Origin of the sequence: Streptococcus pneumoniae (assembly GCA_040719455.1) — a bacterium.
GTDB classification, from domain to species: Bacteria; Bacillota; Bacilli; order Lactobacillales; family Streptococcaceae; genus Streptococcus; species Streptococcus pneumoniae_G.
On the sequence record JBFDTN010000001.1, the window covers coordinates 1 to 230,686 of the forward strand.

The following is a 230,686-nucleotide window of genomic DNA, read 5'->3' on the forward strand; positions in this document are numbered from 1 at the left end:
GCTCTATAATTTCTGTAGTGGGTAACTTCCACTGAAGAGATTATAGGGCTTTTTCAGTGTAGAAAAAAAGTCCCATATAATCTATAATGAAAAGCGACGAAACTCACATTAGAAAGAATCATATGGAACGACTTAATAATACCACAAATCTTATCGGAATTAAAGATAAAAATATCACCATCACTTCTGCTTACAAGTCTAAATCCCATATCCTCATTCAAGCAACCTTAGATTATCCTGCTCCTCCTTGTCCTCACTGCCAAGGAAAGATGATAAAATATGACTTCCAACGAGAATCCTCTATTCCTATGCTTGATATTCAAGGATTTCCTACTCTTCTAAAACTGAGAAAACGCCGCTTTAAATGCAAGTGTTGTCTACGTGTATCCGTATCTCAAACGTCTCTCGTCAAGAAACATCATCAAATTTCTCAACCTATCTGGGACAAAATCACTCAACTACATACGGAAAAACTAACGAACTCTGATATTGCTAGAAGACTTCATATCTCTGTCTCTGTTGTACAGAGAAAACTGAATCAATTCTCCTTCAAGGAACAGTTCTCACAATTACCTAAAATCCTCTCTTGGGATGAATTCTCTCGAAATAAGGGAAAGCTGGCATTTATCGCTCAGGATTTTCAAACCAAAAAGATTATCACTATTCTTGAAAATAATCGACAAACAACCATTAAAAACTACTTCCTCAAATACACGAGAGAGGTGAGGGAAAACGTCAAAGTCGTAACTGTAGATATGGCTGGTAACTACATCCCCATCATTAACTTCTTATTCCCAAAAGCAAAGATTGTTCTGGATCGTTTTCATATTATTCAGCACCTGAGCCGAGCTATGATGGCTACTCGAATTGCCATTATGAAGAACTGTGACAAGGACTCTCTTTCTTATCGTGCTATGAAACATCATTGGAGAATCCTCCAAAAAGACAGCCGGAAACTCTCTAACAAACTCTTTTATTCTCGAACCTTTAGGCAAACCTTAACCCCTAGAGAAGTAGTTCAAAAGACCTTAGACTTGTCAGAGGAACTAAAGTACTATTATGACCTCTATCAGCTCTTGCTTTTCCATTTTCAGGAGAAGAACAGCGAGGCATTCTTCGGACTGATAGAAGACTATTTACCTACTGTGAATTCTACTTTCAAAACAGTCTTTACAACATTTCTCAAATACAGACAATACATTACCAATGCACTTGAATTACCTTATTCAAACGCTAAACTCGAAGCAACTAACAAACTCATCAAGGACATCAAACGACAAGCTTTCGGTTTCCGAAACTTTAAGAACTTTAAAACAAAAATTCTCATCGCTTTAAACATACAAAAAGAGAGAACCAACCTGATTCTCTCTCGTATGGGATAATACGTCACCCACTACAGTTGACAAAGTGCCGATTTACCTAGAGGATTGTTTTCTATCACACAATCGGAATGGAGATTTCAATCAAATTGCTGGAGTAGATTGTTTGGATGCCTGCATGGTCGATGTGTGCGGTGTCGATTTTTCGCTTGAGGAAGAATTCACGGATTTTATCCACTTCTTGGTCACGAATGGCACGGTGCTTGTTGGAAATGAGAATTTCATAGTGAAGTGGTGCTTGGGTAAAGACCACATCGGTATTTCCAGCAGAGAAGGTCTCAACCAGTGTAGCATCGGTACTTTCTAACTGGCTTTGTACCAAGTGGGCATGACTATTGGTTGTGTTGATGAGTTTCATAAATTCCTCCTTGCTTTTTTTCTATTATAGCACTTTTTGGTGTATCTAGGCAGACATTTCTAGGATAAGTGTTGCTTTTTCCACTGATCAATTCCCCATTTGTGGCTACCACGTTTGAGAAGTTCACGAGCTTCATCAATTGGAAACCAAGCCACATGATTAAAGTCCTCAAGAGGAGCTTGTGCTTGCTCAAAAGAGATTACTTCATAAATGTAAGCGGGGTTATAAAAATGAGTATCTCGGTGACTAGAGTAGAAATATTCGTCCGCTTGACCGTAGTAGTTGCCAATGGTTGCGGTAAAGCCAAGTTCTTCTAGAAGTTCACGCGAAAGGGCAGAGAGGTGATTTTCCCCTGCTTCAATCTCGCCTCCAGGTAAGAACCAAGCGCCGTTAGGAGCCTGTACGAGAATGATTTGTTCTTTTTTTCTATCTGGGATGACAGCATAGACTCCGTAGCGGTTGGAGTAAGTGACTCCCTCTTTTTTCTCTCCAAAAGTTGCAATGCTCATAGGATTTCCTCACTGATTTGTATAGGAATATTATAACACAAGAAGGAGAAATTACCTAGCTATTTTGAGGAGAAATAAGGAGAAATTTTATTCTGTTTTTTCTTTGGAAGTGGATTTGATGATGATGCTTCCTTTGCTATTGAGAACAGCCTTGAGGTCTTTTTCAGTTGGATGTTCGAGATAAAAGTCGGTAATGGCATCTTCGATATGGTCTTGGATGGTTCTACGAAGTGGTCGTGCCCCCATTTTTGGATCATAGCCTAAGTCAACAAGAGTTTCTTTGACTTTTTCGGTCACGTCAAGGTGAATGCCGTTTGTAGAAAGGCGCTTATTCACATCCTCTAGCATGAGATCCACAATATGAAGGAGATTGTTTTTGCTGAGGGCTTTGAATTCGATAATGCCGTCAAAGCGGTTCATAAACTCAGGGCTAAAGAAGTTGCCAAGCTCTCCTAGGACAGAATTTGTCCGACCTTCACGAGCTGCTCCAAATCCGACGCTGGCTTCTACCTTACCTGTACCGGCATTTGAGGTCATAATGATAATCGTATCTTTAAAGCTGACCGTGCGTCCTTGTCCGTCAGTGAGACGTCCATCATCCAGAACTTGGAGGAACATGTGCATAACATCTGGATGGGCTTTTTCGACCTCATCAAGAAGGATGAGGGAGTAAGGATTGCGACGGACGCGCTCAGTGAGTTGCCCAGCCTCTTCGTAGCCTACATAGCCTGGAGGAGCTCCGACTAATTTTGCGACACTATGTTTTTCCATATATTCACTCATGTCAAAGCGAATCATGCTGTCTGCTGAGCCAAAGAGTTCGATGGCTAGTTGCTTGGATAGCTCGGTTTTACCGACCCCTGTTGGTCCGACAAAGAGGAAACTTCCAATCGGACGGTTCGGTGTGCCAAGTCCGACACGATTGCGACGGATAGCTTTTGCAATTTTATCCACAGCATCGTCTTGACCGATGACATGAGCTTTTAGGTCTTCTGCCAGATGGATGAGCTGTGATTGCTCTTTTTCTTTCAAATCACCGACGGGGATATTGGTCTTTTGCTCAATAATATGCTCAATCGTTTTTTCGCTGATAATCGGCGTATCTTGATCCAGCATTTTATTTTTTTGCAGTTCCTTGTATTTGGCGATTTGGTCACGGAAGTAGGCTGCCTTTTCAAAGTCTTCATCGCGTGTGGCTTGAGTTTTAAGATTTTCAGCCTCAATCAAGCGTTGGTCGATGACCTTAGGATCGACAAAATTCAGTGTCAGATTCATCTTCGAGCCTGCCTCGTCCAAGAGATCAATAGCCTTGTCTGGTAAGAAACGGTCTTGGATATAGCGATTGGAGAGGACAGCAGCAGCCTCAATAGCTTCATATGTGTAGGTAACGTGATGGTAGTCCTCGTATTTTTGTTGAATACCTTTTAAGATGGTGATGGTTTCTTCTACCGTTGGCTCATCGACTTTGACGGGCTGCATACGGCGCTCAAGAGCAGCGTCTTTTTCGATAATTCGGTATTCATTGAGAGTTGTTGCGCCGACTAATTGCAACTCACCACGAGCGAGCGCAGGTTTTAAGATATTTCCTGCATCCATATTGCCATCGCCAGCAGAGCCAGCTCCGACAATCTCATGAATCTCATCGATAAAGAGAATCACGTCGTTGCGTTTTCGGATTTCCTCCATCAATTTTTGCATTCGTTCTTCAAATTGACCTCGAATACCCGTTCCTTGCACAAGGCTAACTACATCAAGGCGAATGACTTCCTTGCCTTGGAGCTTATGAGGAACATCCCCGTCAACGATTTTCTGTGCTAGTCCTTCAACAACGGCAGTTTTTCCGACCCCCGGTTCTCCGATGAGGACAGGGTTGTTTTTCGTTCTGCGGTTTAAAATCTCAATAACTCGCACGATTTCCTCGTCGCGACCGATAACAGGGTCGATATTGCCTTGACGGGCAATTTCTGTGACATTGATTCCAAATTCCTCTAAAAGCCCTTTTGGCTGAGGAGGTGTTGGGTTGTTCGTTCCATAGCCACCACGACCACCGTAGTTACCACCAGACTGTGTCGGTGGCGTTTGTGGCTCTTTAGGTTGTTGGAAATTTTCCAAGTTTCCAAAGAAATCATTGAAAGGATCAATCGGCTGGTGCATGTTGCTAAAGCCTTTAAAAATAGCATTTTCTGGATCTGTTTTCATGATTTGGTAGCAATTTTGGCAGAGGTCAACTTGGCGTTGTTTTCCATTGACATTTGTATAGAGATGAATGGTAGATTCATTGATTTTACAGTTTTGACAAAGCATGTAGTCCCTCTTTTCTATTGAATCATTCTAGAAATTTGACCATTGGTCAAATTTAGTCAAACTTTCTACTTTCATTATAGCAGTATTTGAAAACATTGCAAGAAGAAAGTGTTAAATTGAGAAAAAGAGGGGCAAAAACGACTGAAATTCCTAGATTTTGAAGGATTATTTTTCTAAAAATAGCCTTTTAGTAGCAAAAGAGACAAAAAATATGGTAGAATAGGAACGTATAAAGGAAATAGGAGACGTAAAATGGAATCACATTTAGTACGAATTATCAACCGCTTGGAGGCGATGGCTAAAGATGGCGGTAATCTAAAGCGTAATTTTGAACGTGAAGGAGTAGTTGTGGCTGAAGTGGCTTATAGCTACGATGAGGAAAATGGCTCAGTTTTCACGCTTCGTGATGTTGCAGCGCGTGAGACATATACCTTTGATAGTATCGACTTGATTGCAATGGAAATTTACGAATTGCTTTACTAAGATGATATATTCTTGGAGACCTAGACTTGATTTTATGCAAGTTTAGGTCTTTTTTTGATTGAAATTCTGGTGTTTATGATTTTTAAATAACTTTGTTGCATTTTTATGCAAATTATGCTAAACTAGATTCAGTTTTGATTTAGAGAGGAATTTTATGAATTTTTCATTTTTACCCAAGTATTTACCTTACTTTAATTATGGCGCGGTTGTGACGGTGCTTGTGTCTGTCTGCGTGGTCTTTTTTGGGACGATTTTAGGTGTGCTCCTTGCTTTTGCTCAGCGCTCTAAGTTTCGTCCCTTGGCTTGGCTTGCCAATCTCTATGTTTGGGTCTTTCGTGGCACACCGATGATGGTGCAGATCATGATTGCCTTTGCTATGATGCAGATCAATGCACCGACTATTCAAATTGGGATTTTGGGGGTGGATTTGTCTCGCCTCTTGCCAGGGATTATCATCATTTCTATGAATAGTGGAGCCTATGTATCAGAGACGGTGCGAGCAGGGATTAACGCGGTGCCAAAAGGGCAGCTAGAAGCTGCTTATTCGCTTGGGATTCGTCCAGGTAAAGCCATGCGCTATGTGATTTTGCCGCAAGCAGTGAAAAATATTCTCCCTGCCTTGGGAAATGAATTTATCACCATTATCAAGGATAGCTCGCTTTTATCTGCCATCGGGGTTATGGAATTGTGGAATGGGGCAACGACTGTTGCTACGACGACGTATTTGACCTTAACGCCGCTCTTATTTGCAGCTGGCTACTACCTAGTGATGACAAGTCTCCTCTCGCTAGCGCTTAAATATTTGGAAAATCGTATGGGACAAGGAGATGTAAAATGACAGAAAGCATTATTCAAATTGAAAATTTACACAAATCATTTGGGAAAAATGAAGTGTTAAAAGGGATTGATTTGGAAATTGAAAAAGGGCAGGTCGTGGTGATTATCGGGCCGTCAGGAAGTGGAAAATCAACATTTTTACGGACGATGAATTTGCTTGAAGTACCGACCAAGGGAAGAGTAACCTTTGAGGGAGTGGATATTACCGACAAGAGCAATGATATTTTTGCCATGCGAGAGAAAATGGGCATGGTCTTTCAGCAGTTCAATCTCTTCCCCAATATGACGGTGTTAGATAACATCACCCTTTCTCCTATTAAAACAAAAGGAATGGATAAAACAGCAGCAGAAGAAAAAGCCTTGAAATTGCTAGAGACGGTTGGATTGCCAGACAAGGCGTCTGCCTATCCGCAGAGTCTATCAGGTGGTCAGCAGCAACGGATTGCCATTGCACGTGGGCTTGCCATGGATCCAGATGTTCTTCTCTTTGATGAGCCAACTTCAGCTCTTGACCCAGAAATGGTCGGAGAGGTGCTTTCTGTCATGCAGGATTTGGCTAAGTCAGGAATGACCATGGTTATCGTGACCCATGAGATGGGCTTTGCGCGTGAGGTCGCAGATCGTGTTATCTTTATGGATGGAGGAGTCATCGTCGAAGACGGTACACCGCAGGAAGTCTTTGAAGCGACCAAGGAAGAGCGAACCAAGAATTTCCTCTCAAAAGTCTTGTAAAAAAGGGTGTTTATAGTGTTCAGAAGTTAGGAATCTTGTCCTGACTTTTTTGATATAGTTTCTAGCTATATATTGCCCTAGTCAATAAGTGCTAGAGAGGACGCGCTTTTTTTGCTATAATAGAAAAAAAGCAAGAGGAGAGTGCAAATGACAGTCATCGATGGAAAGGCATTAGCTGCGAAGTTGCAAGGAGAATTGGCAGAAAAAACTGCAATCTTAAAAGACAAGACGGGCTTAGAACCTGGGCTTGTCGTAATCTTGGTGGGGGAAAATCCTGCCAGTCAAGTCTATGTGAGAAACAAGGAACGTTCAGCCTTAGCGGCAGGATTTCGGAGCGAAGTCGTGCGGGTTCCTGATACGATCAGTCAAACGGAGCTTCTGAGCTTGATTGACCGCTACAATCAAGACAAGGCTTGGCATGGGATTTTGGTGCAGTTGCCCTTGCCAGACCATATTGATGAAGAAGCGGTGCTCCTTGCTATTGATCCGAAAAAAGATGTGGATGGCTTTCATCCGACTAATATGGGCAAGCTCTGGAGTGGACATCCTGTCATGATTCCCTCTACTCCTGCGGGGATTATGGAGATGTTTCGTGAATACGAGATTGCTCTTGAGGGCAAAAAGGCTCTTGTCATCGGGCGGAGCAATATCGTCGGTAAACCCATGGCGCAGTTGCTTTTAGACGCTAATGCGACAGTGACGCTTGCTCACTCGCGTACGGAAAATCTTTCAGCCTTGGCACGGACGGCAGATATTTTGGTTGTTGCCATTGGTCGTGGGCATTTTGTGACCAAGGATTTTGTCAAAGACGGAGCTGTCGTGATTGATGTGGGTATGAACCGTGATGAGAACGGCAAATTAATTGGTGATGTGGCCTATGATGAGGTAAAAGAGATTGCAAGCTACATCACACCTGTTCCTGGTGGCGTTGGTCCGATGACCATTACCATGCTGATGGAGCAGACCTTTAGAGCTTTTAAACGGACGCTAGATGAGTAAGTTGTGAAACATATGGTTAGAATATTAGATGAAACGATCCTCAAGCGAGTGATTCAGCCGAGAAACTCTCAGAGCCACAAGGGAGATTATGGTCACCTGCTCTTGATTGGAGGGACTTATCCTTATGGCGGGGCTATCTTGATGACGGCAAGAGCTGCGGTGTTTAGTGGAGCTGGTCTTGTGACAGTGGCGACAGATCGAGAAAATCTGTCTGCCCTTCACACCCATCTCCCAGAAGCCATGGGGATAGATCTAGCGGATCAGGAGTTGCTAGAGCAACAAATTGAGAAAGCAGATGTCATTTTGATTGGATCAGGATTGGCATTGGGTGAGAAAGAAAAAGATTGCTTTGAGAGGGTCATCAAGTATAGCAAGAAGGGGCAAATCCTTGTCTTAGATGGCGGAGCCTTGCACTTTTTGAAACAGATAGATGCCAGTCAGATAAGCGCTAGGATCGTTCTTACTCCGCACCAGAAAGAATGGGAAGTCTTGAGCGATCTTGAGATTCCTAAGCAGACGGATACAGCGAATCATAAAGCGCTTGATGTCTTTCCTTTAGGCACGATTTTAGTGCAAAAAAGCGAGCGGACAACGATTTATGAACATGGAAAGGAAGAGTTTTCTCGCTTAACGATCGGTGGTCCCTACCAAGCGACGGGTGGCATGGGAGACACTTTGGCAGGGATGATTGCAGGTTTTCTAGGTCAGTTTTCAAAGAAAAGGATTGTTGAGCGTGTGGAGGCTGCTGTGTATCTACATTCTGCGATTGCTGCTAAGCTGAGCGAGACAGTCTATGTCACCTTGCCAACAGCTATCAGCCAAGAAATTCCACGCTGGATGAAGCGGTACAGTAGATAAATAGACGACAAAAGTTGAATGATAGAGTTCAGCTTTTTTGATTTGGAAGTTCAGAGAAGAAAACGCTTGTTAGAGCTTTTTGCTCTATTTTCCTATGAAAAGTAAAAGAAGTATGATATAATGAAGAATATTTAGATTTTTGAGGAGAAACACAAATGGAAGACCCTGGCAGTCAGACCTTACTATATCAAAGCCTACTATTAGTTATTTTAACCTTGTTTAATGCCTTTTTCTCAGCGACCGAGATGGCAATGGTGTCGCTCAATCGTGCGCGTGTTGAGCAAAAGGCAGAAGAAGGAGACATCAAGTACATTCGCCTTTTAAATGTGCTGGATAATCCCAATAATTTCCTATCGACTATTCAAGTTGGAATTACCTTGATTACGATTTTATCAGGGGCGAGTCTTGCTGATACTTTGGGAACAGAGCTTGCCAAATGGATGGGCAATTCAGAAACTGCAAGAGCAGGAGCGAGTTTTCTATCCCTTGCGATTTTGACCTATATTTCGATTGTATTTGGCGAATTGTACCCTAAGCGGATTGCCCTGAATCTAAAGGATGCCCTAGCCATTCGGACGGCTCCATTTATTATCTTGCTTGGGAAGTTAGTCAGTCCCTTTGTCTGGCTCTTGTCTGCTTCAACCAATCTCTTGAGCCGCATTACGCCCATGACCTTTGATGATGCTGATGCGAAGATGACTCGGGATGAAATCGAGTATATGCTGACTAAAAATGGGGAAGAGACGTTGGACGCCGATGAGATTGAAATGCTCCAAGGGGTGTTTTCACTTGATGAGCTGATGGCAAGAGAAGTCATGGTTCCGCGGACAGATGCCTTTATGGTTGATATTCAGGATGATACCAAGGAAATCATCGAGCGCATTCTCAAGGAAAATTACTCACGAATTCCTGTCTATGATGGAGATAAGGATAATGTGATCGGACTCATTCATACCAAGCGGCTCCTAAATGCAGCTTTTACCAATGGATTTGACAATATTGTTCTCAGAAAGATTTTGCAGGAACCTTTGTTTGTTCATGAGACGATTTTCGTTGATGATCTCTTGACCGAGCTTCGCAATACGCAAAACCAGATGGCGATTTTGCTAGATGAATATGGTGGCATGGCAGGACTTGTGACCTTGGAAGATTTGCTTGAGGAAATCGTTGGCGAGATTGATGATGAGACGGATAAGGCTGAGATTGATGTGCATCAGATTTCTGAGACGACTTACATCGTTCAAGGGGCTATGAACCTCAATGACTTCAATGAATACTTTGATGTTGAGTTAGAAAGTGATGATGTTGATACCATCGCAGGCTATTATCTGACAGGGGTTGGCTCGATTCCCACCGCTAAGGAGCGTCTATCCTATGAGGTGGAAAGTCAGAATCAGCATCTTGTCTTGACCAATGATAAGGTGAAAAATGGGCGCGTGACCAAGGTGAAATTAGAGATTTCTCCCTTAGAAATCGAAGATCCAGATCCTAAGAAAAAAGACTAGAACTGGAGAAGAAAAGGCTCAAAATGGCAGAGTTGCGTGATAAGCTTAAGCATACTTTAGAGGATAGTGAGGTAAAAAAGCTACTAGATTTGGTAGACATCTTACAGGCTTCGCTCATTCGCTTAGATATGGGAGACAAAGAGCTGGATGTAGCAGCGAGCTTGAGTCAAGGCTTGGCACTTTATCTGAGCTCCTAACTCTGTGATTGCCTTGGGGCAAGAGTTGGTACAAGCTCCCAGTCAAGTGAGAGGAAAAGGAGCTTTGCTGCCTATGCTAGCCATGAGCCTTTTCTTTCGATAAATCAAAAGACCTAGATAGTTGTTGAATATCACACTATCTAGGTCTTTTTTTGTAGAAAAGCATACACATACTTGTCAAACAATAGAAAGAGTGCTATAATAATTCAAAATAATATAATAACATTTTATTTTTAGACTTAGAAAGGATAAGGTTATGGAAAAATTCGGTTTGACAGCAAAAGAGCTGATTGAAAATGTCGAAAAAGAATTGCATACTTGCTCCAAAGGAATGCGTGAAGAGTTAAAACTTCGTGAAATCTTTGAAGAGGTGCATGGAATTCTTCAAAAAGAGGCGGCTGATAATACGTTCTTGATTGGATTGGAAAGATTTTACCAGTCTGTGAGTTTGGTGATTGGTTTGAGTCATTTGGAAATGACAGAAGAAGCCCGTCTAGCTTGGCGAGCCTATGATCGTTTTCATTTTACGGAAATAAAACCCCAACTTCGTCTCTATGGTTGGATTGCAGCTTTGTAAGTGAAAAGACTTGAAATTGGATGCATTTCAAGTCTTTTTTGATGCTAGTGATGCCGTTTTGCAAAGTCTACAAAGCGGAATTTGTCTAATTTGTGGCGACTTTCGGTAAATTGGAATTGCTGTCCGTCTGCTAGATAGACTTTGGATTTGACGGATACGACATGGTCATCCCCCTTGATATTCATGAGGATTTTGTCACGATCTTTAGCTTGGTCAATGGTGATTTCCTTTTTAGCATAGGCAATCTGGAGGTTTAGCTGCTGCTCAAGATAGTCATAAATCGAATGCTCAGAAATAGCACGTGTCATCGTAGGAACCATTCCTTTATCCAGATAGTCTGTATCAAGGACAGAAGCGATGTTATCAACCACTCGCTGACGGACAATTTTCCAAACAATGCGAAATTCTGGAAAGCCTGTTAAGAGGGATAATTTTTTATCGACTGTGATTTTCTCTAGGCTGATTACATTGGTGATAGAGTTGATTCCGTACTGCTCGACCAATTCCCGATAGCTGGTCAGATGAGAGACTGGAAAGTCAATCTGATCTTTTTGCAGGACTTTTGAGCCTTGACCGCGAATTTTCTGAATCAAGCCAGCTTTTTGGAGCTGATCCAGCGCCTTTCGAATGGTATCTCGGCTGACACAGTAGTGGGCAACAAGGTCATGCTCGCTGGGGAGAAATTCCCCTGCTTGGTAGCTTTCATCTAAAATTTTTCCTTCAAGTTCCTTAAAAATCTGCTGGTATTTTTTCATCTCTTCCTCACTTGTTTTCTTTTTACCATACAACGTTAGAAATTTTATCAAAAATTTCGCCTTTTTTCAACAAACAAGTTGCATACAAGTTTGTTATCGTTTACAATGATTTTATCAATAAGAAAAGCAAGCTTTTACAGAAAAAATCTTGCTGAAACTAAAAAAGGAGAAAATCCCATGGGGAAATTTGAAAAAGATGCCAAGACTTTGTTGGATGCGGTCGGCGGCAAGGAAAATGTGACAGCTGTCACCCACTGTGCGACGCGGATGCGTTTTGTATTGGGAGATCCCAAAAAAGCAGATGTTAAAACTATCGAAAACATTCCTGCTGTTAAGGGAACATTCACCAACGCAGGTCAATTCCAAGTCATTATTGGAAACGACGTGCCAATCTTCTACAATGACTTTACAGCCGTTTCAGGTATCGAAGGGGTATCAAAAGAAGCTGCTAAATCAGCTGCCAAAAGCAACCAAAATCCTGTCCAACGTGTGATGACCATGTTGGCTGAAATCTTCACACCAATCATTCCAGCCTTGATTGTTGGGGGATTGATCCTAGGTTTCCGTAATGTCCTTGAAGGCGTTCACTGGTCAGCTTTAGACGGCAAAACGATTACAGAAGTATCTCAATTCTGGAGCGGAGTCAACCACTTCTTGTGGCTACCAGGTGAAGCGATTTTCCACTTCTTACCAGTTGGAATTACTTGGTCTGTCACTCGCAAAATGGGAACTACTCAAATCCTTGGTATCGTTCTTGGTATCTGTTTGGTGTCTCCACAGTTGCTCAATGCTTACGCTGTACCAGGAACATCCGCAGCAGAAATTGCTGAAAATTGGTCTTGGAACTTCGGCTTTGCAACCATTGCCCGTATCGGTTACCAAGCGCAGGTTATCCCAGCCCTACTTGCTGGTTTGTCACTTGCCTACCTTGAAAAATTCTGGCGCAAGGTCACTCCAGAAGTGGTCTCTATGATTGTGGTGCCATTCCTCTCGCTTGTTCCAGCTCTTATCCTTGCGCATACCGTTCTTGGTCCTATCGGATGGGCAATCGGTAAAGGTCTATCAGCCGTTGTATTTGCTGGTTTGACTGGCCCACTCAAATGGCTCTTTGGTCTTGTATTTGGTGCCCTTTATGCGCCATTTGTCATCACGGGTCTTCACCACATGACCAACGCCATTGATACACAGCTCATGGCAGATACTGCCACTCACACGACTGGTCTTTGGCCAATGATTGCTTTGTCAAATATCGCACAAGGTTCTGCTGTATTTGCTTACTTCTTCATGAAACGTCACAACGAACGTGAAGCACAAGTTTCACTTCCAGCAACTATCTCTGCCTACCTCGGTGTTACAGAGCCAGCTCTCTTTGGGGTGAATGTGAAATATGTCTATCCATTTGTTGCGGGAATGATTGGATCATCTCTTGCAGGTCTTGTCTGCGTGATGTTGAATGTCCAAGCTAACGCGATTGGTATCGGTGGACTTCCAGCTATTTTGTCAATCAACTCTAAATACTTCGGTGCCTTCTTGTTGACCATGGCAATTGCCATTGCAGTACCATTTATCTTGACATTTGTCTTTGCAAAAACAGGCTTATTCATGAAAAAAGAAGAAGTCCTTGAAGAAGTGGTTGCTGTTACTGAAACAACAAACGGTGCAGCTCTTGTAGAAATCGCAAGCCCACTTGCAGGTGAAGTATTGCCACTTAGTCAAGCGACAGATCCTGTCTTTGCTCAAGGTGTGATGGGACAAGGAGTAGTGATTGTACCAAGCGAAGGGGAATTAATTGCACCAGTGGATGGTGTGGTATCTGTCCTCTTTCCAACCAAGCATGCAGTAGGTATCGTCTCAACAGATGGAGTAGAGATGCTCATGCATATCGGTATGGATACTGTGAACTTGGAAGGAAAAGGATTTAACGCTCATGTTAAGCAAGGTGACACTGTAAAAGCAGGTCAAGCATTGATTAGCTTTGATATGAATGTGATTCGTGAGGCTGGATATGTCACAGAAACACCTGTGATTATCACCAACCAAGATCAATTCCAAGTGGATGCTTTGGGAGAATTACCATATGTAGTAACACGCGGAGAAAAAGTGATGACTGCAAGTCGTCTATAATAAGATTGAAACACAGGGGGAGTGGGAGGATTATTTCACTCCCTCCTTAGTTTGTAGAGGAGAATAGAAAGAACAATATGGCATTAGATAAAAGTAAAGTTGTTTATCAAATTTATCCAAAATCGTTTAAAGATACCACTGGAAATGGGATTGGAGATTTTCGAGGGATTATTGAAAAGATTCCCTATTTGAAAGAATTAGGTGTTGATATGGTCTGGCTGAATCCCTTTTATCCAAGTCCACAACGGGATAATGGGTACGATATTTCAGACTATACAGCTATTAACCCCTTGTTTGGTGATATGGCAGATTTTGAGGAAATGATTGCGACAGGACAGGAGCATGGCATTGACTTTATGCTCGATATGGTTTTAAATCACTGCTCAACTGAGCATGAGTGGTTCCAAAAAGCATTAGCAGGTGACAAGTACTACCAAGATTTCTTTTTCATAGAAGATCAGCCAACGGACTGGGTCTCTAAATTTGGTGGCAGTGCTTGGGCCCCCTTTGGTGATACTGGTAAATACTATCTCCACCTTTTTGATGTGACCCAGGCAGATCTCAACTGGCGCAATCCTCATGTACGAGCAGAATTGTTCAAGGTGGTGAATTTCTGGAAAGATAAGGGTGTTAAGGGATTCCGTTTTGATGTGATTAACCTAATCGGAAAGGATGAGGTACTAGAAGATTGTCCAATCAATGATGGCAAGCCAGCTTATACAGACCGTCCGATTACCCATGAATATCTGCAAATGATGAACAAGGCGACCTTTGGCTCAGATGAGAGCTTTATGACCGTCGGTGAAATGAGTTCAACGACGATTGAAAACTGCGTGCTTTATTCAGCCCCAGACCGCCATGAGCTTTCGATGGCATTTAACTTCCATCATCTCAAGGTGGACTATGAAAATGGTCAAAAATGGACCTTAAAAGCTTTTGATTTTGAAGAATTGAAGAAGCTTTTCCACACTTGGGGAGATGAAATGAGTGAGCAAAATGGTTGGAGCGCTCTTTTCTGGAACAATCATGATCAACCGCGTGCCCTAAATCGCTTTGTCGATGTGAAAAACTTCCGCAATGAAGGGGCGATGATGCTTGCAGCTAGCATTCATTTGTCTCGTGGAACACCTTATATTTATATGGGGGAAGAAATCGGCATGATTGACCCAGATTATGATTCGATGGCGGATTATGTAGATGTGGAAAGCTTAAATGCTTATCAGATCTTGCTGGATGAAGGAAAGTCTCCTGAGGAAGCTCTAAACATCATCAAAGCTAAATCACGGGATAACTCACGGACTCCGATGCAGTGGGATAAGAGTAGCAATGCCGGATTCTCTACAGGAACTCCGTGGTTGAAAGCTGGAAAGTCTTATGAGACGATCAATGTCGAAAACGAGCAAGCAGGTCCAATTTTCAACTTCTACAAGGAACTCATTGCTCTTCGGAAAAAAGAATCCATTATCGCAGAGGGAAGTTATGTGCCAGCCTTTGAAGACAGTACACAGGTCTATGCCTTTGAACGTCATTATAAAGGTGAAAAACTCTTAGTTTTGAATAATTTCTATGCGGACGAGGTAAGCATGACCTTGCCAAAAGACTATCAATCAGGACAAGTCTTGATTAGCAATTACCTTGATGCTACTGTCGGAGAAACGGTGCTATTACGTCCTTATGAAACGATTACGATTATTGTTCGCTAAGACCCATCAATTATAGTTATAAAGTAAGATAGAAAGGATATGGAGAAAGCTCTATATCCTTTTTCTGTTATAGTACATGAAAATACTTCTTGAAAAACAGATTGTTTTCTAAAAAATAGTTAAAATGCAAGATTTTTGGCAAATAAATGTTATAATAAGGATATAAAACGTTTTCAAGAGGGGACGGCAATGGAACAAGAAACGATAGATTATGGACAAGTGACAGGTTTGGTGCATTCTACGGAGAGCTTTGGTTCGGTAGATGGTCCTGGGATTCGCTTTATTGTCTTTTTACAAGGCTGTAAAATGCGTTGTCAGTATTGCCATAACCCTGATACATGGGCAATGGAGAGCAATAAGGCGCGCGAGCGGACAGTGGATGATGTCTTAAAAGAAGCCCTTCGGTATCGTGGTTTTTGGGGCAAGCACGGAGGGATTACAGTGTCTGGCGGTGAGGCATTGCTTCAGATTGATTTTTTGATTGCCCTCTTTACAAAGGCACATGAGCTAGGGATTCATTGTACGCTGGACACCTGTGCGCTTCCGTTTCGGAATAAGCCGGAGTATCTTGTCAAGTTTGACCGCTTGATGGCAGTGACGGACTTGGTGCTCTTAGATATTAAGGAAATCAATGAAGAACAGCACAAGATTGTGACCAGCCAGACCAATAAAAATATCCTTGATTGTGCCAAATATCTCTCAGATATGGGCAAACCTGTTTGGATTCGTCATGTTTTGGTGCCGGGCTTAACAGATAGAGATGAGGATTTGAAAGAACTAGGTGAATTTGTTAAAACTCTGAAAAATGTCGATCGTTTTGAAATCTTGCCATACCATACTATGGGGGAATTCAAATGGCGGGAATTGGGGATTCCTTACCCATTAGCAGGTGTCAAGCCACCAACCAAGGATCGGGTCGAAAATGCCAAGAAACTCATGCATACAGAAAATTATCAAGAGTACCTCAAGCGCGTGCATGGTGGGTAAAACATCATTCAGGTTTTTTGTCTGATAAGATAGAATAGTCTTTGGACGAGCAGTAATCAGAACTGTTCGTCTTTTTTGTGTAAGCAGAGTACTTTTGGTTCAGCCTCATTCGTCAAGTAATAGAATCTAACCTAAACGAAGTTCAGAGAGTGCCTTTAGACGTTGCAGGAGGGAAATCGCTTATAGCAGGTGGACAATCACCTGTTTTCACGGGTTGTTATGACTTGATAGCTGTCTAAAGAATAGACTTCCAATCTTTATATTTAAGATAGTTCCCTATCTATAAAGTCAAATGAGTAGACAGTGTAAAAAATATCTGTAATTTTAATTTGGAAGCCTTTACATTGGTTGGAATAAGGAGTATAATGAACGAGAAAAAGCAAACGTTTGCATTAGACTAAATTTTAGGAGGTTTCTGATGAAACAAGAAACACTTGACAAGAAGCGTCAGCATTTTGGCTTACGGACATTAAAATGTGGAACGGCTTCTGTACTTTTATCGGCTAGTTTTTGTATCTTGAGTGGGCAGATTGTCCAAGCAGAAGAACCAAGCTTGGATGCTGTCAATGTAGAGGCAACAGACTCCAAAGAGGCAAAGACAGAACTAGAAGAAAGTAAGAAAGAACAAGAAACACCAGGTGAGAAGTTTGCTCAAGCAACGGAGGTAAAAGCAACCTCTGAAGAAACAGCTACCAATCAGGCTGAGGAAACGCCTGATGTGACAAGTCAATCGTCAGACTCTCAAGCGAGCGCTGTATCCTCAGATGATGAAATCAAAGAAGGCTCTATTCGTGTGCATTTCAAGAAACTACCGTCTGATAATCCAGCAAGTCTTGGTTTGTGGACTTGGGATGATGTGGAGAAGCCGTCTGGTCAAAATGGTGCTTGGCCAACAGGGGCAACCAGCTTTTCAGAAGCGAAAACGGACCATTATGGACACTATTTAGATGTGGCTCTAGCAGCTGAAAAACGCGAGAAAGTAAGTCTTTTAATCAACAATACTGCAGATGACAACTTGACAGGGGATAAGACTGTTGATTTGATTAGCCCTAAGATGAATGAGGTCTGGTTTGATGAAAATTATAAATCCTATACCTACGAGCCACTAGCAGAAGGTGTGGTTCGGATCAATTACCTTCGGTCTGATAAGAACTACGATCGGAAGTCCTTGTGGTTGTGGGGAGATGTTGAAAATCCTACGACCAACTGGCCAGACGGTGTTGATTTTGAAAAGCAGGGGAAATACGGTGCTTATGTGGATGTGAAATTAACAGATTTGCCTAAGTCAATCGGCTTTTTGCTTTTAGATGAGAGTAAATCAGGCGATGATGTGAAGGTTCAGCCAAATGATTATAATTTTACAGATCTAAAAAAAAATCGCCAGATTTTCTTACGAGATGCAGATCCTGCGATTTATACTAATCCTTACTTTGTCAATGATGTTCGTATGACAGGAGCGCAGCACATTAGTCTGACAGAGATTGAGGCGACTTTTACAACTTTGGAAAATGTGACCAAAGAGGATATATTGAAGCATTTGCACATCAAGGATAAGGAAAATCAAGCGGTAGATGTCAAGGATCTTATCTTTGATGAGAGAGCAAAAAAAGTAAGTATTCAGGGAGAATTTGGGCAAGAAGCCTCTCCTTATACAGTGATGTATGGAAGTGAGCAATTTAAGACAGGTATGAATTGGCAGTTGAAAGATAGCTTGTATCAGTATGACGGTGAGCTGGGAGCTAGGGTGACTGAAAATGGTCAAAAAGTAGCGCTCACCTTGTGGTCACCAAGTGCAGATCAGGTGTCCGTCGTAATCTATGACAAAGATGACCAGAGTAAGGTCGTAGGTAGAGTAGCTCTTACAAAAGGTGAAAAAGGCACTTGGAATGGGAATTTAAGTGCAAATAGTGACCTAGGTATTACAGACTATCGTGGTTATTATTATCATTATGAGATTAAGCGAGGTGACAAGTCTGTCTTGACCTTAGATCCCTATGCCAAGTCTTTAGCGGCTTGGAACAGCGATATGGCAGAGTTGGATCCGTCTTATAAGATTGCCAAAGCTGCCTTTGTAGATCCAGCAGAAGTTGGACCAAAAGACTTGACCTATGCTAAGATTCCTGGATTTAAGGACAGAAAAGATGCGGTGATTTACGAAGCCCATGTCCGTGATTTTACATCTGATAAGGCGATTGAAAAGGATTTGAAATCTCAGTTCGGTACGTTTTCAGCCTTTATTGAAAAATTGGACTACTTGAAAGATTTGGGTGTGACACATATTCAGCTCTTGCCAGTTTTAAGCTATTACTATGTTAATGAACTTAAAAATGCCGAGCGTTTGGATGACTATGCTTCAAGCAATAGCAATTACAACTGGGGCTATGATCCACAGAATTATTTCTCTCTGACAGGTATGTATGCAAGTGATCCGATTAATCCGAGCGCACGCATTGCAGAATTCAAAGAATTGGTTCATGAAATTCACAAGCGTGGCATGGGTGTGATTATGGACGTGGTCTACAATCATACTGCTAAAACAGCCATTTTTGAAGATTTAGAGCCGAATTATTACCACTTTATGGATGCGGATGGCACTCCGCGGACGAGCTACGGAGGTGGTCGTTTGGGAACGACCCATTATATGAGCCGTCGAGTTTTGGTGGATTCTATCAAGTATTTGACGGATCAATACAAGGTGGACGGTTTCCGCTTTGATTTAATGGGAGACCATGATGCTGAGACCATTCAAACAGTCTATGATGAAGCAAGAAAGCTAAATCCAAACCTCATTATGCTAGGAGAAGGTTGGGTGACCTATTCAGGAGATGAAAATAAACCTGTCCAGCCAGCGGATCAGTCTTGGATGAAGTTGACCAATTCTGCTGCAGTCTTTTCGGATGATATCAGAAATACCTTGAAGTCAGGCTATCCAAATGAGGGAACGCCAGCCTTTATTACCAATGGCAAACGAGATATTGAAAAAGTGTTCCAAAATATCAAGGCGCAGCCAACCAATTTTGAAGCAGATGATCCAGGCGATGTCATCCAATATATCGCAGCGCATGATAATTTGACCCTTTTTGATGTCATCGCCCAGTCCATTAAAAAGGATCCAGCTAAGCCAGAAAATGCGAAGGAAATTCATCGCCGTCTCCGTTTGGGCAATCTGATGGTGTTAACATCACAAGGAACACCGTTTATCCATTCGGGTCAAGAGTATGGCAGAACCAAGCAATTCCGGCATCCAGAATATCGCTCACCTGTATCAGAGGATAAGGTGCCAAACAAGTCGCATCTATTGACCAATGAAGACGGTAGTTCATTTGACTATCCTTACTTTATTCATGATTCCTACGATTCAAGTGATGCGGTCAATCATTTTGATTGGGGCAAGGCGACTGACAGCGCAGCTTATCCTGAGCACGCGTTGAGCCGTGCCTATATGAAAGGATTGATTGCCCTTCGTAAGTCAACAGATGCCTTCAAATTGGCGTCTAAGGAGGAAGTAGATAAGCGGGTGACCTTGCTGACAAGAGCTGGCAAAGACGGCGTTGAAAAAGAAGACCTAGTTCTAGGCTATCAAACGATTGCAAGTAATGGCGATGTGTATCTAGTATTTGTCAACGCAGATAATAAGGAACGTAGCTTTACACTGACTCAGTCCTTGAAAGCAGCTACTGTGTTAGCAGACGGAAAGCAAGCAGGAGTTGATGCGATTGCAAGACCAGACGGTGTGACACTCGCTGAAAATAGCTTGACACTTGCTCCTCTGACGGCGACTATTTTACGGATTGCCAAAGAGGATATTCAAACACCACCAAGTGGAGATATGGATGTCAAAGGTTCAGTGATTATTGAATACCGTGATGTCCATGACCGCATTCTGAAGGACAATGCTCTTGTTCATTACAATGCAGTAGCAGATACTGCTTATGATGCAGAGCAGTCTGAACACAAAAAGAAGACCATCGTTGGCTATGATGGAAAGACCTATATTTTAGCGCCAGCAGGTCATTATCCGGTTGGCGAGGTAGATAGTATGAGCCATTTAGTGTCATCAGCACCGACAAGCAGTGTTGTTGTGGGCAATACCACCTTGATCGTGACCTATGTCTATCAAGAAGTGTTGTCTCAGTCAGGTGTCTCTCATGCGACAGGCTCAACAAGTCAGTTAGAGCCACAATCAACCCCACATCATCAAGCGCCAACAGCCTCAAAAGAAAGAGAGCAGCAAGCCCCTACTGCGACAAGAGCAAGGACACATATGTCCCAATCTGCCCACAAAGAGAATACAAAAACCTTGCCAAAAACAGGAAACGAGCAGGAAACTAGAGGACTTTGGTTAGGTGTATTATCTCTTCTCTCAGGATTAGCTGTGTTTAGAAAATCTAAGACAATGTCTGACGATTAGACATTGTAAGTTTTCAAAACTAGATTGAAGAAAGGTCTATTTTAGAATACTTTCTTCAATCTTTTTTGTCTTTAAAAAGCAAAAAAACTCTTAGAAAAGCATACAATCAGCTGTTCTAAGAGTTTAATCACTACCGTTTAGCGAGAATCCGTTCTAAATATTTTTATACTAATCGAACGGTTTTTGGTTTAGAAACTTGCATCATCTACGCTGTCCAACCAGTCGCTAGCTGCTTTGGTGGTAGCTGCAAGGGCGCCTTCCTTGAATGGGGATTCAAGATTTGCGGCTGCAACAACTTGGAGGAAGGATTTTGTCCCACCGAGGTCACAGATGCGAAGGTAGTCTTCCCAAGCTGTTTCGTCGTGGTCGACCTGCGTACGTTTCCAGAATTGGAGGGCACAGACTTGAGCAAGAGTGTAGTCGATGTAGTAGAATGGGCTAGCAAAGATATGCCCTTGACGATACCAGAAGATACCACGGCTAAGGGTATCTGATTCAGAGAAATCACGGTCAGGAAGGTAGAGTTCTTCCAAACGTTTCCAAGCTGCCTTGCGTTCCGCTGGCGTCATGTTTGGATTTTCATAAATTTCATGTTGGAAATGATCCACCAGAACTCCGTATGGCAAGAAGAGCAGAGCGCCTGCCAAGTGACCGAATTTGTACTTATCTACTTGGTCTTTGAAGAAGCGCTCCATCCAAGGCCAGGTCATAAATTCCATCGACATGGAGTGGATTTCACAAGTCTCATAAGTTGGCCAGATGACTTCAGGGCTGGCAATCCAGCGAGAGCGATAGACTTGGAAGGCATGTCCAGCTTCGTGGGTCAAGACATCGATGTCACCGCTTGTACCGTTGAAGTTGGAGAAGATAAATGGACTCTTGTAGTCAGGAATGTAGGTACAGTAGCCACCGCTATCTTTACCTGTTTTTGCGACCAAATCAAGCAGACCATGTTCAATCATGAAGTCGAAAAATTCGCCAGTTTCTGCGGATAATTCATGGTACATTTTTTGCGCTTCGCCAACGATAAAGTCAGGATCTCCTTGTGGCGTTGGATTGCCGTCTAGGAATTCTAAGGCCAAATCATAGTGTTTGAGGCTTGGAACTTGGATGCGTTTGGCTTGGCGTTCGCGTAGTTTTTGCACGATTGGCACGACATGTTTGAGAATTTCTTCGCGGTAGACCTTGACCATATCGCGGTTGTAGTCAAAGCGGTTCATGGAGACATAACCGTATTCCACATAGTCCTTAAAGCCAAGTGTGTGGGCAATCTCAGTCCGCACCTTGACCAATTCATCATAGACACGGTCAAAATCTGCTTCTTTGCTGGCAAAGTAGGCGGTTGAAGCGTCAGACGCTGCCTTACGAACTTCACGGTCAGTTGATTGAGCAAATGGTGCCATTTGTGCAAGGTTGTAGGTTTGACCTTGGAATTCGATTTGTGCACCAGCAATTAAGTTATTGTACTGGTCAACGAGGTCATTTTCTTTTTGGAAAAGCGGAATGGCCTCAGATGAGAAGATTTTTTGCTTGTTTTCAGCCAGCATGAAGAAGGTTTCTGGTAAAAATTCGCTCAATTCGGCACGGAATGGACAAGCAAGAACGGCTTGGTAGTAGCTTGTTGTCAACTCTTCAAAGAGAGGCAGATGTTCGTTCCAGAATTTGGTTTCTTCATTGTAAAATTCATCATTCATATCGATAGAATGACGAATACTCCAAAGATTGATTTGCGTATCAATGGTTGCATTGATTTTCGTAATGCTTTTTACGATGTCGAGCGCTTCGTTTGCAGAAGTCGCTTGTTGTAATTGTTTTGTCAAGTCCGCCAGTTGCTCTTTAAGAAGAGCATAATCAGGGCGTGTATAGGTGTAGTCTGTAAATTTCATAGGATTTCCTTTCTTAACACTACTATCTTACCCTTTTTGAAAGCGTTTGGCAAATCTTCTAAGAAGAATGTTTCACAAGCGTTTGAAAATATGGTAAAATAAAGCTAAGAAAAATTGATGAGGTAAGAAAACATGTCTAAATTTTTAGTTTTTGGTCACCAAAATCCGGATACAGATGCCATTGCGTCTTCCTACGGTTGGGCGTATTTGGAGCGTGAAGCTTTCGGTCGTGATGCAGAAAACGTAGCTCTTGGTACACCAAATGAAGAAACAGCCTTTGCTCTTAACTATTTTGGTGTTGAAGCACCGCGCGTGGTAGAATCTGCAAAAGCAGAAGGTGTGGAGCAGGTCATCTTGACAGACCACAATGAATTCCAACAGTCTATTTCTGACATCAAAGAAGTGGAAGTGGCAGCCGTTATCGACCACCACCGCGTGGCAAATTTTGAGACAGCAAATCCTCTTTACATGCGTTTAGAGCCAGTTGGATCAGCATCATCAATCGTCTACCGTGCTTTCAAGGAAAATGGTCTCACACCTCCAAAAGAAGTGGCAGGTATGCTCTTGTCAGGTTTGATTTCAGATACCTTGTTGCTCAAATCCCCAACTACTCACGCAAGCGACCCACAAGTAGCTGCAGAATTGGCAGAAATTGCAGGGGTTAACTTGGAAGAATACGGTCTTGCCATGTTAAAAGCTGGCACCAATCTTGCTAGCAAAACAGCCGATGAATTGATCGATATTGATGCAAAAACCTTTGAGCTAAATGGTAATGCAGTTCGTGTAGCGCAGGTCAACACCGTTGATATTGCAGAAGTGTTGGAACGCCAAGCAGAAATCGAAGCAGCGATTGAAAAAGCAAGCAGCGAAAATGGCTACTCTGATTTTGTCTTGATGATTACAGATATCGTCAACTCAAATTCAGAAATCCTAGCAATCGGACAAAACATGGACAAGGTAGAAGCAGCCTTTAACTTTGTCCTTGAAAACAACCACGCTTTCCTTGCTGGAGCAGTTTCTCGTAAGAAACAAGTGGTGCCTCAATTGACAGAAAGCTTTAATAACTAATCTATGAATCACAAAGTCCTGTTTGGTCTACTACCAAATAGGGCTTTTTGTGTGGTATAATAGAAACTAGATAAAATAGCAAAACCGAAGGGTTAACCCTGAGTCTGGGCAAAAACTAGCTTCAGAAGTTAAAAAACGAGCATTTCCGTAGATGGAGATGCTCGTTTTCACAAAGTCATGGTATCATTATAATAACCACAAAATAACTAGAAAGCCATGACGATGTATAAAGAGTATAACACAAATCAATTCAGTTTGGAACTAAATCTTGCTTTTGATCTCCCAATGACGCATGAAGCAAGACTGATTAGTTTGTTCGTGGATAGTATGCCAAGTGATGTGCTGCTTGAAGAAAAGTCACATACGGGCCGCCCTGCTTTTCATCCTGCTATGCTCTTAAAAATGACGCTCTTCGCTTATGCCCGTCAGGTCTTTTCTGGTCGTAAAATAGTGCAGATGAACGAAGAAGTTATTCCGATGAAATGGCTCAGTCAAGACACTTATGTTAGCTATAAAACCATCAATAATTTCCGTTCAAGTAAACATGCCAATCACCTGATTAAGACTGCCTTTATTTACTTTACCCTACTCATGCGAGACAATGGTCTGATTAAAGACGAGGCGCTCTTTATCGATGGCACAAAACTAGAGGCCGATGCTAATCTCTATTCTTTCACATGGAAGAAAGCTGTCGAGAAATACGAGACTGCTTTAAATGGAAACATCTCTAAACTCTATGACAAGCTCGTTCAAGAAGGGGTAGATTTAGCCCTCTCAAAAGAAGAATGTGAAACCAGCGATGGACTCAAAGCCCTGCTTGAAAAGACTGAAGAGGCCCTTGATGAAGTGGAAAAAGCAATCGCCCAAGAGCCAAAAGTTATCAAAGGCGGTTCTGCTAATAAACAAAAACGACGTCGCATCCAGAAGCTCCGCAACCAATTGAAAAAAGATTACCTCCCTCGTAAACAGCGCTACGAAGAGGCTAGAGATACTTTTCTAGGACGCAATTCGTTTTCTAAAACAGACCATGACGCTACCTTTATGCGGATGAAAGAGGATCATATGATGAATGGCCAGTTGAAACCTGGTTATAATGTTCAAGCCGCAACCAATGGTCAATACGTTCTTGCTTATGATATCTTTCCCAATCCAACTGATACCAGAACCCTCAAACCCTTCCTCCAATCCATTCAAACATTAGACTTGTTCCAAAACATTGTAGCTGATGCAGGTTATGGTAGCGAGGAGAATTATCGTTTTATTATGGATGAGCTGGAGAAAACACCGCTTATTCCCTATGGCATGTACCAAAAGGAATTAACTAAGAAATATAAGAACAGTGCAGAGAACCCAGCTAACTGGGATTATCTTGAAGAGACAGACCAGTTTATAAAACCAGATGGAGTTGTTTATTCCTTTAAGAACTATTCTCGCCGAACGGACAAGTACGGCTTTGAACGAGATTTCAAAATTTACGAGGCAGATAAGATACAGGACACGCTAGAGCTAGATCAACTTGCCAAAACAGAAAGTGGTCATCAGAAACAAATCCATTATAATCCGACTTGGAATTATTTTAAGGAAGTCATAAAGGAACAATTGCATAGCGAAGAAGGCTCTCGCATCTACGCTAAACGGAAAATCGATATCGAGCCCGTTTTTGGCAGATTGAAGAGTATTTTTGGCGTGCGCAGAGTTCACGTTCGAGGGAATCAAGCTGTCCAAACAGAGGTCGGATTCCTCTTCATGAGTATGAATCTCACAAAATTGGCAAAGTATTTGGCTACTAAAACCTTTAAAAATCAAAAACCACACTGTGATTCTTTCATCTTGATTGTTTTCAAGATGGAAATGACAGTGTGGTTTTATTCTGAAGCGAGTTTTTGCCCAGCCTCATACTATCAGCCCTAGCGTTTTCAAGTTGAAAGGAGTTCCCTATTATGAAACAGGAATTAGAAACCTTGTTATTATCGGAAGAGACATTTTTAGTGGAGGGAAAACTAAACAAAAATAAACTGGCGGATTTAGCAAGGAAATACGATGCTCATCTTTTAAAAATATTGATGAGTAAGCCTACTATTTCTAAGCATTTTTTTACAAAGCTAGAAGAAGGTATTTTGATTTTTAAGAAAGATGTCTTTTTGCAATTCTTAAACAACAAAGAGTTTCTTCCAGACAGCTTCACTGCCTATAAGACGAAGATTGGACTTGCGACGGAGGATAATCGTTATCTATCTGAAAATAAAGAGGTTGTTCTTAATTTTCCCTATAAAGATTGCATTTTGGAAGGTGGACAGACTAAGGAAGATGCCAAACGTCAGGAGATTTTCTTTAATGAGACGCTTGCTCCAACGGAAATCAACCGCTTGCTGGATGATAAAGTATTGACCAACTTTAAGCGTTATGACAAAGACGGTGAACATGAAGTGACTGAACTAAAGGATACGGATAATCTGATTATCAAAGGAAACAACCTGATTGCTCTTCATAGTCTCAAGAAACGCTTTGCAGGAAAAATCAAGCTTATTTATATTGACCCACCTTATAATACTGGTAACGATAGTTTTAAATACAATGATAAATTCAATCATTCCACTTGGCTTACTTTTATGAAGAATCGCTTGGAAATTGCTAAAGAGCTACTTTCTGATAAAGGGGTTTTATTCCTAAGTATTGATCGAAATGAATTTGCAGAACTAAAAGTATTACTTGATGAAATATTTAGAGATGGATACCAAGGGACTGTCATAAATATTTCCACACCAAATGGTAGGGACTATGGTAATTTTGCTCAGACGCACGATTATATACATATTTACTACTCGTGGTGCTAGTTAATTTCAAACTACAATAAAAAGCCCAAAAGGACTATACTGTAAGTGCCGAAACAAACAGGAGGAAGTCCAAATGAGCCACTTACAGTATACCGCTAAATCTCATCACTTACAATGGAATTTGAAGCAATTATCAAAAATTTGTCATCAACTGTATAGGGATTATTGTCCTGAATCTTTCAAACATCGTCATAATGTCAGTCTATCTAAGGTTTCAGATCAATCTCTATTAGTCTTACTTCTCTTGCAAGCTGAACTAGGGATTAAGTCACAACGTCATTTCTACCGTCTCTGTTACTTATTTCCTTGTGGTCATCTTCTTGAACGAAGCCGTTTTAATAGACGAGCAAGACAGTTGATTTGGTTAGTTCAAGTCATTAGACAAGCAATGAATACTAAAATCTCACCTGGTTCCATTGTTATTATAGATAGCTTTCCCTTGCCACTTTGCCAACCTATCCGTAACTATAGAACACGTATTTTTAACGACTTAGCAGATATTGGCTACAATGCTTCCAAACATCTGTGGTTCTATGGATTCAAAGTACACATGCTGGTAACTTTATCAGGCTATATTCTGAATTATGTTGTGACACCTGCATCAGTCCATGATATTAGGGCAGTTGATGACTTACTAGAAAATTGCCGACAACCTTATATTTTGGCAGATTTAGGCTATCTTAGTAAGGAACTTAAAGATCATTTGACCCAAAAAGGCTATCATCTATGGACTCCCTTACGCCAAAATATGGCAGGAGCTAAACAACATAATCATTGGAAATTGATGGCTATGAGACGAACCATTGAGACTCGCTTCTCAGAGCTTTGCGGTCTTTTTGATATAGAACACACACTGACTAGAGGTGTAGCAGGTCTGCAGTTAAGGCTGGAGCAAATTATACTGGCTTACAATCTGAGATACTTCGAGATTAACTAGCACCACGAGTATTTACTCTAAAAATAGAGATAAAGTAGTACTTAATCAATTAGAGGTAGATAAAGATAAATTCACGAAAGAAGATAGTTTAGGTAATTATTATCTTCATCCATTGTTTAATAGTAATTCAGCATTTCATAGCGAGAATCGTCCAAATCTATATTATCCGTTTTATATTGCTGAGAATTGTGACGTTGAGGGATACCATAGTCTATCTGTCGTGAAGGATGAACGACATAAAATTGAAGTGTATCCACCTAGATCTAAGACAGATGGGACACAATTTGTTTGGAGATGGGGCAAAGAAAAAGCAATGAACGAGAAGTATGATTTAGTTGCACAGAAAAAAACGGATGGTACTTATCGAATTGCTCAGAAAATGAGACCCAAAAAGCAAATTGCCAGAACTGTCTGGAATGAAACCAGCTTTACGAATAGGCGTGGGACGGAAGAATTGCAATTTATTTTTGGAGAAAAGGTGTTTTCATTTCCTAAGCCAGAGAATTTAATTAAACGAATTATTGAAATCGCTACGGAAGAAGGAGATGTTGTTCTCGACTATCATCTCGGTTCAGCAACCACCCAAGCTGTTGCCCACAAAATGAACCGCCAATATATTGGTGTTGAACAGATGGATTATATAGAAACAGTTTCTGTTGAACGCTTGAAAAAGGTGATTGCTGGAGAGCAAGGTGGTATCTCTAAAGATGTCAACTGGACGGGTGGAGGTGGTTTTGTCTACTGCGAATTGAAAAATGATGCTCAAGATTTTAAAGAGAAGATCTTAACTGCGACAAGAGCAGAAGAGCTATCGGAATTGTTTGAGCTTGCAAAAAAATCCTCTTTCTTATCTTATCGTATTGACCCTAAGAAGCTGAAAGCGACTGAATTTGAAATATTGAGTTTAGCAGAGCAAAAGGAATTGCTACTAGAAATTATAGATAACAACAATCTTTATGTAAATTATTCTGATATGGCTGATACGGATTATGGTATCTCAGAGCAGGACAAGAAGTTGAATCATCAGTTTTATGGGAAGGGGTAGGAAGTATGGCATTTTTATATGAGATTTATAATAATGCTAGTGAAAACGGCTTTGCCAATTTCAAGAACATGGTTCCTGATTACATTAAAGCAAATTTAAAACATGGGCTGAGAGCCTATCAAGAGGAGGCGATTGGACGCTACCTTCATTACTGTAGTGATGACAATCATAGAATTTTTCCAGAGCATATTTTATACAATATGGCGACTGGATCAGGCAAAACCTTGTTAATGGCAGCCATTATCCTAGAGAAATATAAGCAGGGAGAGCGTAATTTCATCTTCTTCGTGAATAATGATAATATCCTTACGAAAACTCGTGCTAACTTTTTAGAAAGTGGAGCAGGGAAATATCTTTTTGCAGACAAAATCATGATTGACAATCATCTGGTATCCATTCGTGAAGTCACGGATTTTTCGGATAGTGACCCCAATAGTATCAATATTGTTTTTACAACGATTCAAAAGCTTCATCAAGATTTAAATACTCCTAGAGAGAACCGTCTTTCGTATGAGCAATTTGAAGACCTCTCAGTTGTATTGTTAGCAGATGAAGCCCACCATTTGAATGCTGGGCTGAGTAAGGCAGAAACAGATGATAATACAAGTTGGACTTCAACAATTGCAACAATTCAAGAAACTGCGCGTCAGTCAAGTTTATTTGAATTTACTGCAACGATTGACTTGGCTAATCCTGATATCGCAAAACGGTATGAAAAGCATCTACTATTCAAGTATGATTTAAAGGAATTTCGTCTGGATAAGTACTCTAAAGACGTTCTCTTTCATTTGGTTGATAGCAATCTTCGCGTGAGAATGCTGCAAGCTATCATTATCAGCCAATATCGTAAGAAGATTGCATTGAAACATAATATATTTTTGAAACCGCTAGTCATGTTCAAATCCCAAAAGATCACGGACAGCAAAGGGAATATGGAAAAGTTCTTGGAGATGTTAAATCATCTAGATGAGAACATGATACAAGAGCAACGAAAGCTTGCGGCAGACAGTGTACTTGAAAAAGCCTTTATCTATTTTTCAGAAACAGGTATCAATGATAGTGATCTGATAGAAGAACTTCAAGAAGATTTCCGTCAGGAACGTTTGCTACTGATTGACGGTAAAAACAAGAGTAGTAATAGTTTGGTAGAATTGAATACACTTGAGCAGCCAACTAATGAGATTCGTGCTATTTTTGCGGTCGATATGCTGAATGAAGGCTGGGATGTTTTGAATTTATTTGATATTGTTCGTCTCTATGATACTCGTGATGGAAAAACGACTAAGAAGGGTTTTGTTGCAGGAAAAACAACAAATGCAGAAAAACAACTAATTGGCCGTGGTGCTCGCTATTATCCGTTTGTTATCGGCGATAATGAAGAAGAAAAATACACTCGTAAGTTTGATGAAAATGAGCTGAATGAACTTCGAGTCATCGAACAGTTGCATTACCATTCGGCAAATAATCCACGCTACATTTCAGAATTAAAACAAGTATTACGTGAGTCTGGAATTTATGATGATGAATTCTTGGTTGAACATCGTTTGAATCTGAAGAAGTCTTTTATGGCAACAAGAACTTATCAGAGCGGTCTTGTCTGGGTCAATGATAAAATTTCTTATACGGAATGGTTGAAAGATCATGAAAAGGTATCGTTTAGTGATAAAATTATTCCTTCTGAATTTGAAGTGGAGTTACCGACACTGAAAAGCAGAGATATTAATGCTTTTTCGATAGAAGAATTAGAAGTTCATGAAAGTATGCCAACAATGTCTATTAAGCTTGGAAAGCGTATCGAAAGAAATATTATTCGTTACGCTTTGAATCGAAATCCAAATTATACATTTGATAAACTTGAGAAAGTATTCTTTGGATTAACTTCTATTTCTGGTTTTATTGCAGAGCTTGAAAAGGTTGATTTGGTTATCAAAGGTGAAGAATCAGCCGTTAAACATCTTTCACAAGAAAATAAAGTGTTTATAGTGGATAAACTCTTAAAGTACATGGAGAAAGATTTGATAGAAACGGAAGAACGTTTTGTTGGAACAGATAGATTTGAAGCAAGGCCGATAAAAGAACTTTTTGAAGCGCATATTTTACGGAAATATACAATTGATAACCATAGTGAGGCTGAGTTTGGCCGTTCTCAAAAAAATAGAAATGAGACGGCTATCTATGAAGATTTAGACAGTCTAAAATGGTATGCCTATGAGGACAATTTTGGAACAAGTGAAGAGAAATATCTCGTACGAACTTTAAAGCATATGATGTCTGAACTTGAAGAAAAATGGTCAGATATTTATCTATTGCGGAATGAAAAGGCTGTTAAAATTTATAATTTTGCCGACGGTAGAGCTTTTGAGCCAGATTTTCTTTTGTTTGCTAAAGATAAGAAAAATGGAAATATATCTTGGCAGATTTTTATTGAGCCAAAAGGCAGTCAATTTTTGGATGCAAATGATACATTCAATAGTAGTAAGGAAGGCTGGAAGTAAAAATTTCTTTTGGATATTTCCAAAAGAGATGAAGCAAGAACGCTTATAGACAATGATCGCTACCGAATTGTTGGCTTGCCATTTTTCAATGAGGTGGTAAGTAAGGAGGAGGTTAAGGGGCAACTCAGGAAGTTATAAGTTTCGTTAAATGTCATCTGATTTGTGTGGTATAATAATGTTATGATTAAAGTGTATCATCCTAGTAAATTGACCAAATCGAGTTTTTTTCAAGACTTGATTCAGTATCTGGACCAGCATGAGGATGTGATTCTGCGGGAAATCAAGCGAGAATTTGCGGATATTCTTCATCTGGATCGTCTGTTGGACCAGTATATCAAAGAGGGCTTGATCAAGCGGGAAAATAAACGATATTCTATCACGCTTCCTTTTGTGGAAAGTCTGGACGATGTGAAGCTTGATCAGGAATTATTTATTCGCATGGATAATCCTCTTTATCCAGAGCTTCAAAAGCTCGTCTTTCATACAGAGATTTGCAATCAGACGAATGAAGTCATCATAGAGGAAGAAACCAGGGTATTTCGCGATAGCTTGACCTTGTCTAATTATTTCTACAAGCTAAAGCACGGCTATCCTATGTCTTTTGAGCAGGAAAAGCTTTATCGAGTATTGGGCGATGTGAATCCTGAATATGCTCTCAAGTACATGACAACTTTTCTACTAAAGTTTGTCAAGAAAGATCAAGTTCCACAAAAACGCCGCGATATTTTTGTGGATAGCTTAGTGATTTTAGGGTATATCGCCCAAAACGAGGCAGGTAAGTATGAGCTGACCATGGATGTGGATAAGGAAAACTTACGTTTTTGTAAATCTCACCTTTCATCGTGAATAGTTTTTATAGTTGTTTAGTTTTTATTTAGTACGAGGTAATGACGTAATAAATTAAAACTAAATGACTATACGAAACCCAAAAAAGGCAGGACGAAGTCCTTGCCTTTTAAATATAGCTTTCTGCAATAGCGTAATCCCCTGCGTAGGGCATTTTTTCCCCATTGACAATCTGGTAGGCGTCAGCGCCTTTTCCAGCAAGAATCAGAGCATCTGTTGCACTTTTTGTACGATGAAGCCCTTCATAGATAGCAGCCTTGCGGTCTGGGATAATGGTCACATCATGGTCAATATAGCTAGCGATTTCTTGGGCAATGTCAGTCGGAGCTTCAAAATTAGGGTCGTCTGCTGTGAGAATGACTTCGATTTCAGGGTGTTGATTGAGAAGAAGTCCAAAATCTTTGCGACGACTTTCTCCCTTATTCCCCGTTGCTCCTAAGACCAAAATGACGTTGCCTGTCTGATGTTCTTCTACGACAGATAGCAGTTTTGCAAGGCTATCGCCATTATGAGCGTAATCGACAAAGACTTTTGCACCATTTTTTTGAGTCAAGACTTCCATACGCCCAGGAACGCGTGTCGCTGCAATACCAGCTTTGATGTCGTCTAAGGAAATACCGAGCCGGAGTGTAGCGAGTCCTGCAGCAATAGCATTTTCTTGATTAAAGCGACCGATGAGCAGAATGTCATATGTCCCCGCAAGTAGACCTTTAACTTCAAATGAAAAGGCTTTAGAATCCGTGATGTCATTTTCAGAATTCGGTCCATAAAAGTCATAATCGCGCTCTAAAGCTTGCTCTCTCACCACATCAAAATGGTCCATACCGCTATTTACAATCACCGCTCTGCTATTGTCCATGAGTAGTCGCTTATGGTAGAAATAATCTTCAAAGTTCGGATGTTCAATCGGTCCGATATGGTCAGGGCTGATATTGAGAAAAATTCCGACATCAAAGGTTAAGCCATAGACGCGTTTTTTGAGATAAGCTTGACTGGACACTTCCATAATGAGGTGGGTACGACCATTTTCCACGGCTTGCGCCATCATGGCAAAAAGGTCAAGGCTCTCAGGGGTGGTGAGAGCAGACTTGAAGAATGTCTTGCCATCAAGTGTCGTATTCATGGTCGAAAGGAGAGCTGGTTTGTGCTGTTGACTGAGAATTTGATAGGCAAAATAAGCTGCTGTGGTTTTGCCCTTCGTTCCTGTAAAGCCGATTAGCTGGAGCTTTTCCTGAGGATTTCCGTAGAATTCCATGGCAATTAAACTCATGGCTTGCTTGATGTCATTGACTAAAATGACAGGGATTCCTACCTCAAAATCTACTTCACTGATATAGTAGGCTAAGCCAGCTTTAATAGCTTGTTCTAAAAATTGAGCTTTAAAATTCTCTCCCTTCACAAAAAAGAGGGTGGATTGATCCACAGTGCGACTATCATAGCTAATCTTTTCAAACGTGATTTGCTCTAGAGTGTAGTGATATTGTCCGTTTGAGATGATTTCTCGAAAGTTCTGATCGTTTTTTAAAATAGTAAGTACAGTTTCAATTTTAATCATGATTCCATTATAAACCTAAGGGTCATGTTTTACAAGCGGAAAGGAAAAGTTTATAATAAGAAGAGAAGAATTTTAGAGGTTTAGTATGCAAGAACAACAAAAAAGCCAGCAGGAACAGATGCTTAGAGGAACGGCTTGGTTAACAGCTAGTAATTTTATCAGTCGTTTGTTGGGAGCGATTTATATTATCCCCTGGTATATCTGGATGCAGCCGCATGCAGCCGAAGCAAATGGCTTGTTTACGATGGGTTATAATATTTATGCTTGGTTTCTCTTGATTTCGACAGCGGGAGTGCCCGTTGCGGTCGCAAAGCAGGTCGCAAAGTACAATACCATCGGTAAGCCAGAACACAGCTTCACCTTGATTCGAGAATTTTTGAAATTTATGCTGCTACTAGGAGGCATATTTGCGATTCTCATGTATGTATTTTCCCCGCTTTTAGCTGAAAAATCAGGAGTTGGTAAGGACTTGATTCCTGTCATGCAAAGTCTTTCGTGGGCGGTTTTAATTTTTCCGTCCATGAGTGTTATTCGAGGATTTTTCCAAGGATTCAATAATCTAAAGCCTTATGCCATGAGTCAGATTGCTGAGCAAGTGATGCGGGTGATTTGGATGCTTTTAACAGCTTATCTGATTATGAATCTAGGGTCCAAAAATTATGTCGAAGCTGTCACCCAATCAACCTTTGCAGCCTTTATGGGAATGCTCGCCAGCATGGCTGTTCTCCTTTACTTTTTATGGCAGGAAGGCATGCTTACTTCGATTTTGAAAAAGTCTGAGGAAGCAAATGCGATTGACAGTCGGAGCTTGCTGATTGATACGATTCGTGAGGCAATTCCCTTTATTATCACAGGATCCGCCATTCAGTTATTCCAGATTATCGATCAGATGACCTTTATCAATGTCATGCGAGATATTACACATTACAGTAAGTCTGATTTGACCATTATGTTTAGCTATTTCTCAGCTAATCCGAATAAAATTACCATGATTTTGATTGCTGTGGCAACCTCTATCGGTGGGGTGGGAATTCCGCTGTTGACTGAAAACTACGTCAAAGGGGACCGAGCAGCTGTTGCACGACTGGTGCAGGATAATTTGAGCATGCTTCTAGCCTTTCTCATTCCTGCGACAGTGGGTTCTGTGCTTCTTGCAGAGCCACTTTATACGGTCTTTTATGGTCAACCAGACCCCTTGGCTTTGGGGCTCTTTGTCTTTGCGATTTCGCAAACAATTTTACTAGGAACTTATATGGTTTTATCACCTATGATTCAGTCTTTATTCCAAAACCGAGATGCAGTGATGTATTTCCTTTATGGATTTTTAGTAAAAATTGCTTTGCAGGCTCCGTTGATTTTCCTATTTCAAGCCTATGGTCCTTTGTTGTCAACTACAATCGGTCTCTTGATTCCGATTGTACTGATGTATCGTCACATAAAGCGCGTGACAGGACTTCATTCGACGGTTATTATCAGACGTAGTTTGTTAGCGCTAATTCTAACCATCATCATGGCTTTAGTCGTTAGTCTAGCTCAGTTTTTACTTGGTTGGATTTTCCAGCCACAAGGGCGTTTGACCAACTTTATCTACCTTGGTATCATCGGAGGGCTCGGTGTCTTTGTCTATTTATATCTTGGACTTCTGACACGCTTGCTTGATAAGTTTTTAGGGAGCAGAGCAGCAAGCCTTCGTACAAAGCTTCATATTCGATAAAAGAGAAGATGTCGATCTTCTTTTTTTATCCACTTAGAGATACATAGATTTCCTTTAAAACACTTGCAAAATAAGAAAATAATGTTATAATAACATTATTAAAAAATAAAAGGAGTTGCCGATGATTCATTTAGTGTGTCCAAATCCAGCTTTAGACCGTACCATTTTGATAGAAAATTTCGCAGAAGATGTGGTCAATCGTCCCACAGAAGTGCATGAAAATGCGGGTGGAAAAAGTTTTAATGTCGCTTATGTCCTAAATCAAGAGAAAACGAAAGAGAGTCGTCCATTTTGTATTCACACCATGTTGGGTGGAAAAATGGGGGATTATATCTCAGAACTCAATCAAAATCAAGAAATTCCGCTTGTTGTTACACAGGTGAGAAAAAATACGCGGACTTGCAGTATTATGATTGATACGGTACAAAAAAAGACCTATTTACTCTATGAAGCAGGATTTGATTTAGACGAGGAGTTATTGGCGCAATTTACTGACCAGCTGCTTAACTCTGTTAAAGTAGGAGATAGTGTGGTTTTCTCAGGATCTCTCATGAAAGGAATGCCAGAGGACTATATCGCTCAAGTTGCAGCAGCCTTGCCTTCTCATGTCGATTTGATTGTCGATACGAGTGGCGCTGCTTTAAAGGCAGCCCTAAAAGCACAGCCTAAGGTCGTAAAAATCAATGATGAGGAATTGAAAGAATTAACAGGGCAATCAACTGATACAGCAGAAGAAGTGGCTTCCTTGCTAGAAGTTTACAAGGAGATTCCATTTTTCATTGTGACAATGGGTGGAAAAGGTGTTGTAGCGCGCTTGGAGGAAGATTTGTTCCACCTTACATTCCCTAAGATTGAGCTGAAAAATCCGATTGCCTCAGGAGACTTTTTCTTGGGAAGTCTCTGCCATGCCTTAGCCAATCGTGGTAAAGTGGATCGTGAGGCTGTTATTCGTGCCTGTGCTTATGCAACGGCGAATTGCCTGCAGTGGACTCCCAAGGTTGATCCAGCAGATGTGGAGAGAATCGCTAGTGAGATAAACCTAAGGATTCTCTAAGTTTCCTCTCGTGAAAAAGTAAAATCTCAAAAACCTATTGACCGATGGACTGACTTCTTTATATAATAAAAAAGCTTGAAAAATCAAATGCATGAAAAGGAGACAGCCGTATGGTGATTAGTATTGTTCTTGTTGTATTTTGCTTACGACTCTATTTTTTGAAAATTTCGATTCAGCATGAGCGTAAGATTTTGGAAAATGGTGGGAGGGAATATGGAGCTAGAAATAGCCAGTATTTAACCGTACTACATATTTCATTTTACCTCTTTGCAAGTATCGAGAGTTTTGTGCGGCATAGTGTGGTAGATACTGTGGGAACTTTAGGGATTTTTCTTCTAATTTTTTCAATGGGTATGCTCTATCTAGTCCAATCGATTTTAGGAGAAATTTGGACTGTGAAATTGATGATTGCAAAAAATCATCGCTATAATGATCATCTACTCTTTCGCTTGGTCAAACATCCAAATTATTACTTAAATATCATTCCAGAATTGCTTGGTTTGGTGTTACTCTGCCATGCTTGGGTGACGGCGATTATACTTAGTCCCTTCTATGCTTGGGTGCTCATATGTCGGATTCGAGAAGAAGAATACCTGCTAGAGACCGTTATTTTACCAAATAAAGTCATTTAGTTTTCGTTTATTAGGTCGTTAATTCGTTGCCTTGTATTCAATCAAAATTAAACGTCTATAAAAGTTAGAAATTAGAAAACTCCTCCTATTTTATGTCAGAAATAGGAGGAGTTTTTGTATCTTTCAGCCGGATATATTCTAATTTTTGCTGGCGTTTTTTGCGTTTAAAGCGACTTTCAGCTGACATAGCCGAAGGCTTATTTGAGAATTCTTCATAGTAGAGGAGCTTGACGGGAAGTCTGGCACGAGTGTACTTGGCGCCTTTGCCACTATTGTGGATTTTAATACGTTTATCAAGGTCTGTCGTATAGCCTGTATAAAGGCTTCCATCTGCGCATTCGAGCACATACATATAAGCCTTAGTTTCCATAATAAATCTCATGAATTTCTGGTGTGTAGCTGCCGTCTTCTTGATGGACAAAGAGGGGTGGAAGTATTTTTAGACCGTCCTGTGAACCATCTTTGATAGCCTCAATGAGCAGCATATTTGCCTCTTTGTGCATTTTTGGATAGACAAACTGGATACGCTTAGGTGCCAAGTTATGAGCCTTCATCGTATCTAAAATGTCTAAAAAGCGGTCGGGACGATGGACCATCGCTAATCTGCCGTTAGATTTAAGTGTTTGCTGGGCCACACGGCAAATTTCCTCCAAGTTTGTTGTGATTTCATGACGGGCTAGGAGGTAATGTTCACTTTCATTGAGATTGGACTGCTTATCCACTTTAAAATAAGGAGGATTGCAGAGCATTAAATCTACCTTGCTACCTGTGATGTAATTGGTCAGGTATTTTAAATCATCTTGGATGACTTGCATTTGATTCTCTAGACCATTTAAGATAATGGAGCGTTGTGCCATGTCTGCAAGACGCTCTTGAATCTCAACGGCAATAATGGGGGCTTTGGTATAAGTGCTCGCAAAAAGACCTACGGCTCCATTTCCAGCGCATAAATCAACGATGAGTCCGCGTTTTGGTAGTTTTGGAAAGCGAGAAAGCAAGACGCTATCTACTGAGTAGCTAAAGACTTCTCGATTTTGGATAATTTTGACGTCAGTAGAAAAGAGCTGATTGATTCGCTCCCCGTCTTTCAATGGAACTTGTTTCATCATGTCTCCATTATAGCACGATTAAAAAACTTTTCCAACTAATTATATAAGTGGAAAAGGACTACTCCCTATCTTTTATAGCCATTTTATTTTCAACTATGATCTTGTTCATTCGTCTTGCCTGCCCTCGTTGTCTAGCACTAAATCAAATGGACTTTAAAAAAGAGAGAAGTTGCGGTATCATTGAAACAGACTGTGTCAATTTCGTTTTCGAATGTTTATAGTCAAGTATGAGCAATCACTTTCTTGACTGTCCTTGATTTATCACCATTTTACAAGTCAGTTAAAATTGTGTTACCTTGTTTAAATGGTAAAAGAAACGAGACTGAGTACTTTTTTGTCTCAGTCTCGTTGTGATTAGTTTGCAATTAAGTGATGTTCTTTCAGATAAGTCTTTGCGACCTGGCTTGGGGATTTGCCTTCGACATTGACTTGATAGTTCATGTCCTGCATGTCTTTTTCGGTGATTTTTCCAGCCAGCTGATTGAGAATGCCCTCGAGTTGAGGGTATTTTTTCAGCGTTTCTTCGCGTAGGAGAGGAGCTCCCTGATATGGTGGGAAGAGCTGCTTGTCATCATTGAGTGTCTTGAGGTGGTATTCTTGCAATTCACTATCGGTCGAGTAGGCGTCGATAATTTGGACATTGTCGTTGTCAATCGCCTTGTAGCGGAGAGCAGGCTCGAGAGTCTTAACATCTAGGTTCAGCTTGTAGCGGTCCTTCAAGCCCTTGCCTCCGTCTTCACGGTCGTTAAATTCCAAGCTAAAGCCAGCCGTTGCGCTTGCCTGAACCTTTGTTAGATTAGAAATTGTCTCGAGTCCGTGTTCTTTAGCATAGTCTTCCTTGACAGCAAGGGCGTAGGTATTTTGATAAAGCATGGGTTTGAGATAGATGAGCTTGTCTTGGGCGAAAATTCCCTTGCGGGCTGCCTGATAGACCTCTTCTGGGTCGGTAGAGGTGGTCGGTGGCTGTTTCAAGAGAGTAGAGGTCACCGTCCCTGTAAATTCAGGGTAGATGTCGATTTGCCCCGCCTTCAAGGCTTCGTAGACAAAGGTTGTTTTCCCAAAGTTGGGCTTTAATTCTACCGTGATATCGGTCTGATCTTCAATCAATTCCTTATACATATTGAGCAAAATCTCAGGCTCAGACCCCAATTTTCCAGCGATGACTACCTTATCCTGCATCATCATAGACATAGGGAAGAGGGAAATCGAGCTGATACAAAAGAGGGCGATAAAGGAGAAGAACATGGTCTTGAGACTGCGTTTTTCAACTAAGCCAATTAAGTAGTGAAAGAGGAGGGCTAAAATAGCCGAGCTGATGGCTCCAATCAGAATGAGGGAGCTGTTGTTGCGGTCAATTCCTAGCAGAATGAAAGAACCGAGCCCACCTGCCCCGATGAGAGCAGCAAGCGTTGCCGTTCCGATGACGAGCACGGTTGCCGTCCGAATCCCAGAGAGAATGACGGGGGCGGCAAGTGGGATTTCAAATTTCTTTAATTTTTCCCAGCGGTTCATCCCAAAGGCAGTTGCTGCTTCTTGGAGTGACGGGTCAATTTCCTGTAAGCCAGTCACTGTATTTTGCAGAATCGGGAAAATTGCATAGACAATCAAGGTCAAAATAGCAGGAATTTTTCCAATCCCAAAAATCGGTATCAGAAGACCTAGAATAGCTAGAGACGGAATCGTCTGGAGCATACCTGTAAATTGCAGGAGGAGGTTGGCTAAACGTTCACGTTTAGAGACGAGAATGGCAAGAGGAATGGCGATTAAAATTGCACAAGCCAGTGCCACAAAAGAGATCTGCAAATGTTCGCCAAGGGCCAAAATCCAGTCATCTTTGCGGTCTAAAAAGGTTTGAATCAAGTCGTTCATAGCAGCCTCCTATACATGAAAGAAATCAGCGACAAACTGGGTCGCAGGCGCTTCTTGGATGCGCTGAGGGGTGTCCAGTTGCAGGATTTCTCCCTGATCCATAATGGCAATGCGGTCGCCCAGCTTCATGGCTTCAGCCATATCATGGGTCACAAAGATCATGGTCATCTGAAATTCCTGTTGGATATGCTTAACCAAGTCCTGCAACTGCTCACGAGAAATTGGGTCAAGAGCACTAAAAGGCTCATCTAGCAACAAGACCTTGGGACGGGCGATAATGGCACGTAGAATTCCGATACGTTGCTGCTCCCCGCCAGAGAGTTCGCTCGGCATGCGGTGGAGGTAGTCCTCAGCAGGCAGTCCGACCAATTCCAATAATTCCTTGGTGCGTGCTTCAATCTCCTTTTTGGACCATTTTTTCATCTCAGGAATTAGGGCAATATTTTCTGCTACACTCAGATTGGGAAAAAGGGCGATTTGTTGCAGAACGTAGCCGGTTGAGAGGCGTAATTCCCGCAAATCATAGTCCTTTAGGCGCTTGCCATCCAGATAGATATCCCCCTCATCTGGCTCAATCAAGCGGTTGAGCATTTTGAGTGTCGTCGTTTTACCGCTACCGCTTGCACCGACCAGGACAAAAAATTCTCCGTCGCGGATAGTAAAGGCTTGATCTTTCAGCACGTATTTGCCGTTAAACTGTTTACTCACATGTTTAAATTCAATCATGGTATACCTAACTTTCTAATCAGATTAGTTTATTGTTTCTATATAAAAACATTCTAAATATATCTTACTATATAAAAATAACCTTTGCAAGTAGAATGTGGGATTTTCAGAATGTATTTCACAATCATTAAATGAATAATATAGAGACTTAGAGAGGCTGTATTCAGTGTACCACTTATAAAATAGAAGGTCAAAATTCTGCTACGAAAATAGAAAAAAGAGAGAAGGAGCAAAATTGATTTCTTCGAGATCGCGATTGAGTCCCATTCCCATATCTCGCAAGGATAACGTGGCTTGTAGAGAATTGATTTATCACTATCATGGATAAATTGCTTGAAAATTTCTGTTCTCGTAAAAAGATCCACTGGGGCATTGAATCTAGCGACAACTACTTTGTCAAGCTATTCAAATTATAAAAATAATGAGGTTGGAACTGTTGTCCTAACCTCATTATTTTTATACAATTCGTTTTTCTTTTGTAGTCTGCCAGTGATTGATACTGATAAAGAGGATGGCAAAGATGACCATCAAGGCAAAATAGACAGGCAGGGTTTGACTGGTGAGGGTTGCAATTTCGAGGAGCTTTTGTAGGAAAATCGCAGACCCGAAGAAACCTAGAGTTGACCATAAAATCAATCCGATTCTCCATGGATTGAGTGGTAGGCAGGCTCTGACGACGGACATAAAGCCGATAGAGCCAAGTAGGTAGTAGAGAAGGGTTGCCTCTTCTAGCTCGCTCCAGGCAACCATATTGCCAAAGATTTTGACAAATAAGACGCTAAAGACAACCATGAGACCGCTCGGAAGAGCTTTGAAAATCGCTTTTTTCAAGAATTTATGCTCCACAGGTTTGATATTGCGCTCAAAGGTGAGAACAAATGGTGGGAAACCTTCGACAAACTGGTCAATCATCGTGATTTGAATAGGGATGAAAGGAAATACTAAGAGCCATTCTGCTCGTCCAAGGAGGATACTGGAAATACAGATCACAGCAAGGAGGAAGGAGTAGATGGTCTTAATGAAGAAAATAGGAGCAATCCGTGCGATATTGTTTACGACACGACGACCTTCAAAGAGAATCTCTGGGACATCGTTGAAGTCAGAGTTGAGCAAGACGAGATTGGCAATTTGGCGAGTAGCAGGGTCGCCCTCTGCCATGACAATTGAACAATCCGCTTCACGAAGTGCAAGAATGTCATTGACCCCATCTCCAGTCATGGCTGTGGTGTGTCCTGCTTGCTTCAAAGTTTGAATAATCAAGCGTTTTTGGTGAGGGGATACACGACCAAAGATTGCTGTCTGTTCAGCCATAGCAACTAATTCTTCATCTGTGACTTTGGAGCAATCCACATAGCTTTGGTAGTTGCTAAAGCCTGCTTTTTGGGCAATATTTGAAACGGTCACAGGATTGTCACCTGAGATAATTTTCAAATGAACATCTTGACTGCGTAGATACTCAAGGGTATTCTCCACCCCATCGCGGATAGGATCTGTGATTTCAAGGACGGCAACTGGTGTAATCTCTTCTGGGAGAACCATGTTTTGGTAGTCCATTGTTTCGGTGCTGACTGCCAAGGTCAAGACACGAGAACCACGCATTTGTGCAGCGTGAGCGGCTTCTAATTCTTCTTGTAGAAGCATTTCTGGTGCCCCTAAAAAGACTGTACCGATTCCTTCCATTTCCATAGCGCCCCATTTACGATCACTTGAGAATGGAATGATGTGACCGACGGTATAGCTCGCCTTTTCCGTAAATCTTTTTCGGATGGCTTGAGCCGTCGGATTATTGTCATCGCTATAAGCCATGTAGCTACTAAGGATAGAAGCGACATCTTCATTTGAAAAATCAGGAGAGAGAGTAACAACGTCTTCAACCTGCATTTTTCCTTGGGTAATCGTTCCTGTCTTGTCCAAGCAGAGCATATCTACACGGGCTAGGGTTTCGACAGAGTACATTTCTTGAACCAAGACTTTTCGCATGCCGAGCTTGATAACCGCGGTGAGGAGCGAGGTTATGGTCAAGAGAGCGATTCCTTTTGGCAACATACCAAGCAGTGCGGTTGAAGAATTGACCACAGAATCCTTGACAGGCAGAGCCTTGATAAGAAGAGCTTCTAAAAAGAGGGCAATTCCAAAGGGAATGATGATTTTCCCAGTAAAGCCAGCAATCTTATCGAGGGATTTCATGATTTGAGAGTTAATCGGCTTGACGGTTTTTGCTTCCATCATGAGTTTTGCCGCGTAGTTGTTTTCTCCGACATGAATCACTTTAGCCCAAACGTGCCCACTTGCTAAAAAGCTCCCCGAGAGCACCTGGTCATCTTTTGCTTTTTTGACTAGGTCACTCTCTCCTGTCAGCATGGCTTCATTGGCTTCAGCAAAGCCATCTAAAATCACCGCATCACTAGGGATTTGCTCACCGGCAGATAGTTCAATCACATCATCAAGAACCAAGTCTTCAGGAACAATCTTTTCAATCTTGCCATCTCGAAGAACCGTGACCTTTTCCTTGGTCATGAGATTGAGCTTATCGACCATGTGTTTGGCACGCAGTTCTGTGACAATACCTGAAAAGGCGTTAAAGCAGATGACGGCAAAAAAGACCATATTTGACCAAGCTTGCACGCTGGCAAGAGCAATAGCGATCGCAAAGTTGAGCGCATTAAATAGTGTAAAGACATTGCGCTTGATGATTTGCCAAGTGCTGGTGCTGGTATCTGCTGAAAAATCGTTGCTTAAACCTTGGGCTAGTCTCTCCTTCACGTCTTGTGAAGTTAGCCCCTGTAATTCTTTTTTATCCATACCTACTATCTTATCAGTTTTTCGGAAAAAATGCCAACTCTCTTCTTTATTTTAGAGGAGATTTTTGAGAATAGCTTTGGCGTTGCGACTTAGAAAAGGATAGGGTATAATGGAAAGAAAAGGAGGTCCTATGTTTTATACCTATTTACGAGCATTAGTCATGTTTTTACTCTGGGGAGCAAATGGAAATGCTCATTTTCATCATTTGGATAAAATCCCTTCCAAGGAGGAAAATTATATTTTAGTAGCTCCACACCGCACCTGGTGGGATCCTGTTTATATGGCTTTTGCAACTAGACCTAAGCAGTTTATTTTTATGGCAAAAAAAGAACTCTTTCAAAATCGGGTTTTTGGTTGGTGGATTCGCATGTGTGGTGCTTTTCCGATTGATCGAGCAAATCCAGGTGCCGGTGCCATTAAATATCCTGTGAAAATGCTTAAAAATAGCCAGCGTTCTTTGATTATGTTTCCAAGTGGAAGTCGTCATTCGTCTGATGTCAAGGGCGGTGTTGCTCTGATTGCTAAAATGGCAAAGGTACGCATCATGCCAGCATCTTACACTGGACCTATGACCTTAAAAGGTTTGATTCGTGGAGAACGTGTGGATATGAATTTTGGCGAGCCTATTGACATTTCAGACGTTAAGAAAATGAATGACGAGGGTGTTGCAGAGGTCGCAAGTCGCATTCAGATAGCTTTTGACACTTTAGATCAAGAAGTAGCGGATATGCAGGTTAAAAAAGGTCCAAATCTTTGGTTGTTGCTCCCCCGCATTGTGGTCTTTGTCTTAGCTGTTCTGGTGGCTCTAGTGACATTTGCCTTTAGCTTTGTGGCAAGTTTTGTTTGGGATCCAGACAAGCATCGAAAGTAAGAATGTTTAGAAAAGTGAGGTTCGCATGAAAGTTGCCGTGTGTTTGTATCCTGCTTGCTCCCTGCAAGAAATCACTTGTTTGACAGCAGCTCTCACGCTTTTTGTTGGTGCAAAAATCGAATATGTAGCAAGTCAAAAAGAAGTCTGTAAAAGTGAGGAAGGGTTGGCTATTTTGCAACTACTCAGTTTTCTAAGGTCCATCCAGACGATTATGATGCCATTATCCTAACAGGGACAATGGAACCTTTGAAAACGCTCTATGATAATGCATTTTTGGAATTTGTAGGGGACATCAATCCTCAAAAAACAGTGGTCGGAGCTATTTCATCGTCTCCCATGTTTCTAGCAAAAGCGGGACTTTTAAGAGGAAAGAAATACACAGGCGGCCTTTACATGGAAATGGTGGAGCATTTTGACTTTTTTGAACCAGAAAATTTCATTCATCGACCTGTGGTCTGCGATGATAAGCTGATCACCGCTATTGGCTTTGCCTATCAAGACTTTGCGATTGCGGTGTTAAACGTCTTAGAAGTTCCTCATCCAGAGCGTTTCTTTGAGAGAAAATCTATTTATACAGAGGAAGAGTTGACATTTTACTGTGGAGACAAAGCTTGGCAGGAGATGCTGCAAGAAATAATGATCTATGAAGATTAGGAGAGAGTGGGACTCAATCGTGATTCCGCAGAAATCGATTTTGTAGTCTTCGTTTTCCAATTTTTAGGCTCAGGTATGAGCAGTTCACTGGGCTAGCGAAGAAGAATTCGCTAGCTTCTTCTAATAGAATAGTGATTTATCAATGTTTTGGATAAGTTGCTCACAACTTTTTGTTCTCGTAAATAGCTCCACTGGAGCATTGAACCCAGCGGCAACTACTGCGTCAAACTGTTAGAACTACAAAATGTAACGAGGTAGGGTACTTTTGTCCCAACCTCTTTTGCTTGGTAGGATTCATTTATTTCTTAATAGTTTAACAGTATCTTCTATAAATTTTCATATAAATATGATAGAATAACTAGGAGGAGGAAGAGATGTTTCACAAAAGTAAGCTATTTTTTTGGACAACAGAAGTCCTATTATTAACGATTATCTTTTTTATCTGGCGGGAAATGAATGGGCTTGTTTCGCCTTTTGTCACCGTGATTAACACTATTTTGATTCCGTTTCTGGTAGCAGGCTTTCTCTACTATATCACCGACCCCTTGGTGCGCTACTTAGAAAAAGAATGCAAAGTGAAGCGAGGTTTTGGTATTATCATTGCCTTGGTGCTGGTCTTTGGTTCGCTTACCTTAGCGATCATTTATTTGCTTCCGATTTTGGTCAATCAGTTGACGAGCTTGATCAATTCCAGCCAAAACATTTATACCCAGTTGCAGGCGTGGGTTATTGATTTATCAGACAATCCAGCTTTTAAAAATCTAAATATCCAATCGACTCTACAAAAGCTAAATCTGTCTTATGTGGATATTTTGCAAAATATCTTAAATGGGGTGACCAATAGTCTTGGGAGTGTCGTCTCTGCCGTGGTTAACACAGTGCTTATTTTGGTCATGACTCCGATTTTCTTGGTTTATTTCTTGATGGATGGACATAAGCTTCTGCCTATGCTAGAGCGGACGGTGTTGAAACGCGATAAACTAAATATTGCAGGTCTTTTGATCAATCTTAATGGCACGATTGCACGTTACATTAGTGGAATTTCGATTGACGCCTTGATTATCGGAATGCTGGCCTTTATTGGTTATAGTATCATTGGCTTAAAATATGCCTTAGTATTTGCGATTTTCTCAGCTATTACCAATCTGATCCCTTATGTGGGACCAACCATTGGTCTGATTCCCATGGTGGTGACCTATTTGTTTACAGATCCAAATAAAATGATTATCGCTGTAATTTATATGCTGATTGTGCAGCAGATTGATGGCAATGTCCTCTACCCACGTATTGTTGGAGGAGTGATGAAAGTCCATCCTATTACCATTATGGTGCTGTTGCTCTTATCAAGTAATATCTATGGAATTGTTGGCATGATTGTGGCGATTCCCACCTATTCAATTTTGAAAGAGATTGCTAAATTTTTGGCAAATCTTTATGAGAATCACAAGGAAAGTCAGTTGCAAAAGCAACAAGAAGAGCATACCTTGTTACAAAAATAAAGCAAAAAGTTTGAACAGCGTGTTCAAGCTTTTTCTATTTCGCCCTAAACCTTCTAGGCTAGCAAGGAAAGGGATTTTTTGGTATAATAAGGAGCAGAAAAATCAGAGGACTGATTGATGTTTATGATTGCGATATCGTATGAAAAAAGATAGTAGTTTTAAGGCTTCAACTAAATTTTTACATCTGTTTATTGAGTTCGGACAAAGAGATTCTTAAAAAGAGATACAGGTATTTTATCTTTTGATAGTTCAGCTGAGGCTCCCTTTAGGGATAGATCTTCCTAGAGTTTGATGAAGCTTTGTTATATTTCCTATTTTTCTTACATTTTTTAATGTCCTCATATCTTGTTTAATTGAATTCGAGCTAAAAGCTCGGAAAATAGAGAAGCATTCCTAGAAGCTTAGCTTCTTCGTCATGTTTCCTAATTTTCATTCGCTTTTTTAACGCTCTCATATCTTGTTTTGAAAGGAGTTTTATGCCAGATTATTTGTCGGTATCATCGTTGACCAAGTATTTGAAGTTGAAGTTTGACCGAGATCCGTATTTGGAGCGGGTTTATCTGACAGGCCAAGTGTCCAATTTTCGTAAGCGTCCGAGTCATCAGTATTTTTCGCTCAAGGACGAAAAGGCGGTGATTCAGGCGACGATTTGGGCTGGTGTTTATAAGTCTTTGGGCTTTGAATTGGAAGAGGGGATGAAGGTCAATGTCATCGGACGAATCCAGCTCTATGAGCCTAGTGGTAGCTACTCCATTATCATTGAAAAGGCTGAGCCAGACGGGATTGGTGCTTTAGCCATCCAGTTTGAACAATTGAAAAAGAAATTGGGTGACGAGGGTCTTTTTCAGGATAAATTTAAACAGCCCTTGCCGCAATTTGCACAGAAAATTGGTGTGGTGACCAGTTCTAGTGGTGCAGTTATTCGTGACATCATCACAACGGTTAGCAGGCGTTTTCCGGGTCGAGAAGTCGTACTTTATCCGACCAAGGTGCAGGGAGATGGTGCGGCTACTGAAATTGCGCAAAATATTCGCAGGGCTAATGAGCGAGAGGACCTGGATGTACTGATTGTTGGGCGTGGGGGTGGCTCTATTGAGGACTTATGGGCTTTTAATGAAGAAGAAGTGGTGCGAGCGATTTTTGAATCACGGATTCCGATTATTTCTAGTGTCGGACATGAAACGGATATAACGCTAGCAGATTTTGTGGCAGACAGACGGGCAGCAACGCCGACAGCAGCGGCAGAATTAGCAACACCTGTGACCAAACTAGATGTGCTGGCTCATCTTAAACAACAGGAAAATCGAATGAGTAAAGCTGTGGGAAATCGTCTGGTTTATCACCGTGAACGCTTGGAAAAATTAGCTCATTCGGTGATTTTTAGACAGCCAGAACGGCTCTACGATGCCTATTTACAAAAATTAGATCAATTACAGTTGCGGATGAAACAAGCCATTTCCGAATATAGAAATGAAGGGCAAAAACGCAGTCAGATTTTGGAGCAACGCTTGCTCGCTTGTTCGCCAGTCCAGAAAATTGCCCTCTATCAGGAAAAATTAGCCCAGCAAAAACGCTTGTTGCGCAGTAGTACTGCCGTGATTTACGACCATAAGGTGGCAGAAGTCAAGCGCTTAGCAAATATCCTCTTGATGCTTGACACCAGCCGTATTGTGGCGCGGGGATATGCGATTGTGGAGCAAAATGGGCATGTAATTGATAGTGTTCAAAAGGTTCAAGCAGAAGAAAATATGACCATTCAGTTACGAGACGGTCAGCTAGAAGTTGAGGTAAAAGATGTCAAAACAAAAGAAATTTGAGGAAAATTTAGCAGATTTGGAGCAGATTGTTCAGAGATTAGAAAGCGGTGATGTCGCATTGGAAGATGCGATTGCCGAGTTTCAAAAGGGCATGAAACTATCAAAAGAACTCCAAGAAACCCTAAATCAAGCAGAAAAAACCTTGGTTAAGGTTATGCAAGCAGACGGAACAGAGACGGACATGGAATGAAGCAAGTAGAGCGATTGAATTGGATTGAGAGAGTCATCTCGGACTTTTATAGTGATAAATCTGTGGCACCTCATTTGATTGAGACTATTCTTTACTCCATTCGAGCAGGGGGCAAGCGCCTGCGTCCGCTCCTTGTTTTGGAGCTATTAGAGGGCTTTGGCGTGACGCTTACAGAAGCCCATGTTCAGGTGGCGGCTGCCCTTGAGATGATTCACACAGGGAGTCTAATCCACGATGATTTACCTGCTATGGATAACGACGATTATCGCCGTGGTCAACTGACTAGCCACAAGAAATTTGGCGAAGACATGGCCATTTTGGCGGGCGATAGCCTATTTCTTGATTCTTATGCCTTGGTGGCAATGGCAGAGCTTCCTAGCCAGATTCGTGTGGAATTGATCGCTGCTCTGTCTAAGGCGGCTGGGACTTTTGGCATGGTGGGCGGACAAGTGCTTGATATGGAAGGGGAAAAACGCAGTTTGAATCTTTCAGAATTGCAGACCATCCATGCCCATAAAACAGGAAAACTCCTCGCCTATCCTTTTGTTGCAGCAGGCGTGATTGTTGAAGCAGAAAGTCCTATTAAGACTATCTTGCAAGAGACGGGTGAGTGGCTCGGTTTGGCCTTTCAGGTGCGGGATGATATTTTAGATGTAACAGCTAGTTTTGAGGAATTGGGCAAAACACCAAATAAAGACCTTGTGGCAGACAAGTCCACCTATCCTGCCCTGCTTGGCTTAGAGGAAGCCAAAGCTTATTTAGCGATGAGTTTAGGTAAGGTAGAAGAGGGACTTACGGCATTGGAAGAACAATCCGCCTTTCAGGCAGACAAGATTCGAGAAATAGTAGAAAGTTTACGATTACATGGCTAAGGAAAGAGTAGATGTACTGGCCTACAAACAAGGCCTCTTTGATACACGTGAGCAGGCCAAACGCGGTGTTATGGCAGGTTTGGTTGTCTCTGTCATCAATGGCGAGCGCTATGACAAGCCGGGTGAAAAGATCGATGAAAGTACCGAATTAAAGTTAAAAGGCGAAAAGTTGAAATACGTTAGCCGTGGCGGTCTCAAATTAGAGAAAGCTCTTCAAGTATTTGACCTGTCAGTTAAGGGCAAAACGACGCTTGATATCGGTGCTTCAACAGGGGGCTTTACCGATGTCATGTTGCAAAATGGAGCTGATTTGGTCTATGCAGTTGACGTTGGCACCAATCAATTAGCCTGGAAAATTCGTCAAGACGCGCGGGTGGTCAGCATGGAGCAGTTCAATTTCCGCTATGCGACACCAAGTGATTTTAAGCAGCTACCTCAGTTTGCGAGCATCGATGTCAGCTTTATCTCGCTGAGCCTGATTTTGCCAGTTTTGTCAAGCATTTTGGTAGATGAAGGAGAAGTCGTTGCCTTGATTAAACCGCAATTTGAGGCAGGGCGTGAGCAGATTGGCAAAAACGGCATCATCAAGGACAAGGCTGTTCATCGGATGGTTTTGGAAAAAGTGACGGCTTTTGCGGTGGAAGCAGGTTTTACCGTCAGAGCGCTTGATTTTTCCCCCATTCAAGGTGGACACGGCAATGTGGAATTTTTGGCCTATTTGAAAAAAGAAAGTCCAGTTGAAAATCAAGTTGCAACAGTTATTGACACCATCGTAGAACAAGCGCATAAGGAATTTAAAGATGAATAAAAAAGAACGCTTAGAGAAAATTAGAAAATTTGTAACAGATTTTGAAATCGGCACTCAAGAAGAGATTGTCGAGCATTTAAAGGCCTCTGGAATTAAAGCAACGCAGGCAACAGTGTCTCGGGATATCAAGGAATTAGGGATTGTCAAAATTCCTTTGAAGGACAACACCTATATCTATGAATTGCCGAAATCCGTGTCCAGTCGCATGAAGTTGGCAGAAAATAACATTTTATCGTCTGAATGTATGGATGCGATGATTAATCTCAATCTTGTACCAGGAAGCACAGCTTTTGTCAAAAATCAGATTGTCGAAGCCTTTTCAGAAGAGATTTTTAGCATTGTGTCAGATGATGATACAATTTTGATTATTCTTCGCCAGAAAGACGAGGCACAACGAGTCTTAGATACAATAAAAAATTGGTAGGTTGCCATGTTACTTGAAATTTCCATTAAAAATTTTGCCATTATTGAGGAAATTTCCCTTAATTTTGAGCAAGGAATGACCGTTCTGACCGGGGAAACTGGGGCAGGAAAATCCATTATTATTGATGCCATGAATATGATGCTAGGAAGCAGAGCGACCACAGACGTCATTCGCCATGGTATGCCCAAGGCTGAGATTGAGGGCTTGTTTTCGATTGAGCAAAGCAGGAGTCTGCGTGAACTCTTGGAAGAACAGGGCTTAGAGGTCTCAGATGAGCTGATTATTCGTCGTGAGATTTTGCAAAATGGACGCAGTATCAGCCGGATCAATGGGCAGTTGGTCAATTTGTCAGTCTTAAAAGCCGTTGGTCAGCATTTGGTAGATATTCATGGTCAGCATGATCAGGAAGAATTGATGCGACCTCAGCACCATATTGCCATGCTAGACGAGTTTGGAGATGATGCGTTTTTCCAATTAAAAGCGGATTATAAGGCTGCCTTTGAAGCTTATAAAACTTTGCGCAAACAAGTCTTGAGCATTCAAAAAAATCAAGAAGAAAACAAGGCTCGAATTGAGATGCTGGAATATCAGATGGCGGAGATTGAAGCTGCGGATTTGAAAGCGGGCGAGGATAAGGACTTGCATCAAGAGCGCGAGCGCCTGCTTAATCACAAGCAGATTGCAGATACACTGACAAATGCTTATGCCATGCTGGATAATGACGATTTCTCTAGTCTAGGAAATGTCCGCTCAGCCATGCATGATTTGGAGTCGATTGAAGAGTTTGATCCGAGCTATAAGGAACTAGCTAGCAGTCTTTCTGAGACCTACTATGTCTTAGAGGATGTAACCAAGCGCCTTGAGGGGATTATTGATGAGCTTGACTTTGACGGGAATCGCCTCATGCAGGTGGAAAGTCGTCTTGACTTGATTTACAGTATCACCCGCAAATACGGTGGCGCTGTCGATGATGTTTTAGACTACTTGGAGCAAATCACTAAGCAATACCAACTCTTGACAGGCTCAGATATTTCTTCTGAAAATCTTGAAACAGAGTTAAAAAAACGTGAAAAAGACTTGGTTGGCTTAGCAGGTGAATTATCCAATGCGCGCCATCACTTAGCAGCAGGCTTGGAGCAAGAAATTAAGCAAGAGCTAAAAGACTTGTATATGGAAAAAGCGGATTTTCAGGTGCGCTTTAGCAAGGCCAAGTTTGGTCGTGAGGGCAATGAACAGGTAGAATTTTACATCTCCACCAACCCTGGTGAAGACTTCAAGCCCCTTGTCAAAGTGGCAAGTGGAGGAGAATTGTCGCGCTTGATGCTGGCTATTAAATCTGCTTTTTCTCGCAAGGAAGGCAAGACCAGTATCGTCTTTGATGAGGTGGATACCGGTGTATCTGGTCGTGTGGCGCAGGCTATTGCCCAGAAGATTTATAAGATTGGTGGGCATGGACAAGTCTTAGCCATTTCTCATCTACCACAGGTCATTGCTATTGCGGATTATCAATTCTTTATTGAGAAGATCAGTGATGATCACTCAACAGTCTCTCGGGTTCGTCTCTTGACGCTTGAAGAGCGGATTGAGGAAGTGGCAAAGATGCTGGCAGGTGAAAATGTGACGGAAGCAGCGCTCACGCAGGCAAAAGAATTGCTCAAAAAAGATTAGGAGAGAGCATGAGATATTTTGTAATTGGGGATATCCATGGAAAAGCAGGTATGCTTGAGACACTTCTTCAGCATTGGAATCAAGAAGACCAGCTGATTTTTCTAGGGGATTTGATTGACCGTGGGGAAAACAGCAGAGCAGTTGTAGAGCGAGTTAGAGATTTAGTAGAGCATAGTGGTGCTATCTGCCTTTCTGGCAATCACGAATACATGTTTCTCGCTTGGTTAGATGATCCTGAAGACCGATATGATCATTACAGACGTAATGGTGGCGATACGACCATTAACTCGATTTTGGAACGTCCTTTAGATGCTCCAGTAGATGGGATTCGTGATGCCAAGCGTGTGATGGAAGAAGCAGGTGACTTGGTTGACTTTATCCGTCAAATGCCCTTTCATGTGGAAACAGAGCACTTGATTTTTGTCCATGCAGGGCTTGATTTGACCTTAGATAATTGGCAAGATACGACGGATTATAAAAAGGTCTGGATTCGTGCTCCTTTTCATGAAGCAGAAAATAAAACAGGAAAAGGCATCGTCTTTGGGCATACACCGACCACCTATCTAACAGGGGAACCCATGGAAAGCGCAAAACTCTGGCAGACCGATGATGACAAGATTGGCATGGATGGTGGAGCTGTCTATGGCGGGGTTCTTCATGGATTGGTTTTTGAAGATGGACATATCCTTGAACACTATGTTGTGCCTAATGACGGCTTTCAAGTGACAGATGACTAGGTCTTTGATACACAAAAATCAATTTTTTTGATATAATAGAAACAGTATTACAATAAAGTAGGAATAACATGGCAAAGATTAAAATTGTAACGGATTCATCCATCACCATTGAACCGCAACTTGTAGAAGACTTAGAGATTACAGTCGCTCCATTGTCTGTTATGGTGGATGGTGTTGTGTATTCGGATGCAGACCTAGCAGAAGGTGAGTTTCTTCGCTTGATGCAAGCAAGTAAAAACCTGCCCAAAACGAGCCAACCGCCTGTTGGTGTTTTTGCAGAGATTTTTGAAAGGCTAGGAGAAGAGGCAGATCAGATTATCTCCATCCATATGTCGCATGCCCTCTCAGGAACGGTTGAAGCAGCTCGTCAAGGAGCTATTTTAGCCAACAGCAAGGTGACGGTCCTAGATAGTTCCTTTACTGATCAGGCTCTGAAGTTTCAAGTGGTTGAGGCAGCTAGACTTGCGAAAGAAGGCGCTTCTTTAGAAGCTATTTTAGAGCGAATCGAAGAAGTACGTGAGAAAACAGAACTCTACATCGGAGTATCGACTCTTGAAAATCTAGTTAAAGGCGGCAGAATTGGGCGCGTGACAGGTCTTCTTAGCTCTCTTTTAAACATTCGTGTCGTTATGCAGATGAAAAATCACGAATTGCAGCCGATGATCAAAGGACGCGGAGTTAAGACCTTTAAGAAATGGCTAGTAGATTTTGAAGAATCCTTGGCAGGAAAAACTGTCGCAGAAATTGGGATTTCCTATGCAGGCAGTCCAGAATTTGCAGCAGAGATGAAGCAGAGCTTACAATCCTATGTTGAAAAAGAGATTTCAGTTTTAGAAACAGGATCAATTATTCAGACCCACACAGGTGAAAATGCTTGGGCTGTTTTAGTCTATTATAAGTAAGATTTAATTTTGTGAAAAAAACTGAAAATGCGTATCTAAGGCTTGACCTAAAAGAGTTTTTAAGATATTATAGTATCCGTTAGATAAATTATTTTGGAGGATTAACAATGGCTAACAAACAAGATTTGATTGCAAAAGTAGCAGAGGCTACTGAATTGACAAAGAAAGATTCAGCAGCAGCAGTTGATGCTGTATTTGCAGCAGTTGCAGATTACCTTGCAGCTGGTGAAAAAGTACAATTGATCGGTTTTGGTAACTTTGAAGTTCGTGAGCGTGCAGCACGTAAAGGTCGCAACCCACAAACTGGTAAAGAAATCACAATCGCAGCTTCTAAAGTTCCAGCATTCAAAGCTGGTAAAGCTCTTAAAGACGCTGTAAAATAATCAGTAAGATAGAGTAAATAAAAAGCCTATTGTATTAAGCCTCTTAGCTTGTTCAAGAGGCTTTTTTGTTTATTTTAGAGGAAATGTTTATAAACTCTAGGATGGCAGGACATGGGAATTCATGGTATAATAATCATGAACAACATGAGGAGGTGAGGATATGAAAGGTCATCTCAACTTAGATATACATCAAGAAGAAGACTATCAGGAAGTCATTCAGCACTTAAAAGAAAAAGGAATTCGGATTACAGAGACGAGAAAAGCAGTGATTGCCTACCTGATCACGAGTAAAGAACATCCCAGTGCGGAGCGCATCTACCAAGATTTACTGCCTGAATTTCCAAGTATGAGCTTAGCAACGGTCTATAACAATCTGAAAGTTTTGATTGAGGAAGGATTTGTCGAAGAAATCAAAATCAGCAATGATAAGACGACTTATTTTGATTTTATGGGGCACGAACATCTCAATATTGTCTGTGAAGTGTGCGGACGGATTGCGGATTTTGAAGATGGAGAAATTCCTGATTTGAAACGAGAAGTCGAAGAGCAGACAGGCTATCAGGTGACCAAGACCCAGGTTCTGATGTATGGAATCTGCCCTAATTGTGCAGAGAAATAATGGATTTATCTTCTGTTTAGACTAGCTTTTTTGCAAAAAATTTTGTAAAATAGAAAAGTAACTGCATGGCAGTTTTCAAAAATCAAAGGAGAATGTCTAATGGTAAAATTAGTCTTTGCTCGCCACGGTGAGTCTGAATGGAACAAAGCTAACCTTTTCACAGGTTGGGCAGATGTTGACTTGTCTGAAAAAGGGACACAACAAGCAATCGATGCTGGTAAATTGATCAAAGAAGCTGGTATCGAGTTTGACCAAGCTTACACTTCAGTCTTAAAACGTGCGATTAAAACAACAAACCTTGCTCTTGAAGCAGCAGATCAATTGTGGGTTCCAGTTGAAAAATCTTGGCGTTTGAACGAACGTCACTACGGTGGTTTGACTGGTAAAAACAAAGCAGAAGCAGCTGAGCAATTCGGTGATGAGCAAGTACACATCTGGCGTCGTTCTTACGATGTATTGCCTCCAGATATGGCAAAAGATGATGAGCATTCAGCACACACAGACCGTCGCTATGCTCACCTTGATGATTCAGTGATTCCAGATGCTGAAAACTTGAAAGTGACGCTTGAGCGTGCTCTTCCATTCTGGGAAGATAAAATTGCTCCAACTTTGAAAGATGGTAAAAATGTCTTTGTAGGAGCACACGGTAACTCAATCCGTGCTCTTGTAAAACACATCAAAGGTTTGTCAGATGATGAAATCATGGATGTGGAAATTCCAAACTTCCCACCACTTGTCTTTGAATTTGACGAAAAATTGAACGTTGTAGCAGAATACTACTTGGGTGAATAATACTAGAACAAGAGGTTAGGACAAGGGTCTTGGACCTCTTTTGTTTTATAGATTTAACAGTTTGACGCAGTCTTGTCGCTGGGTTCAATGCTCCAGTGGAGCTATTTACGAGAACAGAAAGTTGTGAGCAACTGATCCAAAACATTGATCAATCAATATTCTATTAAAAGAAGCTAGCGAACTTGTCTTCGCTAGCTCTATTTTCAACCTTTTACAATTCTCAATTGTGAAAGCGTCAACTTGCGGGATATGAACAGTCCAGTGGACTGTTCATACCTGAGCTTGAAAACTCGAAAGCGAGGCTAGTCCAGTGGACTGTTCATACCTGAGCCTAAAAATTGGAAAGCGAAGACTACAAAATAGATTTCTATGAAATCACGATTTTCCCCTACCTGTTTTTTGATGGAGAATTTTTTTTGGCTCTTGCTAAAATGACTACGCTTTCTAGGGATTTTATGGTAAAATAATAGCAACGACTCTTGGCATGCTTTGACGAGTGAAGCAGAGTTGGCTGGGAGTTTACTGGATAGAAATGGATGAGCGTATATGGCAAAAAGAGGAAAATCTTCGTTTAATGGCTGGACCTTGTTAGCTTTGCTGTTTGTATTAGGCTTCATTGTGCAGTATTTTATTCCGATAGTGGTTGTGCTAGGTTTAGCTGGGACGGGTTATTATTTCTTTAAAAGAAATCAAACCAACCAGCAGGTCTCGCTAACGATGCAAGTGGATGAGCTCAAAAAGCTAATTGCAAGCACAGATCGTAAGATTCATCGCTTAGATCAGTATAAGAAAGAAGATTCTGAGCGCTATATTGCCTTAGCAGGGGAAGTAGAAGGACAGTTAGCGATTATTGAGGATAAAACTCAGCGTTTGCAGACAGAGATTGAACCAGCAGTTGTCAAGCGGATTTTTGATAAGATTGATGAGGTGCGTGAAGAGATTTCTCTGAGTAGAGCTGAGTTAGAAGAAACTCATAAAACGCCTTCTTTCAAGGATTTACCAGAGGATGTTCAACAAATTATCCGCAATATTAAAATTGATCACAAAGCTATTACAGAGAAAATTGAGCAGTCAGAAAGTGGAAATAAGGAAGAGCTGATGGCTGTTCATCATATGCAAATGGAGCGGTTTGAAGATATTTTAGAAGGCTATCAAAAGATGCTTGAAGCACCAAAGAATTATTATCATGCGAAAGAGCGTTTGGAAGCTGCAGTGTCTGCGATGAAACAGTTTGATTTGGATTTAGATGAAACGCTCAAGCAGCTCAATGAAGCCGATATGCGAGATTTTGATATTAGTTTGCGGATTATCAAGCACAAGACAAGAGAAGAAGATAAAGGAGATAGCCATGAGTGATGGATTTAACTTTGATATTGATCAAATTGCAGCAAGTAGCCTAAGTAAGACAGACCAGACGACTGAAATTATCTCAAGTACGGTAGATGATAAGCCTCAGTCGCTCTCCTTTTTTGAAAAGTTAAAACCTGAGCAGCAAGCAGCGATTGCAAGTAAAGCTCCAGCGCTTTTGGGGCAATTTGTGAGTGACCAAAATGCTCTTTTAGACTTTGGACAAGGAGCAGTTGAGGAGGTCAATCAGACTGTCAATCGGATTTTGGCAGAGCAAAAGAAATTAGAACTCCCAGAAGTAGATGAGCTTTTACTTCAAACCAATCGAGAATTGAATGGATTTGTGGCCAAATACAAAGATGCCAAGCCAGCAGAGTTGGAAAAGAAACCCAATCTCTTGCAAAAATTATTCCGACAAGGGAAAAATAGTCTCCAAGAACTTTACTTTGATTCGAAGAATATCGAGCAAAAGATGGATTCAATGGCAGCGACAGTGGTCAAGCAGGAAGAAAGTTTGATTCGAAATATTGTATCTGCTGAGATGTTGATTGAAGATAATACCAAATCTATTGAGAACTTGGTGGGGGTGATTTCTTTTGTGGAAGCTATTCAGCAAGAGGCGACAACACAAGCCGTGACTTTACAAGAGCAGATAGCTTTGCTTGATACGACGACGGTGGATTATCAAGTCAAGTCGCAGGATTTAGCTCGAATGACGGAGGTTATCAATACCTTGGAGCAACAGCATACAGAGTATGTTAGCCGCCTGTATGTGGCTTGGGCAACGACACCGCAGATGAGAAATCTCGTCAAAGTATCGTCTGATATGCGCCAGAAACTGGGCATGCTCCGTCGCAATACTATTCCAACCATGAAGCTCTCCTTAGCTCAGCTCGGTATGCTCCAGCAGTCTGTTAAATCAGGTATGACGGCTGACGCCATTGTTAATGCTAATAATGCAGCTTTGCAGCTCTTAGCTGAGACCAGCAAGGAAGCTATTCCGAGTCTTGAAAAATCGGCCCAAAGTCCAACGATGACCGTAGATTCTGTAACCAAGCTAGCAGAAAGCCTTGTCGCACAGAATCAAGGCATTATTGCAGCTATTGAAAATGGTCGCAGACAACGTCAGCAACTAGAGTCAGCTGTTATCAAATCAGCTGAGGTCATCAATGACTCTGTGAAGTTGCGGGATCAAAAAATTATTTCTGCTCTGTTGAACGAAGGAAAAGAAGTTCAAAAAGAAATTACAGATGAGGACATCTAACCATAAGAAAAAAGGGGGAGTGAGAAGGCTCAAGAGTCTCACTTCCTTTCTTGCTAAAGAAGGAGAGAGATGACGAGAAAAAGTGAGTGGTCTGCGATTGAGAAGCAGCTAGGCAAGATGAGCCTAGGAAAAAAAGAGAAGATTACAAAAGAGAAAAAACGGCAGAAAGTTCAATTAAAGATGGGAATTGCCCTTCTTAGTGTGATTGCAGTTGGTACAATTTATATGATGAGCCATGAGACGCAGCTTTCAAGTGAGCCAGAAACAGAGTTTGACTATTTCAAAACAGTGGATTTTTATGAAGAGGATCAGTTTCCTTTTACCTTGGAAAACTTGGAAACATTGAAATTGAGCGATGGGCAAACAAAAGGGATGACTAAACAGGAGTTCATATCTCAATTTGGACAACCTGTTAAAGAAGATAGGGTAGAGGATTCTAGTATTTCTCTGACTTATCTAACAAATATATATACGCAGAATTTTCGTTCGGTAAGTGCTACTTTTCAGAAGAGGGATGATAAATATTATCTTGTTGGAGTAACGGCTACAAATGTAAGAAGTAGTCAGTTTCCGGTGGATTTATCAAAAGAAAGTTTAAGTGAAGAACTGCTAAAAACTCGTCGCGAGGCAGTTGATTCCTTTGTGCTAGGAGATAGGGGAACATCCTATCCTGAAATTGTAGAAAAAATAGGGACTCCTGAGCGCGTGTTCATTTCTTTTAGTAAGTGGTCTGGACTGGAAACAAGACTTGAAGTTGAGATTGGCTATCGAGTATATACTGAAAGATTGGAGCAGGAATTGGTAAGTTTGAAACTTCTACGTCAAAAAGACGGGGTTTGTCGGTTAGCATCTAAAAAATACTCTAAGGAGATAAGATGAAAAAGAAACGGAAAAGTGATTGGGACATCATTCTTCAAGATTTAGAGACAGTATCTAGTAAGCAACAAGCTAGGCTATCTAGGAAGCCAGATTTCTTTTCTAAGAGAAGTAATTGGTTGTGGGGAGCGGCTTTGATCTGCCTATGTATTTTTCTCTATCAAGCTTCTATAGGAGACCTTGTAGAACCTTCAAAAGCACAAAGAACGACTGATTGGACCTTGGAGGAGGTAGAAAAGTTACAAGTGAGGACAGGGTCTATAAATGGCACTTCTTTAAAGACGATCCTTAAAAAATATGGTAAGCCCACAAAAGAAGAAATGGGAGTTTATAAGACCTTATGGTATCAAGGCAGTGACCTAGCAAATGGGGTTGAGATGGACTTTTATAAAATTGATAATCAGTATTATTTAGAAAACTATGATGGGGCTGTGAAGAGCAGTCAGATAAAGGTTAAGGAAGTAAATTTAGATCAGAGACCACTCCCTCCTCTATCTATTTCTGAAAAAGAATTTGAGGCACTTAAGATATCAGGCGCAGATCGAACAACCTATGATGAAGTGAGTAGAAAATTCGGTCTTCCGGATAGCTATTCGATTCGAGTGAGCAACTACGCTACGTTAGGCAAAGACATCCATCTTGATGTAGGCTATCGTGGAAGTGAAGGGGAAAATGAGCATGTTCGTGTCTTTTTAGAGTTTACTAAGAAAGAAGAGGAAGAGTATCGTTTATCTGAAAAACAGCGAGTTGTGGATAACTAAGATGTGGATAGGAGAAGTAGATTTTTAAAAGAAAATCTGCTTCTATTTTTGTGTTTTATGTAAAAAGCCTATGAAATCGTTGATTTCAAGGCTTTTTTCTTATTTGATATTGCTTTTGGGGCAAAATGTTAAAACTTTAGATTATTGAGCTTTTGTATGAGTTCATCGCCCATTTTGTTAGTAGGGACTCAAAGCATATTTATAAGTGATTAGCTTTTTATTGTAGTAATATAGCAGATTGATTTTGTGATTGTTGTATTTTCTCCATTTTCCTATATAGAGGTTCTTATATCGTTCAAAAAGCTATATGTGTCACGATTATGCTCTTCCATCCACATTGCTTTTCCCTGTACTCTGAGTTATCAGATTTTGAGAGTGCAAGGATTGTTTATTCTATAGTTTTGGAATCAATATGTTTTTCTAATTTAGTAAATGGTTTATTTGTGAAAAATTCTAATTTTTGTTTTTCCCCGTTTAGTTTGATAGGTATTCTTCTTACAAAGAATAAATTGGCAAGAAAGCTACTAATTTTAAACAATAAACGAATTAAATCAAAATAAAAAGGACTTGGTCCTGCAGAATACAGAACTAAATCCTTGAAATCATTATTTCTCTAACTTTTTGGGTATTATTTAAGTATCAGATAGAGTGTGTTGTCATTCTACAAACATGGCATCGCCAAAGCTGAAGAAGCGGTAGCGTTCAAGAATGGCGTGTTCATAAGTAGCAAGGGTCAATTCACGTCCTAAGAAGGCAGAGACGAGCATGACGAGCGTTGATTTTGGTAGATGGAAATTGGTTGAAAAAGCATCGACAATCTGCCATTCATAACCTGGCTTGATAAAGATATTGGTCCATCCTGAGTCTGCTTGGATATCGCCGTTAAATTTATTTCCAATAGTCTCTAAGGTCCGAATTGATGTAGTTCCGACAGCGACAATGCGACCACCTGCAGCTTTGACTTCTCGAAGCGTCCTAGCAGCTTCTTCTGACAAGTGGTAGAATTCCGAATGCATCTCGTGTTCATCAAGGTTATCCACAGATACTGGGCGAAAAGTTCCAAGACCGACATGTAAGGTTAGATAGACCAATTTCACACCTTTTTGTTCGATTTTATGAAGTAAGTCTTGGGTAAAGTGGAGTCCAGCAGTAGGTGCGGCGGCAGAGCCATTTTCCTTAGCATAGACGGTCTGGTAACGTTCACGGTCTTCTAGTTTTTCATGGATATAAGGAGGGAGTGGCATTTCTCCTAGGCTTTCCAAGACTTCAAGGAAAATTCCTTGGTAGTCAAAGCGGACAATCCGACCGCCATGCTCAAGTTCTTCAATGATGGTAGCGCTCAAGCGTCCATCGCCAAAAGAAACACGACTGCCTACCCGCAAGCGTTTGGCTGGTTTGGCAAGTACTTCCCACTCATCACCTTGGGTATTTTTCAAGAGCAGGAGTTCCACATGGCCACCTGTGTCTGGCTTTTCGCCGTAGAGTCTGGCAGGCAGCACGCGCGTATTGTTCATGACCAAGGCATCTCCAGGATTTAGATGGTCAATAATATCATCAAAATGTTGGTCATCCATTTCCCCAGTGTCCTTGTTTACACTCAAGAGCCGAGAGGCATCTCGTTGTTCTAAAGGAGTTTGAGCAATTAGCTCTTCAGGTAAATCAAAGTCAAAATCTGCAGTATTCATATCGTTCCTTTCCGAGTCAGATGGTCTGTTGTGTCAGTACTTCATATCTAGGTTAGATGTCGTGGCTGGTTTCAGCGGTGTATGTAGAGAAAGAAATTCCTACCTTGCCTGTGTTAAAATCACCCAGAGAAAATAGGCACAAGCTAAAAAAGGCAGGCTAAACAAGAGTCCACCGATGACAAACAAGACGCGTCTTACAAGCTTAAAAGCAGTAAGGACGGTCGCAAAAAGGAGACAGGCAGCTCCTAGGATAAATAAAACCAGTAATTGAACTAACATAGCTCCATTATATCATAAAATCTGCTAAGTTTTTGACAGGATCAATCTTTATTTAGTCCTTAATCAATGACTTTTAAGATGAAACCGCTCAACATTTGTTCGATGATCATTTTGAGAAGTGCTACCATAGATTTTCTTACCTTCATTTTTAACAGAGAAATCCTCGAAAATTGCTTGACAAAAATTGGTCTATACCATACAATAAAAGTAAGGAAACTCAAGGAGGTTTATCATGAGAATTATTCAGGTAGAAAATCAAGTAGAAGGCGGACGTGTAGCCTTTGAACTGCTCAAAGAAAAGTTAGCGAGTGGTGCTAAAACGATCGGTTTAGCCACAGGAAGCAGCCCGCTGGAATTTTACAAGGAAATTCGAGAGAGTGATTTAGATTTATCCGATTTAATCAGTGTCAATTTGGATGAATACATGGGATTAGATGGAGAAAATGATCAGTCGTATCGCTATTTTATGCAAAAAAATCTGTTTGATGAAAAGCCTTTTAAGGAGAGCTTTTTGCCAAATGGTAAGGCAGAAAATATTGATGAAGAAGTGGTTCGTTACAATAGTTTGCTAAAAGAGCATCCAGTAGATTTCCAAGTCTTGGGTATTGGAACCAATGGGCATATTGGATTTAACGAGCCAGGAACGCCTTTTGATAGCCAAGTTCATGCAGTTGAATTGACAGAGTCAACCATCCAGGCTAACAGCCGATTTTTTGACAAGATTGAGGATGTGCCGACGCAGGCGATTTCCATGGGGATTGCCAATATCTTGAGTGCTAAATCCATTGTCTTGTTTGCTTATGGAGCATCAAAAGCTTATGCTATTGCTGGTATGGTTGATGGTCCGATCACAGAAGAATTACCAGCAAGTAGCCTTCAAAACCATGACGATGTTGTGATTATTGCAGATAAAGCAGCCTTGAGTGGTTTGAAACATTAAGTAATAGGGGCAGGAAATTCCTGCTCTTTTCTATGATTCTAGTAAGTTTTTAGGCAGATCATCAAAAGAGGGGCGAATTCTCTTTTATTTTATGATATACTAGAAAAGAAGTAGAAATATGAGGAGAAATGCCGTGAAAAAAGTCTTAGCCTTTTTATCTGTTTTGCTCTTATTGTTAGCACCTGTTAGTGCTAGTAGCGATGAGTTGATGGACATTACTCGAGAGAGTTACCCTAATGCACAGGAAATCAATCGTCCTAAGTCTTCCTTGGTCTTAGATGCGAATACAGGAGATATTGTTTGGCAGGATAATATTGACGAGATAAGAGATCCTGCAAGTATGAGTAAGCTCATGACGCTCTACTTAGTATTTGAAGCCATTAAAGAAGGACGCTTATCACTTGATACGGTCATTACGGCGACCGCGACAGACCAAGCTATCTCAAAAATTTATGAAATTTCCAACAATAATATCGTAGCTGGCGTTGATTATACGGTTTCAGAACTGATTACCATGACTGCTGTTCCATCCTCAAATGTGACAACAGTGATGTTGGCTAACTATCTATCAGATTATGATGCAGATGCCTTTTTGGACAAGATGAATGCCAAGGCTAAAGAATTAGGCATGACTAACACCAAGTGGTTTAATGCGAGTGGTGCTGCTGCCATTGCTTTCAAAGGCTACTACACCCCTTACCAATATGACAATTATTCAGCCAATCAAACCACTGCGCGTGATATGGGGATTTTAGGCTATTATTTCATCAAAAATCATCCAGAGATTTTAAACTTTACTAAAGATGCAGTGGTGACGGTTAAAGAGGGGACTCCATACGAAGAAACCTTTGAGACCTATAATTACTCTCTTCCAGGCGCTAAGTATGAGCTTGAGGGAGTAGATGGTCTGAAAACAGGGTCAAGCCCTGAGGGAGCATTTAACTATATCGCAACCATCAAGCGAGGGGAACAGCGTTTTGTCTGTGTGATTATGGGTGTTGGGGACTGGTCAGATCAAGACGGTGAGTATTACCGCCATCCTTTTGGCAATGCTTTGATGGAAAAAGCCTTTAAGGATTATGATTATAAGAAAGTCTTCTCAGCGGGCGATCAAGACATCAACGGCAAGACCTATAAATTGTCAAAAGATTTCTATGCGACTGTTAAAAAAGGAGCTGAGCCAAAGGTTCTCGTCGAAAATGATAGGCTAAAGGTTGAAAATGGTCTTGAAACAGTTTCTTCAACAATTTCAGATGGTGAAAAAGTTGAGCCAGCAGAGACAGGTCTAAAAAGAGCTGCGAAGCAAATTATCACTCAGCCTACCAATGCCAAGTCTTGGAAAACATTCTTATTTGATTATAAATTTTTCATCATTATTCCTTTACTGGTTTTAATCCTTATCTTAGTCATTGAAACTGCTGGTCGTAAAAAAAGAAAAGAGGATCGTCAAGAAGGCTTGTCTCGTCGTGAAAAATAATCAATTATTATAAAAGATAAAAGGAAAACTCGATCAGGTGGACTGGTCGAGTTTTGTAACGAAAGGAAGAACGTTGTTGTTTAAAAAATTTCAAAATAGCTATTTTGCTTATTTTCTAATGTATAGTTTCTATTTTTTATCATTTTCTTTATTTTCGACTCTCATATCTGTGTATATGCTCGATAGAGGATTTAATGCGACGCAGGTATCGATTGTGGTATCAAGCTCTTTTTTTACTTCCATGATAGCGCAACCCATTATGGGGATTTTAAATGACAAGATTGGGATTAAAAAAGTAACTCTGTATAGCTTTCTGCTGATCATTATTGGTGCGCTCTTTTTCATGCAGGCGGAAAGTTTACTATTTTTGAGTATTTGGTATAGTTTAGTCTTGATGTTGATTAATGGGGTCAATCCTGTTATGGATATTTTGGCAGCAAAAAGCCCTTATACCTATGGGAAAATTCGAATTTGGGGAACGATTGGCTATGCACTAGGGTCTCAGATGGCTGGTTTAATTTATCGGTATGTCTCTCCGCAGGCCATTTTCATTGTTTTTATCTTAACCATGATTTTGAGCATTTTAGGAGTACTTGGAGTCAATCCAAAGCATGATCCAAAGGAGAAGCTAGAAGGGCAGAAGGAGTCCTATCTAGGGCAGATTTTAAAAAATCGAGTTTATTTCTATTATCTCTTGATTGTCGCTCTCTATTCAGGTGTGGCAAATACGGGGCATACTTATATTCCTTCGATGTTAGAGCACAGTGGGCTGAGTGTCAGTACGGCTACGACGGTCATTGCCCTTGCTGTTATCTGTGAATCACCGCTGATTTTTTATTCTTATTTATTTATGGATAAGGTATCTATGAAAACCTTGCTGTATCTTGGGATAGGTGTTTTGACTCTCCAATATGCTGTCTATGGTTTGGAGTTAGGTTTACTCTCGAAGATTGTGCTAACCTTGATTGCTAAGCACGCCGCTAATATGATTTTAATCATGGTCAATCTCAAGATTGTCGCTAATCTGATTGATGAAAAATATCTGGTGACAGCTCTAGCCTTAGTACAGACCGTTCGTAGCCTAGGGACGATTTTCATTCAAAATATGGCTGGAAATATTGTCGATCAAGCAGGATATAGCACGATGAGCTTCTTTTTAGTCGCGATTCTACTTGTCTCTCTTATGCTTTCTGTCTTTTTGAAAATCCCTAATAATCCAGATAAGAAGTTGTTTAGTTAGAGGCTGGGCAAAAACTCGCTTCAGAATAAAACCACACTGTCATTTCCATCTTGAAAACAATCAAGATGAAAGAATCACAGTGTGGTTTTTGATTTTTAAAGGTTTTAGTAGCCAAATACTTTGCCAATTTTGTGAGATTCATACTCATGAAGAGGAATCCGACCTCTGTTTGGACAGCTTGATTCCCTCGAACGTGAACTCTGCGCACGCCAAAAATACTCTTCAATCTGCCAAAAACGGGCTCGATATCGATTTTCCGTTTAGCGTAGATGCGAGAGCCTTCTTCGCTATGCAATTGTTCCTTTATGACTTCCTTAAAATAATTCCAAGTCGGATTATAATGGATTTGTTTCTGATGACCACTTTCTGTTTTGGCAAGTTGATCTAGCTCTAGCGTGTCCTGTATCTTATCTGCCTCGTAAATTTTGAAATCTCGTTCAAAGCCGTACTTGTCCGTTCGGCGAGAATAGTTCTTAAAGGAATAAACAACTCCATCTGGTTTTATAAACTGGTCTGTCTCTTCAAGATAATCCCAGTTAGCTGGGTTCTCTGCACTGTTCTTATATTTCTTAGTTAATTCCTTTTGGTACATGCCATAGGGAATAAGCGGTGTTTTCTCCAGCTCATCCATAATAAAACGATAATTCTCCTCGCTACCATAACCTGCATCAGCTACAATGTTTTGGAACAAGTCTAATGTTTGAATGGATTGGAGGAAGGGTTTGAGGGTTCTGGTATCAGTTGGATTGGGAAAGATATCATAAGCAAGAACGTATTGACCATTGGTTGCGGCTTGAACATTATAACCAGGTTTCAACTGGCCATTCATCATATGATCCTCTTTCATCCGCATAAAGGTAGCGTCATGGTCTGTTTTAGAAAACGAATTGCGTCCTAGAAAAGTATCTCTAGCCTCTTCGTAGCGCTGTTTACGAGGGAGGTAATCTTTTTTCAATTGGTTGCGGAGCTTCTGGATGCGACGTCGTTTTTGTTTATTAGCAGAACCGCCTTTGATAACTTTTGGCTCTTGGGCGATTGCTTTTTCCACTTCATCAAGGGCCTCTTCAGTCTTTTCAAGCAGGGCTTTGAGTCCATCGCTGGTTTCACATTCTTCTTTTGAGAGGGCTAAATCTACCCCTTCTTGAACGAGCTTGTCATAGAGTTTAGAGATGTTTCCATTTAAAGCAGTCTCGTATTTCTCGACAGCTTTCTTCCATGTGAAAGAATAGAGATTAGCATCGGCCTCTAGTTTTGTGCCATCGATAAAGAGCGCCTCGTCTTTAATCAGACCATTGTCTCGCATGAGTAGGGTAAAGTAAATAAAGGCAGTCTTAATCAGGTGATTGGCATGTTTACTTGAACGGAAATTATTGATGGTTTTATAGCTAACATAAGTGTCTTGACTGAGCCATTTCATCGGAATAACTTCTTCGTTCATCTGCACTATTTTACGACCAGAAAAGACCTGACGGGCATAAGCGAAGAGCGTCATTTTTAAGAGCATAGCAGGATGAAAAGCAGGGCGGCCCGTATGTGACTTTTCTTCAAGCAGCACATCACTTGGCATACTATCCACGAACAAACTAATCAGTCTTGCTTCATGCGTCATTGGGAGATCAAAAGCAAGATTTAGTTCCAAACTGAATTGATTTGTGTTATACTCTTTATACATCGTCATGGCTTTCTAGTTATTTTGTGGTTATTATAATGATACCATGACTTTGTGAAAACGAGCATCTCCATCTACGGAAATGCTCGTTTTTTAACTTCTGAAGCTAGTTTTTGCCCAGACTCTTTTTTTTTACGAATAAAAAAGAAAAAGGAGGGGTTATGCTTGTTGCGTCAGATAAAAATGGAAATCTAGTGAATAGTTTGGAGCAAGAGAGTTTAGTCGGGGAGTTTTTCTGCCCTTTTTGTGAGAGTCCTGTGCGGGTTAAGAAAGGGGTTATTATGCGACCGCATTTTGCGCATGTGTCTCTCCGAACTTGTGAGGGCTACACGGAAAATGAAAGTGATGAACATCTGAATCTCAAAGCTAACTTGTATCGTTGGGGAGAGGGGCAGCACGAGCTAAAGATTGAAGCATTCTTACCCAGCATCCAGCAGATTGCAGACCTTTTAGTGGAGGAAAAGCTTGCACTTGAAGTCCAGTGTAGCTCGCTAAGCGTGAAACGTTTAAAAGAGCGGACTAGCCAGTACCATAAGGCGGGCTATCAAGTCCTATGGCTTTTGGGTAAAAAATTGTGGCTCAAAACATCGCTTACTGCTTTGCAAAAACACTTCCTTTATTTTAGTCAAAATATGGGCTTTCATCTTTGGGAATTAGACCAAGAAAAAGAAGTGTTGCGGCTCAAATATCTGATTCATGAGGATTTACATGGTTTAGCTCAATATAAGAGCAAGGAGTTTCCTTTTGACAAAGGAGATTTGCTAGAGGTCTTACGCTCTCCTTATCAAGCGCAGGAAGTGACTAGTTTTCTCGCCAAAGAAGATCCAGATATTTGCCACTACATCCGCCAGCAACTCTACTATCAGCAACCCAAATGGATGGCGTTACAAGCTGTTTGTTACCAAGAGGGGAAGAATTTATTAGCCATGACTAAGGATGAATTTTATCCACAGGTCAGACCTATCAAAGCTCAAGATTTCTGTCAGATTTCCCAAGATTTAGAGAGTTATTATGAGAATTTTCAAGCTTACTACCAAAAAGAGCCGCGCAAAAATGGTCAAATTCTCTATCCACCAGCCTTTTATCGGAGGATTTTATCCGAAAATATGATAAAATAGGGAAACGGAGGATTTTTTATGGCAAAACAAAGAAATGAAATCGAAGAAAAATATACTTGGGATTTAACGACTGTTTTTCCGAGTGATGAAGCTTGGGAGGAGGAGTTGGCGAGTCTTTCGGCTGATGTTACTTCTGCAAAGAGCTTAGAAGGGCATTTGCTTGATTCAGCTACGAGCTTGCTTGTAACGACAGATACCTATATGACGCTGTCACGTCGCTTGGAAAAGCTCTATGTCTATGCGTCAATGAAAAATGACCAAGATACACGCGAAGCGAAATACCAAGAATATCAAGCAAAGGCTAGCAGTTTATACAGTGATTTTGGTCAAACCTTTGCCTTTTATGAGCCAGAATTCATGCAGATTACAGCAGAAGCCTATGCTGCTTTCTTGAAAGAAGAAGAGGGATTATCGCTCTACGCTCACTTTTTTGATCGTTTGTTAAAAGCAAAGGAGCACGTTTTATCTCAGCGTGAAGAGGAGTTGCTTGCAGGAGCTAGTGAGATTTTTGGTGCTGCGAGTGAGACTTTTGCGATTTTAGACGATGCAGACCTTGTTTTTCCACTGGTTCGTGATGAAGACGGAGACGAGGTGCAGCTCTCTCATGGCAATTACATCACCTTGGTCGAGTCTAAAGACCGCAAGGTTCGAAAAGAGGCGTATGAAGCGATGTATAGTGTTTATGAGCAGTATCAGCACACTTATGCAAAGACGCTTCAAACCAATGTCAAGGTGCAAAATTACCGTGCGAAGGTGCGTCACTATAAGAGTGCGCGTGAGGCGGCTTTAGCAAACAACTTCATTCCTGAAAGTGTGTACGATAGCTTAGTATCTGCGGTTCATAAACATCTGCCGCTCTTGCATCGCTATATGAAGTTGCGTGCGAAGATCCTTGGTTTGTCTGACTTAAAAATGTATGATGTCTACACACCATTATCAGAGGTAGATTACAAATTTAGCTATGAAGAGGCTTTAGCGAAGTCAGAGGAAGTTTTGGCAATTTTGGGAGATGACTATCTTTCTCGTGTGAAAAAAGCCTTCTCAGAACGCTGGATTGATGTTCATGAGAATCAAGGAAAACGCTCAGGCGCTTACTCTGGTGGTTCTTATGATACCAATGCCTTCATGCTCTTAAACTGGCAAGATACGCTAGATAATCTATACACCTTGGTACATGAGACAGGTCATAGTATGCATTCCAGCTACACAAGAGAGACACAGCCTTATGTCTATGGCGATTACTCTATTTTCCTAGCGGAAATTGCGTCCACAACCAATGAAAATATCTTAACGGAGAAATTACTGGAAGAAGTGAGTGATGATTATACTCGTTTTGCGATTTTGAATCATTTCTTAGATGGTTTTAAAGGAACGGTGTTCCGTCAAACGCAATTTGCCGAGTTTGAACATGCCATTCATCAAGCAGACCAAAACGGTGAAGTCTTGACGAGCGAATACCTCAATAATCTCTATGGAAATCTGAACGAGAAATATTACGGTCTCAAAAAAGAAGACAATCCAGAAATCCAGTACGAATGGGCAAGAATTCCGCATTTCTACTATAACTACTATGTCTTCCAATACGCGACAGGGTTCTCTGCAGCCTCAGCCTTGGCAGAAAAGATTGTCCACGGTCGTCCAGAGGATAAGGAAGCCTACCTTAATTACCTCAAGGCAGGAAATTCTGATTATCCGCTAAATGTTATTAAAAAAGCAGGCGTGGATATGGAAAAAGAGGACTATCTCGACGCAGCCTTTGCTGTTTTTGAACGCCGTCTGGATGAGTTTGAAGCGTTAGTAGAAAAGTTGGGTTTGATCTAATATGGTAGAGTCGTATAGTAAAAATGCAAACCACAACATGCGTCGTCCAGTTGTGAAAGAAGAGATTGTGGATTTTATGCGGACGCGGCAAAAGCAGGTTTCAGGTGGTTTAAAAGAGCTTGAAACCTTTGCTCGCAAGGAAAATATCCCCATTATTCCGCATGAAACAGTGGCTTATTTTCGCTTTCTCTTAGAGAGCTTAGCCCCTCAAGATATTTTAGAAATTGGGACAGCGATTGGATTTTCTGCTCTGTTGATGGCAGAACATGCTCCCAAAGCTAAGATTACAACTATTGATCGCAATCCTGAGATGATTGGCTTGGCCAAGGAAAATTTTGCTCGCTATGATCTTAGAAAGCAAATCACCTTGTTAGAAGGAGATGCGGTAGATATTCTAGGAACGCTTGAGGATACCTATGATTTTGTCTTTATGGATTCTGCCAAGTCCAAATATGTCGTCTTTTTGCCGGAAGTCTTGAAACGCTTGAAATCAGGTGGTATTATCGTGATTGATGATGTATTTCAAGGTGGTGATGTGGCAAAGGATATCACAGATGTCAGACGTGGTCAGCGGACCATTTATCGCGGGCTTCATAGCTTGTTTGAGGAGACACTGGATGTGGACAATCTGACTGTGACCTTGGTTCCTTTAGGGGATGGAATTCTCATGATTCGTAAGAATGAAGCGTGAATTTAGCAAAATTTAAGATATCCAATTTATTTTGTGGTACAATAGAGAAAGTGAATGATAAAAAGGAGTAATACCCAATGAAGAAAAAATTTTTAGCGGGAGCGGTGACTCTCTTGTCAGTATTGACCCTAGCCGCTTGTTCCCAATCAACCAATAAAGATACAGATATCGTCACTATGAAAGGCGATACCATTACTGTTAGCGAATTTTATGAGCAAGTCAAAAACAATACCGCTGCGCAACAAGTTCTTTTGAACATGACTATTCAAGATGTGTTTGAAAAGAAATATGGTGACAAGGTTTCTGAAAAAGAAGTCAAAGAAGCCTTTGAAGAAAATAAAAAATCTTACGGTGCAGCCTTCCCGCAAATCCTTGCTCAAGCTGGTTTGACAGAAGAAAGCTACCACGCGCAAATCCGCACAAGTAAATTGGTTGAATACGCTGTAAAAAAAGCCGCTGAAAAAGAAATCAATGATGATGCTTATAAGGCGGCCTACGATGCTTATACGCCAGAAGTGACTGCTCAAGTGATTAAGCTAGATAGCGAAGACAAGGCAAAAGAAGTCTTGGAAAAAGCAAAAGCAGAAGGCGCAGATTTTGGACAAATTGCCAAAGAAAACTCGACTGATGCTGCAACGAAGGAAAAAGGTGGCGAAATTAAGTTTGACTCAGGCTCTACAACATTGCCAGATGATGTGAAAAAAGCAGCCTTTGCCCTTGAGCCAAACGGCATCTCTGAAGTGATTACAGCGAAAGCTTCTGCTTATACAAATAGCTACTACATCATCAAGCTAAATAGCAAGTCAGAGAAGAAAGAGAAGTGGGAAGATTACAAGGATCGCTTGAAAGAAATCATCCTCACTCAAAAACAAAATGATGCGAGCTTTATTCAAAAGATTGTGGCAGAAGAGTTGAAGGCTGCTAATTTGAAAGTGAAAGATGCAGCCTTCCAAAATGTCTTTGCCCAATACATGAATGCAGGGGCAGACACATCAAGCTCTAGTGAAGCATCTAGCGAATCTTCTTCAAAATAAGTTGACGAATCGCCCAAAAGCAAGTATAATAAACCTATTGAGAATGGATAGGCTAGTCTTTTAGTCCAGAGAAATGGCGGTGCTGCGAGCCATCTAAAAGTGCCTATCTTGCTACTCGAGAGGAAAATTTCATACAAGTCTGTGATTAGCAGGCAAATCGAGAATGACAAGTTCATTGAATGAAGGTGGTACCGCGGTTTTTCGCCCTTCGTCTTTGTTCTTGTCTTTTTTTGGAGGTAGATATGAAGCAGTTCTATATCAAGCAAAAGCTCTGGTCACTCGGTGGGAAGTTCACCATCAAAGACGAGTATGATCAGGTTTGTTACCAAGTAGAAGGAAGCTTGTTCAAATGGATGAAGTCTTTCAAGATTTTGGATCTGCAAGGACAACTGGTCAGTACCATTCAGCGGAAATTTACTTGGTTTCTCCCTCGATTTGAAGTGGAGGTGAAAGGACAGACTCGCTTTGTTATCCAAAAAAAGCTGAGCTGGCTCAAACCTCGCTATGAAATCGAAAATCTAGGCTTGGAAGTTCTTGGAAATATCTGGGATATGAAATTTGACCTCATCGAGAGTAGCCGTGTCGTGGCTCATATTGACCAAGAGTGGTTTCGCATGACTTCTACTTATGATGTTGCCGTCTATGACGAGGACTACTGCGATATGGCTATTGCTCTTGTCATTGCCATTGACTATGTCAAGGCTATGCGAGAGGCTTCTACAACCTCATAATGAGAAAGGAAAAAGAAAAGAAATGAAACAATTAACAAGTGCTCAAATTCGCCAAATGTGGCTTGATTTCTGGGCTGCAAAAGGACACAGTGTTGAACCGTCTGTCAGTCTTGTCCCTGTCAATGATCCAACTCTTTTGTGGATCAACTCTGGGGTGGCAACCTTGAAGAAATACTTTGATGGAACTATCATTCCAGACAATCCTCGGATTACCAATGCCCAAAAGGCTATTCGGACCAACGATATTGAAAATGTCGGAAAAACAGCTCGCCACCATACTATGTTTGAAATGCTTGGAAACTTCTCTATCGGGGATTATTTCCGTGATGAGGCGATTACATGGGCTTATGAGCTTTTGACAAATCCAGAGTGGTTTGCTTTTCCAAAAGACAAGCTCTATATGACCTATTATCCAGAGGATAAGGATTCTTACAACCGCTGGATTGCAGTAGGGGTGGATCCAAGCCACTTGATTCCGATTGAGGATAATTTCTGGGAGATTGGTGCTGGACCTTCTGGTCCTGATACGGAAATTTTCTTTGACCGTGGAGAAGCCTTTGACCCTGAAAATATCGGACTTCGCCTTTTGGCTGAAGACATTGAAAATGACCGCTACATCGAGATTTGGAATATCGTTTTGTCGCAATTCAATGCAGATCCAGCCATTCCACGTTCTGAGTACAAGGAATTGCCAAATAAAAATATTGATACGGGCGCTGGTTTGGAGCGTTTGGCAGCTATTTTCCAAGGGGCTAAAACCAACTTTGAAACCGATTTGTTCTTACCTATCATTCGTGAGGTTGAAAAATATTCTGGCAAAACCTACGATCCAGATGGGGATAACATGAGCTTTAAGGTCATTGCAGACCACATTCGCTCGCTCAGCTTTGCCATTGGTGATGGAGCTCTTCCTGGAAATGAAGGTCGTGGTTATGTCCTTCGTCGCTTGCTTCGTCGTGCCTCTATGCATGGACAAAAATTAGGCATCAACGAGCCATTCCTTTATAAGCTCGTTCCAACTGTGGGTAAAATCATGGAAAGTTATTACCCAGAAGTGCTTGAGAAGAAAGCCTTTATTGAGAAAATTATCAAGAGCGAGGAAGAATCTTTCGCACGGACTCTTCATTCAGGTCAGCATTTTGCCCAAGACATCGTAGAAAAGATGAAGGCAGCTGGTCAAACAACGATGTCTGGTCAAGATGTCTTTAAACTCTATGACACTTATGGTTTCCCAGTGGAATTGACGGAAGAAATTGCAGAAGAAGCTGGTGTGAGCGTAGACCGTGCAGGCTTTGAGGCAGCTATGAAAGAGCAACAAGAGCGTGCGCGTGCAAGTGCTGTAAAAGGCGGCTCTATGGGCATGCAAAATGAAACGCTTCAAGCCATTACAGCAGAAAGTCGCTTTAACTATGATACGACAGAATTGACAGCTCAGCTTGTGGCAGCTGTTGCAGACAATGAAGCCGTAGAAACACTAGCGAGTGGTCAAGAGGCTTATCTCGTCTTTGATGAGACACCATTTTATGCGGAAATGGGTGGACAAGTGGCAGACCACGGAGAAATCCGTGATGCAAATGGTCAAGTCTTGGCGCGCGTGGTAGATGTGCAAAAAGCGCCAAATGGACAGCCACTCCATAAGGTAGAAGTCTTGGCTCCACTTTCCTTGAGTGAATCTTATGTGTTAGCGATTGATACCAAACGCCGTCATCGTGTAATGAAAAACCACACAGCCACTCATCTTCTCCATGCAGCTCTTCACAATATTCTTGGCTCGCATGCGACTCAAGCAGGTTCATTAAACGAAGAAGCCTTCCTTCGCTTTGACTTCACGCATTTTGAAGCGGTGAAAGCTGACGAATTGCGAGCGATTGAAAATCAAGTCAATGAGAAAATCTGGGAAGCTCTTCCTGTTGAAACAGTAGAAACCGATATTGATACTGCTAAAGAAATGGGTGCCATGGCGCTCTTTGGTGAAAAATACGGCAAGGAAGTCCGTGTCGTGACTATCGGTGATTACTCAGTGGAACTCTGCGGAGGAACTCATGTTGGCAATACCGCTGAAATCGGAATTTTCAAGATTGTCAAAGAAGAAGGAATCGGCTCAGGAACTCGCCGTATCCTTGCTGTTACAAGTAAAGAGGCCTTTCTTGCCTATCGTGAGGAAGAAGAAGCCCTTAAAGCGATTGCAGCGACTCTGAAAGCTCCGCAGTTGAAAGAAGTACCAGCCAAGGTAGAAAGCTTGCAAGAGCAATTACGTGAATTGCAAAAAGAAAATGCAGCTCTTAAAGAAAAAGCCGCAGCTGCAGCCGCTGGTGATGTCTTTAAAGACGTACAAGAAGCAAATGGTATGCGCTACATTGCTAGTCAAGTATCGGTGTCAGATGCTGGCGGACTTCGTACCTTTGCGGATACTTGGAAGCAAGGGGATTATTCTGATATCCTTGTCCTTGTCGCAGCTATCGGTGAGAAGGTCAATGTTCTTGTAGCTAGCAAGACCAAGGACGTTCATGCAGGTAATCTCATTAAAGAACTCGCGCCAATCGTTGCAGGTCGTGGTGGTGGTAAACCAGACATGGCGATGGCAGGTGGAAGTGATGTGTCGGGAGTGGAGAAACTCCTTGCAAATGTCGGAAGTCATTTGTAAGTGCTAAAACCTTGATACAGCAAGGTTCTATACTAGACTAACTCTGTGAGAGTGAGACAAGAGGGTGACTTGTCTCACTCTTTTTTATAGTCATGTAGTTTTCATGTATGACACCGTTAACTCGTCCTAGTCCAGTGGACTGTTGAAGGTTGTATAACATAATCCTCAGCTAACCTAAGTTATGCCTGCGACTCGTTGCCTTGTACTAAATCAAAACTAAATAACTATACTAGCTCAAGACTAAACAAGTATAGTATAGATATTTTTTGTTATCTCGAACAGGACATTTTTGTCAGTTTATCCTAAAAATCTTTTGATAGATAGGGTTTATTGACAAGGAAATTAGCTATTCTGACTAAGATGATAAACTTTTTGACAAAAATCATGATTATTTTGACAAAGATAGTTGTCGAAATAAAAAAGATGTGTTACAATAAAATCAAGTTAAGGAGGAAGACGATATGAAACTGAAAATCGTACAGGTGTTTCTGACAAGTTTTTTCTTTGGATTTGTTGGGATAGCAATCTTGATTCTCCTCATCAAGAGCCTATATACAGGATTTGGGAGAGAAGATAGTTATTTTCAAGTAGCATTGATGGCTTTAGGATTTTATTTTTACCCAAAAATGAAAACGCTTTTAAAGGAAGGAGTCGATATGCATGATTCTAAAAAATAGGCTCAAGGAACTACGAGCTAGAGATGGTCTCAATCAAACAGCCCTAGCCAAGGCCGCAGAAGTCTCAAGACAAACAATTAGCTTGATTGAGCGTGGTGAATACACCCCCTCAGTTATCATTGCCCTTAAAATCGCCCAGATTTTTAATGAACCCTTGGAGCAAGTCTTTCGCCTAGAGGAGGAAGAATAAAGCAGTTTTCTTCTTAGTGGCAGCACATTTTTAGAAAGAGGAGAGAGTATGGAACGAGTGATTCGTGTGATGAGTCATCTATTATTGATGAGCTACGTCTTAGTTGTCATTTTATCGGATATGAAAGTGATCCGTTTTCAGCCACCGTTTGATATTCCAATAGTTTTAATGGTTTATCTAGCTGTTAGCACTTTGCTTGATGAGCCGAAAAGCGATGAGCTTCTTACTCTTGAGACTAAGGAGAAATGATATGAAAAAGAAACAGATTCAAGATTTTAAAGTAGTTGTTCTACTGTTTGCACTATTTATGACAGGTTATGCAGTTGGGAAAAGCCTTGCTGGAAATCATGATGTGACAAGCGAATTTCTCATCATTTTACCAGCTTTATCTTGCTTGCTGATAGAAGAAGAGAGCAAAGGAGATTAGAAATGACAGAGAAAAAAGAAATTGTGATTACAGGGAGAATGGTGTTAAGACTGGTTTTACTCCTTGCTAGTGTAACCATAATAATTATACTTTTTATGAAACAAAGATTTGAGACGGAAGACTTTATCCCCATCGCATTATTGGTGTTTAGTATAAGCTTGAGTTTTACGACAAAGAAATAGGGAGAAAAGAGATGCAAAAGAAAAAAGTATGTACAGATGTCATCATTATGATTGCTCAGATAGTCACAGGGATGTTAGCGCTTTATAATGCTGGTTACTTATTTGGAGAATACCTAGCAGGTGTTCCATTTGAAAGCTTGTCTTGGAGGACAGCTGTGACGAGTTTGGTCTTAGCCAGTGTAATGTTTATGCTGCGAATGGGAGGAAAAAAGGATGAAAAATAAGAAACGAGTGAACGTATTTCTATTTCTATTTTTATTGGGATGTGGAATTAGTGGCTACTTTGTTGGATGTGGAATTGCTAGCTACTTTGTTGGATATGAAATAGGGAGTGGAAGTCTATTTAAGGAGATATTCCATATGTTATTAACCTTGGAGTGGTATGTATATTTAGCTCAAGTGGCTAGTCTTGTGTTTCTTGGTATGACTTTTTATTTGTTACATCGTAGTCGCTTAGAGGCTATTGCTTATCAAAAGGCGGAGGAAGAGGACGATGAGGACAAGATGGATCAATTCTACAAATCTGCCCATAAAAAGTTAGAATATGGAACAATTACTTATAATATTTATAGTGTCAGCATGATTTTCTCGCTCTTTGGTGCTTTTTACATGATTGCCGTAGATTTTGCTCAGTTTTGGGTTTTACTGGTGTCTTTTATCATCTATCTTTCACTATTCTTCTTAACTCCTTATTATCGAAAAACCTTGAAGATGGTTCGGAATTATGATTTTCCCAAATTTGCCATGCCTGAGGATGCTTTGAATTTGATACGGAGTTACGATGAGGGAGAGCGGGAAGCAAATTATGAAAATAGCTTTATGACCCTATTTCGTCTTAACCAGATTATCTTACCTGCCCTCTATATTATTTTAGACGTTATTTCCTTAGCTCTTCAAGAGGTACAGTTAACCGCTTTCTTAATTGTTGCTTTTATTCATATTTATATCAACATTCGGGAAATTCCGATGATTAAAAAATATTTCAAATAAAAGGAGAATCACTATGAAAAAGAAAATAATCAATGTGTTAAAATTTGTAGGTTTGTTTTTTGCCATTCGTGAAATCAACGGCTTACCAGCCATACTGATGGTTTGGAGTAGAAAAATCCCATTTTATGCTGAGAGTTTACTAGCGATTGTCTTTCTTATGGGGATTCTAGTTCTCATTCGAGTGATGTGGGGATACTATAAGAGGTACCTTTCTGAAGAAGTGAAAAGCCAATCGTTTACCAAGAAAGACATTTTACCTCTAGTAGGCTACACTCTATTGGGCTATATTGCTAGTATCGTAGGAGCGCAGCTAACCTTCTTCTTATCCGGTCAATCCATGCCTGATAATCAAGCAGCTATCGATTCAGTTGCTGGATTAGTGGATAAGAGCCACCTTCCTTCTTCTCTTTTATTTATCCTTGGTATTTCTGTATTGACACCAATAATGGAAGAATTGATTTTTAGAGGATTTGGAATTGTTTATTTCTTTCAAAACGATCGTAGTCTTGCCGCAGGTCTTGTGACGAGTAGTCTGTTTGCTTTTGCTCATTTGCTAGGAGTATATGGCATTGACTGGGTTTCATTTCCGATTTATTTCTTGATGGGTGGAGCGATTTATCTATCCTATGCCTATCGGAGAAATCTCAAAGATGCTATGGTGATACACATCATGAAAAATACTTTACTAGGGATCATTTTATTGCTGTCTATGTTTGCATAAAAAAGAAGATCTATATGGATCTTCTTTTTACATTATTCCATTCCAACCAGATAATCATCGTCCTGCATAGCTTCAACATTTCCTAAGAGATAGCCGTTTCCGACTTGGGAGAAGAAGTCATGGTTAGAGGTACCTGTGGAGATTCCGTTCATGACGATAGGATTCACGTCATCTGCCGTATCGGGGAAAAGCGGATCTTGTCCCAAGTTCATAAGTGCTTTATTAGCATTGTAGCGAAGGAATGTCTTGACTTCCTCAGTCCAGCCAACTTCATCATAGAGGCTCTCTGTATAGCCTTCCTCGTTCTCATAGAGAGTGTAGAGGAGGTCATACATCCAGTCGCGGAGCTTGTCTTGCTCGGCTTCTGACAATTCATTAAATCCCAGTTGGAATTTATAGCCGATGTAGGTGCCGTGGACGGACTCGTCACGGATGATAAGCTTGATAATTTCAGCGACATTGGCTAGTTTGTTATTGCCTAGATAGTAGAGCGGGGTGAAGAAACCAGAGTAAAAGAGGAAAGTTTCAAGGAATACACTGGCTACTTTTTTCTCCAAAGGAGTTCCGTTGAGGTAGATTTCATTGACGATTTCTGCCTTTTTTTGGAGATAGGGATTGGTATTAGTCCACTCAAAAATCTCGTCAATTTCTGCCTTAGTATTCAAGGTTGAAAAGATAGAAGAGTAGGATTTAGCGTGGACAGATTCCATAAATTGGATATTGTTAAAGACAGCCTCTTCGTGGGCAGTACGGACGTCCTTTCGAAGGGCATCAACCCCAGACTCGGACTGAAGCGTGTCTAAAAGGGTCAATCCTCCAAAGACTTTTCCGACCAAGTCTTTTTCCTTGTGGGAGAGTTTTCTCCAGTCATCTAGGTCATTAGAGAGCGGGATTCGGGTATCGAGCCAAAATTGCTCGGTTAATTTTTCCCAGGTTGATTTGTCAATGACATCTTCGATAGCATTCCAGTTAATGGCTTTGTAGTATGTAGTCATTTTTTCTCCTAAAATAGATAGGTGTATTTTTTCGTATCGTCATATAAGGGAGAGGATACTAATCATGGTAGTAGCTAGGCTAAGTCCCCATTTTTATGTTACGATACGTAGCTAGTAAGTCACTAAGGGACCACTAAGAATTCTGCATTGTATTACAACACGCAGTAAAAATCGTCGATAATACGATTTTTACGAAGTTAGTGAGGTTGCTAAGAAAGGTCCCTTATAGGATTTTCTGTAGTTTTATGAGGCTGGGACGATTGTCCCACGCCCATAAAACTTGCAACCTTAAATCACGCAGCTTTCACATTGGTTAGCGCCGACTTCGTCTCCGTCATCGGTAAAGGTGCGAATGTAGTAGATGGATTTGATTCCTTTGTTAAAGGCGTAGTTACGCAAGATAGAAAGGTCGCGTGTGGTTTGCTTGCTTTCTGTTTTCCATTCGTAGATGCCTTGAGGAATGTCACTGCGCATGAAAAGCGTGAGAGAGAGTCCTTGATCGACATGCTCAGTTGCTGCGGCATAGACGTCAATGACTTTTCGCATGTCCATGTCATAGGCAGATTTGTAGAATGGAATCGTTTCAGTGGATAACCCAGCAGCTGGGTAGTAGATTTTACCGATTTTCTTCTCTTGGCGTTCTTCGATCCGTTGAGTGATTGGATGAATCGAAGCAGAAACATCATTGATATAGCTGATAGAGCCGTTAGGGGCTACTGCCAAGCGGTTTTGATGGTAAAGTCCGTCTTTTTGAACCTTGTCACGCAAGTCTGCCCAGTCTTTGGCAGCTGGGATAAAGATATCTTTGAAGAGTTCTTTCACACGATCCAAAGTCGGTAGATATTGGTCTGTCAGATATTTGTCAAAGTAGCTGCCGTTTGCATAGTCTGATTTTTCAAAGTTATGGAAGGTCACGCCACGTTCACGAGCGATGTTGTTTGACTCGACCAAGGTCCAGTAGTTCATCAACATGAAGTAAACGCTGGTAAATTCAACGGCTTCAGCAGAACCGTAATCAATGAATTGCTGAGCTAGATAGCTGTGAAGTCCCATAGCTCCAAGCCCGAAGGTATGAGCAAGGCTGTTGCCATGTGCAATCGAAGGAACCGCTGAGATGTGTGAGCTATCTGTGACAAAGGTAAGGGCGCGTGTCATGGTGCGGATGGATTTTCCAAAGTCTGGGGATGTCATCATGTTGACAATGTTGGTCGAACCTAAGTTACAAGACACGTCCGTTCCCAAGTGAACATATTCTTGGGCGTCATTGATGAGGCTAGGGTCTTGGACTTGGAGGATTTCTGAGCAGAGATTACTCATGACAATTTTTCCATCAATCGGATTTGAACGATTGGCAGTGTCAATGTTAATGACATAAGGATAACCTGATTCTTGTTGGAGTTTTGAAATCTCTGTTTCCAAATCACGAGCCTTGATTTTGGTCTTTGCAATCTTTGGATTAGCGACCAGTTCATCGTATTTTTCAGTGATGTCGATATAGGCAAATGGCACCCCGTATTCACGCTCAATCGAGTAAGGGCTAAAGAGGTACATGTCCTCATTTTTACGCGCCAATTCGTAGAATTTATCAGGAATGACTACACCGAGCGATAGGGTTTTAACCCGAACTTTCTCATCGGCATTTTCTTTTTTAGTGGATAAAAAGGCGATGATGTCAGGGTGAAAGACGTTGAGATAAACAACCCCTGCTCCTTGACGTTGTCCAAGTTGGTTAGAGTAGGAGAAGCTATCTTCAAAGAGCTTCATGACAGGAACAACTCCAGACGCCGCTCCTTCATAGCCTTTGATGGGGGCGCCTGCTTCACGGAGATTGCTAAGGGAGATTCCTACACCACCACCGATACGAGAGAGTTGCAGAGCTGAGTTGACTGAGCGTCCAATAGAGTTCATATCATCGGTCACTTGGATGAGAAAACAAGATACCAATTCACCACGTCGGCTACGTCCTGCATTTAAAAAGCTTGGAGTTGCAGGCTGATAGCGTTGGTGGATGATTTCATCAGCAATGTCTTTAGCAATAGTCTCATTTCCATTTGCAAAGTAAAGAGCGTTAAAGAGGACACGGTCTTCCATGCTTTCTAAATAATATTCGCCGTCATTGGTCTTAAGGGCATATTGGTTGTAGAATTTATAGGCTGCCATGAAAGATTTAAAGTGGAAATCTTGGGCATGGATAAAGCTAGATAGCTCTTCAATGAAAGCTGGCTTGTAAAGCGCAATAAATTCTTTTTCTAAGTAGTTTTCTTCTATCAAGTAGGCAATTTTTTCAGTAATAGAAGAGAACTGCTTTGTATTTGGCTCGACATTTTCTTTAAAGAAAGCATCAAGTGCTTCCTTATCCTTGTGGAGCATGATTTGCCCATCCACAGGACGGTTGATTTCATTATTTAAACGAAAATAAGTAACATCTTCTAATCGTTTGAGACTCATAAAATTTCTTTCTCCTTGTGAGTGACTACAAAATAAAGGGGGAGTGGGACCAAAATCATGATTTCGTTTGGAAATCAATTTCTAGCCCACCCCCGAAAGGTTGACGTGTGTAGACTTGTCTTTTTAGTTGTAGACAAGTTCGTCAGAGGTTCTTTTAGGATAATTTCTTTAGTTTTCCTGGTTGGAAGCCAGAGAAAGCTTCAGTCGGTGTTTGCACGACTGGAGCGGCATTAAAACCAAGATTTTTCACATGTTCGATATATTCTGGTTGCTCATCTAGGTTAATCTCTTTATAAGCGACATGGTTTGTGTCCAAAAAACGTTTTGTCATCTTGCATTGAACACAATTATTCTTTGAATAAATGGTGACCATTAGAGGAACTCCTTTTTTTAAAACAGTATGGACAAAGTATATCGAAAAAAAATAGAATTGTCAACTAAAAAAATCCTAAATATTGTGCCTATATATTCTAAAAAACAACAAAAAACACAAGATATAGTAACTATTGGAAATGAAAGCAAAGTCTTAGAAAACAAGGAAAGACAAGAGAAACTAGCGATTTTAAGAAAAAGAATTCTCCATAAAATTTCCTAAATATAGTTCTTCTTTATCTAGTTTTGAAAATCTCGTTTTACAGTACTTTCTGTAATTCTCATAAAAAAGGCGAGGAGAAAATACATAAAATTCTTGAAAAAATTTTTCAAAGATGGTATAATTTAAAATTGTAAGGGTTATCACATAACCTAACAAAAAGAAAAACATTAAAGGAGAGTCAAATTATGGCTTCTAAAGATTTCCACATTGTGGCAGAAACAGGTATTCACGCACGTCCAGCAACTTTGCTTGTTCAAACAGCTAGCAAATTTGCATCAGACATCACTCTTGAGTACAAAGGTAAATCAGTAAACCTTAAATCAATCATGGGTGTTATGAGTCTTGGTGTTGGTCAAGGTGCTGATGTAACGATTTCAGCTGAAGGTGCAGATGCAGATGATGCTATCGCTGCAATCTCAGAAACAATGGAAAAAGAGGGTTTGGCATAAAATGACAGAAATGCTTAAAGGAATTGCAGCATCAGATGGTGTTGCCGTTGCTAAAGCATATCTACTCGTTCAACCGGACTTGTCATTTGAGACTGTTTCAGTCGAAGATACAAACGCAGAAGAGGCTCGTTTGGATGCAGCTCTTGAAGCTTCACAAAACGAGCTTTCTGTTATCCGTGAAAAAGCAGTAGATAGCTTAGGCGAAGAAGCAGCGCAAGTATTTGACGCTCACTTAATGGTTCTTGCTGACCCAGAAATGGTTGGTCAGATTAAAGAGACAATTCGTGCAAAACAAGTCAATGCAGAAGCAGGCTTGAAAGAAGTAACAGATATGTTTATCACGATCTTTGAAGGTATGGATGATAATCCATACATGCAAGAGCGTGCAGCAGATATCCGTGACGTGACTAAACGTGTACTTTCTCACCTCCTTGGTGTTCGCTTGCCAAATCCTGCGATGATTAACGAAGAAGTGATTGTCATTGCGCATGACTTGACTCCATCAGACACTGCACAATTAGATAAAAACTTTGTAAAAGCATTTGTGACAAACATTGGTGGACGTACAAGCCACTCAGCTATTATGGCTCGTACACTTGAAATTGCAGCTGTTCTTGGAACAAATAATATCACAGAGCGTGTGAAAGATGGCGATGTGATTGCTGCTAACGGGATTACAGGTGAGGTTCTCATCAACCCAACAGACGAGCAAATTGCAGAATTTAAAGCAGCTGGCGAAGCCTATGCGAAGCAAAAAGCAGAATGGGCTCTTTTGAAAGATACGAAAACTGTGACAGCTGATGGCAAACATTTTGAGCTTGCTGCAAACATTGGTACACCTAAAGACGTTGAAGGTGTTAATGAAAATGGTGCAGAAGCTGTTGGTCTTTACCGTACAGAGTTCCTTTACATGGACTCACAAGATTTTCCAACAGAAGATGAGCAATACGAAGCCTACAAGGCTGTTCTTGAAGGCATGAATGGTAAGCCTGTTGTCGTTCGTACAATGGATATCGGTGGAGATAAGGAGCTTCCTTACTTCGATCTTCCACATGAAATGAATCCATTCCTTGGTTTCCGTGCCCTTCGTATCTCTATCTCTGAGACTGGAAATCAAATGTTCCGTACGCAATTACGTGCCCTTCTTCGTGCGTCTGTTCATGGACAACTCCGTATCATGTTCCCAATGGTGGCGCTTGTGACGGAATTCCGTGCAGCAAAAGCTATCTATGAAGAAGAAAAAGCGAAATTGATTGCAGAAGGTGTAGCAGTTGCAGATAATATTGAAGTAGGTATCATGATTGAGATTCCAGCAGCAGCAATGCTTGCGGATCAATTTGCCAAAGAAGTTGACTTCTTCTCAATTGGTACAAATGACCTTATCCAATACACAATGGCTGCTGACCGTATGAATGAGCAAGTTTCATACTTGTACCAACCATACAACCCATCAATCCTTCGCTTGATTAACAATGTAATCAAAGCAGCACATGCAGAAGGCAAGTGGGCTGGTATGTGTGGAGAAATGGCAGGAGACCAAACAGCTGTACCACTTCTTGTAGGTATGGGCTTGGATGAGTTCTCAATGAGTGCAACTTCTGTCCTTCGTACTCGTAGCTTGATGAAGAAATTGGATACGAAGAAAATGCAAGAACTTGCAGAACGTGCATTGACAGAATGTGCAACAATGGAAGAAGTTCTTGAATTAGAAAAAGAATACGTTGATTTTGACTAAGTCATCATCTGAAAAACTGTTAGAATATCTTTCTAGCAGTTTTTTCTTTTTTAAGATTATTTTTAATCAAATATTGCATTTCTGTTTTATTTTTCCAAATATTCAATATTTTGCAAAAGAATTCTTGAAATTTTCAGAATTTTTGGTAAAATAGAGAAACATTAACTTGTTGGAGGAAGAAATTTGATACAATATCAGAATTATATCAATGGAGAGTGGAAATCCTCTGCAAAGGAGATTACGATTTCCTCTCCGATTAACGGAGAAATTTTGGGAACAGTACCTGCAATGACACAGGAAGAAGTAGATATTGCAATGGAAAAGGCTCGTGTAGTTTTGCCTTTTTGGCGTACCTTATCTGCGGTGGAGCGTGCTCACTATTTGCACAAGGTGGCAGATATTTTAGAGCGTGATCAAGAAAAAATTGGTGAAATTCTCGCAAAAGAAGTCGCAAAAGGAATTAAGGTAGCCATTAGTGAAGTGGTTCGGACTGCTGATTTGATTCGATATGCAGCAGAAGAAGGAATCCGTATTCATGGGCAGGTTATGGAAGGTGGCGGTTTTGAGGCTGCAAGTAAGAAAAAATTAGCGGTAGTCCGCAGAGAGCCTGTGGGAGTGGTTCTTGCTATTGCACCTTTTAACTATCCTGTGAACCTCTCTGCTTCAAAAATTGCACCGGCTCTCATTGGAGGAAATGTGGTCATGTTTAAGCCACCAACGCAAGGTTCTATTTCAGGATTATTGCTAGCCAAGGCTTTTGCGGAAGCGGGTTTGCCTGCTGGTGTCTTTAATACCATTACAGGTCGCGGCTCTGAGATTGGGGATTATATCATTGAGCATAAGGAAGTGAATTTTATCAATTTCACTGGTTCAACACCGATTGGAGAGCGAATTGGTAAATTAGCTGGTATGCGTCCGATTATGCTGGAATTGGGTGGTAAAGATGCCGCGCTTGTCTTAGAAGACGCAGATTTAGAACATGCGGCTAAACAAATCGTTTCTGGTGCTTATAGTTACTCTGGTCAACGTTGCACAGCGATTAAACGAGTGCTTGTCATGGAGAGTGTGGCAGATGAGCTTGCTCGTCTTATCCAAGCAGAGGTCGAGAAATTGACAGTGGGGAATCCATTTGACAATGCGGATATTACACCCGTTATTGACCATCAGTCGGCTGATTTTATCTGGAATTTAATCGAGGATGCTAAAGAAAAAGGAGCTACGGCTCTTACACCGTTAAAACGCGAGGGAAATCTTATTTGGCCAGCTCTGTTTGACCATGTGAGCTTAGAGATGGATGTGGCGTGGGAAGAGCCATTTGGACCAGTTTTACCAATCATTCGTATTTCATCTATTGAAGAAGGAGTCGCGATTTGTAATCAATCAGAATTTGGTTTGCAATCTTCTGTCTTTACCAATGATTTTCCAAAAGCCTTTGAGATTGCAGAGAAATTAGAAGTCGGAACAGTCCATATCAATCATAAAACGCAACGAGGACCGGATAATTTCCCATTCTTAGGTATCAAGGGGTCTGGTGCAGGTGTGCAAGGAATTAGGTATAGTATTGAAGCAATGACACAAGTGAAATCGATTGTATTTGATGTAAAATAAGTGAGAAAGGCTCTTTTTTGCGGCCTTTTTTCTTCACAAACGAAGAAGGGAATTTATATGTATATACGAACTGAAATTTTCACAAAATAGAACGAAAAAGACCTTGAAAAACAAGCTAAAAAATAGTAAAATAGAGATATAGAAAACGCTTACAAAAGCAGGTGATAACATGAATGAATTAGAGGCGTTGAGAACCTTTGAAACAGGGGAAAACTTTCATCTTCAGCACTATCTAGGTGTTCATCCTAGAGAGTTAGATGGGAAAAAAGGATATGTTTTCCGTGTCTGGGCACCCAATGCCCAAGCTGTTCATCTGATTGGTGATTTTACGGCTTGGCATGAGGGACAAATCCCAATGGTTAGAAATGAGGGAGGTGTTTGGGAAGTCTTTACAGACTTACCTCAAGAAGGAGATATTTACAAGTACAATATCAGGCGTCACAATGGTCAGGAAATCTTAAAGATTGATCCGTTTGCCATTTCCTTTGAAAAACGTCCTGGAACGGGAGCTGTGATTCACACGGTATCTGAGAAAAAATGGCGAGATGGTCTTTGGCTAGCACGGCGGAAGAAGTTAGGATTTTTCTCTCGTCCTGTTAATATCTATGAGGTGCATGCAGGATCTTGGAGGAGGAATGAGGATGGAACATCCTATCGCTTTTCTCAGCTAAAAGAGGAGTTGATTCCTTATCTGGTAGAGATGAATTACACGCATGTGGAGTTTCTGCCTCTCATGGCTCATCCTTTGGGGCTTAGCTGGGGCTATCAGCTCATGGGCTACTTCGCCTTTGAGTCTACCTACGGCACTCCTGAGGAATTTCAAGACTTTGTTGAGGAATGTCATTTAAACAATATCGGAGTTATTGTCGATTGGGTACCGGGGCATTTTACCATCAATGATGATGCCCTTGCCTACTATGATGGCACGCCGACCTTTGAATACCAAGATTATGACCGTGCCCACAATTATGGCTGGGGAGCCATGAACTTTGATTTAGGGAAAAACCAAGTCCAGTCTTTCTTGATTTCAAGCCTAAAATTTTGGATTGATTTTTATCATTTGGACGGTGTTCGAGTGGATGCGGTGAGCAATATGCTCTATTTAGACTACGACAGCGGTCCATGGCAGCCGAATAAAGATGGAGGAAATCGCAATTACGAAGGCTATTATTTCCTTGAACGGCTCAATACAGTGATTAAGCTCGCTCATCCAGATGTGATGATGATTGCCGAAGAAAGCACCAGCTATACCAAAATTACAGGACCAAAAGAGCTAGGAGGCTTGGGATTTGATTACAAGTGGAATATGGGCTGGATGAATGATATTCTACGTTTTTACGAAGAAGATCCGATTTATCGCAAGCATGATTTCAACCTGGTGACCTTTAGTTTTATGTATGCTTTTTCGGAAAATTACCTGTTGCCATTTTCTCATGATGAGGTTGTCCATGGAAAGAAAAGCATGATGCATAAGATGTGGGGCGATCGCTACAATCAATTTGCAGGATTGCGGAATCTCTACACCTACCAGATCTGTCATCCTGGGAAAAAACTTCTCTTTATGGGTAGCGAATGGGGACAATTCTTGGAATGGAAGTCAGAAGAAGCCCTCGAATGGCGAGATTTGGCAGATGAGATGAATGCAAAAATGCAGCATTTCACATCCGAGCTCAACCAATTTTATAAGAGCCACCGTGTCTTATGGGAAATTGATCATAGCTATGATGGGATTGATATTATTGATGCGGATAACCGCGATGAAAGTGTCTTGAGCTTTGCACGGCAAAATGAGGATGGAGATCTTCTCGTGTGTATCTTTAACATGGCACCAGTCGAGCGACCTCACTTTACCATCGGAGTGCCTGTTGCAGGACTTTATGAAGAAATCTGGAATACAGAACTAGAACAGTGGGGAGGAGTTTGGAAAGAACACAATCAAGCAGTACAGACAAAAATGCAGAAATGGAAAGATTATGAGCAGACCTTGAGCTTTACTTTGCCAGCCTTAGGTGCCAGCATTTGGAAAATCAAGCGTCGCGCAAAAACAAACCGTTTCCGCAAACAAGCAAAAGAAACGCTAGAAGCTGATTTTAAAGAAGAAGCCTAGCGTGAGACCTAGCACTCAGGTGAAGAGTGAAAAAGAATAAGCTTTTAACTTTTCACCTCGTCCTTATCTTAGACAGGAGAAATCTATGAAGAATGAAATGTTAGCCTTGATTCTTGCTGGTGGGCAAGGAACACGTCTTGGGAAACTTACGCAGAGTATCGCAAAACCTGCGGTTCAGTTTGGAGGACGTTATCGAATTATTGATTTTGCCCTATCCAACTGTGCCAACTCTGGGATTCGAAATGTAGGGGTCATTACTCAATACCAACCGCTTGCCTTAAATAACCATATCGGAAATGGTTCTAGCTGGGGCTTAGATGGGATCAATGCAGGGGTATCGATTTTGCAACCTTATTCTGCAAGCGAGGGGAATCGTTGGTTTGAAGGAACCAGTCATGCCATTTATCAAAATATTGATTACATTGATAGTATCAATCCTGAGTATGTCTTGATTTTGTCTGGGGATCATATCTATAAAATGGACTACGACGATATGCTCCAATCCCATAAGGACAATGCAGCTAGTTTAACAGTTGCGGTGCTTGATGTTCCGTTGAAAGAAGCCAGCCGCTTTGGAATTATGAATACAGATGCGAACAATCGAATTGTGGAATTTGAAGAAAAACCAGCAGAACCAAAATCTACTAAGGCTTCTATGGGAATTTACATTTTTGACTGGCAGCGGCTCCGCAACATGCTAGTCGCTGCTGAGAAAAATGCGGTAGATATGTCTGACTTTGGGAAAAATGTCATTCCAAACTACTTAGAGTCTGGCGAAAGTGTGTATGCTTATGAATTTAAAGGATACTGGAAGGACGTGGGAACCATTGAGTCGCTCTGGGAAGCTAATATGGAATATATTGACCCGAACAATGCCCTTGATAGTCGCAATCGTCAATGGAAGATTTACTCTCGCAACCTCATCTCACCACCAAACTTCTTTGGCGAAGAGGCTCAAGTAGAAGATTCCTTGGTTGTAGATGGTTGCTTCGTGGATGGTACGGTAAAACACTCGATTCTCTCCACAGAAGCGCAAGTTCGTAAAGGCGCGGTAGTTGAAGATTCAGTGATTATGAGTGGTGCTATTATCGGCCAAGGTGCTAAGATTAAACGCGCAATCATTGGTGAAGGAGCAATCATTTCAGAAGGTGTGGAGATTGACGGCGCAGAGGAAGTACAAGTTGTCGGCTATAATGAAAGAGTGGGGGTACCAGTAGATGAAGATTGATAAATACTCAGCAATTTTAGGGAATACCGTTGGATTCCATGATATGTCCTTTTTGACAGAGCACCGTCCAGTGGCAAGTTTGCCATTCGGTGGGAAATATCGCTTGATTGACTTTCCCTTGTCTAGCCTTGCTAATGCAGGAGTAAGAAGCATCTTTGGTATCTTCCAGCAAGATAATATCAGTTCTGTCTTTGACCATATTCGTAGTGGACGTGAATGGGGACTTTCAACCCTTCTTAGCCACTACTATCTAGGAATTTACAATACTCGCGTAGAAAGTAGCACGGTCGGCAAAGAATATTATGAGCAGCTCTTGACTTATCTCAAACGCTCTGGCAGTAACCAAACAGTTTCTCTTAACTGTGATGTGTTGACCAATATCGACTTGAATCAAGTCTTTCATTTGCACAATACAACAGATCAACCGATTACAGTGGTCTATAAAAAATTGCCAAAACAGGATATTTCAGAAGTGAATGCTATTTTGGATGTCGATGAAACTGACCATGTAAAAGGGCACAAACTTTTTGACGCACGAGTAGAGCAAGAATTTTACAATATGTCCACAGATATCTTTGTCGTGGACACACCGTGGTTGATTGAGCGCTTAGAGTTAGAACTTCAAAAAGAGCATCCAGAAAAATTACGCTATGTGCTCCGTGAATTGGCAGCAGAAGTTGGTGCATTTGCCTATGAATATACAGGCTATCTAGCGAATATCCACTCTATTCCAACCTACTTCAAGGCAAATATGGATATGCTAGAGCACCAAAAATTCTACTCACTCTTTACGCCAAATCAAAAGATTTATACCAAGGTGAAAAATGAAGAGCCAACCTACTATGCAGTTGGTTCAGATGTAGCGATGTCTCAGTTTGCTTCAGGTAGCATTGTTGAAGGAAAAGTCGAGTACTCGGTAGTATCCAGAAATACACACCTAAAAGAAGGCAGCCATATCAAGCATAGTATTTTATTCCCACGGGTCAAAGTTGGCGAAGGTGCTACGGTTGAGTATGCAATTTTGGATAAGGGTGTAGAGATTGCACCGGGATTGGTTGTGCGAGGAACAGCAGATAACCCACTTGTGATTAAGAAAGGTGAAAAAGTTTTAGAGGATCGAATCGGATGAAAGTTTTATTTGTAGCCGCTGAAGGGGCTCCATTTTCTAAAACTGGAGGATTGGGAGATGTCATTGGGGCTCTCCCAAAATCTCTGGTGAAAAAGGGGCATGAAGTTGGAGTGATTTTGCCTTATTACGATATGGTAGAGAAAAAGTTTGGTCATCAAGTAGAAGATTGCTTCCATTTTGAAGTGCAAGTTGGCTGGCGTCGTCAGTATGCTGGTGTGAAACGGATGGTACTAGATGGAGTAACCTTCTATTTCATTGATAATCAATACTATTTCTTCCGTGGTCATGTCTATGGAGATTTTGATGATGGTGAGCGCTTTGCCTTTTTCCAATTAGCTGCGATTGAGTTGATGGAAAAGGTTCAGTTTATCCCAGATGTGCTTCATGTGCATGATTATCATACAGCCATGATTCCTTATCTCGTTAAGGAAAAATACCATTGGATTCAGGCGTATCAAAGCATGAAATTGGTTTTAACCATTCATAATTTGGAATTCCAAGGTCAGTTTAACCCAGGCATGCTCGGTGATTTATTTGGTGTGGGATTTGAGCGCTATGAAGATGGTACGCTACGCTGGAATGATTGCTTAAACTGGATGAAGGCTGGGATTTTGTATGCGGATCGTGTGACGACTGTATCACCAAGCTATGCACATGAGATTATGACTCCAGAGTTTGGCTGTGATTTGGATCAAATCATTCGTATGGAGTCAGGAAAAGTTCTAGGAATTGTCAATGGGATTGACGCTGACTTGTACAATCCAGAAACAGATCCACTTTTAACTTACCATTTTACGAAAGATGACTTGGCTGGTAAGGCGAAGAATAAACGTGCTCTTCAAGAGAAGGTAGGCTTGCCTGTACGAGCAGAAGTGCCTTTGGTGGGGATTGTTTCACGCTTGACTCGTCAAAAAGGATTTGATTTGGTGGTATCTGAATTGCATCATCTCTTGCAGGAAGATGTACAGATTGTGGTCTTAGGGACAGGAGATCCCGCCTTTGAACAGGCATTTTCATGGTTTAGTGCAGCCTATCCAGAAAAATTATCAGCCAATATCACTTTTGATGTGACCTTGGCTCAGGAAATCTATGCTGCCTGTGATCTGTTCCTCATGCCGAGCCGTTTTGAACCATGTGGTTTGTCTCAAATGATGGCTATGCGCTATGGAACCTTGCCACTTGTCAATGAAGTGGGAGGATTGCGTGATACGGTAGAGGCCTATAATGCCTTTACAGGAAGCGGAACAGGATTTAGCTTTAATAATTTTTCAGGCTATTGGTTGACGGAAACCTTTAAAAATGCTATCGGGCTTTATTACCATGCTCCTGCGAGCTGGAGAAATCTTCAGTACCAAGCTATGGAACGTGATTTCTCTTGGGATACAGCCAGTCAAGCGTATAGCGATTTATATCAATCACTCTAGGAACAGAAAGATAGGAAGATGGAACTTACAAAAGAACAATTTATTCGAGATTTTAAAGATGTCCTGCATGAAGAGCAGTTAATTAAGGTGAGCGATGCAACACCGACAGAGCTTTTCCAAGCCTTGGCACGCACCATTCGCAAATACATTACCCCCATGTGGCTCAAACGTCGCAATCAATTGGTAGAAGATAAGCAAAAAATTGCCTATTATTTCTCTATTGAATTTCTCCCTGGGCGTATGCTTGAGACCAATTTGCTCAATCTAGGCATTTTGGATGTCATCAAAGATGGCTTTGATGAGCTAGGAATCGACTTTACAGCTGTTAAGCGAGCAGAGCATGATATGGCGCTAGGAAATGGCGGTTTAGGGCGTTTAGCAGCAGCTTTTATGGACTCTCTAGCAACGACTGGCTATCCTGGTTTTGGAAATGGGATTCGCTATCGCTACGGACTCTTTAAGCAAAAAATCGTGGACGGGTATCAGATTGAACTGCCAGATGATTGGTTTGGCAGCCTTGGGAATGTCTGGGAAATCCGCAAAGACCACGATATTGTCGATGTAAAAATCTTCGGTCATGTTTACCTTGGGGTGAATGACGAAGGGCGAGTGGTTCCGGTTTATGAAAATTCTAAGACCTTGCGAGCTGTGCCTTATGACGTACCGCAAATTGGCTTTGAAAATGATGTTGTCAATAATCTGCGTCTTTGGGATGTGGAAATTCCAATCGAGCATGAAATGGAGTACCCAACCATTGAAGACCGCCGTAAGGTGACAGATATCACTGCCATCTTGTATCCAGATGATTCGAGCTATGAAGGAAAAGAATTGCGCTTGATTCAAGAGTATTTCATGACCAGTGCAGGTTTGCAGACCATCATCAAATCCTATCTGAAGCAAGGGTTGCCTCTTGAGCGTATTCACGAGAAGGTATCCGTACACATCAACGATACGCACCCAGCGGTAGCACCGGCTGAATTTATGCGAATTTTGATGGATGATTATGGCTTGGATTGGGCAGATGCATGGGAGACAACTGTGCAAACTATGAGCTACACCAACCACACGATTCTATCAGAAGCCTTGGAAAAATGGGATGCTGAACTCTTTAAATCTGTTCTTCCACGAGTATATCAAATTATCTTAGAAATTGATCATCGCTATGTTGCAGAAATGGCAGCGCGTGGAATTGACGCAGCGATGATTGAGCATACGCGGATTGTAAAAGATGACCAGATCCATATGGCTCATCTTGCCATTATCGGAGGGCATTCAATCAATGGTGTTGCAAAATTGCATACGGAATTGCTCAAAGAAGATACCTTGCGTGATTTCTATGCCATTTATCCAGAGAAGTTTAACAATAAAACCAACGGAATTGTGCAACGCAGATGGCTGCAAATTGCAGACGAGCCGTTGTCAAAGGAAATCGATCATGTGATTGGTAAAGGTTGGCGTAAGGACATTCACCAATTACGCAAGCTTTTGGACTATAAGGATGACAAGCAAGTCCTAGCTGATTTCTACCGTGTGAAGCAAGAAGCAAAAGCTCGTTTAGCCCGCTTTATCGCAGAAACAACAGGCGTTGAAGTTTCCACCGAAGCGATTTTTGATGTGCAGGTCAAGCGTCTGCATGCCTATAAACGTCAACTCCTCAATCTCTTACATATCTTGAAATTATACTGGGATTTGAAGGATAATCCTGATAAAGACATGGTTCCACGCGTCTTTATCTTTGGAGCTAAGGCAGCACCAGGCTATCATTTTGCAAAATCAGTGATCAAGCTCATCAATGAAGTGGCTAATCTCGTCAATCACGATGACAGCCTACAAGGCAAACTCAAGGTCGTGTTCCTTGAAAATTACCGTGTCAGCCTTGCAGAGTTAATCATCCCAGCAGCGGATGTCTCTGAGCAGATCTCACTTGCTTCTAAAGAAGCATCAGGAACGTCCAACATGAAATTCATGATGACAGGTGCTATTACGCTAGCTACCTTAGATGGAGCCAACATCGAGATTAAAGATGAGGTTGGCGATGAGAATATTGTCATCTTTGGAATGGATAAAGACCAAGTCTATCGCCATTATGAACAGCATGATTATTACTCACGCGGTCTATATGAAAGCAATCCAACCATTCGTCGTGTGGTAGATAGCTTTGTAGATGGTACGATTCCAAATGTTCGCAACGAAGGCTCTGAGATTTATGAGGCTTTGATTACCCATAATGATGAGTATTTCTTGTTAGAAGATTTTGAATCTTATGTGGCAGCCCAAGAAAAAATCGATCAACTCTATCGTGACAAAGAAGCGTGGGCACGCATGAGTCTGATCAATATCGCAACCTCAGATAAATTCACATCCGATGATACGATTGAACAATATGCTCAAGAAATTTGGCATTTAGAACGCTAAAAACAAGAAGGAGCTGGAGATGATTCCAGCTCCTTGCTATTAAGAGAAGTGTAAAAAATAGGAATGTTTGAAAGATAAATAACTTTCTTCCTATTTATATAGAAATGTTATCTCAGAATCATTGGTCAGGAAAAGTGAAACAAAAATCTGAAAAACGCTTCCAAATAGCGAAAACATTTGACAAATAAAAAAATTAGGACTAGAATAGCTTAGTAAATCAAAAAAATGGAGGAGAATTCGTTATGAATTTAACAATGTTAGCTCTCGGTTTAGCCGTAATGGGTGTTAGTATCGGTGAAGGTCTGTTAGTATCTAGCTTCTTGCGCTCAGCAGGTCGTCAACCAGAAATGTACAATAAATTAAGAACAGGGATGATGCTCGGTGTTGCCTTTATCGAAGGTACCTTCTTTGTGCTCCTTGCGATGGCATTCGTTCTCAAATAATCATAGAAAAGGGGTGACGTCCGTTGGAAAATCATCATCCAACTTTAAATCTTGGTCCTATAACCCTTGATTTGACCCTACTTGCTATGTCTGTTTTGACGGTCGGTGTGGTATTTGCTTTGGTCTATTTTGCAAGTCGCAATATGACTCTAAAACCTAATAAAAAGCAAAATGTCCTTGAATTCTTTGTCGAACTTGTAAATGGCATCGGTAAGGACAATCTTGGAGCTGACAATGTCAAACCCTATTCTCTATTCTTGTTTACCATTTTTTCTTTTGTTTTGGTGGCCAATCAATTAGGGTTACTTACGAACATTGAAGTAAGTGGTTATACCCTATGGACTTCGCCAACCTCAAATATGTTTTATGATATGGGTTTGTCTTTACTCATTAGCTTATTTGTCAATATTGAGGGAGCACGCAGGCAAGGGTTTAAAGAATATACTTCTGAGTATAAAAATCCCATGAATATTTTGGAAGTCTTTACAGACTTTCTCTCTCTAGCCCTTCGTCTTTATGGAAATATTTTTGCAGGGGAAGTAGTGACAGGGTTATTGCTCCAAATGGCTCATGCAGGCTGGTTCTTGACACCATTTGCCTTTGGCTTTAACATCATTTGGACAGCCTTTTCAATGTTTATCGGATTCTTACAGGCTTATGTCTTTACCATGTTAACGACTATGTATTTGGCGAAAAAATCAGGTATTGAAGCATAATAGAATAGGAGAAGAAAAATGGAAGCATCACTAGGAACCGTAATTGGGAATATGCTTCTTGTGACAGGTTCTGTGGCGGTTTTGTTATTCCTCATTAAAAAATATGCTTGGGGAAATATCACAAAAACCTTTGAAGAACGTGCGCAAAAGATTACCAATGATATTGACAGTGCAGAAGCTGCGCGACAAAAAGCAGAAGAGTTAGCACAAAAACGAGAAATGGAATTGGCAGGTAGTCGCAAAGAAGCAACTGCCATTATCGAAACAGCCAAGGAAACTGCTGAGAAAAATAAGGTAGGGATTCTTTCAGAAGCAGCCCTTGAAGCAGGTCGCTTGAAAGAAAAAGCCAATCAAGAGATTGCTCAGACCAAGGCTGAAGCCTTAAGTGGTATTAAAGAAGATGTGGCTGATTTGACGATTAGCCTAGCAAGTAAAATCTTAGCACAAGAGTTAAATCAAGAGGCACATAGTGACTTGATTGATCGCTATATTGATCAGTTAGGAGAGGCTTAATGGACAAGAAGAGATATGCGGTTGTATCAACCTATACCACACCTTTTGTCCAAGTCGTGATTGAAAAAGGGCAGCAGCAAGAGGTCTTTGAAAAATTGTACGAGATTCGGACAATTTTTGAGGAAACTCATCTTGCTGGCTTTTTATCACATATTGGTGTCGATCATGCCGAAAAAGAAAAAGCTCTTCGTTTGTTTCAAGGGACAGACTCCTCGTTATTAGACCATTTTATAGAAGTGATTCTCCAAAATCATCGTGAAAGTTATTTCTATGATATGGTGGTAGATAGCTTGGGACGATTGGAAAAATTAACCAATGAATTTGATGTTCATATCAAATCTGTTAAACCTTTGTCAAATGAGCAAAAAGCGCGGCTTCTTCCGATGATTGAGAAAAAATTAAACTTGAAAGTCCGCAATTTTCAAGAAGAATTGGATCCTGATCTGATCGGAGGGTTCGTCGTGACAGCCAATAACAAGACAATTGATGCGAGTATTAAACGTCAATTGCAAGCAGTAAAAGAAAATTTGAAATAGAAAGTGGTGTGAATTTTGGCGATTAACGCACAAGAAATCAGCGCTTTAATTAAGCAACAAATCGAAAATTTCCAGCCAAATTTTGACGTCACAGAAACAGGGGTCGTAACCTATATTGGGGACGGAATCGCACGGGCTCATGGTCTTGAAAATGCTATGAGTGGTGAGTTGTTGATTTTTGAAAATGGCTCTTATGGAATGGCGCAAAACTTGGAATCAACCGATGTCGGAATTATCATCTTGGGTGATTTTACAGATATTCGTGAGGGAGATAGCATTCGTCGGACTGGAAAAATCATGGAAGTTCCTGTTGGAGATGCCTTGATTGGTCGTGTTGTCGATCCTTTGGGACGTCCTGTGGATGGACTTGGAGAGATTCATACAGACAAGATGCGCCCTGTGGAAGCTCCTGCACCAGGTGTTATGGAGCGTAAGTCTGTCTCTGAACCTTTGCAGACAGGTTGGAAGGCTATTGATGCCTTGGTTCCAATTGGTCGTGGGCAACGGGAGTTGATTATCGGAGACCGTCAGACAGGGAAAACCACCATTGCGATTGATGCGATTTTGAACCAAAAAGGTCAAGACATGATCTGTATTTATGTCGCGATTGGTCAAAAAGAGTCAACGGTTCGGACCCAAGTAGAAACTCTTCGTCAATACGGAGCCTTGGATTATACGATCGTTGTGACTGCTTCTGCATCACAACCGTCTCCGTTACTTTTCTTAGCGCCTTACGCTGGGGTAGCAATGGCTGAGGAGTTCATGTATAATGGCAAACACGTCTTGATTGTCTATGATGATTTGTCAAAACAGGCTGTTGCCTATCGTGAATTATCCCTCCTTCTTCGTCGTCCACCAGGACGTGAAGCCTTCCCTGGAGATGTTTTTTATCTTCACAGCCGCTTGTTAGAGCGTTCTGCCAAGGTATCTGACGAATTAGGTGGCGGATCAATTACGGCCTTGCCATTTATCGAAACGCAAGCAGGAGACATTTCTGCCTATATCGCAACTAACGTGATTTCAATCACAGATGGTCAGATTTTTTTGAGTGATAGTCTGTTTAACTCAGGGGTTCGTCCAGCGATCGATGCGGGTTCATCTGTTTCTCGTGTTGGAGGATCTGCCCAAATCAAAGCCATGAAAAAAGTAGCAGGTACTCTTCGGATTGATTTAGCGTCTTACCGAGAGTTAGAAGCCTTTACCAAGTTTGGTAGTGACCTTGATGCAGCGACTCAGGCAAAATTAAACCGAGGACGTCGTACGGTAGAAGTTTTGAAGCAGCCAGTGCATAAACCCCTTGCTGTGGAAAAACAAGTAACGATTTTATATGCCTTGACCCACGGATTCTTAGATAGTATTCCAGTGGATGATATTGTTCGCTTTGAAGCGGAATTCCACGATTACTTTGAAGCTCATCATGAAGATATTTTAAATGTGATTAGAACGACGAAAGACCTTCCAGAAGAGGAAATCTTGGATCATGCGATTACGGAATTTATCAATCAATCAAGCTTTAAGAAATAAGAATAGAGGTGTCAGATGGCAGTTTCGTTAAATGATATAAAAACTAAAATTGCATCCACCAAGAACACCAGTCAAATTACCAATGCCATGCAGATGGTCTCTGCTGCAAAGCTCGGAAAATCAGAAGAAGCAGCTAAGAACTTTCAGGTGTATGCCCAAAAAGTTCGGACCTTGGTCACAGACATTTTGCATGGAGATGTAGTCCTTGATTCGCAAAATCCTATGCTCATTCATCGTCCTGTTAAAAAGACAGGTTACATTGTTATTACATCCGACCGTGGTTTAGTCGGTGGCTATAATGCGACGATTTTAAAGAGCATGATGGAGCTGCTTTCGGATTACCATGAGAAAAATGATTTTGCCATTATTGCGATCGGTGGTATTGGAGCAGACTTTTTCAAAGCTCGTGGGATTCAGCCAGTCTATGAATTGCGTGGCTTGGCAGACCAGCCGAGTTTTGATGAGGTTCGTAAAATCATCAACAAAACGATTGAAATGTATCAGAGTGAGATTTTTGACGAACTCTATGTGTGTTACAACCACCATGTCAATAGCTTGACCAGCCAGATGCGGGTAGAGCAAATGCTTCCAATCATTGACCTTGATCCAAATGAGGCAGATGAGGATTATAAACACAGCTTTGCGCTTGAAACCAATCGAGAAGATTTGCTCAATCAACTCTTGCCCCAATTTGCAGAAAGTATGATTTATGGGGCGATTATTGATGCAAAAACGGCTGAAAATGCTGCTGGGATGACAGCTATGCAGACGGCAACAGATAACGCAAAGAAGGTCATCAATGACTTGACCATTCAGTATAATCGTGCACGTCAGGCTGCGATTACACAGGAAATTACAGAGATTGTCGCAGGTGCCAGTGCCTTAGAATAATCTTTGTCTTAGTGGTGCAAATAAGAAGACGAGAATAATGAGAATGTAGAGCAAAGAGAAGTTTCTCTAAGCTCTTAGAAATGGAGAAATAGATGAGCTCAGGCAAAATTGCTCAGGTCATCGGACCAGTCGTGGACGTTGCGTTTGCTGCTGGCGATAAGCTACCTGAGATAAATAATGCACTTGTAGTCTATAAAAATGACGAGAAAAAATCAAAAATCGTCCTTGAAGTAGCTCTTGAGCTTGGAGATGGAGTAGTACGGACCATTGCCATGGAGTCAACCGATGGATTGACACGTGGGTTAGAGGTATTAGACACAGGTCGTCCGATCTCTGTTCCAGTTGGGCGACAAACGCTTGGACGGGTCTTCAACGTATTGGGAGATACGATTGATTTGGATGCTCCCCTACCTGAGATGATTGAACGTGAGCCAATTCATAAAAAAGCGCCGACCTTTGATGAGTTATCAACATCATCAGAAATCTTGGAAACAGGAATTAAGGTTATCGACCTCCTTGCTCCTTATTTGAAAGGTGGAAAGGTTGGCCTCTTTGGTGGTGCCGGAGTTGGGAAAACCGTGCTTATTCAAGAATTGATCCACAATATCGCTCAAGAGCATGGTGGTATTTCTGTATTTACCGGTGTTGGAGAGCGTACGCGTGAAGGAAATGACCTTTACTGGGAAATGAAAGAATCAGGCGTTATTGAAAAGACAGCCATGGTTTTTGGTCAGATGAATGAGCCGCCAGGAGCACGGATGCGGGTTGCACTGACTGGTTTGACCATTGCGGAGTACTTCCGTGATGTTGAAGGTCAAGACGTACTTCTCTTCATTGACAATATCTTCCGCTTCACGCAGGCGGGTTCTGAAGTATCTGCCCTTTTGGGACGGATGCCATCAGCCGTTGGGTACCAACCAACCTTAGCGACTGAGATGGGACAATTACAGGAGCGGATTACCTCAACTAAGAAAGGTTCTGTAACCTCTATTCAAGCCATCTACGTTCCAGCTGATGACTACACAGACCCAGCGCCAGCAACTGCTTTTGCGCATTTGGATTCGACCACCAACTTGGAGCGTAAATTGGTACAGTTGGGAATTTATCCAGCCGTGGATCCACTAGCTTCAAGCTCACGTGCTCTCTCCCCAGAAATTGTCGGTGAAGAGCACTATGCAGTAGCCGCAGAGGTAAAACGTGTCCTCCAACGTTACCATGAATTGCAAGATATTATTGCTATTTTGGGGATGGATGAATTGTCGGATGAAGAAAAGACCTTGGTTGCGCGTGCACGTCGCATTCAATTCTTCCTCTCTCAAAACTTTAACGTAGCCGAGCAATTCACGGGTCAACCTGGTTCTTATGTACCAGTTGCAGAGACCGTTCGTGGCTTTAAGGAAATCTTGGACGGAAAACATGACCATCTTCCTGAAGATGCCTTCCGTGGGGTTGGTTCTATCGAAGATGTGATTGCAAAAGCGGAAAAGATGGGATTTTAAGAGGTGACCTATGGCTCAAATGACAGTACAAATCGTGACGCCAGATGGTCTGATTTATGATCACCATGCGAGCTTTGTTTCCGTACGAACCATCAATGGTGAGATGGGGATTTTACCTCATCATGAAAATATGATTGCGGTTTTGGCAGTTGATGAGGTCAAGGTGCAACGTGTGAATGCTGAGAACCACATTAATTGGATTGCGGTCAATGGTGGGATTATTGAAGTAGCAGATAATCTCATCACCATTGTTGCAGACTCTGCAGAAAGAGCAAGGGATATTGATATTAGCCGTGCAGAACGTGCGAAACGTCGTGCAGAATTAGCCCTTGAAGAAGCGCAAGACAAACATTTGATTGACCAAGAACGTCGTGCGAAAATCGCTCTTCAACGAGCCATTAACCGTATCAATGTCGGAAATCGTTTATAAAAGAACAAGTCAGCTGACTTGTTCTTTTTTTCTTAATCTAATATGTTCATATTCGCAAATGAAGTATGATGTAGCTAGTGTGGGTACTTGGTGATACATCAAGACGTTACCAACTTTGCAGAGAGACTTCGCCACTGGATAGCCAAATGCTTGCTCCGGTATCACGCTCGACGAGGAGTTTTCCTTGGTCAGAGATTTCCTTTGCTATTCCAGTTTGCACATGACCATCTTTCTGGAAATGAATGTGTCTGCCTAAAATGATGGACTGTTTGCGGTAGAGGTAAATTAGTTCTTCTGGATCTGTGTGGAAAAAATGATTCCAGATGCTCGCGATGAGTTCATTTCTGGTGATGGGGCAATTTTTTGGAAAGAGGGAGGTTGCCTTATGAGCTAAATCTTTGGGAAAGGAAGGAATAGCAAGATTAAAACCCACTCCGATAATGACATCGGTCACGAGACCAGTTTCGACAGAGGTGACAGCCTCGGTCAAAATTCCTGCGACTTTTTTTTCCTTATAGTAGAGATCGTTGACCCATTTGATGCCTAAGTCAATCAAGGTCAGTTCCTTGACAGCCTTGTAAATCGCAGCAGCGACTAAGATGGTATAGGTGGGCAATTCGTCAAAGGGGAGCTGGGGTTGCAGGTGAAGAGACATATAAATCCCTCCTTGAGTTGGGGAGAAGTAGTCACGTCCAAATCGCCCTTTGCCTGCTTGTTGTGAGGGAGCTAGATACAGAGTATTGGGTTTTTGCCCTGTTTCGATGCCTTTTTTGGCGTCAAGTTGTGTGGACTTGCAATCCAGATTTAGCTTGACTTGAAGTTGGCAATCTTTTTCAATCTGCTCAGGGAGCAGAAGATCTCCTGCTAGCCATTTGTAGCCTTTATTTTTGACAGACTCAATGGTGATTCCTTCTTTTTCTAGGCGCTGAATAGCTTTCCAAATAGAGGTGCGAGAAATCCCCAGCTGGCTTGCTAGACTTTCACCGCTGATATAGTCTTGAGCTTCATAGAGGAGTTGAAAGAGTGTTTCATAGGTTTTCATAAAGGCTGCTACTTTCTCGAATAGTTAAGGTGGTGGAGAGAGTGACCATTTGTGGAATGGGATTTTCATTACTCTCTAATTCTTGATGGAGGAGTTCCAAGCCTTTTTTGCCCATTTCTTCTGTATAGACTGTTACAGAGCTCAAAGGTGGATAGACATATTTCGCGATAGAAGTGTCATTAAAGGCGACTAGGCTCATTTGACTTGGAATTTTGATGCTTGCTTCTTGCAGGGCACGGATGGCTCCCATGGCTAGGGTGTCATTGGCTAAAAAGAGAGCGGAAGGGAGTTGGTCTGAGTTTTCCGTGAGAAGCTCTTTCATCAGTTGATAGCCAGATTCGGCTGTGAATGGACCAATCTTGAGCCAATGTTCTTGAAAGAGCCCTTTTTGCGTCAAATAGTCTTGAAAGGTTGATAAACGGCTATCAAGGAGCAGAGTTCTTTGATCAGAAGTGGACTCTTGCCCAGCTAACATACCAATCTTTGTGTGACCATTTTCGAGGAAATAATCAAGCACTGCAATGACAGAATGCTCAAAATCAGTCGTCACGCAACTGTGCCCATAGTGGAGCGTATTGCTATCAATAAAGATAATGTGAGAGGTGTAATCTTCTAATTCGTGAATCTTTTGAGCGCTAAATTTACCAATAGCGATGATGCCTTTGATGCTTATGGAAGTGTCTAGCTCATCATTGTTAAAAATCCGAATAATGTTGTATCCTAGTTCCTGAGCCTTTTTTTCCACTCCTAGTCGGATAGCATAGTAGTAGAGATCATCGAGTTCTTGGGCTTCAGTGTACCATTCGACGATGGCAATCGTGCCTCTTTGCTTTATTTTTTCTGTGCCTTGTTTGGGCTTTTTTTGATAGCCTAGCTCTTGAGCTATTTGAAAAATATTCTGTCGTGTTACATCGCTCACAGAAAGGCTCTTATCTTGATTGAGGACCCGAGACACAGTGGCGGATGAAACACCAGCTTTCTCAGCTATATCTTTGATTCTGACCATGGAATTTCCTTTTCTTAGTTTCCTTACTGTTATTATACGCTAGTTTGGTCCAAAATCAAAGAAAATTTAGTAAATTTTTATCAAAAAACAGAGAATTTGTAAGGTTTTTGTAAGAAAAATTTACTAAATAAAGTTTGAAATTTTACTGAATCTTGGATATAATAAATAAAAAACGTTTTCAAAAAGAAAATGGGAAATGAGGCATATCATGGATATGAATGTAGCGGATTTGAAAAAAGATTTCTTCGAGGTCTTTGATGTGGAGCCAGATCAGACCTTCTTTTCTCCTGGGCGGATTAACCTTATCGGTGAGCATACCGACTATAATGGCGGTCATGTCTTTCCAGCGGCTATTAGTTTAGGAACTTATGGAGCAGCAAAAAAGCGGACAGATCAGCTTTTGCGCTTTTATTCTGCCAATTTTGCGGATAAGGGCATTATCGAAGTAAAGTTAGACCATCTTGTTTTTGATAAGGATGATCATTGGACCAATTATCCAAAAGGAGTCTTGCATTTCTTGCAGGAAGCTGGTCATGTGATTGACCAAGGGATGGACATCTATGTCTATGGTAATATTCCTAATGGCGCAGGTCTTTCCTCTTCTGCTTCCTTAGAGCTCTTGATTGGCGTTATAGCAGAGCATCTCTTTGACTTGAAGCTTGAACGACTGGATTTGGTGAAGATTGGGAAATTAACAGAAAATGAATTTATCGGGGTGAATTCTGGTATCATGGATCAGTTTGCCATTGGCATGGGAGCTGATGAGCGCGCCATTTATCTGGATACCAATACCTTGAAATATGATCTAGTGCCACTAGACTTGGGAGATAATGTCATTGTCATCATGAATACCAATAAACGCAGGGAGCTAGCCGACTCTAAGTACAATGAACGTCGTGCAGAGTGTGAAGCAGCGGTAGCGGACTTGCAAGTAAGGCTAGATATAGAGACCTTGGGAGAGCTAGATGCTAAGACCTTTGATGAGTATAGCTATTTGATTCAGGATGAGAATCGTCTCAAACGAGCTCGCCATGCAGTACTTGAAAATAAACGGACCTTACAAGCGCAAGAGGCTTTAGTTGCAGGTGACTTGGCACGATTTGGTCGTTTGATGAATGCATCTCATGTATCTTTGGAACATGACTATGAGGTGACAGGGCTTGAACTTGATACCTTGGTGCATGCAGCTTGGGCACAAAAGGGAGTTCTTGGAGCACGGATGACAGGGGCAGGCTTTGGTGGTTGTGCCATTGCTTTAGTAGAAAGAGCTAGTGTGGAAGAATTTCAACAAGCTATTGAAGCGACTTATACAGCTACCGTCGGTTATGCTCCAAGTTTTTATATTGCAGAGATTGCAGGTGGCACACGCGTCTTAGAAGAATAGGAGAGGAGAAATGGGAGAAAAGCTTGTGGAGCGCTTTGTGGCAGAGGTCATCGCAGATGGTCCTTATGAAGAACTTGATCGGATTTATCTGACCAATCGTGTCCTAGCCTTGGTTGGAGATGGGGCTTTGCATGTTGAGACGAATGCTCAAGAGTTGTTGGATTTGAAGGAAGAATTGATCAATGTTGCGCTTTTAGAAGGGACAATCACAGCTAGTCAATCTGCCAAAGATAGGCTGGGGGCTATGTTGATGGATCTTCTAACCCCTAGTCCTAGCCAGCTGAACAAGCAATTTTGGACTAGCTATGTCAAATCTCCTCAAAAAGCGATTGCGGATTTTTATGTCCTTAGTCAGCACAATGACTATATCAAAATGAGAGATATTGCCAAAAATATCGCCTACACCAGTCCAACACCTTATGGCAATCTGGAGATTACGATTAACTTATCAAAGCCTGAAAAGGATCCAAAGGACATCGCAGCAGCAAGGCAGCAAACAGTGAGCCATTACCCTACTTGTCAGCTTTGTTTTGAAAATGAAGGCTATCAAGGGCGGACGAATCACCCTGCGCGTGCCAATCACCGCATTATCCGCTTTGATTTAAAGGGTAAAGAGTGGGGATTTCAATATTCTCCCTATGCTTATTTTGCGGAGCATTGCATCTTTTTAGACAAAGAGCACAGTCCGATGGCGATTTCTAAGGACAGTTTTGAGCGCTTGCTTAGTATCGTTGAACTCTTTCCAGATTACTTTGCAGGTTCCAATGCCGATTTGCCCATTGTTGGAGGTTCTATCTTAACGCATGACCATTACCAAGGGGGGCGTCATACCTTTCCGATGGAGATAGCAGAGCTCGAGAGTCGATTTACGTTCAGAGGATTTGAGACGGTAGAGGCCGGGATTGTCAAATGGCCCATGTCGGTCATTCGCTTGCGTTCTAGGGATAAATCTGCTATGCTAGAGATTGCAGATAAGATTTTGCAGGTGTGGAAAAAGTATTCTGATCCGAAGCACCAGATTTTAGCCTATACAGGAGAGGAAAGTCATCATACAGTGACCCCTATCGCACGGCTAAAAAAAGGAGTTTATGAGCTGGATCTCGTACTGAGAGACAATCAGACCTCAAAGGAGTTGCCAGATGGCATCTACCATCCACACCCCGATGTGCAGCATATTAAAAAAGAAAATATCGGCTTGATAGAGGTGATGGGTTTGGCAATTTTACCACCACGTCTCAAGGATGAATTACAAGAGGTGGAGCAGTTCTTACTAGGAAAAGTAGAACGAGTGGCTTCTTATCATCAAGATTGGGCGAATCGTTTGAAAAACGAACATCCTCATGTTGATGAAGACAGTGTCACCAAAGTCGTTCGAGAGGCTGTCGGACAAATCTTCTGCCGCGTCTTAGAGGATGCAGGTGTTTATAAGAGAAATCCTGATGGTCAAAGAGCCTTTTTAGACTTTATCAAAACAGTTGGTATTAAGGAGAATGTATGACAGTTTTAGTATTAGGTGGAGCAGGCTATATCGGCTCTCATATGGTGGATCGTCTTATCGAAGACGGAACAGAAAAAGTTGTTGTGGTTGATAATTTGGTCACAGGTCATAAGGGAGCGCTTCATCCAGATGCCATCTTTTATGAGGGGGATTTGGCGGATAAAGCCTTTATGCGTAGTGTCTTTGACAAACATCCAGAGATTGATGCAGTGATTCATTTTGCGGCTTATTCCTTGGTGGCGGAGTCTATGCAAGACCCTTTGAAATATTTTAACAACAACACGGCTGGTATGGTGAGTCTTCTTGAAGTCATGAATGAGTACGGTGTCAAACATATCGTATTTTCTTCGACGGCAGCGACTTACGGTATTCCAAAAGAAATTCCGATCTTAGAAACGGCACCACAAAAGCCAATTAATCCTTACGGTGAAAGCAAGCTAATGATGGAAACGATCATGCGTTGGGCAGATGAAGCGTACGGGATTACCTTTGTGGCACTTCGCTACTTTAACGTAGCAGGGGCGAAGCCAGATGGCTCTATTGGTGAGGCTCACGGACCAGAAACCCATCTCTTGCCGATTGTGCTGCAAGTGGCACAAGGCAAGCGTGAGAAGATTGCGATTTTTGGTGATGATTATCATACACCAGATGGTACAAATGTCCGTGATTATGTTCATCCCTTTGATTTGGCAGATGCTCACATCTTAGCAGTGGATTACTTGCGTGCGGGCAATCCTTCTGACGTTTTCAATCTTGGTTCGTCAACTGGATTTTCCAACTTAGAGATTGTAGAAGCTGCTCGTAAAGTGACGGGGCATGCAATTCCGCTTGAGGTCGCAGATAGACGACCGGGCGATCCAGATAGTTTGATTGCCTCATCTGAAAAAGCTCGTCAGGTACTTGGTTGGAAACCAAATTTTGACAATATCGAACAGATTATTGAAACAGCCTGGAAGTGGCATGCGAGCCATCCAAATGGCTATGATGATCGCAGATAATCGCTAATTTTTCTCAGAAATTACATAAACCAGCAGATGATGGAGTGGGGAAAATCAGGACGTTGAAATCATGATTTTTACCCCGCTTCTTTCTTTATGATTTGAAAAACTTTGCTTTTCATGGTAGAATAAAAGAGAAATTTAAGAGATATTGAGGTATAATCGTGGCTTTTGGAGATAATGGACAACGGAAAAAAACAGCTTTTGAGAAATTAACGATGCTAGTCGTTATTATCATGCTACTCGTGACAGTAGGAGCCATTTTTGCGAGTGCCCTAGGAGCTTTGAGCGCTTCCTAATTGCGAGAGTTATAAAGAAAAAAGCGAGTGAGATCAAACTCCTCTGTGAGAGTTGGAGTTTGTCTTGCTCCTTTTTACAGAAAGAGAAAGTAATAAGAGATGAGTATGTTTTTAGATACAGCCAAGATTAAGGTCAAGGCTGGAAATGGTGGCGATGGCATGGTAGCCTTTCGCCGTGAGAAGTATGTTCCAAATGGCGGTCCTTGGGGCGGTGATGGCGGTCGTGGAGGAAATGTTATCTTTGTGGTTGACGAAGGCTTACGCACCTTGATGGATTTCCGCTACAACCGACATTTCAAGGCACAAGTTGGGGAAAAAGGTATGACTAAGGGGATGCACGGTCGTGGGGCGGAAGACCTCTACGTTCGTGTACCACAAGGAACGACAGTGCGTGATGCAGTAACCGGTAAGGTCTTGACTGATTTGATTGAAGATGGGCAAGAGTTTATCGTGGCGCACGGTGGTCGTGGAGGTCGTGGCAATATCCGCTTTGCAACACCTAAAAATCCTGCACCTGAAATTTCAGAAAATGGAGAACCAGGGCAAGAACGTGAGTTGCAGCTAGAATTGAAAATCTTGGCGGATGTTGGCTTGGTTGGCTTTCCCTCTGTTGGAAAATCAACCTTGCTCAGTGTGATTACAGCTGCAAAACCTAAGATCGGAGCTTATCATTTCACAACCATCGTGCCTAATCTCGGAATGGTTCGGACCCAGTCTGGAGATTCGTTTGCTGTTGCTGATTTGCCAGGATTGATCGAAGGTGCTCATCAAGGTGTGGGACTTGGAACGCAATTTTTGCGTCATATCGAGCGAACTCGTGTTATCCTGCATGTCATTGATATGTCAGCGAGTGAAGGGCGAGACCCATACGAGGATTATGTAGCGATTAACAAAGAGTTGGAATCTTATAACCTGCGCTTGATGGAACGTCCGCAAATTATTGTGGCAAACAAAATGGATATGCCAGAGAGTGCTGAAAATCTGAAGATCTTTAAAGAAAAACTAGCAGTAAATTATGATGAATTTGATGAGCTGCCACAGATTTTTCCAATTTCGAGTTTGACCAAGCAAGGGCTTGGAACGTTACTGGATGCTACGGCAGAATTACTTTCAAAAACACCAGAATTTCTTCTCTATGATGAGTCAGATATGGAAGAAGAGGCTTACTATGGCTTTGATGAGGAAGCACCAGCCTTTGTCATTGATCGCGATGATGATGCGACTTGGGTCTTGTCAGGAGATAAATTGGAAAAACTCTTTAGCATGACGAATTTTGATCGAGACGAGTCTATCATGAAATTTGCTCGTCAATTACGGGGAATGGGTGTTGATGAGGCGCTTCGCGCGCGTGGTGCCAAAGATGGCGATTTGGTTCGTATCGGCAATTTTGAATTTGAATTTGTGGATTGACGTTGGAAGCACATCTAAGTCAAAGACTTGATGTGCTACGGTAGCCACTATGGTGGTCTACCTACCAACCTCACTAACTTCGTCAAACCAGTGATATCGACTGGTTTGACTTCGTGTCGTAACGGGCTACCCCTCATTGATTGCAAAGCTACCTAATGAGTAGACGGCAGTCGCTATGGCAAACTGCCTAGTCACCTTATTAGTTCAGAAAGCTATTAGTATCGAATAACTTTCTTCACGTCGTAACAATTTTTAAAGTGTTCTGCTGACTAGGCTTATGAACCTCATCCATCAAGTGATATCGACTGGTTTGACTGTGTGTCGTAATGGGCATACTGGTATTTGCTATGGCGAATAGTCTAGTAACAATTTTTTAAAGTATTCTGCAAATCAACCTTAAGAATTCTTATTCAGAGAGTCATATTGACTGGCTAGGTAGTGCTTGTTGTGATTTAGATTGTGACGAGATTAGTCATCGTCTAATGGAAATTAAATTGGAGGTTTTAGCATGGGAGATAAGCCTATATCTTTCCGAGATAAGGATGGAAATTTTGTCTCTGCTGCCGATATTTGGAATGCTGAGAAGCTAGAAGAGTTATTTAATCGTCTCAATCCTAAGCGCAAACTACGTTTGGAGCGAGAACGTTTGGCAAAAGAAGATGCAGAGTAGAAAAAATGCTTGTTTCATTGAATAACTCAGAACATGAGAAAAGGCTCTTCCGCTTTTGGAAGAACCTTTTTTATTTGAAGCTTTCGAGGTAAAAAGAAATAGTATCTCCATTTTTAAGTTTCATCTCTTTTGCCCCTTTTGGAGCCAATTCGCCATTGACGTCAAACATCCAGTAAGTGTTGGTGGCAGGGTCTTGCTTGACACCGTCAATCGAGGTTATAAGTCCATCTTTTTCTTCGATTTTATAGTTTCTTTGAAGAATGTCCATCACGGATTCGCCGTCTTTGAAATCTACTTCTTTGCTACTTGTTTGATCGGTTGAAAATTTAATCTCAAGACTTGCGGTTTGGGCTTGGCTTGTACTCTGACTTGTTTTTGATTCGTGAGCAGTCTGATTAGGATTGCTACAAGCGACGAGGGATAAGCCGACAAAGAGTGTCAAGATGCTAAACATCCATTTTTTCATGGTAAAACCTCCTGAAAATATGTAGAATAATAGGATAGAATAAAGCAGTGGATAGGGCATGAGCTACATCAAAGGGAATGCCATTGAGCCAGTAAATGATAGGATGAATGCCAAACTGCAGTGCTGATAGTAGACTGATCACAAATCCATATAGAAATATGAAGATTCCTGCTAGGAAACTCTGTACGAGGACTTTTTGCTTGATCAAGCGAGTGAGAGGAATCGCAAGTATTTTCCAAAGAGTGAGAATGAGGGTGAAACTAAGAACCTGCCAGAAAACAACAATCCCAAAACCAAATAAAAAGCTAGTGCCAATCATGGTGATAGCCATAATGCAAAGAGCATCACGGAAAGATAAGTAGAGCACACAGACGAAAAATAAGGCTGAGATGGGCTTGATATTTGGAAAGGCTCCAAAGCTAACACGCAGTGCAATCGCAAGAGCAGACAGCATGACAATGCGACTCATTTTCTTTGTGGACATGGATACTCCTTCTTTATTCTATGCTCTTGATAGCATATCGAATTTTGATGAAAATGTCAATGAATGGAGCATGGAGCATCTGGCTATTTAAACTACAATTCCTTTCATTTGATACTTTCCATTCCCCATTATTTCCAAATATCCCTTTTTTTGTTACAATGAAAGGGATGAATCTAAAAGAACAAATTATTGCTTTATCAAAAGAGATTGGCATTTCAAAGATTGGGTTTACGACAGCAGATGATTTTGATTATTTGGAAAAATCCTTGAAAGCTGCGGCAGAAGAGGGACGCACGTCAGGGTTTGAGCACAAAAATATCGAAGAGCGGATCAAGCCAAGACTGAGCTTGGCGTCTGCTAAGACCATCATTTCGATTGCGGTAGCATATCCTCGAAAGCTTCCGCAAAAGCCACAGAAAACCCAGTACAAACGAGGAAAGATTACGCCTAATTCGTGGGGGCTTGATTACCACTATATTTTGCAGGATAAGCTAGAGCGCTTGGCGCGTGGAATTGAGAAGCTGACAGAGGACTTTGAGTATAAGGGCATGGTTGATACAGGTGCTCTAGTTGATACAGCGGTGGCAAGACGCGCTGGAATCGGCTTTATTGGCAAAAATGGGTTGGTCATTTCTAAGGAATTTGGCTCCTACATGTTTTTGGGAGAATTGATTACCAATCTTGAAATTGAACCAGATCAGCCAGTGGACTATGACTGTGGCGATTGCAATCGCTGTTTGGTATCTTGTCCGACTTCGTGCTTGCTAGGAGATGGCACGATGAATGCCAAGCGCTGTCTATCTTTTCAAACGCAGGATAAGGGGATGATGGATCTCGAATTTCGCAAGAAAATCAAGACCGTCATCTATGGTTGTGACATTTGCCAAATTTGCTGCCCTTATAATAAAGGGATTGACAGTCCACCGGTTGTCGAGATTGATCCTGACTTAGCAGAGCCTGAGTTAATCCCTTTTCTTGACTTGTCAAATGGACAATTTAAGGAGAAGTTTGGCATGATTGCAGGCAGTTGGCGGGGGAAAAATATCCTCCAGCGCAATGCTATTATTGCCCTTGCAAACAGCAATGATCGCTCGAGTATTCCGAAATTGCTTGAAATCATTGACAAAAAGCAAAATCCAATCCACATGGCAACGGCTATCTGGGCACTCAGCCAGCTGGTCAAAGAGCCAAATGAGGACATGATTGCCTTTATCGAAGACGTAAAAAGTGACCATCCTGATGTGCTGTTTGAGCAGGCAGAATTTTTAAAATTCGCCAAACAGGCTCAAATATGATATAATGAGAAGGATATAGAAAAGGGGTACCTATGGACATTTCAGAAATTCGTCAAAAAATTGACGCAAATCGTGAAAAATTAAACTCTTTCAGGGGGTCTCTTTGACTTAGAAGGTCTGGAAGAGGAAATTGCCATCTTGGAGAACAAGATGACTGAACCTGATTTTTGGGATGATAATCTGGCAGCTCAGAAGACATCGCAAGAATTAAACGAACGAAAAGAAACATATGAAAACTTCCATCATATGACTGATTTGTTTGATGAGTCAGAGATTCTCCTTGATTTTCTGGCAGAAGATGAGTCTGTGCAGGATGAGTTGGAAGAAAAATTGCTTGAGCTGGAGAAGAGAATGACAGCTTATGAGATGACGCTTCTCTTGTCTGAACCTTATGACAATAACAATGCCATTTTGGAAATCCATCCAGGTTCTGGTGGAACTGAGGCGCAGGACTGGGGCGATATGTTGCTTCGCATGTACACACGCTTTGGTAATGCCCATGGCTTTAAGGTTGAGGTCTTAGACTACCAAGCAGGAGATGAAGCGGGGATTAAGTCCGTGACCCTCTCCTTTGAAGGTCCGCATGCTTATGGTCTGCTCAAGTCCGAAATGGGGGTGCACCGCTTGGTGCGGATTTCGCCATTTGACTCAGCTAAACGTCGTCATACATCGTTCACATCTGTGGAAGTCATGCCAGAGCTAGACGATACGATTGAGATCGAGATTCGAGATGATGAGATTAAGATGGATACTTTCCGCAGTGGTGGAGCTGGTGGACAAAATGTCAATAAGGTGTCAACTGGGGTTCGCTTAACTCACATACCAACAGGAATTGTTGCCCAATCAACGGTCGATCGTACCCAGTATGGGAACCGTGATCGGGCTATGAAAATGCTTCAAGCCAAGCTTTATCAGATTGAGCAGGAGAAAAAGGCGGCTGAGGTTGATTCCCTAAAAGGGGACAAGAAAGAGATTTCTTGGGGTAGCCAGATTCGTTCTTATGTCTTTACCCCTTATACCATGGTAAAAGATCATCGCACGGGTCATGAAGTGGCACAGGTTGATAAGGTCATGGACGGAGACTTGGATGGCTTTATTGATGCCTATCTCAAGTGGCGCCTAAATTAGAAGAAAGGACTTGTAGTTTACATGTCAATTATCGAGATGAAAGATGTTGTCAAAAAGTATGACAACGGAACGACAGCGCTCCGAGGAGTGTCTGTTACAATCGAGCCAGGGGAGTTCGCTTATATTGTAGGACCTTCAGGTGCTGGTAAGTCAACTTTCATTCGTCTGATCTACCGTGAGGTAAAAGCAGACAAGGGAAGTTTGAAGGTGGCAGATTTTAATCTGACCAAGATTAAAAAGAGAGATGTGCCTTTGCTTCGTCGCAATGTTGGCGTGGTCTTTCAGGATTATAAACTCTTACCAAAGAAAACGGTGTATGAGAATATCGCCTACGCCATGGAAGTTATCGGTGAACGTCGTCGAAATATCAAAAAACGGGTCATGGAAGTGCTTGACTTGGTTGGCTTAAAGCATAAAGTACGGTCTTTTCCCAATGAACTCTCTGGAGGAGAGCAGCAGCGGATTGCCATTGCTCGAGCGATTGTCAATAATCCTAAAGTATTGATTGCCGATGAGCCGACAGGAAACTTAGACCCTGATAATTCTTGGGAAATCATGAATCTCTTGGAGCGTATCAACCTTCAAGGAACTACGGTTTTAATGGCAACCCATAATAGTCAGATTGTAAATACCCTTCGCCACCGCGTTATTGCTATTGAAAATGGTCGTGTGGTGCGTGATGAGGCGAAAGGAGAGTACGGATACGATGATTAGTAGATTTTTCCGTCATTTAATTGAGTCGCTCAAAAGTTTGAAGCGAAACGGCTGGATGACTGTTGCAGCTGTTAGTACGGTGATGATTACCCTTAGTTTGATGGCCATTTTCATTTCCGTGATTTTAAACACAGCAAAGTTAGCCACTGATATTGAAAATAATGTTCGCGTCATGGTTTATTTGCGACCAGATACGGCAGATAACAGTGAAACGGTGATGAAAGAAGGTCAGCCCGTACAAAATGAAAATTACCACAAAGTCTATGATGCCTTGACCAATCTGTCGAACGTCAAATCTGTAACCTTCTCAAGTAAGGAAGAACAGCTTGAAAAATTAACAGAGGTCATGGGAAGTGACTGGAAGCTCTTTGAGGGGGATGCCAATCCGCTACATGATGCTTATATCGTGGATACGACTGCACCAGAGCATGTGACGAGCGTTGCAGATGGAGCTAAGTCTATCGAGGAAGTCTCAGAGGTGGAGTACGGTGGAGCTAATACCAAGAAAATTTTTGCTCTTGCAAATATCATTCGGACTTGGGGCTTAGTGGGAGCTGGCTTGCTTGTCTTTATTGCAGTCTTTCTCATTTCCAATACCATTCGGATTACCATTATTTCCCGCAGTCGTGAGATTCAAATCATGCGCTTGGTTGGGGCAAAAAATGGCTATATCCGTGGTCCATTTCTTTTAGAAGGTGCTTGGATTGGGTTTATTGCAGCGATTATTCCAGCAGGTTTGGTTTATTTCATCTATGATGTTGCTTACCAATCCTTTAATCCAGCTCTTGCCAAACAAAATCTCTCGATGATTGTACCCGATACCTTTGTACCGATTATGATTGCCTTTGTTTTTGTGGTCGGAATTATCATCGGATCCATCGGTTCAGGGATTTCTATGAGACGCTATTTGAAGATTTAATTAAAAAAGGAAGTGGGACTCAATTGTTATTTCGTAGAAATCGATTACTCTCACCCCCGCAAGGTTGGAAATAGGGCTAGCGAAGATAAATTCGCTAGCTTCTTTTAATAGAATGTTGATTTATAAACGCTTTGGATAAATTGCTCACAACTTTTTGTTCTCGTAAATCGCTCCATTGAAGCATTGCCCCTAGCGACAAGACTGCGTCAAACTGTTAAATCGATAAAAAAGAGAAGCTAGACACTTTTGTCTTAGCTTCTCTTCTTGTGTTATAAAAAGAATGGATTGAAGAGTTTTTCATGGGAAATCGTAGTTGCTGGTCCATGTCCTGGGTAGACATCGTAGTTGGGTAGGGTGAAGAGTTGAGTCTTGATACTTGTCAATAAAGTGTCTTTGTCACCCGTGTAGAGGTCAGAGCGACCAATGGCTTCGAAGAAGAGGGCGTCACCACTTAATACAAGATTCTCATCTGGAAAGACTAGGGAAACACTCCCCACCGAATGCCCGGGTGTTTCTAGGACATAAAAATGAAAGCCATCCATGTCATAAGGAGTTTGAATGGCAAAGAACTGCTCAGCTGGTTTTAGGATGATATCAGGAATATCATCGTGCATGGGTAAGCCTGAGCGGTTATAGATAGGATTGTAGAGCCAATCTGCTTCTTTTTCTGAGATATAGACGGGTGGCGCCCCAAAATGCTCACGCACCAAATCAAGGCTCATGATATGATCATAATGGGCATGGGTCAATAAAATCGCTGAGATAGGTTTTCCTATCTCCTCAATCTTTGCTCGGATTATCTCCCAATCGCTTCCTGGGTCAACAACGAGGAGATGGTCCTCATTTTCCAAATAGTAGGTATTTTGATAAGCTTCTTTATTTAGTGTTTTATGAATGTTCATCTTGATTCCTCCTACTCTAGTGTAGCAAAAAATAGGAAAATTGACTAGAATGAGAGCAACTTTTCTTTCCTAAATATCGGAAGAATGTGGTATAATTTGAGTACTATGGCACAAGATAAAACGAAGTATGCGGTTGTTGATCTGGAGGCAACGAGCGCAAATAGCAATGCAAAGATTATCCAAGTGGGCATTGTTCTCATTGAAAATGGACAGATTGTAAAGACTTATGAAACGGATGTCAATCCTCATCAAGCGCTAGATAGCCATATTGAGGAATTGACAGGCTTGACAGATCAGCGTCTAAAAGCAGCTCCAGACTTTTCTCAGGTGGCAGGAGAGATTTATAGCTTGATTTCTGATGCCGTTTTTGTAGCCCATAATGTGCAGTTTGATGCCAATTTGTTGGCAGAAAGCTTGTTTTGGGAAGGATTTGAGTTACTGACGCCGCGGATTGATACGGTGGAGTTGGCTCAGGTATTTTTTCCGACCTTTGATCGTTACAATTTAAGTGCTCTGAGTCAGTATCTCCAGATTCCATTAGAGCACGCACATACTGCCCTGTCTGATGCGTATGCGACAGCTCTGCTATTTTTAAAAATCCAAGAAAAGATCAAGACTTTGCCAAAGCCCTTGGTAGAGTTGCTTTTTGAGCGAGGGGATTGTCTTTTATACGAGTCAAAATTGGCTATCCAAGATGTTTTTGGCGAGATGTCTGATGTGGTGAGTCCTGACTGGCATGAGCGCCACGGTTTATTTTTTAAGAAAGCTGCTAGCTTTCCTTCTGTTCGTAAATTATCGCAGGAATTTCACCACAATATCCACCTGCTAGGCTTAGACGAGAGAGATGACCAAGCAGCATTTGCTCAGTTGGTGGAGAGGGCTTCAGAGAATTCTGTTCCTAGCTTTTTAGAAGGGCGGACAGGAATGGGGAAGACCTACGGCTATCTTTTGCCCTTACTTGCCAAGAGTCAAGAGCAGTTAGTCGTGAGTTTTCCAACCAAGCTCTTGCAGGACCAAGTTATGCGCCAAGAGGGGGAGCGTCTTGCTTCAACCTTTCATATTTCCTTTCATAGCTTGAAAAGTCCAAGAAATTATATCCAGCTAGATCGCTTTTATGAGAGCTTGAGCGAAGAGGACAATCGCTTAATCAGCCGTTGCAAACTACAACTGCTGGTTTGGCTAACAGAGACGAGCACAGGGGATTTGGACGAGATTCCTCAGCAGTATCGCTATCAACCTTACTTTGAGCGAATTGCTCACTGTGGTGGCTTGTTCCAAGGGTCTTTATTTTCCGATGTAGATTTTTGGGAGAAAAGTCAAGAGCGAGCTAAATTGAGCCGTGTAATAATTACCAATCATGCCTATCTCTTGACGCGTCTAGCAGATGATCCAAGCTTGATTGAAGGGAAAATTCTTGTCGTAGATGAGGCGCAAAAGCTCTTTTTGACGATGGAGAGTCTTGCTCGCTCAACGGTCAGCTTGACGAAGCTTCTACAAGAAATCCAGCAAGCCTTTCAAACTCCGCTAGCTACTCTTGAACAGCGCTTGTTCGAAAGCCTGCAATTTGAATGCACACAGTTGGCAGATATGACACGCAAAAAAGGGCAGAGAGAAGTACCGGCTGAGAAGATCGAGAAAATCCGTCAGGATTTGGCAGAGTTGCCGGAGGCGTGGTTACAGGATGTGCGGTCAGCTTTTGATTCTAAGTTTGATACCTTTTGGCTAGAGGAGGAAGAATTTCCAAGTCATCGCCAAAAATGGCTCAAGTCTGCGCGTCTTGATTTGGAAAATTTTGCAGAGCTTTTGCCAGAAAATCAAGCATTTTTAGCAATTTCAGCGACCTTAGCCATTAGTAAGCGTGTGAATCTTCCTCATTTACTAGGCTTTAAAGAGGCAGAGCTCTATCGCTTGCCCCAACCCAAAACTCATCAGCAGCAAGTCTGGGTTGATACGAGTTTTCCCTTGGTGACAGAGTTAGATCAAGCGACCTATGCCGACTTAATCGTGGATAGAATTGAGCGATTAGCGAGCTTAGAAAAGCCAATCTTAGCGCTGTTTACCTCAAAAGATGTGTTGCTAGAGGTCTCGGATCGTTTAAGTCTTCCTCATTTGGCACAATATAAAAATGGTGATGCGAGCAACATCAAGCGCCGATTTGATAAGGGAGAAAGTTCGATCTTATTGGGAGCAGGGAGCTTTTGGGAAGGGGTGGATTTTGCCCAATTTGACCAGATGGTGTTAGTTCTTACCCGTCTGCCATTTGATTCTCCAAGTGATTTTTTGACCCAAAAGATGAATCGAGCCTTGAAGTTAGAAGGAAAAAATCCCTTTTATGACTACCACCTGCCGCTTGCTATGTTACGGCTCAAGCAGGCTTTGGGGCGAACGATTCGACGCAAAGAGCAAAGCTCAGCCGTGTTGATTTTAGACCAGCGGATAAAAAGCAAGACTTATGGTAAACAGATTTCAGATTCTTTGAAAGAAATGGTTGACCTTCATCTATCCAAAGATTTAGCATGGCTGACTGACATGCAGGATTTTTTAGAAAAATGTAAGAAATAATGACTATCAATAAGATGTGAGAAGCTTTCTCAATCTTACTAACAAATGACAAGGAGGTTTTATGTCGAACATGCGACGCTCGATTGATTCGCGAGTGGATTATAGCTTGATTTTACCCGTCTTTTTCCTGCTTTTATTTGGCATTATTGCCATTTATATTGCAGTGAGTCATGACTACCCTAGTGCTATTTGGCCCATGTTGGGACAGCAGTTGGCGTGGATTGGTCTGGGGGTGGTCATTAGTTTTATTGTCATGTTTTTTAATACCAAGTTTTTATGGCAAATCACTCCGATTTTATATGTATTTGGTCTGGGTTTGATGGTTTTGCCTTTATTCTTTTATAGTCCTAGCTTGGTGGAGTCAACTGGGGCGAAAAACTGGGTGACGATTGGCGGAGTGACGCTCTTTCAGCCCTCGGAATTTATGAAAATTTCCTATATTCTAATGTTGTCGCGCTCGATTGTTGCTTTTTACCAGCGGCACAAGAAAAAAGAGCGTACGATGAAGCTGGATTTTCTCCTCATTTTGGAAATGATCGCTTATACAGTGCCAGTCTTAGCACTCTTGGCACTCCAAAAAGATTTGGGAACAGCCTTGGTTTTTGTAGCTATCTTCTCTGGCTTGGTGCTTTTGTCTGGAGTTTCTTGGAAAATCATTTTGCCCACTGTATTGACTCTCGTCATCTTGGGAGGTGGCTTTATGCTTATCTTTTTCTCCAAAGATGGCAGAGCTTTTCTCCACAATATCGGTATGCCAACCTATCAAATCAATCGAATCTTGGCTTGGCCCAATCCCTTTGACTATGCCCAGACGACGACCTATCAGCAAGCCCAAGGGCAGATTGCGATTGGCAGTGGAGGACTGTGGGGCCAGGGCTTTAATGTGTCAAATCTCTTGATTCCAGTGCGAGAGAGTGACATGATTTTTACGGTGATTGCTGAGGATTTTGGATTTGTCGGCTCAACAAGCTTGATTTTGCTCTATCTCCTCCTCATTTACCGCATGTTGAAAATCACCCTCAAGTCCAATAACCAGTTTTACACCTATATTTCCACAGGATTTATCATGATGTTGCTCTTTCATATTTTTGAAAATATCGGAGCAGTGACAGGGATTCTCCCCTTGACAGGGATTCCTCTGCCTTTTATTTCTCAAGGTGGCTCCTCTATTATTAGTAATCTGATCGGAGTGGGTTTGCTCTTATCTATGAGTTACCAAAATAATCTAGCTGAAGAAAAAGAGGGTAAACGTCCTAAAAAACGTAAAAAAGTAGTCTTACAACAATTGAAATAAAGGAGAAACAGATGACAAAAATTGCAGTAATGTTAGCCAATGGCTTTGAAGAAATTGAAGCTTTAACAGTTGTAGATGTCCTTCGTCGGGCAAATCTGACTTGTGACATGGTGAGTTTTGAGCGTGAAGTGACAGGCTCTCATGGGATTACCGTAAAAGGTGATGTCCTTTGGGAAGGCAATTTGGAAGGCTATGATATGGTGGTTCTCCCTGGGGGAATGCCTGGAGCGACCAATCTCCGAGATAATGAAGCCCTCATGGCAGTTCTTCGTCACATGAAAGCTGAGAAAAAGTGGATTGCGGCGATCTGCGCAGCGCCGCTAGCGCTTGAGCGTGCAGGAATCCTTGAAGGAAAGACCTTTACTTGCTATGATGGTGTAGAAAAAGAGATTCAATCAGGAACATATGTCAAAGAGACGGTCGTAGTAGATGGGCATTTGATTACCAGCCGAGGTCCGTCAACAGCCCTTGCTTTTGCCTATGAATTGGTGAGTCAATTAGGTGGCGATGGAGATGCTTTAGCAACTGCTATGCTCTATAAGGATGTTTTTGGTGATTAAGGAATAAAAAAGACTGCCATACGAACTCTTTCGTTTGGCAGTCTTTTTTAAGCTATCAATTAGAATTGAAGTTCATCAAAGCGACTGAACGATGGTCTAACCTTTATGCGATTCATTCTATCGTTCGGAAAATTAGCATTCTTTTACGCAAGCTACTAAAACTTGTAGTCATTTTCAGAAAATTATGCTATGATAGAAAAAATATCAAGGAGGTCGGATATGACGATTTACAATTTTTCTGCAGGTCCTGCAGTGTTGCCCAAAGAAGTATTGAAAAAAGCCCAAGCTGAATTCTTGGACTATGCAAGCAGTGGCATGAGTGTGATGGAGCTATCCCACCGATCCAAAGAGTTTGATACGATTATGAAAGAGGCAGAGAGCCTATTGCGAGAGCTGTTGCAGATTCCAGATACTTATAAGGTTCTCTTTCTTCAAGGTGGGGCTTCGACTCAATTTTCGATGATTCCGCTAAACCTCGCACAAGGGCGCAAAGCCTACTATCTTATAGCGGGTTCTTGGGGGAAAAAGGCCTATACAGAGGCGGTAAAACTCTCAAAAACTATTCCTTTTGAACCGATTTGTCTAGCTAGCTCAGAAGCACAAAACTATGTAGAAATTCCTCAGTTTGATGCCAAGGAGATTGATCCAAATGCTGCCTATGTACATGTGACAACCAATAACACCATTGAAGGAACGGCTTTGTATGAAATTCCAGACACCAATGGGGTGCCAGTCATTGCTGACATGTCATCTAATATATTGGCAGCTGAGTACAAGATTGAAGATTTTGGGATGATTTATGCAGGAGCGCAGAAAAATATCGGTCCTGCTGGTGTCACAGTGGTGATTATCCGTGAGGACTTGCTAAATCAAGAGCCTGCTCTCTCAAGCATGCTCGATTATCGGATTCAAGCAGAAAATGATTCGCTCTACAATACCCCACCAACCTTTGGCATTTACATGGCAAAATTAGTCTTTGAATGGGTCAAGGAATTAGGGGGCGTTGCGGAAATGGAAACACGCAACCGTGAAAAATCAGGTCTGCTCTATGACTTTATCGAACAATCTGAGTTTTATAGCAGTCCTGTTATTCATAAAGACCAACGTTCCGTAGCCAATATCCCCTTTGTATCACCAAGTGCGGAATTAGATGCTAAATTCAACAAAGAAGCCGACGCTGCTGGTTTCAAAAATATCAAAGGACACCGCAGTGTGGGGGGTATGCGTGCCAGTCTTTACAACGCCTTTCCGCGTCAGGGAGTGGTTGATTTGATTGCCTTTATGAAGAAATTTGAAGAGGAGAATGCCTAATGGAAATCCGTCTTGCCCACCCTAACGAAGTAAGTACTATTTGTCAGATTTTTGAAGAGGCACGCAGTTTTTTAGCTGAGTCAGGTAGTAACCAATGGCAGGGTGTCTATCCCAGTCAGGACGATGTGCTTGACGATATCCTATCAGGACGTGGCTATGTGGCGATCATAGAAGGTCAGGTGGCAGCTTACACTGCTGTTCAAATTGGCAATGAACCAGCTTATAATGAGATTTACGATGGTAAATGGGAGCATAATAACTTCCTCTACACTACCTTTCACCGAGTAGCTGTTGCTAGAGCCTTTCGTGGTCAGCAGGTCATTCAGACCTTTTTACAGGGCTTGATTGAGGGACAAAAAGGTCCTGATTTTCGCTGCGATACCCATGAAAAGAATCAGCCCATGCAGCATATCTTAGAAAAATTAGGCTTTGTGTATTGTGGAAAAGTGCCGATTGACGGCGAACGACTCGCTTATCAAAAGATTAAAACCAAGCGTGAAACCAGCCTTTACCAAGAAATCGCAGAAGATGACCGCTTTATGCTTGGTAGAAATGATTGACGACAGACTAGAAAGAAAAGGGATTGGCTAAGTGCTATTTCCTTTTAGGAGATAAGAATGGTATTTAGTGTAAAAACATTTAACAATATAAATCAAATCGGGCTCAAGGAATTGGGCAATCATTTCCAAATTGATGGTGATAAGGCGGACAATCCAGACGCCTATATCCTACGCAGTCAAAATCTGCATGAGGTGGATTTTCCAGAAAATCTCAAAGCCATTGCCCGTGCTGGAGCAGGGACTAATAACATCCCGGTAGATCGAGCAACTAGCCAAGGAATCGTTGTTTTCAACACCCCTGGAGCGAATGCCAACGCTGTAAAAGAAGCCGTGATTGCGTCCATTCTCTTATCGGCGCGTGATTATCTCGGTGCCCATCAATGGGTCAATACCTTGACTGGTGAGGATGTCCCTCAGCAAATCGAAGCGGGGAAAAAGGCTTTTGCAGGAACAGAGATTGCAGGAAAGACCTTAGGTGTGATTGGACTTGGTGCGATTGGTGCTCGGATTGCCAACGACGCACGTCGCCTAGGAATGCATGTCTTAGGCTATGACCCTTATGTATCCATTGAAACTGCTTGGAACATTTCAAGTCATGTCGAGCGTGTGTCAGATATCAAAGATATTTTTGAAAAGGCAGACTACATCACGGTTCATGTACCTCTGACACCAGATACTCGTGAAACGTTCAACAAAGAAAGTTTTGAACTCATGCAAAAGGACGTGACCATTATCAACTTTGCTAGAGGCGAGTTGGTCAACCATAGAGATTTATTTGAAGCGATTGAAGCAGGTGTCGTGAAGCACTATATCACGGACTTTGGAGTGGAAGAATTGCTCAATCAACCAAATATCACCGTCTTTCCACATCTAGGTGGCTCGACAGAAGAAGCAGAGCTAAACTGTGCCATTATGGCTGGACAGACCCTACGTCGTTTCATGGAAACAGGTGAGATTGTCAATTCTGTGAATTTTCCAACGGTTGTGCAGAACTTGTCTGCTCCTTATCGTATCACCCTAATTAACAAAAATGTCCCTAATATGGTGGCGAAGATTTCCACAGCTGTAAGTAGCCTCAATATTAACATTGACAATATTATCAACAAGTCAAAGGGAGATTATGCCTATACTTTGCTTGATTTGGACGAGTCAGATGGTGAGAAGGTGGCAAATTTAGTGGCGAACTTTGAAGCAGATGACAACATTGTTCGCGTCCGTGTGATTAAAAAATAACACAGCTGTTCTAGTGAGGAGGCGAGATTTCATGGTTTATGTCAAGCAGATCTATCAGTCTCCCTTGGGAGAGCTGTCCTTGGTGGCTGATGAAGTTGGCTTAGTCGGTATTTGGTTCAAGAATCAAAAGTATTTCGAACGAGGGGTGGAGAAAGAAATCATCCTTGCTTCAAATCCGACTTTGGAGCAAACAAAAGCAGCTTTAACAGACTATTTTGCAGGTAAAATGCCTGATGTTGACCCAATTCCCTTATCAGTACAAGGGACCGATTTTCAAAAGCGAGTCTGGGATTACCTCAAAGGCATTTCTTACGGACAAACGGTGAGTTATGGCGAGATTGCTCAAGCATTGAATGTCAGCTCTGCTCAAGCGATTGGCGGAGCCGTGGGGAAAAATCCAATTTCCATTTTGATTCCCTGCCATCGTGTGCTTGCAAAAAATGGCAGCTTGACTGGTTATGCAGCTGGCTTGGATAAGAAAATATGGCTCTTAGAGTATGAAGCAACGACAATGAAGAAAGCGAGAAACTAAGAAGATGTATCAATTTATCGAATATCCTAAATGTTCGACCTGTCGCAAGGCAAAGACGGAGTTAACTCAATTAGGGTTTGATTTTGAGGCGGTCGATATTGTTACTAAGACCCCAAGTAAGGGAAGTTTGCTTGCGTGGATGAAGGCGTCTGACTTACCCATCAAATCCTACTTTAACACCAGTGGAATCAAGTACCGTGAATTGGGCTTGAAAGATAAAGTTCCTCACTTGTCGCAGGAAGAGGCAGCAGCTATTCTTTCCACAGATGGTATGTTGATTAAGCGTCCTTTGCTAGTAAAAGATGGCAAAGTCTTGCAAATTGGCTACCGAACAGAGTATAAAGAACTAGGGTTGTAAAAACTTATTTGTAAATCCAGAAAAGGAGTGAGCTCAATCGTGATTTCGTAGAAATCGATTTTCCCCACTCCCTTGTTTTGAAGTTTGAATTTAGCTTGTAGGATATTGATTTATCAATGTTTGACAAGTCCAAGAATACTCCATCAACTAAAAATAAATAGGCTGGAACAAGTGTTCTCAGCCTATTTCATTACCCCCAAACTTCGTCAATAATCTCTTTGACAAGGGCGAGTTTTTTCCATTGGTCTTCTTCTTGGAGGATATTTCCCTCTTCTGTGGAGGCAAATCCACACTGGGTAGAGAGCCAAAGTTGCTCAAGTGGCACGATTTTTTGTGCCTCACGAATGCGTTGGATGATATTTTCCTTATTTTCTAATGCTCCGTTTTTACTGGTGATCAGCCCTAACACAGCAATTTTGTCATCTGTCAGTGCTGCCAGTGGTTCAAATCCGCCAGCTCGCTCGGTATCAAATTCCAAGAAATATTCAGCTACTTTTTCTTTGCCAAAGAGTTCTTGAGAGATAGGCTCATAGCCCCCAGAGGTTGCCCAAGTCGAGTGGAAATTCCCACGGCAGACATGGGTATTGACCAAGAGTCCTTCAGGGATGGCTTGATAGACGTCGTTATTGAGCGTTAGAAAGACATGTGAGAGTTCATCGCAGACTTGCTCAGGTGTTTTTCCTTGAGGTGCTCCCCAAAGGGTGAGGAAGTTTTGATCCACCAAGGTGCCCCAAGTACAGTCATCGACTTGAAGAGTCTTAAGTCCTTCTGCTACAAGGTCATTGATGACTTGCAAGTAGGCAGTTTTGATGTCTGTTCGCAAGTCTTCAAAATCTGGGTAGAATGTTGCTAAGGTTTCAACATGTTCTTGGTCACGAATCAATTCAAAGTAAAATTGAGCAGGGGCAGGGATTGTCGTTTTGGCTTCTACTTTTGCGTCTCTACTGTCAACATAGGCTTTTAAAAAGCGGTAGGCAGTGACAAAAGGGTGATTTTCTCCCGTGATTTTTCCAGAGACTAAAGCGGAGTCAGCCTTAGTCGTCTCGTCATGGAAGTGATAGCCTTCGGCAGCCTGTACATGCTCTACTCCACCAAAGCCCCAGAAGAAGTCCAAGTGCCAGTAGCTTCTGCGGAATTCTCCATCTGTGACTTTTTCAAGACCTGCAGCAATTTGTTGATCCACTAAATCGCGAATGGCTTGATCTTCTACGGCAGTTAAGTCTGCCTGTGAGATTACCCCTTCTTCAAATTGCTTGCGTGCGCTCTGAAGTGCTTTAGGTCGTAAAAAACTGCCAACGTGTTCAAATGCTTTTTTAGTCATCTCTTTTCCTCTTCCTTTCAAATGATAGCTTTATTCTAGCACATTCTTATATAGCTGTAAAATATACTTTTGCTATCATTTGTTATAGTTTAAAGTTATAAGTAAACAAGCAAGTTTACTTTATTTCCTGCTATTTCATGATATAATGAAGGAGAGAAAAGAAAGGAAATCTGTATGGTCTTATCAAAAAAACGTGCGCGAAAAGTACTGGAAGAAATCATTGCCCTATACCCTGATGCAAAGCCGAGTCTTGATTTTCGCAATCATTTTGAACTTTTGGTCGCAGTGATGCTATCTGCTCAAACGACTGACGCAGCGGTCAATAAATCAACCCCTGCTTTGTTTGAAGCCTTTCCAACACCTGAGAAGATGGCGAAAGCTCAAGAGTCTGAGATTGCAAGCTATATCTCAAAGCTCGGACTGTACCGCAATAAGGCAAAGTTTTTAAAAAAATGTGCCCAGCAGCTTTTGGATGATTTTGACGGACAAGTCCCGCAGACACGAGAAGAGCTAGAGAGCCTAGCAGGAGTGGGGCGAAAGACAGCCAATGTGGTGATGAGTGTTGGTTTTGGGATTCCTGCCTTTGCAGTAGATACACATGTAGAGCGGATTTGTAAGCACCATGATATTGTTAAAAAATCAGCTACTCCTTTGGAAGTGGAAAAGCGAGTGATGGATATTTTAGCTCCAGAACGCTGGTTACCGGCTCATCAGGCTTTGATTTATTTTGGGCGTGCTGTTTGCCATCCTCGAAATCCAGAGTGTGAAAATTATCCACAGCTTTATGATTTTTCAGATGTATAAGGCATAGGACAAGGCAGGGAGCTTATAGATAGAATTTAGAGTTCATCAAAGAGATTGAACGATGTTCTAACTTTTATTTAATCTCTCATATAAAAAAGCCATGATTGTTAAAAATCATGGCTTTCTGGTTATTGAATAGCTTGGTAGTTGGCAGCAAGTCCGCGTTTGACAGCAGGACGTGCTGCGATTTTTTCAGTCCAGGCTTGTAGATGAGGGTATTCTTTGACATTTAAGAAGATACCTGCCTTGTCCCAAAGTTGGTCTTTGGCTAATTGTCCATACCAAGACCAAATGGCAATATCTGCAATGGTGTAGCTATCTCCAGCAATATAGGGCTTGGTTGCTAACTCTTTATCCAGAAGATCGAGCTGGCGTTTGGCTTCCATGGCAAAACGGTTAACAGCGTATTCGATCGTTTCAGTGGCATAGTGGAAGAAATGCCCGAAGCCTCCACCAAGAAATGGAGCAGCCCCTGTTTGCCAAAAGAGCCAGTTGAGGACTTCTGTTCGTTTTTCACTGTCTTTTGGTAGGAGAGCGTCAAATTTCTCTGCCAAATAGAGTAAAATCGAAGACGATTCAAAGACACGAATAGGTTTGTCTCCAGATTTATCTAAGAGGGCAGGGATTTTGGAGTTCGGATTGATAGCGACAAAGTCAGAGCCAAATTGGTCCCCCTCGCCGATAGCAATTCGGTAGAGGTCATAGTCAGTTTCTTTTATCCCCATCTCTTTTAACTCTTCAAACATAATGGTTGCCTTGACCCCATTTGGTGTGCCTAGTGAATAGAGCTGAAAGGGCTTATCACCGACAGGAAGTGTCTGCTCAAATCGGCTGCCAGCTGTTGGGCGGTTCAGTCCACCCCACTGTCCGCCCATGCTTTCAGGTACTTCCCATACCTCTGGTAATTGGTAATCTTTCATAGTAAATCCTCTTTCTCTTTTTCTTTCATCCTATCAAAAATAAAGTGAAATTTCAAAAATCCGCTACATCACGGAAATAAGAATAGACAAATACCTGCGACAAGGAGTGTTATCACAGCACTTGCGAGGGCAAAGCTAAAAACGATGATTATCTTTTGATAAGGAGCTTTGGCTGTCTCCTCTCGTTGTTCTAATTTGCTGAGTGGTTTTCCTTTATCATAAGCGATCAATTCTTTAATGGTTTTCAAGTCATATTTTTTCTTGAAACGTTCCACCTGATGGGCGTAGTAGTAGGTGACACCCCAGAGAATGATAAAAATCGCAACTCCACCCCAGCCCAAGTAGTAAAAAAGAGGGAAACCAAGTAAGGAGCAAATAAACATTCCCCAAGTCATGATGCGCGCATGTCGTTCGTAACGATCATAGTCTGCTCCGTGGAGAATTTCTTTTAGTGCTGGCAGATCCTCTTGGACCAGTTGGTTCAGAGTGATGTCAAAGAGTTGGCAGAGCAGTAGGAGATTTTGAATGTCAGGATAGGTAGCTCCTCGCTCCCAGTTGGAAATGGTCTGCCTGCTGACAAATAATTCCTCTGCTAAATCGTCTTGGGATAAGCCCAGTTCCTTACGATAATGCTTAATATGATTTCCGAGTTCCATCGTGCTACCTCCTTGTATCTTTAGCATACCAAAATGTTCAAAACTTGACTATCAAAATCCTTTGACAAAGAGAGAAAAGACTGTTGAGACAAAGAAATCTGTTAGGAGATAATTTTTTTTTTTTTTTTGGGGGGGGGGAGGGGCATTTAGTTTACAGGTGCTTGACAAGGATATTGTGGATTGAGAAAGGAATAGGACAAGGCAAGGAGCTGTAGATAGAACTGGAGTTCATCAAAGTGAGTCAACGACGTAATAAATGAAAAGGCTAGAGAAAAATTCTCCAGCCTTTTGTGCTAGTTTGTGTTGTTTTCGCGCACGGCGATATAATTCCCTTCGTTATCAGCAAAGGTAAAATGTGTCATGCCTTGGTATTCCATGATTGGATTGGTAGCAACACCTGCTTTGCTTAAGCGTTCGTACTCGGCTTCTAAGTCTTCCGTTTCAAATAGAAGACTCGGAAAGCCAACATTCATATCAGGGTTGTTTTTTGCTACCCAGTCTTTTTGGTGAAGTCCAAACTTGGTTTCAGCATCTTTTGATGGCGCGATTTCATAGGAGATAGCGTCGCCATAGTCAGCAGTGTCTAGGAGGACAAAGCCCATTTTTTCTGTCCAAAATTCCATAGCTGCCTTGGTATTTTCTACATAGAGCATGGTGGTTGATTTGCTAATCATGATGTCTCCTTATAGGTCAATTTCCATGACGATTGGGGTGTGGTCTTGGCGCGCGCCTGAGTCAATCATCTCAGACTTGATTACCTTGTCTGCCACACGGTTGCTGGTGAGCCAGTAGTCGATTCTCCAGCCTGTATTGTTAATCTTGCTGGTCTTGCTGCGTTGCGCCCACCAAGTGTACTGGTGAGGAAGATCGCCGTGCAAGTGGCGGAAAGTATCGGTGAAGCCTTTTGCGAGTAGATTGGTAAATCCAGCACGCTCTTCATCGGTAAATCCAGGTGACTGACGGTTGCTGGCAGGATTGGCAAGGTCGATTTCGTGGTGGGCAACATTGTAGTCGCCTGTGGCAAGAACTGGCTTTTCTTGGTCAAGTGTTGCTAGATATTCTGCATATTTTTCATCCCAGATTTGGCGATCCGCAAGGCGTTTCAAGCCGTCACCAGCATTTGGAGTGTAGACTTGAGTGACAAAGAACTTGTCAAATTCAAGTGTGATAATGCGCCCTTCCAAGTCCATGGTCGTTGGGGCACCAATCTCTGGGAAGGTAATGGTTGGAGTCAAGCCTTTTTTGTAGAGAAACATAGTTCCCGCATAGCCCTTGCGAGCTGGCTCGACGGAAGACCGCCAGGTATTTTCATAGTTTGGAAAAAGTTCTTCTAAGATTTCCAAGTGCTTCTTGGTCGGACCTTTGGCAGACAATTTTGTCTCCTGAATGGCGATAATATCAGCGTCTTCAGCAACCAAGGTCTGCAAAACAACTTGAGAAAGCTTCGCACGAGCAGAATCGCTGGTCAAGGCTGCATTGAGGGAATCAATATTCCATGAAATGAGTTTCATATTCTATCCTTTTCGTTGATACTCGTCAAATATCAAATTCTAACGTTGTTAACTCACCTTGCTTCAACAGTCCAGTGGACTGTTAAAGGTTGGAAATAAGGATTATGCAATAAATCTCAGCTAGCCTAAGTTTTATCTGCGGTGTCATTGCCTAGTTAGATTTTGATGTTTATAGAGTATCGGTATTTTTTTCTCTTTGTATTATATCAAAAAGTGGGGATGAGAGCGACTGCAGAGTTTGTAAAAAAGAAATAGGAGAGAAATAACGATTTCTCTCCTATTAGCTATGGCTAGTCTAGCGAGCCTATTTTTTAGTGTCGCTAATAGCTAGGTTTGTTAGAAAGTTTATAATGATAATTCCTCTTACGGTATTTTCTTACCAAATCCGAACGCGTTTTTCAGGCGCTAGGTACATGCCGTCTCCTTCTTTGATCTTGTAAGTATCGTAGAAAGCATCGATATTTTTCACTTGAACATTGGCGCGAAGTTCATTTGGCGCGTGTGGGTCTGTTGCCATGACCAGTTGGGCAAATTGCTCGGTGCTGATTTGGCGCCAGACTGTTGCCCAATTTTCAAAGAATGGTTTCAAATCGGCTTTTGCATCTTTTTCTTGCAAAACTTGAAGAGCAACAGAGATTCCTCCAGCATCTGCCGTATTTTCGGTGACGGTTAGTTGACCATTGACCTTGTTACCGTAGATTTCTAAGCCGTCAAATTCTTTGATCATGGCTTTTGTTTTTTCTTCAAAGGCTTTTTGATCTTTTTCTGTCCACCAATTTCGGCGATTGCCATTTTCGTCAAATTCTGCACCGTTGGTATCAAACGCATGGCTGATTTCATGCCCAATGACAGCCCCAATTCCTCCGTAGTTAGCCGCTAGACTTTGCTTTTCATCATAAAATGGAGCTTGAAGAATGGCAGCTGGAAGGTAAATAGAGTTGGTTTCAGGAGAGTAAAAGGCATTTACTTGATAAGACGGAGCCACCCAGAGATTTTTATCGATAGGTTTGCTGAATTCGGCAAAGCTTGTTTGAATAGTTTCCTGTGAGAGACGTAGGAGGTTTTGGTACAGCGATTGATTGTCCTCGATCTTAAGTTCACTAGCTTCTGTATTTACGTTTTCAGGCCCACCGATATAGTAGCGGAGATGGTCTAATTTTTTGATGGCTTCTGACTTGGTATCCTCGGATAACCAATCATTTTTAGCGAGACGTTCTTTATAGGAATTGACAATGCCCGTCACCATCTCAGTGACTTGTTGTTTTGCTTTTGGACTAAAGTACTCTTGGTTGTAGTAAACGCTGAGGCTGTTTGAGAACATACCAGTTGCCAAATAGTAGGCATTATCTTCCCTGGAAGGAAGTTCTTTTTGCCCTGAGAGGGCTAAACCAAAGCTTGAAGCAGCTTCTCGAAGGTCATCGGTTAAGAATTGGGCGCTTTCCATGAGGTCATTGACCACTATCCAAGCCTTAAAGGCTTCGAAATTCTTGTCATCAATGAGTTTGCCTAGGTTTTCATAGTAGGCTGGCCAAGTGACATTGACTGTATCTACCTTTTGCCCCACTAAATCAGTGACCAAATCTCCAATTGCAAATTGGGGAGCATAGGCATTGATTTCTTGGATCGTGCGTGGATTGATAGTTTTCTTGACATCTTGGACTTCTTCGCTGCTTGGAAGGTAAGGCACGATGAGGGCATCAAATTCAATGGCTTTTTCAACTAGATTTTTGGCTTTCTTGTCATCAAAACCATAGAGCTTTAAGGTATTTAAAACAGATGTTTGGTACAAGTCCAAGAGTTGTTTTTTAGTCGCTTCATTTTGGTAATAGCTAACATCTGGCAAGATACTGCTTGGAACACCTAGGTTAATCATTTTTTGACTAGTATTTTCAGGATTTGAGCCAATGCTGATAGAAAATGGCAAAGGATTGCCTTTTAAAATCCAGTTTTTGCTTTCTTTTGAGAGTTCTTTAAAGGATGATAGCTTTTCTAGCTCTTGATTGTGTGAGAGAGCTTCTTTAGCGCCATCTTTTTCGCGTTGGTCAAAGTCCATGGCTTTTTGATAGAGTTTAATCATCTCTGCTTGATAGCTGTCTGTGACTTTGCGTTTGCCTTCTGCCATCTCTTTGCTGTCCGTTTTTAATTGTTGATCAATCTCCTCTTGGATTTCTAAAGGTGCGTTATAGACCGGCTTATCGTCTGGGATTTCAGCTTTTTCGAGCCATTCTTTGTTAATGGTTTGGTAGAAATTAGACTGCACCGTTGCTTTAGTATCGACTTTTGTCTTGGCTGCATCTGCTTGATTCGTTGTTTGACAAGCACTGAGCGTCCCTAGGACGAGTAGGCTGGTGAGTGTGAGCCACATGTTTCTCTTTTTCATAAGAATTTCCTTTAACTGATTTTTAACGATTATAGCATAAAAAAATAGGAAAAGAAAGTGTTTTCAGAAAAAATGCCTTGCCAATGCATTTTCAAAAGCATATAATGAAAATAGCAATGAAAAAGAAAGGAAAATGATGAAATTCTATTCTTACGACTATGTCTTGAGTCAGATTAGTAGTGCCAATTGGGTCTTGGCGGGTATTATTTTCGTCATCTTGGTGGCTGTTGCCTTTGTGGCATTCCAGTATTACCATAAGAAAAAAGAGAGCAAATACCGCGAGCTCTTTATCATTTTGATCATTGGCTTGATGGTTGCGGTGTTAATCGGAATTAGCCAGCTCCAGAGCAATCAAGCTTCAGACAGCCAGTATCGCACCTCGCTCCACTTCATCGAAATTGTGTCTGAGGAGCTTCATGTGGATAAATCCAAGGTCTATGTCAATACCTCAGCTGCAACAGACGGGGCGATTGTAAAGGTAGGAGACCAGTTTTACCGAGCGATTAGTGGGAGTGAACCGGATACTTACCTGTTAGAAAAAATGGATTTGTACAAGGCAGAGGTTGAAGTAGTGGAGGTGGAAGAATGACCTTATCTTATCTTGATATTGCGATTAAACTAGGCTTGGGCTTGATTTCATTGATTTTTGTCATCAATGTATCTGGCAAGGGAAATCTTGCCCCGAATTCTGCTAGTGATCAGGTGCAGAACTATGTCTTGGGTGGCATCATCGGTGGTGTGATCTATAGCCCTGCTATCTCTATTTTGCAATACACTATTATTCTCCTCATTTGGACCATGTTGGTCTTGAGTTTGAAATGGATTAAGACCCACAATCCTTTGGTTAAGCGAATCATTGACGGTCAGCCGATACTTTTGATTAACAAGGGAAAAGTGGATGTTGAAGCCTGTCGCTCAGTTGGCTTGACGGCATCTGATGTGGCTTTGAAATTACGTGGACAAGGCATCTTCCAACTCAAACAAGTCAAGCGTGCGGTGCTGGAGCAAAATGGCCAGCTGATTGTGGTGCAAAGTGGGGAAGAAAATCCCAAGTATCCAGTCATCACGGATGGCATTATCCAAGGGGATATTTTGGAATTGATTGATAAGACTGAAGGATGGTTGCTGGTGGAATTAGAAAGTCTGGGCTGTCCTGATGTGACAGACATTTTCATCGCCGAATACGACAAGGGAAAACTAAATGTCGTCACTTACTAGGGAACATTCTTCTGTTTTTTAGGATTAGATAATCGAAAAGAGCTGATAGAGTAAATCACAGAATTTGTCTGTTATCAGGCTCTTTTTTGTGATATAATGAGACAATAGAAATGGGTTTCATTTGCCCTGAAAGGAAAACACATGACAGAAAAGAATTTTTATATTACCACACCGATTTACTACCCTTCTGGGAAGCTCCATATTGGCTCTGCCTATACGACCATTGCCTGCGATGTTTTGGCGCGCTACAAGCGTCTCATGGGCTACGATGTCTTTTATTTGACAGGTCTTGATGAACATGGTCAAAAGATTCAGACCAAGGCAGAAGAAGCAGGCATTACACCGCAAGCCTACGTTGATGGCATGGCTACTGAAGTTAAGCAATTGTGGGAACTCTTGGATATTTCCTATGATAAATTTATCCGTACGACCGATGATTACCATGAAAAAGTGGTGGCAGAAGTCTTTGAACGCTTGCTTGCCCAAGACGATATTTACCTAGGGGAATACTCTGGTTGGTACTCTGTTTCAGATGAGGAATTTTTCACGGAAAGCCAGCTAGAAGAGGTCTTCCGAGATGAAGACGGAAAGGTTATCGGAGGAATTGCCCCTTCTGGTCACCAGGTTGAGTGGGTGTCAGAAGAGTCTTATTTTTTGCGCTTGAGCAAGTATGCGGACCGTTTGGTCGAATTTTTCAAGGCACACCCTGACTTTATCCAACCAGACGGACGGATGAATGAAATTGTGAAAAACTTTATCGAACCAGGCCTTGAAGACTTGGCAGTTAGCCGGACTTCCTTTACCTGGGGAGTTCCAGTACCGTCTAACCCGAAGCACGTTGTCTATGTCTGGATTGATGCCCTCTTGAACTATGCGACTGCCCTTGGCTACGGTCAGGAAGAACATGCGAATTTTGACAAGTTCTGGAACGGCACCGTTTTCCACATGGTTGGAAAAGATATCTTGCGTTTCCACTCCATTTACTGGCCGATTCTCCTCATGATGCTTGACTTGCCATTGCCGAAGCGTCTGATTGCTCACGGTTGGTTTGTCATGAAAGATGGCAAGATGTCCAAATCTAAAGGAAATGTGGTCTACCCTGATATGTTGGTGGAACGCTATGGACTTGATCCCCTTCGTTACTACCTCATGAGAAGTCTACCAGTCGGTTCAGACGGAACCTTCACACCAGAGGACTATGTGGGACGGATCAACTATGAGTTGGCTAATGACCTTGGAAATCTCCTCAACCGTACGGTTGCCATGGTCAATAAATACTTTGACGGACAAGTTCCTGTCTATGCAGAAAATGTAACTGCCTTTGATGCAGACTTGGCGAGCGTTGCAGCAGCGTCAATCGCTGAATACCACAAACAGATGGATGCGGTGGATTATCCGCGTGCCTTGGAAGCAGTTTGGACCTTGATTGCCCGTACCAACAAATACATTGATGAAACAGCTCCTTGGATTTTGGCGAAAGAGGAAGACAAACGCGCTGAACTTGCTTCTGTCATGAGCTACTTAGTGGCAAGCCTTCGTGTGGTGGCGCATCTAATTGAGCCGTTCATGATGTCAACCAGCGCCGCTGTCTTAGAGCAGTTGGGCATGGAAAAAGCAGAAAGTCTCGAACACTTAGCTCTTGCGGATCTACCAGCAGGCTTGCGTGTTGTCGCAAAAGGTCAGCCAATCTTCCCACGCCTTGATATGGAGGAAGAGATTGCCTACATCAAGGAACAAATGGCAGCAGGAAAACCAGCTGTAGCTGCCCCAAAAGAATGGAAACCAGAAGAGGTTGAATTGACCTTGAACCGCAAGGAAATCAAGTTTGACGACTTTGAAAAAGTGGAAATCCGTGTCGCAGAAGTTAAGGAAGTCAAAAAAGTGGAAGGCAGCGATAAATTGCTTCAATTCCGCTTGGATGCTGGTGACAAGGAAGACCGCCAGATTCTCTCTGGAATTGCCAAATACTATCCAAACGAGCAAGAATTGGTCGGTAAAAAAGTCCAAATCGTAGCTAACCTCAAACCGCGCAAGATGATGGGGCATATCAGCCAAGGCATGATTCTTTCAGCAGAACATGGCGATAGCCTCACTCTTCTAACCGTTGACCCTGCCGTACCAAACGGAAGCGTCATTGGCTAGGGGCGAGCGAGATGACCGTTTACTTTTACGGCTGTGTGAGCATGGATGGCTATCTGGCAGATAAAGATCACGGTCTTTCATGGCTTCACGAGTCTGGTACACTAGAAGAGACAGACTATGAGGATTTTTATCGGCAGATGGATGTCACCATTATGGGCAGACGCACCTTTGATGAAGTGGCAAAATTGGGCAATCCGGCTGCATTTTATCCTACAACTCAGAACCTTGTCTTTACCCATGATAGAGATTTTCAAGAAGAAGGCTTTGAAGCAAAGCAAGGCTCGATTGTCGATGTGATTGCAGAGTTTTCAAAGGATACAAATATCTGGCTGATTGGCGGAAATGGCTTGATGGCAGAGCTGTTAGAGCATGATATGGTTGATGAGCTTATCATACAGGTTGCTCCTGTCCTCTTGGGGGCAGGCATTCCCCTCTTTAGCCAAAAGGAAAAAGTTCAATGTTTTACGCTAGTTGATGTCAAAAAATATGGCGCATTTGCCCAGATGACCTATCGAAAATAGTGCAACAGTTGTCTATCAGATGCTGCAAAAAAAGAGAAGGAGAGAGGATGACCTACGAACAAGAATTTTTAAAGGATTTGGAAGACTGGCTCAAGACCCAAATCATGATTAACGAGATGGCTTTAAAAGAAAGTCAAGCTGTGTTTGAAGCGGACGGCGATGAGCGAGCCAAAGAAGCAGCGGTCCGCTATGAAAGCCGTTTGGATGCCTACCAATTTTTAGCAGGAAAATTTGACAATTACCATGCTGGAAAGTCTTTCCACGATTTACCAGATGGTCTATTTGGAACGCGAGGCTATTAAGCCCATAAGGATCGGCTATGTGGGGATTTTTAGGAGAGTGCCTGCTTGAGTTCATACTCAGCTATTCAGTAGAGCATTGTCAGACCAGAAAGAAGATTTTAGTCATCAGTCTAGTGAGAAATCTTTTCTCCCTATTGTTGTGCTTGGTGCTAGGCTTTGCCTACTTTGTCAGTATTAAGCAAGGAGATTGGAGAGCTTGGCTAGTGGTTATGCTACTCTCTCCTTTCTTGATCTTTCATCTTTTATGGTGCTTCTTTTGGAATACTAAGAGTGTCAAGCGATTCAAAGAACTTTCAAAACAGTACTAAACATAAAAACACATGACAGATAGGGCAGTTGCTGAGCAGGTCTTGTCAGCCTAAAGAAGAATGATGTAATATGGGGAGTCCGAGTGTAAAAAATATAGTAGTAGGAAGCTAGAATCAGTTGCAATTTCCAGAAAAATCTGCTACAATAAAGCCAATCAGAGGGATAATGAGTTTGTCTGTTACAGAAAGCGGTGGCGCTGAGAAATCCGCACAGATGTCAGTATTTGTTGCTGAGGTTGAACATCAAAATAAGAACAAGAGCGGGCATGTCCCGAATCTGGGTGGTACCGCGGAAATTAGCAATAACTTTCGTCCCTGTCGTATGACAGGGGCGATTTTTTGTATCGTGAAGATGCAGAAAACGAGGCAGGCTATGATAAAGATTTCAGAAGCTTATGACAGGAAATCCTTGCCAAAAGTGGAAACAAATCGCTTGATTTTGCGCCAGCGAACGGTTGCTGATGTGGAGGATAGTTTGCCTATGCTAGTTTGGCTGAGGTTTGCCATCCTGCTGGTTTTCCACCGATAGCAACCCTTGATGAGGAACGGAACTATTTTGAAAATAAGTATTTCAAAAATCTAGCAGAAAAAGACCTGCCGTCTGGCTACGGGATTACCGTCAAAGGTAGTGATCGTATCATTGGCTCCTGTGATTTTAACCACCGCCACGCCGATGATGTCTTTGAGATTGGCTATCTTCTCCACCCCGACTTTTGGGGCAAGGGCTATGTGCCAGAAGCAGTTTCTGCGCTGATTGAAGTAGCCTTCACCTTGCTCAATCTCCACAAGGTCGAAATTCGTTGCTACAGCTATAACCAGCAAAGCAAGCGCGTTGCTGAAAAGCTCGGCTTCACCCTAGAAGCCGTCATCCGTGACCGAATGGATATAGAAGGTAAGCGGTGTGACGAATTAGCCTATGGTTTGCTACGGACAGAATGGGAGGTGAGGAATGAAAAATAAACTTTCAAAACTATTCATGTTGACAAGTGTATGTTCGGTAGTTATATTATCTGCGTGCCAACAAGAAAAATCTGCGAGTCATAAAGATAATATACCATCATCTGTTGAGAGTAGTTCATCTGAGGTGACTTCAAAAAATAATAAAGACTTTGTAGAGAGTAGTCAGTCCAGTAAGCAGGAAAATTCTGATAGTGATTTAGCTACTTCAACAACTGCTATAATAGAAACGAAGAAGTCTGATGAGGAGAACTACAAGGCAGTTTTTGATAATTATCATAGATTAAAGGCATATCTAAAAGAAGGAGGAGATCCTATGAATTGGAATCTCGCTCAATCTAATACGATTCCTCTTCCTGATGAAATGTCTGCATGGGTAATTGAGGGTGCTCTTCGGAGTATTGATCAAATTGTTTATGGATACTATGATATTAACCATGATGGAGTGAATGAACTGTTTATCGGTACAAGAGGGACTGATGGACAGATTTATGTGACCGAGCTTTACTATCTGAATAATGGACAGCCCAATCGAATTGCTGAATCGTTCGTTGCAAGTGGTGGCGGTGCACGTAGTGGATTTATAGTGTATGAAGATGGTAGCATTGTTTCGATGGTGTGGAGTTCTGCGTCTGGACTAGGAACGGTAACACACTATCGATTACCTTCAGGAGGACAAGGAAATGCTTCTGTCGTATCTGAGATAGCAGATTATCAAGTGATAGGCAATTCCCAAAAAGTTTCAGATATATTAGAGATTACAGCTTCAGAGTTGAGCTTGCCAACTATCATTTGGAACAATTTTGAATAATGAAAGAAAGTAAAAAACATGCTCCACCATATTGAAATCAATGTGTCAAATCTCGCAAACAGTCGTCTCTTTTATGATAAACTCTTTGCGGATTTGGGCTACGAGCTCTATCAAGAATGGGAAAAGGGCTTTAGCTATCGCTATCAAAGCACCTATCTAGTCTTTGTTCAGACTGAGGAAACCTATCTCACCCCGACCTATCACAGGAAGCAAACAGGACTGAATCACCTCGCTTTTTGCCTTCCAAAGAAGGACCAGGTCGATGCCTTACGTGAGCGCCTGAAATCAGACGGTGTCACCCTACTGTACGATGACCACTACCCGCACGCCGGAGGAGCTGACCACTACGCAGTCTTCTTTGAAGATCCGGATAGGGTCAAGTTGGAAGTGGTAAAGGAACTATAAGTTAATTTTGGAGGATATTATGGCTAATAGGCTAAAAACAATGTTGAAAGTAGAAAAAAATTCATCTAATAAGTGTTATTGGCTGAATAGTGTGGATGATTATAATAAAGTCTTTAATCATCAGTTACAAAATATTAGTAAAGATAGTAGAAAAAATTTACTTTATAATTTGAAATATCTTGAATATTTACAATTACAATTGGATGAATTAGTTTTAGATTCAGTTATAGAAAAAATGATTTGGAAAAATTATATTATAATAGCTTATTCTGTTATTGAGCTAATTTTTCAAGAAAAAGCTGGTACACTTGATTTTGGTAAAAAAGCTCTTGATAAAGTAATAAAAGAAAATTCTCTAGATTTAACAAAGGAACAAATAGATATTATACAGAATAATCGAAAGTTAAGGAATAGAGTTCATTTACTTGTTAAATCTGAAGATGTAGATACGGATTGGTTTGCTTTTAATAAGGAAGAATATTTGACAATGAAATCAATGTTATTTAGTATTTTATCAAGTTCTAAAGTATCTAATACAGAATATCACAAATATATTGAGTTTTTAAAATAATTTAAGGAGAAACTAATGTCAAAAGAATTATCACCAAAATACAATCCAGCCGAGGTTGAGGCTGGTCGTTATGCCAAATGGCTGGAGGCAGATGTCTTTAAGCCGTCAGGAGATGCAGAAGCAAAACCTTACTCCATCGTGATTCCACCGCCAAACGTGACCGGGAAACTCCACCTTGGACACGCTTGGGACACAACGCTTCAAGATATCATCATCCGCCAAAAACGCATGCAGGGCTTTGATACCTTGTGGTTGCCAGGTATGGACCATGCTGGTATCGCAACCCAGGCCAAGGTTGAAGAGCGCTTGCGCGAGCAAGGCATTACTCGCTATGATCTAGGTCGTGAGAAATTCCTCGAAAAAGTTTGGGAATGGAAAGACGAATACGCTGCTACCATTAAGGAGCAATGGGGCAAAATGGGCTTGTCGCTTGACTATTCACGTGAGCGTTTCACCCTTGATGAGGGCTTGTCAAAGGCAGTCCGCAAGGTCTTTGTGGACTTGTATAAAAAAGGCTGGATTTACCGTGGGGAATTCATCATCAACTGGGATCCGGCAGCCCGCACGGCACTTTCTGATATTGAGGTAATCCACAAGGATGTCGAGGGCGCTTTCTACCACATGAACTACATGCTTGAGGACGGCTCTCGTGCGCTTCAAGTTGCGACAACTCGTCCTGAGACCATGTTTGGAGATGTTGCGGTTGCGGTCAATCCAGAAGATCCACGCTATAAGGACTTGATTGGGCAAAACGTTATCTTGCCGATTGTTAATAAAGCTATTCCAATTGTAGCCGATGAACATGCGGATCCAGAATTTGGAACAGGGGTCGTAAAAATCACTCCTGCCCATGATCCAAATGACTTCCTCGTGGGTCAACGCCACAATCTCCCACAAGTCAATGTCATGAACGATGATGGAACCATGAATGACTTGGCTGGTGAATTTGCAGGCATGGACCGTTTTGAAGCTCGCAAGTCTGTCGTTGCCAAATTAGAAGAGCTTGGAGTCTTGGTGGAAATCGAAAAACGGGTGCATTCTGTCGGTCACTCTGAGCGTAGCGGAGCTGTTGTAGAGCCACGTTTGTCCACCCAATGGTTTGTTAAAATGGATGAACTGGCTAAAAACGCCATTGCCAACCAAAATACAGACGACGAAGTTAAATTCTACCCACCACGTTTCAACGATACCTTCCTTCAATGGATGGAAAATGTTCACGACTGGGTAATCTCTCGTCAGCTTTGGTGGGGACATCAGATTCCTGCTTGGTACAATGCGGAAGGGGACATCTATGTCGGTGAAGAAGCGCCAGCAGGTGACGGTTGGACCCAAGACGAAGATGTACTTGATACTTGGTTCAGCTCAGCCCTTTGGCCGTTTTCTACCATGGGCTGGCCAGATGAGGACAGCGCAGACTTCAAACGCTACTTCCCAACCTCAACCCTTGTAACAGGCTACGACATCATCTTCTTCTGGGTATCACGGATGATTTTCCAATCCCTTGAATTTACAGGCCGTCGCCCATTTGAAAATGTCTTGATTCACGGTTTGATTCGAGATGAAGAAGGTCGGAAGATGTCTAAATCACTCGGTAACGGAATTGATCCAATGGATGTCATTGACCAGTACGGAGCAGACAGTCTTCGTTGGTTCTTGTCAAACGGTTCAGCACCAGGGCAAGATGTCCGCTTTAGCTACGAGAAAATGGATGCCAGCTGGAATTTCATCAATAAAATCTGGAATATTTCCCGCTACATTCTCATGAATAATGAAGGCTTGAGTCTTGCGGATGCGCGTGAAAATATCGCAAAAGTAGCAAGTAGTGAGACTGGAAATGTGACAGACCGCTGGATTCTCCATAACCTCAATGAGACTATTGCCAAGGTCACTGAAAACTTTGACAAGTTTGAGTTCGGTGTGGCTGGTCATATCCTCTACAATTTCATCTGGGATGAATTTGCAGACTGGTATGTCGAGTTGACTAAGGAAGTGCTCTACAGAGACAATGAGGAAGAAAAAGTCATGACGCGCTCTGTGCTTCTGTACACTTTGGATCAAATCTTGCGCCTGCTTCACCCAATCATGCCATTTGTGACCGAGGAAATCTTTGGCCAAATCTCAGAAGGCAGCATTGTCACAGCAAGCTATCCACTTGTTCGCCCTGAGTTTGAAAATGTAGCAGCGGCAAATGGTGTAGAAGCGCTGAAAGACGTGATTCGTGCCGTGCGTAATAGCAGAGCAGAAGTCAACGTTGCCCCAAGCAAGCCAATCACGCTCTTGATCAAGCCGACAGATAGCCAATTAGAAGCATTCTTCAAGGCTAATGTTAACTACATCAAACGCTTCACAAATCCAGAGCATTTGGAAATTGACGCAAGCCTAACCGCACCTGAACTTGCCATGTCAAGCGTCATCACCGGAGCAGAAATCTATCTACCACTTGCAGACCTGCTCAATGTGGACGAAGAATTGGCCCGTCTTGAAAAAGAACTCGCCAAATGGCAGAAAGAGCTCGACATGGTCGGCAAAAAACTCGCCAACGAAAAATTCATCGCAAACGCCAAACCAGAAGTCGTCGAAAAAGAACGAGCAAAACAACTCGACTACCAAACCAAATACGACGCCACCATCGCACGGATTGACGAGATGAAGAAGTTGGTGAAATAAAGGAGAGAAAAATATCTTCGATAGGTGATTTAGAAATAGTAATTTCTTTTTACTATAATTTGAGGAGTATGAAGATAGTGAGCTATTAAGTCACAACTGGAAAACGTTCTATATATCAATACAAGAAAACATTGATAAATTAAGTATGAAAACCAAGCCAAAGTTAAGCTTGGTTTTTTATTACCCAATGTGATACATATCAGGTGATGATCATAGGCAAGTATTTGGAATGAGGAGAGAAGTTCTTCGAGCGATATTAAGAATATATTTTTTAGGTAAGTAAATGGAGTGAATCAACAGATAAAAAATAGTCACAATTAGGAAAAGTGTATAATTTTAAGATTCCCTATAATGCAAAAGCTATAAAGGCTTGTTTATTCAAAATGAAGTTTATTAAAAATATAGAAATTTTAGGCAAAAATCAGCTGAAAATTAGACAGAATGCCTAAAAATAGACAAAAAACAGGTGATTTTGGATATATTTCTCAGTAAAAAACTACAATAAATATACATGAATAATATACAAATGATTGCACAAGATGAAAAGATTTAAAAAAAGGGGGGTAGCTAAAAAACCGCTATAAATAGTCGGAAAAATGAGTGTTATTTCTTGACCAAAAGAGAATAGTTCGGTATAATTATCAACATAGGTTTCTATAAAACTAGAGATAGGTTAACTAGACTCCTATATTAACCTGTACAAAGTTACATGGAAATACAGAAATCAGGAGGAACACATGTTTTTCAAAAAACAACAGCGATTTTCAATTCGTAAGTTTACGATTGGTGCCTGCTCGGTCCTTTTGGGAACGGCAATCGTAGCCAGCGTAGACCAAGCGAAAGCTGATCAAGTTGTACCTGCTTCTACAGAAGTATCATCTACTGATGAGAAAGCTGTGGCAGAAGTTACAACGCCTGCTGCGACGACAGCTGAGTCTACCGTAGCAGAAACTGCTCCAGCTTCAGAAGCAGCATCTGAAGCTACATCAACAACAGCAAGCACAGAAAGTGCTGCACCAAAAGTAGAGGAAACTTCAACAGCGAACTCTACTGCTGCATCAACTGCTCCAGCAACATCAACAGCAAGCTCTGCTGTTGCATCAGCTGCTCCAGCAGTAGCGACTTCAGAAGTGGCAACTACACCTGCACCAGCAGCAGTTGCGCCAACAACTTCTGCAACAACAGCTGCGACTTCAGAAGCAGCATCTGAAGCTGCAACTCCAGAAGTATCTGCACCAAAAGACACGTTGACAGCAGCAAAAGCTCAAGAAGTGGAAGCAATCAACGCTTACTCTCTTCTTTCAGAAGAGTTGAAAGCTAGCTACATCGCTCGCTTGAACGAAGCGACTGATGCTGCTGCTTTGGAACTCATCTCAAAAGAAGCAAAACGTGCACAAAAACGTGCTGAATCTTTCCCTAAAGAAGGTCAACCAATTCCAACTGGAACAGGTTTCCGTGCGGAAACTCCAAATGCGGATGAAGTTTTAGATACAACTGGCTTTACGCAATTAAATCGTTTCAGTAACAAAGAGGGCGTCTTCTATGTCCAAAAATCTGGTACGGTTAACGGTGGGCAATCTGATACAGATAAAGTAACTACTATTTATGAAATCGACACTAAAACAGGTAACATTGTTCCTGTTTCTAAAGATGACTTTGTAAGTGGTGGTACTCTCTATGAACACCTTGAAAAATTATCAACTGATCAAGGATTTGTAGACTCAGCAGCTGGTAAACGTGCTGGTTATAAAGTAATCAATGCTCTAGGTTTGTCAAATGATGGTCGCCATGCCTATGCTCTAGGGATTACGTCAAACATCAATGTTGATGACCGTACTACTATCAACGGAATTTATAGTTACGATACAGAGACTCAAAAATGGAGTCTTGCAAGTAACTCAAATGACTGGGCTGACGGTATGGCGGTTATGAAAACCAATGCTTGGACAGCCGGTGCAGTTAATCCTAAAGATGGTAAATACTACTTTGGTACTTTGACGCTTAAGTCTGATCCTGCTTTCTCACAAGTAGCACCACGTGATGATGCTGCTTATAAAGCTGCAAGAGACAATGGCACATTTGACCTTTACTTCCGTATGTGGTCATTTGACCCAGCGACTGGTAAAGTGGAAAATGCTGGTTACATTGATACTGGTCTTATGAAATCAGGTAAGTTTGATACAAGTGAAACATACTTTAACGCAGCTGGAGAAAGCTATGTAGTTGGTAACGATATTGCCTTCGATACAGATGGTAACTTCAAGTTGATTTTGAACCAGTTCAACACGTCTAACTACTTTGTTTACGAAGAAAATAAAGCTGCGTTTGATGCAGCAGCGTCTCAAAATAATAAATATGCTGCTCACAATGGTACGTTATCAAATGCGATTCCAATCGTAACAGACGTTACAACTATTAATACAGGTGGTAACTCACCAGAAGAAATAGCGGCAGCAACGGCAGCAGCTCAGAAAGAAAATGCTGCAACGACAGGGGGACTTGCGGTTGATGCGAATGGAGATCTCTTCTTCCATAGCCGTCAAGGTAAAGTCGGAGTTATCAAGGAAGATCTATCTTACGGTGGTATCCTTAAAAATGTTGTAGCACCAGTTGGTACACAAACATGGGGAGACGCTGCAAGTATCCGTGGTTCAGTTGGTATGGGTAATGTTTACCGTGAATACTACATCACAGGAGATACAGAACATCCAGAAAAGAACGGTACTATCTTGGCTGGTACTATCGGTACAATCGTAGATGGTAAATTTGTTCCAACTCTTGATACAACAGATGGTACAGATGACATTGAAAAAGACCAAGCTCTTTACCATGAGTATGATGCCACAGTAGGACGTCCACAAGCGATCCGTGCAGCAGATGGTACAGTGTACGAATACGTAGGTGTGAAAGCTGATTCAGACCCAGAAAAAGGTGAGGTTAAGAAAGACGACCAAACTGTTAAGTATGAATACACACCAAAAGCTGTAACTGGTAATGTTGTCGTTACATACGTTGATGTAAACGGTAAGGAACTCAAGGCTCAAGTTGATGATGAGAGAAATGCAGATGTAAATACTCCTTACAACACAGATGTAGATCGTAAGCTAGATGTTATCCGTACAGCAGACGGCAAACTTTATGAAATTGTACCTGCTAGCGATACTGACTATAAAGTAGGTCCAGTAGATGCTAATGGTCACTTGAAATCATCAGCTCCAACAACTGGTACAGTTGAAGTTGGTACTAAGACTGTTACTTACGTATACCGTGAAGTTACAAACCCAACTGGTGACGTAATTCTTCACTATGTAGATACAAAAGGTAACGAACTTCTACCAAACCACCACAATTCTGATGACAAACCAGTAGGTGAAAAATATACAGTTACAAATCCTGAAAAACCAGAAAAGATTGAAAAAGACGGTGTTGTTTACAAGAAAGTTGAAACATCAACAACTGGTAAAGTTGGCGATAAGACAATTGCGACTGAAAATGTAACAACTTCTGAAACTGGTGATATCATCGAAGGTACCCAAAACATTGTCTACGTTTACAAACCAGTCGGATCTGTTGTGATTCACTATGTAAACACCAAAGGTCAAGTCATCAAAGAAGAAGTCAAAGACATCACTGAAGGTGATATTGACACTCGTTACGATGCAGCAGACAATAAAGAATCTGCAGATGAAAAACCAAATACAATCACTAAAGACGGTGTAACTTACAACTTCAAAGAAGTATCAACTACAAATACTGTTGGTGGTACAACGGTTGTAACAACTAACCCTACAAACGTCGTAGGTGGACAAACTGGTAACATCGTTCCAGGAACAACTCATGTTATCTACGTGTATGATGAGGAAGTGAAACCAGAAGAACCAGTTAAAAAAGGTTCAGTAGTGGTTAACTACATCGATACAGAAGGTAACCCACTTGGAACTCAACAAGACGTTGCTAAAGACCAACCAGTTGGTGATAGATATGATTCTACAACAGAAGCATTGAAACCAAAAGAAATCAAAGTTGGTGACAAGACTTACGTCCTTGCTCCAGCAGATACTTATGGCGACCGTGTAGTTGATAACAACAACCACTTGGTAGGTTCAGATGCAGTTGTCGGCGATGTTACTGAAACAACTAAGACTGTAACATATGTCTACAAACTTAAAGAAGAGCCACAACCAGAAGCACCTAAAGGATCAGTTGTTGTTCACTATGTAAACGAAGCTGGTGAAGTGATTAAGTCTGTTTACAATGATACAACTGATGGAGCAGTTGGTACTGACTTTAATGCAGCAGATGATAAACTAGAAAAACCAGATGAAATCACTTTCGGTGGTAAGACATACGAGTTCAAAGAAGTTTCTGCAACTCCAAAAGTTGGAGATAACACAGTTGTCACTACTGACGCTGTAAATAAAGTCTTCTTCTCACCAACATCTGGTGGTACTGTTGTCGAAGGAACAACTCACGTTGTCTATGTATATTCTGAAAAAACACCAGAAACAGTTAAACCTGAAGAGCCAACAGATCCAGCTACACCAGGTGGAGAGGTAACAGCTCAATACTTCGTAGAAGGTACTGCAACTCGTCTTTACGAAGATCCATCAGTTGAAAAAGATACTGTTGTCAAAGAAAAAGACACACCAGTAGATACACCATACGGTGATACACCACCAGTAGTCTTGACAGACAAAGATGGTAACCTTTACGACTTGGTGAAAAACCCAGACGGTACTCCAAAACTTAAAGAAGGATCATCACCACAAGACGGTAAAGTAACGGAAGAAGCACAAGTAATCCAATACGAGTACAAGAAACGTGAAACACCAGAAGAAGATCCAAAACCAACTCCAGATCCAGTAGGTTCAGTTGTTGTTCACTATGTAAATGAAGAGGGTGTTGTCATCCAATCTTCATACAAAGATACAACAGATGGTAAAGTAGGTTCAAAATACGATACTAAAGAAACTTCACTTGAAAAACCAAAAGAAATCACTTTCGATGGTAAAACTTATGAATTGGTACGTGTATCTGATTCAAATACAGTTGGCGGTAAAGAAATCGTTAAGACTGACGATAAGAACATCGTAACAGCTAAAGAATCAGGTGATGTTGTTGAAGGAACTACAAACGTTATCTATGTTTACAAACTTAAAGAAGAAGTTCCACCAACACCAACTCCGGATCCAGTTAAACCAGGTGGTGAAGTATCCGCTCAATACTTCGTAGAAGGAACAGAAACTCGTCTTTACGAAGATCCAGCTGTTCAAGAAGACACAGTTGTCAAAGAAAAAGACACACCAGTAGGAACAGAGTACAAAGATACTCCTCCAGCAGTCTTGACAGATGGAACAGATATCTATGACTTGGTGAAAAACCCAGACGGTACTCCAAAACTTAAAGAAGGATCATCACCACAAGACGGTAAAGTAACGGAAGAAGCACAAGTAATCCAATACGAGTACAAGAAACGTGAAACACCAGAAGAAGATCCAAAACCAACTCCAGATCCAGTAGGTTCAGTTGTTGTTCACTATGTAAATGAAGAGGGTGTTGTCATCCAATCTTCATACAAAGATACAACAGATGGTAAAGTAGGTTCAAAATACGATACTAAAGAAACTTCACTTGAAAAACCAAAAGAAATCACTTTCGATGGTAAAACTTATGAATTGGTACGTGTATCTGATTCAAATACAGTTGGCGGTAAAGAAATCGTTAAGACTGACGATAAGAACATCGTAACAGCTAAAGAATCAGGTGATGTTGTTGAAGGAACTACAAACGTTATCTATGTTTACAAACTTAAAGAAGAAGTTCCACCAACACCAACTCCAGATCCGGTTAAACCAGGTGGTGAAGTATCCGCTCAATACTTCGTAGAAGGAACAGAAGATCGTCTTTACGAAGATCCATCAGTTGAAAAAGATACTGTTGTCAAAGAAAAAGACACACCAGTAGATACACCATACGGCGATACACCACCAGTAGTCTTGACAGACAAAGATGGTAACCTTTACGACTTGGTGAAAAACCCAGACGGTACTCCAAAACTTAAAGAAGGATCATCACCACAAGATGGTAAAGTAACGGAAGAAGCACAAGTAATCCAATACGAGTACAAGAAACGTGAAACACCAGAAGAAGATCCAACACCAAAACCAGAAGCACCTAAGGGTTCAGTAGTCGTTAAATACGAAGACGAAGAAGGTAATGAGATCAAGAAACCGGTAGAGGATACTCCAAATTCACCAGTAGACACACCTTACAATACAATTGATAAGCGTGATGAGAAGATTGAAGTTCCAAATCCAAACGATCCTGAAAATCCAACAACTGTTTACTATCTATCTAAAGAAGAACCAAAAGAAGGTTCAGACCCAGAAGATGGTAAAGTTAAAGAAGGCGTAAGCACTGTAACTTATGTGTACAAGAAAGCTGGATCAGTTATCGTTCACTATGTAGACGAAGCTGGTAACACACTTGCAGACGATCAAGTTGCGAAGAAAGACGCTAAAGAAGGTACTGAGTACGACACAACTACAACAACTCTTCGTCCATCAACAATTACTACTAAAGATGGTAAAGTGTATGAGCTTGTACCAGCAGGTGATTACAAAGCAGGTAAAGTTGATGAAGTTGGTCACTTGACAACAACAGACGCTGTTAGCGGTGAGGTTGTATCTGATAAGACTAAAGAAATCACTTATGTCTACAAGTTGAAACCAGAAACTCCTCCAACAGAAGAGCCAGGCAAGTACATCCCTTACGTACCAAACGATCCTGAAAATCCAGATCCAAAAGATCCAAAACCAGGTATCGACATCCCAACAGTTCCTTATGATGAAACTCCGGAAAATCCATACGATGATCCACGCTTGCCAAATGTACCAGGCTATGTACCAGTAGATCCAAACGATCCAGATGGTAAAGAGCCACTTAAACCGGTAGATCCAAACGATCCAACGAAAGGTTACATCCCACCAACACCAACAGATCCTAAAGAAACTCCAGTAGTTTACGTTAAAGCAGGAAATGTTATCGTTAAGTATGTAAACGAAAATGGTGATGAAATCAAAGATGAAGTCTATGATGAGCGTAACCAACCAGAAGGTAAAGACTACGATACAAAAGTAGACAACCGCCCAGGTAAGATTGTTGGTAAAGATGGTAAAGTATATGAGCTTGTACCAGCAGACAAATATCCAGTTGGTGAGGTAGATAAAGACGGTCACTTGACAACTTCAGATGATGTTACTGGTGACGTTGTAGGTGGTGAAGATAAGACTGTTGTTTACGTTTACCGTGAAGTGAAGGAAGCTCCAACGACTCCTCCAACTGAGGAACCAGGTAAGTACATTCCTTACGTACCAAACGATCCTGAAAATCCAGATCCAAAAGATCCAAAACCAGGTATCGACATCCCAACAGTTCCTTATGATGAAACTCCGGAAAATCCATACGATGATCCACGCTTGCCAAATGTACCAGGCTATGTACCAGTAGATCCAAACGATCCAGATGGTAAAGAGCCACTTAAACCAGTAGATCCAAACGATCCAACGAAAGGTTACATCCCACCAACACCAACAGATCCTAAAGAAACTCCAGTAGTTTACGTTAAAGCAGGAAATGTTATCGTTAAGTATGTAAACGAAAATGGTGATGAAATCAAAGATGAAGTCTATGATGAGCGTAACCAACCAGAAGGTAAAGACTACGATACAAAAGTAGACAACCGCCCAGGTAAGATTGTTGGTAAAGATGGTAAAGTATATGAGCTTGTACCAGCAGGTGATTACAAAGCAGGTAAAGTTGATGAAGACGGTCACTTGACAACTTCAGATGATGTTACTGGTGACGTTGTAGGTGGTGCAGATAAGACTGTTGTTTACGTTTACCGTGAAGTGAAGGAAGCTCCAACGACTCCTCCAACTGAGGAACCAGGTAAGTACATTCCTTACGTACCAAACGATCCTGAAAATCCAGATCCAAAAGATCCAAAACCAGGTATCGACATCCCAACAGTTCCTTATGATGAAACTCCGGAAAATCCATACGATGATCCACGCTTGCCAAATGTACCAGGCTATGTACCAGTAGATCCAAACGATCCAGATGGTAAAGAGCCACTTAAACCAGTAGATCCAAACGATCCAACGAAAGGTTACATCCCACCAACACCAACAGATCCTAAAGAAACTCCAGTAGTTTACGTTAAAGCAGGAAATGTTATCGTTAAGTATGTAAACGAAAATGGTGATGAAATCAAAGATGAAGTCTATGATGAGCGTAACCAACCAGAAGGTAAAGACTACGATACAAAAGTAGACAACCGCCCAGGTAAGATTGTTGGTAAAGATGGTAAAGTATATGAGCTTGTACCAGCAGGTGATTACAAAGCAGGTAAAGTTGATGAAGACGGTCACTTGACAACTTCAGATGATGTTACTGGTGACGTTGTAGGTGGTGCAGATAAGACTGTTGTTTACGTTTACCGTGAAGTGAAGGAAGCTCCAACGACTCCTCCAACTGAGGAACCAGGTAAGTACATTCCTTACGTACCAAACGATCCTGAAAATCCAGATCCAAAAGATCCAAAACCAGGTATCGACATCCCAACAGTTCCTTATGATGAAACTCCGGAAAATCCATACGATGATCCACGCTTGCCAAATGTACCAGGCTATGTACCAGTAGATCCAAACGATCCAGATGGTAAAGAGCCACTTAAACCAGTAGATCCAAACGATCCAACGAAAGGTTACATCCCACCAACACCAACAGATCCTAAAGAAACTCCAGTAGTTTACGTTAAAGCAGGAAATGTTATCGTTAAGTATGTAAACGAAAATGGTGATGAAATCAAAGATGAAGTCTATGATGAGCGTAACCAACCAGAAGGTAAAGACTACGATACAAAAGTAGACAACCGCCCAGGTAAGATTGTTGGTAAAGATGGTAAAGTATATGAGCTTGTACCAGCAGGTGATTACAAAGCAGGTAAAGTTGATGAAGACGGTCACTTGACAACTTCAGATGATGTTACTGGTGACGTTGTAGGTGGTGCAGATAAGACTGTTGTTTACGTTTACCGTGAAGTGAAGGAAGCTCCAACGACTCCTCCAACAGAAGAGCCAGGCAAGTACATTCCATTCATCCCAGTAGATCCTTCTAATCCGAACGATCCAACAGATCCACATGATCCAATCGATCCAAACACTGGTAAAGAAATTCCAACTCGTCCATACGATGAAAATCCAAACGATCCATCAGACGATCCACGCTTGCCAGATGTAGACGGTTATGTGCCGCTTGATCCAAACGATCCAAATAACACACCACTTAAACCAGTAGATCCAAACGATCCAACGAAAGGTTATATCCCACCAACACCAACTGATCCAAAAGAAACGCCAGTACCATACGTACCAGCAGGAACAGTTACAGTTCACTACGTGAACGAAGATGGTGACGTGATCAAAGATCCAACAGTTGATACACCGAAATCACCAGTTGGAACTAAGTACGACACGAACGAAAATGGTGAAGAGATTCCTAAGGAAATCACTACTGAAGATGGTAAAGTCTACGAACTTGTGAAAGTGAAAGACGGTGACAAACCAACTGGTGAAGTAGAACAAGGTAACACAGATGTTACTTACATCTACAAGTTGAAACCAACTACACCTCCACCAACTGAAACACCTAACAAGTACATCCCTTACATCCCAGTGGATCCATCTAACCCAACAGATCCTAAAGATCCGTTGAAACCAACAATTCCTGAAACTGGTAAAGATATCCCAACTGTACCATATGATGAAACTCCAGAGGATCCAACAAACAACCCACCATTGCCAGATGTAGATGGATATATCCCAGTAGATCCACAAGATCCAACTTCACCATTGAAGCCAAAAGATCCAAACGATCCAACTAAGGGATATGAGCCACCAAAACCAGTAGATCCTAAGAAAGATACTCCAGTACCTTATGTTCCAGCAGGAACAGTTACCGTTCACTATGTGAATGAAAAAGGTGAAGAAATCAAGGATCCAACAGTTGATACACCGAAATCACCAATTGGAACTCCATACAACACCAACGAAAATGGTAAGGAAATTCCTAAGACAATCACTGATAAAGATGGTAATGTTTACGAACTTGTGAAAGTGAAAGATGGTGACTCTGAAACTGGTAAAGTTACAAAAGGTAATACAAATGTTACTTACATCTACAAGTTGAAAGTGACAGAAGATCCAAAACCAAATGATGACAAGCCAGGTAACCCTACTCCAGATATGCCAGGACAACCAGGCAACCCTACCCCAGGTATGCCAGGACAACCAGGTAACCCTGCTGAGCCAGGTAAACCAGCTAAGGAAACTGTACCAATGTACATGAAGAACGGCGAAAGCTTGCCAAATACAGGTGATGCAGCTAGCCAAAGCGGATTAGTGTACGGTGCAGCAGCTCTTGGATTGACAGCTCTTCTTGCAGCAATGAAGAAGAAATCAGAAAACGAAGAATAATTCTTCAAAGGCTAGATTCTGATGGAAACGTCCAGTCAATTTAAGAAAGCTCGTCGCTTTACTTGCAAACACTGTGGTCGTATTGTAACCACCATTCAAGGAAACTTGGATAAGCGCACAACTTTCTGCAGTAGTATTTGCGGTCGTAGATATTGGCGTCATCCAGAAAGACGCCGCAAGCAAGAAGCAGCTAAGGCGAGTCATTAATCAGAAAACCAGTATCTTCGTAAGAAGATGCTGGTTTTTTGTATATGTTGAGTACTATTTTCAGGCACTTTGTCAACTGTAGTGGGTGAAGTATTATCCCATACGAGAGAGAATCAGATTGGTTCTCTCTTTTTGTATATTTAAAGCGATGAGAATTTTTGTTTTAAAGTTTTTGAAGTTTCGGAAACCGAAAGCTTGTCGTTTGATGTCTTTGATAAGTTTGTTAGTAGCTTCTAGCTTAGCGTTTGAATAAGGTAATTCAAGTGCATTGGTAATGTATTGTCTGTATTTGAGAAAGGTTGTAAAGACTGTTCTGAAAGTAGAATTCACAGTAGGTAAATAGTCTTCTATCAGTCCGAAGAAAGCCTCACTGTTCTTCTCTTGAAAATGGAACATCAAGAGTTGATAAAGGTCATAATAGTGCCTTAGTTCCTCTGACAAGTCTAAGGTTTTTTGAACTACTTCTCTAGGGGTTAAGGTTTGCCTAAAGGTTCGAGAATAAAAGAGTTTGTTAGAGAGTTTTCGGCTGTCCTTTTGGAGGATTCTCCAATGATGTTTCATAGCTCGATAAGGAAGGGAGCCCCTGTCATGGTTCTTCATAATGGCAATCCGAGTAGCCATCATAGCTCGGCTCAGGTGCTGAATAATATGAAAACGATCCAGAACAATCTTTGCTTTCGGGAATAAGAATTTAATGATAGGAATGTAGTTACCAGACATATCTACAGTTACGATTTTGACGTTTTCTCTCATCTCTCTCGTGTATTTGAGGAAGTAGTTTTTAATGGTTGTTTGCCGATTGTTCTCAAGAATAGTGATAATCTTTTTGGTTTGAAAATCCTGAGCGATAAATGCCAGCTTCCCCTTATTGCGTGAGAATTCATCCCAAGAGAGGATTTTAGGTAATTGTGAGAACTGTTCCTTGAAGGAGAATTGATTCAGTTTTCTCTGTACAACAGAGACAGAGATATGAAGTTTTCTAGCAATATCAGAGTTCGTTAGTTTTTCCGTATGTAGTTGAGTGATTTTATCCCAGACAGGTTGAGAAATTTGATGATGTTTCTTGACGAGAGGCGTTTGAGAAACAGATACACGTAGACAACACTTGCATTTAAAGCGGCGTTTTCTCAGTTTTAGAAGAGTAGGAAATCCTTGAAGATCGAGAATAGGAATAGAGGATTCTCGTTGGAAGTCATACTTTATCATCTTTCCTTGGCAGTGAGGACAAGGAGGAGCAGGATAATCTAAGGTTGCTTGAAGGAGGATATGGGATTTAACCTTGTAAGCAGAAGTGATGGTGATATTTTTATCTTTAATTCCGATAAGATTTGTGGTATTATTAAGTCGTTCCATATGATTCTTTCTAATGTGAGTTTCGTCGCTTTTCATTATAGATTATATGGGACTTTTTTTCTACACTGAAAAAGCCCTATAATCTCTTCAGTGGAAGTTACCCACTACAGAAATTATAGAGCCTATTTTCAGGAGTTTTTATATAAAAATCAAACTAGGACACAGACATTTAGCGCAGATAATGGTACACTAGAAAGGTATGTAAGAAAGAATCAAGCAAGGAGAAGTGAGATGATTACGAAAGAATTTGACACGATTGTCGCCATTTCGACGCCACTGGGAGAGGGGGCGATTGGGATTGTGCGCTTGTCTGGGACAGATAGTTTTAAGATTGCCCAAAAGATGTTTAAAGGTAAGGATTTGGAGAGCGTTCCTAGTCATTCTTTGAATTATGGGCATATTGTCGATACTCGAACTCATCAGGTTTTAGATGAAGTCATGGTGGGAGCGATGCGTTCTCCTAAGACCTTTACGCGTGAGGATGTGATTGAGATCAATACGCACGGTGGTATTGCCGTGACCAATGAAATCCTGCAGTTGGCGATTCGTGAGGGTGCCAGGATGGCAGAGCCAGGTGAGTTTACCAAGCGTGCCTTTTTAAATGGTCGTGTGGATTTAACGCAGGCTGAGGCGATTATGGACTTGATTCGTGCAAAGACTGATAAGGCGATGAATATTGCGGTTAAGCAGCTAGACGGCTCCTTATCTACCCTCATCAATGATACACGGCAGGAGATTTTAAATACCTTGGCGCAGGTTGAGGTCAATATCGACTATCCTGAGTATGATGATGTGGAAGAATTGACCACCAAGCTCTTACGGGAAAAGACAGCAGATTTTGAAGGGCTCTTGCGGAGTTTACTAGCCACGGCGAAGCGTGGAAAAATCTTGCGTGAAGGGATCTCGACAGCCATTATCGGTCGTCCTAATGTTGGAAAATCCAGTCTGTTAAACAATCTCTTGCGAGAAGACAAGGCGATTGTCACAGATATTGAAGGAACAACACGTGATGTGATTGAAGAATATGTCAATATCAAAGGTGTTCCGCTCAAGTTGATTGATACAGCAGGGATTCGTGAGACTGACGATGTGGTGGAAAAGATAGGAGTGGAGCGCTCGAGAAAAGCTCTTCAAGAGGCAGATTTGGTACTTTTGGTCTTAAATGCTAGTGAGCCATTGACAGTACAAGACAGGCAGCTTCTTGAGATTAGCGAGGCTAGCAATCGTATTGTCTTGCTCAATAAGATGGACTTAGAAAGTCAGATCGAGCGAGAAGAATTACCAGAGGATGTGATTGAGATTTCGGTGCTTAAGAACCAAAATATTGACCAAATCGAGGAAAAAATCAACGCTCTTTTCTTTGAAAATGCTGGTTTAGTAGAGCAGGATGCGACTTACTTGTCTAATGCTCGTCATATTTCCTTGATTGAGCAGGCGATTGAGAGTTTAGAAGCGGTTAATCAAGGGCTTGATATGGGCATGCCTGTTGATTTGGTGCAGGTGGATTTGACTAGAACATGGGAAATTTTAGGAGAAATCACAGGGGACGCAGCACCAGATGAGTTGATTACCCAGCTCTTTAGTCAATTTTGCCTTGGAAAATAACCTTAGGGTTTGGGACAAAAGTTCCGACTTCATTACGTTTCATAGATTTAACTGTTTGACGCAGTCTTGTCTGATTTGTAGAACGTTGATAAATCAACGTTTTATTAGAAGGAGCTAGCGAATTGCTCTTCGCTAGCCCTATTTCCAACCTTTCACAATTCTCAATTGTGAAAGCTAGTCAACCTTGCGGGGGTGGGAGTAAACTAATCCAGTGGATTAGTTTAGCCCGAACTTAGAAACAAGGGAGTGAGGAAAATCGATTTCTTCGAAATCACGATTGAGTCCCACTCCCTTTTTCTAGTTTAATCTGTAAGTAGGGAACATTTTGTTCTCCTTTTCTCTTTGTGGTATAATAAGACTATTGACATTGAAAGGACAGGACAATGAAAGCACTACAACATACACTAGAGGAGCGACTTGGGATTTCTTTTCAAGATGTGAGTTTGCTTGAAACAGCCTTTACCCATACCAGCTACGCCAATGAACACCGCCTCTTAAAAATTTCACACAATGAACGCTTGGAATTTTTAGGAGACGCTGTTCTGCAACTCTTGATTTCAGAATATCTTTACCATGCCTATCCGCATAAGCCTGAGGGTGATTTGTCGAAGCTCCGCTCGATGATTGTGCGTGAGGAGAGCTTGGCAGGATTTGCAAGGGATTGTCAGTTTGATACGTTTATCAAGCTAGGCAAGGGCGAAGAGAAATCTGGCGGTCGAAATCGCAATACGATTTTGGGCGATTTGTTTGAAGCCTTTTTGGGAGCCTTGTTATTGGATAAGGGAGTGGAGGCTGTCAAGGCTTTTCTCTACCAAGTGGTCATTCCAAAGGTCGAGTCAGGGGATTTTGAGCAGGTGACGGATTACAAGACCAAGCTCCAAGAGCTGTTACAGGTCAATGGAGATGTCGATATTCACTATCAAGTGACCAAGGAATTTGGTCCAGCTCATGCTAAGGAATTTGAAGTAGCAGTCTTGGTCAATCAGAAAAAAGTCGGTCAAGGTCAAGGGCGCTCAAAGAAAATGGCTGAGCAGGAAGCTGCCCGAAATGCAGTCGAGAAAGGATTGGGCGGATGTTCTTAAAGGAAATTGAAATTCAGGGCTTTAAATCCTTTGCGGATAAGACCAAGGTGGTCTTTGACCGTGGCGTGACAGCTGTGGTCGGACCCAACGGCTCTGGCAAATCCAATATCACGGAGAGCCTGCGCTGGGCACTGGGGGAATCAAGTGTCAAGAGCCTTCGCGGAGGCAAGATGCCAGATGTCATCTTTGCAGGGACCGAAAATCGCAAACCGCTCAACTATGCCTCTGTCACCGTGGTGCTGGACAATCAAGACCAATTTATCAAGGATGCGGCTTCTGAGATTCGAGTGGAGCGCCACATCTATCGCAATGGGGATAGTGAGTATAAGATTGATGGGAAAAAGGTTCGTCTGCGAGATATTCATGATTTATTTATGGATACGGGCTTGGGGCGTGATAGCTTTTCCATTATTTCTCAAGGAAAAGTCGAGGAGATTTTTAACAGTAAGCCTGAGGAACGTCGTGCGATTTTTGAAGAGGCAGCCGGTGTTTTAAAATACAAGACCCGCCGTAAAGAGACGGAGGCAAAGCTCACTCAAACGCAGGATAATTTAGACCGCTTAGAAGACATCATCTATGAGTTGGATAGCCAAGTGAAGCCCTTGGAAAAGCAGGCAGAAACGGCTCAGCGATTTTTAGACCTAGATGGTCAAAGAAAGGCTCTCTATTTGGATGTCTTGATTGCACAAATCAAGGATTACAAAGAGCGTCATCAAGCCGTGGAAGAGGAATTGGTAAAGCTCCAAGAGGATTTGGCACAATACTACCAAAAGCGTGAGAATCTGGAAGAGGAAAATCAGCGGCTCAAAGCAGAGCGCCAGCAACTCCAGGCTAAGATAGCTGATGATCAGGCTAGCTTGTTAGAATTGACCCGCTTGATTAGTGATTTAAAGCGGCAGATTGAAGTGGCGGAGCTAGAGAGTAGCCAAGCTGCGACAAATCGCAAAGAATTAGAAGAGCGCTTAGCGGCCTTAGCGGAAAAAGAAGAGCATACCAAGAAAGCAAGAAGAGAAAAAGAAGAGCGCTTAGCAAGCATTCGTCAGGATTTGACAGATGTAAAAGCCAAGCTCGTTCAACTAGAAGCAGAAAAAGCGACCTTTTCAGAAAATCCTGACCAAATCATCGAGCAGTTGCGTGAGCGTTTTGTCACTCTCATGCAGGAAGAAGCAGAGGTTTCTAATAGCTTGACGGCTCTATCTAGTCAAATGGAGCATGACTTGAAAGAATCGGCGAGTAAGCAAGACGAGTGGCGGCAGCTGCAAGACAGTCTCAAAAAAGCGCAGTCAGAAGAGAAAACGGCGACAGAAGACTTGGCGACAGCGACGGATGCCCTGCAAAAACTCTTAGCTGACTATAAAGAACAGCTCCAGACCTTAGAGCAGAAAAAAGTGCTCTATCAAAAAGAGCAACAGGCGATGTTTGATCAGATGGATGCTTTGAAAGGGAAGCAAGCACGCTTGAATAGTTTAGAAGCCATCTTGAAAAATCATAGCAACTTTTACGCTGGAGTGAAAAGTGTACTCCAAGAAAAAGAGCGCTTAGGCGGTATTATTGGGGCGGTTAGTGAGCATTTGACCTTTGATAGACGCTACCAAACAGCGCTTGAGATTGCAATGGGTGCAAGCAGCCAGCATATTATCGTAGAAGACGAGCTGGGAGCGACGCGGGCGATTGATTTTCTGAAGAAAAATCGTGCTGGTCGGGCGACTTTCTTGCCTTTAACGACCATTAAACCGCGTAGCCTAGCGGAACATCAAGAGATGAAGATCCGCTCCAGTCAAGGATTTCTTGGCTTAGCGAGTGAATTGGTGAGTTTTGAGGAACGTTTATCCAGCATTTTTCAAAACCTTTTAGGAACAACTGCGATTTTTGATACGATTGAGCATGCAAAAGCAGCAGCTGCACAGGTTCACTACCAAGTGCGTATGGTGACCTTAGATGGGACAGAATTGCGGACAGGTGGTTCCTATGCAGGTGGGGCAAACAGGAATCAGCAGACCATCTTTATCAAGCCTGAAATGGATGCTTTGCAGGCGGAGATTGAGATAGCTCAAAAGCAACTAGCAGATAAAGAGCAAGCGGTGGAGAGTTTACATATTGCGCTTACGCAAGCGACTGATTTGTTAGAGACTATCAAATCAAGTGGTGAAGAAGCAAGGCTCGCAGAGCAAAAGTCGAAAATGGCTTATGAGCAAGCTCGGCAGCAGGTGGAAGAATTAACAACCTTACTTGGCTTGCGAGAAAAGGATTTGCGTCCAGATAGGGCACAAGACCTTGCTTGCGACAAGGAAAAGCTAGAGAGACGCTTGCAGGAGATTCAAACTGAAAAAACTGCTATTGAGACAAACATTCAGCAAGTAAAGACCGATAAGCATGCTGTGGAGGAACGTCTGGAAAAGCTGGAGCAAGCCTTATCAAGTGTTCGAATTGAGATAGCAGACTTGCGCAGCCAAGAGCGGTATGAAGAAGCAGATTTAGCACGATTGGATGAGGATTTAGCCAGCTATCAAGGCGATAAGGACAGTTTGACTCATGCCCTTAAAGAGCGGGAGAAAGGGAATCTCAAGATTGATATAGCTGTCTTGGCAGAGCAGTTAGAAACCGCTCAGCAAGAAGAAATAGCCATTAAGCAACGAACCATTCGCTTAGGCTTTGAACGAGAGGACTTGGAAGGTCAGCTAGAGGACTTGGGTGCACGGTTTGAGCAGATTCGTAGCCAAAATGATAGCTTCATTCGTGCCCAAGCTAAAAGCGAAGCTGAAAAGGAAAAGGTGGTTGAACAACTTCGCAGGCTTCACACGAGTTTGAACGAAGATTATGCCCAAAGTTTTGAAGAAGCAAATCAAGTCGCAAGACACTTGGACAATCTGGAAGCGGCAGTGCAAGAGGTCAAGGACTTAGAAGGTCAGATTCGCCGATTAGGTCCTGTTAATGTGGATGCGATTGCGCAGTTTGAAGAAGTGAGCGGTCGCCTCACATTCCTCAATACCCAAAAAGAAGATGTCTTGTCTGCCAAGGCGCTTTTGATGGAGACGATTGAAGAGATGAATGACGAGGTCAAAGAGCGCTTTAAAGCTACATTTGAAGCCATTCGTGAGTCCTTTCAAGTGACCTTTAAGCAGATGTTTGGCGGTGGTCGGGCAGACTTGATTTTGACAGATCAGGACTTGCTCCATGCCGGGGTAGAAATTTCCGTGCAGCCACCAGGCAAGAAAATCCAATCGCTCAATCTCATGAGTGGGGGTGAAAAAGCCTTATCTGCTTTGGCGCTACTCTTTTCCATCATTCGGATCAAGACTATTCCTTTTGTGATTTTGGATGAGGTAGAGGCAGCTTTAGATGAAGCCAATGTCAAGCGTTTTGGAGATTACCTCAATCGCTTTGACAAGGAAAGCCAGTTTATCGTGGTGACCCACCGTAAGGGAACCATGGCAGCTGCGGACTCGATTTACGGAGTGACCATGCAGGAATCAGGCGTGTCAAAAATCGTCTCTGTAAAATTGAAAGATTTAGAAAGTATGTAGTATGGATATAAAATTAGTCGCAACAGATATGGACGGCACCTTCTTAGACAGTAAGGGGCAGTTTGATTTGGAGCGCTTAAAAGATGTACTCGCACGCTTCAAAGAAAAAGACATGCGCTTTGCAGTTGCTAGTGGACGCGGGCTCTTGTCTTTGGAAAAACTCTTTGAAGAGGTGCGAGAGGAGATTATTTTTATTGCTGAAAATGGCAGTGTTGTGGAATATCAAGGTAAGACCTTGTATGAGGCAACCATGCCCAAGGATTTTTACCTAGCGACGTTTGAGAAGCTCAAAGAATGTCCGTATGTGGATGTGAACCAGCTCTTATTAACAGGTAGAAAAGGCTGCTATGTCCTAGAGACGGTTGATCCGACCTATCTAGCTTTTAGCAGACATTACAATGAAAATATTCAGACTGTGGCAAGTTTGGCAGATATTCGTGACGATATTTTCAAATTCACCACGAATTTTACCAAAGAGACGGTAGTAGCTGGGGAAAACTGGGTCAATGAGCATGTGACAGGTGTCAAGGCGATGACGACAGGCTATGCTTCGATTGATATTGTCCTTGAACAGGTGGATAAGGGGGTAGCGATTGTGGCGCTGGCTGATGCGCTAGGCATTTCCTTAGAGCAGGTGATGGCTTTTGGGGATAACCTCAATGATTACCACATGATGCAGGTTGTGGGCAATCCCATTGCCCCTGAAAATGCACGACCAGAGATTTTAGAGCTGGCAAAAGAAGTGATTGGGCACCACGATGCCCAGTCGGTCATGACGTATATGGAGGGATTATGATGGCAGATATTCGATTGATTGCCTTGGATTTAGATGGTACCTTGCTCAATTCAGAGAAAAAGATTTCTGAGCGAAATCTCGCTGCGCTAAGAGCAGCACGAGAAAAAGGTGTGAAGATTGTACTGACAACAGGGCGTCCGCTCAAGGCGATGGAATTTTTCTTGACAGAGTTGGGCTTGGCTGATCAAGAAGATGAGTACACAATCACCTTTAATGGTGGTTTGGTGCAGAGAAATACTGGAGAAATCTTGGATAAGACCGTCTTTTCTTATGATGATGTGGCACGCATTTTTGAAGAGACAGATAAACTAGGTCTGCCTTTAGATGCTATCTCAGACGGTACTGTTTATCAAATCAAGGCTGACCAAGAGTCGCTTTACGGGACTTGCAACCCAACTTTGAATTTTGAATCTGTTGATTTTTCCGACCTTTCAAGTCAACAAACCTATAACAAGTGTGTGACGGCATATACGCCAGAGATTCTTGACGCAGGGATTGAAAAGATTTCGAAAGACTTGTTTGACAAATACGAGATTTTCAAATCACGGGATATTCTCTTAGAATGGTCGCCAAAGAATGTCCATAAGGCAAATGGCTTGGAGAAGTTGATTGCTCATCTAGGACTTGAACGAACTCAAGTCATGGCTTGCGGTGATGAGGCAAATGATTTGTCCATGATTGAGTGGGCAGGGCTAGGTGTTGCCATGGGAAATGCCGTAGAAGAAGTCAGGGCAGTAGCCAAAGTAACAACCCCTATGACCAATGACCAAGATGCCGTGGCTTGGGCGATTGAAGAGTATGTACTAAAGGAGGTGTAGCATGGGCTTATTTGACCGCCTATTTGGCAGAAAAAAAGAAGAACCAGCTGAAGAAGTCTTACCTGAGGAAGTGGTCGCTGAAGAAGCACTTAAAAGCCTAGAAGGAGACATGACTCCGCACAATGAAGAAATCACCAATCAAGACTCGTCTGACAGTATGAAAGAAGTGCCAACAAGTCAGGAATCCTCAGAAATAAGTGAACTAGAAAGTTTGGATGAGCAAGATGGCAATATGACGGAGGAAATTTCTTCTGAACCTGAAATCCTTGCAGACCGCACAGAAAATCAAGACACGCAGCCAAAAACAGACTCTTCTCAAAACTCTGACCTTGAGGATTACTATGCGGATTTACAGGCTCGCATTGCGAAAGCTCGTGTGGAATACGCCTCAAAACCTGCAGTCGTAGAAGAAACAACAGCTGAGCCAGTGCCAGTAGTGGAGGCAGAGTCAGAGACTGTTCAAGACAAGTACGAGCGCAGTTTACGCAAAACTCGCAAAGGATTTGGGGCGAAGCTCAACGCCTTCTTTGCCAATTTTCGAACGGTCGATGAGGAATTCTTTGAGGAGTTGGAAGAACTCCTTATCACCAGTGACGTTGGGGTGCAGGTCGCGTCTACCTTGACCGAAGAATTGCGCTACGAGGCTCGCTTGGAAAATGCCAAAAAACCAGAGGTGCTTCGTCAGGTCATCATTGAAAAGTTGGTCGAGCTCTATGAAAAAGATGGCACTTACAATGAAAAAATTCAGCTAAAAGACGGATTGACAGTCATGCTGTTTGTTGGTGTCAATGGCGTTGGGAAAACGACTTCTATTGGAAAATTAGCTTATAAATACAAGGCAGAAGGCAATAAAGTCATGCTTGTTGCAGCAGATACCTTCCGTGCAGGAGCTGTGGCGCAGTTAGTTGAGTGGGGCAATCGAGTGGGTGTCCCCGTGGTGACAGGTCCTGAGAAATCAGATCCAGCTAGTGTCGTCTATGATGGCATGGAGCGTGCCAAGGAAGAAAATGTGGATATTCTCTTGATTGACACCGCAGGACGCTTGCAAAATAAGGACAATCTCATGGCAGAGTTAGAGAAGATTGGACGGATCATCAAGCGAAGTGATGAGACAGCTCCGCATGAAACCTTCCTCGCACTGGACGCTTCAACAGGACAAAATGCTCTTGTTCAGGCAAAGGAATTTTCAAAAATCACACCGCTCACAGGAATCGTCTTAACCAAGATTGATGGAACTGCGCGTGGGGGTGTTGTTCTTGCAATTCGTGAGGAGTTGGATATTCCTGTCAAGCTCATCGGTTTTGGCGAGAAGATGGATGACATCGGTGAATTTAGCTCAGAAAACTTTATGAAAGGCTTATTAGAAGGTCTAATCTAGCTAGAGAGACTCTCTTTTTCGATATGGAAAAGAGAGTTTTTTGATTTCTTTAGAAAATCATGCAGAAAGTTCCCTCATCATCCGAATTTTTGCTATAATAGACTCATGAAACAAAGAGAAAAACAATCCAATTATGAATTATTAGTCGCTCAATTAGAAGCCTTGTTGGAAGGCGAGACCAATCCCTTGCCAAATTTATCCAATGCAAGTGCGCTTTTAAAACAGGCTCTTCCTAATTCTGTATTTACAGGTTTTTATTTGTATGACGGAGTTGAATTACTACTTGGACCTTTCCAAGGTGGGGTGTCCTGCGTCCATATTCCTCTAGGAAAAGGGGTTTGCGGAGAAGTTGCAGAAAAAGAGGAGACCATGATTGTCCCTGATGTCCGTGAACATGCCAATTATATCGCATGTGACAGTGCAGCCCGTAGTGAAATTGTCGTGCCAATGGTGAAAGATGGTCAGCTCATTGGAGTTTTAGATCTTGATTCCCATGTCGTTGCTGATTATGATGAGCTTGACCAAGCTTACTTGGAACGTTTTGTAGCGATTTTACTTGAGAAAACAAACTGGGACTTTTCAATGTTTGGAGAAAATCGCTAATGTATCAAGCCCTTTATCGCAAGTACCGTAGCCAGACCTTTGGGCAAATGGTGGGGCAAGATGTCATTGCAAGGACCTTAAAGCAGGCTGTGGAGCAGGGCAAGATTAGCCATGCCTATCTCTTTTCAGGACCTCGTGGGACTGGAAAGACCAGTGCAGCAAAGATTTTTGCGAAAGCCATGAACTGCCCTAACCAAGTGGGGGGCGAGCCTTGCAACGAATGTTATATTTGTAAATCCATTACTGAAGGGAGTCTCGAAGATGTCATTGAAATTGATGCCGCTTCTAATAACGGAGTTGATGAAATCCGTGATATTCGTGATAAATCAACCTATGCTCCCAGTATCGCAAAGCACAAGGTCTATATCATTGATGAGGTTCACATGCTCTCCACAGGAGCGTTCAATGCGCTGCTTAAAACTCTTGAAGAGCCAACGGAAAATGTGGTCTTTATCCTTGCTACGACAGAGTTGCATAAGATTCCCGCAACGATTTTGTCGCGCGTGCAACGGTTTGAGTTTAAATCGATTCAAACAAAGGCGATTGAAGAGCATTTGGCTGGTATTTTAAAGAAAGAGAACTTGGCATTTGAGCGAGAAGCTCTGGCTTTGATTGCGAGAAGGGCAGAAGGCGGGATGCGTGATGCCCTCTCCATTTTGGATCAGGCACTGAGCCTTGCACAGGGAGAGAGCTTGAGCGTTGGCATTGCTGAAGAAATGACAGGTTCTATCAGCTTAGGCGCCTTAGACACTTATGTTGCCGCTCTTTTTGCGCATGATACTCAGAAAGCTCTTGAGCAGCTCAATGTCATCTTTGACAGTGGGAAAAATATGGCTCGCTTTGTGACGGATTTGCTTCAGTATCTGAGAGACTTGCTGATTGTCCAGACAGGTGGTGAAAATACTCACATGAGTAGCTTATTTCAGGAAAATCTCTCAGCCCCTCAAGAGCGGATTTTCAGCATGATTGATCAAGCGACTGAAAGTCTGGGAGAGATTAAGGCAAGTTTGCAGCCAAAGATTTATACAGAGATGATGACCATGAAGCTGGCAAAAGAAGCAACTTCTAGTCTTGATTCGACTCATTTGCACGATGAGCTTGCTCAGCTTCGCCAAGAAGTGGCTAGTCTCAAACAGGAATTGTCGCAATTAGCAGCAGGACAAGTGGTGAAGAAACCAGCTCCACTTCCAGCTTCTTCCAAAGCCAGCAAGGGATACCGAGTCGATCGCGCCAAGGTTCATGCTATTTTGCAAGAGGCTGTGGAAAATCCAGACTTGGCTCGGCAAAATCTCATACGCCTACAAGAGTCTTGGGGAGAAATCATCGAGAACTTAGGAGGAGCAGATAAGGCTTTGCTCGTTGGCTCTCTGCCTGTGGCTGCCAATGAACGCCATGCTATCCTAGCCTTTGAGTCTGCCTTTAATGCCGAGCAGACTATGAAACGAGACAATCTCAACACCATGTTTGGCAATCTTCTCAGTCGAGCAGCTGGCTTTTCTCCAGATATCTTAGCCTTGTCTATGGAAGACTGGACTCAGATTCGGGCAGAATTCTCAGCTAAGGCAAGAAGTAAAAAACAAGGTGAGGTGGATACGCCAGAAAAACAGGAAGAAAGTTTGATTCCAGATGGCTTTGAATTTCTTGCCGAAAAAATTACAGTTCAGGAGGATTAGAAGGAGGGGAACTCCTTTGTTAGACAATCAATGAACAAGGGACAAATAATCACAATGGCGATTTTTACAGCTATTGAAACTTATTTTTTCAACCAAGCTATGATGACAGAACGCTATTTGATGGCTGGATTTTGGGGCTTTTTGGTAGCTCGCAATCTCCAAGTCAGCTATGTGATGGGAAAAATCATGATGAGTATCGATCGCCATATTCAAAAGAAGAAATAATGAAGTCGAGGTTGGGACAAAAGTACCCAACTTCTTTATTTTTACAGTTTGAACAGTTTGACGCAGTCTTGTCGCTGGGTTCAATGCATCAGTGGAGCTATTTACGAGAACAGAAAGTTGTGATCAACTTATCCAAAACGTTGATAAATCAATATTCTATGAGAAGGAGCTAGCGAACTTGTCTTCGCTAGCTCTATTTCCAATCTTTCACAATTCTCAATTGTAAAAGCGTCAACTTGTGGGATACTAACAGTCCAGTGGACTCTTAGTACCCGAGCTTGGAAATTCGAAAGCGAGGCTAGTCCAGTGGACTGTTAATACCTGAGCTTGGAAACTCAAAAGCGAGGCTAGTCCAGTGACTGTTCATACCTGAGCTTGGAAACTCAAAAGCGAGGCTAGTCCAGTGACTGTTCATACCTGAGCCTAAAAATTGGAAAGCGAAGACTACAAAATTGATTTCTGCGAAATCACGATTGAGTCCCATTCCCATTTTTTATATAAACTACTGTAATTAATGTTTTTGAAATATCGATAGAGATATATTAGTATTGATACATCGGTAAAAAATGAGTAAAATTATCCAATCATCAGTAGTAATTCTGATTTCATTTTGTTATTATTTGCAGGACAAGTTATGATAGGAAAAAGTGACTTATATCTTTATATAGTCATTTAGTTTTTTTGATTACGTTGTTAACTCGTCTTAGCTAAACAAAGTTCTGTCTATGACCGTTGTCTCGTACTAATCAAAACTAAACAATTATAAAGGCACAGTAGAGCATTTTTCCCATAAAACTGAGTCAGAATAAAAAGAAGGAGGAAAAATGATGTTTTATCGAAAAAAAGATCGTTTTTCAATTCGCAAATTCAAAGTAGGCGTAGGCTCCGTTTTCTTAGGTTCATTTTTATTAGGTACTCCTCAAGTATATGCTGATGATGCAGTAGAAATGAAAGCAGAAACAGAAGTGGTGTCTTCTACGATGGAAGATACAGATAAACCTGTGGCACCAGAAAGTCCAGTGCTATCTAAAGATTCATCTGAGGTATTTTTGACACCGGCAATGTCAGATGATACTATTGTCAAAGTAGCAGAAGTGTCAAGTGTAGATGGTGCTACAACGGACGTAGTAGCTTCTACGTCTGAGGAGAGCGTTTCTCAAAATGCTTCTGTATCAACTGTGACCAGCCCTAAAAAGACAGAGACTCGTCCGACTGGCTCTAGTACAACAGTGAAATCAGAAGTTCCTTCGAATGCATCTAGCACTGAAATACAGAATAAAGAAGAAGTGAACGGTCTTTCCGTTTCGCAAGTAACACCAGATTCAAGCGTAACAGATTCAGACACTAAGGAGCAAGCAAGTCCAGAAGTTTCCGCTCCTAAAGATATGCTAACAGTAGCGAGAACTCAGACTCCAGAGGAAATAACGGCATCTGCTTTGCCTTCTTCAGAATTAAAAGCTAGCTATGATCGCTTGAATGAAGCGACAGATGCTGCTGCGTTAGAATTGATGGCTAAAAAAGCAAGACGCGCACAACAACGAAGCACAACCTTTCCAAATGAAGGTAAAGCCATCCCAACAGGAGCAGGTTTCCGAGCGGATGTGGCAGCATCTCTTTTGACAGAGCCATCAACGATCGTAAGACCAGCTAATACTGTTTTGGATAAAGATGGTTTTGATGTTTTAAAGCGTTTTAGTAATAAACCAGGTATCGTGTATGTGCAAAATGCAGGAACTCGTACAACCAATGATAAGAATATTACAGAGAAACAAAAGAGTGTAACCATTTATGAAGTAGATACTAATACTGGTAAAATGACTCCAGTATCAACCAGTGTTCTTGACGATGGTACTCAAGTCTTAGACCATATTGCAAAATTGCGTGATGAACAAAAGATTAAACCAGGAGATAACGGTAACCCTGCTTATGTACAAATGAATGGTTTAGGCTTATCTCAAGATGGTCGTTATGCATATGCATTTGGCTTCACATCGAATATCAATGAAGAGGATAGAACAACTCTCAATGGTATCTATCGCTATGATATGCAATCAAAAAAGTGGAGTTTAGTAAGTAATGCTTCAAATTGGGATGCAAATTTTGCTCGATTAAAAACCAATTCTTGGACAGCAGGAGCGATTAATCCAGCTGATGGAAAGTATTATTTTGGTACCTATACTCGTCAGTATGACCCTAATTTTTCAACTGTTCAATTTGGAAATACAAACGACTTCACCTCTAAAGTTACAACGGTAAGAGACGCTATCTCTAAAGATGCTTCGTTAACAGACGAACAAAAGAGAGATATGATGGCAGAAAGTATCAAGAAAGGTGGTTTTGAATTTTACTTCCGCCTATTCTCTTACGATCCAGTTACACATAAAGTAAGCGATGTTGGTTACACCAGCACTCATATTGTCGAGACAGGCTCATTTGACTGGACTCAGACGTATTGGTCGAGTCTTGCTCTTGGAAATGATATTGTCTTTGATGCAGAAGGAAATGCTAAAATTACACTGAATCAATTTGGTAAAAAAGAGTTTCAAGTGTTAGATATTTCAAAAGATGAAATAGCTAAAGGAGTAGCTGCGAACAATAAATATACGAACTTGAATTCTACTTTGTCGAAAAAGATAGCCATTACCTTAGCAGACGGTAATGCTCTCCCTGCTGATGCTTGGGCAATGGGAGGAGCTGCTCTTGATAACAATGGGAATTTTTATCTGACTGATTCGCTAAATGTTATCAAGAGTTATTCTGACTTTAGCGGGACGACTTTACCATTTACAAGGAAAGATGACGATAAAAGTCTTAGTGCTTGGGGAGATGCGGCATCGATCTTTGGATCAGTAGGAACTGGTAGTGTTAGACGTGAGTATTATATTGAAAATACAGACACTATTTTAGAGGGACAAGTAGGAACGATTGTCAACGGGAAATTTGTCTCTCAGGATAAAGCAACAACAGGCAAAGAAAATATTGCAGAAAAGTTAGAATATTATAAAGTATATGAATCGTTGAATGTTCCTCAAGCTATTCAAGCTAAAAATGGTGATGTTTACATACTTGTTAAGAATCAAGAAGGTAATGCTACCTTAAAATATGGTTCTGACTTAGAAACTGGTCAAGTTACAAAAGATGAACAGGTTATTAAATATCAATATAAAAAACTAACTGGCGACGTTATCCTTCACTATGTAGATACAGACGGACACGTACTTCAGCCAAACCATCATTTGAAAGATGATGTACCAGTAGGAGAAAAATATGAAGTGACAAAAGGAACTTCAGACTATCCGAATACGATTGAAAAAGATGATATCGTTTACAAAGCTAAAGAAATCTCTGCTGATGGTATTGTCAATAAAGTAAAAGTTGCGACGGAAAATGTTACATTAGAGCAAACTGGTGACGTTATTGCCGGCAAGAAAAATATTGTCTATGTCTACGAACCAACAGGTTCTGTGGTGATTCACTATGTCAATACCAAAGGTGAAATCATCAAAAAAGAAGTCCAAGATAACGTAACCAATGCAACAATCGGTACTGCTTATAATGCGACTGAAAATGGTGAAAAACCAGAGACAATCACCCACGGTGGTAAGACTTACAAAATCAAAGAAACGAATACCACAGGGACAGTAGGTACGACTGCTATCGTAACACCAAATGCGACAAACTTCATTGGGGAAGAAATGAGTACTATTCAAACACCAGGTAAAACGCATGTTATCTATGTGTATGAGGAAGTACCAACAGAACCTTCAACACCAGACAAACAAGCAGCAACTATCACTTACTATGATGTAACAACTGGTGAAAAAGTACAACTTGGCAGTGTGGATAAGGAAAGTGGTGTAGTTGGTGGGAAAGCTGCCTACACAACTACGAAACGTATCAAAGAGTATGAAGACAAAGGTTATGAGCTTGTCAATGATGGTGTGCCAATTCCAATCATCTTTGACAATGAAAAAGACGCTTCAGAAGCTGATCCAACTCAGAAATATGAAGTGCTCTTGAGTCATGCGATTGTGCCAGTTGATCCAGCTAGTCCGAAAGATCCAAATGAGCCAATCAATCCAAAAGATCCAAGTTCACCAAAATGGCCAGTGATTGAAGAAGCTCAAGTGAAACGTACAGCAACACGTACCATTCGCTATCGTTATGCAGATAAACCAGGATTAGATCAAGAAGCAGTCTTTGAAGATGTTGTTCAAACAGTAGAATTCAAACGTGCTGCTAATGTTGATAAAGTGACTGGAAAAGTTGTATCTTATGGTCAATGGGAAGCTGTGGTTGCAGAAATTCCAGAAAAAGCATCACCAACAAAAGAAGGATACATCTTTGATAAAGATGCGCCAAAAGAAACAGCAACCATCTCTGAAGATGGCACTATTTCTGGCATCCATGATCAGTTGATTCTTTACAAGAAAAATGATGTAAAAACAGGTTCAGTCGTTGTTAAATACGAAGACACTGAGGGTCATAAAATTGCTGAAGATGAAGTTGACACACCTGAATCACCAGTAGGAACTAAATATGAAACATACGATCAAATAGAAGAGATCATTACAAAAGACGACAAAGATGTGTACTACCTCAAAGAATTGAAGAAGGGCTCAGCTAATGAATCTGGTGAAGTTGTTGAAGGTGTCACAACTGTTACATATGTATATGAAAAAGCTGGTTTTGTTGAAGTTAAATACGTTGATGAAACTGGTACAGAAATCAAAGCAACCGTAGGTGCGGTTAAATATGCCAAACCAGGTAGCAACTATGATACGACAACTACTACTCTTCGTCCAACAAAAATTACGACACAAGACGGTAAAGTCTATGAATTAGTCTCAGAAGGTTCTTATACTGTTGGATCAGTAGATAGTGTGGGTCACTTAACAAGCACAGATAACGTTGATGGTCGGGTAGAAGCTGGTAAAACAAAATCCATCACCTATGTCTATAAAGAGGTGAAAAACGATGTTCCAACCCCTCCAAAAGCAGCTAATACAGGCTCAGTCGTTGTTCATTATGTCAATACTGAGGGTGAAGTGATTCACGCAGACTACAAAGATACGACAGATGCCCCTGTGGGTACGGAGTATAATGCTGCTGAAACTCAGTTGGAAAAACCTGACTACATTCGTTTTGGTGGTAAGACTTACAAGTATAAGGAATTTACAAATTCAAACCACGTGAATAACAAAGTGATTGTGCCTCGTAGTGATTATGATTTCATTGGGCCAGAAAAATCAACTGTTTCATCAGGAACCACTCATGTGATTTACGTCTATGAAGAAGTGAAAGAGGATGTTCCAACAATTCCAGAGCCGATTAAGACAGGAGCAGTTCTTGTACGTTATGTAGATATTAACGGTGAATCTATTAAAGATCCTGTCTTTGATGAGAAGAATCAGCCAGAAGGAATTGCCTATGATACGACAGACGACAATCGTCCAACCACTGTCTTAGGCAAAGATGGTCAGATTTATGAAATTGTAGGAGCAGGTGAACAAAACGTTGGAATGGTTGACCACCATGGACGACTAACAGCTCCAGCAGGGGGGCAATTCTGGAAGCCATCAGACCCAGAAACTGGACTTGTGGAAGGTGACAAGATTAAGGAAATTACCTACGTCTATAAGCTAAAAGAAGTACCTAAAGCAGAAATCAAGAAAGGCTCCGTCATTGTTCGATATGAAGACACTGAAGGCAATGAGATTAATACCCCTGCTCAAGACACCATAGATGCACCAGTAGGAACTCCTTATGAGACCTTTGATAATAGGCTTGAAGTCATCCATTCTGATAATACAGCAACAAATGCGACAGATGTTTATTATTTGAAAGAAGTGAAGTCAAATTCAGCTTCTGAAACAGGCATAGTGACTGAAGGAACTACGACGGTTACTTACGTCTATGAAAAAGGTGGTTCGGTTGTTGTTAACTATGTTGATGAAAATGGCAAAGAAATTCAGCAGACAAAACGTGTGCTATCAGATGCTAAACCAGGTTCATACTACAATGTGACAACAACAAATATTCGCCCAACACAAATCACAACAGAGGATGGGAAGATTTATGAATTAGTTCCAGCAGGAGAGTATGCTGTTGGTAAGGTCGATAGTATCGGACATTTGACAACAACAGATGCTGTTGAAAGTCATATTGAAGCGAACAAGCTCAAATCAGTTACTTATGTTTACAAACTAAAAGAATCGACAATAACACCTCCAGCAGAAGCTCCTAAGACAGGAACTGTACTTGTGCATTATGTGAATACAAATGGGGATGAAATTCATGCAAAATACTATGACACTATCAATGCCCCTATTGGTACGGAATATAATACTGCCGAGTCAGATGTTGAAAAGCCGAAATTCATCAATTTTGAAGGTAAGACTTATAAGTATAAAGGAACAGAGGAGACTACAAATATCATTAATGGTAAGGTGATTGTTCCTAATACGCTGCAAGACTACATTCGTTCTGAGAAATCAACAGTATTATCAGGAACGGTTCATGTTATTTACGTCTATGAAGAAGTGAAAGAGGAAGTTCCACCAACTCCAGATACCAAGCTTGGTTCGGTTGTTGTTCGTTACGTAGATGAAAATGGTAAAGAAATCAAGGACGAAGTTCCAGATACGATGGATGCGCCAGAAGGTACACGCTACGAAACTTACGACAAGAAAGAAAACATCATTACGACTAAAGAAGGGGATGTTTACTACTTCAAGACGGTGGATGAACAGTCAGCTCCTGAAGCAGGAAATGTGAAAGAGGGTACAACTACTGTCACTTATGTCTATGAAAAAGCTGGAAATGTTGTTGTAAATTACAAGGACAAAGAAGGTAATGCTATTCAAGACCCTGTCAAAGATGAGGAAAACTCTAAGCCAGGTACGCCATACGACACAATGGATAACCGTCCAGAGGAAATTAAGACGAAAGATGGTAAGACCTATAAACGTGTACCAGAGCTTACAGAAGGTGAAGAAACAGGTAAGGTCGTATCAGGTACAACAGAAGTGACCTATGTTTACGAAGAAGTCAAAGGTAAGGTTGTCGTTCACTATATCGATCTTGAAGGTAAGACGATTAAAGACGATGTTGTGGATACACCAGAGACATCAACGGGAGTAGACTACGATACGAAAGACCATAAACCTGCAACCATTACAAAAGATGGTCACGAGTATGAGCTTCTTCCAGCATTGACCCAAGGTCAAGAAACAGGCAAGGTCGTATCAGGTACAACAGAAGTGACGTATGTCTATCGACTTAAAGAAATTCCTCCAACAGTAACGCCTGCTAATAAAGTTGGTTCAGTTGTCATCCAGTATGTTAATACCAAAGGCGAAACAATCGCAACGGATGTGAAGGATACAGTGAATGCTAAAGTGGATACTGACTATGACACAACTGACTACAAGCCAGAGAAGATCTATAAAGATGGTAAGGTTTACCATTATCGAGAAGTAAAAGAGGATTCCGCAGCTGAAACAGGCAAGGTTCAAGAAGGTACACTTACAGTAACCTATGTGTATGAAGAGTATGGTAGCTACATTCCATATGTACCAAATGATCCTAAGAAACCAGATCCAAAGGATCCAAATCCTAAATACGATGAACCAAAAGTTCCGTATGACGATACGCCGAAGGATTCAAAAGATAACCCGCCATTGCCATTTATTCCAGGACATACACCAAAAGCTCCCGATGGTAATCCGTTGAAGCCAAAAGATCCAAATAATCCAATGCGAGGCTACATCCCACCAAGGATCACAGATCCAAACGATCCATCACAGGATACACCAGTGCCGTATGTACCAAATGGCAACTATGTACCACATATCAAAGATCCAGATCCAAATAAACCAAGTGATCCAGATAAAGTACCGTATGATGATACACCGAACGATCCAAAAGATAATCCACCATTGCCATATGTACCAGGATATGAGCCAAAAGATCCGGCAGATCCAACTGGTGAGACACCTCTCAAACCAGTAGATCCAAAAGATCCTATGAAAGGCTACATTCCACCAACCATCACGGATCCAAATGACCCAACAAAGGACACCCCAGTACCGTACAAACCAGTGGGAACCGTAGTGGTTCGTTATGAAGATACTGAAGGTCATAGAATCGCAGATCAGGTGATAGATACACCAACATCTAAGGTAGATACATCCTACGATACAAGGGATCACAAACCAGTTGAAATCACATTTAATGGTGACAAGTACATTCTTGTACCACGTTTAACGAAAGGTGCAGAAGAAGGTAAAGTTGTCAAAGGTGAAACAGTTATCACTTATGTCTATCAAAAAGTGGCAAATTGGATTCCAGAAATCCCAGAAGTACCAAGGGAAAATCGTCCGAAGATTCCATATCCGTTTGATCCAGAGAATCCAGATTCTCCGATTGATCCGACAAAACCAAACGATCCAACTAAACCAGATCAGCCACCGGTGATTCCAGATGTGCCAGACTACATCCCAGTAAATCCGAAGGATCCACATCAGCCGCTCAAGCCTGCTCCGAAAGATCCAAATAGTCCAGATGGCTATATCCCACCAGTTCCAGACAAGCCAGGTAACGATATTTACATTCCGTATGTACCAGCTGGAACAGTGACTATTCACTATGTGGATGAAATGGGCAATTCTGTTCAGGAAGATAGAGTGGATACTCTAAAATCACCAGTTGGAACTAGCTACAATGCTGCTGAAAACGAGATGGAAAAACCAAAAGAAATCACAAAAGATGGTAAAGTCTATGAATTTGTGAAGGTGAAAGAAGATTCTGCTCCTGTTGTTGGTCAAATTAAGCAAGGAAATATGGATGTTACCTATGTGTACAGACTGAAAACAAATCCACCAGTTGAAACCCCAGGTCAATACATTCCATATATTCCAGTAGATCCAACGAATCCAACGGCTCCAAATGATCCAATGACCCCTCCAGTGAATCCTGAAACAGGCAAGGAGATTCCACCGTTGCCTTATGATGAAACACCGGAGGATCCAAGTGATGATCCACGCTTACCAGATGTACCAGACTACATCCCAGTTGATCCGACAGATCCAAGTAAGCCATTGCCAAAAGATCCAAATGGTTGTTATATTCCACCAACACCGACGAATCCAAAAGTGAACACACCGATTCCATATTTGCCTGCTGGAACAGTGATTGTGAAATACAAGGATACAAAAGGTGGTGACATCAAAGATCCGATTGTAGATACCGAAAAATCATTGGTAGGAACAAGCTACGATACGACAGATCATCAAAATCCAAGCAATGAATTGACTAAGCCTGCAGAAATCATTCATCAAGGTGAACGATATATCCTTGTGCCAAGTCTTACACAAGGCCAAGAAAAGGGGATGGTTTCTAAAGGTGAAACTGTGGTAACGTATGTGTATCAAAAAGTGGCAAATTGGATTCCAGTGATTCCAAATGTGCCAGAAAAAGATCGTCCAAGTCTTCCATATCCATTTGATCCAACTCATCCAAATGATCCAGTGGATCCGAAGAAACCTGCTCTACCACCAATTCCTCATGTACCGGGCTACACCCCGCACGATCCAGATGGAAATCCGCTAAAACCAGTGGATCCAAATGATCCAACGAAGGGTTATATTCCTCCAGTACCAAAAGAACTGGAGAAAGATACCTATATTCCATATGTACCAAATGATTCAGGACGTCCAACTCCTCCAGCTCAAGAAATGCCATCAAAACCAGTTCCAGATAAACCGAAGGAACCATCAAAACCAGTTCCAGATAAACCGAAAGAATCTGCAAAACCAATGACACCAGTAAAATCCGCTAAACGGACTAAAGAAATGACTCCAAGCTATATGAAGTCAGAGGCAAAAAGATTGCCAAATACAGGTGAAGCAAACCAAGGTGGAGTGGTATATGGAGCTGCAGCATTGAGCTTGACTGCTCTTCTTGCAGCCATGAAGAAAAAATTTGATAATGAAGAGTAAGTTTTTATAGGAGTGGTACTTATGAAAACAGACAATCATTTTCAAAATCCTCGAACATTTGTATGTAAGCATTGTGGTCGTTTCGTAACGACGATCCAAGGCAGTTTGGATAGACGCCGCAGCTTTTGCAGCCCTATTTGCAATCGCAGGTATTGGCGACATTCAAAGAGGAGAAAAAAGGCTACCAGCAGTATGCAAGCTGATTAGCCCTTCAAACCTACCAGTTAGCTGGTAGGTTTTTTGCGTGTGAGCATATAAAAAATCCAGTTCTACAACTGGACATTTTAGTGGTCAAATTTGACTTCATCAAGGAGGTAATCAATAAAGCGTTCTCCCATCTTGGATAGACTCGCTTTTTCATGTTGGATATAGACGAGCTCAATTGGATCATCAATATCAAGCGGAATTGAGACAATATTGTCTCCGTTTAGGTTGCTATTTAAAATCCCTGTGGCAATGGTGTAGCCATCAAGTCCAATCAAGAGATTAAACAAGGTTGCTCGGTCGCTGACGACGATGGATTTTTTATGGTGTTCTTGGGAGAGGATTTCCTCTGAAAAGTAAAAGGAATTATGAGTTCCTTGGTCGTAGCTTAGATAGGGAAAATTCTCCAAATCAGCTAGTTGAACCCGCTTTTTCTTAGCTAGAGGATTGGTCTTACTTACAAAGATGTGGGGTTGCGCGGTAAAGAGGTGGGTCGCAATCAAGTGATTGTCATCTAGCATTTTAGAGAGGACGTCACGGTTATAGCTGTTTAAAAAGAGCACACCAATCTCACTGCGAAAGTTTTTAACATCATCGATAATTTCCCAAGTGCGGGTCTCGCGCAAGAAAAGTTCGTATTTTTCCATATCGCTTTTTTTGAGCAGGGAGACAAAAGCATTGACCACAAAGGCATAGTGCTGGGAAGAGACGCTAAAGAGTTCACGATTGGCGACAGGATTCTTGTAGCGTTCTTCTAGTAATTGGGTCTGCTCCACCACTTGGCGTGCATAGGAGAGGAACTCCATGCCATCTCGTGTCAGTGTAATCCCCTTAGGATTGCGAATGAAGATATCGATCCCCATTTCGTTTTCCAAATCGCGCACAGCGTTGGACAAGCTCGGCTGGGTAATAAAGAGCTGCTTTGCAGCCTCATTCATACTGCCCGTCTCTACGATTTTAATAATATAATGTAACTGTTGAATTCTCATAGGTTTATTTTACCATAATTAGGATTGACAAAAAAGCATTTTAGGTGTAGAATAGTGAAAATTTAACCTTTAAGAAGGTCCAGAGAGACTTACAAGGTTGAACCAACCCAGTGGGTTGGTTCAAGTTGCAGATCAATCTAGCGAAGCTAGTTCTTTGCCTCCACTGGATGGTTGGAAGTTGCAAACCGAAAAGAATATAGCTCCTGCCTTACATCAGTGGATAGATTGATGGCAATCAAGCTAAGGTAAAGGAGCGCTGCAATTATAGATTCGATTGTGGAGAATTTGAGTGTATATTTGAAGCATGGGGCTTACTGAGTGAGTTTTTCTGGACATGAAGGAGAGGTTAAAACGGAGGTTTTGACCTCTTTTTTATAAGTGAGGGTGACATGACAGAAGAAACTTGTAGACGTCGATTGGGGAAAATCATGTTGGAACAGATGGAGATTATCTCGCAATGTGAGATTGCACCAAGGATTTTCTCCTTGGAGTTGGCTGGTGAAATGGTTTTAGAGATGCAACCTGGGCAGTTCTTGCATATGCGGGTGCCGGATGCATCCAAATTATTGCGCAGACCGATTTCTATCTCAGAGATTGATCGAGTAGGGAAAAAAGCTCGCCTGATTTACCGTGTGGAGGGAGATGGAACGAGGATGTTCTCCCGAATGAAGTCAGGGGATAGAATTGACTGCATGGGGCCTCAAGGAAATGGATTTGATCTTTCAGGCTTGGGCTTTGGAGATAAGGCTTTGATTATCGGAGGTGGGATCGGAGTTCCTCCTTTAGTAGAAGTAGCAAAGGTTCTCCATGAAAGGAAGGTCGAGGTGACGAGTGTTCTTGGGTTTGCAACAGCAAGTAGCGTGATTTTGGAGGAAGAATTGCGCCAATACGGTCGTGTCTTGGTCACGACAGATGATGGAAGTTATGGAATTAAGGGCTATGTATCGCAAATCGTGGATCAGCTGACAGAAGACTTTTCAGCCGTCTATGCCTGTGGAGCACCAGGCATGCTGAGCTATGTCAATCAGACTTTTGAAGAGCATCCAAGAGCCTATATCTCTATGGAAGCCCGCATGGCTTGCGGGATGGGAGCCTGCTATGCTTGTGTTGTTCACATCAAGGATCAGAGTGAGTCAGCCCACAAGCGGGTGTGTGAAGAAGGACCTGTCTTTGAAACAGGGACGATTATTGTCTAGGAGGTAGAAAGATGGAGCGTCGTTTAGCTGTGTCTCTTCCGGGATTAAACTTAAAAAATCCCATTATTCCAGCATCTGGCTGTTTTGGCTTTGGGCAGGAGTATGCCAAATACTATGATTTGGATGTCTTGGGTTCGATTATGATAAAGGCAACCACCCAGTATCCTCGGTTTGGCAATCCTACGCCTCGGGTGGCAGAAACCCCAGCTGGTATGTTGAACGCTATCGGTCTTCAAAATCCAGGAGTTGATGCAGTTTTGGCTGAAAAACTCCCATGGCTGGATAGAGAATACCCTAATCTCCCCATTATTGCGAATGTAGCTGGTTTTTCCAATGAAGAGTATGCCCATGTATCTGGAAAGATTTCTAAAGCTAGAAATGTCAAAGCGATTGAGCTAAATATTTCCTGTCCCAATGTTGACCACGGCAATCAAGGGCTCTTGATTGGGCAGGTGCCTGAGCTGGCGTATGAGGCGGTTAAGGCGAGTGTTGAAGCCTCTTCTGTGCCAGTTTATGTCAAGTTGACGCCTAGTGTTGCCGATATTACCCAAGTCGCAAAAGCTGCTGAAGCAGCAGGAGCAGTTGGATTTACCATGATCAATACGTTAGTAGGCATGCGGTTTGATCTAGCGACTAGAAAGCCGATTTTGGCAAATGGTACTGGGGGCATGAGTGGTCCAGCTGTCTTTCCTGTTGCACTGAAATTGATTCGTCAAGTGGCGCAGGCGAGTGATTTGCCTATTATTGGCATGGGCGGGGTGGATTCGGCAGAAAAGGCGCTTGAGATGTTTATTGCTGGAGCGTCTGCGATTGGGGTTGGAACGGCAAATTTCACCGATCCTTATGTTTGTCCGCAGATCATTGCAGACCTTCCTAAAGTTATGGATACATACGGTATTGGAAGCCTAGAAAGCCTGAGAAAACGAGTCAGGCAGGAGCTGAAAAGCTAGATTTTACTTGACAAATAGCCACAAAATCGTTAGAATGATAGAAATAAAACCTTTAATGCAGTCCAGAGAGGCTACCAAGGTTGACCGTTTAAAAAAGGGGCTATCCCCTGCTTTTTCGTGCAACCTTGCCTTCTGGCAAGGTTTTTTTAAATGAAAGATACAAAGGAGAAACCATGCGCGAAAAACGTCCGATTGTCGCCCTAGACTTCCCTTCCTTTGACCATGTCAAGGAATTCTTAGCTTTATTTCCAGAGGAGGAAAAGCTCTTTGTCAAGATTGGGATGGAGCTCTATTATGCTGTTGGTCCAGAGATTGTGCACTATGTCAAGGGCTTGGGACACAGTATATTTCTCGATTTGAAACTCCACGATATTCCAAATACTGTGGAGTCTGCTATGCGTGTGTTGAGACGTCTTGAGGTCGATATGACAAATGTCCATGCAGCAGGAGGTGTAGAGATGATGAAGGCAGCTAGGCGAGGATTGGGCAATCGTGCGACTCTCATAGCAGTGACTCAGCTGACGTCAACTACCGAAGAAGACATGCGAGACTGCCAAAATATCAAGACCAGTCTTGAAGAGTCTGTGGTGCATTATGCGAAGAAAACAGCAGAAGCCGGTTTGGATGGCGTGGTCTGCTCGGCTCACGAAGTAGCTCTTATCAAGGATGCGACCTCAAGCGATTTTATCTGCCTGACCCCTGGTATTCGTCCTAAGGGGGGAGAAGCGGGTGATCAAAAACGAGTGATGACTCCGCATGATGCGCAAGCAATCGGGAGCAACTATATCGTGGTTGGGCGTCCCATTACGAAGGCGAGTGACCCTGTGTCTGCCTACCATGTGATTAAAGATGAATGGAATCAAGCATAAGAAAGGATAAAAAGATGACAGTAGCAAAAGAGATTGCGCGTAATTTATTGAAGATTCGTGCTGTTTACCTGCAGCCAGAGGAACCCTTTACATGGGCAAGTGGAATCAAGTCTCCTATTTATACCGATAATCGTGTCACTCTCGCTTACCCGGACACACGGACCTTGATTGAAAATGCCTTTGTAGATGTGATTTTAAAGGAATTTAAAGAAGTAGAAGTCATTGCTGGAACAGCGACAGCAGGGATTCCTCATGGAGCGATCATCGCAGATAAGATGGAGCTGCCATTTGCCTATATCCGTAGCAAGCCAAAAGACCATGGTGCAGGCAATCAAATCGAAGGGCGCGTGTCACAAGGGCAAAAGATGGTTATTATTGAGGATTTAATTTCCACTGGTGGTTCAGTCCTTGAAGCGGTGGCAGCAGCAGAGCGTGAAGGAGCAGATGTCTTGGGCGTCGTTGCGATTTTTACCTATCAACTAGCCAAGGCAGACCAAAATTTTGCTGAAAAAGGAGTGAAGTTGCTCACTCTTTCCAATTACACAGAACTCATCCAATTAGCCGAGGAAGAGGGCTATGTGACAAGTGACGGATTGGCGCTTTTAGAGCGATTCAAAGAAGATCAAGAGAATTGGCAGAACTAAGATGGCAAAATTTGGAGAATTACAGAAAAAATATCCTGATGTAGAAGTGTGGGCGCATCCAGCAGAGTACAAAGATTTATATGAATTGACGGTTAAGGGAATCAAAACGGCAACCTCGTCTTGGTATGAGTCCTATATCGTGTCAGGAGAGCCTGTTCCTAGCCATAGTGAGGTGAGAAGCTGCTCAATTATGTTAGATGATGAAGAAAATCCTACTCAAGAAGTCCTGCTCATGCTAGACGAAGTTGTAGTGGAACCCTTTTGTGAGATTTCAAAGCGAACGGCTTGGGAAAATGGCGAGGGAGATCGTACTGTCGCAGACTGGAAAAGGATTTTTGGCGATTATTGGCAGAAGACTTTGCCAGAAGAGGGTTTTAGAACCTGTATTCACAGCTCAGTAACTCTATTCAGGGCTTATTTTTCGCTACTCATCGTTGCTTTTTCTCGAAATACAGTCAGTATTCCTTCAAAAAAACGCCTTGATTATCGTAAAATAAGCTCCTGATTAGAAGACTTCGCTTATGAATACAGGTTCTTACTTTTTCAGAAGATGGCTTGGTAGTAACGGAATTCTTCCATGTTGAAAAAGAATCATGAAAAGTTTCAGGGAGCAAAGCTCCTTGAAATTTTCTGATAGTACAACCGTGCCTTGTGATTGATTTTTTGCTATACTAAGAGGATGAAAAAAGAACTTGAAATGATCCAACAAATGGAAGAAATTGCACATCGTGCAAGTCAGGTATTTGAGAGCTTAGAGCGCTCTCTTGAGCTTTTTGAGGAGCTAGAGCCTGATTTTAAGCAGCTGGTTGCCTACTATGACCGTGATTGGATGCGGCACTATGAGATGGAGAATAGAGGGGAGTTTCCATGCAACGTTTCCCGCGGTGTATTGGGGCAGGATACGATTTATAACCTTATGGTTGTGAGGCGTGAACTTCTCTCAGAGATGGCGCGTTTATCTGAAAAAGAGCGCTGAGGTCAGCGGTAGCAAGCCTTTTTATTCTATGTTATAATGGAAATATGTCAAAAATTTATCCGATTATTTTTTCACTCATTCAGAAAATCATGTTGGTGCTGATGCTCCATTGGCTCTATACTGCTTTAAAGCAGTTGCAGGTTTTATCCAGTCTTGCTTTGGTGATTGTCCTATGTCTCAGCTTTGTGGGGTATATTTATCGCAAGCACTTGAGTAAGCTGTATGCTTTTCTCATGCGGCATAAAGTGGCTGTGATGATAGGAGTTATCGTATATCAGCTCGCCATGCTCCTATCAGCAGAGCTGTTGATTCGAAGAGATGCAGCCGTAGTTTTTACAGGAGCTTTTAGGTATTTGAAGGATAGCTCGATTAGCAATTACTTGACACGAAATCCTAATAATCTATTTCTGTTTTTATATGAACGCTGGTTTTATCATCTGTTTGGAGAGTCGGCTCTGTGGATTTTGCAGGCATTGAATATCGTCTATACGGATATGACAGCGATCATTTTGTACAAGGGGATGAAGCGCTATGGAAGTCAGGTAAGTGCGGATGCGGTTTATAGCTTGTATCTAGCTTTGCTTGGATTTTCACCTTATTTTTATTCTATGTACACGGACATTTGGCCCCTTCCCTTGATTGCAGGACAAATTTTCTTGATATTTGCCTTGTTTGAACATCAAGAAAAGAGAAAAACGGTCATGCTCTCCTTGGCACTTGGTATCACAAGTGCCGCAGCTTATGTGATTCGTCCGACCACGATGATTCTTTTGATGGCCTATGTTATCTTGCTTTTTTTCAAGGGAAATTGGAAGAGGACAGTGATGATTCTAGCTTGTTTTTCCCTTGCCTTTGCACCGATGTATCTAGCTCAGTCTTATGTGAAGAAAAATCAGCAAGAAGTTAAGATTCTTGATGGAGAAGGCTTAGCCAAAGGACCACTCCTGTTTATCAATCTAGGCTTGACCTTTATCGGTCATGACCAAGAGGATATGAAAGAAGGACTTCTGCAATATATTGAACCTGATGAGCGAGAGAATTACAATAACGGTATGTTTGCAACGGAAAATGTCAAAAAGGAAATCAAGCGCAGGTTGAAGGAATATACGCTGCTAGAATTTGTGAATCATCTTTATTACAAGCATAGTCTGACCGTAGCAGAAGGCACCTTGGGATGGCTGTATCGAGCAGTAGATAAAGAAAAAACTCCCTATATCTCCCCTTTATATGAGCAGACTAAAAACAACCCTGTGGCACGATTTATCAGAACCTATTTTCTCGATATTGATAAAAAAGAATATGTGTATTACGAAATTATCAAGCAGGTGATTTGGATTGTGATGAGCTTGGGTTTGGTCTTTGCGAGTCTAAAATATCGAGGACTTGATTCCATCAATCTCCTTTTACTGGCAGTATTTGGTGGTTTGCTCTTTCTTCTCATCTTTGAAGGAGGCAAAACCCGTTATTTGATTCAATTTTTACCGCAAATCCTTATCCTATCAAGCCTTGGCTTGACGGATCTGCGCCCCTCTATCTTTAGAAAGGAAGAACCGTGAGAAAATCATTTTACAGTTGGCTGATGACGGAGCGAAATCCTAAAAGCCAGGAACCCAAGGCGATTTTGGCGGACTTGGTCTTTGCAGAATCAGCCTTTCCCAAACATACAGATGATTTTGACCTCATCAGCCGTTATTTGGAAGAACATGCGAGTTTTTCCTTTAATTTATCAGAATTTGACCGCATTTGGGAAGAATATCAAGCGCATTAAGCAGTAAAAAGAGGTATTTCACCTCTTTTTTTGATATACTAAGACTATAAAAAATTCAGATAAAGGAGTGCTTGCTTTGCAAGAACATTCAGTAGACATTCACTTACATCATCCAGATGATGCATTTCATCTTTTTGGGTCCAATGAACGCCATCTGCGCTTGATGGAGCAGGAATTGGATGTGGTCATTCACGCGCGAACAGAAGTCGTTCAAATCATTGGAGAAGAGGCGGCTAGGGAGTGTGCTCGTCAGGTCATCGAGGCACTACTTGTCTTGGTCAATCGTGGTATGGTGGTCAATACGCCTGACGTGGTGACAGCTATTTCCATGGGGAAAAATGGAGACATTGACAAATTTGTAGCACTCTATGAAGAAGAGATTATCAAGGACCATTACGGCAAGCCTATCCGTGTCAAGACCTTGGGGCAAAAGCTCTATGTAGATAGTATTAAACGCCATGATATTGTGTTTGGCGTAGGACCAGCTGGGACAGGGAAAACTTTTCTTGCGGTGACTTTAGCGGTCACAGCTTTGAAACGTGGAGAAGTTAAGCGCATTATCTTGACCCGTCCTGCGGTGGAGGCAGGAGAAAGTCTCGGATTTTTGCCAGGAGATTTAAAGGAAAAGGTCGATCCTTATCTTCGTCCAGTGTATGATGCTCTGTATCAGATCTTGGGCAAGGATCAGACGACACGGCTCATGGAGCGGGAGATTATCGAGATTGCGCCTTTAGCCTATATGCGTGGACGGACCTTGGATGATGCCTTTGTCATTTTAGATGAGGCGCAAAATACGACTATCATGCAGATGAAGATGTTTTTGACCCGCCTTGGTTTTCATTCAAAAATGATTGTCAATGGAGATAGTAGTCAGATTGACTTACCACGCAATGTCAAATCAGGCTTGATTGACGCTATGGAGAAATTAAAGACCATCTCACAGATTGATTTTGTCCATTTTTCAGCCAAGGACGTTGTCCGCCACCCTGTTGTCGCTGAGATTATCAGAGCGTATGAGGTCGAAGAAGGTAGCTGAGAGAACTTTTGTATTTACGAAAAGGGTCGTTATATGGAAAATATCTATGTGTTATTAGCTGAAAATAGAAACCTTGAAACAGAACGCTTGCTCTTGCGTCCTGTAACCTTGGACGATGCTGAGGTGATGTATGCCTATGCCTCAGATGAAGAGACAACGCGTTATGTATTTCCGACACATACAAGTCTTGAAGGTACAAAATCTACGATTGCTCAATATTTTTTACAGTATCCTTTGGGGTGTTTTGGGATTGAACTCAAGTCTGAGAAGAAATTGATTGGTACCATTAGCTTGATGGAGATTAAACAGGACATTCGCAAAGCTGAGCTGGGATATTGCTTGTCAAAAGAGTATTGGAATAAAGGGTATGCAACGGAGACTCTATCAGCTCTTTTGAAGCTTGCCTTTGAAGTGTTATCTTTAAATGCGGTGACAGCACGTTTTGATAGAGACAATTTAGCCTCTGGTCGGGTCATGGAGAAAGCAGGAATGAGATTTTCTCATGAAGAGCCTTATGCAATGATGGACCGCAAGGTAGAAGGGCGTATTGTTACCTTGGTACACTATCTGCTTACAAAAGAAAATTATAAAAGGAACAACAGATGAAAAACATCTTTATTGGTCTTGCTGAAAATAAAATCCTTGAAACAGAACGCTTGCTCTTGCGTCCTGTGACCTTGGATGATGCGGAGGCGATGTATGCCTATGCATCAGATGAAGAGACCACGCGTTATGTGTTTCCACAAAATCATAGCCTAGAGGAGACAAGAGAGAATATCGCGAGCATCTATTTGGCAAGCCCTCTGGGGCGTTGGGGGATTGTGCTTAAGGAAACAGGGGAGTTTATCGGTAGTATTGACATGCATAAGCTAGATACGACCATGAGAAAAGCTGCTTTAGGTTACTGTTTGCATAAGGATTATTGGAACAAAGGCTATATGACGGAGGCAGTAAAAGCAGTGATTCAGCTCGCTTTTGAGACCTTGGAGATGAATAAATTAGTCGCTGTGCATGATAAGGAAAATCCAGCCTCAGGAAGAGTCATGGCAAAATCTGGCATGCACTTTTCTCACGAGGAGCCTTATGCCTGTTTGGATGGAAGGCGCATGGTGACGAGGATTCATTATCATGTGACAAAAGAGATGTATAGAGAGGCTAGAAAAAGCTGAGTGGATGCTCGGCTTTTTGTATGTGAACAATTTTATTTAGGTTATTGACAAGAAAGTGTCTTTATGGTATAGTAGATAGGTAAGCTGATTTAGCTCAGTAGGCAGAGCGCATCCATGGTAAGGATGAGGTCGCCGGTTCGATCCCGGCAATTAGCATGAAGAGAAGAGGAAAGTCTGTTTGACAGGCTTTTTTTGTTGCACATAGCGAAAAACAGCTCTGAACAGTCAAACAAGGGGAAATGTGATATAATAAAAGAAATAGATGAAGCAGGTGTGATATGTATATTGAGATGGTAGATGAGACAAATCAAGTATCGGAAGAGATTTTGCGTCAAACAGAGGATATTTTAAACTTTGCAGCCAAAAAGATTGGTAAAGAAGACAAGGAGATGGCCGTTACTTTTGTGACCAATGAGCGCAGTCATGTTCTAAATTTAGAATACCGTGACACGGATCGTCCGACAGATGTGATTAGCTTAGAGTACAAGCCTGAGATGGACATTGCTTTTGACGAGGAGGATTTGCTGGACAATCCAGAGCTTGCTGAGATGATGGCGGAATTTGACTCTTATATCGGCGAGCTCTTTATCTCGATTGACAAGGCGCGTGAGCAGGCAGAGGAATATGGTCATAGCTTTGAGCGAGAAATGGGCTTTTTAGCAGTCCATGGATTTTTGCATATCAATGGCTACGACCATTATACGCCTGAGGAAGAAGCAGAAATGTTTGGTTTACAGGAAGAGATTTTGACAGCTTATGGACTTACAAGACAATAAACGCAAATGGAAAAATCGGACCCTAACAGCCAGCCTTGAATTTGCGCTGACAGGGATTTTCACTGCCATTAAAGAAGAGCGAAATATGCATAAGCATGCACTGACAGCTATCTTAGTGGTCATTGCTGGCTTGGTTTTTCGTGTTTCTGCAGTCGAGTGGCTCTTTTTACTCCTTAGTATTTTTTTAGTCGTAGCGTTTGAAATTATGAATTCTGCCATTGAAAATGTGGTCGATTTGGCGAGTGACTATCACTTTTCCATGCTGGCTAAAAATGCCAAGGATATGGCAGCCGGTGCTGTCTTGGTCATCTCTGTTTTTGCCTTGCTCACAGGGATGATTATTTTTCTGCCGAAGATTTGGCAGTTGATTTTTTAATTAAAGAAAGGAATGGACAGGAAGTGTTTTCTGTCCTTGAAAAGAAATGTTTAAATCAGGATTTGTAGCCATTTTAGGTCGTCCAAATGTTGGAAAATCGACCTTTTTAAATCATGTCATGGGGCAGAAAATTGCCATCATGAGCGATAAGGCGCAGACAACGCGCAATAAGATTATGGGGATTTATACCACAGAGAAAGAGCAGATTGTCTTTATTGATACCCCAGGAATCCATAAGCCCAAAACAGCCTTGGGAGATTTTATGGTGGAGTCTGCTTATAGTACGCTTCGTGAGGTCGATACCGTCCTTTTCATGGTGCCAGCAGATGAACCTCGTGGCAAAGGTGATGACATGATTATCGAGCGCTTAAAGGCAGCTAAAGTTCCTGTGATCTTGGTGGTCAATAAGATTGATAAAGTCCATCCTGACCAGCTCTTGAGTCAGATTGACGACTTTAGAAATCAGATGGATTTTAAAGAAATCGTGCCAATCTCAGCTCTTCAAGGCAATAACGTTTCGCGTTTGATTGATATTTTGAGTGAGAATTTGGAAGAAGGCTTCCAATATTTCCCAGCAGACCAGATTACCGACCACCCAGAGCGTTTCTTGGTGTCTGAGATGATTCGGGAGAAGGTTCTTCATTTGACGCGCGAAGAGATTCCACACTCCGTAGCGGTCGTGATTGATAGCATGAAGCGTGAAGAAGAGTCGGACAAAGTCCACATCAGGGCGACTATTATGGTCGAGCGAGATAGTCAAAAAGGGATTATCATTGGAAAAGGCGGTGCTATGCTCAAGAAGATTGGCTCAATGGCTCGTCGTGACATCGAGCTCATGCTAGGCGACAAGGTCTTCTTAGAAACTTGGGTCAAGGTCAAGAAAAATTGGCGAGATAAAAAGCTAGATCTAGCGGACTTTGGCTATAATCAGAAGGAATATTGATAGTCGTGAATCTTGCTAGTTGCAAAAAGGATGGAGGAGCACAGTTGATGGACTATATTTCCTATATCCGTTCAAAAGTCGGGCATGACAAGATTATCTTGACTTTTGCAGGTGGTATTTTGACAAATAGAGATGGAGAGATTCTCCTGCAGTTGCGTGGAGATAAGAAAAACTGGGCCATTCCAGGTGGTGCTATGGAATTAGGGGAATCCTCTGTCGATACCCTTAAACGTGAATTTTTAGAAGAAACGGGCATCGAAGTGGAGCCCGTTCGCTTTTTGAATGCTTATACCAACTTTGAAGAAGTCTATCCCAATGGTGACAGAGTACAGACGGTGGTCTTTCTCTATGAAGTTGCTGCTCAGAAAACGGTTGAGATTGGGGATTTTCACAATGAAGAGACCTTGCAACTTCGTTTCTTTACGCCAGCAGAAATCGCCACTTTAGACACAGTTTCAGCAAAACACCGTTTGATGTTGGATGAATTTCTCAAGGATTCCTTTGCCATGGGGCATTGAGTCTGAAGACGAGGAAGTTGGAATGAGAAATGCGATTCGATTAGCTAGGCTAGACGAGGTAGATATCTGGCCCCGCTTTGCCAGTCAGGTCTATACGAGTGATTAGTCGGACTTGCGTAGCCGTTTTCTATACTCATTTCGTTTTAATCTATTACGTCGTTAACTCGTCTTGCCTAACCCCAGTTATGCCTGCGACTCGTTGCCTAGTACTAAATCAACACTAAAAGATTATAAATAGTGAGTTTCCACATGAATGTTTGTATTGGAAGGCAGGAGAAGCCTTGGCTTGGCTGAGTCTGTCTATCCGAACCGAATATGTAGAGGGGTGTTCTAGTCTTCCGATTGTTTACTTGGAAGGCATTGCAGTTGCACCAGAAGCTAGGCAGCAAGGGATTGCTCGGGAGTTGCTTATATTTGCCAAATCTTGGACAAAAGAGCAAGGTTGCTCACAGCTTGCTTCAAGTTGTTCGTTGGAAAATGTCGTTAGTCAAGCATTTCACAACAACATAGGTTTTCATGAAGTCGGTCGAAGTGTTCATTATCTGTTGAACGTAGACTAAAAGAAAAAATAATGAGGAAAGGATAGGGTGAGTCCGTGTTCGGTGTTGGACACGGACTGCGGACGGTATCAAACAGATACAGCTTGTTCCGCTTACGCCCTTTGTATCTGAATCATGCCAGAATTACCAGAGGTCGAAACGGTCCGAAAGGGACTTGAGCGACTTGTAACAGGCAAGAAAATTCAGTCGGTGGATATTTTCTACCCTCGCATGGTCTTGACAGGAGCGAGTGATTTGACTGATAAGTTACAAGGACAAGAGATTTGTGAGCTGAAGCGCCGTGGGAAATATCTGATTTTTGTCTATTCAGACTGGGTCATGGTCTCACATTTGCGGATGGAGGGAAAGTATCTCTATGATGAAGGGGAGGCTCAGCTAAATAAGCATACTCATGCTGTTTTTCACTTTACCGATGGCAGTCAGCTAGTCTATCAAGATGTCCGTAAGTTTGGCACTATGGAGTTGATGAAAAAAAGTGATTTGCCGGCTTATTTTGCTTCTAAAAAGTTAGGTCCTGAGCCGACTGAGGAGGATTTTTTAATCGCTCCATTTGTAAGAGCCTTGAAATCCTCGAAAAAGCCTTTAAAACCGTATTTGCTGGATCAGACCTTGGTAGTGGGCTTGGGAAATATCTATGTGGATGAGGTACTTTGGCGAGCACAACTCTACCCTAGTCAGCCGTCTCATAGATTGCTAGATCAAGAAATCACGACTTTGCATGAGCAGATTATTGCGGTTTTGCAGCTGGGAATTGAGAAGCGTGGCTCAACCATTCGGACCTATCGCAATGCCTTGGGAGAAGACGGCACTATGCAGGATTTTCTCATGGTGTATGGGCGAACTGGTGAGCCTTGTGCACGGTGTGGAGCTGAGATTGAAAAGATGAAAGTTGCAGGGCGTGGGACACATATCTGTCCTCGTTGTCAGGTGATGAGATGAAGACGGTCATTGGTTTAACAGGTGGTATTGCTTCGGGCAAATCAACAGTCAGCCGTTATCTGAGCCAAAAAGGCTATTTGGTGGTAGATGCGGATGCAACTGTGCATACATTACAGCAAAAAGGTGGTAGGCTCTATCAAGCTCTCCTTGCTGAGTATGGAACAGGGATTTTACAGGAAAATGAGGAACTGGACCGTCAAAAACTAGCGAGTCTGGTCTTTGCGAATCCAGAAAGTTTAGAAAGAGCAAATCTCTTGCAGCAAGGGATTATAAGAGAGGAATTGGCTCTTTTGAAAGCTAAGTATGAGCAATCAAAAACGCTCTTTTTTATGGATATTCCTCTTTTGTTTGAATTGGGCTATGAATCTTGGTTTCAGGAGATTTGGCTGGTGTCGCTTAGTGCAGATCAGCAATTAGCCCGCTTAATGGTGCGGAATCAAATGAGCCAAGAAGAGGCAAGAAAGCGTATGTTAGCCCAGATGCCTTTGGAAGAAAAGCGACAGAGAGCTACAAGAATCATTGATAATAGCGGTTCTTTGGATGAGACTTATGCACAGATAGAACATTTATTACAAGAATTAGAAAGAAGATGATGGTATTTTAAGTCAGGAAGTTTGGAAGCAAAATTTAAAAATTGCTTGGGTAGGTAATGTCTTAACAGGGGCAAGTTTTTCTATGGTTATGCCCTTTATCTCGGTCTTTGTCGAAGAGCTGGGAACACCCAAAAACCAAGTGGAATTTTACGCAGGCTTAGCGGTATCGACTACTGCTTTAGCTTCAGCCATCATGTCCCCAATTTGGGGGAGTTTAGCGGATCGCTATGGACGAAAGTCCATGATGGTGCGAGCTAGCTCTGTCATGGTATTGACCATGGGAGGTTTAGCCTTTGTTCCGAATAGCTTTTGGCTGATTGTCTTGCGGATTTTGACAGGTGTCTTTGCAGGTTATGTACCAAACTCCACAGCCCTCATTGCCAGTCAGGTGCCCAAGGAAAAGACGGGCTACGCTCTTGGAACCTTATCCACAGGTTTGGTCGCAGGAACCTTAATTGGTCCTTTGCTGGGTGGATTTTTAGCAGAGGTTGTCGGGATGCACTGGGTCTTTCTGATTGTCGGTTTCCTGCTTTTTTTGGTAACCTTGATCACATTTTTCTATATCAAAGAAGATTTTATCCCTGTCAAAGCAGGTCAAGAGATGAGTTTGCAGGAAGTTTTTCATAACATTAAGAATAAGAAAATTGTCTTTAGTCTGTTTGTAACGAGCTTGATTATCCAAACGGCAGCCCAGTCGGTGGTGCCTATCTTGACCCTCTACATTCGTCATTTAGGACAGGTTCATAATCTTCTCTTTGTATCAGGTATGATTATCTCGGCTCTTGGATTTTCTTCTATGGTCAGCTCTCCTTTCTTGGGAAAAACTAGGGGATAAGCTTGGGAATCACCGTTTGCTGCTGGTAGCCCTCTTTTATAGTTTTGTCATGAACTGGCTCAATGCTCATGCGAAAACCCCTTTGGAACTCGGTTTTTATCGCTTCTTATATGGTTTTGGGACAGGAGCGCTTTTACCATCGGTCAATTCTCTCTTAGCCAAATTAACACCAAAGGAAGGGATTTCACGGATATTTTCCTTTAACCAGATCTTTATCTATATGGGAAGTGTCCTAGGACCGATGCTGGGGTCTGGAGTAGCGACTTATCTCGGCTATTCTTGGGTCTTTTATGTAACCTCTTATCTGGTCCTTGCAAACTTTATCTGGTCCTTTTTGAACTTTAAACATTATTTGAAAGTAAGGGAAATTTAGTGAGAAAAAAAATCAATTTACAATGTTCTGAGTGCGGCAGTCTTAACTACCTGACCAGCAAAAATACCAAGACCCACCCTGAAAAAATACAGGTTCTAAAATACTGCCCCAAGGAAAGAAAAGTAACCTTACATCTTGAACATCATTAGATTTTATGGTAAAATAGATAGGATTTTAAGGAGTTAGCTATGTACAATTTATTAATAACCATTTTATTAGTCTTATCTGTGATTATTTTGATTGCCATTTTTATGCAACCAACTAAAAACCAATCTAGCAATGTCTTTGATGCTAGTGCAGGGGATTTGTTTGAGCGTTCAAAGGCAAGAGGGTTTGAGGCAGTCATGCAGCGATTGACAGGAATTTTAGTCTTTTTCTGGCTTTTAGTGGCATTGCTCCTTGCGATTTTATCCAGTAAGTAAGATGAAAATGGGCTTTGACTTTGTCTTTGCCTATTTTTTATCAGAAAAATTCCTTGAATCGATCTAGGAAAGAAGAAAAGAAACAAAAGAAGATGAAAACAGAAATTATTGAATATATCACGGCTCATGAGCGGGCCAGTATGAATGAATTGGCAGAAAATCTAGCCAAAAATAGTGCAAAAGAGTTTCGAGAGTTGGTTAAGACCATCTCTGAGATGGAGCGCAGACACCAGCTGCACTTTACAGATGATGGCATGATTGAGCTTAAACAAGAGCGGGAAAAGATGACTCTTAAAGGGATTTTTCACGCGCATAAGAATGGCTTTGGATTTGTGACGGTTGATGAGGGTGAGCCTGATTTGTTCGTAGGGCGCAATGATGTCAATCATGCCATTGATGGTGATACCGTAGAAGTGGTGATCACCAAGGTTGCCAATCGCTTGAAAGGTACATCTGCTGAAGCTAAGGTCATTGATATTTTGGAACATAGTCTGCAAACAGCTGTGGGGCAGCTGATTTTAGATGAAGAAAAGCCTAAATATGCAGGCTATATTCGCAGTAAAAATCAAAAAATCAGCCAAAAAATCTACGTTAAAAAACCAGCTCTTGTGCTGGATGGAACAGAAGTGCTGAGGGTTGCCATTGAAAAATACCCTCATCGGGGGCGTGATTTTTTTGTTGCGAGTGTCCTTGATGTGGTTGGGCATGTCAATGACCCTGGGATTGATGTCTTAGAGGTCTTGGAGTCCATGGACATTGTGTCCGAATTTCCAGATAAGGTCTTAGAAGAGGCCAATCAGATTCCTGAGAGTTTGCGTCCGAGTGACTATGAGGGACGTTTGGATTTGCGAGACGATATTATTTTCACCATTGACGGGGCAGATGCCAAAGATTTGGATGATGCGGTGCATATCAAGCGTTTGCCAAATAGCAACTTTGAATTGGGGGTACATATCGCTGATGTGTCTTATTATGTAACCGAAGGCTCGCATTTGGATAAGGAAGCCTTGAATCGTGCGACTTCTGTCTATGTCACAGACCGTGTGGTTCCTATGCTTCCTGAGCGCTTGTCAAATGGTATTTGCTCGCTGAATCCCAATGTGGATCGCTTAACCCAGTCTGCCATTATGGAAATTGATAAAAAAGGGCGCGTGGTCAACTATACCATTACACAGACGGTTATTCATACCACTTTTCGGATGACGTATAGTGCAGTGAATGAGATGATTGCAGGGAACTCTGAGACCTTAGAGAAGTACCAAAAGATTGCACCGAGCGTGGAGTTGATGGTGCAACTACACCATCTCTTAGAAAAGATGCGTTACCAGCGTGGAGCCTTGAATTTTGATACCAAGGAAGCGAAAATCATGGTCAATCAAAACGGCAAACCTGTGGACATTATTCTACGCGAGCGTGGGATTGCAGAGCGTATGATTGAGTCCTTCATGTTGATGGCAAATGAAACGGTGGCGGAGCATTTTAGCAAGTTGGATTTGCCGTTTATCTATCGGATTCACGAAGAGCCAAAGGCAGAAAAGGTTCAGACTTTTATTGACTATGCGTCAAGCTTTGGGATTCGGATTTATGGCACGGCTAGCAGCATGAGCCAAGAGACGCTTCAAGAAATCATGAAAAAGGTCGAAGGAGAGCCATATGAGGCTGTCTTGTCAATGATGCTTTTACGCTCTATGCAGCAGGCTAGGTATTCTGAGCACAATCATGGGCATTATGGGTTGGCAGCAGAGTATTATACGCATTTCACCAGTCCGATTCGTAGGTACCCAGATTTGTTGGTTCATCGCATGGTGAGAGATTATGGCAAGTCAAAAGAGGTTGACACTCATTTTGAGCAAGTTATTCCAGAGATTGCGAGCCAGTCGTCAAGCCGTGAACGCCGCGCCATTGAAGCTGAGCGTGAAGTGGAAGCGATGAAAAAAGCAGAATACATGGAAGAATTTGTGGGACAAGAGTTTGACGGTGTCATCTCAAGTGTCGTGAAATTCGGTCTATTTGTCGAATTGCCAAATACGGTTGAGGGCTTGATTCATGTGATCAATCTTCCAGAGTATTTCAATTACCAAGAGCGTACCATGACCCTGCATGGGGAAAAATCAGGTGTCGTCTTTGGTGTTGGGCATCCGATTAGAGTGCGTTTGACGAAAGCGGATAAGACGACAGGTGAGATTGACTTTGAATACCTACCAAGTGACTATGATGTCAAAGAGAAAAAGCAAAAAGGAAATTCTCGCAGACCTGAGAAAAAGCGTGAAAAAACACACGCGAAAGAAAAGAAAACGAAGAAACCGTTTTACAAGGACGTTGTAAAAAAAGGAGGAAAACATGGCAAAGGGAGAAGGAAAGGTCGTCGCTCAAAATAAAAAAGCGAGACATGACTACACCATTGTAGATACTATTGAAGCTGGTTTGGTCCTTACGGGTACAGAGATTAAGAGTGTTCGTGCTGCGCGGATCAACCTCAAAGACGGCTTTGCCCAAGTTAAAAATGGAGAAGTTTGGTTGAGCAATGTGCATATTGCCCCTTATGAAGAGGGAAATATCTGGAATCAAGACCCCGAACGTCGGAGAAAACTCCTGCTTCATAAAAAGCAAATTCAAAAGTTGGAACAAGAAACCAAAGGGACAGGAATGACCCTTGTGCCTTTAAAAGTCTATCTCAAGGACGGTTTTGCGAAGCTCTTGTTGGGTCTTGCTAAAGGGAAACACGATTATGATAAGCGTGAGTCCATCAAGCGTAGAGAGCAAAATCGTGATATCGCTCGTCAAATCAAAGCCTACAATCACAGATAGGAGGAGAAGATGAAGAAAATCAAACGCTATCTTTATTTGGCTCTCGCTTTTCTTTCTGTCTTTGCGATTGGGGGATTTGCAGCCTCTCATTTCTCAGGTGGACAGACCCAGATTACCTCTAGCCTGATTAAAAATCGCCTAGAAGGTGCCAAAGAATTGGTGACAACCAAGTATTACTATACCAATGTTGGCTCTTTTGAAAATCATCAAGACTTTTATGGTTGGAAAGTTCCCTTTACGACCAAGAAATTCATTCTCTCTTATGATGGAGTGATTCATGCAGGGATTGATCTTGACGAGATGACGGTCGAAGTCAAAGGTAAGACGATACAGCTGACCTTGCCAGAAGCAAAAATCCTCTCCCATGAGATTGATGATAGTAGCATCAAGGTTTTTGATGAGAAAAATTCGATTTTTAATAACATTCAGATTGAGGATTACACTTCATTTGCCAAAGGGCAAAAGGAAAAATTGGAAAAAGAAGCGATTGAAAAAGGTCTTTATACCAAGACCGTAGAGGATGCCGAAACAGCTCTAAAAGATTTGCTTTTTGCATCACTAGATATAGATAAGAGCTATCAGATTGAGTTTGTAACCAAGTAGGAGGACCTTATGACTCCGCTTTTCATGAGTCTGAGCCTCAAGGCTTTTCCAGCTCTTTTACCCCCCCAAAAAAAAAAAAGTTTGAATATCGCTCTCGGATGAGAGATGAGGAAGTCATAGCCCATCTCTATCTTTCTAGCCCTGTCAAGATGGTGGTCGGCTCTATGCACTTGGGACGGTGTATGGTTTTAAAGGATTTGTTAGAAAGTGAAATGATTGATGACACAACTAGCTCTTTACTAGAGCAGCATGTAGAGGCAGGCTCTCGCTACGCTCTTCCAATCAAGAGTTTATCTCTATTTACTAATCCGATGAGTCTAGCTGAGATTCGTGAAATCGCTTCTAGATTTAATCCTCCTCAGTCCTATTATTTACTGGAGAAATACCCCGCCTTATACGAGCAATTAGTAAAGCGCAGTCGCATAGACTATGCCATCAATCCACTGGAAAAAAAGGATTACTTGGGTCTATTTGTCGCAGATATTGTCGAGCGTTACGAAATAAATATCCCCGTAGTAGAGCACTTGCAGGAATATCTTTGAGAATAGTATCGTCATTTAGTTTAAATTGATTAGGTCGTTAGCTCGTTTTGCCTGCGACTCGTTGCCTTGTACTCAATCAAAACGAAACAACTATAAAAAACATAGACTTCTTGAGAGATTCAGGAAGTCTATTCTAAAAAGGACTACCAAGATTTAGAATATGAACCAAAAACAACGGATGTGATAGTGATGTGAATAAATACTATCTGTTTAGTTGGAATCAGGTTTATTAGGAGTTAAAAATGAGAGATTCACTATTTGATAAAGATCACTTTGATAGTTTATATAACTATTATAATGAAAAAATTAGTCATTTAGAAGATTCAATATATCAGGATACAGTTAAGGATAAAGTTCGTAAAATAGCTCCCATACGACTATTTAATTGGAAGTTCCAACAGCTCAAAATTATGTGTTCAAGAGGAGATTCTCTGGATGATATAAAACAAGCTTATTTAAAATTATTTGATAATTTTATAGATATTTTTACTTCGGATATTAACATTGATATTCAACATTTCATTGCATTAGGGCTATTACTCAATGTTTCTGAAGAAGAGTTAACCTTACTAAAGAAGATTAAGGATAATAGAAATATTATAGATGGATTTATTGGTTTATGTTTGTCAGACGTTCAGGCTATCTCAACATCCGATTTAGAAGACCTTTTAGAAAATTATAATAGTTTATTTAATATTTATAATTCATCTACTTTAGATAAGGAATCAAAAATAATAAGCTATTTGCAAAATTGGTATAATCAAATGAGAGAAACATATTTTTATGGTTCACACAAAGATACAGGTTTTTTCTATACTGGATATTGGTCGTTTGAAATCGCTGCGCTGGTAAAAATACTCAATATACCTGATGATTCTTTCAAAGACCATAAATATTACCCTTATGATTTAGTACATTTTGAAGGTTAAATGTGTTAAAACAATTAGTAAAATAGGAGAACAAGTTGTGCGTGATCAATTAAAAGATAATAATTATTTTGATTCATTTATTTCTAAACAGTATCAGCGATTAAGTATGTTTGAAAGTAGATTGTTAGATAATAAAGCTTTAAATGAAAAAGTTATTAAGAATATAAGATATGCTACTTTCAACATATCTTTTCAAATAATTGTATCAAGATATTCTAGGGGAGATAGTCTGACTGCAATCAAAGAAGATTATATAAAGAGTATCCCTAAATTTAAAGTTGTGTTCTCAGAGATTATTGATATGAATACTTGAAAAGGCAACAGTTTTCTGTACAAATTTTATGAAGTGTTTTTTTGCTTAATCGATGACTCGCTTAGTCATAGGCGTTTGGTAGTTGAGACTGCCATGAATGCGGTGGTGGTTCCACCAGTGAACGTAGTCTTTGGTTTTTAGAGCTAATTCTTCCAAGGAATGGAAGGTTTCTTGGTTAATAAACTCAAGTTTGAAAGAATGATAGGTACTCTCGGCTACGGCATTGTCATAGGGACAACCGGCTTGACTGAGTGAACGTGTGATACCAAAGGCTTCTAATATCTCATCAATCAGCTGATTATCAAACTCCTTCCCTCGATCAGAATGGAAGAGCTTGACCTTAGTCAGCGCATAAGGGATACTTTGAATAGCCTCTTTGACCAGCTCTGCAGTCTTGTTCCAACCAGCTGACAGTCCGATGATTTCGCGATTAAAGAGGTCAATGACCAAGCAGATATAAGCCCAACGCTTACCAACACGGACATAAGTTAAGTCCGTCACAAGAGCTTCCAAGGGCTTCTCTTGGTGAAACTGTCTGGCTAGGAGGTTTGGAATGGATGCCTCATTTTTCCCTTTAGCATGTGGTTTGAAGGCAGCCTTCTGGTAAACAGAAACCAAATTCAGTCTCTTCATGATGCGAGAAATCCGACGACGAGACAAGTTGATACCTTGTACTTCTAGACATTTCTTGATTTTCCTAGCACCGTATCTGGACTTGCTTTCGAGAAAAATGCGTTTGATTTTTTCTTCGAGACCAGCCTCGGATATAGACTCCATAGCTTTGTAGTAATAGCTAGAACGCGGAATGTTCAAGCACCGACACATGGCTGAAATGCTGTAATTCTTCTTGTTCGCAGTGATTATTTTCCTTTTCGTGCCATAATCACTGCCGCTTGCTTTAAGATATCGACCTGCATTTCAAGCTCTTTATTTCGTTTTCTGAGTTCAATCAGCTCACGCTGCTCATCAGTTAGGTTATCAACAGTTTTGAAGGAACCGGTTGTTCTTGCCTGTTTAACCCATTTATCTAAGGTTGAGGGAGTTAGCTCATACTCTTTGATAAGCTCGTTTCGTTTCATACCTGCCTTGTGAAGATCAACGATTTGTTGTTTGAATTCATCTGTGAAGTAGCGACGTGTTTTTCTAGACATATTTTCCTCCTGGTTTTCTTTAGTATAGAACACTTTATAATTTCTGTCTAGTTTAGTGTAACCTATTCAACTCTTTAATTTATAGCTTTGAGTGTACTATTGAATGTCAACTTATTTGACGATGAGGAATTTCTATTATCACTTGAAAAATTTAATATTTCAAATGGTATGATTGATATTTTTATGAAGAAAGAAGATATTATTGAAATTAGTAGCTATAACTCGTGGTGCTAGTTAATTTCAAACTACAATAAAAAGCTCAAAAGGACTATACTGTAAGTGCCGGAACAAACAGGAGGTAGTCCAAATGAGCCACTTACAGTATACCGCTAAATCTCATCACTTACAATGGAATTTGAAGCAATTATCAAAAATTTGCCATCAACTGTATAGAGATTATTGTCCTGAATCTTTCAAACATCGTCATAATGTCAGTCTATCTAAGGTTTCAGATCAATCTCTATTAGTCTTACTTCTCTTGCAAGCTGAACTAGGGATTAAGTCACAACGTCATTTCTACCGTCTCTGTTACTTATTTCCTTGTGGTCATCTTCTTGAACGAAGTCGTTTTAATCGACGAGCAAGACAGTTGATTTGGTTAGTTCAAGTCATTAGACAAGCAATGAATACTCAAATCTCACCTGCTTCCATTGTTATTATAGATAGCTTTCCCTTGCCACTTTGCCAACCTATCCGTAACTATAGAACACGTATTTTTAACGACTTAGCAGATATTGGCTACAATGCTTCCAAACATCTGTGGTTCTATGGATTCAAAGTACACCTGCTGGTAACTTTATCAGGCTATATTCTGAATTATGTTGTGACACCTGCATCAGTCCATGATATTAGGGCAGTTGATGACTTACTAGAAAATTGCCGACAACCTTATATTTTGGCAGATTTAGGCTATCTTAGTAAGGAACTTAAAGATCATTTGACCCAAAAAGGCTATCATCTATGGACTCCCTTACGCCAAAATATGGCAGGAGCTAAACAACATAATCATTGGAAATTGATGGCTATGAGACGAACCATTGAGACTCGCTTCTCAGAGCTTTGCGGTCTTTTTGATATAGAACACACACTGACTAGAAGTTTAGCAGGTCTGCAGTTAAGGCTGGAGCAAATTATACTGGCTTACAATCTGAGATACTTCGAGATTAACTAGCACCACGAGTAGCTATAAAGATATCAAACAGTTTAGACCATGGATTGCAGAACTCTACAATAAACCTGATGAGAGAGAAGCTATTATTTCTAAACAGCTGTCGAATTGGTATAGAAGTCAAAGAAGTAGTTATTTCTTCGGCTATGATAAAGAGGAAGAACCGTTATATTTTGGCTACTGGGCTTTAGAAATCGCTGCACTGGTAAAAGTACTCAACATACCTGATGATTCTTTCAAAGACCATAAATATTACCCTTATGATTTAGTCCATTTTGGAGATTAAAGATGTTAAAACAATTATTTCAAAACTTAAGAGAAGAGGAATGAATAATGGCTAGTTTAATTAATTTTCCGACTGAAATCATTTGTGGTGTGCAGTATAATGGCAAATTCTCTTGGTATGTATCCGATAGAGAGTTGTGGATTTTAGATTATACTATTTTAGATTCTCGTCTGGCACAATATGGATATAATATAGAAAGTTTGTCGATTGATTCAAAGAGAAGTGATAGTAAGGTCCTTGTAAAAGAAAACGCTGGAAACTTTCTTGAGAAAATGACAGAGTTTGAGGTCAGCTCAGAAGATTTACAAACCTATTTATTAGAATCAATAGATGAATTAGAGGATTCTTGGTATTATGATTTTCAACCTAGTTTATTTATAGATTTTGATGATAATCGTTTGTATAGTCAATACTCTGAATCAGAATCATTTGAGGATTATGTACCTTTCGGTTGGGTTGGAATGTACCGTAGTTTTTGGGATCTAATCCCAGTATCTCAAAGATTTTGGATACATAATGGAATAAATATATTTGAAATAAATAATAAATAATAGATAAAATATCAATGCTAATTGAACAAGTAATAGAGTTAGAGGCTCTCTTTTCTTAAGAGAAACAAGACGGCAGATACTCTAAAAATAAACGAACTAGAACGATCGTAATGAGGATAAAAGATGATAACTATAAAAAAGATAGCTTGGTTAGATGAAAACACTTATGAAGGGGAAGTAATGTTGATAGATAGTTACCAAAAAGAATTAGTATGTTTTACTTATTCAGTGGCTCCCGAAGGCATTACATTTGATACTATCTCGACCTCTGTAAATTCTGAACTTCTTCGGAGTGATGAGAGTAGTTATTTGTTAACCCGTACTAAAAATTTTGAGTACTACATTGTCGGAAAGGTGATTGATAAGAAAAAAACAGATGATAAAATGTTTTGATTATCGTTTCCAACTAGACTCACCCTTACCTGGAGATATTGTTGATGGAGAATGGATTGAATGCACTGTTGGAAGATTTGATTTATGATTTTTTAGGAGAAGTGATAGATGGTTGATATGAAATATAGCGATATTCGAGAAAGAATGCATAGTCTGATTATAGATTATATTGATGATGAGATTCTTCAATCGCAACTCTTAGAGAAAATCAACACAGAAAACGGTATTAGAGGTGTGTTATATGCGTTAGATGAGAATAAAACTAGAAAGTTTTCAGAAGAAGATGAAAATTTTTGTAAGGATTTATTTTTTTATTTTGGGTAGCAGATGAAGTTGTGAACCGTATTTCTTATTGAATACAATCTGAGTAGCAGAGGATTTTTAGAAATATCTTTGAATAAGATGTATTTAGAAGAGAGCCGATAGGGCTCTTTTTTTCTCCTTTTTACGAATAGTTAGGTAAGGAGGGATTTCTATGGAAAAAATCATGGAAACAGTGAAAGAATATAAGATTGTTGCAGGTTTTATCTGCTTGGGAGTACTACTTGGAGGATTTTTCCTCTTCCAGCGTCCAGTAGAAAGCAGCTCAAATGCCCAAAATCTAGCGCAGGAAGTCTTGGTAGCGTCTGAAGAGCCAAAAGAAGTCACAGATGAAATTGCAAAGACAGAAGAAGTTGAAGCAACAACGACTTTGACGGTAGATGTCAAAGGGGCAGTTAAAAATCCCGGTATTTATGAGCTAAAGACAGGTAGTCGTGTCAATGATGCCATAGAAGCAGCTGGTGGATTGAGCGCAGAGGCAGAAAGCAAATCTGTCAACCTAGCACAGAAATTGACCGATGAAGGAGTCGTCTATGTGGCAAGTGTTGGAGAAGAGGTGCCAAGAGTCAGCGGACAAGCTCCAGGAGATACCAAGGCACTTGGCGCTAGCGCTAGCGAGTCTGGTAAGGTCAATCTCAACACAGCTGATTTGGCAGCTTTACAGACCATCTCAGGAATTGGGCAAAAGCGGGCGCAGGACATTTTAGACTATCGGGAAGCAAACGGAAAGTTTAAATCTGTGGAAGATTTGAAAAATGTCTCTGGTATCGGGGCAAAGACCCTAGAAAAGCTAAAAGACTATGTCACAGTGGATTAAGAAATGTCCGATTCCCTTGATTTATTTGACCTTTCTCTTGGTCTGGCTCTATTATGCGATTTACCAAGGAGGGATCCTTTCTTGGGCAGGATGTAGCTTTCTCATGTTGCTGTTATGGTTGCGCTATACACGACATCAAGTCTTGCAGGTGTGTGGTATCTTGCTATTTTTTGCTTGTTTTTTCAGCTATCGAGCCATGGAGATGGAGAAAGGGGCAGTAGTTGCTCCTCCCACTCCGACGGAAATATTGGTCTTACCAGACACTATTAAGGTCAATGGGGATTCCCTATCTTTTCGTGGCAAAAGCGAAGGTCAGCTCTTTCAAGCCTTTTACAAATTAAAAACGAAGCAAGAAAAAGAGCAGTTTCAAGCTTTATCGAGCCTTGTTTACTTGAGCATTGAAGGAGAGCTTAATCAAGCCGAAGGGCAGCGCAATTTTAGAGGTTTTGATTATCAAAAGTACCTAAAAACACAAGGGATTTATCGAACCTTGAGTATTGAGAGAATCACATCTGTTCAGCCGGTTCCTACTTTTAATATCTTTGAGAGACTATCTAGTTGGCGAAAGGGTGCGATTGTCTTTATCAAAAAGACCTTTCCTCAGCCCATGTCAAACTACATGACAGGTCTGTTATTGGGGTATTTGGATACGGATTTTGAGGAGATGAATGACCTCTACTCTAGCTTGGGGATTATTCATCTATTTGCCCTATCAGGTATGCAGGTTGGTTTTTTCATGGACGCTTTTCGGAGAATCTTCTTAAGGCTTGGTTTGAAGATGGAAACGGTTCAGTATTTGCAGTATCCATTTTCCTTGTTTTATGCAGGCATGACAGGTTTTTCTGTTTCTGTTGTCCGTAGTTTGCTTCAAAAATTATGGGGACAGGCTGGTGTCAAGGGCTTGGATAATTTTGCTCTGACCATGATGACCTTAAGCATTTTTATGCCTAATTTTCTTCTCACAGCTGGTGGAGTTCTGTCCTGCGCCTATGCTTTTTTACTCAGTATGACAAACCGAGACGGTCTGTCTGTATGGCAGAAAATCTGCTATGAGAGTGCGACGATTTCTTTGGGTATTTTGCCGATTTTGCTCTTTTTCTTTGGGGAATTTCAGCCATGGTCTATTCCTTTGACCTTTCTATTCTCTTTTATTTTTGATGTTCTTCTTTTGCCGGGGCTTAGCATTCTCTTTATCCTAGCTCCTGTCATCGCTCTGACACAGGTCAATGGATTTTTCGAGCTATTGGAGCAAATCATTCGCTGGGTGGGAAGTTTAGCGTCAGCCCCCTTGGTCTTAGGACAACCAAGTCCTAGCTTACTTTTAGCCTTGCTATTTGTCCTTGCGATTTTCTATGATAAGCGGCAGATAAAACAGTGGCAATTTCCTTTACTGGGTGTGATTGTCTTTCTCTTTTTCTTATGCAAGTGTCCGCTGGAAAATGAAGTGACGATTGTAGATATTGGGCAGGGAGATAGTATTTTTCTGAGAGATATGACGGGGAAAAATATGCTGATTGATGTTGGCGGTCGTGTTGACCTTGGAAAGAAAGAAGATTGGCAGAAACGAGTCAGTAGTTCCAATGCCGAGCGAACCTTGATTCCTTATCTAAAAAGCCGTGGTGTTGGGCAGGTGGATAAGCTAGTCTTGACGCACACCGATACAGACCATATGGGGGATATGCTTGCGGTAGCCAAAGCGTTTCCGATTCGTGAGGTTTATATTTCTAAAGGCAGTTTGACCAAGAAAGATTTTGTGGAAAAGCTGGATCAGCTGGGTGCAAGGATTCATGTTGTGGAAGTCGGAGATCAACTGCCTATTATGGGTAGCCAGCTCAAAGTCCTATATCCTAATAGCACAGGCGATGGTGGAAATAATGACTCCATTGTGCTCTATGGAGAATTGCTCAAGACTAGATTTCTCTTTACTGGAGACTTGGAGACAGAAGGAGAAGAGGAGTTGATGAGAACTTTTCCAAATCTACAAGTGGATGTGCTAAAGGTCGGTCACCATGGCTCAAAAGGCAGCTCAAGCCCTGCATTTCTCGATCAGATAAAGCCAAAGCTAGCCTTGATTTCAGCAGGTAAGAAAAATCGCTACAAGCATCCTCACCAAGAGACCCTAGATAGATTTGAGGAGCGTCAAATCAAGGTCTTTCGATCTGACGAGCAAGGATCTATTCGCTTTAAGGGGGTATCAGACTGGACAGTGGAAACAGTCCGCTGATGTCAAGAAAATTCTTGCCATCTAATTTGCAATGTGATACCATAGAAAAATTAGTGACCATCAAACGGATGCTTAGGAATGAGTTGGGGACTGAAGCAGCAGTTGTTAGTCAAATGCTATCTAAGTTGGTTACTGATAATGTTTTATTATTGCAAGACCAGAATACATATCAAGAAAAGTATCAGAAATTGGTTAGTAAGTATGATTTATTGATTTCTGAGCTTGAATCTGTAAAAATTTGATGATTTTCTATGGGAAACTACTGTATCTAAAGTAGTTATAGAAAATTCAAAAATACCAACATTTATTTTTAAAAATAGAATGGTCGTAACTTTATGAGGTTACGACTATTTTTTGTTATAATTATAGTAATATCGGAAATAGGAGATATCTTTATGGATAATTATCTTAAAAGAATTAAAGGAACTTTAAACTATAAACTTTCGCTTAGTAATATTGAACTTTATCACAGCAACTTGTTATCAGATGTATTAGAAAAATTTTGCGATCAGCCCTTTACTTTATTGGACGGTGTTGTTGAAAACTATGATAATTTTAGAGTTACTAAGGTTCAAAGGGAAAAAAAGAATAAGGATTTAACAATTAATTTAACTGATGATAGAAGGGATATAATGGTAATCATAGAAAATAAATTTAAATCTATTCCTTATAGAGAACAGCTTGTGAAGTATATGGTTGAAGATAAAGAGACCTATTATATTTTACTCTCATTAACCCAACCAGCAGAAGGTGTTCTACCAGAAGGTTGGGTATGGAAAAATTATGATGCACTAAGTAGTTACTACCTTACTATTTCTGATTCTATAGAAACTAATTCTGATTCTATAGAAACTAAGAGTAAACTTTACAGCGAGTTCTTAAAAGATTATGCAGATTATGTAGAATCAATTTCCTATTTACTAGAAATTGATAGTCTAGACATGAATATTAGGGACTATTATTTAAATGAGGATGTAGAGAAAAAAATTACAGAAATAGGATTAATTGATTTAGTTCATAAAATTAGATATGAGAACATGAAAAATAGGATTGATTCCTCAAATGTAACCACCTATTCAGGAAGGATAAGTGGTGGTTATTATTTTGGTTGTACTTATAAAATTTCTGATAAAATTAGTTTTGACATTCAAATACAAGGGGATCAATATAGACATAAATTAAATGTAAGCAAGTCTATCGTTAAGTCTTTATCTGAACTTAAAGAAATTTGTGATAAGTTAAAGACTGATGCTTTACTATTCAACTATACAGAGGGTGAAGGAGCAGGATTCTTTAATACTGCTAACAGACGTAAAGATTGGAACAAATATGAAAGCAGAGATTCTGTGGATTTATATGATTATAAAAAAATAAAAAGAGAAACTTCCTTTGACCAACTTATTTCATACCTTAATAAAGATTTATCACAATTAATTAGTAATGCTGATGAGATAAAAGAAGTCGTTCTTGAGTCATAATTTTTAGCTATGATTATATCAGTTTGAGTACCCATACTGATACAGACTACATGGGAGATATGCTCGCGGTAGCCAAAGCGTTGCCGAAGATAGATTTGCGGAGCGTCAAATCAAGGTCCTTCGATCTGACGAGCAAGGAGCGATTCGCTTTAAGGGGGTATCAGATTGGACAGTGGAGACAGTTCGCTGATGTCAAGAAAATTCTTGCCATCTAATTTGCAATGTGATACCATAGAAAAAAAGGAATGTGGAGCTTAGGATGTTTAAAGCCTATAAGAAATTTTGGATGCAGTATGTGGATTTTGCAGGAAAATCTAGTCGTTCAGACTATTGGTGGGTTGTTCTTTGTAATATCTTGATTATGGCACCTTTTATGATTTATATCATTTCAAAGTTCTTAATTTTTGCTGTCGAACCCTTAACAGGTACTGCTTATGGTGGTTCCGCAGCGGTTAGTCCTACTCTTTTTTCAGGTCTTAGCTCGCTACTTTTCGTACTGATTGTAGTTGGGCTATATAGCTTAGCGATTTTGATTCCAAGCTATGCTATTATGGTACGTCGTTTGCGAGATGCAGGTTTTCATTGGGGCTTTATTTTCTTACACCTTGGACCAGCGATTCTATCTTGGGTGCATTTTGAAGATAATGGGTTGATTTTTCTTCTTAGCCTCGTGTTAAATATTGTACTTATTGTTCTTCTTTGTATGCCGACAAAGGATGATACAAAGCCCGTCCCTGTGACGAGCTATCGTGTGATTGACGAGCAAAATTTGGAAAATTCAACACCAGCTGTGCCACCTGTGGTAGAAAGCTGGGAGATGGATGAGGACAAATAGAGCATAGGAGAGGCTGGGAAAATTTCCTGACCTCTTTTGTTTTATAGTTTGAATAGTCTGACGCAGTAGTTGACTAGGTTTGTAAAAAGGACAGGATATGAAGATACAGATTACAGGAGATAGTTTGGCTGCGAGATATGAGGGGCATGCCATTCCTATTTTAAATGATTTATTAGCGGATTATTATCCAAATAGTGAACTGATAAATACGGCTATTTCAGGACAAAATAGTCAGGATTTGCTAGAGAGAAAGGAGATTATCCAGCAAGCAGGTGGTGATTTTCTCTTTCTCTTTGTGGGGAGCAATGACTTAGCAAGGCATAAGCAGATAGATCTAAAAACCTTTCGTGCGAATCTTTCTAGCTTGATAGATGGGGTAAGAGACGCGGTTGGTGAGATTATCCTCGTCTCTCCTCCACCTGTGGACGAAGTTAAGCAAGCGTTTCGTGACAATCCGTTGATTTTGACCTATGTTCGTGTTATGGAAGAGGTAGCAGGAGAGAAAAGCTGTCTATTTCTCAATTTGTTTCAATTATTTTCAGAAAATGCTGTCCCCTTGGTTGATTTGATGACAGGTTTGGCGGATGATGGTCTGCATTTTGGAGAGAAAGGGTATCAATTACTAGTGAGAGAAATGTCTGCTCTGATAAATAGTCGCAAATCTAAGGAAAATTTGGTATGATAGAACAAAGAATTTCGGATGAAAGAGAAGAAATCAATGGAACATTCAGCTTGGCATGACTTGATAAAACAAGAGCTTCCAGAAGGCTATTTTGGAAAAATCAATCAATTTTTGAATTATGTGTATGAACATGGTGTTATTTATCCTCCGCGGGAAAAGGTCTTTAACGCCATTCAGACGACTAGCTTAGAAGATGTGAAAGTAGTCATCTTGGGTCAGGACCCCTATCATGGTCCTAAGCAGGCGCAGGGTTTGAGCTTCTCTGTGCCAAATGATCTGCTAGCGCCACCTTCTCTGCAAAATATTCTAAAAGAATTGGCAGGTGATGTGGGAGAAAAAAGGGAGCATGATTTGACACCGTGGGCGGAGCAAGGGGTGCTGCTCCTCAATGCTAGCTTGACCGTTCCAGCAGGGCAAGCCAATGGACATGCTGGCCAAATCTGGGAACCCTTTACGGATGCTATCATCAAGGTGGTCAACCAAAAAGAAAGCCCTGTTGTCTTTATTCTTTGGGGCTCTTATGCCCGTAAGAAAAAGGCTTTCGTGACCAATCCCCATCACCTCGTGATTGAGTCAGCTCACCCAAGCCCCTTGTCTGCTTATCGTGGCTTTTTTGGCAGCAGACCTTTTTCACGAACCAATCAATTTTTAGAAAGTAAGGGCTTAGAGCCGATTAACTGGCTCTTATAGGAGGAATCATGGTAAAGTTAGCAACGATTTGTTACATTGACAACGGAAAAGAATTGCTCATGCTGCACCGCAATAAAAAGAAAAATGATGTTCATGCTGGCAAATGGATTGGCGTAGGCGGTAAGTTAGAAGCCGGAGAAACACCACAGGAATGCGCCGTGAGAGAAATTTTTGAGGAAACGGGCTTGCGAGCGAAACCGATTTTAAAAGGGATTATCACCTTTCCAGAATTTACACCAGGCCATGACTGGTACACCTATGTCTTTACGGCAACCGAGTTTGAGGGTGAACTAATCGATTGTGTTGAGGGAACGCTCGAATGGGTGCCTTACGAGGAGGTTCTTTCTAAGCCAACTTGGGAGGGCGACCACACCTTTGTCTCTTGGTTACTGGAAAACAAGCCCTTCTTTTCAGCCAAGTTTAGCTATAAGGGCGATACCTTGGTAGATACTCACGTGGATTTTTATGGATAGGAGACGAGCATGTATGCAGTGATTGCAGTTTTTGATGAAGAAACGAATAAAGAAATTCGTAGGATTTGGCATAGTCTAGCTCAGGAGAATATCTCACATTACGGCATGGAAATTCCTAATCGTAGACCCCATATTACCTTAGCTAGTTATGAGAATATAGCAGACATGCCTAAGTTTGAGGAGATATTGTCACAATTCTGTGCTCGTCAGCCTGTGCTAAATATTCGTTTTTCGATGTTGGGTACCTTTTTAAAAAGTCGTGTTCTTGGATTGTTCCCAACCGTAACGGATGAACTGTACCACCTACATCGAGATATTCATCAAGCCTTATCGGTTCTTGGTGATGAGGCTTCACTCTATCATCCTGATAAATGGACTCCTCACTGTACCTTGGTGAATCGTGTATCTGATTCAAATTTAGAGAGGGCTTATGCCTATTGTCAGAAGTATTTTGAACCGTTTTCTACTCAGTTAACCGAGCTTATCGTACTTCAATTTCACACTTCTCAGGAAATTGAGGAAATTTATCGGTTTCCTTTACAGAAATATTAGAAAGGATATGGAATGTTACTTATCAAAAATGGTCGGGTCATGGATCCGAAAACAGGCTTTGATCGAGTCTCTGATGTCTTGGTTGAAGGTAAGAAAATTGTGCGGATTGCAGAAACGATTGACGCACAAGCAGCTCAAGTGATTGATGCGACAGGAATGGTGGTGGCACCGGGCTTGATTGATATTCATGTGCATTTTAGAGAACCTGGTCAGACCCACAAGGAGGACATTCATACGGGTGCCTTGTCGGCTGCTGCTGGGGGCTTCACACGGGTGGTCATGATGGCCAATACCAGTCCAACCATTTCAACAGTTGAGACCTTGGAAGAAGTCTTGGCATCGGCTGCGCGTGAAGCTATTCATATCCATTCTGTTGCAACCATTACAGAGAATTTTGACGGGCAACACTTGACCGATTTCAAGAATCTCTTGGCAGCAGGAGCTGTTGGATTTTCTGATGACGGGATTCCTTTGACCAGCTCTCGTGTGGTACGGGAGGCCATGGAAGAGGCAAAAAAATTGGGAACCTTCATCAGTCTCCATGAAGAAGATCCTGAATTAAATGGCATTTTGGGTCTCAATGAAGAGATTGCCCGCAAGCATTTCCATGTCTGCGGGGCGACAGGTGTGGCAGAGTATAGCATGGTGGCACGTGATGTCATGATTGCCTATGCGACTAAGGCGCAGGTGCACATCCAGCACTTGTCCAAGGAAGAAAGTGTCAAAGTGGTTGAATTTGCTCAGCAGTTGGGTGCACAGGTCACGGCAGAAGTAGCACCGCAGCACTTCTCCAAGACGGAAAATCTACTCTTGACCCAAGGCAGCAATGCCAAGATGAATCCGCCTTTGCGTTTAGAATCAGACCGTTTGGCAGTCATCGAGGGCTTGAAATCAGGAGTTATTTCCATTATCGCAACCGACCACGCCCCTCATCACAAGGACGAGAAAAACGTAGCAGATATCACCCAAGCGCCGTCTGGCATGACAGGACTAGAAACCTCACTCTCGCTCGGCTTGACCTATCTGGTGGCAGAGGAGCATTTGACCTTGATGGAGCTCCTGGAAAAAATGACCCTAAATCCTGCTCAACTCTACCAGTTTGATGCGGGGTATTTGGCAGAAAATGGCCCAGCAGATATCACCATTTTTGCTCCAGATGAAGAACGAATCGTCGCACCAGAATTCCAATCAAAGGCCAGCAATTCGCCATTTGTCGGTGAAGCCTTAAAAGGTCAGGTTCACTATACCATTTGTGATGGTGAGATTGTCTATCAAGCTTAGCCTTTAGAAAGCTCTTATGAAATTCTCATGAGAGTTTTTTCTTTCTTTTCAAAAAGGCGAACATTTGCTAGAAAAGTTCAAAAAATAGTTTTGTTTAAGTTATAAATATGATAAAATAAAACTAACAAAAAGAAAAAAGAGGGTAAACCATGAAAAAGAAATCTATCATGTTTTCGATTGCATCAACTGCTTTATTAGCACCAGCTCTATTGGCGAATCATGCCTTTGCAGAGGGGGCAGTTGGTGAAGAGGCTTCGACACCTGCATCTCGGACAGAAATCACAGCTAATCCGGCAACGGTAGAAACCGACAAAGATGTAGTCGTTCTTCATACCAATGACGTGCACGGACGAATTGTCGAAGAAAAAAATCGTGATGGTGAGACAACCGTTATTGGCGATGCCAAGTTAGCAGCAGTCTTAGAGGAAGAATCTGCAAAAGCAGATCAACATACCTTGGTCGTGGATGCAGGAGATGCCTTCCAAGGTTTGCCTATTTCAAATAGTTCAAAAGGGGAAGAACGTGCGAAAATCCTCAACGAAATGAACTATGATGCGATGGCAGTAGGGAACCATGAGTTTGACTTTGGTTTAGATGAAGTCAAGAAATACAAAGAAATCTTGAACTTCCCACTGTTGAGTACCAATACTTACATCAATGGTGCACGTTTGTTTGAAGCCTATACCGTTGTTGATAAGGACAAGACGGTCAAAGGTGATGAGTTTGTCGTTATTGGTGTGACAACACCTGAAACAGCAACAAAAACACACCCTCGTAATGTTGAAGGTGTCGAATTTAGAGAACCAATTGATGAAGTCAACAAGGTTATCGCAGAGATTGAATCGAAAGCCGCAGCAGTCGGAGCAGAGTACAAGAATTATGTTATCCTCGCTCACTTGGGTGTAGATACTACAACACCAATGGCTTGGCGTGGTTCTAGCTTGGCAGAAGCCTTGGCAGCCAATGAAGTCTTAAAAGGCAAACGTGTAGTTGTTATTGATGGTCACTCTCATACAGTAGAATCAACAACTTACGGTACAAATGTGACCTATAACCAAACAGGAAGTTACCTCCACAATGTTGGTAAAGTCACTTATAAGGCAAAAGACCTGCTAGGAACACCAACGCAAATCACTGCTAAATCAGTGACAGCAACAGTTCCAAATGCGAAAATCGAAGCCCTCGTAAAAACAATCAAAGATAAGTATGACGCTGAGAATGCTAAAGTCGTTGTAGCCAACAGCCCAGTAGAGCTCAGTGGTGATCGTGAAAATGTCCGTGTTCGTGAAACCAACCTTGGAAATATCGTAGCAGATGCACTTTATGCTTATGGACAAACAGGCTTTGTCAATAAATCTCATTTGGCAGTGACAAACGGTGGCGGTCTTCGTGAAACGATTGCAAAAGACAAACCGATTACGAAAGGAAGCGTCATTGCAGTCTTGCCATTTGGAAATATCATCTCTCAAATTACGGTGACAGGTCAAGCAGTTCAAGAGATGTTTACTAAATCACTCGGCTCTATCCTACAAGTGGACAAGGATGGCAAGCATGTATTAGATGAAAATGGTCAACCTCTACTTGAGGCAAGCGGTGGTTTCCTTCAAATCGCTGGTGCTAAAGTTTACTACGACACCAACTTACCAGCTGAGAAACGTGTATTAGCTATTGAAATCAAGGATCCAGAAACTGGTAAATATGAACCGCTAGATGTGAAGAAAACCTATTATCTTGCAACTAATGACTTCCTAGCGGCTGGAGGAGATGGTTACACTATGCTTGGTGGAGCGCGTGAAGAAGGACCATCTATGGATGAAGTCTTTGCAGAATTCTTGAAGACTGCAAAATTGGAAGACTATGCGGTTGTTAATCCAAATATGAGAACCATTTCAATTAGCCAAGTTAAGTATGAAGAAATGTTGAAAGCTGAACAAGGTCAGACAGGTCAACAAGGTCTCGGAGATACTGAACTTCCATCTGAACAAGGTCAAGGAAACTCTAATAAACCATCTATGTATGGTTCACATGCTGGGCAAATGACTTACGGAGCACCAAAAGCTCAAAAAATGCCAACAGCTATTGCAAAAGTCAGTGAGACAAAAGCACTTCCAAAAACAGGAAGCAAGGACTCCGCTCTTCTTTCTATCTTTGGTGCAAGTCTTGCACTACTTGGTCTATCTAGCTTGAAAAAGTCAGAGAAAAACTAAATGAAAAGTGAAAAACTTGGTTAGCCTTTTGGCTTTCCAAGTTTTTTGTATAGTCATCTATTTTAAATGTATGACGTCGTTAACTCATCTTACTTAAGTTAAGTTCTGCCTGCGACTCATTGCCTCGTACTTATATAAAAAACCACCGTTTAAACGATGGTTATGATTTTGGCTGTTGCTTGGTGATGTTAAGTCCCCACGGCACGAGATTTTCCTTATGCTCCAGGATGCGCGTGATATTGTCCTTATGGCGAATGATAATCAAACTACCAAGTAAGATGATGACGGTTGTAAAGAGAACATCGTAGCTAGATAGTAAAAAGCCGAATAAAGGAAAGAGTAGCACCCCTACGATAGCTAAAATTGCTGAGAGAATGCTCGAGAGGGAAATCATACTGCCAAGATATAGAGTTGTAAAGAAAATGACAAAGAGATAGCCAAAGAAAGCAGGTGCAAAGCCCAAAACGACACCAGCACTGGTTGCCACAGCCTTTCCTCCCTTAAAGTTGGCAAAGATTGGAAAAGTATGTCCTAAAACTGCCAATAAGCCAAAGATCATAGGAGAAATACCTGTCACACCAAAAAGAGTCGGCAGGAGTGTCGCGATGGTTCCCTTTAGGAAATCAAAGGCAAAGGTGGCAATACCAGCTTTGACTCCAAGGACACGAAAGGTATTGGTCGTTCCCGTATTTCCGCTACCGTAGTCACGGAGATTTTTCTTAAAAAAGATTTGCCCGATCCACAAGCCAGCTGGTACAGAGCCCATGAGATAGGCGAGGCTTAAGAGTAATACTAATTTCATCATAGCCTTATTATACCATGAAAACAGCTCTTCGTAACCATAGAACCCTAGAATATTTTCAGTAAACTGTCTAGGCAGATAAAGCCAGTGTAGAAGTAAAAGAAATAGAGTATTTATAATGATGCAAAACCTTGAAAAACGATGCTATACTATGCATAGCAGGTATTGACTTAGTAATGGATACTTGCTATACTATACATGATAGGTATTGACTACTAAGTCAATACCTTAATCTAAACAGTAATAACATCATAGAGGTTTGGTATGTCAGTTTCTCTGGTTGAGTCTTTTTTAGCAGCAAACGCGGAAAATTTACCTATGAAAGAGATTCCTTTATTGCGTCAGCGAATGAGTGTTTTGGAGGAGGAGCAGATTCAAGGTGTGGTTGCGACACAGATGAAAAAGCCCTTTATTGCTCTCGTATTATGTATCTTTTTCCAATGGTTGGGAATCCACCGATTTTATCTAGGACAGATGCTTGCAGGTTTTACTTACTTATTATTGCGCGTGCCTTTATTTATTTGTCTCTTTCTCTATGTTCCCCTTGTTCTTTTTTCTGGTGGAAGTACTTTTGTGGCTACGCTTATTGCCTTTTTGTTGGTGGCTTGGTTTCTCTTATGGACATTCTATGATTTGGTGACCATTTACTGGGCAACAAAGCAAGCAAATTTAGATCATTTGAACCAAGTCATGTTAACAATCTATAAAAGCAATCCAGTGGTGATTGTGAGAAAGGAGGATTGAGATGACAAGAGATGAGCAACAAACACACTATTCTGAGTCTGGTTCACCTGATTATCTTGATAGTCAGGATATATTAGTAAGGCAGCAAGCGAGATTGGAAAATGAGCGGCTGGAGCATAAGTTTGCAGTCATGGCAGATTTGGAAAATGACATAGAAATTAGAAAACGAGAAAAAGTGTTAGTCATGGTAGTGATGGCAACAGTGACGCTTGTATTGCTACTTTCTGCTTTTTTAGTCAGACCTGATCAAGTTGTCAGTATGCCTGAAATTTCTCAAAATTCTGTGTCCTCCTCCTCAGTCTCATCTAGCGAGCTGAGAAGTGAAACCAGTCTTTCAAGATCGGAAGAACCTTCTAGCTCTACTTTAGAAAAAGTCACAACATCTACACAATTTCAAGTGGAAGTTGATAGACGTGATTTAACCATTCGACGAAGTCCGAGTGAACACTCGGCAAATCTAGGGATGATTTCACCAGGGATTTATACGATTATTGCCACTCAGCAAGGGGAAAATTATCAATGGGGAAAACTAAAATCAGGAGAGGGTTGGATTGCACTAGACTATACGAATCCTATCTCTAGTCAGCCTATTGGACGAGGAGGCGGAGTTAATACCAAGGACTTAACGACTGAGCAGGTCAGAAAATGGGTTGCTTATGATGTCACATCAAAGAATCATGTTACCCCAGCCAAGATCGATGTCCAAATGGGACCTGATCATTTGGTCTATGCAGATGTTCATCTGTCAGATAGATCAGAAGTCGCTTATCAGTATCGAGTCTCAAGCAATGGTTGTCTCGAGAAAAAGGTACAGGATTATTGGCAGGTTTCCTTAGAAACTTATATGGAATAAAAACAGCTTTTAGGCTGTTTTTATTGTAGGTTTTGTGGAGAAAAACTAGAGTTTTTGGTAAAAGTTTGTTATGATAACACTACATAAAAGGAGGTTTACCATGAGATTTATAAGTTCAGCTATTTTACCAGGATTTTTATTGTCTTTTCTAGTTGCTGTGATGGCAAAGCTGCTAGCCACCGTCTTACCTAGCATTGGAGCAGCTAGTCTAGCGATTTGCATGGGGATTATTTTTGGAAATACGGTGTGTAGAAGTGAGCGATTTGAAAAAGGAACGAAGTTTTCAGAAAGCAAATTGTTGGAATTTTCAGTGGCTTTATTAGGTTTGACGGTTACTTTTCAAACGATTTCAAGGCTGGGGATACCTGGTTTATTCTATGTTGTAGTGATGATGACGAGTGTTATTGGTTTTACCTATCTACTTGGACGAAAGCTTGGATTTAAAGAAGAGATGGCACTCATGATTGCAGGTGGCAATGCAGTTTGTGGTTCCTCAGCGGTCGGTGCAATTGCTCCAGCTATTCAAGCAAACGATCGAGACAAGGGACAAGCGATTGTCTTAATCAACCTATTGGGAACGATTTTGATGTTTGTTCTCCCTTTAGTTGGAGTGCAGATTTTCCACTTTTCAGATTTGGCAAATAGTGCGCTGATAGGTGGAGTATTACAGTCCGTGGGGCAAGTAGTCGCTTCTAGCAGTCTTATCAGCTCTCCCGTAACCCAGTATGCCATGCTCTTTAAAATTACGCGCATTCTTTTCTTGGTGCTTGTCGTCTTTTGTTTTGAGAGATTTATGAATCAAAAGAGAGTCGAGCACTCAGTTAGAGAAGTATCTAAGAAATCCCATATTTCAAGCCTACCTTGGTACATTATTGCCTTTTTAGGATTGTGTTTTATCAATAGTTTTATAGCTTTACCGGAAACTATTGGAGCAGGATCTAGTTTTGTTAGTTCTTGGTTTGAAATCACAGCTCTTGCAGCGATTGGCTTGCGACTGGATTTCAAAAAATTCCTCCAAGAAGGTCCGAAATTTTTGCTCTATATGGGCTTCATTGGCATTTTTCAGATGAGTTTATCTCTTGTCTTGATTCTCCTATTTTCTATTAGGTAGTTCATCAAACCCCACTAATAGTAAGCGTTATCATTGATAAAAAAAGAAAATTCTTAGGTTTTTTCTTGAAAAAACGGCATTTTTAAGGTATGATAGGGGAGTAAATAAAAATAACTCATAAGGAGAGTAGAAAATGTCAATTATTACTGATGTTTACGCTCGCGAAGTCCTAGACTCACGCGGTAACCCAACACTTGAAGTAGAAGTTTATACTGAATCAGGAGCATTCGGTCGTGGTATGGTTCCATCAGGAGCTTCTACTGGTGAGCACGAAGCAGTAGAACTTCGTGACGGAGATAAATCTCGTTACCTTGGTCTTGGTACACAAAAAGCAGTTGACAATGTAAACAACATTATCGCTGAAGCAATCATCGGATACGATGTCCGCGACCAACAAGCAATTGACCGTGCAATGATCGCACTTGACGGAACTCCAAACAAAGGTAAATTGGGTGCAAACGCAATCCTTGGTGTGTCTATCGCTGTTGCACGTGCTGCTGCTGACTACCTTGAAATCCCACTTTACAGCTACCTTGGCGGATTCAATACTAAAGTTCTCCCAACTCCAATGATGAACATCATCAACGGTGGATCTCACTCAGATGCTCCAATCGCTTTCCAAGAATTCATGATCGTACCTGCTGGTGCACCATCATTCAAAGAAGCACTTCGTTGGGGAGCTGAAATCTTCCACGCTTTGAAGAAAATCCTTAAATCTCGTGGTCTTGAAACTGCCGTAGGTGACGAAGGTGGATTTGCACCACGCTTTGAAGGAACTGAAGACGGTGTTGAAACTATCCTTTCTGCGATTGAAGCAGCTGGATATGTACCAGGTAAAGACGTATTCATCGGATTTGACTGTGCATCATCAGAATTCTACGACAAAGAACGTAAAGTTTACGACTACACTAAATTCGAAGGTGAAGGAGCTGCTGTACGTACTTCTGCAGAGCAAATTGACTACCTCGAAGAATTGGTAAACAAATACCCAATCATCACAATCGAAGATGGTATGGATGAAAATGACTGGGACGGATGGAAAGCTCTTACTGAACGTCTTGGTGGAAAAGTTCAATTGGTTGGAGATGACTTCTTCGTAACAAACACTGCTTACCTTGAGAAAGGTATCGAAGAAGGAGCAGCTAACTCAATCCTTATCAAAGTAAACCAAATCGGTACTCTTACTGAAACATTCGACGCTATCGAAATGGCGAAAGAAGCTGGATACACTGCCGTTGTATCACACCGTTCAGGTGAAACTGAAGATTCAACAATCGCTGACATCGCAGTTGCAACAAACGCAGGTCAAATCAAGACAGGTTCATTGTCTCGTACAGACCGTATTGCTAAATACAACCAATTACTTCGCATCGAAGATCAACTTGGTGAAGTTGCAGAATACCGTGGTTTGAAATCTTTCTACAACCTTAAAAAATAATCGTTGATACACCAACGTTTTAAAGCCCTTAGTTATTTGACTAAGGGCTTTTTTCGTGTTGAGGGCAAAAAAGGGGCTCAAAGCCCTGATACATTGACACTCTAGGAGAATTTTAGAGTGTTTTTTATTTTCTAAAAACTATTAGCTATGTGAATAGCACTTCAAACATTGGATTTTTGTCTAACTTTTGAGGGTATAATTTATTATATACTAGGGATGATTTGAATCTTCTTTACCGACTCAGTTGTATCCTACGGAGCAGGGCTTTGCGTTTTTGTTCATCGATGAGTTTGATCAGTCGGTGAAATTGCTGCTCGACATCTGTGTGGTAGGTTTTTGGAACACGTTCTTTGAAGTTCAAGTGTTTTAAAAAGACAGGTGCGGTGCGATTTTTGTAGACTTCTCCTTGGAAAAAATAGTCTCCTGATATGATGTCAATAGATAGAAGAGAAGAACGCCAGCGCCGTTTGCGTGTGTGCTTGGGCTTCCAACTGATTTTAAGCTGCTTATCCAGAAAATACCATCCCATAATTTCAATATTGGCGTTCTCCTTGGTCACAGGGTCTGTATAGCTCGCAGGTACACTGAGGACTTTACCACCACGCTTTGATAGGAGAAATGGTTGGAAATTCTGAATGCCTTCGTAGTCTTTGGAGGCGATAACGCTTAGTTTTGTATCATCGAGATCTATTTGCTTATCTGTTCGGCTAGTATAGCGAAAAGGATCATAGTCAGAAGTTATGTTTTCTTGGCTAAGAGCTTCTTGTTCCAATTCTTCAATTTGTTTAGCATTTTTGATATCTGTTTTGAGATAGTGCATGATCGATTGATGGTGACAGTAGGTATCAATCAAGTGCTTAAGCTTAGTCACAGGGCTAATTAGATCCAGCTCTTTAGGATATTCAAAGATGTGGATGGTATCGAGACAGGAAAGCGGAACGGCTGCGATGCCAGATAGGAGATTTTCTTTGTCAAAAAAGCTAGCGGAGCGAAATTTCAAACTATGTCCTTGCTCGCTTTTTATATCCACAACATAGAAGTCACTCTCCATTTTAAAACAAATGAGGAAGCGCATATCTTCTAATTCTTTAGAGTGAATCCTAGCACGATAGGTAAGAGGGATATGGTAGTAGTGGTGATAAGGCATGAGCGAGAGATACTCGCCCAATAGTTGGTCTGTGTAGTGTATCATCAGTAAAATTCTATCTATCATACTTTTATAGTCATTTACTTTTCATTTATTACGTCGATGACTCGTCTTGCTCTAATAGTCTAGGAGATTGTTAGAGGTTGGAGATAGGGATTACGGTATAATCCTTAGATAACCTAAATTATACATGCATCTCGTTGCTTCGTACTAAAGCAAAACTAAATAACTATAACTAAAGTATGACTTTCTAATCTGTAAAATGAATGTAAATTCTAGTCTACCTTAATCTTAGAATGCTGTCAAGTGCTCCAAAATGATATAAAAAACCTGATTTTCCGTAAAGAGAAAATCAGGTTTTTGGATTATGAAACTTCTTCTTTTTTCACCTCTGTCTTTTGGTGAGCAGTTTGTAGTTCTTTTTTGGCTTTCTTGAGTTCTTGCTTTAAAGAGAAATTCTTTGGCATGCTGATGAGAAAGGTTCCGATAGAGCCGAGTAAGACAGAGAGCAAAATCAGAATAATCAAAGGTAGTTGAAATTCTCCAAAGAGGTAGCTGACCTTGACGCTTTCAAAGTTAGCAACAGATAAGCCTGCAATGAGGAGAATCGTGATGAGTAGTAAAATATAGCGAATATTGTCTTTCATAGAGTCTTTTATTCCTTATCTTCAAATTCAGCGCGACTTTTCACATCGCCGTATTCTTCAGGAGTTTCTCGCCAGAGGATGTCTTCAAAAGAAGCTAAAGCGACATCTGCTCCGTAACGGTTTTTAAGGGCTGTTGTGACTAAGCGATAGGCGAGGTTGGCATTGCGTGAGAGGATTGGTCCGTGGAAATAGCTTCCAAAGACATTTTTATAGTGGACACCTTCAGTTCCATCCTCTTTATTATTTCCATTGCCATAGACGACTTTTCCTAGCGGTTTTTCATCGCTTGATAGAAAGGTCCGTCCTTGGTGATTTTCAAAGCCATAGTAGGTTTCGTTAAATTCTTCGTTATGAATTTTGATGTCACCGATATAGCGGTTATTCTGTTGGTTGAGGGTGTAGTGCCCCATGATACCAAGGCCTTCGATACGACGTCCAGAAGCTTCGATGTAATACTGTCCTAGCAGCTGGAAACCTCCGCAAATGCCCATGACAACACCATCGTTTTCGATAAAGTTTTGCAGCGCCTCTTTTTTGGTAGGCAAATCAAGAGATACGATGGATTGTTCATAATCCTGTCCGCCACCGAAAAAGACAATGTCATAGAAGTCTTTGTCAAATTCATCTTCTAAAGAGACAATATCGACTCTGACTTTTGCTCCTAATTTTTCAGCGACATACTTGAGCATGAGAACATTGCCATTGTCACCATAGGTATTCATCAAATCGCCGTAGAGATGGGCAATGTGAAGGTCGTAGGTATAATCTTTGTCATAGGTAGAGGAAAGTGAGGTATAAACCATTAGTCCATCTCCTTTCTGATAATGCCTTCTTCTGCGAGCAATTCACGGATTTCAAGCATGGCGGTGTAGGTTGCAAGGATATAGGCATGTTTTGTGTCTTGTTGTTTGATTGTTGTCAAAATATCTGAGAGGGCAGGGATTTGGCGAATCTTGTCTGGATCGTAACCAGTCACGCGCAAGCGACGCGCGATTTCAGAATGTCTGACGCCCCCTGCATTGATTTCAGGAATTTCCATATCCATGATACGTTCGAACTCGGCATCCCAAATCCAGCTAGTATCAATCCCATCTGCATAATTGGCATTGAGCAGGACAGACAAGCTAAAAGAAAAAGGTGCAAGGCTTAGCATTTCTAAGGCTTGGGTCGCTCCGACTGGGTTTTTGATGAGGACAAGGGTACAGTTTGTATCGCCAAGTTTAAAGGTTTCCTGACGTCCAAAGACTGCACGGCTCTTTTCAAATCCTCGTTTAATCACGCTTGGCTCAACCTTGAAAAATTGGGCAACAGACACCGCTGCAAGGGCATTGTAGATGTTATACAGACCGCCGATGTTGATGTGGTAGTCTTGACCATCAATGATAAAGTCCGAGCTTTGGTGGGTAAGCTTGGTTAGCTGAGTAACTTTGTAGTCGAGATAAGGACGAGCAAAGCCGCAGTGCTGACAAATGTAATCTCCAAGATTGGCATAGGTATTCAAATGATAGTTGAGGATATGATTACACTTAGGACAGAGAATCCCTTCGGTATTGTAGTGGGCTAGTTTCGCCTCTGTCTTTTGGGTATCAAAGCCGTAATATTGGACAGGATTATCGAGTGCTACCGAGTTAAAGAGTGGGCTATCACCATTCATGAGAACAGTCGCAGATGGAACTTTTTGGATGGCATCTAAAATCATCTGATAGGTTGTGTAAATCTCACCGTAGCGGTCCATTTGGTCCTTAAAAATATTGGTCAGAACAAAGAGGCTAGGTTTGATGTAATCACAAATCCTAGATAAGCTAGCTTCGTCAATCTCAAGCACGGCAATGGGTTTTCCAGATTTGCCTTTTTTTGCACTTAAAAAAGTTGTGGTAATCCCAGTGATCATATTGGCACCGCTGGGATTGGTCACGATACTTCCGAAAGCTTCTTCTAAGATACCGACAGTTAAAGCAGTTGTGAGGGTTTTTCCGTTGGTACCTGTAATCACAACGATTTCATAGTCAGCAGCTAGGCTTTGTAGGATGTCTTTATCAAAGTGAAGGGCGATTTTCCCTGGTAGGGTTGAGCCACGTCCTAGTTTCTGTAAGAGAACTTGGGAAGTTTTTCCCGCTATTTTTCCAAATACTGTATTTATCTTCATAGAGGTATTGTATCATAAAAAGGCTTTCTTTTGTAGGAAAATAGATCCAAAATGGGAGAAATCTTTGTCAAAACATGGTATAATGGAATGTAGATTGTTTGCAAGAAGGAGGGACAATAAGATGAATTTTCAACAGTTGTCCAATCTCCAATATTGGGCTAGTTTATTTTCTGGTCCCTGGAGTATCATTATAAATATTATTGATATTGCGCTAGTCACCTGGCTTTTGTATCATTTTTCAAAGGCGATTGCGGGTACTAAAATTATGATTTTAGTGCGAGGGGTGCTGGTCTTTATCGTGGCGCAGATTCTTGCCAATGCTATTGGGCTTGTGACGGTTTCTTGGTTGATCAATCAGGTGATCACCTATGGGGCGATTGCGGCGGTTGTTATTTTCACACCAGAGATTCGTACGGGTTTAGAGAGATTAGGGCGTGCGACAGAGTTGTTTGCAGTAGCGCCTGTTAGTGCCGAGGAGAAAATGGTGCAGGCATTTGTCAAGTCTGTCAGCTACATGAGTCCGCGGAAAATCGGTGCTTTAGTGGCTATTCAAGGCAGCAGGACTCTCCAAGAGTATATCTCAACAGGGATTCCGTTAGACGCGGATATTTCTGGTGAATTGCTGATCAATATTTTCATTCCAAACACGCCTTTACATGATGGAGCTGTGATTGTAGCGGACAATAAGATTGCTGTATCCTGTGCCTATTTGCCTTTGACAGAAAGTACAGGGATTTCCAAGGAATTTGGAACACGGCACCGTGCAGCGATTGGTTTGTCGGAAGTCTCTGACGCCTTTACTTTCATTGTCTCAGAGGAGACCGGTGGAATTTCGATTACCCATAATGGTGTGTTTAAACATGATTTGACCTTAGAAGAGTTTGAGACAGAGTTGCGCAAGGTCTTGATGGTCGAGCAACCCAAGACTCAGTCTTGGCTAAACAAGTGGTTCAAAGGAGGAAAAGTATGAAAGCAAAGAAAATTTGGTATATCATATCTTCTCTGTTTTTTGCAGTTGTTCTCTTTATTTATGCAAGTTCGAGTAACTACCAAAACAATACCAATGCCAGACAGACTAAGTCAGAAACCTATACCAATACTTTACCAAATGTGCCGATTGAAACCAGATACGATAGTGATGAGTATTTCATTAGCGGCTTATCAACGGATGTATCTGTGATTTTGACAGGTTCAAATCGTTTGACCCTAGCTAGTGAGATGCAGGAAAGCACTCGCAGATTTAAGGTTGTAGCGGATTTGACTGGTAAAGGGGAAGGTGTGATTGAAGTCCCCTTAAAAATTGAAAATTTGCCTAGTGGATTGACAGCCATGCTCAATCCCGATAAAATAAGTGTGAAGATTGGCAAGAAAGCCAGTAAAGTCGTCAAGGTCAAATTTAGTTATGAGCCAGCGCAGGTGGCGTCTAACATGACCATTGATTCGATTAGCTTGGCTGATAAAGAGGTTTTGGTGACGAGTGATGAGGAGACCTTATCACGAGTTGATCATGTCGAGGCTCTTCTTCCAGTGAATGAAGTGATTTCAGGGAATTACTCTGCCACACTTCCTTTGCAAGCTGTGGATGAAAATCGTGAGATTTTATCAAGCGTTGTCACACCGCTTGAAACACTTGTTAAAGTGACTGTGAAGTCAACGACGTCAAATTCTAGTAGTACAAATTCATCTAGCAGTAGTTCACATTAAAGATTGAAAGGATATAGATTAGAAAAATGGGAAAATATTTTGGAACGGACGGAGTCCGTGGAGAGGCAAACGTTGAGTTAACACCAGAATTGGCCTTTAAATTAGGGCGTTTTGGAGGTTATGTCTTAAGTCAGCATGAGAAGGATGTGCCGCGTGTCTTTGTGGGACGTGATACACGGATTTCTGGAGAAATGCTGGAGCATGCTTTGATTGCGGGGCTTTTGTCAGTGGGGATTCAGGTCTATAAATTGGGCGTGATTGCTACTCCAGGGGTAGCCTATCTCGTGAAATCTGAAAAAGCAAGCGCGGGAGTTATGATCTCAGCTAGCCACAATCCTGCTTTGGATAATGGGATTAAGTTCTTTGGTGGAGATGGTTATAAGTTAGATGATGAGCGCGAATTGGAAATTGAAGCTCTATTAGATGCAGATTCGGATACACTGCCTCGCCCAAGTGCTCAAGGCTTAGGGCATGTCATGGATTACCCCGAAGGTTTGCGCAAATACCAAGAATACCTTGTTTCCACAGGACTTGATTTGGAAGGTATGCATGTGGCTCTTGATACGGCAAATGGTGCTGCAGCAACGAGTGCACGTCAGATCTTTGCAGATCTTGGAGCAGAGCTTAGTGTTATCGGAGAAACGCCAGACGGTCTTAATATCAATTACCAAGTCGGCTCGACTCATCCAGAAAGCTTACAGGAATTAGTGAAAGAGAGTGGAGCTGCGATTGGTCTTGCTTTTGATGGAGATAGCGATCGCTTGATTGCAGTCGATGAAACAGGAGCTATTGTTGATGGTGATAAAATCATGTATATCATTGGGAAATACATGGCTGAAAAGGGCATGCTTGCCCAAAACACCATTGTGACTACGGTTATGTCCAATCTCGGATTCCACAAGGCTTTGGACCGTGAAGGGATTCACAAGGCAGTGACCGCTGTTGGGGATCGCTATGTGGTCGAAGAGATGCGAAAATCAGGCTATAATCTTGGTGGGGAGCAGTCAGGACATGTAGTGATTATGGATTACAATACCACAGGAGATGGTCAATTGAGCGGTGTTCAATTAACCAAAGTCATGAAAGAAACAGGGAAGACCCTGTCTGAATTGGCAAGTGAAGTTACTATTTACCCACAAAAATTAGTCAATATTCGCGTGGAAAATGCCATGAAAGACAAGGCAATGGAGGTTCCAGCTATTAAAGCCATTATCGAGCAGATGGAGGCAGAAATGGCAGGAAATGGTCGTATCTTGGTTCGTCCAAGTGGTACAGAGCCTTTGTTACGCGTGATGGCAGAAGCACCGACTGATGAAGCAGTTGATTATTACGTTGATACAATTGCAGACGTCGTTCGCAAAGAAATTGGAATTGAGTAGGAAAAGTACAGAGTGAGGAACAGATGTTTCCTCGCTTTTTTTATTTTTACAGTCGGATAGGACAAGTGATTACACAAAAAATAGGGATTGAGCCATTGCTATCAGTCCCTATTTTTTGCTTCCTTTAAGCGAAGAATTGTGTTAAAAGCTGCAGCCAATTCTTCTTTATAAGTGATTGTTTCTAAATTTGCTAAAAGTTCCAATTCTTCATTGGAGAGATGGATGTGCTTTGTACCATGTTTTTTAGATGTTAGCTCTACCTTTTCAGAATCTATGTGAAAAGAGAAGAAATCAGGGAGCGAAATATCTAGCCCTTTAACAATTTTTTCAAGAGTATTGAGTTTAATATTAGAGCTTTCTCCTCTTTCAATCCTTGCAATAGCTGTTGTATCCATATTTGCCCCTGCGGCTAAAGCTTCTTGGGTAAGATGTTTCATTTTTCGTAGCTCTCTGATTCGTAGTGCTACTTGCTGATCTAACATATCTATCTCCTTTGGTCTGTCTATGATAAAAGGATAAACTTTTGGCAGTCTAGGGCACAGAACATTTGTGTATAGTTTATAAAAATATAGACACTAGAGTATATATTTGTTACAATAAATTAATATCATACAAGGATAGGAGAAGATGTGTGAAGAAAAAAGATTTTCTGCGAGGATTGATTGAGAATCCTTTCTTGCCATATGTCGTTTTATTGCTTTGGGGAATTCTATTTACCGTTCTATCATATATGGTGATTAATGCTTATCAGCCTGCTTATGATTTTGACTTTCATGCGGCTCGTTTAGTTGGTCTTGCTCAGTCACTGGCAAACGGAGATTTGCTACCGAATGTAAATTCATTATTTTCCTATGGAACTGGCTATGCGAGTGCGATGTTCTACGGGAATTGGCAGTTCTATCTGCCAGCTGTACTGTATAATGCTGTACGAAATATAAATATAGCTTATGCATTTTTTGCGTTTTTATTGGTTGTTTTTGATAGCATGAGTACCTATTATTGTTTTTCAAAAATGACAAAAAATAAAAAGAATGCTTTTATTGTAGCGCTAATCATTCCCTGTTTTTATCCAGCTTTTGGTTTTGGAATGACCATGATTGTAGGTTTTGTACCAATGCTATACTATGCTTTGTATAAAGTTCTCTATGAGAATAAAACAAATCCTATTTTATTAGCTGTTATAGTTGCTTTGCTGGTACAGACGCACATTCTTTCAACTATTGTTCTTGCGATTAGTTCATTTATTTTCTTGGTGTTAAATGGTAGAAAAGTGAAAATAGAGCATTTGATGTCGTTTGGTGTATCTGCTATTTTGGGAATTCTGTTAGCTAGCGGTTACTTGATTCAATACTTAGAGCAAGTAAAATCACAAAGTTTTTATTTTTCATGGGTAGGTAGAGATTTTCCAGTTGATAGTCAAGTGATGTTTGACTTAAAAGAAAATTTCCACTCTGGTTTTGCTTCTTTGACAAATTTTTATGATCTTGTGCTAAAAGTGGCAGTTTTTTATTTTTTATATAGGTTTCAGTCATTGAAATCTTTATCTAAATCTTTACTTGTAGGAATTGTGATTTTATATGTATCCATGACTCGTTTGTTGCCTTGGGAATCTTTATTACGGTATAGTTTTTTAGGGAGTTTACAATACACAGAAAGACTTTCCTTCTTCTTACCAATTTTAGTATTGTTAATTGTGGTTCTTGAGGTTGATTTTTCTGTTTTAAAAGGACTTGTTGTGGCTATACTATCTATTTATTGTATGAATCATGTTTATGAGGTATCTGTTAAACATATGGATGCAAGTTTACAATTAATGCGAGAACGAAATCAGCGTTTTTCCCTTGTGACTAAGAATCCAGAGAGTGTTTTGATAGATCCTATTGGAGATGAATACTACAATTTAGATGTTCGTCATGAAAATGTGCGAGTAAGTGATTTTAAAGAATTTTCTAATCAAACAAATGTATTCATTAAGAATGTTAAAAAATCATATAACAAATTGGAATTTGATGTAGAGTTATTAGACAATCATCAGTCTGCTAGTGTTGTCCTTCCTTTGGTGTGGTATAAAGGTTATGTAGCCGACTATTCAAATGGTGCAAGTGGAAGTCAGCCAATGATGGCGATAGCAAAAAGAACAGAGACTGAGATAAAAGAGATGAGATCGCGGCGAATGCCGATTTTTCAGAATAAAGTTTTACATGATGGGAAAATATATTTGACAATTTCTACATCTGGTCATGTGGTTGTGCGGTATCAAAAAACTTTCTTGCAATATGTAGGATATAGTATCGAATGTATGAGTTGGGGGATTTTATTGCTGATTGGCATTTATAGATGGGATATGAGTCAATCAGCACTGACAGCTATGAAAAAAATTATTTAAAATGTTTATCTATTTCACGGATTCTATGTGGTATAATGGGAAAGACATTATGATATAGATGAGTGAGAAAGTTATGAAAAAACAAACAAGAATGATGGCTCTTGGTCTGGTTATGCTAGGAGCGGTTATGCGAGTGCCCATTACAGCCATTCCACCTATTTTAACGGATATTGCAGCGGGGTTAGGTATTCCTGTCAGTCAGTTGGGGATTTTGACATCTCTTCCTTTAATCATGTTTGCGCTTTGTTCCTCTTTTGCACCAGTATTAGCGAGAAAGTTAGGGAATGAATGGTTGATTGCTTTGGTGCTTGGAATGATGATGCTGGGTTCTGTGATTCGAATCCTTAATCTTCCTTTCTTGTTTGTGGGAACGATGCTATTGGGAGCAGGAATTGCAGTAATTAATGTTTTGCTACCGAGTTTGGTTTCTACTTATTTTCCTAAGCAAGTGGGACTTTATACGACCATTTATCTTACGACAATGGGCTGTATGGCGACGGTCGGCTCTGTCCTTGCGGTACCGGTTGTGGCAGCTAGCTCTTGGCAGATATTTATGCTTTTGTTAACAGCCTTGATTGTCCTAGCCTTTTTGGCTTGGTTGCCTAATCTAGCGATGAAAAAATCTAGTAAACATGGTAGGACAGATAAAAAATCAAGTTCTCTTTGGACCAATAAATATGCGTGGATTTTCCTGATTTTTGGTGGCTTGCAATCCATGCTTTACTATACAGAATTGACTTGGCTGCCGACTATGGCAAGAACAGCAGGTTTGTCAGGTTCTGAGGCAGGATTTTTGGCAGGAATTTTTAGTTTGATTAGTATTCCTGTTTCGATGGTGACGCCTACTGTGGTGGCTCGTTTGAGCAAGGAAGCACGAGCAAAGTGGATGGTGGTTGTGTCTTTAGTGACGATTGCAGGTTTGGTCTTGCTTCTAGTTGCTCCTCCTCATTTTATGGTGTGGTTGGTAGCTCATCTCCTTTTAGGGGCGTCTGTCAGCGTGCTATTTCCTTATCTAATGTTATCCTTATCGCTTAAAACAAGCAGCACACAGGCAACGGCTCAGTTATCTGGAATGGTGCAAACAGGAGGGTACTTGATTGCAGCGATTGGTCCTGCTTTATTAGGATATAGTTATTCAGTATTCGGCTCATGGCTTCCTTTGATACTCGCTTTGATAGTAGTGACCTTTGTCATGATGTGGACTATTGTCCTAATCGAAAAGAAAGATACGATTGTATAGCAGTCATTTAGTTTTCATTTATTACGTAGTTAACGCAGTTTCCCTAGCATAAGTTCTGCCTGTGATTCGTTGCTTCGTATTCAATCAAAAGGAGACAAGTATATAAAGAGGTTGGGATAAAAGCTCCTGACCTCTTTTTTTATAGATTGAACAGTTTGACACAGTCTTGTCTGGTTTGTAGGGAGTGAGACAAAAATTGATTTCTTTGACATCATGATTGAGTTCTACTCCCTTTTTTAGAATCATTCCTAATTATTAAATTGTCTGATAATTGTTTAAAAATGAGAAAAACTGTGCTATACTAGAGTTATGTTGTAAAAAGAAGGAGTTTCTATGAAAAAACTTGGTATTGTATTGCTATCATCGGCAGTTTTATTGACAGCTTGTGGGACAAGCACGACTCAAAAAGCGGAGAATAGCCAGCAAAGCACCACGACACAGGTCAATAAAAAAGCCCTAGATAAGGCAACATCTGACTACAAGGCTTTTGTCGAAGAGCAAATCGGTCAATTATTGACAGACACGGAAGGTTTTGCTCAATTGCTTAAGGACGGCAAGATAGAAGAAGCTAAAAAAGTGTATCCAGTCATCCGTATGGCTTATGAGCGGTCAGAGCCGATTGCCGAAAGCTTTGGTGAATCAGATGTGAAAATCGATTTCCGTTTGGTAGATTACATGGAAGAAAATAAGACTGAAGAAGGCTGGTCAGGCTTCCACCGCATTGAAAAAATCCTTTGGGAAGAAAACACGACAGCAGGTACTGAAAAATATGCCGATCAGCTGGTCAATGACATCAAGGAATTGAAGGCCAAGATTGCAACAGTTGAGGTTACACCTGACATCATGCTGACAGGGGCAGTTGATTTGCTCAACGAAGTCGCAACCAGCAAGATCACTGGGGAAGAAGAAGTCTATTCTCATACCGACTTGTATGACTTTAGAGCTAATATCGAAGGGGCTGAAAAAATCTTTGAACTCTTCAAACCAATGCTTGAAGCAAAAGATGCACAATTGGTCAGCACCCTTGACAAGGAATTCAAGAATGTCAATGGCCTTCTTGATAAATACATGACAGCTGATAAACACTATAAACTCTATACAGATTTGAGTGCAGAAGATACTAAAACCTTGGCTGAAGCGGTCACTAAGCTCGGTGAGCCACTTTCTCAAATGGGGATTATCTTAGACGGGAAATAAGACATGACAAGAGACGAAAAATGGTTTGATAAAAAAATGGATCGTCGCGAATTTCTCAAAAAAGCAGGTATAGGAGGGGCTGGGCTTGCGCTCGGTGCCTCTGGTGCATCTGCTTTTTTCGCTAAAAAGGTGACGAGTGAGAGTGCAAAAGTCGAAGGGAATGAAGACATCCCTTTTTACGGAGAGCATCAGGCAGGGATTGTGAGTCCTATGCAGAAGAATGTCTATTTTGTGGTCTTGGATCTGCATTCGACAGATAAGGCAGAGGTCATCCAGATGTTCAAGGATTGGACAGATTACAGCGAGAAATTGGTGACAGGGCAGTTGGTCAAAAAAGACAGTGAAAACGGCTATCTACCGCCTTTTGATACAGGTGAGACAGTCGGACTCAATCCCCACCGCCTGACACTTACCTTTGGCATTTCCCCTGCCTTTTTGACCAAACTAGGCTTGGAGAACAAGAAGCCCAAAGAATTTCGAGATTTGCCAGTATTTCCACGAGACCAGCTTAAGGAGAGATATACTGGTGGCGATATTGTCATTCAGGCCTGTGCAGATGATGAGCAGGTAGCCTTTCATGCCGTTAGAAATCTGGTGAGGAAGGGCCGTCATGTCGTGACCATGAAATGGAGTCAAGCAGGTTTTGCAGCTCTAGGAAACCGCAAAGAAACACCGCGCAACCTCTTTGGCTTTAAAGATGGTACAGCAAATGGTAAGACGGAAGAAGAATTCAAGGAAGTCATTTGGTGCGATGATGCCAACTGGATGCGGGGTGGCACCTATATGGCCGTCCGCCGGATTCAGATGTTCTTGGAAACCTGGGACAGAACTAGCCTCAAAGAGCAGGAAAATACCTTTGGTCGCTACAAGGAAAGCGGTGCTGCCTTTGGGCAAAAAGATGAATTTGATGAAGTGGATTTGGACTTGAAAGACGATAAGGGAGAGCCGGTTGTGCCTGTTGATTCCCATGTCCGTCTGGCCAAGGAGACAGGAATGGAGATCTATCGTCGTTCCTATTCTTATTCGGATGGGATTGATGAGAAAACAGGGCAATTTGACTCAGGTCTGCTCTTTATCTCTTTCCAAAAAGATCCAGAGCAGTTCATCACCATTCAAAAAAACTTGGGAACTATGGATAAGATGAATGAGTATATCACGCATGTCGGCAGTGGCTTGTTTGCCTGTTTTGCTGGTGTGAAAAAAGGAGAGTACATTGGTCAAGCCTTATTTGAATAAACTGGCAGTGGTTGCCTTACTCATTCTCGCCTTGTTTGTTAGTCCTGTGTCTGCTGAGGAGTCTTACAGTCATCTCTTTATCACGATTACCGATGCGACAACAGCCTTAAAAAAAGGAGATAAGGACGCGGCTGAGCAGTTGATTGCCCAGCTGCAGGCGGATTTCTCAAACGTTCAAAACCATGATTCCAAGGCAGGCCAAGAAGTCAGCAAACGTTTGGTGGAGCTTGAAAAGACACCGTCAGAAGAGAATTTGGTCGCAGTTTCAAAAGCTCTTTTGGAATTTGATGCCGAGCAACATCCAGTCGATGTCGAAGTTGAAAAAGAAAAGTTGATGACTAAACTTACGCCCTACTACGAGCTCTTGCAGGCAGCTATTGACAGTAAGGACATCGCAGCCATCAAGGATCAGTACAAGAAACTCAACAGCACTTGGACGGTCAATGAAGGCATTGTCCGCGACACCAGCACGGGTCACTATGGGAAGATTGAGACAGCCATTTCTTTCTTGCGTAGCAGCATTGAGACAGAACCAGTAGATTATGCCAATATCCAAGCCTCATTTGATGACTTGAAACATGCCATTCAGGACTTCAAGGACGGTAAGGAAGTGGCAGCTGCGTCGACGAATCTGACCCTGAAAGACGGGATTGATTTGCTGGAGCAGGCAAAAACAGCCTTTGATGCGGGAGATAAGACCAAAGGTGCTTCCTTGATGAAGGAGTTTATCACCATTTGGCCGACCATTGAAGGAGATGTTAGCACGCGAAATCCTAGCCTTTATACCCGTGTCGAGAGCGAATCACCCGTCATCATGGTGCGGGGGGAAGAAGCGGACTATCAAGAAAAGCTGGCTCAGCTGATTGCAGACTTGTCTAGCATTGATACCTCAGCTAGCTACAATGTGTTTGATGCTATGTTGATTTTGCTTCGTGAAGGAGTTGAAGCCCTTCTTATCGTCATGGCTTTGGTGTCTACTTTAAAAGCTAGCAAGCAGAAGAAGGGGCTAGCTTGGGTCTATGGCGGAGCAGTCGTGGGGCTTTTAGCGAGCGCTATGTTAGCCATTGTCCTGCAACAATTTTTCCCAGCCCTTTCCTCAGGTGCCAACCGTGAGATCATCGAGGGAGCAGTCGGGATTGTAGCAGTCATCATGATGATTGTGATTGGGATTTGGCTGCATAGCAAGGCTTCGGTTAAGAAATGGAATGCCTATATGGAAGCGCAAATGCGGGTAGTTACTGCAAGTGGCAGCTTTATCTCCATGTTTGCCCTCAGCTTTCTTGCAGTCTTTCGTGAGGGGGCAGAAACCATTCTCTTTT

Annotated in this window: 207 protein-coding genes, 1 tRNA gene and 4 pseudogenes (1 of these 212 cut by a window edge); 174 read left to right on the plus strand and 38 right to left on the minus strand. The window is 41.5% G+C overall.

Annotation, left to right across the window (positions count from 1 at the left end; all coding sequences use genetic code 11):
• The first annotated feature begins 122 nt into the window (after window positions 1-122).
• A complete protein-coding gene (locus tag AB1I63_00005; GenBank protein ID MEW4353277.1) occupies window positions 123-1,382 on the plus strand; it encodes an ISL3 family transposase in 1,260 nt (419 codons plus the stop codon).
• 55 nt (window positions 1,383-1,437) lie between these two features.
• Here AB1I63_00005 and AB1I63_00010 read toward each other — a convergent pair whose 3' ends face one another.
• The 3 genes from AB1I63_00010 to AB1I63_00020 all read right to left on the minus strand — a co-directional run bounded on the left by AB1I63_00010 (window position 1,438) and on the right by AB1I63_00020 (window position 4,550).
• The gene (locus AB1I63_00010) at window positions 1,438-1,737 is read right to left on the minus strand and encodes a DUF1827 family protein (protein MEW4353278.1); all 300 of its coding nucleotides are present in this window, start codon (window positions 1,735-1,737) and stop codon (window positions 1,438-1,440) included.
• Window positions 1,738-1,796: 59 nt separating this feature from the next.
• Entirely contained in the window at window positions 1,797-2,246 is a 450-nt protein-coding gene (locus tag AB1I63_00015) for an NUDIX hydrolase (protein ID MEW4353279.1), read from the minus strand.
• An 87-nt stretch (window positions 2,247-2,333) separates the two neighbouring features.
• Window positions 2,334-4,550: an AAA family ATPase gene (locus AB1I63_00020; protein MEW4353280.1), complete on the minus strand. Its 2,217-nt coding sequence runs from the start codon at window positions 4,548-4,550 to the stop codon at window positions 2,334-2,336.
• A 252-nt stretch (window positions 4,551-4,802) separates the two neighbouring features.
• On the opposite strand from AB1I63_00020, the gene AB1I63_00025 reads away from it, so the two are divergent.
• The 8 genes from AB1I63_00025 (at window position 4,803) to AB1I63_00060 (ending at window position 10,738) form a co-directional block, all read left to right on the plus strand.
• On the plus strand, window positions 4,803-5,033 hold the full coding sequence (locus AB1I63_00025; protein ID MEW4353281.1) for a DUF1797 family protein: 231 nt from the start codon (window positions 4,803-4,805) through the stop codon (window positions 5,031-5,033).
• 154 nt (window positions 5,034-5,187) lie between these two features.
• The gene (locus AB1I63_00030; protein ID MEW4353282.1) at window positions 5,188-5,871 is read left to right on the plus strand and encodes an amino acid ABC transporter permease; all 684 of its coding nucleotides are present in this window, start codon (window positions 5,188-5,190) and stop codon (window positions 5,869-5,871) included.
• Window positions 5,868-6,602 carry an amino acid ABC transporter ATP-binding protein gene (locus AB1I63_00035; GenBank protein ID MEW4353283.1) on the plus strand — a complete coding sequence of 245 codons (735 nt, stop codon included), beginning with the start codon at window positions 5,868-5,870 and terminating at the stop codon, window positions 6,600-6,602. Before AB1I63_00030 ends, AB1I63_00035 begins: the two co-directional genes overlap by 4 nt.
• A gap of 147 nt (window positions 6,603-6,749) precedes the next feature.
• Window positions 6,750-7,601 carry a bifunctional methylenetetrahydrofolate dehydrogenase/methenyltetrahydrofolate cyclohydrolase gene (locus AB1I63_00040; protein ID MEW4353284.1) on the plus strand — a complete coding sequence of 284 codons (852 nt, stop codon included), beginning with the start codon at window positions 6,750-6,752 and terminating at the stop codon, window positions 7,599-7,601.
• A gap of 12 nt (window positions 7,602-7,613) precedes the next feature.
• On the plus strand, window positions 7,614-8,459 hold the full coding sequence (locus AB1I63_00045; protein MEW4353285.1) for an NAD(P)H-hydrate dehydratase: 846 nt from the start codon (window positions 7,614-7,616) through the stop codon (window positions 8,457-8,459).
• A gap of 155 nt (window positions 8,460-8,614) precedes the next feature.
• Window positions 8,615-9,964 carry a hemolysin family protein gene (locus tag AB1I63_00050; protein ID MEW4353286.1) on the plus strand — a complete coding sequence of 450 codons (1,350 nt, stop codon included), beginning with the start codon at window positions 8,615-8,617 and terminating at the stop codon, window positions 9,962-9,964.
• Window positions 9,965-9,987: 23 nt separating this feature from the next.
• Window positions 9,988-10,161 carry a hypothetical protein gene (locus tag AB1I63_00055; protein ID MEW4353287.1) on the plus strand — a complete coding sequence of 58 codons (174 nt, stop codon included), beginning with the start codon at window positions 9,988-9,990 and terminating at the stop codon, window positions 10,159-10,161.
• Window positions 10,162-10,417: 256 nt separating this feature from the next.
• Entirely contained in the window at window positions 10,418-10,738 is a 321-nt protein-coding gene (locus tag AB1I63_00060; GenBank protein ID MEW4353288.1) for a helicase BlpT, read from the plus strand.
• A 44-nt stretch (window positions 10,739-10,782) separates the two neighbouring features.
• On the opposite strand, the gene treR is transcribed toward AB1I63_00060, so the two are convergent.
• Window positions 10,783-11,493 (minus strand): trehalose operon repressor, encoded by a 711-nt coding sequence (gene treR, locus AB1I63_00065; GenBank protein ID MEW4353289.1) that lies wholly within the window; start codon window positions 11,491-11,493, stop codon window positions 10,783-10,785.
• Between the two features lie 177 nt (window positions 11,494-11,670).
• Here treR and treP point away from each other — a divergent pair, with 177 nt between their 5' ends.
• From treP to AB1I63_00085, 4 genes are all read left to right on the plus strand, one after another.
• Entirely contained in the window at window positions 11,671-13,617 is a 1,947-nt protein-coding gene (gene treP / locus AB1I63_00070) for a PTS system trehalose-specific EIIBC component (GenBank protein ID MEW4353290.1), read from the plus strand.
• Between the two features lie 77 nt (window positions 13,618-13,694).
• Window positions 13,695-15,320 (plus strand): alpha,alpha-phosphotrehalase, encoded by a 1,626-nt coding sequence (treC, locus tag AB1I63_00075; GenBank protein MEW4353291.1) that lies wholly within the window; start codon window positions 13,695-13,697, stop codon window positions 15,318-15,320.
• 189 nt (window positions 15,321-15,509) lie between these two features.
• Window positions 15,510-16,307 (plus strand): pyruvate formate-lyase-activating protein, encoded by a 798-nt coding sequence (pflA, locus tag AB1I63_00080; GenBank protein ID MEW4353292.1) that lies wholly within the window; start codon window positions 15,510-15,512, stop codon window positions 16,305-16,307.
• Window positions 16,308-16,725: 418 nt separating this feature from the next.
• Window positions 16,726-20,718, plus strand: coding sequence for a pullulanase (locus AB1I63_00085; GenBank protein ID MEW4353293.1), 3,993 nt, complete (start codon window positions 16,726-16,728; stop codon window positions 20,716-20,718).
• A 188-nt stretch (window positions 20,719-20,906) separates the two neighbouring features.
• On the opposite strand, the gene AB1I63_00090 is transcribed toward AB1I63_00085, so the two are convergent.
• Window positions 20,907-22,604, minus strand: a complete 1,698-nt coding sequence (locus AB1I63_00090; protein ID MEW4353294.1) for a M3 family oligoendopeptidase — start codon at window positions 22,602-22,604, stop codon at window positions 20,907-20,909.
• 132 nt (window positions 22,605-22,736) lie between these two features.
• Between AB1I63_00090 and AB1I63_00095 the strand changes: the two genes are divergently transcribed.
• The 7 genes from AB1I63_00095 to AB1I63_00125 all read left to right on the plus strand — a co-directional run bounded on the left by AB1I63_00095 (window position 22,737) and on the right by AB1I63_00125 (window position 31,829).
• The gene (locus AB1I63_00095; GenBank protein MEW4353295.1) at window positions 22,737-23,672 is read left to right on the plus strand and encodes a manganese-dependent inorganic pyrophosphatase; all 936 of its coding nucleotides are present in this window, start codon (window positions 22,737-22,739) and stop codon (window positions 23,670-23,672) included.
• A 222-nt stretch (window positions 23,673-23,894) separates the two neighbouring features.
• A complete protein-coding gene (locus tag AB1I63_00100; GenBank protein ID MEW4353296.1) occupies window positions 23,895-25,583 on the plus strand; it encodes an IS1182 family transposase in 1,689 nt (562 codons plus the stop codon).
• 29 nt (window positions 25,584-25,612) lie between these two features.
• Window positions 25,613-26,506 carry a site-specific DNA-methyltransferase gene (locus AB1I63_00105; GenBank protein MEW4353297.1) on the plus strand — a complete coding sequence of 298 codons (894 nt, stop codon included), beginning with the start codon at window positions 25,613-25,615 and terminating at the stop codon, window positions 26,504-26,506.
• A 73-nt stretch (window positions 26,507-26,579) separates the two neighbouring features.
• Window positions 26,580-27,443: an IS982 family transposase gene (locus AB1I63_00110; protein MEW4353298.1), complete on the plus strand. Its 864-nt coding sequence runs from the start codon at window positions 26,580-26,582 to the stop codon at window positions 27,441-27,443.
• Between the two features lie 220 nt (window positions 27,444-27,663).
• Window positions 27,664-28,488 (plus strand): site-specific DNA-methyltransferase, encoded by an 825-nt coding sequence (locus tag AB1I63_00115; protein ID MEW4353299.1) that lies wholly within the window; start codon window positions 27,664-27,666, stop codon window positions 28,486-28,488.
• Between the two features lie 5 nt (window positions 28,489-28,493).
• Window positions 28,494-30,983, plus strand: a complete 2,490-nt coding sequence (locus AB1I63_00120; protein MEW4353300.1) for a DEAD/DEAH box helicase family protein — start codon at window positions 28,494-28,496, stop codon at window positions 30,981-30,983.
• Window positions 30,984-31,163: 180 nt separating this feature from the next.
• Window positions 31,164-31,829 (plus strand): DUF1803 domain-containing protein, encoded by a 666-nt coding sequence (locus AB1I63_00125; protein ID MEW4353301.1) that lies wholly within the window; start codon window positions 31,164-31,166, stop codon window positions 31,827-31,829.
• Between the two features lie 109 nt (window positions 31,830-31,938).
• On the opposite strand, the gene AB1I63_00130 is transcribed toward AB1I63_00125, so the two are convergent.
• On the minus strand, window positions 31,939-33,384 hold the full coding sequence (locus AB1I63_00130) for a UDP-N-acetylmuramoyl-L-alanyl-D-glutamate--L-lysine ligase (protein MEW4353302.1): 1,446 nt from the start codon (window positions 33,382-33,384) through the stop codon (window positions 31,939-31,941).
• Between the two features lie 85 nt (window positions 33,385-33,469).
• Between AB1I63_00130 and AB1I63_00135 the strand changes: the two genes are divergently transcribed.
• The 3 genes from AB1I63_00135 (at window position 33,470) to AB1I63_00145 (ending at window position 36,784) form a co-directional block, all read left to right on the plus strand.
• Window positions 33,470-35,098, plus strand: a complete 1,629-nt coding sequence (locus AB1I63_00135; protein ID MEW4353303.1) for a polysaccharide biosynthesis protein — start codon at window positions 33,470-33,472, stop codon at window positions 35,096-35,098.
• Window positions 35,099-35,219: 121 nt separating this feature from the next.
• Window positions 35,220-36,152: a PfkB family carbohydrate kinase gene (locus AB1I63_00140; protein MEW4353304.1), complete on the plus strand. Its 933-nt coding sequence runs from the start codon at window positions 35,220-35,222 to the stop codon at window positions 36,150-36,152.
• A gap of 110 nt (window positions 36,153-36,262) precedes the next feature.
• Entirely contained in the window at window positions 36,263-36,784 is a 522-nt protein-coding gene (locus AB1I63_00145; GenBank protein ID MEW4353305.1) for an isoprenylcysteine carboxyl methyltransferase family protein, read from the plus strand.
• Window positions 36,785-36,869: 85 nt separating this feature from the next.
• On the opposite strand, the gene AB1I63_00150 is transcribed toward AB1I63_00145, so the two are convergent.
• The 6 genes and pseudogenes from AB1I63_00150 to AB1I63_00175 all read right to left on the minus strand — a co-directional run bounded on the left by AB1I63_00150 (window position 36,870) and on the right by AB1I63_00175 (window position 43,111).
• On the minus strand, window positions 36,870-37,154 hold the full coding sequence (locus AB1I63_00150; GenBank protein MEW4353306.1) for a GIY-YIG nuclease family protein: 285 nt from the start codon (window positions 37,152-37,154) through the stop codon (window positions 36,870-36,872).
• Entirely contained in the window at window positions 37,144-37,890 is a 747-nt protein-coding gene (locus tag AB1I63_00155; GenBank protein MEW4353307.1) for a tRNA1(Val) (adenine(37)-N6)-methyltransferase, read from the minus strand. Before AB1I63_00155 ends, AB1I63_00150 begins: the two co-directional genes overlap by 11 nt.
• 357 nt (window positions 37,891-38,247) lie before the next feature.
• A complete protein-coding gene (locus AB1I63_00160) occupies window positions 38,248-39,762 on the minus strand; it encodes an ABC transporter permease/substrate-binding protein (GenBank protein MEW4353308.1) in 1,515 nt (504 codons plus the stop codon).
• 9 nt (window positions 39,763-39,771) lie between these two features.
• Window positions 39,772-40,488, minus strand: a complete 717-nt coding sequence (locus tag AB1I63_00165; protein MEW4353309.1) for an ABC transporter ATP-binding protein — start codon at window positions 40,486-40,488, stop codon at window positions 39,772-39,774.
• Window positions 40,489-40,944: 456 nt separating this feature from the next.
• Complete coding sequence (locus AB1I63_00170; protein ID MEW4353310.1) at window positions 40,945-43,077, minus strand: HAD-IC family P-type ATPase; 2,133 nt, start codon at window positions 43,075-43,077, stop codon at window positions 40,945-40,947.
• Window positions 43,067-43,111: pseudogene (locus AB1I63_00175) on the minus strand (hypothetical protein). Before AB1I63_00175 ends, AB1I63_00170 begins: the two are co-directional and overlap by 11 nt.
• 309 nt (window positions 43,112-43,420) lie before the next feature.
• Here AB1I63_00175 and AB1I63_00180 point away from each other — a divergent pair.
• The 19 genes from AB1I63_00180 to AB1I63_00270 all read left to right on the plus strand — a co-directional run bounded on the left by AB1I63_00180 (window position 43,421) and on the right by AB1I63_00270 (window position 59,774).
• Window positions 43,421-44,161, plus strand: coding sequence for a 1-acyl-sn-glycerol-3-phosphate acyltransferase (locus AB1I63_00180; GenBank protein ID MEW4353311.1), 741 nt, complete (start codon window positions 43,421-43,423; stop codon window positions 44,159-44,161).
• Window positions 44,162-44,186: 25 nt separating this feature from the next.
• A complete protein-coding gene (locus tag AB1I63_00185; protein ID MEW4353312.1) occupies window positions 44,187-44,390 on the plus strand; it encodes a hypothetical protein in 204 nt (67 codons plus the stop codon).
• On the plus strand, window positions 44,384-44,815 hold the full coding sequence (locus AB1I63_00190) for a DJ-1/PfpI family protein (protein ID MEW4353313.1): 432 nt from the start codon (window positions 44,384-44,386) through the stop codon (window positions 44,813-44,815). Before AB1I63_00185 ends, AB1I63_00190 begins: the two co-directional genes overlap by 7 nt.
• A 374-nt stretch (window positions 44,816-45,189) precedes the next feature.
• On the plus strand, window positions 45,190-46,314 hold the full coding sequence (locus tag AB1I63_00195; protein MEW4353314.1) for an AI-2E family transporter: 1,125 nt from the start codon (window positions 45,190-45,192) through the stop codon (window positions 46,312-46,314).
• 476 nt (window positions 46,315-46,790) lie between these two features.
• A complete protein-coding gene (gene xseA, locus AB1I63_00200) occupies window positions 46,791-48,131 on the plus strand; it encodes an exodeoxyribonuclease VII large subunit (protein ID MEW4353315.1) in 1,341 nt (446 codons plus the stop codon).
• A complete protein-coding gene (locus tag AB1I63_00205; GenBank protein MEW4353316.1) occupies window positions 48,109-48,321 on the plus strand; it encodes an exodeoxyribonuclease VII small subunit in 213 nt (70 codons plus the stop codon). Before xseA ends, AB1I63_00205 begins: the two co-directional genes overlap by 23 nt.
• Complete coding sequence (locus AB1I63_00210) at window positions 48,318-49,193, plus strand: polyprenyl synthetase family protein (GenBank protein MEW4353317.1); 876 nt, start codon at window positions 48,318-48,320, stop codon at window positions 49,191-49,193. Before AB1I63_00205 ends, AB1I63_00210 begins: the two co-directional genes overlap by 4 nt.
• On the plus strand, window positions 49,186-50,001 hold the full coding sequence (locus tag AB1I63_00215) for a TlyA family RNA methyltransferase (protein MEW4353318.1): 816 nt from the start codon (window positions 49,186-49,188) through the stop codon (window positions 49,999-50,001). Before AB1I63_00210 ends, AB1I63_00215 begins: the two co-directional genes overlap by 8 nt.
• Complete coding sequence (locus AB1I63_00220) at window positions 49,994-50,425, plus strand: arginine repressor (protein MEW4353319.1); 432 nt, start codon at window positions 49,994-49,996, stop codon at window positions 50,423-50,425. Before AB1I63_00215 ends, AB1I63_00220 begins: the two co-directional genes overlap by 8 nt.
• 6 nt (window positions 50,426-50,431) lie before the next feature.
• On the plus strand, window positions 50,432-52,093 hold the full coding sequence (gene recN / locus AB1I63_00225) for a DNA repair protein RecN (GenBank protein ID MEW4353320.1): 1,662 nt from the start codon (window positions 50,432-50,434) through the stop codon (window positions 52,091-52,093).
• Between the two features lie 8 nt (window positions 52,094-52,101).
• Window positions 52,102-52,830, plus strand: a complete 729-nt coding sequence (locus AB1I63_00230) for a metallophosphoesterase (protein MEW4353321.1) — start codon at window positions 52,102-52,104, stop codon at window positions 52,828-52,830.
• Window positions 52,831-52,898: 68 nt separating this feature from the next.
• Complete coding sequence (locus AB1I63_00235; protein ID MEW4353322.1) at window positions 52,899-53,732, plus strand: DegV family protein; 834 nt, start codon at window positions 52,899-52,901, stop codon at window positions 53,730-53,732.
• A 107-nt stretch (window positions 53,733-53,839) separates the two neighbouring features.
• Window positions 53,840-54,115 carry an HU family DNA-binding protein gene (locus tag AB1I63_00240; protein ID MEW4353323.1) on the plus strand — a complete coding sequence of 92 codons (276 nt, stop codon included), beginning with the start codon at window positions 53,840-53,842 and terminating at the stop codon, window positions 54,113-54,115.
• A gap of 160 nt (window positions 54,116-54,275) precedes the next feature.
• Window positions 54,276-54,734 (plus strand): Fur family transcriptional regulator, encoded by a 459-nt coding sequence (locus AB1I63_00245; protein ID MEW4353324.1) that lies wholly within the window; start codon window positions 54,276-54,278, stop codon window positions 54,732-54,734.
• 99 nt (window positions 54,735-54,833) lie between these two features.
• On the plus strand, window positions 54,834-55,526 hold the full coding sequence (locus AB1I63_00250; GenBank protein MEW4353325.1) for a phosphoglycerate mutase: 693 nt from the start codon (window positions 54,834-54,836) through the stop codon (window positions 55,524-55,526).
• Between the two features lie 546 nt (window positions 55,527-56,072).
• Entirely contained in the window at window positions 56,073-56,882 is an 810-nt protein-coding gene (locus tag AB1I63_00255; protein MEW4353326.1) for a hypothetical protein, read from the plus strand.
• Window positions 56,875-58,137 (plus strand): toxic anion resistance protein, encoded by a 1,263-nt coding sequence (locus tag AB1I63_00260; protein ID MEW4353327.1) that lies wholly within the window; start codon window positions 56,875-56,877, stop codon window positions 58,135-58,137. Before AB1I63_00255 ends, AB1I63_00260 begins: the two co-directional genes overlap by 8 nt.
• 69 nt (window positions 58,138-58,206) lie before the next feature.
• The gene (locus tag AB1I63_00265) at window positions 58,207-59,016 is read left to right on the plus strand and encodes a hypothetical protein (GenBank protein ID MEW4353328.1); all 810 of its coding nucleotides are present in this window, start codon (window positions 58,207-58,209) and stop codon (window positions 59,014-59,016) included.
• On the plus strand, window positions 59,013-59,774 hold the full coding sequence (locus AB1I63_00270) for a hypothetical protein (GenBank protein ID MEW4353329.1): 762 nt from the start codon (window positions 59,013-59,015) through the stop codon (window positions 59,772-59,774). Before AB1I63_00265 ends, AB1I63_00270 begins: the two co-directional genes overlap by 4 nt.
• Before the next feature lie 656 nt (window positions 59,775-60,430).
• Here AB1I63_00270 and queA read toward each other — a convergent pair.
• Together queA and AB1I63_00280 are read right to left on the minus strand one after the other, a co-directional pair.
• A complete protein-coding gene (gene queA / locus AB1I63_00275) occupies window positions 60,431-61,459 on the minus strand; it encodes a tRNA preQ1(34) S-adenosylmethionine ribosyltransferase-isomerase QueA (protein ID MEW4353330.1) in 1,029 nt (342 codons plus the stop codon).
• A 99-nt stretch (window positions 61,460-61,558) separates the two neighbouring features.
• Window positions 61,559-61,738 carry a hypothetical protein gene (locus AB1I63_00280; GenBank protein MEW4353331.1) on the minus strand — a complete coding sequence of 60 codons (180 nt, stop codon included), beginning with the start codon at window positions 61,736-61,738 and terminating at the stop codon, window positions 61,559-61,561.
• Between the two features lie 232 nt (window positions 61,739-61,970).
• Between AB1I63_00280 and AB1I63_00285 the strand changes: the two genes are divergently transcribed.
• From AB1I63_00285 to AB1I63_00295, 3 genes are all read left to right on the plus strand, one after another.
• Window positions 61,971-62,678 (plus strand): glucosamine-6-phosphate deaminase, encoded by a 708-nt coding sequence (locus AB1I63_00285; GenBank protein ID MEW4353332.1) that lies wholly within the window; start codon window positions 61,971-61,973, stop codon window positions 62,676-62,678.
• Between the two features lie 133 nt (window positions 62,679-62,811).
• The gene (locus tag AB1I63_00290) at window positions 62,812-64,155 is read left to right on the plus strand and encodes a DUF1958 domain-containing protein (protein MEW4353333.1); all 1,344 of its coding nucleotides are present in this window, start codon (window positions 62,812-62,814) and stop codon (window positions 64,153-64,155) included.
• A 76-nt stretch (window positions 64,156-64,231) separates the two neighbouring features.
• Window positions 64,232-65,395, plus strand: coding sequence for an MFS transporter (locus AB1I63_00295; protein MEW4353334.1), 1,164 nt, complete (start codon window positions 64,232-64,234; stop codon window positions 65,393-65,395).
• Here the strand turns inward: AB1I63_00295 and AB1I63_00300 are convergent.
• Complete coding sequence (locus tag AB1I63_00300) at window positions 65,388-67,067, minus strand: IS1182 family transposase (GenBank protein ID MEW4353335.1); 1,680 nt, start codon at window positions 67,065-67,067, stop codon at window positions 65,388-65,390. The two genes, AB1I63_00295 and AB1I63_00300, sit on opposite strands and share 8 nt — an antisense overlap.
• A 158-nt stretch (window positions 67,068-67,225) precedes the next feature.
• Between AB1I63_00300 and AB1I63_00305 the strand changes: the two genes are divergently transcribed.
• From AB1I63_00305 to AB1I63_00370, 14 genes are all read left to right on the plus strand, one after another.
• The gene (locus tag AB1I63_00305; protein MEW4353336.1) at window positions 67,226-68,182 is read left to right on the plus strand and encodes a competence protein CoiA family protein; all 957 of its coding nucleotides are present in this window, start codon (window positions 67,226-67,228) and stop codon (window positions 68,180-68,182) included.
• An 18-nt stretch (window positions 68,183-68,200) separates the two neighbouring features.
• Window positions 68,201-70,003, plus strand: coding sequence for an oligoendopeptidase F (pepF, locus tag AB1I63_00310; GenBank protein ID MEW4353337.1), 1,803 nt, complete (start codon window positions 68,201-68,203; stop codon window positions 70,001-70,003).
• 1 nt (window position 70,004) lies between these two features.
• Window positions 70,005-70,694, plus strand: coding sequence for an O-methyltransferase (locus tag AB1I63_00315; GenBank protein MEW4353338.1), 690 nt, complete (start codon window positions 70,005-70,007; stop codon window positions 70,692-70,694).
• Between the two features lie 77 nt (window positions 70,695-70,771).
• Window positions 70,772-71,728, plus strand: coding sequence for a peptidylprolyl isomerase PrsA (gene prsA / locus AB1I63_00320; protein MEW4353339.1), 957 nt, complete (start codon window positions 70,772-70,774; stop codon window positions 71,726-71,728).
• Between the two features lie 242 nt (window positions 71,729-71,970).
• Window positions 71,971-72,459: an LURP-one-related family protein gene (locus AB1I63_00325; protein ID MEW4353340.1), complete on the plus strand. Its 489-nt coding sequence runs from the start codon at window positions 71,971-71,973 to the stop codon at window positions 72,457-72,459.
• 22 nt (window positions 72,460-72,481) lie between these two features.
• Window positions 72,482-75,103: an alanine--tRNA ligase gene (alaS, locus tag AB1I63_00330; GenBank protein ID MEW4353341.1), complete on the plus strand. Its 2,622-nt coding sequence runs from the start codon at window positions 72,482-72,484 to the stop codon at window positions 75,101-75,103.
• 461 nt (window positions 75,104-75,564) lie between these two features.
• Window positions 75,565-75,780 (plus strand): hypothetical protein, encoded by a 216-nt coding sequence (locus tag AB1I63_00335; GenBank protein MEW4353342.1) that lies wholly within the window; start codon window positions 75,565-75,567, stop codon window positions 75,778-75,780.
• The gene (locus AB1I63_00340; GenBank protein MEW4353343.1) at window positions 75,764-75,970 is read left to right on the plus strand and encodes a helix-turn-helix transcriptional regulator; all 207 of its coding nucleotides are present in this window, start codon (window positions 75,764-75,766) and stop codon (window positions 75,968-75,970) included. The genes AB1I63_00335 and AB1I63_00340 overlap by 17 nt, the downstream gene beginning before the upstream one ends.
• 48 nt (window positions 75,971-76,018) lie before the next feature.
• Window positions 76,019-76,219 carry a hypothetical protein gene (locus tag AB1I63_00345; GenBank protein ID MEW4353344.1) on the plus strand — a complete coding sequence of 67 codons (201 nt, stop codon included), beginning with the start codon at window positions 76,019-76,021 and terminating at the stop codon, window positions 76,217-76,219.
• A gap of 1 nt (window position 76,220) precedes the next feature.
• The gene (locus AB1I63_00350; protein ID MEW4353345.1) at window positions 76,221-76,397 is read left to right on the plus strand and encodes a hypothetical protein; all 177 of its coding nucleotides are present in this window, start codon (window positions 76,221-76,223) and stop codon (window positions 76,395-76,397) included.
• A 2-nt stretch (window positions 76,398-76,399) separates the two neighbouring features.
• Window positions 76,400-76,579, plus strand: a complete 180-nt coding sequence (locus AB1I63_00355) for a hypothetical protein (GenBank protein MEW4353346.1) — start codon at window positions 76,400-76,402, stop codon at window positions 76,577-76,579.
• Window positions 76,580-76,590: 11 nt separating this feature from the next.
• A complete protein-coding gene (locus AB1I63_00360; protein ID MEW4353347.1) occupies window positions 76,591-76,803 on the plus strand; it encodes a hypothetical protein in 213 nt (70 codons plus the stop codon).
• A complete protein-coding gene (locus AB1I63_00365; GenBank protein MEW4353348.1) occupies window positions 76,793-77,569 on the plus strand; it encodes a DUF3169 family protein in 777 nt (258 codons plus the stop codon). The genes AB1I63_00360 and AB1I63_00365 overlap by 11 nt, the downstream gene beginning before the upstream one ends.
• 13 nt (window positions 77,570-77,582) lie before the next feature.
• Window positions 77,583-78,290, plus strand: coding sequence for a type II CAAX endopeptidase family protein (locus AB1I63_00370; protein MEW4353349.1), 708 nt, complete (start codon window positions 77,583-77,585; stop codon window positions 78,288-78,290).
• Window positions 78,291-78,322: 32 nt separating this feature from the next.
• Here AB1I63_00370 and nrdF read toward each other — a convergent pair whose 3' ends face one another.
• The 3 genes from nrdF to nrdH form a co-directional block, all read right to left on the minus strand.
• Window positions 78,323-79,285, minus strand: coding sequence for a class 1b ribonucleoside-diphosphate reductase subunit beta (gene nrdF / locus AB1I63_00375; GenBank protein ID MEW4353350.1), 963 nt, complete (start codon window positions 79,283-79,285; stop codon window positions 78,323-78,325).
• Between the two features lie 288 nt (window positions 79,286-79,573).
• Entirely contained in the window at window positions 79,574-81,733 is a 2,160-nt protein-coding gene (nrdE, locus tag AB1I63_00380; protein ID MEW4353351.1) for a class 1b ribonucleoside-diphosphate reductase subunit alpha, read from the minus strand.
• A 154-nt stretch (window positions 81,734-81,887) separates the two neighbouring features.
• Window positions 81,888-82,106 (minus strand): glutaredoxin-like protein NrdH, encoded by a 219-nt coding sequence (gene nrdH, locus AB1I63_00385; GenBank protein MEW4353352.1) that lies wholly within the window; start codon window positions 82,104-82,106, stop codon window positions 81,888-81,890.
• 407 nt (window positions 82,107-82,513) lie between these two features.
• On the opposite strand from nrdH, the gene AB1I63_00390 reads away from it, so the two are divergent.
• The 16 genes from AB1I63_00390 to AB1I63_00465 all read left to right on the plus strand — a co-directional run bounded on the left by AB1I63_00390 (window position 82,514) and on the right by AB1I63_00465 (window position 100,975).
• Complete coding sequence (locus tag AB1I63_00390) at window positions 82,514-82,777, plus strand: phosphocarrier protein HPr (GenBank protein MEW4353353.1); 264 nt, start codon at window positions 82,514-82,516, stop codon at window positions 82,775-82,777.
• Between the two features lies 1 nt (window position 82,778).
• Window positions 82,779-84,512, plus strand: a complete 1,734-nt coding sequence (gene ptsP / locus AB1I63_00395) for a phosphoenolpyruvate--protein phosphotransferase (GenBank protein MEW4353354.1) — start codon at window positions 82,779-82,781, stop codon at window positions 84,510-84,512.
• 183 nt (window positions 84,513-84,695) lie between these two features.
• Entirely contained in the window at window positions 84,696-86,120 is a 1,425-nt protein-coding gene (locus AB1I63_00400; GenBank protein MEW4353355.1) for an NADP-dependent glyceraldehyde-3-phosphate dehydrogenase, read from the plus strand.
• Between the two features lie 169 nt (window positions 86,121-86,289).
• Window positions 86,290-88,227 (plus strand): 1,4-alpha-glucan branching protein GlgB, encoded by a 1,938-nt coding sequence (glgB, locus tag AB1I63_00405; GenBank protein ID MEW4353356.1) that lies wholly within the window; start codon window positions 86,290-86,292, stop codon window positions 88,225-88,227.
• Between the two features lie 85 nt (window positions 88,228-88,312).
• On the plus strand, window positions 88,313-89,455 hold the full coding sequence (locus tag AB1I63_00410) for a glucose-1-phosphate adenylyltransferase (GenBank protein MEW4353357.1): 1,143 nt from the start codon (window positions 88,313-88,315) through the stop codon (window positions 89,453-89,455).
• On the plus strand, window positions 89,445-90,584 hold the full coding sequence (gene glgD / locus AB1I63_00415; GenBank protein MEW4353358.1) for a glucose-1-phosphate adenylyltransferase subunit GlgD: 1,140 nt from the start codon (window positions 89,445-89,447) through the stop codon (window positions 90,582-90,584). Before AB1I63_00410 ends, glgD begins: the two co-directional genes overlap by 11 nt.
• A complete protein-coding gene (gene glgA / locus AB1I63_00420) occupies window positions 90,581-92,008 on the plus strand; it encodes a glycogen synthase GlgA (GenBank protein MEW4353359.1) in 1,428 nt (475 codons plus the stop codon). The genes glgD and glgA overlap by 4 nt, the downstream gene beginning before the upstream one ends.
• An 18-nt stretch (window positions 92,009-92,026) precedes the next feature.
• Window positions 92,027-94,423, plus strand: coding sequence for a glycogen/starch/alpha-glucan phosphorylase (locus AB1I63_00425; GenBank protein ID MEW4353360.1), 2,397 nt, complete (start codon window positions 92,027-92,029; stop codon window positions 94,421-94,423).
• Window positions 94,424-94,665: 242 nt separating this feature from the next.
• Entirely contained in the window at window positions 94,666-94,866 is a 201-nt protein-coding gene (locus AB1I63_00430) for a F0F1 ATP synthase subunit C (protein MEW4353361.1), read from the plus strand.
• A 23-nt stretch (window positions 94,867-94,889) separates the two neighbouring features.
• Window positions 94,890-95,582 (plus strand): F0F1 ATP synthase subunit A, encoded by a 693-nt coding sequence (atpB, locus tag AB1I63_00435; protein ID MEW4353362.1) that lies wholly within the window; start codon window positions 94,890-94,892, stop codon window positions 95,580-95,582.
• Between the two features lie 18 nt (window positions 95,583-95,600).
• Window positions 95,601-96,095, plus strand: a complete 495-nt coding sequence (atpF, locus tag AB1I63_00440) for a F0F1 ATP synthase subunit B (protein ID MEW4353363.1) — start codon at window positions 95,601-95,603, stop codon at window positions 96,093-96,095.
• Complete coding sequence (locus tag AB1I63_00445) at window positions 96,095-96,631, plus strand: F0F1 ATP synthase subunit delta (protein ID MEW4353364.1); 537 nt, start codon at window positions 96,095-96,097, stop codon at window positions 96,629-96,631. Before atpF ends, AB1I63_00445 begins: the two co-directional genes overlap by 1 nt.
• 15 nt (window positions 96,632-96,646) lie before the next feature.
• Window positions 96,647-98,155, plus strand: coding sequence for a F0F1 ATP synthase subunit alpha (gene atpA, locus AB1I63_00450; protein ID MEW4353365.1), 1,509 nt, complete (start codon window positions 96,647-96,649; stop codon window positions 98,153-98,155).
• 15 nt (window positions 98,156-98,170) lie between these two features.
• On the plus strand, window positions 98,171-99,046 hold the full coding sequence (locus AB1I63_00455) for a F0F1 ATP synthase subunit gamma (GenBank protein MEW4353366.1): 876 nt from the start codon (window positions 98,171-98,173) through the stop codon (window positions 99,044-99,046).
• A gap of 92 nt (window positions 99,047-99,138) precedes the next feature.
• Window positions 99,139-100,545: a F0F1 ATP synthase subunit beta gene (gene atpD, locus AB1I63_00460; protein ID MEW4353367.1), complete on the plus strand. Its 1,407-nt coding sequence runs from the start codon at window positions 99,139-99,141 to the stop codon at window positions 100,543-100,545.
• A 10-nt stretch (window positions 100,546-100,555) separates the two neighbouring features.
• The gene (locus AB1I63_00465; GenBank protein ID MEW4353368.1) at window positions 100,556-100,975 is read left to right on the plus strand and encodes a F0F1 ATP synthase subunit epsilon; all 420 of its coding nucleotides are present in this window, start codon (window positions 100,556-100,558) and stop codon (window positions 100,973-100,975) included.
• 106 nt (window positions 100,976-101,081) lie between these two features.
• Here the strand turns inward: AB1I63_00465 and birA are convergent, their stop codons facing one another.
• Both birA and AB1I63_00475 read right to left on the minus strand, forming a co-directional pair.
• A complete protein-coding gene (gene birA, locus AB1I63_00470; GenBank protein MEW4353369.1) occupies window positions 101,082-102,017 on the minus strand; it encodes a bifunctional biotin--[acetyl-CoA-carboxylase] ligase/biotin operon repressor BirA in 936 nt (311 codons plus the stop codon).
• Window positions 102,004-103,023, minus strand: coding sequence for a LacI family DNA-binding transcriptional regulator (locus tag AB1I63_00475; GenBank protein ID MEW4353370.1), 1,020 nt, complete (start codon window positions 103,021-103,023; stop codon window positions 102,004-102,006). The genes birA and AB1I63_00475 overlap by 14 nt, the downstream gene beginning before the upstream one ends.
• A 208-nt stretch (window positions 103,024-103,231) precedes the next feature.
• Here AB1I63_00475 and AB1I63_00480 point away from each other — a divergent pair, with 208 nt between their 5' ends.
• The 6 genes from AB1I63_00480 to AB1I63_00505 all read left to right on the plus strand — a co-directional run bounded on the left by AB1I63_00480 (window position 103,232) and on the right by AB1I63_00505 (window position 109,282).
• Window positions 103,232-104,407, plus strand: coding sequence for a galactokinase (locus AB1I63_00480; protein MEW4353371.1), 1,176 nt, complete (start codon window positions 103,232-103,234; stop codon window positions 104,405-104,407).
• 10 nt (window positions 104,408-104,417) lie between these two features.
• The gene (galT, locus tag AB1I63_00485; protein MEW4353372.1) at window positions 104,418-105,905 is read left to right on the plus strand and encodes a UDP-glucose--hexose-1-phosphate uridylyltransferase; all 1,488 of its coding nucleotides are present in this window, start codon (window positions 104,418-104,420) and stop codon (window positions 105,903-105,905) included.
• Window positions 105,902-106,903 carry a UDP-glucose 4-epimerase GalE gene (gene galE, locus AB1I63_00490; GenBank protein ID MEW4353373.1) on the plus strand — a complete coding sequence of 334 codons (1,002 nt, stop codon included), beginning with the start codon at window positions 105,902-105,904 and terminating at the stop codon, window positions 106,901-106,903. The genes galT and galE overlap by 4 nt, the downstream gene beginning before the upstream one ends.
• A 164-nt stretch (window positions 106,904-107,067) precedes the next feature.
• Window positions 107,068-107,202, plus strand: coding sequence for a DUF4044 domain-containing protein (locus AB1I63_00495; protein MEW4353374.1), 135 nt, complete (start codon window positions 107,068-107,070; stop codon window positions 107,200-107,202).
• Between the two features lie 99 nt (window positions 107,203-107,301).
• A complete protein-coding gene (gene obgE / locus AB1I63_00500; GenBank protein ID MEW4353375.1) occupies window positions 107,302-108,612 on the plus strand; it encodes a GTPase ObgE in 1,311 nt (436 codons plus the stop codon).
• 508 nt (window positions 108,613-109,120) lie between these two features.
• A complete protein-coding gene (locus AB1I63_00505) occupies window positions 109,121-109,282 on the plus strand; it encodes a hypothetical protein (protein MEW4353376.1) in 162 nt (53 codons plus the stop codon).
• 70 nt (window positions 109,283-109,352) lie between these two features.
• Here AB1I63_00505 and AB1I63_00510 read toward each other — a convergent pair whose 3' ends face one another.
• Window positions 109,353-109,748, minus strand: coding sequence for a DUF4430 domain-containing protein (locus AB1I63_00510; GenBank protein MEW4353377.1), 396 nt, complete (start codon window positions 109,746-109,748; stop codon window positions 109,353-109,355).
• Entirely contained in the window at window positions 109,729-110,232 is a 504-nt protein-coding gene (locus tag AB1I63_00515) for a hypothetical protein (protein MEW4353378.1), read from the minus strand. The genes AB1I63_00510 and AB1I63_00515 overlap by 20 nt, the downstream gene beginning before the upstream one ends.
• A gap of 167 nt (window positions 110,233-110,399) precedes the next feature.
• On the opposite strand from AB1I63_00515, the gene queG reads away from it, so the two are divergent.
• From queG to ftsX, 4 genes are all read left to right on the plus strand, one after another.
• A complete protein-coding gene (gene queG, locus AB1I63_00520; GenBank protein MEW4353379.1) occupies window positions 110,400-111,527 on the plus strand; it encodes a tRNA epoxyqueuosine(34) reductase QueG in 1,128 nt (375 codons plus the stop codon).
• A gap of 32 nt (window positions 111,528-111,559) precedes the next feature.
• A protein-coding gene (gene prfB, locus AB1I63_00525; GenBank protein ID MEW4353380.1) for a peptide chain release factor 2 occupies window positions 111,560-112,655 on the plus strand; the annotation gives its coding sequence in 2 pieces (ribosomal slippage) (window positions 111,560-111,631 and window positions 111,633-112,655; 1,095 coding nt in all).
• 21 nt (window positions 112,656-112,676) lie between these two features.
• Complete coding sequence (gene ftsE / locus AB1I63_00530; GenBank protein ID MEW4353381.1) at window positions 112,677-113,369, plus strand: cell division ATP-binding protein FtsE; 693 nt, start codon at window positions 112,677-112,679, stop codon at window positions 113,367-113,369.
• Window positions 113,362-114,288: a permease-like cell division protein FtsX gene (gene ftsX, locus AB1I63_00535; protein ID MEW4353382.1), complete on the plus strand. Its 927-nt coding sequence runs from the start codon at window positions 113,362-113,364 to the stop codon at window positions 114,286-114,288. The genes ftsE and ftsX overlap by 8 nt, the downstream gene beginning before the upstream one ends.
• Before the next feature lie 269 nt (window positions 114,289-114,557).
• Here the strand turns inward: ftsX and AB1I63_00540 are convergent, their stop codons facing one another.
• Window positions 114,558-115,190, minus strand: a complete 633-nt coding sequence (locus AB1I63_00540) for an MBL fold metallo-hydrolase (protein MEW4353383.1) — start codon at window positions 115,188-115,190, stop codon at window positions 114,558-114,560.
• 105 nt (window positions 115,191-115,295) lie between these two features.
• Here AB1I63_00540 and AB1I63_00545 point away from each other — a divergent pair, with 105 nt between their 5' ends.
• From AB1I63_00545 to AB1I63_00580, 8 genes are all read left to right on the plus strand, one after another.
• On the plus strand, window positions 115,296-117,752 hold the full coding sequence (locus AB1I63_00545) for a bifunctional DnaQ family exonuclease/ATP-dependent helicase (protein MEW4353384.1): 2,457 nt from the start codon (window positions 115,296-115,298) through the stop codon (window positions 117,750-117,752).
• 61 nt (window positions 117,753-117,813) lie between these two features.
• A complete protein-coding gene (locus AB1I63_00550; GenBank protein MEW4353385.1) occupies window positions 117,814-119,046 on the plus strand; it encodes an FtsW/RodA/SpoVE family cell cycle protein in 1,233 nt (410 codons plus the stop codon).
• Between the two features lie 11 nt (window positions 119,047-119,057).
• Window positions 119,058-119,606: a DJ-1 family glyoxalase III gene (locus tag AB1I63_00555; protein MEW4353386.1), complete on the plus strand. Its 549-nt coding sequence runs from the start codon at window positions 119,058-119,060 to the stop codon at window positions 119,604-119,606.
• A 219-nt stretch (window positions 119,607-119,825) separates the two neighbouring features.
• Window positions 119,826-120,917 carry a 3-phosphoserine/phosphohydroxythreonine transaminase gene (gene serC / locus AB1I63_00560; protein ID MEW4353387.1) on the plus strand — a complete coding sequence of 364 codons (1,092 nt, stop codon included), beginning with the start codon at window positions 119,826-119,828 and terminating at the stop codon, window positions 120,915-120,917.
• Entirely contained in the window at window positions 120,917-121,477 is a 561-nt protein-coding gene (locus AB1I63_00565) for a GNAT family N-acetyltransferase (GenBank protein ID MEW4353388.1), read from the plus strand. Before serC ends, AB1I63_00565 begins: the two co-directional genes overlap by 1 nt.
• Window positions 121,478-121,534: 57 nt before the next feature.
• A complete protein-coding gene (locus AB1I63_00570; protein ID MEW4353389.1) occupies window positions 121,535-122,710 on the plus strand; it encodes a 3-phosphoglycerate dehydrogenase family protein in 1,176 nt (391 codons plus the stop codon).
• A 31-nt stretch (window positions 122,711-122,741) separates the two neighbouring features.
• A complete protein-coding gene (locus tag AB1I63_00575) occupies window positions 122,742-123,242 on the plus strand; it encodes a methylated-DNA--[protein]-cysteine S-methyltransferase (protein MEW4353390.1) in 501 nt (166 codons plus the stop codon).
• Window positions 123,243-123,246: 4 nt separating this feature from the next.
• Window positions 123,247-123,600: an arsenate reductase family protein gene (locus AB1I63_00580; protein MEW4353391.1), complete on the plus strand. Its 354-nt coding sequence runs from the start codon at window positions 123,247-123,249 to the stop codon at window positions 123,598-123,600.
• Between the two features lie 190 nt (window positions 123,601-123,790).
• Here the strand turns inward: AB1I63_00580 and AB1I63_00585 are convergent, their stop codons facing one another.
• The gene (locus AB1I63_00585; protein MEW4353392.1) at window positions 123,791-124,921 is read right to left on the minus strand and encodes a 5-methyltetrahydropteroyltriglutamate--homocysteine S-methyltransferase; all 1,131 of its coding nucleotides are present in this window, start codon (window positions 124,919-124,921) and stop codon (window positions 123,791-123,793) included.
• Window positions 124,922-125,095: 174 nt separating this feature from the next.
• On the opposite strand from AB1I63_00585, the gene nth reads away from it, so the two are divergent.
• The gene (nth, locus tag AB1I63_00590; GenBank protein ID MEW4353393.1) at window positions 125,096-125,725 is read left to right on the plus strand and encodes an endonuclease III; all 630 of its coding nucleotides are present in this window, start codon (window positions 125,096-125,098) and stop codon (window positions 125,723-125,725) included.
• A 128-nt stretch (window positions 125,726-125,853) separates the two neighbouring features.
• Here the strand turns inward: nth and yghU are convergent, their stop codons facing one another.
• The 5 genes from yghU to AB1I63_00615 form a co-directional block, all read right to left on the minus strand.
• Window positions 125,854-126,645, minus strand: a complete 792-nt coding sequence (gene yghU, locus AB1I63_00595) for a glutathione-dependent disulfide-bond oxidoreductase (GenBank protein ID MEW4353394.1) — start codon at window positions 126,643-126,645, stop codon at window positions 125,854-125,856.
• 68 nt (window positions 126,646-126,713) lie between these two features.
• Window positions 126,714-127,301, minus strand: coding sequence for a helix-turn-helix transcriptional regulator (locus AB1I63_00600; GenBank protein ID MEW4353395.1), 588 nt, complete (start codon window positions 127,299-127,301; stop codon window positions 126,714-126,716).
• 293 nt (window positions 127,302-127,594) lie between these two features.
• A complete protein-coding gene (locus AB1I63_00605; protein MEW4353396.1) occupies window positions 127,595-127,975 on the minus strand; it encodes a VOC family protein in 381 nt (126 codons plus the stop codon).
• 9 nt (window positions 127,976-127,984) lie between these two features.
• The gene (locus AB1I63_00610; GenBank protein ID MEW4353397.1) at window positions 127,985-128,812 is read right to left on the minus strand and encodes an exodeoxyribonuclease III; all 828 of its coding nucleotides are present in this window, start codon (window positions 128,810-128,812) and stop codon (window positions 127,985-127,987) included.
• Between the two features lie 376 nt (window positions 128,813-129,188).
• Window positions 129,189-131,192, minus strand: a complete 2,004-nt coding sequence (locus tag AB1I63_00615) for a M13 family metallopeptidase (GenBank protein MEW4353398.1) — start codon at window positions 131,190-131,192, stop codon at window positions 129,189-129,191.
• 136 nt (window positions 131,193-131,328) lie between these two features.
• On the opposite strand from AB1I63_00615, the gene AB1I63_00620 reads away from it, so the two are divergent.
• From AB1I63_00620 to AB1I63_00680, 13 genes and pseudogenes are all read left to right on the plus strand, one after another.
• Window positions 131,329-131,781, plus strand: a complete 453-nt coding sequence (locus AB1I63_00620; protein ID MEW4353399.1) for a DUF3290 domain-containing protein — start codon at window positions 131,329-131,331, stop codon at window positions 131,779-131,781.
• A complete protein-coding gene (locus AB1I63_00625) occupies window positions 131,778-132,410 on the plus strand; it encodes a DUF421 domain-containing protein (protein MEW4353400.1) in 633 nt (210 codons plus the stop codon). The genes AB1I63_00620 and AB1I63_00625 overlap by 4 nt, the downstream gene beginning before the upstream one ends.
• 141 nt (window positions 132,411-132,551) lie before the next feature.
• On the plus strand, window positions 132,552-134,552 hold the full coding sequence (metG, locus tag AB1I63_00630; protein MEW4353401.1) for a methionine--tRNA ligase: 2,001 nt from the start codon (window positions 132,552-132,554) through the stop codon (window positions 134,550-134,552).
• 11 nt (window positions 134,553-134,563) lie between these two features.
• Window positions 134,564-135,073 carry a dihydrofolate reductase family protein gene (locus tag AB1I63_00635; protein ID MEW4353402.1) on the plus strand — a complete coding sequence of 170 codons (510 nt, stop codon included), beginning with the start codon at window positions 134,564-134,566 and terminating at the stop codon, window positions 135,071-135,073.
• Window positions 135,074-135,120: 47 nt separating this feature from the next.
• The gene (locus tag AB1I63_00640; protein MEW4353403.1) at window positions 135,121-135,375 is read left to right on the plus strand and encodes a DUF1912 family protein; all 255 of its coding nucleotides are present in this window, start codon (window positions 135,121-135,123) and stop codon (window positions 135,373-135,375) included.
• A gap of 17 nt (window positions 135,376-135,392) precedes the next feature.
• Window positions 135,393-135,683, plus strand: a complete 291-nt coding sequence (locus tag AB1I63_00645; GenBank protein ID MEW4353404.1) for a hypothetical protein — start codon at window positions 135,393-135,395, stop codon at window positions 135,681-135,683.
• Window positions 135,684-136,059: 376 nt separating this feature from the next.
• Window positions 136,060-136,643 (plus strand): annotated as a pseudogene (locus tag AB1I63_00650) (GNAT family N-acetyltransferase).
• A complete protein-coding gene (locus AB1I63_00655) occupies window positions 136,633-137,451 on the plus strand; it encodes a hypothetical protein (protein MEW4353405.1) in 819 nt (272 codons plus the stop codon). The pseudogene AB1I63_00650 and the gene AB1I63_00655 overlap by 11 nt, the downstream one beginning before the upstream one ends.
• Window positions 137,452-137,469: 18 nt before the next feature.
• The gene (locus tag AB1I63_00660; GenBank protein ID MEW4353406.1) at window positions 137,470-137,856 is read left to right on the plus strand and encodes a VOC family protein; all 387 of its coding nucleotides are present in this window, start codon (window positions 137,470-137,472) and stop codon (window positions 137,854-137,856) included.
• Window positions 137,857-137,875: 19 nt separating this feature from the next.
• On the plus strand, window positions 137,876-138,427 hold the full coding sequence (locus AB1I63_00665; GenBank protein MEW4353407.1) for a hypothetical protein: 552 nt from the start codon (window positions 137,876-137,878) through the stop codon (window positions 138,425-138,427).
• Between the two features lie 15 nt (window positions 138,428-138,442).
• The gene (locus AB1I63_00670; GenBank protein MEW4353408.1) at window positions 138,443-141,094 is read left to right on the plus strand and encodes a valine--tRNA ligase; all 2,652 of its coding nucleotides are present in this window, start codon (window positions 138,443-138,445) and stop codon (window positions 141,092-141,094) included.
• A 737-nt stretch (window positions 141,095-141,831) separates the two neighbouring features.
• A complete protein-coding gene (locus tag AB1I63_00675) occupies window positions 141,832-151,632 on the plus strand; it encodes a MucBP domain-containing protein (GenBank protein ID MEW4353409.1) in 9,801 nt (3,266 codons plus the stop codon).
• 21 nt (window positions 151,633-151,653) lie between these two features.
• On the plus strand, window positions 151,654-151,839 hold the full coding sequence (locus AB1I63_00680) for a hypothetical protein (protein ID MEW4353410.1): 186 nt from the start codon (window positions 151,654-151,656) through the stop codon (window positions 151,837-151,839).
• 93 nt (window positions 151,840-151,932) lie between these two features.
• On the opposite strand, the gene AB1I63_00685 is transcribed toward AB1I63_00680, so the two are convergent.
• Window positions 151,933-153,192, minus strand: coding sequence for an ISL3 family transposase (locus tag AB1I63_00685; protein MEW4353411.1), 1,260 nt, complete (start codon window positions 153,190-153,192; stop codon window positions 151,933-151,935).
• Between the two features lie 231 nt (window positions 153,193-153,423).
• Between AB1I63_00685 and mnmE the strand changes: the two genes are divergently transcribed.
• The 10 genes from mnmE to AB1I63_00735 all read left to right on the plus strand — a co-directional run bounded on the left by mnmE (window position 153,424) and on the right by AB1I63_00735 (window position 174,897).
• Window positions 153,424-154,797, plus strand: a complete 1,374-nt coding sequence (mnmE, locus tag AB1I63_00690) for a tRNA uridine-5-carboxymethylaminomethyl(34) synthesis GTPase MnmE (protein ID MEW4353412.1) — start codon at window positions 153,424-153,426, stop codon at window positions 154,795-154,797.
• Window positions 154,798-155,180: 383 nt separating this feature from the next.
• Window positions 155,181-155,879, plus strand: a complete 699-nt coding sequence (rnc, locus tag AB1I63_00695) for a ribonuclease III (protein ID MEW4353413.1) — start codon at window positions 155,181-155,183, stop codon at window positions 155,877-155,879.
• Window positions 155,870-159,403, plus strand: a complete 3,534-nt coding sequence (gene smc / locus AB1I63_00700; GenBank protein ID MEW4353414.1) for a chromosome segregation protein SMC — start codon at window positions 155,870-155,872, stop codon at window positions 159,401-159,403. Before rnc ends, smc begins: the two co-directional genes overlap by 10 nt.
• Before the next feature lies 1 nt (window position 159,404).
• A complete protein-coding gene (locus tag AB1I63_00705) occupies window positions 159,405-160,199 on the plus strand; it encodes an HAD family hydrolase (protein ID MEW4353415.1) in 795 nt (264 codons plus the stop codon).
• Window positions 160,199-161,017, plus strand: a complete 819-nt coding sequence (locus tag AB1I63_00710) for a Cof-type HAD-IIB family hydrolase (protein ID MEW4353416.1) — start codon at window positions 160,199-160,201, stop codon at window positions 161,015-161,017. Before AB1I63_00705 ends, AB1I63_00710 begins: the two co-directional genes overlap by 1 nt.
• Window position 161,018: 1 nt before the next feature.
• Window positions 161,019-162,395: a signal recognition particle-docking protein FtsY gene (gene ftsY / locus AB1I63_00715; GenBank protein ID MEW4353417.1), complete on the plus strand. Its 1,377-nt coding sequence runs from the start codon at window positions 161,019-161,021 to the stop codon at window positions 162,393-162,395.
• 105 nt (window positions 162,396-162,500) lie between these two features.
• Entirely contained in the window at window positions 162,501-162,998 is a 498-nt protein-coding gene (locus tag AB1I63_00720) for a GAF domain-containing protein (protein ID MEW4353418.1), read from the plus strand.
• The gene (gene dnaX, locus AB1I63_00725; GenBank protein ID MEW4353419.1) at window positions 162,998-164,671 is read left to right on the plus strand and encodes a DNA polymerase III subunit gamma/tau; all 1,674 of its coding nucleotides are present in this window, start codon (window positions 162,998-163,000) and stop codon (window positions 164,669-164,671) included. The genes AB1I63_00720 and dnaX overlap by 1 nt, the downstream gene beginning before the upstream one ends.
• Before the next feature lie 30 nt (window positions 164,672-164,701).
• Complete coding sequence (locus AB1I63_00730) at window positions 164,702-164,896, plus strand: DUF3272 family protein (protein ID MEW4353420.1); 195 nt, start codon at window positions 164,702-164,704, stop codon at window positions 164,894-164,896.
• An 824-nt stretch (window positions 164,897-165,720) separates the two neighbouring features.
• Window positions 165,721-174,897, plus strand: coding sequence for a MucBP domain-containing protein (locus AB1I63_00735; GenBank protein ID MEW4353421.1), 9,177 nt, complete (start codon window positions 165,721-165,723; stop codon window positions 174,895-174,897).
• A 284-nt stretch (window positions 174,898-175,181) separates the two neighbouring features.
• Here the strand turns inward: AB1I63_00735 and AB1I63_00740 are convergent, their stop codons facing one another.
• Window positions 175,182-176,090 (minus strand): LysR family transcriptional regulator, encoded by a 909-nt coding sequence (locus AB1I63_00740; GenBank protein ID MEW4353422.1) that lies wholly within the window; start codon window positions 176,088-176,090, stop codon window positions 175,182-175,184.
• Window positions 176,091-176,479: 389 nt separating this feature from the next.
• Here AB1I63_00740 and AB1I63_00745 point away from each other — a divergent pair, with 389 nt between their 5' ends.
• The 29 genes and pseudogenes from AB1I63_00745 to AB1I63_00885 all read left to right on the plus strand — a co-directional run bounded on the left by AB1I63_00745 (window position 176,480) and on the right by AB1I63_00885 (window position 196,228).
• Window positions 176,480-177,286 (plus strand): dihydroorotate dehydrogenase electron transfer subunit, encoded by an 807-nt coding sequence (locus AB1I63_00745; protein MEW4353423.1) that lies wholly within the window; start codon window positions 176,480-176,482, stop codon window positions 177,284-177,286.
• Between the two features lie 11 nt (window positions 177,287-177,297).
• Window positions 177,298-178,236 (plus strand): dihydroorotate dehydrogenase, encoded by a 939-nt coding sequence (locus tag AB1I63_00750; GenBank protein MEW4353424.1) that lies wholly within the window; start codon window positions 177,298-177,300, stop codon window positions 178,234-178,236.
• A gap of 173 nt (window positions 178,237-178,409) precedes the next feature.
• Window positions 178,410-179,105 (plus strand): orotidine-5'-phosphate decarboxylase, encoded by a 696-nt coding sequence (gene pyrF, locus AB1I63_00755; GenBank protein MEW4353425.1) that lies wholly within the window; start codon window positions 178,410-178,412, stop codon window positions 179,103-179,105.
• A 14-nt stretch (window positions 179,106-179,119) separates the two neighbouring features.
• Entirely contained in the window at window positions 179,120-179,749 is a 630-nt protein-coding gene (gene pyrE, locus AB1I63_00760; protein MEW4353426.1) for an orotate phosphoribosyltransferase, read from the plus strand.
• A 1-nt stretch (window position 179,750) separates the two neighbouring features.
• Complete coding sequence (locus tag AB1I63_00765) at window positions 179,751-180,254, plus strand: RNA-binding protein (GenBank protein ID MEW4353427.1); 504 nt, start codon at window positions 179,751-179,753, stop codon at window positions 180,252-180,254.
• A gap of 174 nt (window positions 180,255-180,428) precedes the next feature.
• Window positions 180,429-180,725, plus strand: coding sequence for a DUF4298 domain-containing protein (locus tag AB1I63_00770; GenBank protein ID MEW4353428.1), 297 nt, complete (start codon window positions 180,429-180,431; stop codon window positions 180,723-180,725).
• Window positions 180,726-180,769: 44 nt separating this feature from the next.
• A complete protein-coding gene (locus AB1I63_00775; protein ID MEW4353429.1) occupies window positions 180,770-182,281 on the plus strand; it encodes a hypothetical protein in 1,512 nt (503 codons plus the stop codon).
• Window positions 182,278-182,493: a YozE family protein gene (locus tag AB1I63_00780; protein ID MEW4353430.1), complete on the plus strand. Its 216-nt coding sequence runs from the start codon at window positions 182,278-182,280 to the stop codon at window positions 182,491-182,493. Before AB1I63_00775 ends, AB1I63_00780 begins: the two co-directional genes overlap by 4 nt.
• Before the next feature lie 76 nt (window positions 182,494-182,569).
• Window positions 182,570-183,529: a PhoH family protein gene (locus tag AB1I63_00785; GenBank protein ID MEW4353431.1), complete on the plus strand. Its 960-nt coding sequence runs from the start codon at window positions 182,570-182,572 to the stop codon at window positions 183,527-183,529.
• Between the two features lie 33 nt (window positions 183,530-183,562).
• A complete protein-coding gene (locus tag AB1I63_00790; GenBank protein MEW4353432.1) occupies window positions 183,563-184,135 on the plus strand; it encodes a GNAT family N-acetyltransferase in 573 nt (190 codons plus the stop codon).
• Window positions 184,132-184,698: a GNAT family N-acetyltransferase gene (locus AB1I63_00795; GenBank protein MEW4353433.1), complete on the plus strand. Its 567-nt coding sequence runs from the start codon at window positions 184,132-184,134 to the stop codon at window positions 184,696-184,698. Before AB1I63_00790 ends, AB1I63_00795 begins: the two co-directional genes overlap by 4 nt.
• Window positions 184,699-184,781: 83 nt before the next feature.
• Window positions 184,782-184,854 (plus strand) — tRNA-Thr (locus AB1I63_00800).
• 122 nt (window positions 184,855-184,976) lie between these two features.
• Window positions 184,977-185,474, plus strand: a complete 498-nt coding sequence (ybeY, locus tag AB1I63_00805; protein ID MEW4353434.1) for an rRNA maturation RNase YbeY — start codon at window positions 184,977-184,979, stop codon at window positions 185,472-185,474.
• On the plus strand, window positions 185,455-185,850 hold the full coding sequence (dagK, locus tag AB1I63_00810) for a diacylglycerol kinase (GenBank protein MEW4353435.1): 396 nt from the start codon (window positions 185,455-185,457) through the stop codon (window positions 185,848-185,850). Before ybeY ends, dagK begins: the two co-directional genes overlap by 20 nt.
• A 46-nt stretch (window positions 185,851-185,896) precedes the next feature.
• Window positions 185,897-186,793: a GTPase Era gene (era, locus tag AB1I63_00815; GenBank protein MEW4353436.1), complete on the plus strand. Its 897-nt coding sequence runs from the start codon at window positions 185,897-185,899 to the stop codon at window positions 186,791-186,793.
• Between the two features lie 47 nt (window positions 186,794-186,840).
• Entirely contained in the window at window positions 186,841-187,311 is a 471-nt protein-coding gene (locus AB1I63_00820) for an NUDIX domain-containing protein (protein ID MEW4353437.1), read from the plus strand.
• Window positions 187,295-187,417 (plus strand): hypothetical protein, encoded by a 123-nt coding sequence (locus AB1I63_00825; protein ID MEW4353438.1) that lies wholly within the window; start codon window positions 187,295-187,297, stop codon window positions 187,415-187,417. Before AB1I63_00820 ends, AB1I63_00825 begins: the two co-directional genes overlap by 17 nt.
• 151 nt (window positions 187,418-187,568) lie before the next feature.
• Complete coding sequence (locus tag AB1I63_00830) at window positions 187,569-187,871, plus strand: GNAT family N-acetyltransferase (GenBank protein MEW4353439.1); 303 nt, start codon at window positions 187,569-187,571, stop codon at window positions 187,869-187,871.
• Window positions 187,872-187,985: 114 nt separating this feature from the next.
• Entirely contained in the window at window positions 187,986-188,810 is an 825-nt protein-coding gene (gene mutM / locus AB1I63_00835) for a DNA-formamidopyrimidine glycosylase (GenBank protein MEW4353440.1), read from the plus strand.
• Window positions 188,807-189,403 carry a dephospho-CoA kinase gene (gene coaE, locus AB1I63_00840; GenBank protein MEW4353441.1) on the plus strand — a complete coding sequence of 199 codons (597 nt, stop codon included), beginning with the start codon at window positions 188,807-188,809 and terminating at the stop codon, window positions 189,401-189,403. The genes mutM and coaE overlap by 4 nt, the downstream gene beginning before the upstream one ends.
• 82 nt (window positions 189,404-189,485) lie before the next feature.
• Window positions 189,486-190,611: pseudogene (locus tag AB1I63_00845) on the plus strand (multidrug efflux MFS transporter).
• A complete protein-coding gene (rpmG, locus tag AB1I63_00850) occupies window positions 190,611-190,760 on the plus strand; it encodes a 50S ribosomal protein L33 (protein ID MEW4353442.1) in 150 nt (49 codons plus the stop codon). Before AB1I63_00845 ends, rpmG begins: the two are co-directional and overlap by 1 nt.
• A gap of 39 nt (window positions 190,761-190,799) precedes the next feature.
• Window positions 190,800-191,033, plus strand: a complete 234-nt coding sequence (gene secG / locus AB1I63_00855; protein ID MEW4353443.1) for a preprotein translocase subunit SecG — start codon at window positions 190,800-190,802, stop codon at window positions 191,031-191,033.
• Window positions 191,034-191,125: 92 nt separating this feature from the next.
• Entirely contained in the window at window positions 191,126-193,411 is a 2,286-nt protein-coding gene (rnr, locus tag AB1I63_00860) for a ribonuclease R (GenBank protein MEW4353444.1), read from the plus strand.
• Window positions 193,374-193,841, plus strand: coding sequence for an SsrA-binding protein SmpB (gene smpB / locus AB1I63_00865; GenBank protein ID MEW4353445.1), 468 nt, complete (start codon window positions 193,374-193,376; stop codon window positions 193,839-193,841). The genes rnr and smpB overlap by 38 nt, the downstream gene beginning before the upstream one ends.
• Window positions 193,842-193,850: 9 nt before the next feature.
• Window positions 193,851-194,444: a DUF4230 domain-containing protein gene (locus AB1I63_00870; GenBank protein ID MEW4353446.1), complete on the plus strand. Its 594-nt coding sequence runs from the start codon at window positions 193,851-193,853 to the stop codon at window positions 194,442-194,444.
• A gap of 98 nt (window positions 194,445-194,542) precedes the next feature.
• Window positions 194,543-194,986, plus strand: coding sequence for a hypothetical protein (locus AB1I63_00875; protein ID MEW4353447.1), 444 nt, complete (start codon window positions 194,543-194,545; stop codon window positions 194,984-194,986).
• 242 nt (window positions 194,987-195,228) lie between these two features.
• Window positions 195,229-195,915 carry a PoNe immunity protein domain-containing protein gene (locus tag AB1I63_00880; protein MEW4353448.1) on the plus strand — a complete coding sequence of 229 codons (687 nt, stop codon included), beginning with the start codon at window positions 195,229-195,231 and terminating at the stop codon, window positions 195,913-195,915.
• 37 nt (window positions 195,916-195,952) lie between these two features.
• A complete protein-coding gene (locus AB1I63_00885) occupies window positions 195,953-196,228 on the plus strand; it encodes a PoNe immunity protein domain-containing protein (GenBank protein ID MEW4353449.1) in 276 nt (91 codons plus the stop codon).
• A gap of 45 nt (window positions 196,229-196,273) precedes the next feature.
• On the opposite strand, the gene AB1I63_00890 is transcribed toward AB1I63_00885, so the two are convergent.
• Window positions 196,274-197,379, minus strand: a protein-coding gene (locus tag AB1I63_00890) for an IS3 family transposase (GenBank protein MEW4353450.1) whose coding sequence is annotated in 2 segments (ribosomal slippage) — window positions 196,274-197,103 and window positions 197,103-197,379 — 1,107 coding nt in all. Because the reading frame shifts where the segments join, the coding sequence is not laid out codon by codon here.
• 307 nt (window positions 197,380-197,686) lie between these two features.
• Between AB1I63_00890 and AB1I63_00895 the strand changes: the two genes are divergently transcribed.
• From AB1I63_00895 to nt5e, 16 genes and pseudogenes are all read left to right on the plus strand, one after another.
• Window positions 197,687-198,550, plus strand: a complete 864-nt coding sequence (locus tag AB1I63_00895) for an IS982 family transposase (GenBank protein ID MEW4353451.1) — start codon at window positions 197,687-197,689, stop codon at window positions 198,548-198,550.
• Between the two features lie 10 nt (window positions 198,551-198,560).
• Window positions 198,561-198,833, plus strand: a pseudogene (locus AB1I63_00900) (PoNe immunity protein domain-containing protein).
• A 47-nt stretch (window positions 198,834-198,880) separates the two neighbouring features.
• A complete protein-coding gene (locus tag AB1I63_00905; GenBank protein MEW4353452.1) occupies window positions 198,881-199,384 on the plus strand; it encodes a hypothetical protein in 504 nt (167 codons plus the stop codon).
• Between the two features lie 123 nt (window positions 199,385-199,507).
• A complete protein-coding gene (locus AB1I63_00910) occupies window positions 199,508-199,777 on the plus strand; it encodes a hypothetical protein (protein ID MEW4353453.1) in 270 nt (89 codons plus the stop codon).
• A 108-nt stretch (window positions 199,778-199,885) separates the two neighbouring features.
• Window positions 199,886-200,101 carry a hypothetical protein gene (locus AB1I63_00915; GenBank protein ID MEW4353454.1) on the plus strand — a complete coding sequence of 72 codons (216 nt, stop codon included), beginning with the start codon at window positions 199,886-199,888 and terminating at the stop codon, window positions 200,099-200,101.
• A 151-nt stretch (window positions 200,102-200,252) separates the two neighbouring features.
• On the plus strand, window positions 200,253-200,915 hold the full coding sequence (locus AB1I63_00920) for a helix-hairpin-helix domain-containing protein (protein MEW4353455.1): 663 nt from the start codon (window positions 200,253-200,255) through the stop codon (window positions 200,913-200,915).
• Window positions 200,899-203,139 (plus strand): DNA internalization-related competence protein ComEC/Rec2, encoded by a 2,241-nt coding sequence (locus tag AB1I63_00925; protein MEW4353456.1) that lies wholly within the window; start codon window positions 200,899-200,901, stop codon window positions 203,137-203,139. Before AB1I63_00920 ends, AB1I63_00925 begins: the two co-directional genes overlap by 17 nt.
• Window positions 203,139-203,381 carry a hypothetical protein gene (locus tag AB1I63_00930; protein ID MEW4353457.1) on the plus strand — a complete coding sequence of 81 codons (243 nt, stop codon included), beginning with the start codon at window positions 203,139-203,141 and terminating at the stop codon, window positions 203,379-203,381. The genes AB1I63_00925 and AB1I63_00930 overlap by 1 nt, the downstream gene beginning before the upstream one ends.
• A gap of 153 nt (window positions 203,382-203,534) precedes the next feature.
• Window positions 203,535-204,617: a PD-(D/E)XK nuclease family protein gene (locus AB1I63_00935; protein MEW4353458.1), complete on the plus strand. Its 1,083-nt coding sequence runs from the start codon at window positions 203,535-203,537 to the stop codon at window positions 204,615-204,617.
• Between the two features lie 259 nt (window positions 204,618-204,876).
• Window positions 204,877-205,452 (plus strand): DUF805 domain-containing protein, encoded by a 576-nt coding sequence (locus tag AB1I63_00940; GenBank protein ID MEW4353459.1) that lies wholly within the window; start codon window positions 204,877-204,879, stop codon window positions 205,450-205,452.
• A gap of 97 nt (window positions 205,453-205,549) precedes the next feature.
• Window positions 205,550-206,134, plus strand: a complete 585-nt coding sequence (locus AB1I63_00945) for a GDSL-type esterase/lipase family protein (GenBank protein ID MEW4353460.1) — start codon at window positions 205,550-205,552, stop codon at window positions 206,132-206,134.
• 36 nt (window positions 206,135-206,170) lie between these two features.
• Window positions 206,171-206,824 (plus strand): uracil-DNA glycosylase, encoded by a 654-nt coding sequence (locus AB1I63_00950; protein ID MEW4353461.1) that lies wholly within the window; start codon window positions 206,171-206,173, stop codon window positions 206,822-206,824.
• Between the two features lie 8 nt (window positions 206,825-206,832).
• Window positions 206,833-207,297, plus strand: coding sequence for an 8-oxo-dGTP diphosphatase (locus AB1I63_00955; protein ID MEW4353462.1), 465 nt, complete (start codon window positions 206,833-206,835; stop codon window positions 207,295-207,297).
• Window positions 207,298-207,306: 9 nt separating this feature from the next.
• A complete protein-coding gene (locus tag AB1I63_00960; GenBank protein ID MEW4353463.1) occupies window positions 207,307-207,849 on the plus strand; it encodes a 2'-5' RNA ligase family protein in 543 nt (180 codons plus the stop codon).
• A gap of 12 nt (window positions 207,850-207,861) precedes the next feature.
• The gene (locus tag AB1I63_00965; GenBank protein MEW4353464.1) at window positions 207,862-209,130 is read left to right on the plus strand and encodes a dihydroorotase; all 1,269 of its coding nucleotides are present in this window, start codon (window positions 207,862-207,864) and stop codon (window positions 209,128-209,130) included.
• A gap of 149 nt (window positions 209,131-209,279) precedes the next feature.
• Window positions 209,280-211,337 carry a cell surface ecto-5'-nucleotidase Nt5e gene (gene nt5e, locus AB1I63_00970; GenBank protein MEW4353465.1) on the plus strand — a complete coding sequence of 686 codons (2,058 nt, stop codon included), beginning with the start codon at window positions 209,280-209,282 and terminating at the stop codon, window positions 211,335-211,337.
• A gap of 160 nt (window positions 211,338-211,497) precedes the next feature.
• Here the strand turns inward: nt5e and plsY are convergent, their stop codons facing one another.
• A complete protein-coding gene (gene plsY / locus AB1I63_00975) occupies window positions 211,498-212,142 on the minus strand; it encodes a glycerol-3-phosphate 1-O-acyltransferase PlsY (protein ID MEW4353466.1) in 645 nt (214 codons plus the stop codon).
• 261 nt (window positions 212,143-212,403) lie between these two features.
• Between plsY and AB1I63_00980 the strand changes: the two genes are divergently transcribed.
• The 4 genes from AB1I63_00980 to eno all read left to right on the plus strand — a co-directional run bounded on the left by AB1I63_00980 (window position 212,404) and on the right by eno (window position 216,285).
• A complete protein-coding gene (locus AB1I63_00980) occupies window positions 212,404-212,883 on the plus strand; it encodes an NINE protein (protein ID MEW4353467.1) in 480 nt (159 codons plus the stop codon).
• 1 nt (window position 212,884) lies between these two features.
• The gene (locus AB1I63_00985) at window positions 212,885-213,736 is read left to right on the plus strand and encodes a hypothetical protein (protein ID MEW4353468.1); all 852 of its coding nucleotides are present in this window, start codon (window positions 212,885-212,887) and stop codon (window positions 213,734-213,736) included.
• 100 nt (window positions 213,737-213,836) lie between these two features.
• A complete protein-coding gene (locus AB1I63_00990) occupies window positions 213,837-214,847 on the plus strand; it encodes a putative sulfate exporter family transporter (protein MEW4353469.1) in 1,011 nt (336 codons plus the stop codon).
• A 133-nt stretch (window positions 214,848-214,980) separates the two neighbouring features.
• On the plus strand, window positions 214,981-216,285 hold the full coding sequence (gene eno / locus AB1I63_00995) for a surface-displayed alpha-enolase (protein MEW4353470.1): 1,305 nt from the start codon (window positions 214,981-214,983) through the stop codon (window positions 216,283-216,285).
• Window positions 216,286-216,517: 232 nt separating this feature from the next.
• Here eno and AB1I63_01000 read toward each other — a convergent pair whose 3' ends face one another.
• The 4 genes from AB1I63_01000 to murT form a co-directional block, all read right to left on the minus strand.
• The gene (locus AB1I63_01000; GenBank protein ID MEW4353471.1) at window positions 216,518-217,498 is read right to left on the minus strand and encodes a hypothetical protein; all 981 of its coding nucleotides are present in this window, start codon (window positions 217,496-217,498) and stop codon (window positions 216,518-216,520) included.
• A gap of 299 nt (window positions 217,499-217,797) precedes the next feature.
• Complete coding sequence (locus AB1I63_01005; GenBank protein ID MEW4353472.1) at window positions 217,798-218,079, minus strand: LapA family protein; 282 nt, start codon at window positions 218,077-218,079, stop codon at window positions 217,798-217,800.
• A gap of 8 nt (window positions 218,080-218,087) precedes the next feature.
• Complete coding sequence (gene gatD / locus AB1I63_01010) at window positions 218,088-218,882, minus strand: lipid II isoglutaminyl synthase subunit GatD (protein ID MEW4353473.1); 795 nt, start codon at window positions 218,880-218,882, stop codon at window positions 218,088-218,090.
• Window positions 218,882-220,225 carry a lipid II isoglutaminyl synthase subunit MurT gene (murT, locus tag AB1I63_01015; protein ID MEW4353474.1) on the minus strand — a complete coding sequence of 448 codons (1,344 nt, stop codon included), beginning with the start codon at window positions 220,223-220,225 and terminating at the stop codon, window positions 218,882-218,884. The genes gatD and murT overlap by 1 nt, the downstream gene beginning before the upstream one ends.
• Before the next feature lie 121 nt (window positions 220,226-220,346).
• On the opposite strand from murT, the gene cdaA reads away from it, so the two are divergent.
• Genes cdaA through glmM form a run of 3 tightly spaced genes read left to right on the plus strand, consistent with a single transcriptional unit; the run spans window position 220,347 to window position 223,308 of the window.
• Window positions 220,347-221,195: a diadenylate cyclase CdaA gene (cdaA, locus tag AB1I63_01020; GenBank protein ID MEW4353475.1), complete on the plus strand. Its 849-nt coding sequence runs from the start codon at window positions 220,347-220,349 to the stop codon at window positions 221,193-221,195.
• A complete protein-coding gene (locus tag AB1I63_01025) occupies window positions 221,192-221,929 on the plus strand; it encodes a CdaR family protein (protein MEW4353476.1) in 738 nt (245 codons plus the stop codon). Before cdaA ends, AB1I63_01025 begins: the two co-directional genes overlap by 4 nt.
• Before the next feature lie 26 nt (window positions 221,930-221,955).
• Window positions 221,956-223,308, plus strand: a complete 1,353-nt coding sequence (gene glmM / locus AB1I63_01030; protein ID MEW4353477.1) for a phosphoglucosamine mutase — start codon at window positions 221,956-221,958, stop codon at window positions 223,306-223,308.
• Window positions 223,309-223,409: 101 nt separating this feature from the next.
• Here the strand turns inward: glmM and AB1I63_01035 are convergent, their stop codons facing one another.
• Complete coding sequence (locus tag AB1I63_01035; protein ID MEW4353478.1) at window positions 223,410-223,790, minus strand: helix-turn-helix transcriptional regulator; 381 nt, start codon at window positions 223,788-223,790, stop codon at window positions 223,410-223,412.
• Window positions 223,791-223,939: 149 nt separating this feature from the next.
• Between AB1I63_01035 and AB1I63_01040 the strand changes: the two genes are divergently transcribed.
• From AB1I63_01040 to AB1I63_01060, 5 genes are all read left to right on the plus strand, one after another.
• Complete coding sequence (locus AB1I63_01040; GenBank protein ID MEW4353479.1) at window positions 223,940-225,694, plus strand: hypothetical protein; 1,755 nt, start codon at window positions 223,940-223,942, stop codon at window positions 225,692-225,694.
• A gap of 73 nt (window positions 225,695-225,767) precedes the next feature.
• On the plus strand, window positions 225,768-226,934 hold the full coding sequence (locus AB1I63_01045; protein ID MEW4353480.1) for an MFS transporter: 1,167 nt from the start codon (window positions 225,768-225,770) through the stop codon (window positions 226,932-226,934).
• 333 nt (window positions 226,935-227,267) lie between these two features.
• Window positions 227,268-228,131, plus strand: coding sequence for an iron uptake system protein EfeO (gene efeO / locus AB1I63_01050; GenBank protein MEW4353481.1), 864 nt, complete (start codon window positions 227,268-227,270; stop codon window positions 228,129-228,131).
• A gap of 3 nt (window positions 228,132-228,134) precedes the next feature.
• Entirely contained in the window at window positions 228,135-229,367 is a 1,233-nt protein-coding gene (efeB, locus tag AB1I63_01055) for an iron uptake transporter deferrochelatase/peroxidase subunit (GenBank protein ID MEW4353482.1), read from the plus strand.
• A protein-coding gene (locus tag AB1I63_01060; protein MEW4353483.1) for an FTR1 family protein crosses the window boundary here: on the plus strand, window positions 229,345-230,686 show its 5' portion. The gene runs 356 nt beyond the window's last position; 1,342 of the gene's 1,698 nt are visible here — the first part of the coding sequence; it begins with the start codon at window positions 229,345-229,347; its stop codon lies off the right edge, out of view. Before efeB ends, AB1I63_01060 begins: the two co-directional genes overlap by 23 nt.

Coding starts and splice junctions, on each gene's coding strand:
- AB1I63_00255 (MEW4353326.1), top strand. CDS start 56,073: ATGGCAAAAAGAGGAAAATCTTCGTTTAATGGCTGGACCTTGTTAGCT.
- AB1I63_00905 (MEW4353452.1), top strand. CDS start 198,881: ATGGCTAGTTTAATTAATTTTCCGACTGAAATCATTTGTGGTGTGCAG.
- queG (MEW4353379.1), top strand. CDS start 110,400: ATGAATCTAAAAGAACAAATTATTGCTTTATCAAAAGAGATTGGCATT.
- AB1I63_00090 (MEW4353294.1), bottom strand. CDS start 22,604: ATGAAATTTACAGACTACACCTATACACGCCCTGATTATGCTCTTCTT.
- AB1I63_00665 (MEW4353407.1), top strand. CDS start 137,876: ATGGCTAATAGGCTAAAAACAATGTTGAAAGTAGAAAAAAATTCATCT.
- obgE (MEW4353375.1), top strand. CDS start 107,302: ATGAGTATGTTTTTAGATACAGCCAAGATTAAGGTCAAGGCTGGAAAT.
- AB1I63_00020 (MEW4353280.1), bottom strand. CDS start 4,550: ATGCTTTGTCAAAACTGTAAAATCAATGAATCTACCATTCATCTCTAT.
- AB1I63_00015 (MEW4353279.1), bottom strand. CDS start 2,246: ATGAGCATTGCAACTTTTGGAGAGAAAAAAGAGGGAGTCACTTACTCC.
- pyrE (MEW4353426.1), top strand. CDS start 179,120: ATGACAGTAGCAAAAGAGATTGCGCGTAATTTATTGAAGATTCGTGCT.
- AB1I63_00705 (MEW4353415.1), top strand. CDS start 159,405: ATGGATATAAAATTAGTCGCAACAGATATGGACGGCACCTTCTTAGAC.
- secG (MEW4353443.1), top strand. CDS start 190,800: ATGTACAATTTATTAATAACCATTTTATTAGTCTTATCTGTGATTATT.
- AB1I63_00910 (MEW4353453.1), top strand. CDS start 199,508: ATGATAACTATAAAAAAGATAGCTTGGTTAGATGAAAACACTTATGAA.
- AB1I63_00120 (MEW4353300.1), top strand. CDS start 28,494: ATGGCATTTTTATATGAGATTTATAATAATGCTAGTGAAAACGGCTTT.
- AB1I63_00315 (MEW4353338.1), top strand. CDS start 70,005: ATGGTAGAGTCGTATAGTAAAAATGCAAACCACAACATGCGTCGTCCA.
- AB1I63_00025 (MEW4353281.1), top strand. CDS start 4,803: ATGGAATCACATTTAGTACGAATTATCAACCGCTTGGAGGCGATGGCT.
- AB1I63_00510 (MEW4353377.1), bottom strand. CDS start 109,748: ATGAAAAAATGGATGTTTAGCATCTTGACACTCTTTGTCGGCTTATCC.
- AB1I63_00965 (MEW4353464.1), top strand. CDS start 207,862: ATGTTACTTATCAAAAATGGTCGGGTCATGGATCCGAAAACAGGCTTT.
- AB1I63_00945 (MEW4353460.1), top strand. CDS start 205,550: ATGAAGATACAGATTACAGGAGATAGTTTGGCTGCGAGATATGAGGGG.
- AB1I63_00300 (MEW4353335.1), bottom strand. CDS start 67,067: ATGTATAAAGAGTATAACACAAATCAATTCAGTTTGGAACTAAATCTT.
- AB1I63_01005 (MEW4353472.1), bottom strand. CDS start 218,079: ATGAAAGACAATATTCGCTATATTTTACTACTCATCACGATTCTCCTC.
- nrdE (MEW4353351.1), bottom strand. CDS start 81,733: ATGAGTCTCAAACGATTAGAAGATGTTACTTATTTTCGTTTAAATAAT.
- queA (MEW4353330.1), bottom strand. CDS start 61,459: ATGAATACTGCAGATTTTGACTTTGATTTACCTGAAGAGCTAATTGCT.
- smc (MEW4353414.1), top strand. CDS start 155,870: ATGTTCTTAAAGGAAATTGAAATTCAGGGCTTTAAATCCTTTGCGGAT.
- AB1I63_00445 (MEW4353364.1), top strand. CDS start 96,095: ATGGACAAGAAGAGATATGCGGTTGTATCAACCTATACCACACCTTTT.
- AB1I63_00545 (MEW4353384.1), top strand. CDS start 115,296: ATGGCACAAGATAAAACGAAGTATGCGGTTGTTGATCTGGAGGCAACG.
- AB1I63_00930 (MEW4353457.1), top strand. CDS start 203,139: ATGTCAAGAAAATTCTTGCCATCTAATTTGCAATGTGATACCATAGAA.
- AB1I63_00605 (MEW4353396.1), bottom strand. CDS start 127,975: ATGATTAGCAAATCAACCACCATGCTCTATGTAGAAAATACCAAGGCA.
- AB1I63_00250 (MEW4353325.1), top strand. CDS start 54,834: ATGGTAAAATTAGTCTTTGCTCGCCACGGTGAGTCTGAATGGAACAAA.
- AB1I63_01000 (MEW4353471.1), bottom strand. CDS start 217,498: ATGATAGATAGAATTTTACTGATGATACACTACACAGACCAACTATTG.
- AB1I63_00920 (MEW4353455.1), top strand. CDS start 200,253: ATGGAAAAAATCATGGAAACAGTGAAAGAATATAAGATTGTTGCAGGT.
- AB1I63_00270 (MEW4353329.1), top strand. CDS start 59,013: ATGAAAAAGAAACGGAAAAGTGATTGGGACATCATTCTTCAAGATTTA.
- AB1I63_00145 (MEW4353305.1), top strand. CDS start 36,263: ATGGTGATTAGTATTGTTCTTGTTGTATTTTGCTTACGACTCTATTTT.
- metG (MEW4353401.1), top strand. CDS start 132,552: ATGACAGAAAAGAATTTTTATATTACCACACCGATTTACTACCCTTCT.
- yghU (MEW4353394.1), bottom strand. CDS start 126,645: ATGAAAGATTACCAATTACCAGAGGTATGGGAAGTACCTGAAAGCATG.
- AB1I63_00515 (MEW4353378.1), bottom strand. CDS start 110,232: ATGTCCACAAAGAAAATGAGTCGCATTGTCATGCTGTCTGCTCTTGCG.
- AB1I63_00990 (MEW4353469.1), top strand. CDS start 213,837: ATGAGATTTATAAGTTCAGCTATTTTACCAGGATTTTTATTGTCTTTT.
- AB1I63_00820 (MEW4353437.1), top strand. CDS start 186,841: ATGGACTATATTTCCTATATCCGTTCAAAAGTCGGGCATGACAAGATT.
- AB1I63_00355 (MEW4353346.1), top strand. CDS start 76,400: ATGACAGAGAAAAAAGAAATTGTGATTACAGGGAGAATGGTGTTAAGA.
- AB1I63_00390 (MEW4353353.1), top strand. CDS start 82,514: ATGGCTTCTAAAGATTTCCACATTGTGGCAGAAACAGGTATTCACGCA.
- AB1I63_00640 (MEW4353403.1), top strand. CDS start 135,121: ATGACCTACGAACAAGAATTTTTAAAGGATTTGGAAGACTGGCTCAAG.
- AB1I63_00940 (MEW4353459.1), top strand. CDS start 204,877: ATGTTTAAAGCCTATAAGAAATTTTGGATGCAGTATGTGGATTTTGCA.
- galT (MEW4353372.1), top strand. CDS start 104,418: ATGGGAGAAAAGCTTGTGGAGCGCTTTGTGGCAGAGGTCATCGCAGAT.
- treP (MEW4353290.1), top strand. CDS start 11,671: ATGGGGAAATTTGAAAAAGATGCCAAGACTTTGTTGGATGCGGTCGGC.
- AB1I63_00265 (MEW4353328.1), top strand. CDS start 58,207: ATGACGAGAAAAAGTGAGTGGTCTGCGATTGAGAAGCAGCTAGGCAAG.
- AB1I63_00335 (MEW4353342.1), top strand. CDS start 75,565: ATGAAACTGAAAATCGTACAGGTGTTTCTGACAAGTTTTTTCTTTGGA.
- AB1I63_00790 (MEW4353432.1), top strand. CDS start 183,563: ATGGAAAATATCTATGTGTTATTAGCTGAAAATAGAAACCTTGAAACA.
- AB1I63_00325 (MEW4353340.1), top strand. CDS start 71,971: ATGAAGCAGTTCTATATCAAGCAAAAGCTCTGGTCACTCGGTGGGAAG.
- pflA (MEW4353292.1), top strand. CDS start 15,510: ATGGAACAAGAAACGATAGATTATGGACAAGTGACAGGTTTGGTGCAT.
- AB1I63_00230 (MEW4353321.1), top strand. CDS start 52,102: ATGAGATATTTTGTAATTGGGGATATCCATGGAAAAGCAGGTATGCTT.
- AB1I63_00870 (MEW4353446.1), top strand. CDS start 193,851: ATGAAGAAAATCAAACGCTATCTTTATTTGGCTCTCGCTTTTCTTTCT.
- rnr (MEW4353444.1), top strand. CDS start 191,126: ATGAAAACAGAAATTATTGAATATATCACGGCTCATGAGCGGGCCAGT.
- coaE (MEW4353441.1), top strand. CDS start 188,807: ATGAAGACGGTCATTGGTTTAACAGGTGGTATTGCTTCGGGCAAATCA.
- glmM (MEW4353477.1), top strand. CDS start 221,956: ATGGGAAAATATTTTGGAACGGACGGAGTCCGTGGAGAGGCAAACGTT.
- xseA (MEW4353315.1), top strand. CDS start 46,791: ATGCCAGATTATTTGTCGGTATCATCGTTGACCAAGTATTTGAAGTTG.
- dagK (MEW4353435.1), top strand. CDS start 185,455: ATGGACTTACAAGACAATAAACGCAAATGGAAAAATCGGACCCTAACA.
- AB1I63_00475 (MEW4353370.1), bottom strand. CDS start 103,023: ATGGTCAGAATCAAAGATATAGCTGAGAAAGCTGGTGTTTCATCCGCC.
- AB1I63_00160 (MEW4353308.1), bottom strand. CDS start 39,762: ATGAACGACTTGATTCAAACCTTTTTAGACCGCAAAGATGACTGGATT.
- nt5e (MEW4353465.1), top strand. CDS start 209,280: ATGAAAAAGAAATCTATCATGTTTTCGATTGCATCAACTGCTTTATTA.
- AB1I63_01025 (MEW4353476.1), top strand. CDS start 221,192: ATGAAAGCAAAGAAAATTTGGTATATCATATCTTCTCTGTTTTTTGCA.
- AB1I63_00555 (MEW4353386.1), top strand. CDS start 119,058: ATGACAAAAATTGCAGTAATGTTAGCCAATGGCTTTGAAGAAATTGAA.
- ybeY (MEW4353434.1), top strand. CDS start 184,977: ATGTATATTGAGATGGTAGATGAGACAAATCAAGTATCGGAAGAGATT.
- AB1I63_00210 (MEW4353317.1), top strand. CDS start 48,318: ATGAAGCAAGTAGAGCGATTGAATTGGATTGAGAGAGTCATCTCGGAC.
- AB1I63_00125 (MEW4353301.1), top strand. CDS start 31,164: ATGATTAAAGTGTATCATCCTAGTAAATTGACCAAATCGAGTTTTTTT.
- AB1I63_00765 (MEW4353427.1), top strand. CDS start 179,751: ATGGCAAAATTTGGAGAATTACAGAAAAAATATCCTGATGTAGAAGTG.
- AB1I63_00040 (MEW4353284.1), top strand. CDS start 6,750: ATGACAGTCATCGATGGAAAGGCATTAGCTGCGAAGTTGCAAGGAGAA.
- AB1I63_00570 (MEW4353389.1), top strand. CDS start 121,535: ATGGTATTTAGTGTAAAAACATTTAACAATATAAATCAAATCGGGCTC.
- AB1I63_00240 (MEW4353323.1), top strand. CDS start 53,840: ATGGCTAACAAACAAGATTTGATTGCAAAAGTAGCAGAGGCTACTGAA.
- AB1I63_00625 (MEW4353400.1), top strand. CDS start 131,778: ATGACCTTATCTTATCTTGATATTGCGATTAAACTAGGCTTGGGCTTG.
- AB1I63_00135 (MEW4353303.1), top strand. CDS start 33,470: ATGCAAGAACAACAAAAAAGCCAGCAGGAACAGATGCTTAGAGGAACG.
- AB1I63_00600 (MEW4353395.1), bottom strand. CDS start 127,301: ATGGAACTCGGAAATCATATTAAGCATTATCGTAAGGAACTGGGCTTA.
- ftsX (MEW4353382.1), top strand. CDS start 113,362: ATGATTAGTAGATTTTTCCGTCATTTAATTGAGTCGCTCAAAAGTTTG.
- rnc (MEW4353413.1), top strand. CDS start 155,181: ATGAAAGCACTACAACATACACTAGAGGAGCGACTTGGGATTTCTTTT.
- AB1I63_00795 (MEW4353433.1), top strand. CDS start 184,132: ATGAAAAACATCTTTATTGGTCTTGCTGAAAATAAAATCCTTGAAACA.
- AB1I63_00655 (MEW4353405.1), top strand. CDS start 136,633: ATGAAAAATAAACTTTCAAAACTATTCATGTTGACAAGTGTATGTTCG.
- AB1I63_00110 (MEW4353298.1), top strand. CDS start 26,580: ATGAGCCACTTACAGTATACCGCTAAATCTCATCACTTACAATGGAAT.
- ftsY (MEW4353417.1), top strand. CDS start 161,019: ATGGGCTTATTTGACCGCCTATTTGGCAGAAAAAAAGAAGAACCAGCT.
- AB1I63_00740 (MEW4353422.1), bottom strand. CDS start 176,090: ATGAGAATTCAACAGTTACATTATATTATTAAAATCGTAGAGACGGGC.
- AB1I63_00365 (MEW4353348.1), top strand. CDS start 76,793: ATGAAAAATAAGAAACGAGTGAACGTATTTCTATTTCTATTTTTATTG.
- AB1I63_00565 (MEW4353388.1), top strand. CDS start 120,917: ATGGAAATCCGTCTTGCCCACCCTAACGAAGTAAGTACTATTTGTCAG.
- AB1I63_00205 (MEW4353316.1), top strand. CDS start 48,109: ATGTCAAAACAAAAGAAATTTGAGGAAAATTTAGCAGATTTGGAGCAG.
- gatD (MEW4353473.1), bottom strand. CDS start 218,882: ATGGTTTATACCTCACTTTCCTCTACCTATGACAAAGATTATACCTAC.
- AB1I63_00880 (MEW4353448.1), top strand. CDS start 195,229: ATGAGAGATTCACTATTTGATAAAGATCACTTTGATAGTTTATATAAC.
- AB1I63_00735 (MEW4353421.1), top strand. CDS start 165,721: ATGATGTTTTATCGAAAAAAAGATCGTTTTTCAATTCGCAAATTCAAA.
- treR (MEW4353289.1), bottom strand. CDS start 11,493: ATGAAAAAATACCAGCAGATTTTTAAGGAACTTGAAGGAAAAATTTTA.
- era (MEW4353436.1), top strand. CDS start 185,897: ATGTTTAAATCAGGATTTGTAGCCATTTTAGGTCGTCCAAATGTTGGA.
- AB1I63_00950 (MEW4353461.1), top strand. CDS start 206,171: ATGGAACATTCAGCTTGGCATGACTTGATAAAACAAGAGCTTCCAGAA.
- AB1I63_00370 (MEW4353349.1), top strand. CDS start 77,583: ATGAAAAAGAAAATAATCAATGTGTTAAAATTTGTAGGTTTGTTTTTT.
- AB1I63_00195 (MEW4353314.1), top strand. CDS start 45,190: ATGTTTCACAAAAGTAAGCTATTTTTTTGGACAACAGAAGTCCTATTA.
- treC (MEW4353291.1), top strand. CDS start 13,695: ATGGCATTAGATAAAAGTAAAGTTGTTTATCAAATTTATCCAAAATCG.
- AB1I63_00750 (MEW4353424.1), top strand. CDS start 177,298: ATGGAGCGTCGTTTAGCTGTGTCTCTTCCGGGATTAAACTTAAAAAAT.
- AB1I63_00960 (MEW4353463.1), top strand. CDS start 207,307: ATGTATGCAGTGATTGCAGTTTTTGATGAAGAAACGAATAAAGAAATT.
- atpD (MEW4353367.1), top strand. CDS start 99,139: ATGAGCTCAGGCAAAATTGCTCAGGTCATCGGACCAGTCGTGGACGTT.
- AB1I63_00035 (MEW4353283.1), top strand. CDS start 5,868: ATGACAGAAAGCATTATTCAAATTGAAAATTTACACAAATCATTTGGG.
- AB1I63_00055 (MEW4353287.1), top strand. CDS start 9,988: ATGGCAGAGTTGCGTGATAAGCTTAAGCATACTTTAGAGGATAGTGAG.
- AB1I63_00185 (MEW4353312.1), top strand. CDS start 44,187: ATGAAAGTTGCCGTGTGTTTGTATCCTGCTTGCTCCCTGCAAGAAATC.
- AB1I63_00350 (MEW4353345.1), top strand. CDS start 76,221: ATGAAAAAGAAACAGATTCAAGATTTTAAAGTAGTTGTTCTACTGTTT.
- AB1I63_01045 (MEW4353480.1), top strand. CDS start 225,768: ATGAAAAAACAAACAAGAATGATGGCTCTTGGTCTGGTTATGCTAGGA.
- AB1I63_00925 (MEW4353456.1), top strand. CDS start 200,899: ATGTCACAGTGGATTAAGAAATGTCCGATTCCCTTGATTTATTTGACC.
- AB1I63_00465 (MEW4353368.1), top strand. CDS start 100,556: ATGGCTCAAATGACAGTACAAATCGTGACGCCAGATGGTCTGATTTAT.
- AB1I63_00645 (MEW4353404.1), top strand. CDS start 135,393: ATGTGGGGATTTTTAGGAGAGTGCCTGCTTGAGTTCATACTCAGCTAT.
- AB1I63_00915 (MEW4353454.1), top strand. CDS start 199,886: ATGGTTGATATGAAATATAGCGATATTCGAGAAAGAATGCATAGTCTG.
- alaS (MEW4353341.1), top strand. CDS start 72,482: ATGAAACAATTAACAAGTGCTCAAATTCGCCAAATGTGGCTTGATTTC.
- galE (MEW4353373.1), top strand. CDS start 105,902: ATGACAGTTTTAGTATTAGGTGGAGCAGGCTATATCGGCTCTCATATG.
- AB1I63_00280 (MEW4353331.1), bottom strand. CDS start 61,738: ATGTTAGTTCAATTACTGGTTTTATTTATCCTAGGAGCTGCCTGTCTC.
- AB1I63_00165 (MEW4353309.1), bottom strand. CDS start 40,488: ATGATTGAATTTAAACATGTGAGTAAACAGTTTAACGGCAAATACGTG.
- AB1I63_00770 (MEW4353428.1), top strand. CDS start 180,429: ATGAAAAAAGAACTTGAAATGATCCAACAAATGGAAGAAATTGCACAT.
- AB1I63_00540 (MEW4353383.1), bottom strand. CDS start 115,190: ATGAACATTCATAAAACACTAAATAAAGAAGCTTATCAAAATACCTAC.
- AB1I63_00895 (MEW4353451.1), top strand. CDS start 197,687: ATGAGCCACTTACAGTATACCGCTAAATCTCATCACTTACAATGGAAT.
- AB1I63_00030 (MEW4353282.1), top strand. CDS start 5,188: ATGAATTTTTCATTTTTACCCAAGTATTTACCTTACTTTAATTATGGC.
- AB1I63_00260 (MEW4353327.1), top strand. CDS start 56,875: ATGAGTGATGGATTTAACTTTGATATTGATCAAATTGCAGCAAGTAGC.
- AB1I63_00215 (MEW4353318.1), top strand. CDS start 49,186: ATGGCTAAGGAAAGAGTAGATGTACTGGCCTACAAACAAGGCCTCTTT.
- AB1I63_00985 (MEW4353468.1), top strand. CDS start 212,885: ATGACAAGAGATGAGCAACAAACACACTATTCTGAGTCTGGTTCACCT.
- AB1I63_00685 (MEW4353411.1), bottom strand. CDS start 153,192: ATGGAACGACTTAATAATACCACAAATCTTATCGGAATTAAAGATAAA.
- AB1I63_00095 (MEW4353295.1), top strand. CDS start 22,737: ATGTCTAAATTTTTAGTTTTTGGTCACCAAAATCCGGATACAGATGCC.
- AB1I63_00675 (MEW4353409.1), top strand. CDS start 141,832: ATGTTTTTCAAAAAACAACAGCGATTTTCAATTCGTAAGTTTACGATT.
- smpB (MEW4353445.1), top strand. CDS start 193,374: ATGGCAAAGGGAGAAGGAAAGGTCGTCGCTCAAAATAAAAAAGCGAGA.
- AB1I63_00875 (MEW4353447.1), top strand. CDS start 194,543: ATGAGAGATGAGGAAGTCATAGCCCATCTCTATCTTTCTAGCCCTGTC.
- glgA (MEW4353359.1), top strand. CDS start 90,581: ATGAAAGTTTTATTTGTAGCCGCTGAAGGGGCTCCATTTTCTAAAACT.
- AB1I63_00235 (MEW4353322.1), top strand. CDS start 52,899: ATGGCAAAGATTAAAATTGTAACGGATTCATCCATCACCATTGAACCG.
- AB1I63_00635 (MEW4353402.1), top strand. CDS start 134,564: ATGACCGTTTACTTTTACGGCTGTGTGAGCATGGATGGCTATCTGGCA.
- atpF (MEW4353363.1), top strand. CDS start 95,601: ATGGAAGCATCACTAGGAACCGTAATTGGGAATATGCTTCTTGTGACA.
- AB1I63_00935 (MEW4353458.1), top strand. CDS start 203,535: ATGGATAATTATCTTAAAAGAATTAAAGGAACTTTAAACTATAAACTT.
- AB1I63_00010 (MEW4353278.1), bottom strand. CDS start 1,737: ATGAAACTCATCAACACAACCAATAGTCATGCCCACTTGGTACAAAGC.
- AB1I63_00660 (MEW4353406.1), top strand. CDS start 137,470: ATGCTCCACCATATTGAAATCAATGTGTCAAATCTCGCAAACAGTCGT.
- AB1I63_00505 (MEW4353376.1), top strand. CDS start 109,121: ATGGGAGATAAGCCTATATCTTTCCGAGATAAGGATGGAAATTTTGTC.
- ptsP (MEW4353354.1), top strand. CDS start 82,779: ATGACAGAAATGCTTAAAGGAATTGCAGCATCAGATGGTGTTGCCGTT.
- birA (MEW4353369.1), bottom strand. CDS start 102,017: ATGAAAACCTATGAAACACTCTTTCAACTCCTCTATGAAGCTCAAGAC.
- nth (MEW4353393.1), top strand. CDS start 125,096: ATGGTCTTATCAAAAAAACGTGCGCGAAAAGTACTGGAAGAAATCATT.
- pyrF (MEW4353425.1), top strand. CDS start 178,410: ATGCGCGAAAAACGTCCGATTGTCGCCCTAGACTTCCCTTCCTTTGAC.
- AB1I63_00050 (MEW4353286.1), top strand. CDS start 8,615: ATGGAAGACCCTGGCAGTCAGACCTTACTATATCAAAGCCTACTATTA.
- ftsE (MEW4353381.1), top strand. CDS start 112,677: ATGTCAATTATCGAGATGAAAGATGTTGTCAAAAAGTATGACAACGGA.
- AB1I63_00550 (MEW4353385.1), top strand. CDS start 117,814: ATGTCGAACATGCGACGCTCGATTGATTCGCGAGTGGATTATAGCTTG.
- efeB (MEW4353482.1), top strand. CDS start 228,135: ATGACAAGAGACGAAAAATGGTTTGATAAAAAAATGGATCGTCGCGAA.
- AB1I63_00745 (MEW4353423.1), top strand. CDS start 176,480: ATGACAGAAGAAACTTGTAGACGTCGATTGGGGAAAATCATGTTGGAA.
- AB1I63_00425 (MEW4353360.1), top strand. CDS start 92,027: ATGGAACTTACAAAAGAACAATTTATTCGAGATTTTAAAGATGTCCTG.
- nrdF (MEW4353350.1), bottom strand. CDS start 79,285: ATGACTACATACTACAAAGCCATTAACTGGAATGCTATCGAAGATGTC.
- AB1I63_00615 (MEW4353398.1), bottom strand. CDS start 131,192: ATGAAAAAGAGAAACATGTGGCTCACACTCACCAGCCTACTCGTCCTA.
- AB1I63_00100 (MEW4353296.1), top strand. CDS start 23,895: ATGTATAAAGAGTATAACACAAATCAATTCAGTTTGGAACTAAATCTT.
- AB1I63_00620 (MEW4353399.1), top strand. CDS start 131,329: ATGAAATTCTATTCTTACGACTATGTCTTGAGTCAGATTAGTAGTGCC.
- AB1I63_00585 (MEW4353392.1), bottom strand. CDS start 124,921: ATGACTAAAAAAGCATTTGAACACGTTGGCAGTTTTTTACGACCTAAA.
- mnmE (MEW4353412.1), top strand. CDS start 153,424: ATGATTACGAAAGAATTTGACACGATTGTCGCCATTTCGACGCCACTG.
- AB1I63_00130 (MEW4353302.1), bottom strand. CDS start 33,384: ATGATTAAAATTGAAACTGTACTTACTATTTTAAAAAACGATCAGAAC.
- AB1I63_00455 (MEW4353366.1), top strand. CDS start 98,171: ATGGCAGTTTCGTTAAATGATATAAAAACTAAAATTGCATCCACCAAG.
- AB1I63_00345 (MEW4353344.1), top strand. CDS start 76,019: ATGGAACGAGTGATTCGTGTGATGAGTCATCTATTATTGATGAGCTAC.
- AB1I63_00085 (MEW4353293.1), top strand. CDS start 16,726: ATGAAACAAGAAACACTTGACAAGAAGCGTCAGCATTTTGGCTTACGG.
- glgB (MEW4353356.1), top strand. CDS start 86,290: ATGAATGAATTAGAGGCGTTGAGAACCTTTGAAACAGGGGAAAACTTT.
- AB1I63_00410 (MEW4353357.1), top strand. CDS start 88,313: ATGAAGAATGAAATGTTAGCCTTGATTCTTGCTGGTGGGCAAGGAACA.
- AB1I63_00060 (MEW4353288.1), top strand. CDS start 10,418: ATGGAAAAATTCGGTTTGACAGCAAAAGAGCTGATTGAAAATGTCGAA.
- AB1I63_00150 (MEW4353306.1), bottom strand. CDS start 37,154: ATGGAAACTAAGGCTTATATGTATGTGCTCGAATGCGCAGATGGAAGC.
- serC (MEW4353387.1), top strand. CDS start 119,826: ATGACGATTTACAATTTTTCTGCAGGTCCTGCAGTGTTGCCCAAAGAA.
- AB1I63_00285 (MEW4353332.1), top strand. CDS start 61,971: ATGAGAATTATTCAGGTAGAAAATCAAGTAGAAGGCGGACGTGTAGCC.
- AB1I63_00775 (MEW4353429.1), top strand. CDS start 180,770: ATGTCAAAAATTTATCCGATTATTTTTTCACTCATTCAGAAAATCATG.
- prsA (MEW4353339.1), top strand. CDS start 70,772: ATGAAGAAAAAATTTTTAGCGGGAGCGGTGACTCTCTTGTCAGTATTG.
- AB1I63_00480 (MEW4353371.1), top strand. CDS start 103,232: ATGGATATGAATGTAGCGGATTTGAAAAAAGATTTCTTCGAGGTCTTT.
- cdaA (MEW4353475.1), top strand. CDS start 220,347: ATGAATTTTCAACAGTTGTCCAATCTCCAATATTGGGCTAGTTTATTT.
- AB1I63_00710 (MEW4353416.1), top strand. CDS start 160,199: ATGGCAGATATTCGATTGATTGCCTTGGATTTAGATGGTACCTTGCTC.
- AB1I63_00155 (MEW4353307.1), bottom strand. CDS start 37,890: ATGAAACAAGTTCCATTGAAAGACGGGGAGCGAATCAATCAGCTCTTT.
- efeO (MEW4353481.1), top strand. CDS start 227,268: ATGAAAAAACTTGGTATTGTATTGCTATCATCGGCAGTTTTATTGACA.
- eno (MEW4353470.1), top strand. CDS start 214,981: ATGTCAATTATTACTGATGTTTACGCTCGCGAAGTCCTAGACTCACGC.
- glgD (MEW4353358.1), top strand. CDS start 89,445: ATGAAGATTGATAAATACTCAGCAATTTTAGGGAATACCGTTGGATTC.
- AB1I63_00670 (MEW4353408.1), top strand. CDS start 138,443: ATGTCAAAAGAATTATCACCAAAATACAATCCAGCCGAGGTTGAGGCT.
- AB1I63_00045 (MEW4353285.1), top strand. CDS start 7,614: ATGGTTAGAATATTAGATGAAACGATCCTCAAGCGAGTGATTCAGCCG.
- AB1I63_00340 (MEW4353343.1), top strand. CDS start 75,764: ATGATTCTAAAAAATAGGCTCAAGGAACTACGAGCTAGAGATGGTCTC.
- AB1I63_00360 (MEW4353347.1), top strand. CDS start 76,591: ATGCAAAAGAAAAAAGTATGTACAGATGTCATCATTATGATTGCTCAG.
- dnaX (MEW4353419.1), top strand. CDS start 162,998: ATGTATCAAGCCCTTTATCGCAAGTACCGTAGCCAGACCTTTGGGCAA.
- AB1I63_00575 (MEW4353390.1), top strand. CDS start 122,742: ATGGTTTATGTCAAGCAGATCTATCAGTCTCCCTTGGGAGAGCTGTCC.
- nrdH (MEW4353352.1), bottom strand. CDS start 82,106: ATGGTCACCATTTATTCAAAGAATAATTGTGTTCAATGCAAGATGACA.
- AB1I63_00610 (MEW4353397.1), bottom strand. CDS start 128,812: ATGAAACTCATTTCATGGAATATTGATTCCCTCAATGCAGCCTTGACC.
- recN (MEW4353320.1), top strand. CDS start 50,432: ATGTTACTTGAAATTTCCATTAAAAATTTTGCCATTATTGAGGAAATT.
- AB1I63_00220 (MEW4353319.1), top strand. CDS start 49,994: ATGAATAAAAAAGAACGCTTAGAGAAAATTAGAAAATTTGTAACAGAT.
- AB1I63_00980 (MEW4353467.1), top strand. CDS start 212,404: ATGTCAGTTTCTCTGGTTGAGTCTTTTTTAGCAGCAAACGCGGAAAAT.
- AB1I63_00140 (MEW4353304.1), top strand. CDS start 35,220: ATGATTCATTTAGTGTGTCCAAATCCAGCTTTAGACCGTACCATTTTG.
- AB1I63_00720 (MEW4353418.1), top strand. CDS start 162,501: ATGAAACAAAGAGAAAAACAATCCAATTATGAATTATTAGTCGCTCAA.
- pepF (MEW4353337.1), top strand. CDS start 68,201: ATGGCAAAACAAAGAAATGAAATCGAAGAAAAATATACTTGGGATTTA.
- AB1I63_00305 (MEW4353336.1), top strand. CDS start 67,226: ATGCTTGTTGCGTCAGATAAAAATGGAAATCTAGTGAATAGTTTGGAG.
- murT (MEW4353474.1), bottom strand. CDS start 220,225: ATGAAGATAAATACAGTATTTGGAAAAATAGCGGGAAAAACTTCCCAA.
- AB1I63_00730 (MEW4353420.1), top strand. CDS start 164,702: ATGAACAAGGGACAAATAATCACAATGGCGATTTTTACAGCTATTGAA.
- mutM (MEW4353440.1), top strand. CDS start 187,986: ATGCCAGAATTACCAGAGGTCGAAACGGTCCGAAAGGGACTTGAGCGA.
- AB1I63_00105 (MEW4353297.1), top strand. CDS start 25,613: ATGAAACAGGAATTAGAAACCTTGTTATTATCGGAAGAGACATTTTTA.
- AB1I63_00430 (MEW4353361.1), top strand. CDS start 94,666: ATGAATTTAACAATGTTAGCTCTCGGTTTAGCCGTAATGGGTGTTAGT.
- AB1I63_00245 (MEW4353324.1), top strand. CDS start 54,276: ATGAAAGGTCATCTCAACTTAGATATACATCAAGAAGAAGACTATCAG.
- AB1I63_00005 (MEW4353277.1), top strand. CDS start 123: ATGGAACGACTTAATAATACCACAAATCTTATCGGAATTAAAGATAAA.
- plsY (MEW4353466.1), bottom strand. CDS start 212,142: ATGATGAAATTAGTATTACTCTTAAGCCTCGCCTATCTCATGGGCTCT.
- AB1I63_00955 (MEW4353462.1), top strand. CDS start 206,833: ATGGTAAAGTTAGCAACGATTTGTTACATTGACAACGGAAAAGAATTG.
- AB1I63_00580 (MEW4353391.1), top strand. CDS start 123,247: ATGTATCAATTTATCGAATATCCTAAATGTTCGACCTGTCGCAAGGCA.
- AB1I63_00680 (MEW4353410.1), top strand. CDS start 151,654: ATGGAAACGTCCAGTCAATTTAAGAAAGCTCGTCGCTTTACTTGCAAA.
- AB1I63_01035 (MEW4353478.1), bottom strand. CDS start 223,790: ATGTTAGATCAGCAAGTAGCACTACGAATCAGAGAGCTACGAAAAATG.
- AB1I63_00180 (MEW4353311.1), top strand. CDS start 43,421: ATGTTTTATACCTATTTACGAGCATTAGTCATGTTTTTACTCTGGGGA.